This window comes from Psychrobacter sp. JCM 18900 (assembly GCF_904846625.1).
Lineage (GTDB): Bacteria > Pseudomonadota > Gammaproteobacteria > Pseudomonadales > Moraxellaceae > Psychrobacter.
Map to the genome: position 1 here is coordinate 1 of NZ_CAJHBL010000001.1, position 230,686 is coordinate 230,686.

Below are 230,686 nucleotides of genomic sequence, written 5' to 3' on the forward strand. Positions count from 1 at the left end.
CGGATTAAGTTAGGTAAATTATTATGAACAAGAATATGTTCAATCGCAGGCGTTTCTTAACAGGATCTTCTACTTTGTTAGGGGCATCCATGCTATCTACGCTGCCGTCTATTGCCAATAGTGCGCTAGGAAAAGGCCAGCAGAATGTAGCCGTCAACAGTGATAAAGCCGACCATATCGTACCTATCTTAACTGGGAATGAGTTTGATTTGTATGTCAGCAAGAAGCCCGTCACTGTCAATGGCAAGTCGAGTATGGCAACACTGATTAATGACTCGCTACCAGCACCAACGCTAAAGATGCGTGAAGGCGATACCGTAACTATTCGTGTTCATAACCAGATGAATGAGTCAACCTCTATCCATTGGCATGGCTTGCTCGTACCTTTTGAGATGGATGGCGTACCAGGTATCAGTTTTGATGGCATTCCCGCGAACAGCACCTTTACCTATAAATTCAAACTTAAACAATCAGGCACCTATTGGTATCACTCACACAGTGGCTTTCAAGAGCAAACCGGTATGCTCGGTGCTATCGTTATTGAGCCAAAAGGCCGTGAGCGTCATCCAGTCGCAGAAGACCATGTAATCGTGCTCAGTGATTGGACACACCGCGATCCGCACAATCTCTTGAAGCTGCTCAAACAGCGCGCTGACTTTGATAATTATCATCTGCCAGACTTCAAAAAACTATTGTCTGATATCGCAGCAACAGATCTAGAAGCCGCTTATGACAAGCGCAAAATGTGGAATCAGATGCGCATGATGCCGACGGATTTTACTGATTTATCTGGCGAAAAGACCTTTACCTATTTAATGAACGGTAAAACCACAGCGGCTAATTGGACACAACTAGTAAAAGCAGGACAGCCCGTTAAATTACGCTTTATCAATGCTTCAGCACAGACGATATTCGATGTGCGTATACTGGGTCTCAAAATGACTGTGGTAGCAACAGATGGTATTGATGTCGCACCCGTTGCGATTGATGATTTCCGCATTGGCGTGGCTGAGACCTATGATGTCATCGTCACGCCTACTCAAGACGCACATACGATATTTGCCCAAAATATCGATCGTTCGGGCTATGTCGCGACCACACTTGCAACTAAAAAAGGCGCACGAGCTGCCATACCTGCTATGGACAAGATCGAATGGCTAACCATGGCAGATATGATGGGTGCGATGGGTGATAAAGGCTACAAAGCAAAACACGCTAAGACCGAATATGACTTTAAATCTGATATGCGTGTCGACAATCCACGTATGAACCTCGATGATCCTGGTATTAACCTGCGCAATATTGATAGAAAGGTCTTGACTTATGACCAATTACGTTCCGTGGATGAGGCTATATTTGCAGAGCAGCGCAAGCCTACTAGAGAGATTGAAATACATCTGACTGGTAACATGGAGCGCTATATTTGGGCCTTAGATGGTGTCATGTTTAAGGATGCAACGCCTGTCAATATCAAGCCAAACGAACGCGTACGTATTACCTTAGTCAATGACACTATGATGAATCATCCTATGCATCTGCATGGTATGTGGAGTGACTTGCGCACGCCATCTGGAGACTTTCAGGTACGTAAACACACGATTGTGGTTCAGCCAGCGCAAAAGATTAGCTTCGATGTGACGGGAGAAGTTGGACGATGGGCATGGCACTGTCATCTGCTGTATCACATGGAAGCTGGCATGTTCCGAGAAGTTGCCGTCGTTTAACAAACCTTCGAATATGAGGCTTATTATGAAAATATCTAAGAAAAATCTGTCATTCATTGGTTTGTCATCGCTAGTCTTGCTCACATGCTCTTTTGCAACAGCTGCTGAGATGTCGAGTATGGATCATAGTGGCATGGATATGTCTGGTATGGATCACAGCGGCATGGATATGTCAGGCGATATGTCTGGTATGGATCACAGCGGCATGGACATGTCAGGCGATATGTCTGATATGGATCATAGTGGTATGGATATGTCGGGCGATATATCTGATATGGATCACAGTGGCATGGATATGTCAGGCGATATGTCTGGTATGGATCACAGTGGCATGGATATGTCAGGCGATATGTCTGGTATGGATCACAGTGGCATGGATATGTCTGGTATGCAAGGTGGGCAGCCACCAGCCGATGCTCGCAGTCCAGACTATTCAAATGGGGTTCCCTACGGACAGTATGGTAAGCCAATGATGATGGGCAGCATGCCATTATGGGGAGTGTCAGTAGACGACTTGGGCTATCAGTTTGATGAAGATCAAATCAACTTCGAGGCGACGGGTTGGTACGGTACTGATAGCAATCGTATAAGACTACGCACGGAAGGTAGTGCTCAGACTAAAGATAATAAAGAAATCGATAGCTTAAGCTCCCTTGCTTATTGGAAACCACTGAGCATTTTCTGGAATGGTGAAGCTGGTGTCGCTTACGATACTGAAAACGATAACGCTGCCCTTATGGCAGGCATTGTAGGCACCGCGCCGTATTTTATCGAAACGGATGCGAGAGCCTACTTATATACCGATGGTCAACTTCGTCTTGATTTGGGCGCAGAGTACGAATGGCGTTTAGATCAGCATTGGGTTGTCATACCGGAGGTTGGATTGACTGCCTTTAGTAAAGATGACCATGATAATGGTATTACCAAGGGCTTTAATGAGATGGAAACTGAGGTCAGACTGACTTACGAGACGTTCAGTCGCCAGCTAGCTCCTTATGTGGGTGTTAGTTATGAGACAGCGCTTGGCAAAGCTCGTGGTCAACGACGTCAAGAAAATGAATCGGTTGATAGCAGTAGTTTGACTGCGGGGGTTAAATTCTGGTTTTAACTGTCTACCCATTTTAATTTAACAAAACAATGGAGGTCATATCATGGAAGCTGCTAAGCAAAAAAATATGAACCCTTATGTAAAATTCACCTTAATGATTCTGACATCGACTGTCATCATGTATATCATGATGTACTTCAATACCTACCAATGGGATCACATTTACTTTAGTGAAACCCGAGCTTATATAGCACTCTACATGGGTGCCGGTATGGCAGTCGTCATGTTGGCATTTATGACCAATATGTATAAAAAGACCAAGGTCAATTTAATGATCTATGGTCTAAGTGTATTGATGTTTGCAGTTGGTATCTGGGGCGTTAGATCTCAAGCAACTGTCGATCAAGTCGATTGGATGCAGGCGATGATACCGCATCACTCGATTGCCATTCTCACCAGTAGTCGTGCTGATATTGAAGATCCGCGTGTGCAGCAGCTTGCTGATGATATTATAAAAGCCCAAAAGCGTGAAATTGATGAAATGAAGCAGTTGATTGATGAGCTTGAATAAGAGAATGGTGTACCAGTGAACGCTGCGAAAAGTGATCACTCTTTTCTGCTCAGACGCTCAATGACCCAGCCTGCTAGTGGGAAAGACACCAACTGTGTCAGTGGAACAAGTATTATCGTTTCAATTAATACCACCACTGGCAGGCTTAATCCTTGGGTCACAGGCTTCAATAACGTCAATACAATTAGGAGCGTTGGATAAAGTCCGACATATCCTATCAATATGCGTATAAGTCTGTCTTTGGAATTTTTATTCATTGTATGATACCGACTGATAATTAAGCCTCTGCTTATATAAAAGCGTTAAATTTATAAATAGAAATAAGGCCATTAATGGCCTTATCTTATTCATTGTTTAAGTGCTTCGCTATTCTTGATAGCGAGGATAATCACTATAGCCAACATCGGTACCACCATACATCGTGGTAGGATCTACTTCATTCAATGGCCAGGTATTGGCGATACGCTCAGGTAGATCTGGATTAGCGATAAAAGGACGACCAAACGCGAATAAATCACCGTAGCCTTTTTCTAAAATGTTCACAGCTTTTTGTACCGTGTACTTGCCAGCATAAATAATACGGCCTGAAAATTCTTCTCTGACTGCTTGATAGAAAGTGTCTGGTAAATCAGGCGCATTGTCCCAATCAGCTTCTGCAATGGACAAATAAGCAATGCCTGCTTGCTCAAGGACTTTAATCGCTTCAATATACGTATGATGAGGATCTGACTCTACCAATCCTAAATACACGCGTGTCTCATCCGTACTCGCAAACAAAGGCGCAAAACGCACGCCTAAACGATCAGCACCGACCACATCACTGACAGCGGCTATTATCTCTTTTAAGAAGCGCAAACGATTGGTCAACGACCCACCATATTGATCATTACGGGTGTTGCTATGCTCAGAGATAAACTGATTGACCAAATAACCATTGGCACAATGCAGCTCTACCCCATCAAAACCTGCCTCCAATGCATTGCGCGCAGCTGTCGCATACATCGTTACCAGCTCACCAACTTCATCGGTACTGAGGGCGCGTGGCTCACTTGGATCAGCCAATGCACCTGCACCTGGACCTGTTTCAATAAAGACTTTTACATTGTCAGCAGCGATCGCTGATGGGCCTACAGGCTGAGCACCTTGCGGCTGCAAACTAGTATGAGACACACGCCCAACATGCCAAAGCTGAGCAAAAATAATACCGCCTTTGTCATGTACTGCTTGCGTGACTTTTTTCCAGCCTTCCACTTGGTCTGGTGAATGAATACCTGGCGTCCAAGCATAACCTTGACCTCTTGGCTCAATCTGCGTACCTTCCGTCACCATAAAGCCTGCTGACGCACGCTGTGCATAATAGCTGGCCATTAAGTCATTAGGGATATTGTCAGGTTGCGTACTACGAGAGCGTGTCAACGGCGGCATTACGATGCGGTTTTTTAGCGTATAAGGCCCAAGTTCTACAGAGGAAAATAATGTATTTGTATTTAGAATGGCTTGTGTCATAGATGTCTCTTTTAAAGCAGCTGACGGCTTATTATTGAATGTATTGAGCCTGTTTTAATGCTTAATAGCTCATTTAGTGGCTACTTAAGCAATGTTGGTCAGCATAGCGTTTTGCAGGTACAATTAGAAACAACCGTTTCTTGTTTAAGATACAATTATTAATGGTATGAAATTATGAATGGTATGAATCGGCTCGATATCAAGCAACTTAGAGTATTGCAGGCGCTGCTTGATCTAAAAAACTTGTCGCAAGTCGCACGCAAAATGGGGCTGACCCAACAAGCCATTAGTGAGCAGTTGCGTAAGTTACGTGAGGTGTTTGATGATCGTTTGTTTATTCGTCAAGGCAATAGCATGGTGGCAACACCAAAAGCGCTATCGATGCAGCAACCTATTGACCATATATTAAAGCAGTTGGAAGATTTGTTAGAGCCAGAGATTTTTATGCCGCACACATACAAAGGCATATTTACGATTAGTGCGACTGACTATGCGACGCAGGCATTATTACCGCAATTGTTTAATATTACGCGACGCGACGCACCAGATTTGAAGTTAATCGTACGTGATTTTGCCTCAGACAATATCAATCAGCTGATTGCAGCAGGCGAGCTTGATTTGTTGATTACCTTCCCTGAATTTATCCCCGATAACTTATCGTATGTGACTTTATTTGAAGAGCAACATTTATGCGTGACGGGTTGTGAAAACACCTTTGCCACAGAGGTATTTACACTGGCACAAATTGCCGCACACCCGCAGCTAGTAGTGTCACCCTCGCGGGCTAATTTACGAGGCTCTCATGATCAATGGTTTTCAGAAAGAGGTCTAAAACGAAATATTGTGATGTCAGTTCCGAGCTTTTCGGCCGTACCAGATATTTTGCACACGACCGATATGATTGCGTTTTATCCTTCGCGGTTACTGCCGAGCAGTAAGGTCAAAGAACTTAAGGTGGAAGCATTGCCGCCTACTTTTAAGGTCATCGCAGCATGGCATCCACGTACTGCTGACAGTGGCATACATCGTTGGTTAATCGAGCAATTACGAAATCTATAATAATTAACTTAGCTATAGCCAACTTTGAAACGACATCGAACATTTTTAAACTTGAGCTTGACGGAAATAATGTAGTGGCAAAATATATCAAATAAGAGATAACATCTCTTATTTGATATACTGTTAATAACTGCTCTATTAACATAAAACAACCTTTGATTCTGAGATTCAAAGGTTGTTTTATTTTTGACAATTACGCTGAAACACTGTGATCTATGCTTTTTAGAATACTTACCCAAACTGAAAGGCAGACAATTGCGTTTTTAGCACTTGCTGGGAGTAAATCTTTTGCCCTTTGTCACGTCCTGCTGCACCCACCGCTATCATAAGCGGTAACAAATGCTCCTCTGCCTCTAACGGATGTGAGTCAAGCGCGTGAGGAGCATTTTTCCAATTGGCCAAGGCCGTGAGTCGTTTATCCGAATCTGCTGATTCTACAGTATTCGTTAGCCATTCATCAAAATGCTCTGATGGTTCAGTAAAACTGGTATCGCCATAACCGCGCATATTATGAAAGCTCATGCCGCTACCGACGATTAGTACACCCTCTGTACGCAGTAATGCCAACGCTTGACCAGCAGCCAAATGCGCTTGTGGGTCTAAATCATGACGCAAGGATAGTTGGACCACTGGAATATCCGCCTCAGGGAACATTAGCTTAAGCGGTATAAATACCCCATGATCAAAACCGCGCTCCGCATCTTGTTGATTACCTACCCCTGCCTCTGTCAATAGACTACTGACTTGCTCCGCAAATGCTGGCGCGCCTGAGGCTGGATAACTCAAACTATAAGTATGCTCAGGAAAGCCATAATAATCATAAATGAGATTAGGTTGTTTACTAGAAGTAATACTAAATTCAGCCGTCTGCCAATGCGCACTAATGATTAAGATAGCCTTTGGTCGCTCAGGCAAATGAGCAGAAATGCTCTTTAAAAACGTTGCCATCTCATACCATGTATCTGCTGGTTGCCAATCCATAAAAAAACAAGGCCCTGCACCATGCGGTATAAACAGTACAGGCTGGCTGACTGGCTCATTAGATAAAAGTGTTGTCATGGCTTTCCCCTTGTTGCTTGTCTTAAATGGCTATTTTCAAGTGGCTTTATTCACTAAAATTGAATGACCCCATTTACAACTATAAAACCTAGCCTAATTTTTCTGATAATACTTTATCCATACTGAGGGAGCCGCCACCTTGAATAGCTAGGGCAAGCGTAGCTACCATCAATGTTAATGCATATTCATAACCACCATTATCAGCGAACAGCCCATTACTGATATGGACAGAAAAAATAGCCACCAACATGGTAAAAGCTGCGGCTAAAGCAGCTGGTCTGGTTAGCAAACCTAACACTAGAGCCAGACCACCGAAGAACTCAGCACCGCCTGCTAGTATCGCCATCAAATAACCCGGCTCCATACCCATACTGCTTAACCACTGGGCAGTGCCTGCCAATCCATTGCCACCAAACCAACCAAACAACTTTTGGGCGCCATGGGCTGCTAAAATCAGGCCAACGGGTACCCGAAGCACTAAGGCCGCTGCTCCAGCTTTTGATGTCAAAATAGTATCTAATAGTGATGATTTCATTGATGCTTACTCCATAACGTATGATTAGAATAAATAGTGTCGAAAATGATATAGGCACACTTTACTATCAACGCTATAAAAGAGTAAGCTCAGTTATATTGAATAATTATCAACATAATGTTTATAATGAATTTGATATCGAGAGAATTATAGGGACAGATATGGATAGAATCGATGCCATGCGTGCTTTTGTCGCGGTAGTGACAGAAGGCAGCTTTAGTAAAGCGGCTATTACGATGCAGCTCTCGCCGCAGCTAGTAAGCAAGTATGTAGCAAAGCTAGAGGAGGAACTACATACTCGCCTGCTCAACCGCACTACACGCAAAGTCAGCCTGACAGAAGCTGGCAGTCAATACTTTACGCACGCGCAGCAGATTTTATTGAGTATTGATGAGATGGCATCGCAGTTAGGCGGCTTACAGCAGCATCCTAAAGGCGTCTTGCGAATCAGTGCGCCCGTGTCCTTTGCCTTAAAGCATATGGCAAAACTCATCACTGATTTTCAGGCGCGCTACCCCTCAGTTACCGTTGATCTGCAGTTGAGTGATCGAAAAGTAGATATCGTTGAAGAAGGGTTTGATATTGCCCTGCGTATCGGACAGCTCCAAAGCTCGTCGCTTATCGCCAAGCAGATTGCTCCGATTCGCGTGGTGTTATGCGCCTCGCCCGAGTACCTCAAAGCTCATGGTACACCTAAGCAACTTGAGGATTTAGAGTCGCATCGCTATTTGCATTATAGCTATATGAATGTCGAAACTAAGGGTCAAATCTACAAATATCTAAAGACCAAACAATTCAAAGAACGTAGCGTTTTTCATAGTAATAATGGCGACGTACTCGTTGAAGCAGCTATTGCAGGCGGAGGATTGATATTACAACCGACTTTTATTGCTAGCGAAGCGTTGAGTACGGGCAAGTTGGTCGTAGTATTGCCAGAATATGAACCTAGCCCTTTAGGCTTGTATGCCGTCTACGCCCATAGAAAACTACTACCTCACAAAGTCAGATGCTTTATCGACTTTATGACCAACTACTATGGTACGCCGCCGTACTGGGATGAGAATATATAGCTCTAAACATAGAGACATAAAAAAGCCACGATACATCATGTATCGTGGCTTTTGGTTCAAGCAAACTTAAGCGGTCTGATTTGACGATCAGATCCAACCTTCTTCTAATAGGTGCTCAGTATTGCTGATTTTAAAATTATTGCATAAGTCATAGAATGCCATTGGGTCTTCAACATTATCGAGCAATTCTCTTTTATGCAGTGCCACAAACAGCGCCAACGCATACGCCGCACTATGGATAGATTTTTTAGGATTAAAGGTAATATCAGTAAATCCCTGATATTGAATCACTTCCTCATGCAGCTGAGGGTTTTGCTTGAGCGCATTCACGTATAGCCAATCATAAAATGTTGTTAACGGCTCTACGCCCCACTCCATACCAAAATAATTATAGCCAATGAGCTCACCTGAGGTTGTGAGTCGCTCATCTTTTCTGGCTTGTCTTGGCGCTACTGTTAGCAAATCTGTATAAGGACCACCATCTTCAAAGACCATACTGGCTTGAAAAGCATTTTCGACACTATATGGATTGCCATCATGCTCATCCGTAATCTGTAAGCTGAAAGGGCTTAGCGGAAAACTTAGCTTATTGCCAGACTTGCTAGAGAGCTCGAGTACTTGCTTAAATCCATACTTTTTGCGAATGACTTGTTGTAGGTCATTGATGGATTTTTTCTTTTGTCTGGTTGCAAATCCCACATGTCGCTCAAACATAACCATATCCGTTTTTACCAAATTGTCACTGTTGACTTTGGGCATGAATACGGGTCTTTGTTCTATCGTATTTGGTACTTCTTCCATAGTGATGTGCCTTAATATCAATGGTCTTGTATAAATGTTTTGTGTTAACGGTGCTGATATCACCTGCTATTGACGGCGTACTCTGTCATTGCTAGCCGCGTTTATTATTGGTGTTTTATTCGCTAGCAGCCAAATACAGTGAATTGATCGAGAGCTATCGAGAGTTATCGAACCCTATCAGCGCTCGCTGGGCAGTTTATCTTATTATCAGTCATTTATCCTGCCCTATTTTAGAATTAATGCCGCCACACCTTCAACAATAAACCATAATCGAGCTATTTTAAGCTTAACAACGAATATAAGACGCTACTATAAACGGGTTTAAAAATATTCAAAGAAATACGCTTGACCTTACCATGATGTCAACCTATATGCTGTCACTATAGATTAAAACGACAGAGGTTGTTATGAAAACAAAAAATACTAAAGCCCCTATTTATCAAGAAGTGCTGAGCATTGAAGGCATGAGTTGCGCGTCTTGTGTTGGGCGTATCGAAAAACAATTAAAAAACATTGAGCACGTTGAAAAAGCCGAGGTAAATCTTGCCACTGAACAGGCGACTGTTTACTCATCTCAGCCTGTAGATATCGCCCAGTTAAACAAAGCGGTAGAGCGTGCAGGCTATAAAGTGACTGAAACCAAGCCTATCGAGCTATCTATAGAAGGCATGAGCTGTGCATCGTGTGTTGGACGAGTAGAAAAATCCTTGGCCAAAGTCGCTGGCGTGCAACAAGCTACTGTAAACCTTGCGACTGAACGCGCTTGGATTAAAGGCGATGCTCAAATACAAACGAGCGACTTAATTGAGGCCGTTAAAAAAGCGGGCTACGAGGCCAAACTGGTAGAACAAGACCAAAGTGACCGGCAGGATAAAAAAGCCTCGGAGCAAAATCAGCTTAAACGGGATTTGGGACTTTCTGCGCTGTTGTCACTTCCTGTATTCATTCTAGCAATGGGCTCGCATATGATTCCTGCCTTTCATATGTGGGTGGTGAATAACCTCGGCACTCAGCAAAGTTGGCTGATACAGTTTGTTTTGACCACATTGGTACTACTCTTTCCAGGCCGACGCTTTTATCAAAAAGGCGTGCCAGCCCTATTGCGTTTTGCGCCAGATATGAATTCGCTAGTGGCGATTGGTACCATCGCAGCATATGGGTTCTCTCTAATAGCGACCTTTATCCCGCAAGCGCTACCTGAAGGCACGGTGCACGTCTATTACGAAGCTGCTGCCATGATTGTAAGCTTGATATTATTAGGTCGTTATTTTGAAGCAAAGGCTAAAGGTCGTACTTCTCAAGCCATTCAGCATTTAGTAGGCATGCAGGCAAAGACCGCCCGTGTACACAAAGATGGCAAAGTCATTGAAGTCCCTGTAGAAGACGTCACCGCAAAAATGATAGTTGAGATTCGTCCAGGCGAGCGTGTGCCTATCGATGGCGAAGTCGTTGACGGTCACAGTTATATTGATGAATCTATGATCACTGGTGAACCTGTTCCTGTGAAAAAACAAGCAGGCGATCAAGTGGTCGGCGGTACTATCAATCAAAACGGCACCGTGAATATTCGGGCAACGGCCATTGGTGAAGATTCTGTATTAGCGCAAATCATTCGTATGGTAGAACAAGCCCAAGGCTCTAAATTACCGATTCAAGCATTGGTGGATAAAGTCACTATGTGGTTTGTACCAGCGGTGATGTTTTTATCAGCATTAACCTTCATAGTTTGGTTGATTTTTGGCCCTGACCCTGCCTTAACCTTTGGTTTAATCAATGCGGTTGCCGTGCTCATTGTGGCCTGCCCTTGTGCAATGGGATTAGCCACTCCCACCTCTATTATGGTCGGTACGGGTCGCGGTGCAGAATTGGGTGTGCTATTTCGTAAAGGTGAAGCGCTACAAATGCTTCAGGATGTGAGCGTGGTTGCCGTTGATAAAACAGGTACATTGACTGAAGGCAAATCTACATTGACAGATTTTCAAGTCCAACAAGGGTTTGAGAAAGAACAAGTCCTATGTGTGGTGGCATCGGTTGAAGCAAAATCTGAGCATCCAATTGCCTTAGCCATTGTTCAAGCTGCGGAGCAACAGAATATTCAACTGCTTCCTATCACTGACTTTGAGGCGATGACAGGTTTGGGTATTCAAGCAAACGTGGCAAGACAAGTGATTCATATTGGCGCGGATCGTTACATGCAACAATTGGGGCTTGATGTTGCGCCTTTTGAACAGGATGCGCTACGTTTGGGGCAAGAAGGTAAAACCCCACTCTATGTATCTATTGATCAGCAGTTGGCCGCTATCATCGCCGTTGCAGATCCTATTAAAGAGACGACTCATACCGCCATCGCCGCACTGCATCAGTTGGGCTTAAAAGTGGCCATGATTACAGGCGATAATCGCCATACCGCCCAAGCGATTGCTGCAACATTAAGTATTGATCAGGTAGTGGCAGAAGTGTTGCCCGAAGGCAAGGTAGATGCGATACGCCAGTTGCAAGAACAATATGGCCGAGTGGCATTTGTTGGTGACGGTATCAATGATGCCCCTGCATTGGCTCAATCCGATGTTGGCTTGGCCATTGGCACAGGCACAGACGTGGCGATTGAGGCAGCTGAAGTGGTGCTAATGTCAGGTAGTCTGCAAGGTGTGCCTACTGCGATTGCCTTGAGCAAAGCCACCATCAGCAATATCAGACAAAATCTGGCTTGGGCGTTTATTTATAATGTTGCTTTGATCCCGATTGCCGCAGGTGTCTTGTATCCCGCATTTGGTATCCTGCTCTCACCCATTTTTGCGGCAGGCGCTATGGCACTCTCTTCTGTTTTCGTATTGGGTAATGCGTTACGCCTCAAGTACTTTAAAGCACCTGTCATTACAGAGTGAATATAGAATCGTAAAGGATATCCATATAGGGTTTAAATACATAGATTATTTAAACCCTTTTGTTGTTTAAGTCCCTTTTTAGGTTAGGAGGAGAAATATGAATATTGGTCAAGCATCAAAGCAATCAGGTATCTCTACCAAAATGATTCGCTACTATGAGCAGATTGGCTTGCTAGAAACAGTCAATCGTTCGAACTCAGGTTATCGCTTGTATTCTAAAGACGATATAGACGACTTATGCTTTTTGAGACATTCTCGTGACTTGGGGTTCTCATCCAAGCAAATGAAAGAGTTACTGTATTTGCGTAAAAATGCCAATCGTCAGAGCGCGGATGTTAAGCAACTGACACAAGAGCATATTGAAACGTTAAACCAAAAAATCGCTCAATTGCAAGAGATGGTCGACTCGCTACAGAATTCTTTTGATCATTGCGCAGGCGATGATAATGCAGACTGCGCTATTCTGGATGATCTTGGGCAAGCTAAATAGAGCTTTTAACGAGCACCTTCTAATTTAGAAGGCATTAAAATGTCAGGCTACGCTGTTTTACATAACTAGAATAGAAGTAAATATTCATGATTTTCAAGTGTTGATAGTCAGCTCAGTGCCAAAGCAGATGATCGGAACTTTAACCTATTGTTATATCACGACTTCACTTAAGTAAGTTTTTATTCACCACTTAAATCTAAATGTTTCACGCTGATTATTTCACTATTATCTTCATTTAGTTCAAATACTGATTCAGTAAATTCTAGTTCTAAAATTTCAGCATTAGCTCTTATTCCATCCATGTAATCAATACTGACATAGGCTGAAAAAACTTCAGTATGTTTTTTCACAATATCGTTACGCAGTACAAACATATAAACTCTATCTTCAGGATCCCACGGTGAGCGACCGTAATCAGCAATTGAATAATAAGCCTTTAGAACAACCTCAAAATCTATTTCATACTCAACATTCTTATCTGACACCGAAATTATATTCTTGTGGCTTATACAAACTGACTCAATATCTATTTGGTATATTTCATCGTCAAATTCATTCATATCGTCTGAATAGAATTCTGATAAACCAATTTTCTCTTTGGCATTTTCAATTAACCCTTCTTCCAGTTGCTCAAGAATACTATCTGCAAATTTGACAGGTTCTTTCAACTCTTCTTCTTTACGAACAACTAAATCTAAAAGCTCATCAACTCTCTTTAAGTGAATCAAATTATCTAAAGTGTCCGCATATTTTTCCATATCACTATCATCGCTGATAATATATAAAGGGTGCCCCCTATCTCTACTTACTTTAGCTACAGCTTCGAGAACAAAGGCATCAGGAAATTCAGATTTTTTATTTGCTCCTCCAAAAGGGGGCTCTGATTTAAAATATTTATCGAAAACAATCGAAGCATCAACATTTTTTATGTCAACAATTTCAGCTGAACTCTTACCGAGAAACTCTTCAAAACTTGCTAAAGCAATTTGGTAAATCTCTTCGGCTTTGACTTTCTCAAAAATTCCGTAACAAGCAAGAGCAGGAGCATTTCTTAAGAACATTGCGTCTCTTTGTATTTTCTTTATAGCTCTTGCTGATTCTTCCGATTTTAATGACAAATGAGCTTTTATTTCATCAATAGTAATTTGAGTAATAAGGAGATGAAGCCTTTCAGATTCAAGAAAATTACAAAGCTTGCCTAACGCATGTTCATTAAATTGGTAATTTTTGCTTTCATACGCAGAAGTATCAATAAATACCAATCTACTCTCTAGTTCTGTGCTCATGAGTTACCTTCTTAATATAACGCCTCAAAAACCAGTGAAGCCTTACTGCGTCTGGTCTTTCAAGAGCGTAGTTAATTTGTTTGTTATGACTTAAAATTTAGGCAAAGATCAGTATATTTAATTTGGTAGTCGGAATCATACCAATGCAGAGTGCACCAGTGGCCTTTTAAGAGCATCACCGAATTGTATCATTCCAGAAGATCTAGGACAGAGCAAATAGCTTATATCAGATGCACGAAATACATGATGAGGCTAATACAAATACTCAGCACATAAAAAACCCCTTAAGCGACAGATGATGCTTAAAGGGTTTATATTTTGATTTAACCAAAACTACTTTAACGGTCTTTAACTACGAGCTAACTCAAAAATAGGCTGTCCGTATTCAACGTTCTGGCCACTTTCAACCAAGACAGCCGTGACAACACCTTCTTTATTACTAATCACTGGCTGCAAACGGGTCAACTCATCAATGAAGCAAACGGTTTGACCTTTTTGAATGTGGTCGCCTTCTTTGATCAAGTTGTCTGTTGCATCGTCTTCACTTAAGTATACCTGCCCTACATAGGTGGCACCTACTTGCAAGACATCGTTACCCTGCTGTTCAGGCTCATGAGTAGGCGTGGCCTCTATAGGACTAGCGCTCACATTATTCTGCGCACCTAGATTGTTAACCACCCTAATAGACTGCCCGTTGTCTGCAATCGTGACTTCTTGCAGCTGACTGCTTTCAATCAGTTTGACCACACGTGTTATTTGCTCTATATCCATAATACATTCCTTAACTTAATTTTTTAACTCATGCCCAGATATTTAGCAATGGTCATGACACTTAGGATACTCATCACGATGGCGATTAACCAACCAAATGCCGCAATCCAAATCGGATGCTTATAATTGCCAACGATATTTTTTCTGTAGGCGGCAATCAGAATGATGACCATGGCGATAGGTAGCACTAAGCCATTTAATGTACCAACCAATACCAATACTTGAGCCGGTTTACCGATAGTGGCAAACACCAACGTTGAGATAACGATGAAACCAATAATGAAGTAGCGTTTATAAGTCTCAATGAACGGATGAAAGTTGGTCATAAAAGACACAGAGGTATAAGCAGCACCAATCACCGAGGTCACAGACGCAGCCCAAATCACCATACCAAAAATAACTTTACCTGCGTTTCCTAAAATGTACTGAAACGGCGACATGGCTGGGTTGGCAGGATCCAATGCAAAGCCTTGAGATACCACGCCTAATACGGCAAGGAATAAAAATACGCGAATAACAGAGGCAATCAAAATACCAGAGACCGAGCTTCTGGTTACTGATTTTAAATTCTCTTCTCCGCTGACGCCTGCTTCTAATAAGCGATGCGCACCTGAAAAAGTAATATAACCGCCAACCGTACCGCCGACTAACGTTACGATAGCCACTGCATCAATTTTGTCAGGCATGATCGTTTTACTGACAGCTTCTGCTAATGGCGGATCAGATTTAAAGACCACATAAATGACCAATACAATCAGGATAAAGCCCATTAACTGAGCGAACTTATCCATCATAGGACCCGTTTCTCGGCCTAGAAATATGGCGACGGCAATCACACCACTGATTAGGGCGCCTGTGATGGGCGACATGTTGAACATGGACTGCATGCCAAGTCCGGCACCGCCAATATTACCAATATTGAAAGCCAGACCACCCGCAATGATTAAGAAAGCGAGCAAGTAACCGACACCAGGGAACACCAAGTTGGCGATTTCCTGTGCACGCTTTTTGGAGACAGCGACTACTCGCCAAACGTTAAGCTGGACACCGATGTCCATAATAATAGAGATTAAGATAACGAAACCGAAACTTGCCATTAGGCTTTCGGTGAATGTGGCCGTTTGGGTCAAAAACCCTGGCCCTACTGCTGATGTAGCCATCAGGAAGGCCGCGCCTAAAATGGCGGTATTGTGTTTTTTTATAGTGCTCATAAACATCCTTGTTCTATAGGGGATTATTTAATCAAATGATTAGGAAACGGATATTTAGTGGGCAGAGATAGTGATACCTTTGAGCTCTAGTTGTTTCTTTATTTCTTGCGCAAATAAAATAGCGTGTTCGCCATCCCCATGTAGGCAGATACTTTGCGCCTCTACGGGTACGGTTTGACCGCAGACACTGGTGACTGTCCCTTCAGTGACCATTTGTAATACATGTTTAACGGCCTCGTCTGTGTCGGTGATTAAGGCATTGTCTTTAGTGCGGGAGACCAATGAGCCGTCTTTTTCATAGTTCCTATCGGCAAACACTTCTGATATCGAGGCTAAACCCTGCTTTTTGGCTGCTTTAACCAGATAACCACCAGACAGACCCATGACTTTTAGATTTGGATCAAATCGTTTGATTTCACTGGCCAAAATGTCTGATAAATCTTCATCAATAGCGGCTTGGTTGTACAACGCACCATGCGGTTTTACATAGTCTAATGACACACCAACCAAGTCACAAAGCGCTTTGGTTGCGCCCAACTGATATGCCAATAAAGCACGATACTCAGATTCGCTTAATGGCTGATGGATACGGCCAAAGTTTTCTCTATCGTTTAGACCAGGATGTGCGCCTACGCTCACGTTGTTTGCTTTTGCCAATTGCAAAGTTGCTAGCATCTCGCTATAAGACCCAGCGTGCAAGCCGCAGCAGACATTCGCTGAGCTGACTATCGTCAATAACTTATCGTCTTGCCCGCAGCCTTCAGCCACATCAGCATTTAAATCAATTTTCATTGGCATACTCCTTTATTTGATCGATATAGTGTTGTCTGTTTTGCTGTTCCTTTAACGCTTGCTCTAATGACACAACGACGAACTGACAGGCTTTGCCAAATCTAATCTGTGCCATCAGACCTATGTCTGCTTGAATCACGGTTGCGATTTTAGGGTAGCCACCCGTCGTCTGCCCATCTGCCATTAAGACAATCGGTTGTCCTTGTGGTGGCACCTGAATCATACCAATATCAACACCATGTGAGCTCATTTCTACAGGCTTACTAAATTCAAGCGCTGTAGCTCCTTCTAAGCGGTAACCCATACGGTTGCTACTGGTTTGTAGTTTCCATGGCTGGGTCTCAAACGCTTGTTTAGACGACTCAGTGAAGCAGTCATATTCACTGCTTTTTATCACTCGAATAACCTCGGTTGGTGCAAGACGGGCTACCCCAATGACAGGCAGGCTGGATTCAGATTTTACCGTTAAGCTGTCATCGGCTTTTAAATATCTGCCTTCAAATCCGCCAAACCCTGCTTTGAGATTGGTGCTGACTGACTGCAATACTGGCTCGATATCAAAGCCGCCATGCACACATAAATAGGTATACATGCCTTGTAGCGGGCGCAAAAGTTTGAGCGTTTGCCCAGCTGTTGCATTGATACGCCAATAACAAGGAATGCGCTTATCGTCTAGATAGGCCTCGTATAAAGCGCCTGTTAAGCAAAAGCTGACGCTTTCTTCAAACTGTATGGTTAGCTCACCTAGTGCTATTTCAATAGCGGGTTCGTTGACTTCGTTTTTCATCAAAGCATTGCCAGCTTGTAGCGCCCAGTTGTCCATCACGCCATTTCTACCCACACCCATACTGCGGTAACCCAGTCGTCCCGAATCTTGAATACTGGCAAGGGCACTTGCGGTTAAAATTTTCATTGATACCACCTGTTTTTTTGTCTTTTTGATTCATGCATCTTTTATTTATCGCTTATTGATGAATATCAATCGCTTTAAATGTCAAAGTATCGCCTGCGTTAAGCAACGTCGGAGAAGACTTGGTTAAATCAAATAAAGCAGTATCCGTCTGGCCGAGTAACTGCCAACCGCCTGGAGACTCAAAAGGGTATACCCCTGTCTGCTCACCGCCGATACCCACTGAGCCTGCGGGTACTTGAGTTCTAGGGATGGCGTGTCTTGGGAAATACAGCGACTCAGACAAGCCGCCAAGATAAGGAAATCCTGGCTGAAAACCGATAAAGTAAACGGTATAAGTGGCTTTGGTATGTAGCTCGACAACGGCTTCAACTGAGAGATTTAGCTCATTCGCCATGGCCGCTAGATCGGGGCCATATTTTCCACCGTAATGCACGGGTATCTCGACGTGCTTGCCATGGATGGTTTTTGAAGGGATGTCATTGAGCAAATCTGACAGCTTATCTTTAAAGGTAGTAAGCTCAGCCCAAGTTAATGGCACGATGAATACACTGAGCGTATTCATACCAATCACCACTTCGATGACTTCTGGCATTTTCTGGATGCTGTCTGATAAAGCCCAGCACTTTTGTTGTTTTTCTAAGGTGATCGGTTTAGGGAAAAACAACGCGAGATTGGTTTCACTGCATAGTTGCCATTGTAGTTCCATTAGCACGTGCTCCATTATTTTTATCTACTACAGTCAAATCCTCTATAAATTGGATACGGTGTCAGGCTCGCTTAGTCTACGACTTGTAGTACTTTCACTCGCCTTCCTTGTATCCAAATTATATTGAACCGACTATATTCTGATTCTGACGCTTCTGACGCTAATGTCAGATTTGGTTTTCATTTTTGCAGACAAGAACTGATTTATATATTGTCTTGTATCCACTGTTCTAGATAATGGATGCTCATTTGACCTTCACAAAACACCTTATCCTCAAAGAGTCGCTGATGCAGACCAATATTGGTATCAATACCGGTGATTTGCGCTTCTGATAATGCCGCACGCATTTTTTCTATCGCTTTTTCTCTTGAACGATCTTGTACACATATCTTGGCAATCAAACTGTCATAAGATGGCGGCACGGTGTAGTTCGACTCAGCATGGCTATCCACTCTGATACCAAACCCTGCTGGCATGTGGCAGTAGTCTATGCGTCCAGCATTTGGCAAAAATGTCTGCGCGTTTTCAGCATTAATACGGCACTCAAAAGCGTGTCCGGTAATGGCGATATCACTTTGCTTGTATGCTAACGTGAGTCCGGCAGCCACTCTGATTTGTTCTTGCACAATATCCACGCCCGTCACCATCTCAGTGATGGTGTGCTCAACTTGCACACGGGTATTCATCTCGATAAAGAAGAATTCACCGTTTTCATATAAAAACTCAAACGTGCCTGCGCCTCTATACTGCATTTGCTCGCAAGCTGTGACACATGCTTGACCGATTTTCTGACGCTGCTCTTCAGTAATACCAGGTGCTGGCGCTTCTTCAATGACTTTTTGATGACGACGCTGCATAGAGCAATCACGCTCGCCTAAATAAATAGCATTACCATGAGTATCAGACATGACTTGCACTTCGATATGACGCGGTGCTTGTAGGTATTTTTCAAGATAAACAATGGCGCTACCAAAATTGGCTTTGGCCTCTGTTTGCGTCATAGAAATCGCAGAGAGTAAGTCGGCTTCTTTTTCGACCACACGCATCCCGCGCCCACCGCCGCCGCTTGCCGCCTTGATAATGACTGGATAACCGACCTCATTGGCAATCTTGATAACTTGCTCTGAATCAGCAGGCAATGCGCCATTCGATCCAGGTACACAAGGCACGCCAGCCATCTTCATTTGTTTTTTGGCTTCAACCTTGTCGCCCATGTTTCTGATATTGTCAGCCGTTGGACCAATAAATGTGAGACCTGAATCTTCAATCAAGGCTGCAAAGTCAGCGTTTTCAGACAAAAAGCCATAGCCTGGATGAATAGCTTGTGCGTTGGTAAGCTTTGCAGCAGACACAATCGCTCGTTGGTTAAGATAACTGTGCGTGGCATTGGCAGGCCCGATGCATACTGCTTCATCGGCTAGGCGCACGGGTAACGAATCTTTGTCTGATTCAGAATGGGCAATGACTGATTGGATGCCTAGCTGTTTGCAAGCTCGGATAATACGTAGAGCAATCTCGCCACGATTGGCAATTAAGATTTTTGTGAACATGTTTATTCCCTTAAAAATATAGTGTCAAATACAGTGTTTGTGCAGCGTCTATACAATATTGAGCGGCTATTGAGTGGCTTTAACTGTTTGGCTCTATAACAAATAAGGGCTGGGCATACTCTACGACATCACCTTCATCGACCAAAATCTCTTTAAGCGTACACGCAGTTTCTGCTTTGACCTCATACATCATTTTCATGGCTTCAATGATGCATAGTGTCTGCCCTACTTCTACCTTATCTCCTACCTGAAAAAACACTTCTGCTGTCGGCTCAGAGCGAAGATAAAACGTACCTAGCATAGGCGCTATCACTTGGGATTTCTCCACCTCTGTAGTCACAGTTTCATCACTACGATCACTGTCTACATTGGTATTATTATCCGTACTATTTTGAGTAGTTTCGATTTGAGGCTCTGAATGAGACGCCCTTGGGTTGCGAGTATTAGCGATATGATTGCCGCTACTTTGGTTGTCGTCAGACTGGCAAACGATAGAAATACGTGCATCACCATCAGTGACTTCTAAAGATTTTATATCGGCGCATTCTGCAAGTTTGATCAGTTTTTCAAGATCCGTGAAATTGATATTCATATGATTGGCTATTCCGTTAGAGTGAAAGTGAACAATTATTTTTTATAAAAAATTCGTACCTAGTGATGTATGTAAAGTGTGATTGTTGAACGATATGTGACAATTTATTGATTGGCTTATTAAAATAATAGTTTGAAATTAATTATCTCTATGCGTATTAAAAGTGCTGTTGTCATCAGAAATTATAGAACTGCCAAGTCTTCATCTCTTGGGTCGCAGATAAACATATGTCCTGGTGAATGCGTTATCATCAGCTCTGGCTTACTAGTCATAGCGATACTTTGCGGCGTCACACCGCAAGCCCAAAATACAGGGACTTCGCCTTCTTTTATGATGGATGCATCACCAAAATCAGGCGCATGAATGTCGGTTATACCGATGACACTAGGGTCTCCGATATGAATAGGCGCGCCGTGGACTTGCGGAAATCGAGAGGTGGCTTGGACGGCTCTGGTGATTAATGGATAAGGTATTGGCCGCATGCTAACCACCATTTTCCCATGAAACTGTCCTGCAGGCTCAGTCTCTATGTTTGTGATATACATTGGCACATTGTGATTGTCTTCGATATGTCTGATAGGAATAGACGCATTTAGCATGGCAGACTCAAAGGAAAAACTGCATCCTAAAAGAAAGCAGACCAAATCCTCTCTCCAGTAGTCTTTTAGATCTGACACTTCAGCCACTAATTCGCCAAATTTGTATATCCGATACTTTGGGACATCAGATCTCAAGTCTGCGCCTTTTGCCATGAGACGTGGCTCTGCGCTACCGACATCTGTTACATCTAAAATAGGACAAGCCTTTGGGTTTCTTTGTGCAAACAATAAAAAATCATAGGCCAAATTTTTGGGCACTATGACTAAGTTTGCTTGTATGTGACCTTTACACATGCCAGAAGTCGGCTTGTTAAGTTTATTTTTACTGATTAACGCTCTGACCTCTGTCGGCGTCATATTTGCTAAATCTAACATTATTACAACCTCTTACGCTTTATTATTTTTAGCAGATAAAAGTTTATGATTTGTTTTATATTGGTATGGCTATTTATAATTTTATTTCATATATCGAGAACTATGATTATCGTTATGTAACTTATCAGAACACCTTCGATATGACAAGATATGAATACAGAAATATGTGATGAACATGATGAGTGATCTTCTTGAACGCACAGTTAAGGATGCAAATTGAACTATGAATAATGTCAAAAAAAAGGGCTCAAGCGTCGAGCGAGTTTTGCAAATCGTAGAAGTATTGGCCAAATCTGCTAAGCCTATGGGCGTTATTGACTTAGCAGAAACATTGGACATCCCTGTACCTAGTATGTACCGATTGTTAAATCAGCTACAACCGCTTCAATTTGTCCAATTAGATTTGCATGGAAAAGTAACCTGCGGAAAAAGAACGCATGACCTAGCTTTAGACCTGTGGAAAAACAGTCCTTTTAAAGCGGAAAGGTTGGCGATATTACAACAGCTTTCAGCCAAAATTGGTGAGTCGGTAGGGATTGCAGTGTTGCAAGACTTAGAAGTGGTATATATCGATCGTGTGATATCTGACTGGCCTGTCCAAATACAGTTACCTACCGGAACCAATATACCTATCTGGGCCTGTGCCAGTGGCAAATTATTGTTGACGCAGTTGGCAGACAATAAGTGCGAGCGTATTGTAGAAAAACTATCGTTACAGGCGCTCACGACCCATACTCAGACTGATAAAAAACAACTCATGACGTCCATTGCTGAAGTACGTAAGACACAGATAGGGACAGATAATGAAGAGTTTATTCCTGGTATGGTCGCCTGTGCTGTCCCGATTCCGAATGGTGAACAGCCCGCATTTGCTACAGTATTTACTCATAGCCCTACCGTCAGAAAATCTTTGGATGAGCTACTGAGCTATGTGCCTGTCATGCAAGAAGCTGCCAACGAGCTATCTGTTATTCTCAATCAGGAATATAATGAGTAGCCTGTCATAACATGCTATAACGATTGTATCTCAAGCCTTTTCTTTTAGGCGTTGATACGAATATGAATGTATTGAGGTTATAGATGGGGTTGTAGATAGCACACCTCCCTTACATCAACGCTCACTTCCTACTTTTATCCTCTCAACCAAGAAATCGACGGCGGCTTTTACTTTTGGTACTAGATAGCGCTGCTTTTGATACAGCAGATATACGGCCATATCAGCGTGCTGCGTGATTGCTAATGGATGCTCAAATTTAATCTCTTGCAATGCGCCTGACTCAAGATATGAGGATAATGCCCATCGAGTGGACATCAAAATCCCTTCACCATCACAAGCCTTTTTGGCAAGCCATGGTCCATTGTTTGAGATCGCAACTGCTGGTCCTGAGACATCATGCCACTGATCGTCCACATAGCAAAGCCAAGGCGTTGGCCCGTTTGGGGCTTTGAAATACAGGCCTTTATGTTCCTTTAATTCCATCACATGACTAGGTTCGCCATGTATCTCCAAATAACTGGGCGACGCAACCGGTATAAACCCATTGTCCATTAGCCTAATGGCAAGCACGCGCTCATTTGGCGCATAACCACCGCGAATCGCAATATCGACATCGTCACGTCCCAATGCGGATAATTCATCACTGAGACTGACATCTAGCACAATCTCTGGATACAACTCACCAAACTCATCCAACAGTGGTAGCAGTATTTTTTCACCAAAACCCACCATAGAGCTGATGCGTAAACGCCCCATTGGCGTCGTTTGATAACTGCGTACTGTTTCTTTACTTTGCTCGAGCTGATCTAGTACTTGCTGCATATCGTCATAATAAACCTGCCCTACTTCGGTCAATTTAACGATTCGAGTCGAGCGCTTTAACAGTGTCGCGCCCAAGCTCTTTTCTAAATCAGATACTCGTCTCGATAGTGACGATGGCGGCACTTTAAATGCATTTGCTGCTTTAGTAAAACTGCCCGTTTCTACGACTTTGCTAAAATACTTGATGGCACGTAATTGATCCAACTGACCTCTCCATTTAGATGAATATTTAAGTATTTTCGCTTTATTATTGTCTTAAAAGCAATAGTGATTCACGTTATTCCTTATATATAACCACATTAAAACCAGTAATAATGTGTTTAACTTAGGGCGTGCTTGATATTCGACCATGGCACTGACAGAGACTATTTTTTAGACAGTTCGACGTTAAAAATAGTAAGTTTAGTCATTCTAAGCGTCTATGTTTTAACAATGAAGTGGCAAAAAATAGTCCTGTCTCCTTCTGTTTATATTGGAGCTGATGCTAAAACTGCCCCATACTGTGTTGTAAATCTAGTTAAGGCACGAGCATTACCGTCGTTTTACGCCTTGTCTGGAACCGTTTTAGCAATCAGCAGTGCCTATTTGTGAATATCAAACACGCCCTAAACGTTGCAATGAAAACACGATTAAAAATAACTTTTACGTCAACAATGGAAGAATGACTTATGATTACTTTGCACGGCTTTGCTGCAAGCAACTATTACAACATAGTAAAACACGCTCTTTTATATAAGGGCATTCCGTTCCAAGAGAACCTTTTGTACGCTGGTAGCGATGATCTACTAACCGTCAGTCCAGTGGGTAAAGTACCTGCCATCACCATGCCTGACGGTTTTAATCTGTCAGAATCCAACGTGATTTGTGACTTCCTTGAAGAAACATATCCTGAAAATCCGCTATATCCTGTCGATGCAGCAGAACGCGCGTCTGTACGTCAGATTATGAAAATAGCAGAGCTTTATTTTGAGCTACCAAGCCGTCGTCTAATTCCATATGTATTTTCTGGTACTCAAGCACCTAATGCAGTCAAAGAGGAAGTCCGTCAAGTATTGGGCCGCGGTATTATTGCCATGAATCGCTTATGTAAATTTTCACCTTGGATTGCAGGCGAGCAATTCACCATGGCTGACATCTATGTGCATTACGTCAACACTATTGTCAACGCTTTTGGAGCGACTCAGCTTGAGTGGGATGTACTGGCAGAAGTGGACGGTATGAAAGAATGGAACAAAGCCATGAGTGAAACCGACATTGCAAAAAGCGTTCAGGCAGACAGTCAAGCAAACATGCCTGAATTTATGCAACACGTTAAAGCTCAAATCCAAGCCGCAAACGCTAAATAACATATGACAGTGTGGCCACTAAAAATTAGCCACATTAAGAAAATTACTAAAATTCAATAACCTAAAGCACGGCCAATACCGTAGAGGGATTGGTCTAAAAATCCAACTATTTGCAGGAGCAAACCTTATGACTGACAAAAATATCCAACTGACCTCAACCATCAGCGAAGACAACAAACTAACCTTAGCTCTACAAGAAATTGATATGCCAACGCCAGGTGCCGACGAAGTCGTTGTTCGTATTGAAGCCGCCCCATTGAACCCATCTGATTTAGCCGTTCTATTCAGCGTCGCTGATATGTCAACTGCCGCGCAATCAGGCACAGATGAGAACCCAGTGATTACCGCTGACGTGCCAGCTAAATTCATGCCGTCTGTCAAAACTCGCGTTGGCAAAGACACGCCAGTCGGTAACGAAGGCGCTGGTACAGTCGTAGCAGCAGGGTCATCAGAAGCCGCACAAGCATTGATGGGTAAAACTGTTGCTGTGATCGGTGGTGGCACGTATCGCCAATATCATTGCGTCAATGTCCAAAGCTGCTTAGAGCTAAAAGAAGGGACCACAGCAAAGGAAGGCGCTTCTTCTTTTGTGAATCCGCTTACTGCTCTTGCCATGGTTGAAACCATGCGCGCGGAAGGCCACAAAGCCATCGTACATGCCGCTGCCGCTTCTAGCCTTGGTCAAATGCTAAACCGTATCTGTATGGCAGACGGTGTTGATTTGGTGAATATCGTCCGTAAAGACTCGCAAGAAAAGCTATTGCGCGATATGGGCGCAAAATATGTGGTCAACTCAAGCAGTGAGACATTCCTTGCTGATTTGACCGCTGCGATTGCTGAAACAGGCGCTACGATTTCGTTTGACCCTATCGGTGGCGGTCAGTTAAGTAGCGACATTCTTAACTGTATGGAAGCAGCTATCACTCGTGACGTAGAAGAATACAGCGTCTACGGCTCTAACACGTTCAAGCAAGCTTATATCTACGGCGCACTAAACCGTGGCCCTATCACCCTAAACCGTAATTTTGGTTTTTCTTGGGGCGTAAATGGTTTCCTACTGTTCAATGCACTAGGCAAACTGGGCACTAAAACCGTCGTGAAAATGCGCCAACGTGTTGCAGAAGAAATCACCACCACGTTTGCAAGCAGCTATACGCATGAAGTGTCATTGGCTGAAGTATTGCATTTACAGTCAATCGCTGCTTATGGCAAACAAGCGACTGGTGAGAAGTATTTGATTACGCCTCAGGTCTGATTATTGCCTGAAGAGTAATTTAGAAATAAAAAAAGCAGATATCTATGATGTCTGCTTTTTAGGTTAGATAAATTTAGTCTCAGCTCATCAATATCTACGTTTCTTACTTGGTCAGCGGAAAAGTTTATTAATTCTCTGAAACTCAACACTATCGTAAGGTGCAAATTTTGGAGCGTAAAGATAATAGGAGTTTCTATACACTTTTGACTTCTACTTTTTGTAGGCTAGATTAGCTATAATTCAAAATAGTATATACTAAAAGTCTTTTATGGCTGTCCATTTTGGACTAGCCGAATATTTTCGTTAATCGACATTTCTTTTATACTGTCTAAACAGTCGAATCTCCAATCATTTATCGATCTATAATGCTTAAATGTGTCCCAGAATTTTTCGTATTCTTCGTCCGCTATAAAATCAACAGTGTCCTTCTCACTAAAAGGGATTATATATACATAAACAAAGCTACCAATTCTAAACTCTGAAACAATATGCGGTATACCAAAGTCATCTATTTTTCGGATATAGTTGACAATTTGAGGTACTTTAGAGAATCCGTTATGAACAACATTTGCTGCTACTCTAGGTAGGCGTAATTGTGGCGTATCAACACATGTTAGCCATTTTACAGTCTGCTTTAAATCTACCATATGCTTTTCATCTATTGTGGAAAGTGTTATTTTACAAAGTGCCTTGTAAAGCTTTGCTGGAGTAAGGCTTTTTGTGGACTCTAAATTAATTGTAAACTCTTTGTCGCTTACTCTCTTAAAACCTTGAGATACGACAATAGACATATTATTTTCGTATTGCATGTGCCCATTTTTGTATTTTATTTTTGGAACTCCATTTTTCCCCTTTATTCCTAGAAATACTCGGTATATATCCAAATGCTCAATTAGTGCTGGTTCAATGTTATTCCCAAAAAATTCATTACAATTGTCACACTCATCACCCAGTATGATATTTTTGTTTCCCAATCCTTCAGGAATTGCATGAGCTACCTTTTTGAAGGTAACACCATCTCTCATAGTTTTATTACAAAATCTACAACAACGATTTTCTTTTTTTGCGTTTCCTACAGTTGTCTTTCTATCATTTCTGGGGATGATCAAATTATATTTTGAAAGTAAATCTCCTGAAAAATTATCAAGAGCATTCATCTTCTCTTCAAATTTTGACTGAAGATCAGTAATATTCTCAATATTATTGAGAGTAGAAATATATGTTTCTAGTTTTAATCTTTCAGATGTTTCAACCACAACAGATTCCAACACTAGAAAGTATTCACTAGAAGATAGGTTTACTATTTTTCTTTTTAATCTGTTTAGTATTGGGTGATTATCTGCGTATTTTTCAACAAACCCTGCCACTCTAGATTTTAATTCATCTGTCGCCTGCTGCTCTGAAGAAATCTTTATAACGTTGTCTTCGATATCACCAAAGCAGGTAAGCAGTTCTAAATAAACATTGAAAGTTTTTTCGTTGATTGGCTGCAAGTTAATTCCAATTCCATCATCCTCGGTCATAAAGTAAATGCTGTAACTTTCCATTTTAATTTTCCATTTGTAATTGGGTATCGCATCGTAGGCTTAATATTTTAACAATTGACAAAAATTTGTTCTGCTCTATCTCTTACATCAGCTTCAGCTCTAATATCAACATTTTTTAACTAGGTTTACAACTGACTAAATAATTTACGTCTTCTCATCTAATAGCTTACTCGACGCCATTTTGATAATTTACAATACCTCAAAGTAAACCTCAGAAACCTACTCTTATAAGACTACTTTTTTAATACTGTGATATTGCATGAATACTTTGTGATAAATTATCTTTTCATTACATGTGGAAAAGCAATCATGATTATTTTCGTATATTTTTTGCCTTTTTAAATTCACACAGAACCCTACCATTATCCTGATAAACCAACTCTATGCGCGTAAGCGAGCTTAATTTTTATAAGAATATCTCTCAATTGATATGGCTCATTATGCTATCACCCATCATCGCTTAACCTGTCGTATTTACTCACGATTTGTATATACGTCATCAAGAGAAGCCAGTCATATTGACGTCGAAATCGGGCAACCAAATACCAAGAACTATAAGTTAACGTTACTAACAAACCTGTGGTTGCATCTGACGTTTATTACGCCTAGTATTTCGCTCCTTTAAATAATTCTATTTTTAAAATAGAGCCTCAGATCCACCTACTCACAACAAAGAAGGATTCGTTATGCCAATAAATACAACCACAATTATTGATGGTGGCATGGGACGAGAATTGGCGAAGCGCGGTGCACCGTTTCGTCAACCTGAATGGTCAGCACTGGCAATGATAGAATCGCCAGAGATCGTTCGTGATGTACATCGTGCTTATATCAAGAGCGGCGCGGCAGTCATTACGACCAACAGTTACGCCCTAGTACCTTTTCATATCGGTGAGGAGCGTTTTGCGGCGCAAGCACAAGATTTGGCAGCAGCGTCAGGTGAAATGGCACGTGCAGCAGTGACGCTAGAGGGCGCAGCAACCAAAGTAGCAGGCTCTATCCCGCCACTATTTGGCTCCTACCGTGCAGACTTGTTTGATGCTGACCACGTAGAGGATATCGCTACCCCACTGATCAAAGGTTTAAACCCGTATGTAGACTTTTGGCTCGCTGAGACTCAGAGTCTAATCGCCGAGTCTATCGCTGTTCGTGAGCTACTTAATACGCTAGATACAGACAATAAACCGCTATGGGTAGCTTTTACTTTAGAAGACAGTATGGATATCGATGTGCCACGTCTGCGTTCAGGAGAAACCGTCGAGGAAGCCGTAGCAACGATGGCTGCTCTCGATGTCGAGGCGATACTCTTTAACTGCTGCCAACCTGATGTCATCGAGCAAGCATTAGATGTCGCACAAACTGTCCTACAAGCAAAACAAGCGCAGCATATCAAACTTGGCGCTTATGCCAATGCCTTCCCGCCGCAACCAAAAAATGCTGCGGCAAATGATACGCTTAATGAAGTGCGTGATGATTTGACCCCGCCTGCCTATCTGCTCTGGGCACAAAAGTGGCAAGCACAGGGCGCTTCATTAATCGGTGGCTGCTGCGGTATTGGCCCTGAGCATATTCAGGAATTAAGCCAACATTTTACTGCTACTGCCTAGACATAGGCTGATCCGAACATAGAAAATGTAAGGTAATTAGATCGTTGAGCTCATCATGCTGACGACCATCGAATGTTATTTGATGGTCGTCATATTGCTGGTCATGGAGCTAGTGCTGTAAGCGTATCGAAAAATTCAGTAGCAGTTGCAGGTTTGAATGAAATCATCGACTAGCTTGTTATAAGTACGCGTATTGTATTCTTAACAGTCTACCCTCTTTCCCGCTACCCTGAAGTCTGTCTACCCGTTTGTATCAGTAGGACACCACTTAGAATCAGTACCAACGCTATAATTTCTAAGCTGGTGATGTCCTCGCCAATTAACGCGCCAATGATTACAGCAACGACTGGAGCAATATAAGTAGCACCAGCAGCCCGCACTGAACCTAACGTCTCAATAATAAAATAATAAATCAAAAAAGCAGCGCCAGTACCAAAAGCACCCAGACCAAGTATCGTTCCCCACATTGCCCTAGTATCTGTCGTCAGCTGGGTTATACCATCAAAATCAATGAGTACGGAAAGCGTTATGACGGCTAACCCCACTTGCCAAGTGGCTAACGCTAGTGGTGGCAATCTCAGAGGAGACAGATAGCGCCGCGCATACACAAAAGACGTACCCACACTCAGAGATCCTGCCAACATCCACAAAACGCCAACGAGAGAGACACCAGTAGCGCCTTGCCATGGTCGCGCACTTAATGCGATACCAGCAAATCCTAGCGCAAGGCCAATCGCCATTTGCTTGGTCGGACGCTCATCAGGTAAGAACAGCGCCGCGCCCAAAAAGGTAAATATAGGGATTGAGCCACTTAATAGACCTGCAATGCTACTGGGCAATAGCGCCGTACCTGCGACAAATCCATAATAGTAAAAAGACGTTGCGAGCACTGACATCACTATAAAGTGTGGCAAATGCTGTAACTGCGGCCGAGTAATTACCTTGCTGTGCCAAGCAACGGCAACCAATGGCAAGAACCCAAATAGCAGGCGTAAAAATACGGTTTGTGATGGGCTGATTAGAGCCGTCGCCCATTTCATAAAAATAAAATTCGACCCCCAAATGACACCAAGTAGCACCAGTGCAGCATATGCTCGAAACATAACATTGGCCTTAACAAATAGATGAGCTGCTTTTTTCAAGCAGCTAGCGTCGATAGTGTTTTATTGCTTGTATTAACAGTCTGATATTAACTATCTTGTCCTAACAGTCTTGTACTGACTGACTCGTTAAACAGAGCGAATGACGCCACCATCAACCCGTATATTCTGACCAGTGATGTATCCAGCAGCTTCAGATAATAAAAAAGCAATCGTTGAGGCGACTTCTTCAGAGGTACCATAACGTCTCATCGGCACGCTCTCACGTCGCTCATCGACTTCAGGCAAGCTATCAATCCAACCAGGCAAGACATTATTGATACGCACACCTTTTGCTGCATAATCATCTGAAAAAATCTTGGTAAAAGCGCCAAGGCTGGCACGAAAAGCCGTTGACGTAGGAAAAAGCGCAGTCGGCTGCGTTACCCAAGAGGTAGATATATTGACGATAGCACCGCTACCCTGTGCCACCATGATTGGCGTGATCAAACGAATTGCACGTACCGCACTAAGAAAGTAAACCTCTAGCCCTTTATACCAATCCTCATCAGTGATGTCTAAAATAGGTGCACGCGGGCCGTGACCAGCAGAATTCACAAGCGCATCAATACGTCCCCATTGTTGCATCGCCGAATCGACCAAGCGCTGCACATCTTCATTAATAAGGTTGGAGCCAGTAACCCCAATGCCGCCCAACTCTTTTGCTAAAGCCTCACCTTTCCCAGAGGAAGACAAAATAGCGACATGATAACCATCAGCTGCAAGTTTACGAGCAGCGGCAGCACCCATGCCTGATCCGCCTGCGATGATAAGCGCTACTTTTTTGTCTTTGTAATATTATTCATCTGTCTTTCTCAATTAGTTATCGTTTCATTTATCATAACCAATAAAATCAGATTCCTAACATCATAATAAAAGATGCTAGACTGTAAAAAATCTACAGTCTAGGAAAATAAAGTGACAAACAGTCATCGTACATTGCCACCGCTCAATGCCTTACGTGCATTTGAAGCTGCTGGGCGTCATCTTAATTTTCGGGTGGCGGCTGATGAGCTGTTTGTGACTCAGGGCGCGGTCGCTCAGCAGGTAAGAATATTAGAGGAGCATATCGGCTTTCCTTTGTTTCAAAGACTACCAAGAGGCGTGGCGCTCACTAGCCAAGGTTCTGTTTACTTTGCAGAAGTTACGCGCGCTTTTAAAATTTTGGACAAAGCAACAGCTCAGCTACTCAGAGAACCTAAGACTGTCACTATCAGCGTGACGCCGACTTTTGCCACTAAGCTATTACTGCCGCGGTTATCTGCTTTGACTGCTGCGGTCCCTGATGTCGAGTTGCGTACTGTAGCGACCGAGTCCGTTGCAGACTTTGACCGTGATCAGGTAGATATCGCGGTACGCCTGACGCGCCCACCATTCCCTGCAGCATTTGATACTCATCTACTGTTCAAACAAACGCTTGTAGCTGTAGCCAGCCCCCACTTGATGGCTAATAGAGAACTGCCCATTTCACTTGAAGTGCTACAAGAGATGCCATTGCTCCATGACTCACATCATCATTGGCCGCGATTTTTTGGTACCACAAATAAGCTAGCCGGTGCTGTATTTAATCAAACGGCATTGGCTTTAGATGCAGCGCTAGCGGGTCAAGGCGTTGCGATTGCTTGTCAGGCTTTTGTACAAGCGGATTTGAATGCGGGAAGATTGGTACAGATAAGCGAGTCAACGCTAACAGTCGATCCAGATTATTATCTCGTTCGCAAAAAGAACTCATCATCACCAACTGTCGACGCTGTCTGGAACTGGTGTGTCACTCATTTAGCACTCATTCAGCACTGACTTGATTTAGTCAGGGCTAGCTAAGCATTAAGTTAAACGTCAATATAAATAATCTAATCTCAAACTTATTAACGTAGTTAGCTTCTGAAACTAACTACGATTTCAGTCGTGCTTTTCTGTCCTACTACAGTCGTGCTTCAACGTAATGATGCAGACCTTCCTGCTTTTTTATCCTCGTCTTTTCTCCTCGTTTTATCCTTTTACTAACTATCCTAACTCAAAAATAAAACACAGCTACCTACTCTCTTCTCAATCCAGAAGCAGCCGATTTTCACGTGGTTAAACCACTAATTTCTTATGTCACATTACGTACAACTTACACAGTTAATTTATCACAAACAATTATCGGCTAAATCATTACTTAATTTTGTATTAGTATGCATTGGTATTCACTAAAAGATTGAAGATACAAGTACTTACATTGCCTATAAGCCATTATTTTTATATAAATTTCACTTGTTGTACCTGCTTAAGGACCAGACATGACTGCTAACACACAAGAAGCTTTGACTAGCGCAGCACTCAGTTTTCAATTGATGACGCGAGCTGAGCCTCCAGAGTTGGTTATTGCCACGATAAAGTCGTTATTAGCAGTAAAAGAAGCGCGCGATGAGATATTGATTATCGATAATAATAATAAAGAGACGTGGTTGTATGAGCCATTAGCAGCATTTTGCCAAAGCTTAAACGCTGAGCTGAATGTTCACTTTTATCACATTGATCGTGTCGAAGGATTCAAAGCGGGTGCTTTAAACTTGGCACTTGGGTTAATGAGTCCAGACTGTAGTCACATTGTGGTGGTCGATAGTGATTACCAAGCATTACCACATGCGAGAGCCTCTATTATGCAGGCTATCGCTCAATATCCTGAGCATACCCTACTTCAGTTTCCGCAGTTTTATCGTAATGAAGGACAGCTAGATGCGCATAGCGAGTTGAATCACTATTTTAATCATCATTTGTATCGTCCTTTTAATCGCAATCGCGCCTTATCAACGGGTACTTACGCAGTCATTCGACGCTCGGATCTTTTGAGCATAGGAGGCTGGTCAGGTGCTTCTATCACTGAAGATGCTCAAATGGGCGTGCTTATGCATCGACAAGGTTTTCGCAGTCAGTTTGTGCCAGAAGTTATTGCCACAGGCTTACTACCTAACACACTAGATGACCTAATATGTCAACGCCGACGCTGGATCTACGGCAATATGCAAGTGCTCACGGATTACCTGTCAGTCCCGACCAACTCTCCAGTTCAACATGTCTCGCAATCTAAAAGTATGAGTGAACGTTTAGCATATATACGCGCTCATCTGTCTCAATTAAGTGCTTGGGTAAACTTTACAGGATTCTTTATCCTTTTGCATATCTGCTCATTACTGATAATGGTTGATATGCTTTTAATAAATAACGCTAAAGTATCGATGCTTACCCCTCTATATGCGGTTTATGCAGGCTATGCATTTTTTATCCTTAGACGGATGTGGGCTTACTGCCGTGATCAATCGCCTCTTAATAAACAAGTAGATGAAAACCATCAGTCACGTTTTGGCAGAAAGATACGAGCATGGTTGATGCACTTAAATTTTTGGGAGATTGGCGCATTGTCATGGCTGCCGGTGCTATGGGGACGAGAGAAACCTTTTGTCTGTACGCCAAAACAAAACTATATCCAAAGTCGACAGTCATTATTCCTTAAGAATATAGCAGCGTTACCAAAACTGCTGTTGGTGCTAAATATCATTACAGTCCTAGTTGTAGCACCGTTTTCATCGCTCTACTCACCAGTACTATTTATATGTGCAGCAGCAGTTTGCATTCTAAAACTAAGCGCAGCCAAGGTAGCAATGGATAACTTCTCTGATGCTCGAGCAGACATACCAAGTATGAGTAAGGTTCTTAAGCAGACTTTAAAAGTAGCCCATGAAAAGAAGACGACTATCACGACATCTTATGCGACGTCTTTATTTAAAGATAAAAAAACCATCGATTCATAAAAATCAGTACTTATAAAACTAGTATTTATAAAGATAGCGGTTTATATAAGCCAATTTTGAAACAAGGTCATTCTATTGTCTTTTATCGTTTCTATACTAGGTTCCCTATACACCACTCTACTAACCAAAACGCTTATAGCCATGATGCTTATAACTATAAAGGTCTTAAAAACATGATTAGGTCTTCGAATTCACCGCTACGTATTGCCATTATCGCGCATTCACTGTATCCCATCGCCCAGCCATATGCGGGTGGTCTAGAAATGATTACCCAATTGATTTGTGATGAGCTAGTGGCGCAAGGTCATGAGATATTGCTTTACGCTCATAAAGATAGCGAGACGAAAGCAACGTTGGTGCCATTATTGACTCGTCATGAGTTTAATAAGATGGTTTATGATAATGAGCATGAAACGGTCGCCATGGGCCGTGAAGAGATGTACCAATATCTCACCTATCAGATAGCCCTACGAGATATTATCGAACGTGATGAGCGCGGTGAAATTGATATCGTACATAACCACAGTCTGCATCATATTCCGATGATGACAGGCCAAGCGTTTGGCGAAAGGTTTTTTACCACTTTCCATACGCCTATTTTTCCGCAGTTACGTTTGGCACTTTTAACACTGCGCTCTGGTACAACCACTCAATTTACAGCAATTAGTAAGCACCAACAGCAGTTATTCGCTGAGTTTGTCCCTTCACAAGTGGTGTATAACGGCATCGATGTCGAATCCTTTATTTCCAATACAGAATCGCTTGGCAATACTAATGGTAGCGATGACGAGGTATATTTTTGGTATGGACGTATTTGCCCTGAGAAAGGCACTCATTTAGCCATGCGGTACTGCATGGAAGCTGGGAAGAAACTTATCATTGCAGGACCTAAAAGCAACGAAGACTACTTCAATCAAAAAGTAGCCCCTTTATTATTTAAAGACAGTAAGAGTGGCGATGACAAACTATTCAGTTACGTAGGTCATGTCACCAAGGACGAGATTAATAATTACTTGTGCCGAGCAACTGCCATGCTATTTACCAGCACTTGGGACGAGCCATATGGATTGACCTTGGCTGAAAGTTTGGCATGTGGCACACCAGTCATTGGTTTCGATGCTGGAGCCAGTGCCGAAATTATTACCCCAGAGACAGGAGTCATCGTACCTAAAAAAGATAAAGCAGCCTTTATCAATGGCTTTGCTACGATTAAAAATATATCACGTCAAGCTTGCCGTGACCGCGCCTTACAGTTTTGTTCAGTGTCAGCCATGGTAGACGGCTATATGGGATTGTACCGAGCAGCATTAAAAAATAGAACTGTGTTGATAGAAGACAATTCAGAGAGCTACATAAACAGCATCAACAGTATCAACAGCTATGAGCTGTCTGATTTAACAAAAGACTCCCTGCAGCTCTTCAATCAGGCCATTCAAGCGCCAGTTGAAACTGATAATGATCTTGTTAGCTTTTCTGAGGGGTCGTAATGATGCGTATCGGATATTATGCGCATCATCACGGCTCAGGACATTGCCGACAGGCAGACAAACTGGCTGCATTGCTACCTAATGATGCAAGAGCGCAATTAACGGTATTTACGAGCTTAGATATAAATAGCTATCGTTTTACCGCTATTGATGAACAGCAAATCGTACGTTTGAATGCGGAAGATGAACACCCCGATGATATATTAGCAGGTCGTGCGGGAGAATATTGGCAACCAGCCAGCTTACACTACTCGCCCGTAGGTAATGGCGACATTCAAAAACGCAGTCACCAAATACTAGACACTATCTTTCAACGTAAGATTGATCTGATGATTATTGATGTCAGTGTCGAGGTGGCCATGCTCTGCCGTGCGGCAAGCATTCCTTACCTTTACGTTAGGCTTCCGGGTATTCGCGATGATGCGCCACATTTGGGTGCTTTCACTGGTGCACTTGCCTTACTGGCGCCTTATCCTAAAGCGTTAGAGTTTACCCATACATCTGAATGGGTCTGTGATAAATCGCTCTATCTTGACTTTATCTCCTCTCAAAAAGCTGAGTCATACACTTATGAGAGTTTTATAGATATTTTGGCAAAATTAAGCGTAGGTGGCGAAATTTCTGCGCCTAAATCTACAAACCTACCATCTATCGAAACTCAATTAACAGACAAGTCCGGAGCTACAATACCTATTATTACCGTTATCAAAGGCTATGGTGGACACAAAGCGATTGACGAAAAACTACCAGAGTTGCGCTCACTGCTACCCGATGCATTAATTGTCTCTCTCGGGCCTATAGACGATGACAAACGATGTTATGTCGATATCTCAACTGAGGTAGATGACGTCACACCATTTATTTGTCATAGCAATTATCTGATGATGGCCTGTGGCCTAAATGCTGTCGCGCAAGCTTATCATTACGATACGCCGCTCATAGTAGTGCCTGATGACAGGCCACATAATGAACAAGCCGTCATGGCTGAAGCGTTAGTCACTCAAAATAAAGCGCTAAATTGGCAGCAGTTTAAAACCTTGATGAGCGTCAATAACGGTCAACCTGAATCTATTGATCAAGCGATTAATACTCGAAGTAAACAACACCCCACTACCTCGGTTGATAGCATTGAAGAAAATAACAGTGAGGAAAATAGCATTGAGGAAATCAACGCAGTTACGCCAACAGCTGCTCAAGCGTTCATGCATAGCACCACTGCTTACCCTACTACCAAGCGTTGGTTTGAAAACTGGTTGCTCCCTCGACTCAACTTAACACCCGAATCAAAAATTAAAGACTGACTTATTAAATATTGACTCATTAAAAATAACAGGCAACCTGATAGCGAGGTAAAGACAAGCGATGACCATTCAGCCAATGAGTAACGCTAGCACGACTTCTGATACTGTACCAATGACCGTCATTACGACTTGTTATGGTCGTAATCGTCATCTCTACAACCTACTGAGCAGTCTAGAAAATAGTAGTGTGAAGCCAGCCGAAGTCATTATCGTCAACGACGACGCTGATCCCAATCGGTTAGCTGAATTTTCATTGAATATCGTGAAACTACCGACTACGGTTAAATTAGCTCTGAATGACGGTGATGATAGTAACACTGCAGAGTTTGATATCGGACATAATCGCAATCTTGGAGCGTTGCAGGCAACTCACGATATGCTGATTTTTTTGGATGTTGATTGTATCGTAGCGCCTACGTTTATTGAGCAAATGTATAAGAAGCTTCTGCAATATCCTAATGCGCTTTTGATGGGTCAACCGCGCTATCTAACGCGACCATTATCAGTAGAAGAAAATGCACTATTAAAAACCAATCATTTACCTTTGTCTGTTTTAGACGAGCTGTCTGTCTATAACCCTTATCGTTATAATTTTGATGAAGCTGATTCAAACCAAGCTGGAATAAAGCAAACAGCTATCAAACAGACTGATGATTATGGTGCATTTTGGAGCCTATGCTTCGCTATCAAGCGACAGACTTTTGATAAAATTGGCGGTTTCGACACCCAATATACAGGTTATGGCGCAGAGGATACGGATTTTTCCTTTACAGCACGTCGATTAGATATCGATTTTTACCTTACTGCCGATATCGCTTATCATCAGCAGCATAGTGTCTACCGGCCACCCCTCAATCATTTGAACAGTATCATTATCAATGCCAATCGCTTTTATCAAAAATGGCACTGTTGGCCCATGGCAGGATGGTTGTCACAGTTTTCCGATATGGATCTGATTGATTGGACTGAAGAACAGTCATCACTGATAGCCGTACGACGAGAGCCTAAAGACAAAGAGGTAGAGCTTTCTCATTGTCCCGACGCTCCTTATGTTTAACTATTTTTAGCAATTTCTAGCTAAACATAGCTTAGTGAATCAATATTCTAGTACCGATGAATAGTCACTCCTGTAGGTGGTCGACTCGTTTCCTGACGTTCAAAACTCCAATTATGTCCATGCCAAAAGTGAGCAGTTTTATCATTGTCATTGAAGCCGATCATTACTATCTCCAATGGTGGTTTTGTCTTTTGAATATGGTGTAAGTATGCTCGAGCTGCCAGCATCAGCCGATACAATAGAAAACCTGATGAAGGTGCTGACGAATGAATATCGGTAAAGTATGGATAGTCAGTAACGACTTTGTGATGCTCTGTTTGTGATGCTCTGATAGCACACTGTGGTAGATAGGGCTTGACCATAGTTTTTGCATGTTCGAAGGAATATCTAAGATACGTTGAGCAGTGATAGGATCATCATTGGGGCTTGGGTCATCAGCTAATGTTGGAAACTGATAAGGCTGGTTGCTCGTCAGTACCCCTAATGGCGCGACCTCTCTCATTTGCTCCATTACTGATATATGATTGCTTCTAGGCGGTAGGCCAAAATGCAGCTTACTATCACCAATCTGCCGAAAAAACAGCAACTTAGGTAATGAACTAGCTAACTGATGGCTGGCAAAAAAATCATCATGAATAAAGTGATTAAATAACACCAAGACATCATCGGGCTGTATTAGCATTTCAAGCTGCGTCGTGGTCACAGCAGGATTATTTGCAATTAGCACGACTCGTTTAGCTTGCTCTAGTGCAGGCTGTATAACGACTGGTAGTGTTAAGAAAGCAGATTGCGCTGTGCTTATATCATCAAATATGTATTCGCTCTTCTCTGATAGCGAGATACTCTGTTTAAGTATTGGTTTTTTTGTATTGGACTCTGTATTGGACATGGCAACCTTAGTTAATGTAAACTTTTGATTGCTACTTTAGCATTATTAGCAATTTTTATAGACAAAGCTTTACCTCTATTGTGCACGGATAAAGCCTTATCTTAATAAAAGTCTGCGACCTCCGACCTCTTACTTATTCAACTCAAAAATCATATTTTGCCATTATTTCAATTTGCTGACCTACCAGAATGCGATAGTCGCAACATTTCATAGTAGGTAAGTACTATTCGTTGGCACTTCTTCTAAATCATATAGAAAACCTTTCTATATCACTAATACTCTAGTTGAGTCATTCCTAGATGACGATTCTTTTATTTAGTAGATGATATATCATCAGCTAGCTATCTCAGCTCATTGCCGTAACAATATCTTCTATTCATTTCGCAATTAATCAGTAAGGAAATATAGGTTAATCTTCAGTAAGTATCATCGCTGGAGTGTTGCTAGCCTGCCGACCTTTCGCAAAAAGCTCCTAAGATTGTATTAATGGTTCAGTATCTGCTAAAAAAAGTCACCTTTCTTTAACTTTTATAAAAGTACGTAACGCTATAACTCGCTATTATCTACTTATTCAATAGATCGACGTTCAATTCAGATACCTTTGACCATTAAACAAACATGCTTATTTATAATCAGCCTAAAAGGACCTTACTATGAAAAAATTCAACATGAAAAAAATCGCTATCAGCTCACTATTGGCCGTATCTACTTGCTTTGCTATGATCGGTCCAGCGAATGCGGCCCAACAAGTTGTCGTGGTCAAAGACAAACATCAAACAAAACAAGCGGTCGTCGTGAATGCAAAGCCCAAAGCGAAACAAGTCATCGTGGTTAAAGCTAAACCTAAGGCCAAGCAAGTTGTCGTAGCGAAAGCGAAACCTAAAGCCAAAAAAGTAATCGTCGTTAAAGATAAACATCCAGCACAAAAAGTGGTCGTTGTGAAATCAAGATAGACCAAGCAAGACTGATACCCTATACAGCTTATGTAGAACCCACTATATTAAGCAGGGAACACCACTACCTCATCGCCTTCCTGCCATGGCTGAAACTTAGTCATGGCTTGTACAAATAACGGATGTTCCAACCAATGTTGTAGCCACAGCTGTAGCTTGGGATAAGGCAATTTATAAAAGACATTACGATCTACATGGGCAAACTGGCGAACGAACGGCATGATACCAATATCAGCAACCGTCACGTTGTTACCTAGTAGATACGTATTCTTAGTCAATAACGCTTCTAAATCCTGCAGAAAAACCTCACCTTTTTGTCGATACTCTGTCTGAGTCATCTCAGGGTGACGATCGGCATATTTGTAGCGATCGAGCCACTGCTTAAACTCATTGTCGTTTTGTGCTATCAGTGCATTAGCTTCAGATGAAATCTTTTCATTGAGCAGTCCTTGAGGATCGTTTTTCTCAAGCGCCCACATCATGATCTCCGCACTCTCTTCAATGACAGATCCATCTGAAAGCTGTAACACAGGGACCGTACCTTTTGGACTAATCGCTAGCATCTGATCTGGCTTGTTCTTTAACGTGATTTCCCGTAGCTCTACTGGCAACTCGGCGAATATTAGACCGAGACGAGCGCGCATAGCATAAGGACAGCGACGAAAAGAGTACAAGCGAGGCAACGAGGTGTTCATAGATTCCTCCATAGTTGAATAGGAATTAAGCAATAGGTAAAAAGAAAATAAAGAAAAACCAGCAGACGCAAATCGACTGACATCAATAGTTGTTAAGGCGCTGTTTAACAGGTGACAGACTTATAATTGGCCATAGTTTCTACTAACGACTTTGGCAGATAAGCACCTTTCAGGTGCGCTTGCGGATAATGCTGCTCAACCCACGATTGATAGTTATAGACAGTTAGCGTACCACAATATAATAAATATAAAACCTGCACGCCGATGCTACGTGACAAGCCCATTACGCAATGGAAATTGATAAGCGTGATGAGGCTATCCTTTACCTGATTATCTTCTACCTGACTATCCTCTACCCAACTCTCATTATTAGCGGTTATTGCTTGTATCTCTACCGATTGTGACAAAGCTTCAATTTGTTGAAATAGATTAATATAGTCTTGGAGCAATACGTCATTTAATGGCTGCAAATCCAACAAAGGTAAATATAAATAATGGACAGGCGTGTTCATGATGCCGTTAGCAGCTATTCTAAGATTATGAGCGTGGCTAGATATCTCAGCAGCCAAATCAACAACGATAATCTGATAATGAACTAAGGACGGTATTTTTTCTGGCACAATCGACCGTTCTAGTAAATCGTAGCCAAATAACCAATACGTTAAATGACTACTTAGATCCGTCTGCATCAATCGAGCTGAAGCAACAACTTTGACCTTGTCATTAATAGCATATGGCGTGAGTGAATACTTTTGACTTTTGGAGAAAACTTTAAAATACCACTGCCCTAAAAGTGACATGCCATTATAAATAATAATGATTGGCGCAAACTTAATCCAAGTATGTAAGGTCAGTCGGCCGTTACTGGATTTTTGGAACCAGCGTATATCCCGTATTGGCTTGTCCTGTTGATAGGCACAAGCCAACATCATAAAACTAATCAACCAATATGCAGCAATGATAATGGCTAAATCTTCTGCAATTTCAGACGCTATCATACTCATATTAGCAAAATAAAACCCTGCTATCGCTATCAATAAGAATCCTATCACCCCCAGTGTCAGATGCTTGATTACCAGTGCATTTCGGATTCGATTTGAGATCATAAGCACCGAAACTGCCAACACTACCCCGCCGAACATATCTAACAAATGATGTTGATACGTCAACACTGTCGATAGGGCAATCAATGTACATATGCCAGTCAGCAACAATCGATAAGCCGCTAAAATCCATCTCTTTTTAGACGCTACAACATCCCATAATGATGCGCCAAGCAACATGGCATAACTGACATGCAATGATGGGAGCTGATTGAATGGCTTGTCCACCAACTGCAAAAACTGATAGCCAAACTGCGTCCAATCGTCAGGAATCGAACGACTAAATGAGAAACGAGCAGGATAAAAATAGAAAATTAAACAGGCAAAAATGGTCGCTAAGATTAAGCGGTAGGTCAATAGAGATAATTGCGTGGACGTCCGCACTAAGAAAAAACTAGCCACAAATAAAATCAACGACCAGCTATAAGGAACAATCATAGCGGGAATGAAAGGAATCATGCTATCAAACGGTGTGGCGAGATTATAAATTTGCGATGGATAAAGTTTATACAGGGAGACATTATAAAAAGTCGTTAAGTTGTAGAGCAGATAAAATAACGATAACGCAAGACCTAGGTGTCTGAATCGATTTAAATTTGATGGAGTTTGCAACACCTAGTACCTCATTTGACTATTGAATAAATATTTCAAAAACTTTGGCAATATAATCATAGTTAAAGTTGTCATAATAGCAACTTATTGTTGGCTAAAAACTGCCTATACCCATTGGAAATACAGTGGTTTTGAACTTATACTTGACTATTTTTCGGACTTAGAAGGATTTGAGAAATGCAGTTTTTGAGGATGATAAGTCAGCAGTTGAGTCGATTTACGGCATTGGTTATTATTTTAGCGGCCGCAGTCACATTTATAGAGCCTGCGACTTTTTCTTGGGTGACAGGTGATACCCAAGTCATTGTTCTGGGTGTCATTATGCTCGCAATGGGTATGACACTAGGTAAAGAAGACTATAAAGTGTTGGCCCAGCGCCCGCTTGATATTTTTATCGGTTCAATTATCCAATATACCATTATGCCGATTTTAGCGATTAGCGTGGCTAGATTGTTTGATTTATCGCCTGGGTTGACACTGGGTCTAGTATTGGTTGGTACTTGTCCTGGAGGTGTGTCTTCAAACATTATGAGCTACCTTGCCAAAGGTGATGTGGCGTTTTCGGTAGGTATGACCACCGTATCGACCATCATTGCACCGTTAGTGACGCCACTTTGGCTCAATTATTTGGTTGGTCAGTCTGTAGAAATGGATGGCTGGGGTATGTTCCGCTTTATGCTATTAGTGACGTTGTTGCCAGTCGCTATTGGCTCTATGTTAAACATTCTATTTCAAAACAAACACTGGTTTAATGATGTACGTGCGGTGATGCCAGGTGTGGCTGTATTGGCTTTCGCCGCTATCGTCGGTGGCGTTGCCGCTGTATTTGGTGATCAGTTCTTGCAGTCAGGGCTAGTTGTTATCTTGGCCATTGCGGTACACAATATCGTCGGTTATATATTGGGTTACTACTCAGGTGCCTTATTTGGTATGAGCAAACCCAAAAAACGCACCATATCTATCGAGGTTGGTGTACAAAATGCAGGGTTGGCCACGGGCTTAAGCACTAAGTTTTTCCCTGGCAATGCAGAGTCCGCCATCGCTGCCGCCGTTGCTTGTATTTGGCACTCTGTTTCTGGCTCTATATTGGCCAATATCTTCGCTTGGTGGGATAAGCGTCAGGAAGCGAAAAATCCTACCGTCATCGAGACTGAAGAGACCTTAGAGCTTGGTAAGCCAATCAGAAATCATTAGTACTAATAAAGATAATACTGAGCTAGGTGACATTGAACTAGGTGATATTGAACTAGCTAATAAAGTTAAAACGCTATGAGTTAAAACACTATGCTAGATTATTATTTCTAGCATAGTGTTTTCTAATAAAGTACCTTCTAATACAGAGTCTTTTAACATAGTGTTTTTTAATATAGCGCTCTCTAGCATAGTATTTTTAGCATAGCACTATCGACAATTTGAATAAACCGCTAGCCTCTCTTCTAGGTTCTCACCTAACGTAGTCTACCGTAACTCATTTCCAAAACGTTTACGCACCTGACGCAAGTACAAAGCTGGCGCAATACGCCACAATAAACTGCCAAAGCGCGAGAGAGGGTCCGGCAATATCCAACGTTTGCGCCGCTGCAAACCTTGATCGATCTGTTCGGCCATCCATTCAGCACTACGTATATTACCGATCATTGAGCGTGGATGCTTTGCGATACTGCCATCACGGCCGAGCGCGTGGTTCTCGATAGGTGTATCAAGAAAGCTAGGATAGACCATAAGGATATGTATACCTTCAGATTCTAGTTCCAAGCGCAATACTTCAAAGAACTGTGTCAGCGCCCCTTTTGCCGCACAATACGCTGCCCGTCCAGGAACTGGCATCCAGCCAGCCATTGAGCCGATACAGATAATTTGACCTTTAGATTCTCGTAGCATCGGTAGCGCAGCCATGGTCAGCTCCACTGCTCCTTGCCAATCTACCGCCATAACTTTGCGGAACACCGCAGGATCAGTCTGATGCGCTGGTGATCGATGGGTAATCCCAGCATTGTTCACCAATAGATCAAGACGGCCAAATCGCTCGCTAACTTGCTCAATAAGCGCAGCAATATCATTAACTTGAGTGATATCAGTGACGACTGTCATGACTCTAGCAGAGTCCTCTAACTCACGAGCGCGGGCGATCAGCACTTGCTCATCTATATCAGCGAGTACTAAGTGATGTCCAGCAGCATACCAGTGCTGTGCCATTGCCCAACCAAGTCCTGATGCAGCACCAGTGATTAAAGTAACATTTATTGATGACATTGATGGCATTAATGATTTTCTCCCTATCAAGGTTTACGCAATCCATTGCATTCGATGAAGTACTCGAAGGTTTCGGCAGACGTTTTTGCCAAAGAGTAACCAAACTCTTCTTTGAGTCGCCTGTTACTCAGTACTGGGCGATAACGCAAAAAATTAACCTGTTCTGGTCCCGTTGGTTTGCCACCCCATTTTGCCACTTGTAGGCCAGCTTTAACCAAACCCACTGGCAGGGTCAGGAGCGGTTTATTAAGTCGGTTTGCGATATCCCTCATCGTCAGTGCACCATCGCCTGCCATGTTATAGATGCCAGATTTGTCCTCACGAATACCTATTTCCATCGCGCCGATCACGTCTTGATCCCAAATAAACACAAAGGGCGACTCACTGCCTTTGAGCGCAAGCACACGTGGTGCCATAAACAGACTGGTAATTTGATTGCGCGTATCAGCGCCTAGTACGGTGCCAGGTCGAAAGATCAGCTGCTGTAATTGTGGATGCTGCTCGCGAAAATCTGCAAGCATTTCCTCGACCTGCCTTTTGTGATCCGAGTAAGCAAACTCAGGGTTACCACGTAGGGCATCTTGCTCATCAATCCATTCAGGATTGTCAGCATGATAGCCGTAGGCAGCACCCGAGCTGGTGAGCGTTATATGTGCGACACCTACTTTGATGCAGCAATCAAGTACGTTGCGCGTGCCATTGACATCGATATCATAGTCACGAGCACGATCTTTTGACGCTTGTAAGATAGAAGCGAGATGCACGACATGGGTGATGCCCTCTTCTTTTAGTAGCGTTGCCAAACCCTCATCGCGCACATCTAATACGTGAATTGGAAAGTCTAAGTCATCGCGCTTGCGAATATCTGTGCCGACGACATGGTAAAGATCAGCCAGACGATTGCCCAGTTGATGGCCGATGTAACCTGCGGCACCAGTGATTAATATCCGTTTATTCACTATGCGTTTATTCATTACGCTTTTATTCATAGGGTATCCGTGCCCAAATTTGTGAAAGTGTCAGTCCTGACACCAAATGCCATACGCCCCAGAATGCCGTGATCAGCATCATGCCGCCTGCCTCTGGAAAAAAAGTAAATAAAATAACCAGCCCTAGCCCTGAGTTTTGTATTCCTACTTCTAAAGTCACCGCGCGACGATCAGCGACTGGCAACTTGAGCATCAGCCCCATGCCATAACCTAAAGAAAGCGCCAATAAGTTATGACCAACGACCAACCAAAAAAAGCTATGAAAACGCTCTAAAAATAGCGCGAAATTGCTAGAAAAAGCGATTGCCACAAAAGCCATCAGCACGAGTAGGGAGAAAATACGTAATGGCTTTTGGATACGTACGACCAGATCAGTTAAGCGTCGCCCTGTTACCATCCCTAGCACTAAAGGTAACGCTAACACTAATAGAACCAGTATCAGAATACTACTAGGCTCAATCGTTATCTTTGTCAGATACTCACGCGTGTGTGGGTTAAGCCAACCGTAAAAGGCAAAATTGACTGGTGTTAATATAGCCGCAGCGAGACTTGATACCGCTGTCATACTGACTGACACCGCGACATTACCGCGTGCTAGCCAAGTCATAATGTTAGAAAAACTACCACCTGGGCAAGACGCGACCAAAATCATTCCTAGCGCCAGCTCGGGATCGATATTCAACGCCCACGTAAATAGACACGTGGCTAGGGGTAACAGAAAGAACTGAGCGAACAGACCTGCTATCGGCGCAATAGGAGACAAAACGATACGCTTAAAATCTTCAAGACGTAAACTCAATGACACGCCGAACATCATCAGCGCCAAGATGAGATTGAGTAGAATCAAACTCCGTGGCTCAAACGCCACTGCCGCTATCATACCTCTGATGCCAATACAGGCTGTTCTGTTTCGAGCTCAGCGATATGCTTGGACAGCGTCTCTAAGTATTCATCTTTATTCACATAATATGCCATACGTGCAAGCTTAATATAATCATAGCCCCCATCGAGCGTTTTGCCTGCTCGCTTACGTTTCACTTTATTAAACTGTTTAACGGCTGCTGTATTTTGCTGACGCTGCTGAATATATAGTGCGACAAGCCTCGCTTGTTGATTTCGACCCTCCCAGCCCAACCCTGCGGCCTCAACCATACCCATCATAAATAAATTATTATGCTCAGGATGAAAGACATTCATATAAAGCTGCGGCGCGTCATGATTGGCAGGCCAATTAAGCTGCGCGCGCTCAATAAATGGATAGTCTAGTAAATACCCAGTCGCCATAAGAATCAAATCATAATCATGACTTTCACCATCACTAAAGCTCACTGTATGACCATCGATGCGGCGAATATCACGGCGTGCTTTAATATCGCCATGACCCAAATGATGTAATACCAATGAATTGACCACAGGGTGTGATTCGTACATCCGATAGTTTGGGTTTGGTAGCCCATAATCAGAAGGTTTACCGATGACCATACGAATCATCACCGCATCCATGCGCTGTTTAACTGGACGCGGTAATTTTAGTTTTCCGCCTAGTGTGTCAATCGGCTGACCCTTGATAAATTTGGGCAGAAAGTAGTAGCCGCGGCGCAGACTGATATCGACCAATTTGGCATGATGCACCGCATCAACGGCGATATCAGCGCCCGAATTGCCACAGCCAACGATCAACACACGTTTATCTTTAAACACTGACGGGCTACGATATTCAGAGGAATGCATCAACGTGCCTGCAAACGTACCCGGCAAACTTGGGATATTGGGGGTGTGCAAAGTACCATTTGCCATGAGCACACCATCAAACAGTCGCGACTGCTTTTGACCATTACACTCACTGACTAAGCGCCAACCGTCGCCTTCAGGCACCATGCTGACCACGCGCGTGGAGAATTCATAATGTGATTTTAGATTAAACGTATCCGAAAAATTACGGAAGTACTGACGGAGCTGGGTATGATGAGGATACGCCGCAACTGAGTCGCTCATAGGAAACTCTTTGAACTCCGTCATACGCTTAGACGAAATCAAGTGGGCACTTTCATACATGGTGCTGTGCGGATTGTCGATATCCCATAGCCCTCCTACATCTGTATGTAGCTCAAAGCCGATAAAAGGAATATTGAGTTTTTGCAAGTTTCGGGCTGCAGCGAGCCCCATTGGACCTGCTCCAATTACTGCGTACATAAGCGCCACCTTAAAAATCCATTTTAATTATATAAATCAGTCAATTCCGTTTGACTGCACTTCTGGTGGGCGATACCAGCGTACTCCATGCCCCTGATAAAATAATAGCATACATTGATACATGAACTGGCTCAAATGAATAAATTGTCCATACAGACTACTTATAATAGGCAAACCAATCATCTGCTTTATACTTCTTTTTTGCTCGCTCTATACAGCCTAATCTTCTCCCAAATATAAAAGCACTTCCCTATTCATAGATGATGCTATTAGCACCTTATCGAGCGACAGCCGTACTTTACCAAACCTAGTATATTTAAAATTGACTCAGTAATTCATTGTAATAGAAATGATTATCATTATAATAACGATTTAAATTACATGCTGGAAATATTCATGCAACTGTCTCGCTTATCTGCTGCTTTGTTTCGTCTTAACTCTCTGAATGTGTCTGGCTCTTCTCTACGATTAGCATCCATACCTTCACGCCTAGTATCGACGAAATCGCTACCTTTAAAATCACTATGTTCAGTCATCATACTAACTACAAGTCACTCGGCATGGGCGCTAGTAGATGATGCAGATGCTCAAACCACCCCTAATGTGGTACTGGACACTATCGTCGTGACCAGTAGTGCTGATGCGTCAGCAGATGGGCTACCTAGCGCATATGAAGGTGGACAAATGGCGACAGGCAGCCGCGTTGGACTCTTGGGCAACCAAGACATCATGGACACGCCGTTCTCTACCACCTCATACACCAATGAATATATCGCCAATCAGCAAGCGCAAAGTGTGGGCGATCTACTCAAAAAAGATCCTACTATTCGTGTGGCAAGAGGTTTTGGTAACTTTCAAGAAGCGTATTTTATGCGTGGCTTTATCACCACATCAGATGACACCATGTACAATGGTCTATACAGCATCTTACCTAGACAATATATCGCAACTGAATTGTTTGAACGGGTGGAAGTCCAGCGCGGTGCCTCAGCGATGTTAAATGGCGCAGCACCCAGTGGTGGTAACGCAGGTGGTACAATCAATTTGCTACCGAAACGTGCTGGTAATGAGCCACTACGTGAAATGACGCTTGGTTATGGTCAAGGTGACCAAGGTAAGGTCGCGGTAGATGTCAGTGATCGCTTTGGTAGCGATGATGCTATTGGCGTTCGTTTTAATGCGGCTTATCAAGATGGTGACAGCGCTATCGATGATGAGTCATCGACCTTGGGTTTGGCTGCCCTTGGTTTGGACTATAGAGGGGATCAGTATCGCCTATCAGCAGATTTAGGCTGGCAAGACAATAAGCTGTCAGATACTCGTCCTAGTGTCAATCTTGGTGGGGTGTCTAGTGTACCAAATGCTCCAGACGGCTCAAAAAATTGGGCGCAGCCTTGGAGTTATTCAAACGAGGAGGATGTCTTTGGTACGATTCGAGGAGAATATGACTTTAATGACAATATTACCGCTTATGGTGCTTATGGTGTGCGAAATGGCGAGGAAGAAAACTCACTAGCCACGTTAACTGTCAACAACATTGATGGTGCGGGTACAGTTTATCGCTTTGACAATACTCGAGAAGATAAAGTACAAAGCGCCGAGCTCGGTCTGCGTGGTAAATGGCAAACAGGTAAGATTGATCACAATTGGGTACTAGCCGCTGATCTTTATGATCAAGAAGAAAAAGGCGCCTACGCTTTTGACTTTGGTAACCAACTCGCGACCAATTTGTACCACCCTACCGACTACGCTGAGGTCCCTTTTACAAGCACAGCAATCTTCGGTGGTAATTTAAATGACCCAAAATTAACCAACGAAAAGCAGTTTCAAAGCTTTGCGCTAGCAGACACCATATCACTGTTCGACGATAAGCTAAAAACCACTTTAGGCGTGCGTCATCAGAACTTAAAAACCACCAGCTATGATGCTAATACACAAGCAGAAACTGGTAGTTATGATGAAAGCGCATGGACACCAAGTGTCGGTATCGTTTATCAGCCAACGATGGACTGGTCTGTGTATGGTAATTATATCGAAAGTCTAGCATCAGGAAAAAGAGCGCCTCTAACTAACGATAATGGCACTGTCACTAATGGTGGTCAAAATCTAGATCCGTATGTGAGTGAGCAAACTGAACTGGGTGTGAAATACGACAATGGTATGATTGGCAGTAGTCTCGCTGTCTTCCGAACTGATGAACCGCGTGCTTATATCAACAATTCAAATACGTTTACTGCTGCTGGAGAAAATCGCCATCAAGGTGTGGAATTGACTGTCTTTGGTAGCCCAAGTGAAAACATGCGCCTCAATGCTGGTGTTACTTACTTAAGTGCTAAGCAAAAAGACACTGGTGATAGTGCATTAGATGGCAATCGAGTGATTGGTGTGCCTACCTTACAGAGCAATGTCAACCTAGAGTATGATTTAGCCGCCGTTGAAGGACTGACATTAACGGGTGATGTTATCCACACAGGCTCTCGTTATTCGGATAATGCCAATACCTTAAAAGTTGATGGTTATACTACCTTAGACCTTGGTGCACGCTATCGCACTATGCTGGCAGGACAAAACGTTACTCTAAAAGGTATGGTGACCAACGTCACAGGTGAAGATTATTGGCAGTCAGTGGGCGGTTATGCAGATTCAGGCTATCTAAATGCAGGTGAACCAACGGCCTTAAAAGTATCGGCAACGTTCGATTTTTAAGCTTTATTAGGTTTTATAAAAGGGATTAGGCGCGGCCTACTCCCTTTTCTGCTATCAAAAATTTATTTTATTACTGAGTTACTATGTCTTCTCGTACCACAGCGTCTTCTCGTACGACCGCTTCTTTATATCATATGATTTGGGTGAATTATCGTCTGCCTTTTCTTAAAGTCATTTTGCTAAATTTGGTCAATGCCGCTGTCAGCGTCGGTATCATTGCCTATATCAATCACACCTTTATTAGTCAGCCAGTATTTGACACTTTATCTTGGCTTAGCTTAGGGCAGTTTTCCCTGCTGGTACTATTACTGCTAGTGACAACATTTTTGTCGCAATATGCATTGACGCGATTGGGACATCGATTTGTCTATGAGCTTAGAACCAAACTGGTCAAACAAATCATCGATACTACCGTTCCTCAGATAGACCATTTGGGTAGTGCACGCTTACTTGCCAGCTTATCTTCAGATATTCAATCGATTACCGTTGCTTTTGTCCGTATGCCAGAGCTGGTACAAGGCATTATTTTATCTGTTGGCGTTGGGCTATATCTAGGTTGGTTGTCATTGCCATTGTTGTTCATTGTGATGTTTTGGATTGTGATGACGATTTGGATAAGTACTATATTGGTCAAGCATGTCTATACGCATTTGACCGAATTGAGAGAGATTAATGACGCGTTATATCAGGATTATCAATCGATAATTGAAGGTCGTAAAGAGTTGGCACTTAACCAACACCGAGCAGAAAAACTGTATACAGATGATTTTTTGGCTCATGCTAAATCGTACGAGAAGACCGTGACCAAGTCTGATACTTTTCATCTATCAGCGGTGAACTGGTCCAATATTATGATGTTCGCATCGATTGGTATCGTGTTTGCAGTGGCCAATTATCTAGATATACCAATGGGAGTTGCTACTACTTTTTCTTTGACGATTTTGTTTATGCAGTCGCCGCTCCTACATGCGGTGGGTGCGTACCCAACATTGCAGACTGCTCAAGTTGCACTAGAAAAGATACAGTCTTTAGAATTGGCCGAGCATCAGGCAAGCTTTGCGACAGATACTGTTGCACAGGACTGGCAGTCCATAACTCTGAATAATATCAATTATCGCTATGTAGGCAGTAGTAATAGTAGTCATGCACCAGACACAGCGGTTAATGATAATGCTCAAAATAGCGATAACAGTGATAACAATCAGAACCCTGCCAATAATATTTTAAAGTCCGTCAATTTAACCTTGCAACGAGGTGACGTGGTTTTCTTAATCGGTGCGAATGGTAGCGGTAAATCAACTCTTGCCAAAATCATTACTGGTATCTTTACTCCTACTACAGGAACGGTACAAGTCGATGGACAAAGCGTTAATTCAGAGAACAATGCCGATTTTAGACAGCTGTTTTCTGCGATTTTTAGTGACCAGCATCTATTTAAACAGCTGATTGGAACTCAAGGCAATGAGCCTGATGCGGCCCTAGTATCTGACTGGCTGCATAAGCTCAATCTACAAGAGAAAGTAAGTGTGTCTGATCATAAACTCTCTACAGATAAGTTGTCGCAAGGTCAGAGAAAACGCTTGGCCATGCTAATCGCTGTCGCTGAACAAAAGGACATATTGCTACTTGATGAGTGGGCAGCCGACCAAGACCCTGCTTTTCGTCGCGTGTTCTATCAGACGCTCATCCCTGAGCTAAAAGCCATGGGTAAGACATTGTTTATTATTAGTCATGATGACGGTTATTTTGAGCATGCTGATCGATTATTACTGATGAAAGAAGGCCGTCTCATTGAGCTAAATGCCGAAGAGCGACAGCGCGCCAGCAAAGATGCCATTGCTATGCTCAAGTAAATACCAGTAACATTTAATCTAAGCAATTTTTAAGCAAAAAAGGAGCGCCTTACTACAAGGCGCTCTTTTACTATATTAAGAACAACGATATCTTACCGTTCGCTTATTTTAACCATTTCTGTAAAAACCCAACTCGAGAAATCACAAAGAAGTCTAATAGTGCGATAGCTATAATCGCGATAATAGCAGTCGGAAATATGATAGCCACAACTAATAAAGGAATGGCAAGCGGCCACCAGACGGAAATATTTAAGCCGCGAGCTGGTGGGTTTAATCCCGCGCTATCACTCGCATGACGAGGGCGGCGCTGCCACCACATGATATAGCCACTGACACAAATAGCGATTACTGCTAGGCAAAATAGCACATTAGCCAGTACGCTCCACCATCCGAGCGTGCCCATATGCAGCGCGATACCAGCCGCCATAAACTTACCAAACGCATTATAGTCATCAAAATGAATATCAGCCAAAACGTTACCCGAATAACGGTCGATATGTACCGTACGATCTGCTGTCGGACTTTTCATATCATAACTCATTGAATCTTGACTAATGGTCCAGACGCCTGTACTACCTTGTGGTAGGTTCAATTGATAACGCCCTTCAAAACCGATTTCACGAGCGTAGCGATCCACCGTATCAATCATAATCGGTATATTGGCGGCGATACCATCTTTGCCCATTGTCGTGCCTGACACAGGCATCGGCGTCAGCTCAAGCACCCAAGGAACTTCTTTTGTGTCACCCGAGTTTAGAACACTACCATGCGTGGGTGTTTCAGTATGCGCTTCAGACGCTGCTGCACCATGTACATGCGGCGCTGGTGTAGACTCTTGCATAGCAGCATGTTGACTGTGGTCAATTGATACGGGAACAGGTGCAACGCCCCACTTACCCGCAGGAAACTGGCTCCATGCTTGCACCACTCGCTCACCCCATACACCTGCCCATGCCATACCTGATATACAGAAAAACAGTAGCAATACAGATATCCAACTACCCAGTGTCGCATGAATCGTACGGATAAAAGAGCGTTTCTTCTTATTGGTTACCCTCTCGTTAGGTATCAACATAGCTTTGACTGATTTACGTTTTTGCCACCACAGATACCAACCAGACAGAATCATTAAAATGGTTAATGATGCCGCCGTTTCTAACAAATAATCACCGACTTTACCAATCAGCAAATCACTGTGGATATCGTTAAACGTACTATAAAGACCGCTACTAGTAGGCACACTTTGGACGATATCAGCCGTATAAGGATTGACTGCCACCATATTGCTTTGGTCGTCTGATTTTATCTGAAATAAAGCCACCGTATCGGTATCACGAGGAGCGATATATTTAACCAGTATGCTATCAGGCAAGGTGCTCAGCGCGTTCTTTGCTTGAGTAGAAACAGGTGATTGAACTGTAGACTCTGGCACGATAACCGTTAAGCGGTCGTTATCACGTCCTGCTGTGTTAGACATAAACAGCATACCGAGCGCCGTTATCGCCAAAACAACTAAAAAGGGAGCAACAAAAATACCTGCATAGAAATGCCAACGCCACACCGTGAAATAGCGCTGGTTATTGGTGGATTGGTTGGAGGGTGTGTCCATAAATGTGACCTTAAACAATCTTCGGTTGCTCAATGAACAACGTAAACCTATCGGTAATAGTGATACATCTGCTTGCAAGACCACTCTTAAAAGGTCTCGCAAAGAACTAGGATGACGCCGTATGATGACTGCAATACAGCGATGTAAAAAATCTACTGTAAATAATTGTATTCAGAATGCTGCTGCATAATACGAGAAAAATCTGAGAAAAACCATCGTTTAAAATACATCGTTCAAAACAGTAAGTCTGCGTGACTCTATTCGCAATACTCTGGCTTTAGCCCCTTATTAACAGTGCAAATACTTCTCAAAACTGTCTCGTTGTAATTTTTTAATGATAATAATTATCATTAGTGTTATTATTAGCGTCGTTGTAAATTTGCTTTAACTGTTATACATAATATTTAATTATTTTAGTCCAAGAGGAAATCTGATGCGGTCTCATCTAACCACTAACGTCATTCGCAAAAAATATCTCACCACAGCAGTACAAATTGGCCTGATCATGGGTATGAGTCACGCCGCTTACGCTGTAGAGACGACAAACAATACTGAAAACGATGAGGCTGCTACACCATCAGCCACCTTAGATGCTATTACTGTCTACTCAGATGGCTATCGTAGTACTGGCACCAAAACTGCATTGGACCCAAACGACGCGCCAATGAGTTATACCAGAATCGATCAAGACCTGTTGCAAAAGCGTCAGGCAGATAGTATCAATGCTGCTCTACGATATGAGCCTGGTGTCAGCGCTGAGAGCCGCGGTACGGTATCTATCTTTGATGAGTACAATATTCGTGGGTTTAAGACCTATTCCAATTTTTATGATGGTCTAAGATTGCCTTATGATGGTGTATATAACCTGATGCCCCAAGTAGATATCTATGCAACTGAAGCGGTCGAGGTGGTGAAAGGTTCGGCATCTTCGTTGTATGGCTATGCATCACCCGGCGGTATGGTCAATCAAATAGCCAAAACACCTAAAAGCACTCAAGAAAACGAAGTCCAGCTACGACTCGGCAATCAAAACCTAAAAGAAGTGGCTATCGATAGCACTGGCCCAATCACCGACACCTTGGATTATCGGTTTGTGGCGCTAAAACGCCAAAAAGATGGCCAAATGCAAACTACGGAAGAAGAGCGTCTATTGATAAATCCATCGCTTAAATGGCAAGCGACTGATGATGTCTCGGTACTTGCTAATCTGTTTTATCAAGACGATCCCGACATGATACCCTCTACCCCATTACCTGCTGTCGGTACTGTCTATAATGCCAGCTATGGCAAATTGGGTAGCGATGCTTATGCAGGTGATGAATGGAATAAATTTAGCAAAGAAGTATTCATGCCAAGCATCACCGTAAACTGGGACATCAATGATAAGTTAACGTTTAAACATATCACGCGCTATACCGATGCCGAAGCGCAGCAGCGCAATATGTATAACAATGAAGGATTTGTAGAGGGTAGTGACACGATTCTAGACCGTATAGCTTACACAACAGATGAAAGCATGAAAAACTGGACCACAGACAACCAACTGGCCTATAAGTTTGATACCGCCAATACCTCACATAACCTACTGTTTGGTGTTGAGTATCAAGAGACAGACAGTACCGCAACTTATTATGACGCTGGCGCAGATGGCACACCAAATCTTGACTTATCGAATCCAAATTTTTCACAAATCAGCACCGATACTCTACCATTAGATACCTTTAGTCGATACGATGATATCGAACAAAGCCAGCTTGGACTCTATGTGCAAGATGAAATGACGTGGCAAGACTGGACAGTGGTGGCAGGCTTACGACATGACAAATTCAAAAGTATCCTTGATCGAACCGATACATCGAAAGGTGTAATCCCTAGCGAAAAAATGATCGACAATGACGCGTCAGAAACCAGTGGACGTCTTGCTGCTATTTATAACTTTGATAATGGTCTATCACCGTTTTTGAGCTACTCACAGTCGTTTCAACCAGTTGTTGGTAGCAACTTCATTACTGATGAACCATTTGAACCGACCACTGCCGATCAATTAGAAGCTGGTATCAAATATCTGTCTCCAGACCGTGCGACTAAAGGAACGTTTGCGGTATTTGATATTGCCCAAAAAAATGTCGTTGTGTCAGATTACGTCAAATATACAGATCAAACACAAACTGGTGAAATTGAGTCAAAAGGCTTTGAGATATCAGGTAGCCGTATGCTCAACGATTGGGTAGATCTCTCGGCAAGCTATAGCTACACCGATGCTGAGATCACAGAAGAAGAAATTAATCCTGAAGTGGTCGGCAACACCCCTGCCCAAACTGCTAAACACAAAGCCACGCTATGGGCAGACTACTATGCTACGGACAAACTCACTCTAAATGCTGGCATTCGCTATGAAGATGGTATGCAGATTGATAAACAAAACTCAGATGAACTGCCAAGTGTGACCTTGGTTGATATTGGTGGCAGCTATCAGATAAACCCTATGCTGGCTGTGGGTGCTAGTATCAACAATCTATTTGATAAGACCTATGTTGGTGCTTGTTACGACATCAATAACTGCTGGATGGGACCTGAACGTCAAATGTCAGTCAGCCTAAAAGCCAATTTTTAATCAAATTTACAAGCAGCGGGTTGGTTCTATTAGTAAGCCAACCCGTTGTTAGAAGGAAAGCACAATATGGCAAAACCTACTCCAAGAGTACTAGAAGTTATTGGCACTAGATACATTACGCCAAATATGTGCCGTGTCACGCTTGGCGGTGCTGGCATGGTTGATTTTCCTATCGATCAAGAAAGTGCTTATATCAAACTGATATTCCCTCAAGATGCAGATAGCCGCCCACTGATGCGTACTTATACGGTGAGCCTGCAACGTGAAGACGCAATAGAGGTTGATTTTGCTTTACATGAGACGGAAGGACCTGCATCGGCATGGGCACGAAATGCGCAAGTCGGGGATCAAATTTTAATAGGTGGTCCAGGGCCAAAAAAACTCATCAACAATGAAGCAGATTGGTTTTTATTGGTCGGTGATATGACCGCGCTACCAGCAATTACGGTCAACTTAGCCCAGTTGCCTACTGATGCTCATGGTTACGCAGTACTTGAGGTGACGACTGAGGCAGATCGTCAGACGCTCAAAAAACCAGAGAACGTCGAGATACATTGGGTGATTAATGCGCATCCAAATGCAGACGATAGCCCCTTACTGAACTGTGTTAAATCATTGAATTGGCTTGATGGTCAACCTGCTGTATGGGCAGCGTGTGAGTTCCATAGTATGCGTGCACTGCGCCAGTACTTCAAAGTTGAGCGCGCGATACCAAAGACGCATTTATATGTTTCTAGCTACTGGAAAGTCGATAGCACAGAGGATCAGCATAAAATCGTCAAAAGTCAGGATGCGCAAACGGAAGATCAGTAATTACGTATTTCGAAACAAAACAGGAGGGGTTAAGATTAGCCCCTCCTGTTTTTATCAATCATTATCAATCACGCTTCGACCACCTTCCCCTCTTTTACTCGACTAATCGTCAGCCCCGTAAACCCGAATAGCAGCGTCAGTAGCAATGACAAATAACAGAAGAACGCATAAGGCAAGTAGTCCAATACTGGTACCCCTAACGCCTGACTTATAAATACCCCGCACACACTCCAAGGAACCAATGGATTAATCACCGTCCCCGCATCCTCAATCGTCCGCGACAAATTCTTAGGATGTAGATGTAGACGCTCAAACGTCGACCGAAATGCCGTACCTGATAATAGAATACTCAAATACTGCTCACCGATTAATACATTGATGCTTAGTGCCGACATCGCTGCCGCAAATATCGCTCGTCCTGATGTCGTCAATGTGTCCTTAATACCAGATAGCAGTGCTGGCAGAATCCCTAGTGCCGTTAACAGACCACCTAAGCTTAATGCTAATATCACAATCGCCTGAGTAAAGAACATACTCTGTACACCGCCACGCGACAACATACCACCTACTTCACCCAGCTCTAATGACTCAGCAGGGGCATAGCCTGCAAACAGATAACCGCCCAATTGACCAAAGCTTGGTGAGCTATGGATATAAGTAATGATCAGTGCCGCGGCAATCGTACAGATAATTGTATAAATTGCATTGACCCGAAACAGTGCCAATCCGACTAATATCACAAATGGCAGTACCGAATACCCATGTACTAAACCACTGTCTATTAACTGTCCTTGCAATATGGTCACTTGACTCAGATCAGCGCTAGTCGTCTGTCCTGAGAACATCCAAAACAAGATAGCCGTCAGTATCCATGCAGGCACGGTTGTATACGTCATATTGCGAATATGCTCAAACAGATCGATACCCACTACAGAGGAAGCAATAGTACAGGTATCAGATAAGGGCGACATCTTATCGCCAAAGAACGCACCTGATACCACTGCCCCCGCTGCTATCGCCACATTGGCATCAAAGGCATTACTCATACCAATAAAGGCTACGCCCAAAGTCGCTGCAGTCGTTAGACTACTACCCAAAGCTATACCGATAATAGAGGTCAAGATAAAGGCAGAGATATAGTAATACTCAGGTGAGATCAGCTGAAAGCCTACATACATGAGTGTAGGAATCGCTCCTGACATCATCAAAGCCGCAACCATCAGTCCAATAAAGAAGAACAAATAGATGGCACCAATACCACGCATGACACCTGATGCCATTTGCGCTTGCATGTCATCAAAGCTGAGTCCTTTATACATACCGATAGCCAGTAGCACACAGATAGCCAAGATAAGAGACAGATGAGGCACCCAGCCAAAGCCGATCATGGTGATGCCCATGATACCGATAACGATGGCGGATATGATAAAGGCGAGCTTGGCACTGATTAATGTGAGGGGTTTTGGTGGCATGACACATCCTTAAAATGCCAGTAAATACTGGCACTAAATTGGGTTTGATTTTAATTTTAATGGTAGAAATATGGTTAAAGTGATTTGCTAGTGAAGCAACCTATTACTTATCGATTAAGTCATCGGTCTTAGCTGCCATGACAAAATCATTGCGATGCAAACCCTTGATACTATGCGACCACCAAGTGACCGTAGCCTTACCCCACTCTACCAATATCCCCGGATGATGCCCTTCTGCTTCAGCGATGTCTGCCAGTTGATTGGCAAATGCCATTGCTGAGACGAAGTTTTTAAATTTATACTGACGCTGCAACTGCTGAATACCATCCACTTCAATTAATGACCAATCAGGAATTTGCGGTAATAATTCTTTTGCTTCGGTTTCATCAACTTTCGGTGCGCCAATGCGACAAGCTTCGCAGCTGTTTTGTGATAGTGCTGTCATAATAAAATCCTTTTAAGTTGTTTGTTTTTAATAGCTGTTTTTTTAATACTCGTACATCCATGTTGAAATAGCTTTTCTGCTATCTCAATATTCCGTGCTAAAGTGATGGTTTTCACGTTTAATTTTGAATTAACGTTTCTAACGGGTTTTTTCTGGATAGGTCGGCTCAAATAGTCCAAGCGACATAGCTTTTTTGACCACACCCATAATGTCACTATTGACGATATCAAATAAGGTATCTAATTCATCAATGACATAGTAGATCGGCTGTATCTGATCAATACGATAAGGCGTACGCAACACATCAAGCAAATCAAACGCTCGATGTTCAGGTTGCGGTTTAGGCTGATGCTGTGTTGTATATTGAAGGTTTGATTGCTCTTGTGCTGTATGATCAAGTGCATAAACCGTTTCAGAAGGCGAACTCAATATACCGCCGCCATAGATTCTACGATTTTCTACGCGACTGCCAACCAAGCCAAACTCGATGGTAAACCAATACAGTCGTGCTAAAAACCAGCGCTCCTCTTTCGTCGCGCTAAGACCAAGCTTGCCATACGTCTCATTAAAGGCTGCAAACGCAGGATGGGTCAATAGCGGACAATGCCCAACGATTTCATGAAAAATATCAGGCTCTTCAATATAGTCCATATCATCGAATCGACGAATAAACGTCGCCACAGGAAAGGACTTATTGGCCAGTAATTTGAAGAATTTTCCAAAGCTGATTAATGCCGGCACAGCAGCAGTCTGCCAACCTGTCGTCGTTTGCAATACCTCATCGATATCATGCAACTGCGGGATATGTGTCGTCGGTAAATTTAACTTAGTCAAACCCTCTAGATATGCAGTACACGCACGATTGGGCGTTTGTTCCGCTTGACGTGCCAGCAGCGCTTGCCACATCGCATGCTCATCATCACTATAGTGAATATGACCATGACTATCTGGCTGATGCGAGATATACGGCTGTTTTTTATTTGTTGCGTTAGAATAACTGGACGCATCGTTGCCTTGCTTATTAGTAGCAACGCTATTGGTACCGATGGCAGTATTAAGAGAATCTATCTGTGATAGGCGTTCCATGCCTGTATTCCTTTTATCGCAATGAGAGCATTACCTTTTCTGTCGTGCTTGTAGGTAATACTCCTATTAAGGACAACACAAACTCCTTTTGTCTTGTCCGTTGATTAAACGTGGTCTAAGCGTTAGATAATATTATAGGGTTTCAGTCTCTGGTTGTCCGACTGTACCGCGACGTACTTGGTCGCGCTCTATCGATTCAAACAACGCTTTAAAGTTACCTTCACCAAAGCCATCGGCGTAATCGCCTTTACGCTGAATGAACTCAAAGAATACTGGGCTACCCAAAATGGTTTCAGAGAAAATCTGTAGCAACAGACGCGGTGCACCGCCTTCTGTTGTACCATCTAACAAGATACCGCGTGTTTGTAAGTCAGCGACATTTTCACCATGGTTCGGTAAGCGCTCGCTCAGCATTTCATAGTAAGCAGCATTTGGAGCGGTCATAAGCGGAATACCAGCCGCTTTTAGCTTATCGATACTGGCAAACAAATCATCACTGGCTAGCGCAATATGCTGAATACCCTCACCATTGAAATGCATTAGGTACTCTTCGATTTGACCACCACCCTGTTTGGCTTCTTCATTCAGTGGAATACGGATTTTGCCATCAGGTGCGGTCATGGCTTTACTGGTTAGTCCTGTGTACTCACCTTTGATATCAAAGTAACGAATCTCGCGGAAATTAAAGATACGCTCATAGAATTTTGCCCAGTACGCCATGCGTCCACGATAGACGTTGTGCGTTAGATGGTCGATAACTTTGAAGCCATAGCCGACAGGGTTTCTGTCGATATCTGCAAAGAATTCAAAGTCGACATCATAGATAGATTCGCCATCTTTATAACGGTCAATCAAATAGATTAATGAGCCGCCAATGCCTTTAATAGCAGGCAACCTAAGCTCCATCACCCCAGTTGGCACATCTACTGGCTGCGCGCCCATTTCTACCGCACGCTCGTATGCTTTTTTGGCATCTTTTACCCGAAAGCCCATACTACAAGCACCAGCGCCATGCTCTTCAACGAAGTAACTGGCTTGACTTTTTGGCTCGCGATTTAGGATAAGGTTGATATCGCCTTGGCGGTATAGCGCAACGTCTTTTGAACGGTGATTGGCGACATGGGCAAAACCAAGCTGCTTAAACAATGCGTCGACTGCATCAGGTTGCGGAGAAGCAAACTCGACAAAATCAAATCCATTTAGTCCCATTGGGTTGTCAAATAAATCTGCCATTGTAATTATCCTTAATTTCAATTGGTAATAGAAAATCGATGAGTAGTAAAAGTCGATTAATAGTAAAAGTCTATAAAACGATTAATAATCAATCTTTATTGTTGACGTTGTATTTATATTAGATTAGCTTTATTTATAAGACTAATTGTTTTTTATGATTTATTTATCAGGTTTACTTATGAATATCAGCATTCGCCAATTGACCGCATTTATCAAAGTCGCTGACAACGGCAGTTTCACTCGTGCCAGTGAACAGATGTATCTAACTCAATCTGCCGTCAGTGGATTGATTAAAGAGCTAGAGACTGGTCTCGGTATCGTGCTGTTTGATCGAACCACTCGCCAGTTGTCTCTGTCAGCAGTAGGACGGCATCTACTACCACAAGCGCGGCGTATCTTGAATGAGATGCAGCTATTTGAAAATGAAGCGAGTAGCTTGACCAGCTTGGCACAAGGTCAGGTGCGCTTGGCTGTATCACAGTTCGCGGCGTCTTCCCTACCTGCCGTCATCGCTCAATTTGCCAAAGAATATCCAAATATCGGCGTCTCACTATTGGACTGCTCAGCCGAAAATTTACTTAAGCATATTCAAGATATCGAAGTCGATTTAGGCGTTGGTACCGAGCTTGGTTTTATAGAAACTGAAGATGATATCGGGGCTGATCTGTTGTATCAGCTACCATTTTGCGTGGTTATGCCAGACAATCATGCGCTGGCACAAAGAGACGAAATTACTTGGCAAGATTTATTAGAAACGCCGCTGATTACCTTACAAGGCCCGTTCCTTGAGCAAGTAACCGCAGAGCTCGACGACTCTATCTCCGCTCATGTGCAACAAGCCCGCTACAAGGTAAACTTTATGTCTACCGCGCTTGAGATGACACGTCAAGGCTTTGGTATCACGCTGTGTCTGCCCTATATGCCTGAAGTTATTGATTGGGTCAGCGCCAATGGTCTGCTGATGCGACCACTCACTCAACCAGTCAAAATGCGGCAATTTTTTATCTATCAACGTGCTTCACGGGCGTTGTCTCCAGCGACAATTGCTTTTAAGCAGTTCTTGCAAACCTATTTTACGACCCATTATAACGACCTACATCACTCTGACTCATCGTCTAGCGAATGACGTATAGCATGTCAAATGCGCTTGATAGATGGATAAACAATCTATTTGGCTATTTATTTTATTAATTGCCTCATATAACCCACTCTCGTGTTGAGTTCAGCCGCGATTTGCTCTATGATTTTCGGCTGCTCGATTTATATTTTTATAAGGAAATGGCATGTTTGAACGTATCGATTATTACGCTGGTGATCCAATCTTAGGTCTTATGGAAAAATACTCAGCAGATAGCAATCCTAACAAGGTCAATTTAGGCATTGGTATTTATTATGATGAGAATGGCGTATTGCCTGTACTCGACTGTGTAAAAACAGCCGAAGAGCGTATTGCTGATCCTATCGCCCCGCGTCCATACCTACCAATGGCAGGTCTACCAGGCCACCGTAAAGGCTGTCAGGAATTACTATTTGGTAAAGACGCTCAGATTTTAAAAGACGGCTTGGTCGCTACTATCGCTACAATCGGTGGTTCTGGCGCTTTGAAAGTTGGTGCTGAATTTATTCATGACTGGTTCCCACAAGCTAAGTGCTATGTGAGCGATCCAACATGGGGCAACCATATTGCTATCTTTGAAGGCTCTGATGTAGAAGTCGGTAAATACCCGTACTACGACAAAGCCAACAGCAGCATCAAATTTGATGAAATGATTGCGTTTTTTGAAACATTAAACAAAAACGACGTCATCTTACTACACCCATGCTGTCATAACCCAACCGGTATGGATTTGACCCAAGCGCAATGGGATACTGTACTCAATGTCGTGAAGGCGCGTGAGCTAATTCCATTCATGGACATCGCTTATCAAGGGTTTGGCGAAGACATGGACAGCGACGCTTACGCTATCCGTAAAGCGGTTGAGATGGGCTTGCCATTGTTTGTTAGCAACTCATTCTCTAAAAACTTATCGCTATATGGCGAGCGCGTCGGCGGCCTATCAGTCGTCTGCCCAACCGTAGACGAAACCGATCGCGTATTCGGTCAGCTAAACGCAACCGTACGCCGTATCTACTCAAGCCCGCCATCACATGGTGGACGCGTGGTCGATATCGTCATGAACGATGAAGCCCTACATGAGCAGTGGGTTGGCGAAGTTTATGCCATGCGCGACCGTATCAAAGCCATGCGCCTAAAGCTAAAGTCAGTGTTAGAAGCCAAAATCCCTAACCGTAACTTTGATTACATCACCCGTCAAAACGGTATGTTTAGCTTTACTGGCTTGACGCCTGAGCAAGTCGAACGCCTACAGACCGAGTTTGGTATCTATATGGTTTCTAACTCACGTATGTGTGTGGCTGGTCTAAATACCAGCAACATCGACTATGTAGCCAATGCCATGGCAGACGTCTTAAAAGATTAATTAGTCCAAGTTACTTAACATATTACTCAATATGTAACTTTATAAAAAATAAACATAGATAAGAAAGGCTGAGCGATTGCTTGGCCTTTTTTTGTGCCTAGCATTTAATCAAAATTATTTCGTCAAAATTATTTTATTAAAATCATCTAGTCAGAACCGTTTAGCTAAAACACCAACAACAACTTTTAAGGCAGCCTTTTAACAAAAGACATTGCACAAAAAACTTGCAATCCATATATCAATAAATTACATTATACGTAAGTAATTAATTATAACGTAATTCGTAATTTATATTAGCAAGGAGCAAACTATGTCAACGACTGACAGCACCCTCACCTCTTTTATCGATATCGCTACTGACTCTGACTTTTCTATTCACAATCTTCCTTATGGCATCTTTAGCGAAACTAAAGACGCTGCTGATGATAACAAGCACCGTGCAGGCGTTGCCATCGGTGAGCATGTACTGGATCTATCTGTACTCGAAGCCGAAGGATTATTAAGTTTAGACGGTGGTCCGTATTTTGACCAATCCACTCTAAATGCTTTTATTGATTCTGGTCGAGACAATTGGACGCAGGCACGCACAACCATTCAGACACTGCTATCTAATGACAATGATACGTTACGTGACAATGCAGACTTACAGAACAAAGCCCTGTTCAAGCAAGCAGACGTCACCATGCATCTGCCAGTGCAAGTACCGGGCTTTACCGATTTTTACTCGTCTAAAGAGCACGCGACCAACGTCGGTACCATGTTCCGCGATCCAAACAACGCCCTATTGCCTAACTGGACTGAAATGCCAGTTGGTTATAACGGACGCGCCAGCACTGTCATCGTTAGCGGGACGGATATCGTACGCCCATCAGGCCAGCTAAAACCCAACCCTGATGACCGTCCTATTTTTTCTGCCTGTAAGCGTTTGGATTTTGAGCTAGAGACTGCATTTGTCGTCGGCAAAGGCAATCATATTGGTCAGCCAATCGCCGTAGATAATGCCGCTGATCATATCTTTGGCATGGTGTTGCTCAATGATTGGTCAGCACGAGATATCCAAAAATGGGAATACGTGCCATTAGGTCCATTTAATGCCAAAACTTTTGCCTCTGAGATTTCTCCTTGGATTGTCACTATGGATGCATTGGCTCCGTTTAAAACAGCTTGCCCAACTCAAGAACCCAAGCCGCTTGCATATTTAAATGAAAAATCGAGCGACAACAGCTTTGATATCAATCTATCGGTTGAGTTACTGCCTGAAAATGCGGAAACAGCGACCGTCATTTGCGAGACCAATTTTAAATACATGTACTGGTCAATGGCACAGCAGCTTACCCACCACACCATCACTGGTTGCAAAGTTGAAGTCGGTGACATGATGGGCTCAGGGACGATTTCAGGGCCAACGCCTGACTCTTATGGCTCAATGCTAGAGATTGCTTGGAACGCTACCAAACCAGTCACGCTTGAAGGCGGTGAGACGCGCAGCTTTATCGAAGATGGTGACACGGTCATCATGAAAGGCTATAGCGAAAAAGACGGCATCCGTGTTGGCTTTGGTGAAGTACGCGGCAAAGTATTACCAGCATTGAGCTTTGATTTTGATAAATAGTATTTAAGAAATAACATAGATAGAGAAATAGCAAAATAGGTGTGAAAATTCTCATGCAGGCTGATAGGAAGACAAACGCATTCACCTACTCATCGTTACGTGAATAAAGCCAAATGAGTGACGCGCCTTATCAAAAGGACATTGATATGAGCTTTCAAATTGAGAAAATTCATCATGTGGCTTACCGCTGCAAAGATGCAAAAGAAACTGTCGAATGGTATAAAAAAAATCTAAACATGGATTTTATCTTGGCATTCGCAGAAGACCATGTGCCTTCGACCAAAGCCTTTGACCCCTATATGCACATCTTTTTGGACGCTGGTAATGGAAATGTCTTAGCATTTTTCGAAGTACCCAACCAACCTGAGATGGGCTTTGATCCTAATACCCCAAGCTGGGTGCAGCATTTAGCGCTAAAGGTTAAGGACCGTGACGAGCTAATCGTTGCCAAAGAACATTTAGAAAATGCAGGCATCGATGTTATTGGCGTGACCAATCACGGCATCTTTCACTCGATTTACTTCTTTGATCCCAATGGTCATCGTCTAGAGCTGACCTATGACGATCCGACCTCAGAAGATAAAGTCTCGATGATTACAGATGCCATCAAGCAAGACATGTTAGATGAATGGTCTCGTACCAAGCGTGCTCCTGCACATACACAGTTTTTGCATAGTGATGAGTTGGCTGAAGCACGCGAAGTTGCTCCTGTCGGCGAGTAACTCTCCTGTAATCCTGTTTGCTACGTTTTTACATGATTAGTTAATCATCGCTTTAATTATAAAGTAGCTAATTGACGACCTACTCTAGGTAGCAATAAATAGCGAACCCTATCTAACCATCATGAAAGGATTCTATGATGAAAATAAGAACCCCGCTAGGAATACTTCTAGCTGCCACGATGGCAGTGACTGGCTGCTCCAATAACGACCAAGCAGCAGGTGCGTCTACAGATGCAGGTGAAGTGACGACATTGCGATTCTCGCATTTTATGACTGCTACTGACAATATAAATACCGAAGCGTTAGAGCCATGGGCAAAGAAAATTGAAACGGATTCAAACGGCCGCTTAAAGGTTGAGATCTACCCTTCTGCGACGCTTAGCAAACCAGGTGCTACCTATGACGCTACGGCGAAAGGTAGTGTGGATATTGGTATGCAAGCGCAAGGATATACAGCAGGACGATTTCCTTTGACTCAAATTGTAGAGCTGCCAGGTATCACAAATACCGCACAGCAGCAGAGCTGTATACTTCATAAGCTATATGATGACGGTGTTCTTAAAGATGAGTATAAAGACACTCACTTGCTCGCTTTGATAGGGACTGGACAAGGCGCGCTTCATACGGTTGATAAACCGATTCGCACGCCAGCTGATATGAAAGGTCTGCGTATTCGCCAACCTTCTGCGGTTGCTAGCCACATTATCGAGGCCACTGGTGCTGCACCTGTCGGCATGCCTGCCAGTGATACTTATACCTCTCTGCAGCGCGGTGTCATTGATGGGCTCAGCTTTACTTGGCAACCCATTCAAGCGTTTCGCCTTGATGAGCTGATCAATACGCACACTAATATTCCTTTTTATAATTCCACCTTTGTGATTAGCATGAACAAAGAGAAATACAACAGTTTGCCTGATGACCTTAAAAAAGTGATTGATGATAATTCTGGCGCAGAGCTGGCAGCGCATATCTCTAAAGTATTTGACGTCAGCAATGCCAAAGCAATGGCCGCTGCCAAAGAAAAAGGCGATATTATGATTGATATCCCTGATCCACTTAATGATCCAGATTGGAGAGGCCCATTAATGGAGGGCTCTCAGCATTACCTAGATGAAGTAAATGCAACTGGCCTAGACGCTGACAACGTATACGAAAAAGCAAAAGCGGCCAGTAGCGCCTGTGTGGTTTAGAGGATGAATTGAAGACACGCCCTAGCTTATAGCACTACATACTGGCTAGGCAATTTGATAACGCTGTGCTATCGCCAGTATTTGCTTAACCACGTTATGTTGCTCGCTCATCGGTAACTGCTCTGTTGTTCCAATGATAGTGATGGCATATTCTAGCGGTAAATCTTCACTATCAGTTTTTTCACTACTCGTGGATGGTTTAGTAGCACTATTGGCAAGCTGTGGCAATATAACAGGAATCGTAATGGCGTTAATCCCCATAAGCATATCGCCCGTCACTGTCGCATAGCCTTGAGTACGAATTTTGGCCTGTAGCTGGGTAAAGTGCTGCCACTTCTCGGCCATATCTGCGGCGGTATTACTCGTATGCCATTCAGCTGTGACCAATGGCTGAATGACGGCATCAGGTTGATAACTGGCAAATAACTGCCCTGTGGCCGATGTCGTCAGCGGCATACGTGAGCCGATGCGAGTGATGATGCTAATCGGACTGTCTGGCTCAACGGACTGAATAATAATAGGGCCTTCACTAAACCATTTGGCAATTTGTACACCGCAATTTAAAGTGTCTTTGATTTCAGTAGCCACTTGCGTGAGACGTGCCAAAAGATTGTTTTGGTTGAGTCCAGTATGTCCTAGTGATGCCAGTGCATTGACTCTATCGCCAAGACCATAGCGACCATCATCGAGCTTACGAGCGTAGTTTTTGCGGATGAGACTGACCAAGTAACGATGGGATTTTGCTGGATGCATTTGCATGGCTTCAGCGATATCCTTTAGCATCATAGGCTCATTGCGGTCGATCAGCACATCTAGAATCGACAACCCAATCTCAAGCGACTGGACGCCACTTTGGTTTTTACTGGTGATAGAGCTGTCTACAAGGGTTTTGTCTGCTGGCATGATTTGCTCGATTCTGGTGTGCTTGGTTATTTTTTAATTTTGCTTGTTAATGATTTGTTCAATAAGGGTTTGTTCAATAATAGCTTGCTTGATCAAATATCACTGAGATACAGCCCCTACTTCATAATATTTATCTTTATAAAAACACATCAATATAAGGACATGAATCATGATGACACTTTATGGCTACTTTCGTAGTAGCACGTCTTACCGTACTCGTATCGCTATGAACCTAAAAGGCTTAGATTACGATGATATCACGATCAATCTGGCTCAGGATGAACAGTTAGAGTCTGCCTTTAAAGCTATTAACCCGCAAGGATTAGTACCTGTCCTACAAGCTGACGATTTATTATTATATCAAAGTCCAGCTATCTTGGAGTGGTTAGAAGAGGTCTACCCTGAGCACGCACTATTACCTAAAGATGCTGCTGGGCGTATGCAGGTACGCGCGCTGAGTGCCATGATTGGTTGCGACATCCATCCAATTAATAATCGCCGCATTTTGCAGTACCTGCGTAATGAGCTGTCAGTAAACGAGGAAGATGTGATTGCATGGTGCAATCGCTGGATCAGTGAAGGTTTTGCCGCTTTAGAGACACGTTTGGCGGCGGATAACAATCGCGGACAGTTCTGCTATGGGGACAGTCCTACTCTCGCAGATTGTTATTTGATTCCGCAAGTCTCTTCTGCTCGCCGCTTCAAAGTAGATTTGAGCGCTTATCCCAATATCGTCGCCATTGATACTCATTGCCGTACACTAAAGGCATTTGCAGATGCGGATCCTATGATGCAACCTGATGCGCCGAAACGTGATGCCTAATTTAAGACAGTTTTTATAGGATACCTATCTTTATAGAATATTTATCTTCTCGGCCAAATATTAAGTGGCTTAGAATTAACACTTAATATTTGGTCGAGCTTTATTCTTCGCTATTCTTTACCCCTACCTATTTTTACAGCTTGATTTCTAGCTTAATTGCTGAATTTAGCCTCATTGACTATTATTTATTCATTTTTTACAATATAATTTTTAATATATTCATATTAACGGTTGTATGGTGGGCAGCTGTTGGTTATTCTTTATATAAGCATTTGTCATCGCTCAAATTTGTACTTTATCAACTATAGAAAAAAGTACTGTCTTATTCATCACAATAAGGTTGAACAATATGGATGATATATCCTCAGCAGAGATAACCACCCTACCATCCGATGCAGCAAACAAGATTTATGCATCAGCAATCATGTTCAGAGATGAAACAGAAAGCGCTAGAAAAATTGCGCCCGTAGTGGTCAATAAACTTTCAGAATTTGCATTATTTAGAATGGGGCTGCCTAAATCGTTAGGAGGATGGGCAGGAAACCCAATAGAAACGCTAAAAACTTATGAGACGTTGGCCAGTGCTGAGGCCTCCGTTGCTTGGATCGTTTGGAACAACCATTTGGCCTGTACATTCGGTCGATTTTTGGACGAGTCCAGTATGAAAGAAGTATATAGCGACCCCTCTCATATTTATGCCAATTCCGCACGGCCTGAAGGTGTGGCCCAAACAGTAGATAATGGCTACATGGTATCAGGACAGTGGACACTCGTCTCTGGATGCCAATTGGCTGACTGGTTTGTGCTCCGTTGTCTCGTTATCTCCGAAGGCTCTCCTACAACCCTTGGCCCAGGTGCAAATTTAAAGCTATTTTTTATTCCTAAAAAAGATGTAAAAATCATTGATACGTGGGATGTGGGCGGCCTAAATGGCACAGGTAGTCACGATATAGTTGTCAAAGACGCTTTTGTCAAAGAGGCTTATGCAGTTGACTTTGATAGTCCTGTAGCTATCGATACGGCCTACAGTCGTCTGCCTATTGGTTGTATCAATGCTGCTGGCTGTGCGGCGATGGCGCTAGGCGTATTAAAAGCCGCCATGGATGACTTGGTTGATATGTGTCTTGAAAGGGTAACATCTGGTAAGAGTCCAGATTTACGCGACCGTGCAACGGTACAGGCTACCATTGCTAAGAGCAAAACAATACTGGCATCAAAACGCGACCAACTGCATCATAGTGTCGAGGTACTATGGGAAGAGGCACAGCAGCAGAACACCTTTACTGATATACAGCTTGCCGATGTGTGGGCAGCGTCTTGTGAAGGCGCAAGAGAAGCTCGTGACATGGTATCTGAAATTTACGCAGTCGCAGGCACAGCCTCCCTATATAAAAAGCATAAGATAGAAAGGGCGCATAGAGATATTCATGCGATTTTGCAGCATGGCATCATTCAACCTCACTGGATGAATCAAGCAGGTATGGCCTATGTTGGACTGACACCGAATGGCGCAATGTTCAGAATATAACAGCACCTTAATTATAAATAATAAGCGCTTGTAAGATACAACCTACAAGCGCTTATTTTGATTTATCGGTAGCTTTATTACTTAATTATTCATCTTTAAGCCGTAAAAAAGCAAGACATCCAATGTCTTGCTTTTTTATAGTCTACCAATAACTATAGTTGAAAGGTTTTGTTAGTCAAAATGGAAACCTGCACCCACTGCGCCGCCTACGTTTCCTTGAGTATCTGCCGAACCATTTACCTTAATGACCCAGCGACCGTCGTTAGATAATTTAGAGAAACCAATTGCTACAGCACTTTCTCCGTTATAGGTACCGACACCGCCACCAATCAGTGACTTACCTGCGATATAAGCCTGAGGCATTGCCGACATTGCCATCGCGGCTGAAATACCTGCGTTTGCATCGTCTTCTACTTCGTCGATTTTGTAGCCAAGATCGCTCATATTATTATTGAGTCGACTATCAAGTGCACTAAGCTGACTATAGTTGACGGCGTCTGTCGCTTCGACACCATCGGCGACACCGACCATACGTTGGTTACCAGCGAATAGACCTTGGGAAGTCATACTCGGCCCATCTTGCATACTAATGCCGCTACTACTGATAACCGTAGTGCCAACCTTGACACTATTGACACTGATTTCATCATTCAGATCAAACTTGATACTACTACCCTCTGCAGTAGTGGTGATGTTATTACCACCTGTGAAGCTTAAGACACTATCATCGCCAATTGGTTTGTTGATATTGGCTCCACTATCTGCACCGAAGTTAAGTCCTGCATCGAGCCTATCCGTGTTGGTCTTGATGTTAGTGGTATTGGTCATAATATTGCTAGTGTTATTAGCAATATTAGTCACATTGGTTGCGATAGCTGTAGTATTAATTTGTACGTTTTCGTTAATTTCGATCGTGCCTTGTCTGATAGAAGCAATCGCACCATCAATATTACCTTGACCTGTTCCACCAATATCACTATTGGTGAAAGTACCACTCTCAGCATTGTAAACAGTGTCACCACCGATGATGCTACTGATACCAGTGCCTTGTACGTAAAGCTGACCACCGTTTATGGCGTCCTGACTTGTCGCCGAAACTTCCCCATCTTGAACGTTGGTAATTTTAGTATCAGCGGCATCAATACCACTTTTCGTGATGCTTGGGCCATCTACAATGGTTAGTCCATTCTCACTAACTGTGGTATCACCAATTTTAATACTTCCACTAACGCCAAGATCTAGGTTGTTATTAAGCTCAAATGAGATATCATTGCTAGTTGCTGCCTTAGAAACAGTGATGTTGCCGTTTTTACTATTGAAGTCAACCTTGTCACCAGGCTCGACAGTGCTTTCGGTTTCACTGTCACCTTGCGCACTGATATCCCAACCTCTATTAGCATTTTCAGCACTTTCTTTAACTGCTTTTAACTGGCCATAGTTTACAGCTTCATCATCCAATGTACCATCTGCAACACCTGTAATTGTCTTGCCACCATTGTTGAGACCACCGCTACTTAAGCCTACAGTGCTGTTACTAAAACTGACGCCACTAGTATTGATTACGGTAGCTCCCGCTCTTAGGCCAGTGGATGAAATAATAACGTCATTACCAAAGCTTGCACTATTAAGACCCGTTAAATTTTTAGCCAATTTAACAGTTAGAGCATTAGTATTATTATCAGCAATAACACCAATATTATCATCAGATAAATCAGTGAGGATAGTATGACCACCGGAGATTTTCAAGACTTCACCAGATTTACGAGTAATCACAGAGGTGGTATCAGTATTGTCACCGATGAAATCTAAACCTCGGCTCACTGCAGTATTGGTTTCTTCCAGCTGACCATAGTTGACCGCGTCAAATTCGGTTGACCCTGCTTTAACATTAGTAATTTTCTTACTACCAGCATCGATACCATGACTTCTCGTAATACTTGGACCACCGATAATTGTTAAACCATCCATGGTTAGAGCAGTACTAGGAATACCTAGTGGACCATTTACTATAATACCTGCACCAGTAACTGCTGTACTGCCTAGCCAATTACCTGTCAAGACACCTAGGCTATTAACAGTTGTTACAGGACCTAAACTATAAGGAATACTGCTACTACTTCCCATTTTGACACTTCCATTAGTGCCAAGGTCTACGTTCTCAGCTAACTTTACAGTTAGTGTGTTAGTACTAGCATCAGACTCTACTCCAATGTTGCCTGTAGTTAAAGCAGCAGTGGCTATTGCACCACCTTTAATATTAAGTGTCTCACCAAGCTTACGCTCTACAGGAGCTCCTCTATCACTTGCAAAGGTAATCTTGCTTTCTGATAAATTTTCAATAGATTGGTTAGTAGCGTGTAGCTGACTACCATTAATAGCATCAGTACTGTTTTTATTGACTGCTCCACCAGCAACATGCTTAATTTGGCGCTCAGCTCCTACAGTACCCACGGAGACCTGCGCACCTTCTCTTAACGTACCGCTATCGTCTTTGACATTACCCGCAATGTTATATAGCACTCCACCTATCATGATGGTTGTCTCAGAGGTAGCATTTGTTTCAGTCGTGGAGCCGGCACCTAGAGAGACAGAACCATCCTTACTTGCTGATGCCCCAATACCGAATGCGGAAGCAGCAATACCTGCCGTGCTGGACTGTATACCAATAGCGGTAGACAAATCTCCTGTAGATAGCGCCTTTGAACCAATAGCTATGGAGGCTGCACCTGCAGCTTCAGTATTTCTAGCGTACTGTGTTGGTTCAACAAGATCACGACCAGTGTAAGATCTAAACACCGTATTGACACTACCACTGTTTTGACCAACATTAGCTGTTCCATCTATGTTTGCCTCGGATGCAGCATTCAAATCGTCACCACCGATAGCAATAGAAGAGCTACCTTTTGAGACAACATTTGCACCAATAGCGATGGATTGTTCTCCTGATGCAGTCGTGTGCTGACCACTCTCGCCACTACCAATGGCTATCGTTTGGCTACCAGATGCACTGGCATTGCCACCCATAGCCATCGCATTGTAGCCTGTTGCACCATCATTGTTTTCGTTACTTAATACCCCTGTGACGCTGCTATTTACACTGTAGTATTTGGTTTTGTTAGCCGCAACCGTACTGGCTAAGCTATGAAGTTGCGAGCCATTAACTGCATCTTTGCTCCCTGCCATAACAGCACCATTGGCTACATTAGTGATTTTATTATTGCCAACATTAATGCCAGTTGATGAAATCACAACGCCATTATTAAAAGTAACACTATCAAGACCGGTTAGGTTTTTCGCCAGTTTGACGATTAAGGTGTTACTCATATCATCTGCAACAACACCGATGTTGTTGTTCGATAATGCTGTGGTTGCACCACCTTTGACGTTGAGTTTCTCACCATGATTACGTGTAATAACACCACCTGTATCGCCAGCGAATCTTAGACCAGGCAAATGATTGTTTCCGTTGTTTCCGTTGTTTCCGTTGTTTCCGTTGTTCCCGTTGTTCCCGTTGTTCCCGTTGTGACCATAACCATTGCCGTTTCCATGGGTATCGTGTCCAACTCCGTTGCCATTCCCATGGTTACTATGACCATTACTCATGGTCTGATGGTTGGTATAATAAGTGTTATTAGAGTAGTTAAGATCTGCATTTGCCTGCATGCCAAAGCCAGCAGCTAGTAGCCCAAGCGCTATAGTGCTCAGACGTAACGTACGGATAACGGATAGGTTAGACGTTGTGTTGATGGTAGCGTTAGAGTTAACACTCGATTTGGAAGATTTGCCACGTCCCTTCGCGTATTCACCAACGGCGGTAAAACAATTTAAGGCTTCATTCCAGATGACTTTATAGATGCGGTTCATGATGCGTACTCCCTTACAGACTTGTCAGATTTAAAAAATCAGAGATAAGATCCATGTCAGAGAGACGATGTGACAAAATAAAACGGGTTATAAGCTTATAATAACGAGACCTTGTTCAAATAATAGTTGTAATAGTCTTTAAGGAATAAGACGTTCTGTTTTGTATAATCTTTATCACTCTCTGTATATATTAGTATTACCGAATATATACAGAGTAACAATACCGTTCATCCGCATTTTAATACCGTTCGTCTATTATATTCATATAAACGAATATAATTACTTTTCGTTTCCACTTATTTATAATAAATTACGTCGGTTTTAAAAAGAGTCAGCTTCTATCTATTACTAAATATGCGCTCATACACATTACAAATACATGATAAGCGCATACTGGTTACATAAATTATTTCTGCATTATTTATCTTTTTATCTGCTAGGTAGCACTATTTGAACCACAAGCCCTTGAATACCCTCTTGTCGGTTATGAGCATTGATATATCCCTTATGCGCCATAACTACAGCATGAACAATGGCCAATCCAAGACCATAGCCGCCAGTATCACGGTGTCGAGCAGTATCGAGCCGCACAAAAGGATGGAAAATACGTTCTAAGTCTTTTTCTGCGACACCGCCACCTTCGTCTGTTATATTAATTTGAACAGCTGGTGCTTTATTGTCCATTGGTATTGCTTTGATTTCCGCAATCACTGTCGAACCCGCTGCTGTGTGCATAAAAGCATTACGAATGACATTTTCAAGCGCGCTATACAACTGCTCTGCATTACCTTGGACTGTCCAAAATCCTTCCAAACTATCTAGCGCTGAGGCTTCAGGCGGTTGCCATTGCCAATGTACGTCTTTATGTTGAAACTCAAAGCAGACATCCTCTCCGATATTACTAATGATGTCAGATATGTCGACTGCCTCACTTTCCAAATTATCGACGGTATATTGCTGCATTTGTAGGGATTGAATATGAATGATTTGCTCAATCAGCTCATTCATTCGTGTAGATTCTTTATCGATACGGTCCAGATAACGATTGGCATTGGGCGCAAAGTCTCGAGTCAGCTCAGTCGCTACATCTAGACGAGCAAGTGGCGAACGCAGCTCATGTGAGATATCGCTGAGCATTTGCTTGCGTGCCAACTCACTATCGACGAGTCTGGTCGAGAGGTGGGCAACGTCCTTGGCTAATAGCCCCAACTCATCATCGCCCATCTTGGATAGTTCTGGGTTGGCTTGATAATTACCATCAATCATACGGTGTACGGTATTTTGTACACGGCCAATTCGCTGGGTTAGCGTACGACTGAGCCATATGCAGACCAATACACTAAAGATAACGATCAATAGCAAACGGATTGGAAAATTACCGTGCTGTATCTCTACTACGTCTGAGAAACGCAAGTGCGGACGCAACTGTATGATGATTGACTGACCATCAGGTAATTCAACAGACATATCGGCCAGTTCAGGACGAGTATCGATATCAGCTACTGCGGCGCTACTTGCCGTTCTTGGCTTTAAGAATTTTTGCCAAAAAGACGGCTCATTTTTCGGTATCTCATTGTCGTGCTCACGCAGTCTATTGTCAGCATTACGACCTTCTACACCATACGCATTATTCTCTACTCTAGGCGGTCTAGGCGACACTGGTCGCACCGGTTGTATCGCACGATCCATTATTTGCCGACCACTTTGCAGTTGTCCTTGCGCGCGATCGTCCTTGTCACGATAACGCGGGAATATAATAGCGCCCTGCTCATCATAGACTCTGATTTGATTCATCAGCTGGCGATCTTTACGATACATCTGTCTGACAGACTCTACATCACCAGCCCGTAGTGATGCGACCATCTCTTCACGCTTTATCAATAGACTATCGATTTGCACGTCCATACGAGAGGTCAGCTCTTTTTCAGCTAGCCAGCGTTCTACCACGATGGATAGTACAGAAGTGATTAAAATCGTCAATAACAGGCTCAGAAACAGACGCCAAAACAAGGTAATGCGTATCTTAAACTTAGGTGCTTTTTTGAGATTCTGCTCAGCAGCTTTCATCGATATGTCCGTCATTACAGCACCAGTTGATAACCTTTTCCACGCACCGCTTTTATCGGTTCATCGTGGAAAGGTTGAAGTTTTTTGCGTAAGCGAGATACATGTACATCGAGGCTACGGTCAAATGGCTGTAACTCACGCTGCAAGACATTCTCTGACAGCCATGCTTTACTTACCACCTCCCCTTTTTGTTTGAGCAGAGCCACGAGCAGATCAAACTCTGTACCAGTGACTTGTAGCGTTACCCCATCTATCTGACAGGCACGTTGGTTTTGATCGAGATGCAAACGACTCTCTGGCAACGGAGTATGCTCTGATGCGGTCGTATTGGTACGTTTAATCACTGCATTGATACGCGCTAGCAGCTCTCGAGGGTTACAAGGTTTGGTGATATAGTCATCGGCACCAAGTTCTAGACCAATGATACGATCAATCTCTTCCCCTTTTGCTGTCAGCATAATGACTGGGATATCGATAATATTTGGTAATTGGCGCAGGACGCTCAGACCATCTAGTTTTGGCATCATAATATCGAGCACGAGTAAATCATAGACCGTCTCTTCGTGTGCCACTGCTTTGAGTCGTTGTATGACTGCCGCACCATCATGCACGCAGTCACAGCGAATGCCATGATTGTCCAAGTACTCTTGCAATAACTGAGTCAACTCTTCGTCGTCATCGCCTATCAGGATGTTTGGCATGCTTCTCTCCTTTAATTTTTAGTTATCTCTATTTACTCAATCTATAATAATCATGACGCAATAAGTCCACGTACAAATGTCACTGTAGTATGGCTAGCGAGATTGCCGCCGTGGCATTTTTATTGTCAGTAGACTGTAGTTAACCATATTATCAGGCAAGCACTTGCCAATTCACCAGAAACGTTACCTTTCTTAATACTTCATAAATGTTCGTAACCTTTAACTGTCGTAATATACTCCTATCAACAGCAAGTATTGCATTTCTAAGATGGCTGACCATAACGAGCGATAACGTTCAACAGATGCTACTTGTAAGATAAAAATTTAGTGCTTATGAAATCAAACTCAATGTAATCAAGGATATTATGATGAAAAAATTACTATTAGGCTCAGTATTGGCAGCGTCTAGCATATTTACCGTGACCGCTTGCACCAGTGTGAATGCCACCACTGATACAACGCCAACTGCGCAAATGCAAAAGAACCACAAAGATGGCATGAAAAAAGGTGAGATGAGAGGTCCAATGTCAAAACTGGACCTAACAGCGACACAGCAAGCGCAAATCAAAGCCATCATGCAAAACAAACGTGGCGATCGCACTGCTGACCGTGCAGAACATCAAGCAGAACGCGCGCAAATGGATCAGCAAATACAAGCACTGACCAATGCTAGCACTTTGAATACTGCTGCTTTGAACCGTCTGGCTGATCAACGAGCGGCAAAAGAAAAGCAACGCTTTATCGAACGTGTACAAACCCAACATGCCATCGCTCAAGTGTTGACTGCTGAGCAACGTGCAAAGATGGAACAGATGAAATCAGAGAGACAGGAAAAAGGTCGCAAGCATTCAAAAGACCGTAAAGGCCATGACAAACAGCATCAAGGTATGTAATAAGCTACTCCGGAAAAGTGTTATTGTACCCAGCTGTATACGTATAAAATGAAAAAGCGCGCCGTTGATAGGTGCGCTTTTTTTAATGTAAAATTATCCTGTTCAAAAACTAATAATGCTTTCTATCTACTAATTAATACTCCAATCAGTTACTCAACCGAACCAAAACGCTCTCTGACCATCGGCAACATGTTAAATACCATTTTACCTACTGCCGTGCCATTACCATCTTGGTAATATTGCAGCAGCTCTGGAGCATACTTTCGTAAATCAATGCTATTGCTAGTGTTCGGCATCTGCACATTGCTTGGTAGGTTAGGGAGCGCCAAGTCCTTATTGCTAATAGCAGAATACTGCTGCAACACATCTATCCTCATGCCTTTGTTGTTATTCGCTTCGCTAGTATTGTCCAACTGACGACGTAAGTGCTCCCACTTGAGTTGACCACGTTTATCAAACCCGTATAGTTCCTGTACTTCTGTATTGGCAACGGTCTCCCCTGTCGTTGCTTCCTCATTCATTTGGTCTTTTATCATAGCCAGTATTTTTTGTACTATAGACTTACTGGTAAATGCCTTTGGGTTTTGAATCGACTCAAACGCTGTCATCGGTTCGGGCTCTTGTACCAACTCTGGGTATTTTTCACTGATTCGATCGTAGAAAATCTGCATATATTTCTGTTGCGACGTTTGATAATCCCCAAAGCTTTGTACTCGGCGAATGATTTGATCGCTTGGTAGCATAGCCGATAACTGGTGCGCGGGCAGCTTTGGAGACAGTGAAGCAAGTGAGTTAGGGGCAACATAATTAAACTGGCTGACAGGCGCCGCATCATAAGTCGCATCTAATGCCGCAAAGTGGCTTTTTATCACTTCACCTCCAAATCCTTTAGGCAATGTACCATCATCAATGGCTATTTTTAACCACTTATTTTGCCATTTTGTACCGAGTTTATCGTCTAATAATTCTGAGTTTAGAATCGCAAAGTTATCTGCCCATAGGTAAATATCACCGTTTTTAAAATCCATATAAATAGGCTGGTTGATACTGCTGTGATGATTACGTGCTTGATATTGCGCGCTAGCGAGCATCGTAGCCTTGCCTGCCATCGGTTGATAGATCCCTTGAGAATCGATAGAGAGCGGCTTTAGTAAATACTCATCTAATAACTGTGCTTTCTTCCTATCTAACGGTCTTTGTTTATCCTCATAATTATCAAATAGCGCTTGATAATCTGGTGCTACTTTTACATCGCTATCGTATTGATGGTCATTCCATGCATGATAGGCATCTACGCACTCAAAATACGACTGCCTTATGCTGTCACGCTTAGTATCGTAATCCACCGCTAAGACATCTTTTTTTTGCTGTTCGGCTTGCAGGATTAGAGCGGCGTACGCTTGGTCATGCGCCTCTTCGCAGTGTTCATCTACATAGTCTGATGCCGCCATTTTCTCCGTACTAGTATTAACATCAGCATCTGTAAATTGTTGGTTATTGCCAATCTCAAGATTGCTATGATAGCTAAAGGACTGACGACGCTGTTTTTGCAGGGCTGTTTCTAGTGTTTTTTTGGCAACGCTAGGCGCTTGTTTTACAGCCGCCATGTTGGACTGTCCCAAACTGGTAGACTGGCAACCTGTTAACAATAGCGCTCCTGTCAAAAATGCGCTAGTGACTAGCAGATTGTTTTTAGTCTTACATGGCAGACGTTGTGCAATGGTGTGATGTACTGTTTTCATTTTTTATCCTTAATAGATATGAGCGTAAATGCAATGAGATGAGGTCATTTGACTTCTATTTTTCATTCATATCATCTTGAGCATCGTCAACTCGGCTCTCATCGACAGCGTCTGCGCCATTGTCATTATCGTTACCATATTCATTAGTGCCATATTCATTACTGCTATAAGCACCCTCGTTGCCGCTATCTTGATAGTCGTAGCGTGCATAGCGGGCCGTTTGTAATCTGTCTTTTTTCTCGCGCTGCGTAGCTATCCATGCATTGCCATCGATAGGAGGCATAGCGTCTGAACCAAAAGACTCTGTAAGCAATGGTGTCAAGGCATGACGGTTGAAGCTGGCTTTATCGTAACGTACTTGGTTTAGCATGGTTGTGGTCGACCCCATAAAATCACCACCGATATTGACACGTTGCTGCTTGGCCAGCAGTCGATCTGAGCTGTCTAAGTAATAGTAGTTGATTTGATTAAACGAGATAGGACCGATAGCTTCGATAAGCTGCAATAGCGAACCGACATCCGCGCTTTGATAGCCTTTATTGTATAACTGCACTTTAGCTAGTGCTGTCTTTAATGCAGCACCATCAGGATATTTATCTGGATTGGCATCTACGTATTCTTGCAGTGATTTGGTTACATATTTGAGCGTCTTGCCAATTATTTCACCGCTTTGCTGGCTACCAAAATAGACTTTTACGGCGCGAGTCGCACCGACTTCTTTGGCAAACGTATCTCCACTGATATCTACTGCGCTAAAATGCTCAGGCGCGAGCTCAGCCATGCTGTTCTGTATCGCGTTGAGCATTGCATCGTAGAGCACCGCTGGTGGCAACTGTGCCGTGACACTTTCAGGCAAACCAAAGCTCACCGTGTGCGAGGTCATCTGTGCTGGTAATGGCGTATTCTCAGGGTTAACAAGTGCAACGATCGGCACAATGGCCGATGGATCTACTACGACACTGCTATTATTAAAATCAAATGCTAACGGTATCTGTATCGATGAGCTAATCGTTGGTGTGGCGTAATCGTAACTATAGACACTTTGTAGTTGGCGCTGCTTGGGACGGTATTGACTGACGCTATTAAACGTTAAATGCTCATACTGATAAGCATTGGATGCAGCTATTTGCTCAGGAGTACGGTGGAACATATCAAGTATATTGCCAATCATGCCTGTAGATGACATTGGTAGGCTGCCACGATTTACCGTCTCTGTCTTAGCTTGCTGTTTTGCCATTTGCATGGCTTCATACTTTGCAGCCATTGTCTTTGGACTTAAACCCGACATCCCTGAGAGCATACCTTCAGTACTGCTGCTGTATTCATCATAATTATCATAGTCGTCACTACTGTAATTATCGCTACTATAGTCATCACTATCATAATCTGCTGTATCGTAAGCATACTCGTTATCGCTGTTGGTATCACTGCTCGTCGGCTCATTCTCCCCCGCTTCAGCCAATATAGCTGCAATAGCTCTTCTTTCTGCTTCAGCTTCTGCTCTAGACTTATCGTAATCACTAGGATAGTTGGACTCTATCGAATCTTTCGCATCATCATAATCGTTATAGTCATCATTGTATGGCTCATCATCACTTTCGCTATATGCACCTTCAGGCTGATACACATAGGTTTCTATGATCGTTCTGAGCAAGCTACTCGATCCTGCGTCGATACTATCTGGGTCAATGAATGGTGCTGATCGATAATTGGCTGTGGCGACTGCGACATGCTCGGTCGCCAAGTGTTGACGAATGGCTGCAAGCAAGTGTGATTTGGCTTGGTTTTCGGTATTTGGATACTTCTCTTGATCAAACAGCTGCTCATAACGCGCGGCCTGAGCATTTTGACTGGCAGTAAAGGCTTGACCCTGACGTTGGCTCTGCGCGGCGTTTGCGACACTAAAGTCCATCATGGTACTAGAGGCGCTGCTATTCGACGACAGATTGGAAGTTGAGCTGGCTGGAGTTGATTGGCAACCTGCGAGTACAAGTGAAGCACTACCAACTAGCAATGCGATAGAAGTCAATTTACCGGTTGGATATAGATGACCGCTATTTTTACCATTATATTTTTTATGATCAGTGTTCGATAAATAAGCAGGCGCAGTCTCAGAGTAGCGCTGTCGATTGCGGTTATTAATATGGTGTGATGACATAGTAATCTCTTTGTATGAATAGACAGTCGATAATGAGTGTACATTGGTACCGTTATTTATATCACAAGACGTTACAATTTAGTAATATTAGCGAATATTTTTAAAGAATTTCTTCATTTATAAATAATTTTCTCTGCATAACAGCTGTCTTATCATTAGCTTCATTTACTTGAAAATTAGCCCCGTTTATTTGAAATATAGCTGATACAGCTAAACGCTATAAAAGCGTACACCACAAAAGATAATAAACAACTTTCTACTATTTCATATTTTCGTTACTATTTAGGCTTATCTATTTCCTAGCTCTATTCTCTCCACTCGCGTAAAAAGGACTTTGCGATGTCACAGTTATTATCTCGCCACCATCGAACCGCTCAGCAGCGTAAACCGAAAATTAATACCTTACTCAAATCTAGCGTCGTGCTCATTACCAGTACGCTACTGCTATCTATATCCGCACAGGCTGTAGAGTCAACGACCTCAGTAAGTAATGCGACGGTCAACAACACATCAATCAATACCAGTGCCATAAACTTGGCCATCGTGGCTGATAGTCCAACGGTATTATCTGAAACCAAACGCATCACGCGAGCGAAGACCAATACACTTAACATCACATCGAACAATGCTAACAATACTAATAGTGACCAAGCCATCTATTCTGAAGACGCCATTCATCATCCAGTTTGGGCAAAAAACGGCATGGTCGCTACCCAAGAAGCGCTTGCCTCTGATATCGGTCTACAGATTCTAAAAGACGGCGGTAATGCGGTAGATGCTGGCGTTGCAGTGGGTTTTGCCCTAGCAGTGACCTTGCCGCGCGCAGGTAATATCGGTGGCGGTGGTTTTATGATGATTTATGATGCCAAACAAGGCAAAACGGTGGCGCTTGATTACCGTGAAAAAGCACCAAGTAGCGCCTCACGCGATATGTACCTTGATAAAGAAGGCAATGCTGTCAGCGACTTATCTCGCTATCATGGCTTGGCCGTTGGCGTGCCAGGGACAGTAGCAGGACTACTAAAAGCACTAGAAGAGCATGGTACGATGAGCCGCGAGCAAGTCATGGCACCAGCGATAGCACTGGCTGAAGACGGTATAGAAGTCACCGCTGGCTTGTCCGAGTCACTCACGGCGTTGAGCGATCGCTTGCAAAAATGGCCAAGTACCAAAAAAGTATTTTTTAAGCCTGATGGCAGCGCTTATCAACCGGGTGAACGTCTAAAACAGCCTGAGCTTGCGCGTTCGCTAAAGCGGATTTCGGTACAGGGCTTAGATGGATTTTATAAGGGTGAGACCGCTCAAAAACTGGTCAAAGCAGTCAATGAAGCAGGCGGCAGCATGAGCCTGCAGGATTTGGCCAATTATCAAGCCATTGCTCGCGAACCTGTCAAAGGCGACTACCGTGGCTATGAGATTGTTTCTATGCCGCCGCCCTCCTCTGGTGGTATTCACATCGTGCAGATTTTAAATATCTTAGAAGGCTATCCGCTCAAAGACTACGGACAAAACAGCGCACAGACTATTCACTTAATGGCGGAAGCAATGCAGTTAGCGTATGCAGATCGAGCTGAGTATCTGGGAGATGCTGACTTTATCGATGTACCTGCTAGCGGCTTAACCTCACAAGCCTATGCAGACAAACTGCGTACGTTGATTGATCCCAATAAAGCCACGCCAGCAGCGACTATCAAAGCGAACAATCCGCTACCTTATGAAAGCGATCAAACCACGCATTTCTCTATCGTTGATAAAGACGGTAATGCAATAGCCAATACTTATACGTTGAACTTCTCTTATGGTACTGGTCTCATTGCGGATGGTACAGGCATTCTGCTTAATAATGAAATGGATGATTTCTCTGCCAAACCGGGCGTACCAAATGGCTACGGTCTACTTGGTGGCGATGCCAATGCTGTGGAAGCCAATAAGCGTCCACTGTCCTCTATGAGTCCAACGCTCGTATTCAAAGACAGCAAACCTTATATCGTTACTGGAAGCCCAGGTGGTAGCCGTATCATCACGACTGTCACTCAAATTATCTCCAACGTCATCGACTATGATATGAATATCGCTGAGGCAACACATGCGCCGCGTATCCATGATCAATGGCTACCTGATGAGATTCGAGTGGAAAAAGCACTGAATATAGATACCGTGAAAAAGCTCGAATCAATGGGTCATACGGTCAGTCCAAAATCCGCGATGGGATCTACGCAATCGATCATGCTCACACCAAACGGTGTTTATGGATCGTCTGATCCACGTATTGTCGATGCAGCGGTGGTTGGCTATTAAACAAACTGACTTTAGTTATCAATTACATAGCCCTCTATACCTCGTTGTATTGGGGGCTTTTTGCTGTTGTCTATAACCGAGTTTTTACATCTTAATGACTTAACTTACGCAGATTAAACCCTTTGAACCTGTGGCTGTCTGCGGCAAATAATGCTATTATTGACGACCCCATTTAAAACGTATCAATATGGCTATCGAGGTCTTGTCGGCCTCTAGATATCAGCGTAATTGATTGATAGTAATCAATTATTTTATCGGTGGCTTATTTCTTTGATCGTACCAGTAAGAGTCTTCTATGGCATTTGTACACCTTGGCATTCACAGCGAATATTCCATCACCGATTCTATCGTGCGTATCAAACCGCTGGTAAAAGCTGCTGCGGCTGACAATCAGCGCGCGTTAGCATTGACCGATTTGTCCAATTTATATGCCACGGTGAAGTTTTATCGTGCCTGCTTAGGTGCGGGTATCAAGCCTATTATTGGCAGTGAAGTCATCATGGATAATGAAGACACACGCCTCACCCTACTCGCGATGAATAACGAAGGGTATCAAAACATTACCCGTATCGTATCGCTTGGGTTTACCGAAGGTCGTGCTGATCCTATCAATCATGGCACGCCAGTTATTAAGCGCAGTCATATCTTAGAGCATGCAGCAGGTGTGATTGTACTGCTCACAGAAAAGTCAGACGTGGGTCAAGCATTGGTCGGCTCGATGCCAGAAAAGGCTGATGAACTACTTACTGAGTGGCAGGCACAGTTTGACGATCGTTTGTACTTTGCGATCAAGCGTACCAATCGCTCAGGCGAAGATGCTTTTATTAGAGCAGCCATCCATTCAGGTGCCAAACACAACATCCCTATCATTGCGCATAATGACGTGCGTTTCTTAGAGCAGGATGATTTTGATGCTCATGAAGCCCGCGTGTGCATTGCAGGCTCTTATGTTCTTGCTGATCCAAACCGCCCGCAGACTTACTCGGATGAGCAGTATCTAAAAACACAAGCTCAGATGGAGCAATTATTTGCTGATATTCCGCAGGTCATTGACAATACCTTGCGCCTCGCTACACGCTGCAATGTCACCTTAACGCTTGGTATTAACGTCTTACCTGATTTTCCTGTGCCTGAAGGCGAGACGATTGAATCGTTTTTCCGTGCCGAGTCACAACGCGGTCTTGAGCAGCGCTTAGATAAGCTGTTTCCTGTCGAAGCACGTACGGATAATTGGAACGACTTCCGTCAGAGATACGATGAGCGCCTTGCATATGAGTTAGATATTATTCTATCCATGGGCTTCCCGGGTTACTTCCTAATCGTCATGGACTTTATCCGTTGGGCAAAAGCCAATGGCGTACCAGTAGGCCCTGGACGTGGTTCTGGTGCAGGTTCGTTGGTCGCCTATGCCCTAAACATTACCGACCTTGACCCGATTCATTACGATCTGCTATTCGAGCGCTTCTTGAACCCTGAGCGTGTATCGATGCCCGATTTCGATATCGACTTTTGTATTGAAGGTCGTGACCGCGTTATTGATTATGTCGCGCAAACCTATGGCCGTGATGCCGTATCGCAGATTATTACCTTTGGTACGATGGCCGCAAAAGCAGTTGTGCGAGATGTGGCACGCGTACAAAGCAAATCGTACTTTTTAGCTAATAAAATATCCAAGCTGATTCCAAAAACACCTGGTATTACCTTGAGCCAAGCGCTTGAGCAAGAGCCACAGCTCAAAGACTTGATCTCTAATCCTGATAATATGGATTATGAAGATGCCATTGAGATTTGGGAGATGGCGATTAAGCTTGAAGGCGTCTGCCGAAATGTCGGTAAACATGCCGGTGGTGTATTGATTGCTCCGCACAAGATCACTGACTTTAGTGCCATTTACTGTGATGATGAAGGTCACCGCGTCAGCCAGTTCGATAAAGACGATGTAGAAGCTGTCGGTTTGGTAAAGTTTGACTTTTTGGGTTTACGTAACCTAACCGTTATCAACGCTGCAGTTGAAAACATCAACTTGCGCCGTGCAAAAGAAAACGTACCTGCCTTAGTTTTAGAAGATTTGCCGCTAGATGACAGCAAAGCCTATAAGCTGCTGCAAGATGCCAAAACCACGGCGGTCTTTCAGCTAGAAAGTATGGGTATGAAAAAATATCTAGCTAAACTGCAACCGACCAATATCGAAGATGTCATTGCTATGTGTGCGCTGTATCGTCCCGGCCCACTCGATGCAGGTATGGTAGAGATGTATATCGACCGTAAGCATGGTCGCGAGGAAGTCATTTATGACCATCCCAATCTTGAGCCGATTTTAGAAAACACCAATGGCGTTATTGTATATCAAGAACAGGTGATGCAAATCTCACAGGTGATGGCAGGCTATAGTTTGGGCGGTGCTGATATGCTACGCCGTGCGATGGGTAAAAAGAAACCTGAAGAGATGGCCAAGCAGCGCGATATTTTTGTCACTGGTGCCACCTCACAAGGCATTGATGAAGTCACGTCAGGCGGTGTATTTGACTTGATGGAAAAGTTCGCAGGTTACGGTTTTAACCGCTCGCATTCTGCGGCTTATGGCGTATTGGCTTATCAAACGGCCTACCTAAAACAATACTACCCTGCTGAATTTATGGCAGCGGTCTTAACTTCAGATATGAACAACACCGACAACGTCGTGTTCTTTATCAATGACTGCCGTGAAAACTTTGGGTTAACCGTAGTCAATCCTTCGGTCAATCGTAGTGAATGGCATTTCGTTGCCGATACTCCGACCAATATCATCTATGGTCTTGGCGCAATCAAAGGCGTGGGTGAAGGCGCGGTAGAGTCTATCGTAGATGCACGCCGCACGGATGGTCCTTTTAAAGACTTGTATGACTTCTGTCGCCGTGTCGATATCAAAAAAGTCAATAAGCGCACGCTTGAAGCATTGGTCAGTGCTGGCTGTTTTGATGACTTTGCCGCCACGCTACGACCTGACTTGCCAGCCGACGAAGCTTACGAGATTCGCGGCGCCTTGATGAGTCAATTGCCAAGCGCCGTACAAGCCGCTGAGCAAGACCGTCAAAACCGCGAAATCGGTATGATGGATTTGTTTGGTGAAATGGACGGTGTGGTCGCAGCGCCGCCGTTAGTCATGACGCCAGAACTCATCTGGGGTGACAAGCACCGTCTAAAAGCGGAAAAAAACACCTTGGGACTGTACTTAACGGGACATCCAATCAATGAGTATTTGGATGAGTTAAAACGCTATACCTCTGGTGCGCGTCTCGATAAGTTAACCGATACAGGCTATAACGGCAGCTGCTATTTCTCGGGGCTTATTATAGATATTGCCAACTTTGGTAATCGTAACGTGATTACTTTAGATGATGGTACATCGAGACTCGAGGTCAGCTGCTACGCTGAGCGTTTTAATCGTGTCAAAGAACAGTTGAAAATCGATGAAGTCGTCATCATCAAAGGCAGCATCCGTGAGCGTGATGGACGTTTGTTTGCACGTCTTGATAGTGCCATGAGTATGGTAGATGCCCGACTACGTTGGCTCAAAAAAATCAGTATCAAAGTTCACGGTAGTGATATTAATTTGCTCACACGTCTACAGCCACTACTTAAATCAGCCCAAGCTGACATTATTCCCGAGCCGCGTCTGGCTTATAACCAAGAGCAAGACGAGCTAGGTAGTAGCAGTAATAGTACCTACGACCCTACAATGGGTGGCAGTTTGTATGATGAAAACGGTAATGATTTATTGGCATTAGAGAGCGACATGAACCATGATGCGGCCAATCAAAACGGTATGTCAGCCAGTTATGCCAATAATGCGCTAAGTAATACTGACGCTTCTATCAATGATAATTGTCTACCACTTGGACTAAGCATTTATGAGGTCTATGGCATCGCAAATGTTGGACTGTCTGAGCACTGGCGCGTTTACCCAAATGACGACAACCTGCAGACATTAAAGACTTTGGTCAGTGAAGAGAACTTACATTTCCATTACAGCTAAGACGTACATTACGTTTTAAAAATTCATTATAGTAATCTTATTGCTTTAACTTTTATAAATTGGACAACCACCATGGATGACACTACAAATAATAATATGCTCGGACAAACTGATGAAGAAATTATCAATCATGAACAGTTCGAGGACATGCGTGACCTGCTCGAAGAAGACTTTGTTGATTTGATACAAGTATATTTTGCTGATAGTAAGCAAAGAGTTGCAGCGCTGCGAATTGCCCACCAAAAAGACGATAACGCCAATGGCTTCGAAACTGCCCATGCTTTAAAAGGTGCTAGCGCCAACTTAGGTACGACTCAATTAGTGCGTCTTAGCAGCCAGCTACAAGAATACTGCCGTGAGCGCCGGATTAATGAGCAAGCCGTCCTGATCGAAGAGATTGCCATTGCATTACACCGTGCTGAACAAGAAATCAATCAGAGACTGGGACAATAATGAGTAACGACGCTTCATTAGCCGTATCATCACATACAGTGAACGACTACCTTAACTGCCTACAAGTAGTCATGGTCAATACAACTTTGCCTGCCAATATTGGTTCGGCTGCTCGTGCGATGCACACCATGGGCTTGTCTCGTTTAACGGTGGTCGATCCCAAGTTACCGATTGACGAAACCAGTGTATCTCATGCAGCGGGTGGCAGTGAACTATTATCGTCAGCTTTGATTGCACCTACTTTAGAGTCTGCTATCTCTGGCTGTCAGTTGGTATTTGCTGCTAGCAGTCGTAGCCGTCACTTACCTCGCCCTGTCGTGACACCTACGCAAGCCGCTAAGATTATGTTTGACTTTATCGATGCACAGGCAGCTTTAAGTGCAGACGATAGTAATGCTGATACCTCATCTGCTACTACTTCTAACGAACCAAATATTGCTATACTGTTTGGACGTGAAGACCGTGGATTGACCAATGAAGAATTGGCTTATGCCGATTATCACATTCAAATCGATGCCAATCCTGCTTACCCTGTATTAAATGTCGCATCAGCCGTGCAAGTCATCGCCAGCTTTATTTTTGCTTACGCTCAAACGCATACTCAGACAGCTGATAGTTTAGATTCGGATGCAAGCACAGACGACCAATCGACAATCAATGTGAATTTGCGTCAGCAATGGGATGAGCCTGCTATTAATCAGCAGCAGCTGCAACAGCTCACTCAGCGCACCACTGACCTTATGGTGCAGCGTGGACTAGCAAATAGCGAACATTTAAAGTCATTGCCATCACGCTTGTCTAGACTTGGGTCACGCCTACAGCTTGATCAAAAAGAGTATCAGCTATTAAGCGCTTTGATTGCAAAACTATCGAAAGACTAAAACAAGCCGTAGTTTATAAGCTTGCCTTTATTTGACAGCTTTTTACTATATTTTGCGGTATAAAGCTGTTATAACTTGCAGAAGCTTAGCGAAAATATATATTCCTGATTATCCGAATTTTACGACCACAGATTAGAGGCATCGCTGTTTTCGCAACGACACTCTACCGACGAATAGATAGGACGCTTTATGTCATTGCCATCCAAATTGTTCAAATCACTTGTTACCATCAAGAATGATTTGAAAGAAGATATTGATGCAGTATTCACCCGAGATCCTGCGGCGCGTAATAGTCTGGAAGTGATTCTAACTTACCCGGGCATACATGCGCTTGTTTTGCATCGCGGTGCACACTGTCTTTGGAACAATGAACAGAAACTAGCGGCTCGAGTGATCTCTTACGGCTCGCGCATCATGACAGGTATCGAGATTCACCCTGCTGCCAAGATTGGTAGACGCTTTTTTATCGATCATGGTGTCGGCGTCGTCATTGGTGAGACGGCTGAGATTGGCAATGACGTGACGCTATACCATGGTGTCACTCTAGGCGGTGTGTCTTGGAATAATGGCAAACGTCACCCAACGCTAGAAGACGGTGTAACCGTTGGTGCTGGTGCAAAAGTTTTGGGACCATTTACGGTCGGTAAAAATGCCAAAATTGGCTCAAATGCAGTGGTAGTCAAACCAGTACCAGCAGGCGCTACGATGGTCGGCAGTGCCGCGCGTATGATCTCAGATCATCACGATGAAAAAGGCAATCCAATCGCGACAAAAGTACAAGATGCCAAGCAACAAGAAAAAGTTGCTCAAGCTGGTGAGAGCAACGATCAAACTAACGACACTACCCCTACTGCCAAACGCACCAATACCTTCCGTGCTTATGGTATCGACCCTTATTCACAAGACCCTGTCGCAGAAGCATTTGCTAAAATGCTTGAGCACATTCAACAATCAGAAAATCGCCTCGATCAACTACAGTCAGCGATGTGCGATATTGATCCTAATTTTTGTAAAAAAGAATACGATAAGTTATGTCTAGAAGATTTAGATGTGATTGGTCGTGCTGATATCAATGACGTAGATAACGAGCAGAAGTAACTACTAGAACTTCAGTAAAAGAAATAAAACTAAGGGGCGTACAATATATTGTACGCCCCTTAGTTTTATCTACTGCAAAAATATCAGATGTTGTTAGTGTCAGTTAAAATAAGTCATCTTACTAACTGTCTATTTACTATCAATTTTTCCCCAAAATACTATTTGAAAGCTTAATTGATAGATGCGGCCAATTCCCTGACTCCCGCTTCCTCATGCGCTTTAAATGGATAACGATTTGCCATTACTATCCAATTAGGCATAAGTTTAGATGTCGATTTTTTGCTTAGGCTATTTTCTATATTAGCCAATTTAATCATCAAAATATCAATATCCATCGTCACCTGCCGTACTTGATTCGGCTCAGTCTGTCGACATCTATTACAGTCCCCTTCAAGCGCTCTAAAGGTTTGCTGTAGTTGTTGTAGGCTCACAGGTGTGGTCAGTGCTAGATGGACACATTGATTGGTATAGTCAGGCTTTGGCTGTTCCAAGGTTGCAGTAAAATCAGGATTTTGAAAAGCCGTAGATAATCGCACCTCACCTAGCGCTGCCAAGCGCTGCCGAGCAAGCGGGAGATACTTGTCGGCTTGATAGTTACTACCCAATGCTAACACTACCTCTACCACAGGCTGTGCTTGCACAGTCTCAGGTGCGCATCGTTTTAACGTTGCCAAATTCAAATCCACTGACGTTTTATGCATCATCAGCTTGGCTGATGTTAACTTCTTTGGCAGCTTCTTTAGTAGCTGGCTCGTTGGTTGATGCTGGCGCATAGCGCGTTATTTGCACCCCTACCGTATCCGCTTGAGCAATAGCGGTAGGCTTAGCAATGCTCAACGTTATTTTTTGACAGTTATATTTTGCAAATATCTTATCAGAGATCTGACCAGCCAAATGCTCAAGCAGCTTTGCTTGAATCTCTTTGCACCACTCACTCACATCATCGCAGACTTCTTTATAACTCAGGGCATTGCTGACATCATCTGACACAGCAGCACGGCTAATGTCAGTCTCAAGCGCGATATCAATGAGTAATGGCTGAGTGATAGCACGCTCCCAATCAAACACACCGATTACTGCATCGACTTTTAGACCTTTTATAAATACCACGTCAGACTGAGTATGGAACATGCTTTCATCCTTGTTTGCTAATTTTTTTCGTGTTTTTAATATTTACTTAACTGATTTTAGCGCTTCTTCACGTAGGCGCGCCGCTTTTAACACTTTACTTGGACGTTAGCGCTTCTTCACGTAGGCGCGCCGCTTTTAACACTTTACTTGGACGATGGCGCCACAGGTCAATGCTGAATAATAGCAGACCTAACCAAATCAAACCAAATACTGCCAAACGTTGTAAATCGAACGGTTCTTTATAATAGAACACTGCCAAAAAGAAAATAAAGGTCGGCGTCAGATAGTTCATAAAGCTCAGAATACTGTATGCAACGAGCTTTGTAGATTTATTGAATAATAAAAGCGGTATTAGCGTAATCGGACCTGCGATCATAAGCAGCCAAATATTTGAGCTAAACCAAAAGCTCAGTTGATGACTTGCCACATCAGACTGCCAAAACCACCAAAGACATAACGGTACTAGCATGGCGGTCTCGACAAACATGGCATCAACAGCAGTCAATGGCGTTTGTCGTTGAATAGTCCCGTAAGTACTAAAACTAAATGCCAAAATCAACGATATCCACGGCAGACTGCCAAGCATCACCACTTGAATGACGACAGACAATAATGCAAAGCCAATGGCTACCCATTGCAAAGGACGCAAACGCTCTTTGAATAAGATCATGGATAGCGCAACGCCGACCAATGGCCCGATAAAGTAACCCAAACTGGCCTCAAGAATACGGTCTTGATTGACCGCCCATACATAGGTCAGCCAGTTGGTCGCAATAATTAAACCAGACAAAAAGGTGAATACAATCCATCTTGGATTTCGCTTTAAGGTGTCAATCCACTGCCAGCGCTTGGTCACTACCAGCAGCACAAGCAAACATAAAAATGTCCAAATAATGCGATGGCCAATAATTTCAGTGGCATCGTATTCAGATAACTGCTTGAAATACAATGGAAACCCGCCCCATATAAAAAAGGCAATGAGCGCAGTAATAATGCCGCGTCTGGTTGTGGTTATCGGGGCAACGGGTTTTTTGATGACATTTTGGGTAGTCATAATATAGGACAACTTTTTAGAGCAAAGCGCACTCTCACCTAATTCTAATTATTATTGTCAATTGAATCGTGAAAGCGCAGGGTTACTACAGTGAGATTATAAGGTAAAAAGCAATGTACTCATGCCAATAGTGACATGAGTACATTGCTAACGATGTTAGATTAAATCTTTAAGAGTTAATAGTAGCTTAGCGACTTATTCAGCACCAGTATCCACTTGGATAGACATACCGATTTGGTTGGCAAGTTCAGCAAATCCTGGGAAGCTAGTATTAACCGTTTCAACCCCTTCAATGGTAATTTTCTTGGATGCACGCAGACTGGCTACAGAGAAGCTCATCGCAATACGGTGATCATGATGCGAGACAATATGACCGCCACCAAAGACAGGTTGGTCATTATTGACTTCACCGCTTTCAGTAGCGGCGCCTTTGCCTTCGATAATCAGACCATCATCAGTCACAGTACAATCAATACCAAGTGTATGTAACCCTTCTGCCATCACAGCGATACGATCTGACTCTTTGACACGCAGCTCTTTGGCACCAGTCAATACCGTACGACCTTGTGCACAGCTAGCCGCGATAAATAGCACAGGGAACTCATCAATCGCCAGTGGTACAAGATGCTCTGGTATTTCAATACCGACTAGGTTTGAGCTACGAATCGTAATATCAGCAACTGGCTCGCCGCCCACATGCGTCTCATTGCTTAGGCTAATATCTGCATTCATTAATTTTAGAATATCAATGACGCCAGTACGTGTAGGGTTGATACCTACTTGCGTCAAGGTCAGCTCGCTGTCTTGACTGATGGCCGCTGCCACCATAAAAAACGCTGCAGATGAGATATCAGCAGGAACAGCGATATCGCCGCCTGTTAGTGTGCCGCCGCCAGTGACACTGATGCGATTGCCTTCTACAGTTACCGGATAACCAAAGGCCGATAGCATACGCTCAGTATGGTCACGGCTGATCTCAGGCTGTGTGACTGTTGTCGTACCCTCTGCCCATAGACCTGCTAGTAGCAAGCAAGACTTTACCTGAGCTGAAGCAACTGGCATGTCATACTCAGTGCCTTGTAATGGCTTACCCACTGTGTCACGACCAGTGATACTCAGCGGCGCAGTCCCACTATGACCAGTGCTCTGAATCACGGCACCCATAGACCGTAGCGGTGCCGCTACGCGCTCCATCGGGCGTTTATTCAAGCTAGTATCACCTGTCAACACGCTATCAAATGATTGCGCTGCCAAGATACCAGACAGCAGACGCATACTGGTGCCAGAGTTACCCATATATAAAGGGGTTTTGCTAGGTTTTAAACCATGCATACCGACACCATGAATAGTTAAGTTACCATTATCAGGGCCTTCAATAGTCACACCCATATCACGGAATGCTTGCAGCGTCGCTAACGCATCTTCCCCTTCCAAAAACCCAGTCACATTTGTCACGCCTGTGGCAAGACTGCCCAGCATAATGCTGCGATGCGAGATAGATTTGTCACCAGGAATGGCGATAGTGCCAGAAACAGTATTGCTAGGGGTAATATTATAAGAAGCTGACATAGCAGAAGTATCCGTATAAGGGGTGCTGGCTAACATATGGCCGAAATGTCGCCGTGCGGCTTGCGCGCGGCCCAAAAGTCCCATCAGGGCGGTTGAATCTTGATCAATGATAAGCTGGCGCATCGTCTGTAAATAGACACCATACTCATCAAGTGCGCTGACAATCGCGCTTTGGTTGGCAAAAAATATATCATGCCACATTTTAGGGTCACTGGCGGCGATACGCGTAAAATCGCGGAATCCACCAGCGGCATAACGAAACATATCTAAATTGTCATCATGGCTTGCCAATTGCTCAACCAAATTAAAGGCAAGTAAATGTGGCAAATGGCTGGTGTGCGCTAATATGCGGTCATGGTGCTCAGCATCCATTGACATGACATTTGCGCCTACTGATTCCCACAATAGTCGCAACTTTGCAATAGCGGTTGGACTGGTTGTCGGTAGCTCGCAAATAATGACGCTATGATTGACAAATAAACTGGCGCGGCGCGCATGATACCCTGAATTTTCAGCCCCAGCAATTGGATGCGCTGGCACTAGACCTATTGGGAGCGAACCGAACACTGCTTTAGCGGCATCAATGATATTGACTTTGGTACTACAGACATCTGTCATGATGCAATCATTGGCAAGCTGTCCGTTATCCATTGCTTGTTTGATATCAACAAACACTGCTTGAACAGCCTGTACTGGCACTGCAATAATGATTAAATCACTGCCAGCAATGACGTCCTGTAAGTTTGCACTACCTGCATCTAGCAGACCATGCTCAATAGCTTCTGTAATACTTGGCGCATGTCTATCGACTGCTACTAAACGCTCGCTCAAGCCATTGTCTTTAATAGCTTGCGCAAAACTGGCACCAATCAGCCCAAGTCCAATCACACAAACTTGTTTAAATATAGGTGGCGTAGTATTTAGAGACGATTGAAGTTTATTATTTTTCTGACTACTCACGGCTTTTCTCGTTGGACACACTAAGACATAGATAGAGCCAGTCTTAGTGTTATAAATTTTAATGGCTAATTAAGCACAGTTTTTAAGTTAAAAAATATTAATAGATGCGCTTAGTCTTCAGTCAAAATAGAACGCAGAGTATCAATCAAACGCAGATTGTCTTCAGCCACACCTACTGTGATACGTAGCCAGTTAGGTAGTCCATAAGCATCCAGCGGACGGACGATAACGCCTTGTTCAAGTAGCGCCTGATGAATCGAAGCAGCGGTTATATCTTCCATCTCAACCTGCACTTCGACCATAATAAAATTGGCATGCGACTTCACAAAGCCCAACCCTAGCGCGTCAAATTGCTTTTCTAGCCAGCGCATTTGCTCATCATTTATCAGACGAGTTTTTTCGATGAAGTCTTGATCAGCAAGTGCAGCAGCAGCAGCAGCCAAACCAACACGACTCACGTTAAATGGCTGACGAATTCGGTTTAGTAAATCCGCCACTGCTACCGAGCTTAAGGCATAACCGACGCGTAAACCTGCTAGCCCATAAGCTTTAGAAAAAGTACGCACAATAATGACATTATCGAAATCATCTAATAGTGCGCGGTTGTTACTCTCAGGACTATACTCAATATAAGCTTCATCTAGTACCACCAAGACTGAGCTTGGCACACTGGCAACAAATTGGCGCAGCTCTTTTTGCTCTAGCTGCGTACCCGTTGGATTGTTCGGATTGGCAATAAAGACGATTTTGGTATTCGGATTATCTTGTACCGCTTGGCTCATGGCTTTTAGATTATGCCCAAAGCGCTGAGCAGGCACTTCAATGCCCGTGGCACCTTGCATCTTCGCTAGCATAGGATATACCACAAAAGCATACTGACTATAGACGATGGCATCATCAGCACCCACAAAGCTACGTGCCAAAATATCGAGCAAATCATCAGAGCCATTACCCAAGGTAATTTGATTGGCATTGACATCGTTAAAGTCAGCCAGCGCCTGCTTTAAATAGTAACCATTGCCATCAGGATAACGTGACAACTGCCCTAGCTGCTCAGTCACTGCTAGCGTCACTCGGGGTGAGCATCCCATTGGATTCTCATTACTAGCCAGCTTGACCACGTCTGAGACACCATACTCACGTGTCAGCTCCTCAATTGGCTTACCGGTTTGATAAGGTGCCAATGCCAAAATACTGTCGTAAGCTGGCGTTAACGGCGATAGATCTGACGCGGTCAATTGAGTAGTCTGCATGGTTTATCCTTAGATGGTATCTATAAATGCTTTTTTTGAATACTATCTGCAAAAGCTAAGACCCATCTATTATGTATGAATACCAGTGAGTAAGCCTGTAATTATCTATAGGTAGTTGTCTATAGGACAGCTTTTGGATATGAGCCTAATATGCGCAAATCTTTGACCAATGGACGAATATCATTGATGGCAGCGCTAACGTTTGGATCATTAACATGACCATTCATATCGATAAAGAATACGTATGCCCACTTGTTAGGACGCTCAGGACGCGTCTCAATACTGGTCATCGATACGCCATGATATGACAAAGGTTTCAAGATTTCGATCAGTGCGCCTGCTTTATCATGAGCGGAGACGACGATAGAGGTTTTGTCTTGGCCAGATGGCGCAATCGCCTCATGACCGATGATAAGGAAGCGTGTGGTGTTACTTGGATTGTCTTCGATGTTTGAGTAAAGCTTATGCAAACCGTACTCCGCAACAGCAACATCACCTGCAATCGCAGCTGAATGCCATTCGTTTTTGAGGCGGCGAGCGGCTTCACCGTTGCTTGATACAGCAACGCGTTCGACATTAGGGAAGTTTACATCTAGCCAATGACGGCACTGAGCAAGCGACTGCTGATGCGAATAAATACGGCTCAAGCCATCAATCTTAGTATGTTCAGCAACCAAGAAGTTTTGATGAATTGGCAATTCAACTTCGCCAATGATTTTTAAGGTAGAAGATAAGAAGCCATCTAGAGTATGGTTGACGACGCCTTCTGAAGAGTTTTCAACAGGGACCACGCCATACATCGCTGTCCCCGCTTCGACTTCGCGGAACACATCAGTAATGGTTGTCATCGGTACGGTATCCGCGGCTTTACCAAAATGCTTGAGCGCAGCGGCATGCGTAAAGGTACCGACAGGGCCCAAGAAAGCAATACGCTGCGGCGCTTCTAAATCCAAGCATACTGACATGATTTCACGGAACAAACGCGCCATTTTCTCATCAGCGATTGGACCTGCATTACGCTCCATGACAGCTTTTAGTACCTGTGCTTCACGCTCAGGGCGGTAAAAGATAGGATTGCTATTGTCATCAGCAGCAGTATGATTTTTCTTTACCATGGCTACTTGCTGAGCCAGCTTTGCACGGTTGTTGATTAACGTTTGGATCTCACAGTCTACTGCGTCAATATTTTGGCGAATATTGTCTAAAAACTCTTTTTCAGTTGCGGTATCGCTAGCGCCTGTAGTGGTTTGATTTAGATTATCCATTGTTTGCTCTGGTGACTGCTCGCTCATTACCGCCCATCCTTTTTAGATTTTATCGCTGTTAGATATTACTATTATTTAAATATGGCTATTACATTGCTATTACTTAGGTAGCTCTATTGCCAAATCTGACTATTTTCTGTTTTTAGTTAAAGACTAAGGCTGATGATAGAAACTATCTTCAAAATCAATCTTAAAACAGTCTATCAAAAACACCTTATATTGCTAGTACCATTTGGCGTTAATGCTATATTTACTGCCAAATACAGCAGCTTGATACATAGCCGGCTCTACTATAGCAAAAACTAAGGTCAGTGCCCATTCGTAAATGCGTATAAATATACCAACTGTTATTAATATTAGCACAGTTGAGCCAGATAACAGCGATGCATAGCATAACTATGAGGCAACACCTGCCCAAAACTGTGTTACAGTTCCAGTTCAGCTCCCTACCCTGTTATATATAAGAGGAGCATCATGTGATTAATAAAAAAAAGGATACCTGATGAGCGCATTACAACAGCTACGCACTATGACCACGATTGTTGCTGATACTGGTGACCTTGCCGCTATTGCCCGTTTAAAACCTATCGATGCAACCACCAACCCAAGCCTTATTACCAAGGCTCTGATTCATCCTGACAACCAAGGCATGTTGTCAGAGACCATGAGTCGTCATAATGGTGACGTGGATGCCGTGATCGATGCGCTGACCATTCAGGTTGGCTGCGATATTTTAGAGCTGATCGAAGGCCGAGTCTCTACTGAAGTGGATGCTCGCTTATCTTATGATACTCAAGCGACGATAGATAAGGCTCTGGCCTTTATGGATGCTTACCAAAAAGCGGGCGTCGATTCAGAGCGAGTATTGATAAAAATGGCGGCAACTTGGCAAGGCATCGAGGCGGCGCGCTATCTTGAGACTCAAAATATCCACTGCAACCTGACCTTACTGTTTGGACAACACCAAGCAATCGCTTGTGCAGATGCTGGCGTGACCCTGATATCACCTTTTGTTGGCCGTATTCTAGATTGGCAAAAACGCCAACAAAGCCGTCAAAACGTACCGGCTTCTGATGACATGGGCGTACAGTCAGTCAAGCTCATTTATCAGTATTACAAACAGCACGGTTACCAGACACAAGTAATGGGCGCCAGTTTCCGCTCTACCGAGCAAGTTTTGGCATTGGCAGGTTGTGACTTGTTGACGATAGCTCCCAATCTCATTGATGAGTTGGCAGCCATGGATACCGAGGTAACTCGCCAACTGTCTCCGAGTATGTCGATGGATATGAAGGCGATGACTCAGGTAAGCTTAACGCATGAAGAGTTTAGTGCTGCATATCAGCAAGACAAGGTTACGCAGGACTTATTACCTAAGGGTATTGATGGTTTTATCGGAGCGCGTGACGAGCTGGCCAAGACATTGGCAGCCATTCGCGGACAATAATAGCCACACGACAGAGCACGACGGATACTGAGCTGGCACAAAAGATATTTGCCTACTAATAGTAAGTTGGCTATCATTACCTACTTCAAATGACAAGAAGCAAGGCTTATATGAAACGGCTATCAATATTATTGGCAGGCAGTGCTTTAGCAATCAGCGCCCAGGCAGTTAACTGGGTAGAGGTGTCCGAGAGCAGCTCTGGATCAATTTTTAGTATAGATTTGGATTCTATTGAAAGCTCTGACATCAGTATCATAGATGAAAAAGATGTCGAAAATATCACGGTATCTATCCTTAGAACCTATCCTAAAGACAAAGATGCCGATAAAGATGACTCGAAGGAAGAAAAAAACAGTATTGACCATAGTGAGCAACAACTACTCATTTCATGCAAAGATGCCAGTTACTATAGACGAGCCTTTGTTAACTATGATGCTGAAGGTAAAGTAACCAAATCATGGCAGTCAGAAAAACCAATATTGACCACAAAAGATTTTAAAGTCACCACCCCAAAGACAGTCGGTCGTACGGTGATAGAGCAGTCTTGTAAAGACTACGAACAAGACGAAGAGCAATAAATACAGCCTACTTAACACAATACTAAAAAACATCAATACAGTATCGAAAAAGCGCCCTGACATAGTATCAGGGCGCTTTTTATTTGGAGAATCGTTTAACTATATTGACAATACGACATGTCTAATAGTCAAAAACATAGCAATTTATTTTAAGCTTTTAATACCGTATAAACAGGTACTGGGAACTCGCCATGCAAGTCGACCAAGTCCAATAATACTAACGCACCGACCACAGTATGGTCAGCTGATTGACACAGCTCGTAAGCAGTGGTCAACGTACCACCAGTCGCCAAGATGTCATCAACCAATAGTACGCGCTCAGGCGGTAGATTGTTTTGCATCTCAAGCGTGTCTTTACCATACTCCAGTGCATAGGCTTTGTTGGCAACAGGTGGCGGCAGCTTACCTGGTTTACGTAGCAAGATCATACCTTTGCCCAGACGACCTGCTAGCATACTGGCAAATACAAAGCCGCGCGCTTCCACTGCACCCAGACAATCTACCTCGTCCATAAGCCCTTCTGGCAAAGCGGCAAGCAGCGCATCGATAACAGCGTCAATATGACTGCGCAGTAACGGGGTAATGTCATAAAAATCAATGCCAGCTTTTGGAAAGTCTGGTACTGTGCGAATAATCTGCCAAAACGGATGGTCAGTATTGAGCACATGAGACGTCTCATTGTTGGTGGCGGATGTGGCGGCGGCATTGGTACTCATGATGACCCTTAGCTTATGTATTTAGATGGTTTAGTTAGTTTAGATAAGACAACAACTGGATGATATATCAGCGATAAATGCTAAGCATTACTGTGAATTTAGCGGCGATTATTATAGCATAATTGGTTTTCGTATGGCGGGCTGGCTTCCAGTCTTGTTATCAAGCGCTAATAAGGTAACGTATGTGATTGACTTGATAAAAGAAAAGTCATCTCAATATACAAGTGTAAACTTAACTATGAAAATTGCGGTTATATGCTAAACTACGTGCGTTTTTGCAGTCTAATATAATAGCTGTAATATTAAAAATGAGCGTTTATAGCACGCTGTAACTGTGATACTGGTAATGATCGATAGGACTATTTATGAAACGTTATGAATGTATTGTCTGCGGTTGGATATATGATGAGGCGCTTGGCTGCCCAGAAGAAGGTATCGCACCTGGTACTAAGTGGGAAGACATCCCTGATGACTGGACTTGCCCTGAGTGCGGTGTCGGCAAGCTTGATTTTGAGATGCTTGAGCTGTAGTAGATGACCCTCTAATTAGGACACTTCATGACAAAATCAAATGACATCAATAGTGCCAAATTGCCTGAAACGCTAGATAACAATCTAGAAGATCATCTGAATAACTACCCTACTCCTGAGTGGCGCAAATTTGGGGAGCATCAATGGCGCGACTCTGACTTGAGTAAGCACCTTCGTCAAGCAATGATTGACATCGGTGATGGTATTGAGTTGTGTGTCGAAGCTGGCGGTAACCCTAACAATCCGCCGCTGCTGATGATCATGGGGTTAGGCTCACAAATGATATTTTGGCCAGACAATTTTATTAAGCGCTTTATCGATGCTGGTTTTTTTGTGATTCGTTTTGATAATCGTGATATCGGCTTGTCTTCTAAAGTGCAGATAGAAGGCTTGCCGCGTATTAGCCAGCTCAAAATGATGGTTCGTCTACAGACAGGGCTGTCTAACAAAAGCACGCAGGTTGCTTATAACTTGACGGACATGGCTGAAGACACCGCGCGTTTGATTAAAGCACTAAAGCTTGGTAAAACACACCTGCTTGGGGCTTCGATGGGCGGTATGATTGCACAAATCGTGGCAGCACGTTATCCAAGCTTAGTACAGCGAATGGCTCTCATGTTTACCACGACCAATCGTGCGTTTTTGAAGCCACCCAAGCCCAAACAGCTATACACCCTTATCAATCGTCCAGAGAGTCACTCTGAGCGTGATATCGTGCGTCATAGTGTTTGGTTTATGAAGACCGTTGGTACACCAGGTCATGTGAATGTGCGTATGGTGCGCGAAATCGCTAAGATTCGCTATCAGCGCAACTTCCACCCGCTTGGTACGGTGCAGCAGCTCAATGCTATCTTGGCATCAGGTTCTATCAGCCGATTTAGTAAGCAAGTCAAAGCACCAACGATTGTATTACATGGTAGCGCTGACGGACTCCTGCCTGCCTCGCAGGGCCGAGTCGTTGCCAAGACTATCCCTAATGCTACGTTCCATCTCATCGAAGGCATGGCACACGATATTCCAGAGTATTATCAGCCTTATATGGTTGACTTAATCAGCAATCATTTATCGAGCAACTAGCTTTAAATACATCAATGTCAAAAAAAGAGTGTAAAACCTATCGCTAACTCACAGGTTTTACACTCTTTTTTATTGTCTATTTAATCCTAGGGCGTGTCCTCAATTCAATCGATAGTTATCTAAATGGGTTAAAAATGGCTAAATCTTGCCAAATGGCGTCAAATAGCTGACTAATATCTCGATATTATCTGCGCTATTTTCCTTGTTTGACTGCGATTTATCTCATTTTTATCACCATTTTTAAAATGAGTACACGCCCTAGTAATTGCATCAATCACAAGCAACACCAGCCCCTTCCTTATCAATACACATTTTATTCCCATTCTTTAGGTTGCCAATCCACGCCTTACCACCTGTAAATACAAAGGATGGTTTGCCCTGATAGCTATCGTTAGCGTTCACACCATTATTAGCAAAGCGAAAAGGGATCACCAGCTCACCGCCTAAATTGACAAAACCCCACTCTTCACCGATACGCACGCCAGCATACTCCTCAGAGAACGGACGCACTTCGTCAAATGAGTACGTAATCATCGTGACATTATTGTCATCGACAAAACCCCATTTACCATCTTGCTGACGCGATTGAAGCGTCGTAAAGCGCGCTGGTACAGACTGTGATGCTGTGCTAGATTTTTCGTTAGAAGAAGTAGGTTTATTCACTGCCTGAGTGTCATTCTGGGCATTTGGATCATGCGCTGCATTACCGTTTTTATCTACCCAACTGGTTGCACGGCCTTTGCGTACACGCGCCACCCCATTACGATAATTATCAATATCATCAATCGCTGCAGAAAATAAGACAACGGTACTATTGGCTGTGTTAATCACACCATAGTTACCCTCTTTTTTTACCACGATACGCCCATCCGATACAGGCCGCGCCCATCCTTGACTCTCTGTCAGTATATCGTACATGGCAGGCACGACTTCACGGCCCTGCATATTGAGATAGCCGACTCGACTGTTACGCAATACAGGCAACAGACCGTCTGATAGTTTATCGGCATCGACTTTTTGATAACGTGACAAATCAACGACTCGTTTGCCTTTTTTATCGATTAAAGCCACCGGCGCACCAAAATCTTTGATCGCCAAAAAATAACTACTACTGGCCGTGCAGGAGACGTTTTTGTAATAACTTTTTGGGATTTTACAACTGGCGGCATGTGCGCTAGGCATCAAAAACAATGCGCTAGATAGCATCGTCACGACGACACTGTATTGCGATATCTTTGGTAGCAAGCCAGACAATGTATGTGGCTGTTTTTTTGATAGCAATCGTTGAAGCATAAATAAACCTAGACAAATAATATAGATTGTTTGGTATAACAAATCAGACGTTAAGTACATTATATCGTCAATCTACTATACATGTGTTGCAGCAATAATGTCGCTTAAAGTGCTACACACATATTATCCCTACAAACCATCTCTACAAAAGTATCACTTGTATACATCATGCGCTTTCATACTCCTACGAATCGTCACCCTGATACAAATATTTTGATATAAATACCATTACCCAACTGTCATAAGACTCTTGTGAAAAACGTAGCTATATCAAATACTTTGATTATTTATTTGCGTCCAACATACCCAATAATTTTCCGCATAGCGATAGTACCTGTATTCAGCATAATAAATTATGGTTTTGCCATTTCATTTTGCACTGAAAACCACGACAATATGGCTCTATGTCAACATAAGTTCTGACATGATGCAATGATAATAAGAATGCTGTTATTCAAATACTGTTATAAGGACAAATTATGGCTATTGCTTCAACGCGATCTGCACCTATTGGCTTAGTCATTGGTTGTATCATTTTTGGATTGGGCAGCTTGATTGTCGCTCACGTCGATATTGGAGGTTGGGCCATGTCGTTTTGGCGATTGGCTGTTTCGGGTATTGCATTTGCGGTATTGGCTAAGATAATGGGCCAACGAATGCCCAAATCAAGACGGGCCGTTTTTTATGCGCTACTATCAGGGGCATTTTTAGGATTAGATTTGGCGCTGTGGCACGAGAGTATTTATGCGGTTGGGCCTGGTATTTCGACGCTGCTTAATAGTTTGCAAATATTTTTCTTGGCTGCGATTGGGTTTTTGTATTTCAATGAGCGTCAGTCTATCGTACAGCTTATTAGTTTGTTCTTAGCCATGATAGGCGTGGCGATGATAGGTAGCCCTGAATTCGCACACAACACCGCTGCGACTTGGGGTTTTGTCACTGGTATTGTATCGGGTGCCATGTTAGCTGCATCAATGACATTTATCCGCAAAACGCATGACACTGAACCGACGCCTATATTTATGCTAATGCAGCTGATCAGTATCGGCGGCGTCTTAGCCATGATTATACCGATGTTTGTATTTGATACAGGTAATATCCTACCCAATACATGGTCTGAGATTGGCTGGGTGCTTATCTATGGTACGGTGATGCAATGCTTGGCATGGGGATTGATTGCCTACTCTATTCCTAAGCTATCTCTGGCACTGACTGGACTGCTATTGTTGACTGAACCTATTGCAGCCCTTGTCATTGATTATAGTTGGCTGGACAAGCCGATTAACACTTTGCAGTGGAGTGGCGCACTATTAACGATGTTTGCTATTTACTTAGGCTCTTTAAAACCAAAGCCACGCGCCCTTCGCCGCTATCGATTTTTTTCGAGGTTTTATAAGCGAGATTATAAATAGTTCCGACACCGTTGTTCGCTACTACTGTTGCTTAATATTGCCATACAAAAAAGCACCCATGCTATCGGTAGCATGGGCGCTTTTTGTTAGATGAGATATGCTTTGACCGTCTTTATTTGATAGGCGCAAACTTCAATCTCATCAGTATTACTTATTTCGCTTCAGAACTTTGGTTAAACAAGGCATTCAACACGATAGCGGCTAAAGTAGCAGTACCGATACCGCCTAAATCAAAGCCGCCTAAGTGCAAGCTAAAGTTACCAGTACCCATAATGACAGTCACTGCTGCGATGATTAGGTTGCTGTTTTTACTAAAATCAATATGGCTATCGATCCATATTTTTATCCCAGCAACCGTGATAAGACCAAAAACAACTATAGAAGCACCGCCCAATAGAGCCGCTGGTATGGTCTGAATGATCGCACCAAACTTTGGTGAGAGTCCCAATATGATAGCAACCAATCCTGCTACGACAAATATCGTCGTGCTGTACACTTTGGTAACCGCCATGACACCGATGTTTTCAGCATAAGTAGTAACACCTGTACCACCAAATCCTGCCGAAAAGGTCGTGGCTAAACCGTCCGCCAAAAATGCTCGGCCCATATAAGGGGTCACACGAGCCTTGGTCATGCCCTCTACTGCCTTAAAATGCCCTAGGTTTTCAGCCACCAAAATAAAGGCCACAGGTGCAATTAGGATAATAGCGCTCATCTCAAAGCGCGGCGTATGAATACTTGGTAGTCCAAACCATGAAGCGGCAGCTACTGTACTAAAATCAATCGCAGTACCAAAGCCTAGAATATTGGTCATGACAAAATAAGCAACGTACGACAGCACTAGACCGACGAGTAGCAACAGACGACGCAACATACCGCGAGTAAATACTGCCACACCACTAATGAGCAGTACTGTCAAAGTGGCCATCCAAGCATCAAACTGATTGGCAGACACGCCTTGAATGGTCACTGGCGCCAAGTTAAGACCGATAATCATGACAATCGCACCCGTCACGATAGGCGGCATCAAGCGCTCAATCCAACCTGTACCCGTCTTCATCACTAGCAGACCAATCAATGCATAAATGATACCGCAGGCCATAATACCGCCTAGCGCAACATTTAGATTGTCATTGAATCCTGCGCCTGCATAAGCGGTCACTGCGATGACTGGACCAATAAAAGCAAAGCTTGATCCCAAGTAGCTCGGCATGCGCCCACCGGTAATCATAAAGAACATTACCGTACAGATACCAGACATCAAGATGGCTAAGTTAGGATCAAACCCCATCAATAAAGGCGCAAGCACGGTTGCACCAAACATCGCAAATGTATGCTGTATACCGAGCAATACGCTTTTTGACGGAGGTAAATAGTCGTTGATACCTACTGGATCACGATCTAAGTCGCCCTTATAAGGACGCCATGTCGGGAACCAACGGCCATTTTCAAAATCTGGATTGTGCGGATAATTGATAGCGGCTGAATCAATGCCTGCAGACTCCAAGGCATTTTGAGTCGATAGATCTTGAGCGCTATTGTCTGACGCTGATGAAGGGTCTTTTTGAGATGGCATGCGCGCTTGTCCTATGTGAGCTAAGCTAAAGTAATAGGCTGGGGCGTGTTGAATATTCGACCATGGCACTGACAGAGACTATTTTTTAGACAGTTCGACGTTAAAAATAGTAAGTTTAGTTATTCTAAGCGTCTATCTTTAACAATGAAATGGCAAAAAATAGCCCTGTCTCCTTCTGTTAATATTGGAGCTGAGGCTAAAACTGTCATATACCGCGTTGTAAATCTAGTTAAGGCACGAGCATTACCGTCGTTTTACGCCTTGCCTAGAACAGTTTTAGCAATCAGCAGTGCCAATTTGTGAATGTTCAATACGCCCTTGAATAACTGATAAAATAAGTATATTAATAAATGGACATATTTCTGAGGGCTTGTATAAATAGCAGAACGTTAAGTCTTTCTATCTATAATATGTCATCCCAATTCATTCATTTATGTTGTAATATGACAAACCCAAAGTATTATTTGGTATGATAGCCATATCTTGCTAGATGTATGAATACGGATATGTCTGACTGAAAAAACTAGTCTTTTTTAATCCGTCTTATTTTACGATGATAACCAACTTACAGGATGTTACATAGTTGTTGACTGCGAGCATGATAACGGAGTTTCAAAATAAATAAAAGTTATTATTCAACTGCCCTCAGTGCTCATTTACCTTATAACCTTCATAAATAGTGTCTCGCGCCCACCTATCAATGGTGACTAGGAGCGACGGCTGTCTATTATATTTTTCACAAAAGCGTCTAATGCCACAGGTACAATAGGCTAAAGCGCTTAAAATTTTTGGTGACTTATTATGATCAGTGTTTTTGATTTATTTAAAATCGGCATTGGCCCATCCAGTTCGCATACAGTCGGACCGATGGTCGCTGCAAACTTATTTTTGACCTCGCTAACTGAGCAGATGGAACTGACTGCGGTTAAGACCATTGAGATTGAACTGTATGGCTCTTTGGCAGCGACCGGAAAAGGCCATGCAACCGATACGGCTATCTTGTTGGGATTGCTTGGGCACACGCCTAGCACTATAGACACACGTATGACCAGTAGCTACCTATCTCCTATCTTCTCTGACAAGATTCTCAATGTATCAGGCACGCATACGATTACTTTTGATACAGAGCAAAACATTTACTGGTATGACGATACTGTGCTGCCTTATCACCCTAATGCATTGACGCTACGCGCTATCTCAACTGAAGGCATTCGCTATCAGCAGACTTATTACTCAGTCGGTGGCGGTTTTGTCATTAATGAAGAAGATGCGACTAACCCTGACGAAGATCATGCCAGCCCGACCATCGATAGAGTTCCCTACCCGTTCAATAACGCAGCAGAGCTACTAGAGCAATGTCGTGAGCATGACTTAAGCATCAGTGAATTGGTACTGGCAAACGAATGTCACTTCCATGCCAAAGAAGAAGTATTTTCTTATCTAGATAGCATTTGGGAAGTGATGCAAGACTGCGTCAAACAAGGCTGTGAAAATGGCGGTATCCTACCGGGCGGATTAGATGTTAAACGCCGTGCCCAAGATTTGCATACGCAGCTGTGTGCGGAAAAAGACCAACCTATCACCAAGACTGATAAGTTAGCCGCTATGGACTGGGTCGATTTGTACGCGCTCGCCGTCAATGAAGAAAACGCCAATGGCGGCAAAGTAGTTACAGCGCCAACCAATGGCGCAGCAGGTATCATTCCTGCCGTACTGCACTACTATCGTGACTTTTTGCCCAACTACAGCCAAGATGGCGTTCGTAAGTTTTTGCTAAACGCCACTGCTATCGGTAGCCTTATCAAGCAAAATGCTTCAATCTCTGGTGCTGAAGTTGGTTGCCAAGGTGAAGTTGGTTCTGCGTGTGCAATGGCAGGCTCTGCACTGGCAGAAATCATGAATGGCACGCCTGCCAAATGCTTAAATGCAGCTGAGATTGGCATTGAGCATAATCTCGGCCTTACTTGTGATCCTATTGGCGGCTTGGTACAAGTGCCTTGTATCGAGCGTAATGCGATGGGCGCAGTCAAGGCAATCAATGCGGCGCGCCTAGCCTGTAGAGGTAATGGTCAACACTTCGTCTCTTTGGATAAAGCGATAGAAACCATGAAGCAAACAGGTGCCGATATGTCTGATAAATATAAAGAGACGGCACGAGGCGGTCTGGCGGTTTATGCTGATAATAGAATTCCTACGGCAACGCACGGTGTTAGTGTCAACTACAGTCAATGCTAATCTGACTTCTCAGAACATAATTTACTAACAATAAACACGTAAAAAGGCCTCTAATTCGTTAGAGGCCTTTTTGTCATGTATAACTGCTCTTATAACTGGTTTATCGTTTATATATTGCTATCAATATTATTCAGCAGTTTTTGATACCACTTCGTTTAGAATCCAAACTGGCTGCACTACATTTGAGCCTTCTGCTGTTACTGCTTCTTGGCGTACATCTAGGACATAACGATAGTTCGGCTCATAGGTAAAGCCTTGAATATTACCATTTAGCGTAGTGTAATTTTTCTGATAGGTCTGACGATACTGCAAGCACTGTGATTCGACCATGCTGCCATCAGTAGCAGTCAGGTCACATACTGCTTTACGCGGTGCAATTTCCACTTCAAAACTTGGGATGTTTACTACTTTTACATTCATAGGTTGTCCTTCAACAACCATTGTGCGCTCATTGTCCATACCCATTGTAGAACAACCAGAAAGGGCAAAAGTTGTCATCAATGCTGCAAGTGCTAATTTCTTCATTATTCAATCCTCAGATAATTGTTATTAATTCTTTATTGATAGCTTAGTTACTGGCTTATTTATTGATTTAGCTAGTAATTCATTGTTACTTAAATAAACTTATTATTTTGAACACCTTATCTTGCTTTGTTACAAGCCAATAAGGTTGTTTGCTTCTTACTGAAACCAGTATAGGTCGCTAGCCGACTTACCCTCTATGACTGCTTTGTAAAGTAACGTCAGCTTTTGCAACTGGTGTTAATGAAGCGTATTGAATAGCAGAGTTATTTGCTACTGAGGAGATGATTGACATTAGAAAGCCAGAACAATATTTGTTCTGGCTCTTATACAACTATGCAAATTCTGTTTTGTTAAGAATGACTAGCTACGATAATCAGCGTTTATTTTGACATAATCGTATGACAAGTCGCAGGTATACACTGTATCACTAGCATCACCACGAGCAAGGTCGATATGAATGGTAATCTCAGCGCGGCTCATGACTGTTTTGCCCGCCTCTTCTTTATAGTCAGGTGCAACACCGCCATTTTGGCAAATCATTACCTCATCTAGATACACATCGACTTGCTCTGTGTCTAGGTCTTCAATACCAGCATAGCCCACTGCTGCTAATATGCGTCCCCAGTTAGCATCACTAGCAAAAAATGCCGTTTTTACTAAGGGTGAATGTGCGACTGCATAAGCCACATCGCAGCACTCTTGCGTGGTTTTACCCCCAGTCACCTTGACCGTCATGAATTTAGTAGCGCCTTCTCCATCACGTACAATCAATTGTGCCAGACGGACAAATACATCGGCCAATGCATCAAATACAGGCTGATAATGTGGATGCTCTGGACTATCAATCACCTCTGAGCTAGCAGCACCTGTTGCAATCAACACACAACAATCATTGGTTGAGGTATCGCCATCGACAGTAATGCGGTTGAAAGACTGCTCATTGATAGCGCTTAGCATCTCTTGTAATAAGTCAGCTGCGATGTTGGCATCTGTCGCCACATAGCCTAGCATAGTCGCCATATTTGGGCGTATCATTCCTGAGCCTTTAGACATACCAGTGACATGATAGCTAGTACCTGCTACGTCAATTTTTTGACTGGCTAATTTAGGAATAGTATCTGTCGTGCGAATGCCATTAGCAGCGGCTAGCCAGCTATCAGACGCTAGATTAGCCAATGCATTATCCAAACCTGCGATGACCGCATCACTATTTAACGGCTCACCAATCACGCCGGTAGAGAATGGCAATATCGTATTGGTATCTACACCGGCCTTTTCAGCCAACGCTGTACAGATATCAATAGCGCGGCGCTTACCATCAGCTCCCGTACCTGCATTTGCGTTACCCGTATTGGTGACTAAATAGCGCGGACTAACTTTAGTAAAGTGCTCACGCAATACTCGCACTGGCGCGGCACAAAAGGTATTTTTAGTGGTGACAACCGCAGTAGTGGCCTTATCCGATATTTCGATAACTACTAGATCGTCGCGGTCTTTGTAGCGAACGCCTGCCGCTGTGGCACTGAGTTTGATACCATCGATAGGATAGATAACATCAGGTACTGATACATTTCCAACAGCCATAATAAAATCCTTATTTCTCAATTTTTATCGTTATTTACGGAGTACGAAGTGATAAAGATATAGTCAGTTCAAGATTACTCAGATACAAGGAGAGCTAGCTACAGTGTTACAACCAGCAGACTGAACAAGCTAATCATCGTATCTAATTGACATGAGATTGACTATATATAGGTATCACGGTATATAAGTATTACGGTTGCTTTAAGTCAAATGCCGACCAAATCGGTGCATGGTCAGATGGTTTCTCCATAGCACGTAGCTCATAACTGATACCAGCATCGATACATTTATCGATTAGATCTGAGGTACATAGGATATGATCAATACGTAACCCGCGCTTAGGTTCATCATTGAAGCCGCGACTGCGATAATCAAACCAACTGTATAACTCGGTGCTCTCTGGATAATGCAGACGGTAAGTATCTGTCAGCTCACGTGACATCAATGCTGAATACCATTCGCGCTCTTCCGGCAGAAATGAGGTTTTTCTGTTTTTCAACCAACGCTTGGCATTAACTTCACCAATACCAATATCGATATCTTCTGGCGCGATATTCATATCACCCATGACGATGATCGAACGACCTTCAGATTTTAGCGTATCAATATAAGCCATCAAGTTGGCATAATAAGCGCGCTTCATTGGAAATTTGGTCGGGTGATCTTGGCTCTCTCCTTGCGGAAAGTAACCATTGAGCACATCCACTTCACGACCTTCAAACTCATAACGTGCATGGATAAAGCGTTTTTGGGCTTCTTCATCTTCGCCAGGAAAGCCTTTTTGTACAAATACAGGTGCAGCTTTGGATAGGAGTGCAACGCCGTAATGCCCTTTTTGTCCAAAGTACTCGACGTGGTAGCCCAGGCCTTCGATATCGCTAAGCGGAAATTGATCATCATGAACCTTGGTTTCTTGTAGGCCCATGACATCAGGATCGATTACCTCGCGCACCGCCTCGAGCTGATGCTGACGTGCACGGATACCATTGATGTTAAAACTGACAAAACAGGTCATAAACTGTCCTATACTGATTGGTTAGAATATAGCGCTCTATAAATGGGTGAAATATAAACGACTATGATAACAAATGTAAGCGGTTCTAGCGGTTGCATGGCCTGATATCTTGAGCTAGAGTAACTATATTGTAAGCACTATCTATTATTGGTCTATCTGAAACACTTTTATTCAACAATACTTATTAAAAATATCGAGCATCACTATGACAACAATTAAGCAAAAAAATACGACATCAGCCACGAATGATGACACCAAACCATTATTTGCTAAAGATTATAACGTCTATATTAACCATACTGATGCTGGCGGTATAGTCTATCACGCCAATCACTTGGTGTTTTTTGAAAACTGCCGACGCGACTGGTTTACTGAGTTGGGCTTAAATGGCTATTTTTTGCAGACTGATAGTGGTGAAGTGCAACATTTTGTCGTGAGTCAGGCCGACTTGCAATACAAAAGAGCCATTCTATTAGATGAGGTAATTAGCGTACGTATTGATAAAGTGGAGCTAAAACCTGCCAGCATCATATTTTATCAAAGTATATATCGCAACCTACCGAATCATGGTACTACCGAAACAGATAATAGCCAATTACTAAGCAGCACCAAAATCGTCATTGCCTGCGTACAAAATCTCGTCAAACCAGAGCCAATGAGTAATGATGAAATAGGCAGCGATAAACCAGATACTGCAGCGACAACCCCACCAATGCGTCCTATTCGTGTACCAAAAAAACTGCGCGTTACGATCGAACAGGCTATCGACGAGCAAGTAAATGGTCAGCAGTAGAACGCTATGAGCATAGATACGGATAGAGTGTTGCTTGAATTTGATAACCTATGGGTACATAGCCAACGGGCGATAAATGCTCATAGCATTAAAGATAGTAAAGAAGCACTGAAAAAACCTTCTATGCCGTCTAGCATTTATCAAAAATGGGCAAGCAAGCTAACCGCAGACGCTTCACTGGATGAAGAGCTATCAACTCCTGCTCGAGCACTAGTAAATGGTGTAAGCGGCACACTACTGTCAGGGCAAGTCACTGTTTTGACAGGAGCGTCTGGTAGCGGTAAATCAGTACTGCTGCGAGTATTAGCAGGATTATTGCCAATGAGCAGCGGCACTGTTCGTTTAGATGATGGCACGTCAAGTAATGTTTATCACGATATGCATGAGACTGCACCTATACAGTGGCGCCAGCAGGTCGCCCTACTTGCTCAGCATCCACAGCTGTTAGACGGTAGTGTCCTTGAAAACTTACAAATGCCTTATCAATTGCACGCTCACCAATCGCAGAATTTTGATAGAGACTGGCATGTTGCTCAGCTTGAACACTTAGATAGAAGTGCAGATTTTTTACAACAAGACGCCAAGCACTTATCTGGTGGCGAGCGCCAACTGGTCAATACATTGCGTCTATTACAATTCAATCCACAAGTTCTATTGTTAGATGAACCAACTGCTGCTTTGGACATGGACACTTCAGCACAGCTTGTCAACTTACTTATCAGCTGGTTGCACGCAGATGCGCAGCGCACACTCCTATGGGTAACTCACGACACAAAAGATATCATGCCTTTGGCAAATAGACACTGGCACATGCAAGCCGGTGTGCTCACTGCAGACTCTTGAAGAACTTTTATTCAAGAATATTTAATCAAATGAGTAAGTCGTCGCTTAGTTGCTCAGACAATTTATTACGTTAATGACCTCAACTCTCACCTTGTATTATTACCATAATCACTTCCTAAATAATCTCATACGAGTGGTACAAATGATATGCAAATTTTTCTCACTTATGGTGATATCGCTCTTGCTAGCAGCCTGATTATCATTGTATTACTCATCTCTTGGCGCTTACGTTTAAAGCTAAGCAAGACCCTTTTGATAGCGGCATTTCGTACGATCATACAGCTTAGCTTTATTGGGCTGATACTGGCGTGGATTTTTGCACGTGAACAATGGTATGAAGTGCTACTTATCTTAACGGTCATGACTTTAATTGCAGGAAGTGCCGCCAAAAATCGTGTCAAACGCAGCTATAAAGGGTTATTAACAGATACGTTATTAGCAGTCGGCATTTCAGCAATATTAGTAACGGCGATTGCGATTATAGCGATTTTGAATGTTGAGCCTTGGTATACACCGCAATTTATTATTCCTATATTGGGTCTAATATTAGGGAACTCTCTGACTGCCATTTCGTTAACGAGCAATCAACTGATTGAATCCTTTCATGAGCAATCTGGACGTATCGAGATGATGCTCAGTTTATCTGCTAAACCATTCGAAGCCGTCCATGAGCAGATAAAAGCAGCTATCACTAATGGCATGACCCCAACCCTGAACTCTATGCTAGTCGTCGGTATTGTTAGCTTGCCAGGCATGATGACGGGTCAAATCCTAGCGGGCGCCGATCCCACTCAAGCCGTACGCTATCAAATAGTCACTATGTTCCTGATATGTGTCGGCAGCACGCTTGGCTGCACCATCAGTGCATTACTTATTTATCGACGTTTCTTTAATAAAAAAGATCAATTCATTTTACCGCAATAATTTTGGCATCTACACTCTTTTGTGTTTTGTCAGCTCACCAATATTAGTTATATGTTCCTTCTTTAGTCAGCTCACAAAGTTAATATATTCTTATAAGTTAATATATGTACTGCTCAGTATCGCTTACTGTTATTGTTTTAGACTAAATTCATGCTAATGTATTGCTCAAATGTATCGTTTTTTTGATACTTTATTTGTAAGCAGCAGATAAATAGTTTTAGAACGAGCATTATTTTTATTACTAAACTTTCTATTTATTTGTTCTATTTAACGCTTTATTTAAATATTTATTGAATAAAATACTGCTACAGCAGCAAAAAGACTAGCCATTAATCAATAGACAGGGATGCTATTGAAGATGGTATATACCACCTAAATGAGTGGTGGTTTGTACTATTGATAGATTGACAACTACCCTCTTAAAATACTTTAGCCTATATCAAATCGCAAGGATGCTAACTATGATATCGAACAAACCTTGGCTTTCTCAATATCCAGCCGGTGTACCAAAAACCATTAATCCCGATAGATATAGCAGCATCATGGAGCTGTACGAAGAATGCTTCGATCGTTTCCGTGGGCACCCTATGAGCATCTGTATGGGAGTGACTCATACTTATGGTGATATTGATAACGCTTCAATGGCAGTCGCCGCTTGGCTACAGAACCAAGGCTTGCCAAAAGGCAGTGTCGTTGCTCTCATGATGCCAAACGTTCCACAGTATCTACCAACCATGGTTGGGATATTGCGTGCAGGCTATGTATGTACCCCTGTCAACCCACTATATACTGGCCGAGAATTACGCCATCAGCTTAACGATTCTGGTGCTCAAGCAATTTTTGTGGTTGATAACTTTGCCCAAGCGCTTGAGCAAGTCATTGAAGAAACGGCTATCAAACGTGTCATTCTATCGAAAATGGGCGATATGATGGGCTTGAAAGGTATTTTGGTCAATACGATTATTCGTCAGGTCAAACGCTTAGTACCCAAGTACAACCTTAATGATCCTAAGTACCATGTCACTAAGTTTCCTGAAGTATTGAAAAAAGGTAAAAACCTACCTTTTCAGCAACCAAAAATGTCTTTGGATCAAAAAGCATTTTTACAATATACAGGAGGTACCACAGGTCTTTCGAAAGGCGCTATTTTGTCACAGCGTAATATCGTAGCAGCAGCGATGCAATCAGAAGCATGGACTCGCCCTATCACATCAGAAATTAACGAAGTGTATATCAATATGGTAATGGCGCTACCGCTCTATCATATTTTTGCATTCATGCTGAGTTTACTTGGTATGCGCTCAGGCTATACCTTTATACTAGTCCCTAATCCACGTGATATTCCTGGATTTGTTAAAACCTTATCAAAACAACCGTTCCATATTTTCCCTGCAGTCAACACCCTCTTTAAGGGGCTGCTCGATAATCCTAATTTTAAAGATTTGGACTTTAGCTCTTTGCGTATCTCACAAGCTGGTGGTATGGCGGCTACTGAGCAAACTGCGAATCGCTGGTTAGAAGTGACTGGCTGCGCGATGATCGAAGGTTGGGGTATGACAGAAGGCGTTGCAGTTGGTACCGCCAACGTTATTACCAATCGTGAGTTTAACGGTACTATCGGTGTGCCAGCACCAGGCGTAGATGTCATCATTATTGATGAAGATGGCAAGCATGTAGGTTTAAACGAAGGGGGCGAACTATGTATTAAAGGCCCTAACGTAACCTCTGGATATCTGAATAGAGACAGTAGTGCTGATTTTACTAGTGATGGTTATTTCCGCACTGGTGATATCGTCAGCATGGATGACAAAGGTTATATTAAACTGCTCGATCGTAAGAAAGACATGATCTTGGTTTCAGGATTTAACGTATTTCCGAACGAAATTGAGTCCGTAATGCTTGACTGTGACGGTATTCTTGACTGCGCGGTAATTGGTATTCCTGATAGTCATCAAGGTGAAGCGGTCAAAATATACGTAGTACCTGAAGACAACAATGTTACCAAAGAAGTGATTACAGACTTTGCCTTAGATAATCTAACGGGTTATAAATGTCCACGCCACATTGAGTTTGTGAGTGACCTACCAAAGAGTAATGTCGGTAAAGTACTGCGTCAAAAATTGCGTGAAAAACACAATGCAGACCATCCACAAAGATAAACGAACATCAAAGTTTTAATTTTTTAAAACTTTGATTTTATTTTCGCTAAAGAGCATTTTACATTTAATGTAGAGTGCTCTTTTTATATATTCACTTTATGTCATTCAATTATAAAACTACCCTCTAATAATTACTATGAATTTACTTTTATGTTGAGTTATATGACATTTTTTGAATAAACTTTATGTTAATTACTTGATAAGAAAGTAAATTATTTGTCTAGGCCTTTTCTAACTATTCAACATATATTATTTCATTTATCAAATTTAACTGTAAACTATCTAGTTCTTGTATAAGCATAACAGGCACGGTTGTAGTTATGTTAATGTATTGCCAAAATGTGTCACTATACTTTCTGTTATTTTGATCTTATATAATTATGACTGATATCGATTGATTAGCAGTATTTACTAGTAGCTATTTTCATTACCAAAACATTAATTGGTTTTTTAACCTGACGAGATATTTATGCTCTGTGGTTGAATCAAACTTTATAAGGGCCTCGTATTTTAGCAGTATGTGAATATATAGGATAACACTCGACAATTTCTTGCTAACGGAACAGCAATATAAATTGTTGACATGGATGTGACTACTTTTTTATAGAGCCTTAATTTATTTTAATATTTAAGGACGCTAATCATGACTGTAGATAAACCTTGGCTTGCTCAATACCCGGAAAACGTACCCAAGACGATTAATCCGGATCAGTATGAAAGCCTCATAGAGTTATATGAAGAGTGTTTTAACCGCTTTCGTATGCATCCGATGACTATCTGTATGGGTGTTACGCATACTTATGGTGATGTTGATAACGCTTCACTAGCAGTCGCAGCATGGTTACAAGCACAAGGTTTACCTAAAGGCAGCGTGGTGGCTCTGATGATGCCAAACGTTCCACAATACCTACCGACTATGATTGGTATTTTGCGTGCAGGTTACGTTTGTACACCTATCAATCCACTATATACAGGCCGTGAGCTGCGTCATCAATTGAATGACTCAGGCGCTCAGGTTATCTTTGTCGTTGACAACTTTGCTCAAGCACTTGAGCAAGTCATTGAAGAGACCAATATCAAACGTATCGTGCTGTCAAAAATGGGCGATATGATGGGTCTGAAAGGTATTTTGGTCAATACGGTCATCCGTCAGGTCAAACGCTTGGTTCCAAAATACAACCTAAATGACCCTAAGTACAATGTCACTAAGTTCCCTGAAGTATTAAAAAAGGGAAAAAACCTACCGATTCAAGCACCAAAGACTACCCTACAACAAAAAGCGATTTTGCAGTATACAGGTGGTACGACTGGTTTATCAAAAGGTGCTGTCCTAACACAACGTAATGTCGTTGCTGCTGCTATGCAATCAGAGGCATGGTATCGCCCTGTGACCTCAGGTATCAACGAGGTATACATCAATATGGTTATGGCCTTACCGCTGTATCATATTTTTGCCTTTATGCTAAGTTTGCTCGGTATGCGTTCAGGTTATACCTTTATCCTAGTGCCTAATCCGCGCGATATGCCAGGGTTTGTCAAAACCTTATCAAAACAACCGTTCCACATATTCCCTGCAGTCAACACTCTATTTAAAGGGTTACTTGACCAACCAAACTTTAAAGATTTGGACTTTAGCTCGCTACGTATTACGCAAGCAGGTGGTATGGCGGCAACCGAGCAAACCGCAGCACGTTGGTTAGAAGTAACTGGCTGCCCCATGGTTGAAGGTTGGGGTATGACTGAAGGCGTGGCTGGTGGTACTGCCAACGTTATCACTGATCGCAAATTCAACGGTACTATTGGTATACCTGTACCGAGTGTCGATATTATCGTGGTTGACGAAAACGGTGAGCGTGTTGGCATGCATCAATCAGGCGAGATGTGTATCAAAGGTCCAAACGTAATGTCAGGATACTTTAATAAAGACAATAGCAATGACTTTACTCGCGATGGCTACTTCCGCACTGGTGATATCGTTAGCATGGATGAGAAAGGCTACTTTACTCTACTAGATCGTAAGAAAGACATGATCTTAGTTTCAGGCTTCAATGTATTTCCGAATGAAATAGAATCTGTCATGCTTGATTGTGATGGTATCGTCGATTGCGCCGTGATTGGCATTCCTGATGAAAATCAAGGTGAGGCGGTTAAAATCTATATCGTACCTGCCGATAACAACGTCACTAAAGAAGTTATCAAAGAATTCGCGCTGGACAATTTGACTGGTTATAAATGTCCACGCCATATTGAGTTTGTCAGTGAACTACCAAAGAGTAATGTTGGTAAAGTACTGCGTCAAAAGCTGCGTGAACAGCATATGTCAAATAATCCTCAAACGTTGTAATACTTGCCCTGCTATTTAGAGTAAATAAAAGAAGAAGCCCATTACTATTGTAGTGGGCTTCTTCTTTTCTACCTTAGGAAAACCGATTTGATTAGCTTAGTTTATTCATTACTTGTAATGGCAAGTGCTTCATCGCATGACTGACCATGGACCAAGGCAGGCTCGGCACACAGGCTTCATCTACACCCGCTTCGATAGCTGCGACAATGGCTTTAGTACCAGTATCTGTATCGACTTCAAATGGTAATGGCTTAGAGCCTTCGATGATTTCAGTACGAATATAGCCTGGGTAAATCGTAGAAACCTTAATAGGAAGATTGGTCAAAAGCATATCAGCACGAATACCTTCTGCTAAGTGAGCCAAACCAGCTTTACTTGCACCATAGGTTGTCAGATGCCTGGGCAATCCACGCATGGCTGACATGCTAGATATCACGACCAAATGCCCACTATTCTGAGCACGGAAGATATTCATTGCGGCTTCACACTGTGCCAATGCGGCGACAAAATTGACATCAGCAGTGCGACGATTGGTTTCAAAACGCCCTTTACCAATGCGGCGGCTATCACCAATACCTGCATTAACCACTACTCGCTCAATGCTACCGAAATCATCCGCAAAAGCATCAAACACTTCAAAGACCGTATCATAATCACTCACATCTAGTGCTTGGCATTCGACTCGAATATCAGGATACTTGTCCATCATCTCCGATTTTAAATGCTCCAAACGATCAGTACGACGCGCACATATAGCCAAGTTGTAGCCAAGGCTAGCAAACAGTCTTGCCATACCCTCGCCCAGACCTGAACTGGCACCTGTGATAAGCACCGTTCTACCTTTGCCTACTTGCTGCTTACTCAAGTCTTTTAGATAACTTGCAGGTCGAACCGCGCCTACTATCTGGTTTTTGCTATGGCGCGCACTTTTAGCAACCAATTTTATTAATTTGTTTTGCATGTACCGTCCTTTGTATATCGATATTGCACAGAATCAAATCAGTATTTCTTAGTATAAACGCTGATAGTGCTTATACTTTAAGCAAGTATGACACTATATTATTCGTAAAATCATGTGTAAATTTATCGCCATGTCACAAACGGTTTACCATCAGAGAATAAATGACTGTATTCATTCAAAGACAACAAGCGAGAACTTTGATTCTTTAAAGTAATAGAGGTCACACCCGTATTAACCAAGCTTTTATTCAGCTGATAAGCAGTCTGACTACCTTGTTGCAGTAACTGTGCAGTGATTGCAGCGATGACACCGCCTGAAGTAAATACGAGCACGGTACTGTCCTGACCTAAGCTCATGCTTGCTACTTTTGTACGTACTTGTTCAAGGGCTTGCTGTGCACGATTATTAAACTGTGGCCAACTTTCAAGATAGTCTTGATCATTGTCACCAGCATGCCAGCGCTGCATCGCTTGATCAAATAGCTCAGCCAGTCGTGTCGCTGGCGATTCTGCTTTGGCGATTTCAGCTGAGATGTCAGATCGATTACCAGATGCCTCTGCTGACTTAACAAACACGTCTTTATGATTAAACTCATCAAACTGCGGCAGAATATAACTATCAGGCTGATCAAAATTGATTACAGGCGCAACAGCAGTGCCATCGCCATTACTGGCATGTGTAGATGATTGGTAACGCTCCCAAAAATGACGTGCTGAGTCTTGCTGTCGAACCAACCTACCAGTAAATATGGCATCGATGCGGCGCTGTGTTGCTGCATAGTGCTGACCTAGCATTTGTGCCTGAACAGTGCCTAATTCTGAGAGTTGATCATAGTTTTCTTGTCCAAAAGACGCTTGGCCATGACGTGCTAAAAGTATGGTTGTCATAAATTCTTACCCTTTATCATATTTGCTAAAGTACGGTTTGCTGAATGCTTACGCTTCAGGGGAGTCAGGTGCTTTTGCAAAATAACCTTTTGGTAAAATACTTTTGACCACTTTTTGAACAGGGCTTGGTAACTGCTCGATAGCAGCAGCATCTACGCCTATGTCTTCTAAATGCGGCTGAACATGTGCATTGAATAAGGATTCGCCTTCATATTGTGCAATGAGTTTCAAACATTTAGCATGCATGACATGTATAACGAGCCAAGCATTTTTGAAAGCTGGATTGGTGGTTTGCTTATGATAATAACGATAGTAGATTTGCTGAATAATGCCTGAGAGGCGGAACAAACCAAACACTTCATAGAAGGTCCAATTATCTATCTCTAAACCTGACTGTTTTAGATAATATTCAACCACTTCATCACGCGTCATCATGCCTTCTAAATGTGTTGGCTGACGACGGAACTGCTGCATGATGATATTATCATCTTCTTCAATCCAGTAAGCCAACGCACTACCCAAGTCCATCAATGGATCGCCAAGGGTTGCCATCTCCCAGTCGAGCACGCCAATAACTTTGGTCGGCTCATCCGCATCAAGTATGACATTGTCAAAGCGCCAATCATTATGAATGATACAAGTTTTGCTATCAGCAGGCGTATGCTTAGCAAGCCATTGTCTGACCAATGCAAAGCTTGGTACGTTTGGTGTCTTTGCTTTCACATAACGTTTGTCCCAACCACTGATCTGGCGTTCACAGTAACCTTCACCGCGACCCAAATTAACCAAATCAGGATTCTCGGTATAGTCTATCTGATGTAACTCTACCAAAGCGTCTAATACATTGGTGCAAAGCAGACGTGTTTGCTCAGGATTTAGATCGATACCTTCTGGTAATTCTGCACGAGGGATAATACCTTCCATCCGCTCCATCACATAAAAGTCAGCGCCGATAACAGCTTCATCCGTACAGAGCGCAATCATCTCAGGCACATAAGGATATGCATCTTTTAACGCTTTTTGAACGGTGTACTCACGCACCATGTCATGGGCAGATTTTGCCTTGGTACCTTTTGGTGGACGACGTAATATGAGGTCTTGGTGTTTATCTTCGCCTTCATACTGTAGTCGATACGTCCAGTTTGATGCGCCGCCTGAGAACTGAGTGACCGTAGGCTCGCCTACCACGTCGACACCTTGATCGCGAAGCCATTCACTGACTGCTTTGGCATCAAGCTCTTCACCTTCGCGTACGGCACCGCCTTTGTCTAGTACTTTATTATCAGTTGCCATGAGACATTCCTTATCATGTGGTCATTTATTTTTATAACAGATATGCGAGCTAGTTCTCAATTCCATTTATCTAATGCTTATTACCATTTTTGAGATGAGGACTCGCTCTAGTGATGAAAAATTCACTACTAAATCGTTAATAGTGAATTCTTAATTAGCATGTTGATTGGCTTATTCTTGATAGTTGCGTGAGCAAATCGAAACTAACTCACACAACCGTTTGTTAAGATCAAACTTAAGACTAAGCTTTATCAGATTTAGCAGAACGACTAAAGCCTTGACGTTTTAGTTCTAGCTTAGCAATCATGGTTTTATGTACTTCATCTGGACCATCTGCCAAACGTAATACACGTGCTTGCGCGTAGAAATTCGGTAGCAAGGTATCTTGGCAGACGCCCATACCACCATGAATCTGAATCGCCATATCGACGACTTCTTGTAGCACAGTTGGCGCCACTACTTTGATAGCAGAGATTTCAGTCAATGCGGCTTTGGTGCCCTGAGCATCCATTTTTTGGGCGGCGTACAACGTGAGCAAGCGTGCTTGGTCGATTTTGATACGGGCCTCGCTGATACGCTCAAAGTTACCACCCAATTGTAGTAATGGCTTACCAAAGGCAGTACGTGACATGCCACGTTTGACCGCTAATTCAAGAGATTTTTCGGCAGCGCCGATACAACGCATGCAATGATGAATACGGCCTGGCCCTAGACGACCCTGTGCAATCTCAAATCCCTTACCAGGTCCACCAATAAAGTGGCTGACTGGCACACGTACATTTTCAAAACTAATCTCACCATGGCCGTGCGGTGCATCATAATCACCAAACACTTTAAGCATACGTTTAATGTTCACACCCGGAGTATTGACTGGCACAAGCACCATCGAATGCTGATGATGACGGTCGGCACTTTCATCCGCGGTATATGCCATCACAATCAAGACATCAACCGCTGGATCGCCAAGACCAGATGACCACCACTTGCTACCATTGATGACAATCTCTTCACCATCTACTACCGCTGTTGCTTGCATATTGGTTGCATCACTTGACGCCACATCAGGCTCAGTCATACAGAATACAGAGCGTGTCTTACCTTCTAGGATTGGGGTAAGCCACTTGTCTTGCTGCTCTTGAGTACCGTAGCGCCATAACAGCTCCATGTTACCGCTATCAGGGGCATTACAGTTGAATACATGAGGTGCTAGCAAACTACGACCCGTCAATTCTGCGATAGGCGCATAATCAGTGACTGACAGTCCTGCACCTAGTGTGTCATCTGGTAGGAATAAATTCCACAAACCCTCTTCACGTGCTTGTTTGCGCAGGTTTTCGTAGGCTTCTGGCCACTCCCAGTTTTCCCAATTACCATCAGGGTTTTTCTTATGACAATCTTCCCAGAATTGGGCTTCGATGGGCTCAATATTCGTTTCAATAAACGCTTTGACTTTGGCATGCATGGCTTGACCATGTTCTGTTGCAGTAAACATTAAATTGTCGTTAGACATAAATGACTTCCTTTTCTTTATTGATTGTCTAAATCAAATGTTGATAAAAAGCTCTACTAGAGCTTTAGTGCACGTACGTATACTGTTTTCCGTGTGCTACATTTATAACACAGCAATTGTCAATAAACAGCAAAAAGGCGCGACCAGCTAGGCCACGCCTTTTACAAAATATAAACAATGTATCTAAAAACTTCTGAGCACTAAAATACCATTATTTAACTATCATAATGATAACTAACATTATTTCAGAATATTTAGGCGACTATTCAAATCAAAACGTGCAAGTGCATCAGGTAATTTATCTACAGCCATGCTCAATGTTGCTTCTGCTGCTTGAGCCAATCCTAACTTTTCTGCTAACGTCGGCTTCTGACGTGAATATAGTGCGTACACTTCGTTGTCTTCCATACGTTCCAAAATATAGCTATCTGAAGTCTGTAGACTATCAATTAAGTTAAGCTTTAACGCATCTTCGCCATACCAATGCTCACCAGTAGCTACTTTAGCAACATCAAGTTCTGGACGATAGGTATTAACGAAGTGTTTGAATAGCTCATGCGTCTGCTCTAGCTCTTCTTGATATTTGGCACGGTCTTCGGCATCATTTTCACCAAATACAGTCACCGTACGCTTATAGTCACCAGCGGTAAACATCTCATAATCGACGTCATGGTTTTTTAGCCATTTATGGAAGTTTGGCAGCTGTGACACCACACCGATTGAACCAATGATAGCGAATGGTGCGGCTATTACCTTGTCTGCAACACAAGCCATCATATAGCCACCGCTTGCCGCCACCTTATCAACACAGACCGTCAATTTTAAGCCAGCATCCTTTAGGCGAACCAACTGTGCTGCAGCCAAACCATAACCATGTACCAGACCACCGCCTGATTCGAGACGGACGATAACTTCGTCACCTTTATTTGCGGTACTAATTAAAGTACTGATTTCTTCACGCAAATGTTTGACCGCAGTTGCTTTGATATCACCGTCAAAATCGAGCACGAAAACTTGTGCCTTATCATCGGTATGTTTTTTCTTATTTTTAGTTTTTGCTTTCAATGCTTGCTTGGCTTTTTTGGCCATGACTTTTTTGAACTGTTTGAGGGCAGCTTTGCCTTGGGTGGCTTCCATCAAATCTTCGCGGCGCTGCTTTTGAGCATTATTTAAGTGGCGTATTTTAAGCTCAACAGGGTTTTTAGGGGGATGAAATAGCATGGTTACAAATCCTCAAGTCAGTAAATATATTGATATGGCTGTTTTTATTAACGTGCGGTTGATATGTGCACACTAAGCGGAGTTTTCAAGCATGATGACAATATTTAACCCAATATAAATATCATCGAATAAATACCTCAAATACTTGCAGACTCCCGTTCTTTGATTGAACTCAGCCGGTTGTATAACAAGGGCAGATTAGGCATAATATGCGTTTATAACAAATTTTCTGCAGCCAACGTGATGACCATATGTCTTAATCGCGTTGTTTGTGTGTTTTTTTTGCAAATAGCTTGAAACGCACAACAATGGCTGCATTATTGTACTTCGAATTGGGCTGATAACTGGATAACCATATTATGACGCAAAGCACTATGACGCATAGCGAATACCGAGACGAGTATTGCGGAGCCGTAACCGAGAGCTTGCTTGAGCAAACCATTAGTATCGTAGGCTGGGTACATCGTCGTCGCGATCACGGTGGCGTGATTTTCTTAGACATGCGTGACCGCGCGGGTATCTTACAGGTCGTGGTTGACCCTGATACCCCAGAAGCTTTCGCAGCAGCTGATGCTGTACGTCCTGAATACGTGCTAAAGATAACTGGCCGCGTACGTCGCCGTTATGAAGGTACTGAAAATAATAATATGACCAGTGGCCAGATTGAGCTATTGGGCAAAGAAATTGAAGTACTGGCTAAGTCTGAAACGCCGCCATTCCCATTGAATGACGAAAAAACGACTGTATCTGAAGACTTGCGTCTAAAGTATCGTTATCTTGATATGCGTCGTCCGCAAATGCAAGAGCGTATGGTATTCCGTGCCAAGGCAACTTCAGCGATTCGTCGTTATTTAGACGACCATGGTTTCTTGGACGTTGAGACACCTATCTTGACTCGTGCAACGCCTGAAGGTGCGCGTGATTATCTTGTACCATCACGTACCCGTCCAGGTAACTTCTTTGCCCTGCCGCAGTCACCACAGCTATTTAAGCAATTATTGATGGTGTCAGGTTTTGACCGTTATTATCAAATTGCTAAATGCTTCCGTGATGAAGATTTACGTGCCGATCGTCAGCCTGAATTTACTCAGGTGGATATTGAGACGTCTTTCTTGAACGAAGAAGAAATCATGAACATTAACGAAGGTCTTATCAAGCATTTGTTTAAGACAATGATGAACGTTGAGTTTGAACAGTTCCCACGCATGACTTACGCAGAAGCTATGCGTGACTATGCATCAGACAAGCCTGACTTACGTATTCCACTAAAGTTGGTTGACGTTGCAGATTTGATGAAAGACGTTGACTTCAAAGTATTTGCTGGCCCTGCAAACGATCCTAAAGGTCGTGTGGCTGCCCTACGCATTCCTGGTGGCGCATCATTAAGCCGTAAGCAAATCGATGCTTATACCAAGTTTGTTGGTATTTATGGCGCACGCGGTTTGGCTTATATCAAAGTCAATGACGCTAGCAGCATCAATAACGGTGTGGATAAAGAGTCTGGCCTACAGTCTCCAATCATCAAAAATATGACTGATGACGTGCTTGTGAGCCTAATCGAGCGTACTGCTGCAGAAGATGGCGATATTATCTTCTTTGGTGCAGACAAAGCCAGTGTCGTGAATGATGCGATTGGTGCATTACGTCAAAAAATCGGTCTAGATCTTGAAATGACGACTTGTGAATGGGCACCTCTTTGGGTGACCGACTTCCCAATGTTTGAAGAGACTGACGATGGTCGTTGGACGTCGATGCATCATCCGTTCACTAAGCCTAAAGGCTCAGTTGAAGAATTGAAAAACAACCCAGAGTCTGCCCTTTCTATCGCTTATGACATGGTATTGAACGGTACTGAGATTGGTGGTGGTAGTTTACGTATCAATACTTACGATATGCAGCAAGCTGTACTTGAAGCGTTGGGTATTGGTGAGCAAGAAGCTGAAGACAAGTTTGGTTTCTTACTTGATGCTCTAAAATTCGGTGCACCACCGCATGGCGGCCTAGCATTTGGTTTGGATCGTTTGATTATGTTGATGGTAGGCGCAAGCTCTATCCGTGACGTTATCGCCTTCCCAAAAACCAAAACAGCTGATTGCCCATTGACCCAAGCACCTGCTGGCGTTGATAGCAAACAACTACGTGAGCTTGGTATCCGTGTGCGTGAAAAAGCACAGGCTGATACCAACAAGCCTGCTGAATAAATCGTTTGATGATGCGCGGTTGCTGTCTACAGTGCTTGTTACGTGATTCATTACCATGTGAGTGGTCATGAATCCGTATCATATTTTCAAAGTCGTGCCATTGTCTGTACTGCAGATGCTGGCACGTTTTGCCGCTTGGGTTATCATTAAGATACCCAGTCTAAGTATCATGCGTACCATTCAGATCAATATGGCGCTGATTACTCATACACTGTCTGAGCAGCAAAAGTGCGCATTGACCAAAGATATTATTTATCATCAATGTTTGACCAGTATTGAATCTATAAAAAGCTGGGCGATGCCACCTGAATGGAGTATCGCTCAGATTCGTGATGTCCATAATAAAGACATTTTTTTAGAGGGTCTTGCCAATCCAAATGGCATGCTTGCTATCGTACCGCATCTCGGCACTTGGGAGATGATGAATGCTTGGCTCAACCAGTTTGGTGCGCCAACCATTATGTATAAGCCAGTTGACGGCAAATTCGCTAACGAGTTTATCCTTCAGGGTCGAGCGCGACTCAATGCCACTTTGGTACCTACTGATGGGAGCGGCGTCAAAGCCGTGTTTAAAACACTCAAGCAAGGTGGTTTTAGTATTGTATTGCCCGACCACGTTCCAGAACCATCAGGCGGCGTTGTCGTTCCATTCTTTGGTATAAAAACATTGACCAGTACACTTGCCTCAAAATTGGCGAGCAAAACCAAATGTGCGCTAGTTGGCTTATCTTGTATTCGCCGTACCGATGGACGCGGCTTTGATATTTACTGCTACAAACTCGATGATCCAGCCTTGTATGACCGCAATGCTGAAGTGGCAACTTATGCTCTCAATCAGGCCATGGAGCGTATGATTACAGACAACTACAGTCATTATATGTGGGGCTATCGACGTTTTAAGCGTATTCCAAACTTAGGCAATCCTTATAAAAAAGATAAAGAGACTTTAGCAGCCTTTATCCAATCTCACCATTCTAGCGTTTCTAGTCGTTCTGATAGCGATATCAACGATAGCGTTAAAAGCGATAACACTAAGCTCGACAATCATTAGTCATCACCAACCTAGCGTTGCACTATTTAGACGTACCATCAGTTTAGACGTACCATCAGTCGCAGCTATGCTAATATTGACTGAACTCTACATCCTTTTACTTTTTATTAGTCCTTCATTTATCTGACTATTATCTCAATACGAGTGCATTATGACATCTGACGTAACTAAGATTTCATCTATAGACCCTAATCAGACCAATACAAATGCTGCTGAACAGCGTTATATCATCTGTATGAAATGGGGCGACAAATATGGTCCTGAATATGTCAATCGTCTCTACAACATGGTTAGTCGACATCTAACCTTAGATTTCCAAATGGTTTGCTTGACCGATGACAGCACAGGTATTGACCCTGCAATTGCATGTTATCCGATACCTGATATGGATCTACCAGCAGGTCCTGAACGTGGTTGGAAGAAACTGACTACCTTTAAGCCTGAGCTGTATGATTTAAAAGGTGTGGCCCTATTTTTAGATATCGATATCGTCATTGTTGATAATATCGATGCGTATTTTACTTACCAAGCTGAGCATGAAGACAGCGTCGTCATCATCCGCGACTGGAAAAAACCTTGGCGCATGATTGGCAACAGCTCTGTCTATCGCTTTAATATTGGTATGAATACCTATCCTGATTTACTGTCCAATTTTGAGCGAAACTTTGAAACCATTCGCACCCAAGTACGTCACGAGCAGGCTTACCTCTCTAACTATTTGCGTGAGCATCACCACCTAGAGTATTGGGATAAAACATGGTGTGTCAGCTTTAAGTACCAATGTATTGCGCCTATTCCTTTTAACTTTGTACGCACACCTACTCTGCCAAATGATGCAAAAATCGTTATCTTCCACGGTGAGATTAACCCGCCCGATGCAATTGCTGGTAGTGGCGGTAAATGGTATCGACATGTGAAGCCAAGCCCATGGTTAAAAGACCATTGGCAATAAATGCTTAGCAATTAACCATATTTAGACAATTTATAATTAGCGTAAAGGCAGTGTATTAAGATATAAGATAGGTGAAATAAACGACTGGAAAATAGTATGGCGCTATATTTGAGACTACCTGCTACCGCTGGGTTCAATATTGATAATGAGCTCATCATTATCAATGCTTTTAATGCCAATGAACCTGAACAAAGCCTGCATGGAAAAGATGTCAATATTATCGCTTCAGGTCCATCTATACAGCAGCTACCGTTAGCAGAGCTCCTAGATACGCCTACTATTTTTGTCAATGGCAGTATCAGCCTGATTGGGCAGCATCAGTTTACCGATATTGCTGGTTACGTCATCAGTGATGCGCGCTTTATCAATCATCAGCCTGAGATTTTACAGCAGTACTATACGGGTCAACCTCTATATGCAACATTAGCTGTCTTTGAAGCGATGGCCACCACGCACCCTGATATTATGCAAACGTACCATCATGCCATGCGGGTGTTGTACCCAGTGGATAGGCCATGGGGAGTCAAGTCAAACAAGCTATCTTTTAATAAGCTTATCTTTAAGAAAAAATTACTCAATAAAAAAATGCCGCTATCGTACTTTATCAATAATCCAAACTTTATTATTGATAGCGATCATAAAGCGGCTGACATTGGTGTCTCTCTTAACATTACTCATGGATTTGTGGAAGCAGGCACCGTTGCTTATGTCGCGGCGCAGTTGGCGTTTTCGCGTCAAGCAGCGAGTATTCATCTGTACGGTATTGACCTGCTCAACAGTAAGCAACCACGGTTTTATGAAAATAAAAACAATAGTGCGCCAAGTATGCTCAGCAAAGTCATGAACGAGCGCATTATACCTTCGTTTAACTTGCTCGGCAGAATCTATCAATCGCATGGTGTCCCTGTCGTCAATCACTCTCCTATCTCTAAAACGCTATTCGACACTTTCTAGTTGATGACTCGTAATTAACAACCTCTACTTGATTGCGTTTAATTAAGAACCACTACAAGTTATAAACCCTCATTTTTCTCTGAATCTAAGACAGAACTAAAGGCTAAGTACTGTCTTGCAATATGTTCAGGCAGCAACTGCTGGTTTAGCGGCACTATATAATCTGTAAGGTTATCTATGGCTTGATCGATGAGCAATGCCATTCCATCAATATCACCTACCGCAATCAAGTTCTGCTCGGGTAATAGCTCTCGTGGACCAAAAGGACAATCCGTACTGATTACTGGTACACCCAGTGCCTGCGCCTCTACGATGACATAACCAAAGCCTTCAAACTTAGAAGTAAGTACCATCAGTGCAGCTGATCTAATTAATGGATAAGGGTTTGTCTGAAAGCCTAAAAACTTAATACAATCGCTAATATTTAGTTGGACAGCCAACTGTTTAATCTCTGCTTCAAGCCTACCTTTACCTACTAGTACTAACGGCAGCTTCCGTTCTGTTTTGCCATACGCCTGTAGCAAGTCTCGATGACCTTTCATGCTATCAAAAGAGGCAACATGTATAATGTACTCTTTATCTACTAAGCCGAAATGTTCAAGATGGCTAGATGCTGCTGCTTTGGTATTTATAGCAATAGCATCACAAGGATTGTAGATTGTTGTGGTTTTGGTGATATTTCCGATAAGAGCAATCAAATCTTGGCGTGCACCCTTACTTACACAGCTACAAAGATGAGCGCCATAAACCATTTTCAAATGATTTATAGTCTGTACTGGCGCCTCTAATAATTGATTTTGGAACTGCTTTGATAGCGCTGTATGCAGTACATTTACGATGTTTGGCAACTGGCTATATGCCATAATCCAGTTTATTTTATAGATATTAGCCAGTATCAAATCTGGCTTTCCTATTTGGCTAAGCACGTAAGTATCAATACGTTTAGCAACTGATTCGTAAGCTTTTGCTTGCGTAGATTCTGGGTCGAGATTCTGCTCAGAAAACACCTCATCATATGGCACGATGTGATATTGCACGCGAGCGTCTAGTAGCATATCTTGCGTCGCCTCCAAACATAAGATATGAGTACGATAGCCCATATCTGCATAAGTGCTTGCCAAAGTCGTAACCATACGCTCAGCACCGCGACCTTCAAGCGCTTTTAAAATAAATAGAATAATAGGTGGCATTAGTGTCTCAGCTTGATTTTTTAACGGTATAGGCATGATAGGTTAGCCAAATAAATGCAACTATGGTCATAATTATTGCAGCGTTCTGACTTTATATGCTAGTCTCACCTACCGCTGGTGCTCGGCATTCACTCAGTAAAGTACGAGCAGGATTTAACGGTATGTCTATAAAAATTATAATTAGTCTAACTATCTAAATCGATTAAACCTTGTTAATAATCGCATCAGCAAATATCATAGCTGGTCTAATATCGCTACTAAAATAGATATGTATCCGCAAAAACAGGATCAGTTATGAAACAGCCTAATGAAAACACATTAGACATCGTCATTGCTTGGGTAGATGGCGCAGACCCTATACTCAAGCAAAAACGAGAACAGTATAAGCCAACTAAAAAAGTGGCATCTGACGCAATAACTGACACTCGTTTCGCCAGTGACGATGAGATATATTATAATATTGCTTCTATCATCAAATATGTGCCTTTTTGTCGTCATATATATATCGTCACAGATCAACAAAAGCCAGCGTTCATCGATGAGTTTGCCAAACAAGGTATTTGTTCAGCAGATAAAATACGCATCGTTGATCATAAAGATATATTTTCAGGTTACGAGCAGTTTTTACCTACGTTTAATAGCACTTCAATCGAGACGATGATATGGAATATTAATGGGCTATCTGATTACTTCATCTATATGAACGATGATTTCTTTTTTAACCAACCGGTAAAAATGGATGAATTTTTGGATGATGAAAAAATTATTATTCATGGCCATTGGCAAAAGAAAATAGTACTTAATACTAAAATGAAATATCGGCAACTCTTAAACAAATTTTTAGAGACTCCTATTCAGCCTAAATATACTACAGCTCAAATGTTAGGCTCTATACCTCTTAAGACTAACCAATTCTTCAAGATACATCATTATCCTCATATTGTTGACAAGAGCATATTAAGCAGCTATTTACTAAGCAACATTACTTTTCTGGAAAATCAGATAAAGCATCGTTTTAGAGATATATCTCAATTCGATCCAATTTCTTTGGCTAATCACTTAAGCATACAGAAAAATAAAGCCGTTCTGAAACCTGATTTAAACCTAAACTATCTTAAAAATGAATATAGCGTAGAGAAATTCATAAAAAATTTAGATGATGAATCTATAAAATACGGTTGTATTCAAAGTATGGACTTATTAAGTGAAGGGTTTTCACAAAAGGTTAATAAAGCAATGATTAAAAAGTTCTATCTATACTTACCCGAATCGTTGTTGAGAGAAGAAACCCAATGTGCTATCAAAAGGTAAATGATATGAAAGTTCTTACTTACTTGATCAACCTAGACGGTAGCGATGAGCGCCTAGAAAGATCGAAACAACAGCTTAATAATATTGGTTGGTCATTTGAACGCATCGCTGCCTATGATGGCCGCGGCAAAGCTTTATCGGAGTTTATAGACTATGATGACAAACGAGCCAGAAGTAATTTAGGTCGTAGTCTTTTAAATTCAGAAATCGGCTGCTATTTAAGCCATTATCAATGTGCACAAAAGTTCCTGGAAACTGATGCTGATATTTTAGTTGTATTAGAAGATGATATGAAGATGATCAGTAGTTTTAAACCTGTTATTGATAAAACACTGACGTATCTACATACTCATCCAGAGTTGGACTGGTATCTGGTTAATATCGCAGCTAAAAAAAAGAAGCTTGCTAAAGACATTGTTACTTTTGATGCGCATACTTTATGGCATGCTTATTACTTCCCTATCCGCGGCTTAGGGCTTATTTGGTCACGCAAAGGTGCAGAAGAGTTTATTAAACAAGGTAAGACCATTTATATGCCTGTCGACATTTTCTTCCAAAGATGGCTTAGCCAAAATGGTAAAGGTCTAGGCCTATGGCCTGCACTGATTAGCCCAATGGGATTCGACAGCGATATCTTAGGTACACAAGCGACCCAAAATATACAACGTAAAGAAAAAGAAGGTAGAGACTCATTTTATAGTTTGAAAAAACAGAAAAGAATGTTGCAAGATAAAGCCATAGCCATTAAAAACTTAATCATTACCAAATAATGTAGGACCACCCTATTATGAGAAAGTTTGTCATTAGCTTAGCCTCTGCAACCGACCGCAGAAAGCATATTGAATCAGAATTTGGTAAACATAACGTAAACTATGAATTCTTTGATGCTTTAACACCGGATGTTGCGAAACCTTATGCTGAACGTTTATCTTTAGACTTAGCATCTGCCAGTTTAACCTTAGGTGAAATAGCATGTATGATGAGTCACGTAGCAATTTGGGAAAAAATCATCAAAGAGAATTTAGCATACGCCACTATTTTTGAAGATGATATTTATTTAGGTGACGATGCTGAGCCGTTACTCAATTGCGACAAGTGGATTAAATTTGACTGGCAGATCGTTAAAATTGAAGCTTTTGCCAAAAAAACCTATTTATCAAAAGATACACATGCTGTCCTAGGTGGTAAGCGCTATGTAACTGAATTAAAAGGTAAAAATTTAGGCACGGCAGGCTATATACTATCTCTTCAAGGTGCCAAAGTATATCTAGACTATATCAAAAATAATAACTTACTACCTCTAGATAGTTTGATGTTTGATAATTTTATTATTAGTGGCTCTGAGGCAGTGCAACAGTTAGTACCTGCGTTATGTATCCAAGAAATGCTTTTACACAAGAATAACCCTTCTCTACCTAGTGCACTACTGACAGATCGTAAAGATCGAATGAAACTAGAAAAGCAAAAAGGATTCGCTAAAGTACACAAAGAAGCTAGAAGATTAGTGACACAAGCTAAAAAAGCCCTTTTCGCGAAAGAAGTGCCTTTTAAATAATTTTTTCGATATCGACTATAAATCATAGACAATAATTTCATTACGACGATCGAGTTTGCTATGCCACCAACTATTTCTACAATAGATAATCACCCTCAACCATCTGTTGCCATTCTATATATTGCAACTGGTCGGTACACTGTGTTTTGGGATTACTTCTATAAATCTGCTGAAAAATATTTACTACCGAATTGTGATAAACATTACGTTTTGTTCACAGATAATATAGAGTTATTGAATAAGCAGTCTGAGTATCTTAATGTTTCTATGATAAAACAGGAAGCCTTGCAATGGCCTTATATAGCATTAATGAGATATCAAATATTTTTAAATGCTCGTCAGTTTATTAGTTCTTTTGACTTTTCATTTTACTTTAATGGCAATACAGAATTTTTAGATACAATATTTCAAGAAGATTTACTACCATTAAAAGATCATGAAAAACTGACTCTTTATCTACAGCCACATGTATTTCATCGTCATAGAAGAAAGTATCCTTATGACCGTAACCCTCAATCCCAAGCATATATCCCCTATAATCAAGGAAGGCATTATTTTGCTGGTGGTATTCTAGGCGGTAAAACAAATGCGTTTTTAGAGCTATGTGAGTTATTGAATGCACAAACAGAAACAGATCTGAAAAATAATATTATCGCTTTATGGCATGATGAGAGCTATTTAAATAAGTTTGCTCTGGGACGCGCAGATATTAAAATACTACCCCCGTACTTCACACGTGGTGAGCGTGAATACTGGAAGAAAACCTCTAAGTTAATGTTCTCTGATAAGTCCCATTATCGTTTTGGCGGGCACTCATATCTCAGAGGTGAGACTAATAATAAGATTACTCAAGCTGAATGGAAAAAGAATAATGGCAGACGTAAAAGAAAACTCAAAACTCGATTCAGACAATATATCGCCTCGCTTTTTTTCAGACAGTAAAGCGTATACAAGGTTAAAAAGAAAAAAGAAAAAACCCTATCGCTATCTTTATAACGTAGTCACACCTAGAAGCAAGCGCAAAAATTTTGAAAAGAAAGCTGACTTCGAACAGCAAAACCAAGTTGCAAAGTGCTGGGCACAATTTATTGAGCTATATAACCATGGCAAGTTAATGACTTTTTCATTGCAGCCAAAAAAAGAATTTAAGAACGAAAAAATCATTTGGCAATACTGGGGGCAAGGTATTACTGAAAACCGTCTTCCTGAATCAGTTAAATTATACTTTAAGTCAGTAGACAAACATGCTGCTGACTATAAAATCATCCGTCTAGATGACAGCAATATCTACGACTATCTAGATTTACCTGATTTTATTTGGGATAAAAAAACGTCTCCAGGTTTCAGACCAGCCTTCTTTGCTGATTTAGTGCGTCTTGCCTTGCTCGATGTTTATGGCGGTATTTGGTTAGATGCAACGATTTACCTCTCTGCACCTCTACCTGCCGTGCTGAAAAATAGTGGTTTCTTTATGTATCAACGTGCCGAAGATGCACGAGATAAAGAACAATGGAAAAAATTTAACAAGAGCTATTTTTCTTGGGAAAGTGACCATAAAATTAATGTATTAAATAGCGTTATCTTTGCTCGAAAAAATGATCCGGTTATTCATACCTGTTTAGACTTAATTTTAAATTTTTGGAAAACACAAGAATATATCCCTCATTATTTTTTCTTCCAGATTTTATTTGATACGCTTATAAAAGGCGAGCTTGCAGGATATCAATGCCCTATCATTGATGATACTAAACCTCATTTATTGGTTGCGTCACTAGACAAACCTTACAATGAAACTGAATATCAAAATATTATCTCGCAAGCCAGTATACATAAAATGTCTTATGTGAAAGACATAAAGCCTAACTCGTATTATGAGTATCTATTGAAGAATACTTGATATTAATAAATTAGAGCTTAACCTCAATAATAATATTTGTTGGTTAATCATTTATTAGTACTATTTTTGAGCTAACAAATAACTTCTACCAACGTTATAACTGAAAGTCTAATATGTCATGATTAAACATCATATTTTATTGTTTCGTAAATATTCAAATCTCAGATACTGCAGTATAGGAAAAACATAACCATGCTCTTAACCAAAAACCTCAAATTACTAGGACAAGGTACTCAGAAAATTGTATTTGAGCATCCAGTATATTCAGACAAAATAATAAAAATTATGAATCCGAAACATGCTACTGCTGATGGTGCAAGGGCTAAGCAACATTATTTACGTGCACATCGCTCTCAAGGGATTTACAAACAGTTCCGTAGAGAGTTATTACAGTATTTACAATTATGTAAAAACAGCTACGCTAAGCTTAATTATACTTTTCCTATCGAAACAGTTTACGGTATGATTGGAACAGACCAAGGGCTAGCACTAGTTACTGAAAAGATAACCTCTCCTAATGGCTCAGTTGTGTCTGTGTATGATTTAGACGAAGATAATAGCTTTAATAAAAGTCATGCAGATGCTTTAGATAAATTTTTTAATGAATGCTGTAACTTACACGTTGTATTTGGTGAAGTAAATATTGCAGGTATCATGTATACAGAACAAAGACACGGTATTCCTGAGTTTGTACTAGTCGATGGTATTGGTGATAAGCTTCTGATTCCATTCAGATCCATGAGCAAAACAATCAATAGCCGTAATGTTAGAAAAGTCGAAGCAAAAATAAAGTCTAAAATTAAATATTATAATATCGGACAGTGATATAAAAACAACGATTTATGGGCATGCTGATTTCTCTTTCAGAAAAAGAAAGCCAACACTATTAAATAGTGTTGGCTTTCTTTTTTAGCACCTTTTTAGATATTGTATTAATCAATAAAGCTTAACCAGTCCATATATTTCTCGTTACGACCATGGACTACATCAAAGTATAAGGTCTGTAGTTTTTCAGTCAACTCACCGCGGCCACCATTACCGATGATACGATCGTCATATTCACGAATAGGCGTCACTTCAGCAGCAGTACCTGTCATAAATATCTCGTCAGCCAAGTAAAACTCATCACGAGTTATACGGCGTTCGATAACATTGATACCTAGGTCAGCCGCGAACTGTAAGATAGTACGACGGGTAATACCGTCTAATGCTCCACCTGATAGGTCTGGCGTATGTAGCTCACCATTTTTTACCAAAAATAAGTTCTCGCCTGCGCCCTGACATACAAACCCTTGTGGATCCATCAAGATAGCTTCGTCATAGCCATTACGCGTCACTTCTTGGTTGGCCATGATAGACACAGGATAGTTACTAGAGGCCTTAGCCTTACACATAGTCACATTTGGCATGTGATGCGTATAAGATGACGTTTTTACACGGATACCGTTTTTGATGCCTTCTTCACCAAGATAAGCACCCCAATGCCAAGCAGCAACCATTGCATTGATGCTGTTATCACGTGAAGACAGGCCAAGTTTTTCTGCACCTACCCAAATGAGCGGACGAATATAAGCTTCTGCCAAGTTGTTTTGCTTGACCACATCCTTATGTGCTTGCTCTAAAGTGGCAGCATCAAAAGGTACGTCCATTTGAAAGATTTTGGCTGAGCCAAGTAGACGTTCGGTATGTTCTTTTAAGCGGAAAATAGCAGTACGATTATCCGCTGTTTGGTAAGCTCGTACGCCTTCAAACACAGCCATGCCGTAATGCAAGCTATGTGTAAGCACATGAACTTTAGCATCTGGCTGTTCGATCATCGTGCCATTCATCCAAAGCTTACCATCTTGTGTTGCCATATTCATTTTATTGTCCTTATGCTAGCACTGACGTCTAACTTTTTTTAGGTAGGTTTTATTTAACAGTATTGATCAACATCGTATGATAACACCGCAGCGTCAATTTTTATTGCCTAAACAACAGCTTCATTATGACAAATGACTGACAGTATTATGATGATGTGTGACCGATTATATCACTGGCCGTCTTGGCAAATGAAATCTTTTGGTTTGGCACTATATGGTTTTTAATTATATCGTTCCTAGCTACCGTTTCTATCCATAGTTTTTGTTCATAGCTTTTATTGATAGCTTTTATTCACAGTAACGCATGACAGTTTAAGCGTCTCTTGGACTATCGGCAAGGCCTGAATCATACAAGTTACGATATTACTCGTCATCTGTCTCCACGCCCATGAGATGCTGCCACTGTGACTGTACTAACGCTCGCGTCTCCTGCCACAATGACTCATCAACGAGCAAAGACTGCTCTGATAGAGCTAACTGATGCGTGGCAGCACGAATCCTTAGATAGGCATCGGTCAAATCCTGACAGACTTGGTCATCCCAAATACCAAGCAAAGCAACTTCTGCAAAAATTCGCACATTATCGCTCCACTTGGTCAAACTTGGATATTCATGTGAGTAAGCCAATACGGCAAACTGTGCTAAGAACTCAATGTCTACAATCCCGCCTGCATCTTGTTTAAGATGAAACTTGCCCGCTTCCTGTTGCCATTGACTTGTGCCTAGATGCTTTTGCATTTTGATACGCATGCTGGTGACTTCACTACGTACTTGATCCAGTGTCCGTGGCAACGACAAGACATCGCGGCGAATATCACAAAAGCGTGCAGTGACTCGTCTGTCTCCGCAAATCGCACGAGCACGTACCAACGCTTGATGCTCCCATGACCATGCTTTATCCATCTGATAGGTTTCAAACGCATGACAAGACACCACCATCATGCCAGCATTTCCTGAAGGCCGCAGACGCATATCAATCTCATAGGCACGGCCATCACGGGTTTGAGTATTGAGATAATTCATCAGTTTTTGTACAAGACGCGCGGCAAATTTCATACCACTGACTGATTTTTCACCAGTGGTCATGCCTTGCTCTTTTATCTTGTGTAAAAATACCAAGTCCAAATCTGAAGAATACGACAACTCTAAGCCACCAAGCTTGCCATAACCGATAATTGCAAAGCCGCAGTCCGCTTCAGTGACTGGGTCGCCATCTTGGCCAATAGGATACCCATAACGGTTAACAATCTCTGCAAAAGCGCGCTCTAATGCTGCTTCTAGTACGACTTCAGCGATATAAGTCAATGAATCCGATACTTTCATAATCGGGCGTTCAGCCAATACATCACTAGCAGCAACCGCCAACACCTGATTCTTTTTGAACAGGCGTAGGACGCTTAAAAGCTCTTCTTCATCGTTTGGCTCGACGCGTAGTAATTGTTGGCGCACGATATCACGTAGCTCACGCTTATCTGGCAGATGGCGATAACGCTGCTGCAAAAATGTGTCTAATAATACAGGATACTGAGCCAACTCTTTTGCGATCCATGGGCTAGCAGATAGCATTGGAATCAGCTCAATCGTTGCATTAGGGTTTTCAGCAATCATGACCAAGTAGATAGAACGGCGACAAATCGCTTCAAGCAGTGAGATCAATCTTGGTAAAGCAGTATTGGCAAGTTGCTGCTGTTCTTGATGCGCTAACAACGCATGGACAATGACAGGATATGCGTCGTCTAAACGCTCTCTGGCTTCATCACTTAAATTAGCCACCATTTTTGATTGCCAAAAATTCTGTAGTACCTCGCGATTTTCTTTTGTTAGCACTTCATTTAAACGGGCAATTTGCTCATCTAAGTGCTCTGGCTCTAGGTCAGTATCTTCGTTATCAGGTATTTGACGCTCAGTGACCATACGCTCAAACGGCACATTGACACTCTCGCGATGACGATTAAGCTGATCTAATAAGGCATGCCAGTTTTCAAAATTCAGCGTCACTGCTAGATTATGTTGCCATTGCTCATCGTGTGGTAAGCGCTGGGTCTGCTGATCATTAATCGCTTGAATAGCATGCTCCAGCCGGCGTAAGAACCGATACGCGGCCTGTAGCTGCTCATAAGTTGAATGCTCCAGATAGCCAAGCTCACATAATACTTGCATCGCTTGCAAGCAAGGTTTGATTTGCAGCTGTGGATGCCGGCCACCATAGATAAGCTGAAAGGCCTGTACGATAAACTCAATATCTCTGATACCGCCCGCGCCAAGCTTGATATTGTCCAAGTCTTCACGCTGTGCAACTTGGTTTTGAATAAGAGACTTCATCTCTCTCAATGCCGAAAACGCACTGTAGTCCACGTAATAACGAAAGACAAATGGCTTAATCAGCGATTGTATCTCTTCATAAAACGGCTGGTCTATTTGTCCGACTACGCGCGCTTTTAACCAAGCAAAACGCTCCCATGCACGCCCATGCATCGTAAAGTATTTTTGCAATGCAGACAGATGAATGGCCAAATCACTTCCATCACCCCATGGACGTAAGCGCATATCTACTCGAAAGACAAAACCATCAGCGGTCTTGTTATCAAGCAGTTTAATAATGCCTTGACCCAATCGAGTCATAAAGCGTTTGTTATCTATGCTACGTGTGCCTTTTGCTTTACTGCCATTGGTCTCGCCGCGTGCTTGATGTACAAAGATTAAGTCAATATCACTTGATAAATTCAGCTCTTGCGCACCAAGTTTACCCATGGCCATGATTGCCATATCATCAATCTGTACATTGCCTTGTTCATTGATAAAGGTCGGCTCGCCATATTTAGCAACCAAGTGCTGATAAGTGTAATCTTTAGCAAAAGAGATACAGCCATCTGCAAACTCAGACAACTCATCGGTCAGCTGCTCTAGACTGATCGTCTGCAAGGCATCTTGCCAAATCCAGCGCATCATTAGTAGCGTGCGCAAGTGACGCAGACCACTCATGACCTTGATTTCATCAGCGAGTTGATAGTTCTCATCTAACGTATAATCTTGTATCAGATCATCGATTTGCTGGCGGGTCAGCGTACTATTCAATGGATAGCTACGCAAAAACGTCTGACATGAAACGGTCCGACTTTCCCAAATTTGGTAAGCGAACTCGCTCGCTGTCTTCAGGACTTGCAGTTGTTCTACGGTAGGCTGATAATCTGTACCATTGTTCACACGTGAGGGCATAGCAGGTAACATAGTGACAAAAACTCCTTACATAGAATGGTAAGACTACGTGAACCTAGCTCATAAGTTTATTGTTTTTTCTTACGAGGCAGTCACAGCATCAAATAATAATACTCAGTGTGCCTACACTTGAGATAAAACCACGTTAAATAACAGTGACTCTATTTGGTTTGCGGCGCTTTATGTTAGCATAAACATCTTTGATAGAGACGACTCACCTCTCTTTTATGACATAACGCTATTTGATGTGACAGTATGATCCGCTGTATGTCGCATTATCAGTATAAATTCTGTTTTCTGTCACGCAAATTTGCACACAAGCACTATAATAATAACGACCAAATTACTTTATACAAAGCATTTATAGCAACTCGGCCATAATTTTTAAACTCTTATTTATAATATGTGATACTGCGCCTTATGACGACCACTACCCCGTTACTACTGATTACTGCTGACCCTAGCCACCCATTAGCACACTTGGCGTTACGCTATGCACGCGCTTACCTGAAGGGCGCAGCGAATAGTCATGATATTGATAACAATGACACTAATAATACAGGCAGCAGCGATAATGCTGCCTCTGAACAACCTCTGCTCAATGTCTTCTTTTATGGCGACTCGGCTCACATAGCCAATCGATTGCGTTGGCAGTCAGCCGATCAACTAGACTTGACCAAAGAATGGCAGTCATTGGCTGAGCAGTATCAATTCCCCCTGCCTGTCTGTGTCAGTACAGCCCTTAGCCGCGGCGTGAGTGATGTAGACAACAGTTCACGCCATCAGCTTGACGGTGCCAATCTTGCGACAGGGTTTACGTTAGTGGGACTCAGTGAGCTTGCGATGATGATGCAGGATAACTGTCGTTTGATACAGTTTTGATAGCATGTCGTTTGATAGTTTGTCTATTAACATCACTGGTAGCGGTAACTATTTTTAGGAATACATAATGAGATTATTAATTCAACTGCACACGCCCACTGAAGCAGCAAGCTACGAAGGTTGTGCGCTTGCGCTAACTCTAGCGACATTTGGTCATGAGGTGCAATTGTTCTTAGATGCGCCGGTCTTTGGCCTATTGATGCAATCTGACTCGCGGCTGCATGGCATGATTCAGTCACTTGAGCTTTACGATATGCCCGCAGCTTGGCTACCTGATGATGTCTTTAGTGGCTGGGTCACTGGTATGTTGCCGACAGATCTGGCATCACAGCTCACACTCGTGCCAGAGGTCATCAACTCACAAAACTTTGAGCAGATACTTACCTTTTAAGACGCTGTATAACTTAGATTTATAAAATAATAAAGCACGTAATCGGACACCTTTATGGCAACTTTATATCAATTGCATAGCACGATGGATACCCTTAGACGCAGTACTGAAGAGATGTCTCGCACTTGGCGCACGGGCGACAGTATCATTCTGCTTGGCGCCACCCCTGCTTTTATCGACTGGCTCAATGCTTATCTAAATGATAGCGATATCGAGGATATTGCTGGTATTTACGCATTGGCAGATGACATCGCACAGCTCACAGCAAATACAACTGGCAAACTTAATTTAGAGACTAAGTTGACTGCTATTTTAACCGACGCAGAATGGGTGAATCTGACTCAGAACAGTCAGTTTGACAAAGTGGTGACGATTGCCTTATGAGTAATGACATGACCACTCACAACGCTGCATTATCAGCGGCTGATATCGAATTAGATCAAGACGGCCATCTATGTGACCATACGATTTGGACACCTGCTATCGCACAGCAATTGGCAGACACGTTAGAGGTTAATCTGAGCGATGAGCATTTAGAAATTTTGCAACAAGTGCGCGCGTTTTTTGATAAATTTAATCACGCGCCAGCAACCCGTCCATTAATCAAATGGCTACAAAAGACTTTGCCAGAACTTGATATTAGCAATCAAAAGCTACAGCAATTGTTTAATACAGGTTTGGTTGCGCGTCATGTCAATCGCTTAGCAGGCTTACCAAAACCACCGAACTGTTTATAAGTGCTTTATAGGCGATAAGATACGATCGATGTCGCACTAGAAACTCATCATATGTACATGAGCAGTATCTAATATTTTACTGCTCATTGAGTATGCAAATACTTTTAAGTCTATAGTTATTGCTTTGTAGAATCGCTATTTTGGGTCATAGACTGTCAATGTCTCATAACCAACGCTACGACCTTCATCGCCTGCAAATCCTTGCTGTCGCCATATCTCGTACAAACAAATAGCTACGCTATTTGATAAGTTCAAACTGCGCGAGTCAGCTAGCATGGGTAGTCTTAGCCAGTTATCAGCACCGATATCTTCACGTATATCATCTGCCAGACCTGCCGTCTCAGAACCGAAAACCAGCGCGATATTGGGCATAGCAGCCTTATCAGATGCTTCAGAGTCCGAGTTTTTGCCAAAGTCATAATCGTAGAACGGTTTGCTCAGTTTGGTTGTCAATGCGGTAACGACATGGCAATCGGCGGCTTTTAGAGCTTGTCTCGCAGCCGTCCAATCATCATGCACTTGCAAATGAGCATATTCGTGATAATCAAGACCTGCACGGCGTAGCTTTTTGTCATCAAGCTCAAACCCTAACGGTCTGACTAAATGTAGCTGTGCTCCGCTATTGGCACACAGTCGAATAATATTGCCAGTATTGCTCGGCATTTTTGGTGCTACTAGCACGATATGGATGGTCATTCTTACTCCACAAATATTCAGCGCTCTATTATTTAAATTTATGAGCGGTAGGTAATCGAAAGTTACAGTTTACTGCCAATAATTACATTTTGATACTGTGCAGCGTTTTTAACTTTCACTATGATGTCTGTAATGGATAACGCGATAGCATTTATGTATGACTGTCACATCCAATACCCCTTCAGTGAAGCTTGAGCACGATGCTTAGCGTCACTGTTGTTATTTATAACCATTCATTTATCTTTGAGGATACTATTATGAAAAAAGTAATCATCGCATCTTTAACTGCTATGTTCGTTCTAACTGGTTGCAACACGTTCAAAGGCTTTGGCCAAGACGTATCAAGCGCTGGTGATGCTGTAACTGGCGGCGCACAAGAAGTACAAAACAAAATCTAAGGTCTGCTTTTTTTAGATTTTCAAAAGGGCTTATCATTCATTTGATAAGCCTTTTTTGTGTTCTTACTTCGCCGTTATTAAACAATCACTCAAGCACGATTTTATAAAAACGCGCGTAATATCTGATTGAGATAACGCTGTCCTAATACGGTCGGTTGCAACTGCGTATCACTATCTACCAACAATCCTTGTTTGACTAAACTGTTTACTTGTTCAGCAATACTATCAAGGGTTAATCCAGTTCTCTTTTCGAACATAGACCAAGCGACACCGCCATGTAAGCGCAGTGCGTTTAGCATAAACTCGCTCACCAACTCTTCTTGATCAATCGCTTGCCAGCCAACCATTTTTGGTGTGATTTGGCGTGTATCAGACATCTCCGTGACATCTGGATTCATTACTACATAATCTTTTGGCAAACGTGATTTGCTAAAGCGATAGATACCTGACGCTAGTAACAAGTCATCTTCCATTTTATCTTTTACGTCTGATGAATGACCACCATTGCTATCGTTACAACCAATCGTTACTTTACCATGTGCTCCAGCGCCGATTGCTAGATAGTCGCCAAACTGCCAATAATTGATGTTATGACGGCATGGTTTGTCTAACGCACCTGCCCATGCCGACACCTCATAATTGCTATAACCTAATTGCTGCAATAACGACTGACCTGCTTGTTCAATATCTGCCAAATTGTCTTCATCGGGTAAAATAGGCTGACTGCGGTAAAACACGGTATTCGGCTCAATAGTCAGTTGATACCAAGAGATATGCGTTGCGCCAGCATCATGCGCCATTTGGATATCTTCTAGCGCTTCATTCATGGTTTGTTGCGGTAGACCGTGCATCAGGTCGACGTTGACCCGTACAAATCCAGCCGCTTTGGCAGTGCGAATCGCTGATAACGCTTGCACAGGATCATGGATACGCCCAAGTACCTTTAGCTTATCAGCGGCAAAGCTCTGTACGCCGATAGACAAACGATTGATACCAACCTCTAAATACTGCGCAAATGGTGCATGCTCAAGCGTGCCGGGATTGGCCTCCATCGTAACTTCGATGTCTTCTGCAAATTCAAAACATGTACGTAACCCAGAGAACAATCGTTGATACTGAGCAATGGGTAGCAAAGACGGCGTACCACCACCAATAAATATCGAACCAATTTTTCGGCCCTGAGTTAAAGGTTGCTGCATTGCGGCATCTAACAGTAATGCATCGACGTATTCCTCATACATGGATAATCCACTGTCAATCGGTAGCTCATGCGAATTAAAATCGCAATAAGGACACTTCTTCACACACCACGGAATGTGTATGTAAAGAGACAATGGAATGTCAGTCACATCGACCTCGATAGTATCCATTGTTGGTTCAGTAAGACTTAACGTATTTAGTTCGTTTGGCATGCTGTCTGTATTCACTTTGGGCATAAATAAACTTATTTTGTAGTGAGCAATGATGATCGATATCAAAAGTAACGCTAGGATAGCGACTAGATGAGATAAAGAAAAGCCTATCTATCATAAAACTATTAACAAAAACACGTATAAACGCCCTATTCACCATGGCAACTTATGGGCAGTATATAGAGACTCTATTAAAAACGGGGTTGAGAGCGAGCTAAGAGAAACTAACTCTGATAATTTTAAGCACAAATTGAAAAATAAATAAAAAATCGAAGGACAAATATATGGCGTATTGGTTAATGAAATCCAACCCTAAATTTTTTGGTATTGAAGACTTGCAGCGCCTAGGCACCGACGGTTGGGACGGCGTTCGCAACTACCGCGCACGTAACTTTATGCGTGATGATATGAAAGTTGGCGACAAGGTATTCTTTTATCACTCTAGCGCCAAGCCGTCTGGAGTCGCTGGTATTATGACAGTTACTACAGCAGGGTATCCTGATCCTACTCAATTTCACCCTGAGCATCGTCATTATGATCCTATTGCGACCGAAGATGCACCTCGTTGGTATATGGTTGATCTTGCTTTTGAGCAAGCTTTTACAGAGGTGTTGCCACTATCAGAGTTAAAATTCTTGCCAACTTTGGAAGACTCGTTATTATTGAGGAAAGGCTGTCAGCAGTTAACGGTGATTCCATTAGAGCCCAAACATTGGCGAGCGATTATGGATATGGCGGAGACACTTGAGTTGTTGCCGGAGTAAACTCATTGAATTGGCTATTGGCTGTTGTCCATCAACTATAAAACAGAGTACAAAAAACCTAAGATTAATACCTACATAGCGGCGCTAAAGCGTTGACATCATAGTGTTGCTTCTTTACCATCTTATTATGTATATGACCTGTCAATCCACTACTTGGATCGACGGGTTATTTTTATTTTAGTGTCTTTACTTTTATTTTCATACTCTGCCTATCTACTTATGCAACATTATAAGCTTGCTCATATTATTTATCGGAGTATTATCGTCGGCACTACACTCTCCTTGCTGTGTCAATCTTAGTCGATTGATAGCAGTGTTTGTTTATTAATAATAACCTTAATAACAATTACCGCAAAGAATAAAAAGTTGCTTACCATGGTTTTTCCATTGTCTTTCAAAGATTTTAAAAGCTACAGCTTACGTTTAGGCGTACTTGCCCTCCCTATCTTAATTACTCAGTTTTGCCAAGCCGCACTTGGCGTAGTCGATGCCATCATGGCAGGTCAAGTCTCGGCGCTTGATTTGGCTGCGGTAGCCGTTGGCTCTGGTATTTGGCTACCATTGTTTTTATTGGCCACAGGTGTGCTTATCGCAACCACACCTCTGATTGGTGAAGCGATTGGTCAAGACCAGCACGGCCAAGTACCACATATCACGCAGCAGTCTCTATGGACAGCAGGTGTCATTGGCATTATTGGTTTTATCATTGTTAATTTGGCTCCCAATGTCCTTGGCATTATGGGTGTCCCAGAAAACATTCAGCCGATAGCGACGCAGTATTTACATGGTGTCTCATTTGGTTTCCCAGCGCTCGCTGTATATGCCGTCCTACGCAGTTATTGTGAGGCATTGGGTCGTCCTGAGCCTGTGACTGTCATTAGTATCATTGGCCTACTCGCAGATATTCCTTTGAACTATATTTTTATTCACGGGTTATTTGGGATGCCAGAAATGGGCGGTGCAGGCTGCGGGGTGGCGACAGCGCTGGTATTATGGATAAATGTCCTATTATTGGCGGCCTATACTAGCTTCACGAAACGTCGCGAATTTGTGAGCACACGATTTTTTTATGGCTTCTCTAGCCCTAATCGTACACAGATAAAAAAGCTGTTAAAACTCGGCATCCCTATTGGCATCTCTATTTTCTTTGAAGCCAGTTTGTTCAGCTTAGGCGCACTCGTTATCAGTCCATTGGGTGAGCTAGCAACAGCATCGCATCAAGTGGCGCTGTCAGTGACCTCACAGCTATTTATGATACCGATATCGGTCGCCATGGCGCTCACTATCATGGTCTCCAATCGATTTGGTCAAAAAAACCTATTAGCACTGCGCCAAGTGCAAGCTACTGGACTGGTATGGACCGTATTGATCGCTTTGACTTGTATGCTTGGGATATGGCTATTCAGACCGGAACTCGCAGCAGCATTCACCGATAATCCAGAAGTTAGAGCTCAGTCTATGCATTTGCTTATCTTTGCACTTGCCTATCAGTTATTTGATGGCTGGCAAGTTAACGTTGCTGGTATATTGCGCGGTATGCAAGATACCACCGTACCGATGTGGGTAACGCTCTTCTGCTACTGGTTAGTTGCACTACCACTTGGCGTCTATCTGGTGCGTTTCACTGACGTTGGTGCACAAGGGTTTTGGATGGCGTTGATTACAGGTTTGTTCTTATCATCTATTTTACTTACTTTGCGTCTACGCTATCAGCAAAAACGTTTAACTATGCTATGGGGTTAAGCCAATTGCTCATGGATTGCATTTTATAATCATTATTAGCGTCATTTGATCATACAGACTATGAAAAATCGTAGATATTTTCTTGCTAAAAAGATGGCTTACGTCAAAATATGTAAAAATTCTCAGTTAACAACTGTACATTGATTGCTCATTGCCTTGAATCTAGGTATCATTAGCAATTAATTAGACAATATTTAGTTACACTATTTCTCGAATTTAGTATAAGGCCAGATAAAAACTATGGATATTGAAAAAATACGCACCCTCATCGCCCTTATGGAAGAAAGTGAACTGGTTAATTTAGAAATCAGTTCTGACGACGAGCATATTAGCTTAACTCGTCACTATGACGCGCCTGCGCCAACTATGATGGCCGCCCCAGCTGCGAGCGCTGCTCCTGCTGCCGCTGTCGAAGGCAAACCTGCAGAAAAAGCGGGTAGCGTTGAGTCTTCACCAATGGTTGGTGTTTTCTATTCAGCACCAAGTCCTAATGACCCACCATTTGTGAAAGTCGGTCAAAAGGTTCAGGCAGGTGATACCTTAGGTATCATCGAAGCCATGAAAATCATGAACCCGCTTGAAGCGACTCAAAGTGGTATTGTTGACGAAATCTTGGTAGATAACTCTGAAGTCGTACAGTTCGGTCAACCTGTCATACGCTACAAAGCGTAACGATATTTGCCATACTTTATTTCATTATGGCTGACTTTTGGTATATATACCGCGTCAATGCTAAACAACATGATGCTATGTATCGAAACTCAGTCAATGACTGACGCTTCGACAAGGATGAACCCATGATAAAAAAATTGCTCATTGCCAACAGAGGTGAAATTGCCCTGCGCATCGTCCGCGCCTGTAAAGCGCTAGGTATCGAAACGGTAGGTGTCTACTCTACTGCGGATGCCAACTTGATGCACTTGCGCTTTGTTGATGAGGCAATTTGTATTGGCAAGCCTAATGCTAACCAAAGCTACCTTGATATCAATACCATCTTAACTGCTGCTGAAATTACTGGTGCAGATGCTATCCATCCCGGTTATGGCTTTTTGTCTGAAAATGCTGAATTTGCTGAACAAGTAGAAGAAGCAGGATTGACCTTCGTTGGTCCTAATGCTGATCATATTCGCCTTATGGGCAACAAAGTTTCTGCCATCAACGCTATGAAAAAAGCAGGCGTACCAACCGTACCTGGTTCAGTTGGCGCTGTGACCCTGCACAATGCTGAAGAGCAAGCCCGCAATATTGGCTTCCCACTATTGATTAAAGCAGCTTCTGGCGGTGGTGGACGCGGTATGCGTGTGGTTGAACGCTTTGATGAACTAATTGGTCAAGTACAAGCGGCCAAACAAGAAGCTGAGCTCTGGTTCGGTGATGACACTGTCTATATGGAGCGCTATCTACAAAACCCGCGTCACGTAGAAGTACAGGTGTTGGGTGATGGTAATGGTAATGCTATCCATCTATATGACCGTGATTGCTCATTGCAGCGTCGCCATCAAAAAGTACTAGAAGAAGCACCTGCCCCAGACATCCCAGATGATGTACGTGAGCCAATCTTAAAAGCTTGCGTAAAAGCTTGCGAGCTTGTTAAGTATCGCGGTGCTGGTACGTTTGAATTCTTGTTTGAAAATAACGAGTTTTTCTTTATTGAAATGAACACTCGTGTACAGGTTGAGCATCCAGTGACTGAGATGATTACTGGTATTGATGTTGTGGTCGAACAGCTTAAAATTGCTGCCGGTTACGGCCTATCTTATCGTCAAAGTGAGATTGAGATTCAGGGTCATGCGATCGAATGTCGTATCAATGCCGAAGATGCAGCGACTTTCGTACCTTGCCCAGGTACTATCAGTCAATTGTTCACGCCAAGTGGTTCTGGTATCCGTTTTGACTCTCATCTATACCCTGGCTATGAAATACCGACCTATTATGATTCATTGATTGGTAAGCTTATTTGTCACGGTCAAACTCGTCAGCAAGCCATTGCTAAGACAGTACATGCCCTTGATGAGCTAATTATCGAAGGTATCAAAACCAATATTCCTTTGCATCGTGATGTGATTTTAGCGGATGATAACTTTACTCGTGAAGCGCAAAATATTCACTATCTCGAAAGAGAGCTGCTGACTGCGAATAAAGCCAAAAAAGACTCGTAAGCTGAAATACCTGTAGAGTCTACTAAGCTTAATAAGCTCTCTGCAATTGTCATTTAAAAAACATATAAAAAAGCCGCTATTAATATAGCGGTTTTTTTATGTCATCAATAAGCTGTCAATCATACGTAAAGTACAACGAGCATATCTAATTATGGCAACACTCTATTGAAGTTCATAAAGCACTCGTTACCATCAGGGTCAGCGCACCATTGCATCTGATTACCATCATGATTAATAAATGCAATCAACGCTTCATCAGTCTGGTCGATCTGATTGCCTGAGCAATCTACTTCATTATTATCATAAACAGTCTTGATCGCAATAACTGGCAGCCCTTCTTCACGGTGGGTGACTAGATAGCGTCCGTATGTCCACTCTTTGCCACTGACAGACCACATTTCATTATCCGCACTAAAGTTATATAGCTCACGGCACTGGTCAGACTGACCAACTGACGCAAGTAAGTTCTTACTAGTAGTTGGTTGAATATTTAGAACCCGCTCTTCACTTTGAGTCAGTACGCCGCCGTCCATGCCCGTAATCACCTTAGGCTCTACACTGCTAGGCTGTCGCGCACTATTTGATACTGACTGGTTAGCTTCCGCTTCCTTGGTCATCATAGCCTGAGTAAAATGAGCGCTGCTGTCCAAGTCTATTTCCCACTGTCCAGCAATGGCTGGACTAATATGAGTGGTAATGGTCGGCTTGGTAATAGCCTCACCGTTCGCAGGCAACGAAGCCAAAATAGATGCCAGTGTAAATGATGCAAATGAAATAGGTTCCATAATTAACCTTTTAATTATAATATTTTAATATATACATTAGCGTAAGTCTTAGACACCAAAAACACAAGTAACATTATGCTATTGCTCATAAACCTATAGTTGGAATTTCATAGGTATTTATAGCAAAAAATAACGCCATTGCTTTACTTGCTAGAGACAAGAAGCAATGGCGTTATTAGCATACAGAATTCTGCGTAATACAATGACTACTTAATATTAAGCAGCTTCTGTATTTAGCGCTTGAGCAAAAGCTGATAACGCCCCTTTTAGCATGGCTGATACTGTACTGCTGCAAGTACCGATACCTGAATACACTTCGCCATCAACATTTAACTGAATGTAAGCGGCAGCATTGGCATTGGTTTTGTTATCACTATTGGTATCATCATCGATACCATTACCGCTGTTATGATGCGGGTTAATCGCATGCTCTGCATAGTTAATAATATGTAGTGATTTGCCCGTATGCTGCGCAAGTCCGTCAATAAACGATGACAATGGGCCGTTACCCGTGCCATCAATATCGATGGTGTCGCTATTCATTTGTACTTGACCACTAAAGTAAACCGCACCGCCTTTATTGTTGACGCTATAGTCTAGCAGCTCAAATTTGCCCTGCTGCAAGTAAGTATCTTCAAAGGTCTGCAAGATTTCATCATTCTGCAATTCTCGTGCAGCCGCTTCAGCTTGCTTTTGTACCACACGGCTAAAGTCAATTTGCATCCAACGTGGTAGGTTAAAACCGTAGTTACGCTGCAAGATATATGCGACGCCGCCTTTGCCTGACTGGCTATTGATACGTACCACATCTTGGTAGCTACGCCCAATATGCGCAGGATCGATAGGTAGATAAGCCACGTCCCAGACGTTGTCTGTTTCGCTCTGATTGCTTTCATTGTAATCGAGAGATTTTTTGATAGCATCTTGATGTGAGCCACTAAATGCCGTAAAGACCAACTCGCCTACATAAGGATGACGTGGGTGCAATGGTAAGTTATTGCATTCGCTCACCACCTGTACGATTTCACTCATATTGCTAAAATCAAGCTCAGGATCGATACCTTGGCTAAACAAGTTCATGGCCATGACCATGATATCCATGTTACCTGTACGCTCACCGTTACCAAGCAATGTGCCTTCGATACGATCCGCACCTGCAAGCACACCCAATTCAGCTGCCGCTACCGCACAGCCACGGTCATTATGGGTATGCAAGCTCACAATCACGTGCTCACGCTGCGCTAAATTTCGGCAGAAGTACTCTACTTGATCAGCAAAGACATTGGGCATAGAAGCCTCAACCGTCGCTGGCAAGTTAAAAATAACTTCCTGACCCTGCTGTGGTTGCCACACGTCACATACTGCATCGCAAACCTCTACGGCATATTCAGTTTCTGTCTGGCTAAAGCTCTCTGGCGAGTACTGAAACACCCAATCTGTCTCAGGGTACTTTGCTGCATATTCTTGTAATAGCTTGGCACCTGCAATCGCAATCTCTTTGATTTCGGCTTCATCTTTGCCATAGACTTTTTCGCGTTGTACACGGCTGGTCGAGTTATAAACATGGACAACCGCACGTTTAGCACCTTTTAATGATTCAAAAGTACGGGCAATCAAATGCTCGCGGGCTTGTACCAATACTTGTAACGTTACATCTTCAGGTACGTGGTTTTCTTCGATAAGCTTACGCGCAAAGTCAAACTCTACCTGCGCCGCTGACGGGAAACCAATCTCAATCTCTTTAAAGCCAACGTCTACTAAGGTCTTAAAGAAGCGCATTTTTTGTTCAATGGTCATCGGATCAATCAGTGCTTGGTTACCATCACGCAGATCCACACTTGCCCATATCGGTGACTTCTCAATTGTTTTGCTTGGCCAAGTACGATCTGGCAGCGATGGCGCAAATGCAAATGGACGGTATTTACGGAAGTCAAAAGCGGCACTTTTTGGTGTGATCTTTGCAGTCCCTGTGGCTGCAGTGTGCGTGGCTTGGTCAGACATAATCAATCCTTAGATGATATGGTTATTTATATATTTAGCTAGGCGATTAGCTGTTGATTAGATCAGTATTTATCATACGAGATAACTAGTGTTCATACCATAATAATATCAAAGTTTAACAGAGAGAAACCTGCTTTCTTTTACTTTATTTTCTGTTATTTTAGTGGAAAAACACAATTTAGACATTATAATCGAATAAATTCACTATTAAGGCTTGAGAAATGCCAGACAATTATATTGATAGTACAGGGACAGCAGATATAGACGAGATAGATAGACAGTTGCTACGCTTATTGCAAACGCAGGCGCGTATAAGCATTACTGAACTCGCTGAACGCGTCAACCTGTCTGCCACCCCTTGTGCACGTCGTATAAAGCGCTTAGAAGATGCGAACATAATCACTGGCTACCACACCAAAACCGATGCACAAAAACTTGGCTATCCGCTAGCCGTGTTTATCGCTATTAGTATGGATCGACATACAGCAGAACGTTTCGAGCAGTTTGAACGCAAAGTTCAAAGCTTTGAGGAAGTCATTAGCTGTAGTATTGTCACAGGACGCACCGAAGACTATCTGATTAAGGTCAGAGTACGTGATATGACACATTACGAAGAGTTTTTATTGCATCGCCTCAATCGTATCGAAGGCGTAGCCCAAGTTCATACCAGTTTTGAACTACGAGAAGTATTTAGCCGTAGCGTAGTTTAGACGATCTAAGCGGTCGTTGGTGACTGTCGACGAAACCATACCAATAGTACAAATCCGATCATTAATCCAATAGCAGCGACAAGTAAGCCTGCATTGAAATTACCATCCTGCCCTGCCAGCGCTACCGTGACCAAAGGCCCCAAAAACTGCCCTAACGCATAAGCCAACGTTGCCAAAGCAATCAGTAAATTAGAATAGGCAGGATTGATGTTTTTAAATAAAGTCAGTGTCATCGATACCATACCGACAAAGGTCAATCCTAAAATTGCAGCATTGCCATACAATCCAAGCGCCCCATCAAACCATATCGGCAAGCACATCCCAAATGCTTGCAATACCGTCAGCCCCATTAAGGTTTTTATCTCACCGATACGTTTGGCAAGCGCGCCCCATAGGGGGTTTGACAACATCGCAAAAATACCAACAACCAACCAAATCATGAGTCCAGCATACATCTGTGTTGTTAGACGTTGTGCTGCCATGACGGGCAAAAAAGTTGCTGAGCTAATATAACCAAACCCTGCCAGTACGTAGCTGACAAAAAGTAAAGCAAGCGATTTATGGTGCCCAGAGATGGCTTCATATAAGGAGCGTTTAAAGTTTAAATAGGCCTGATGCATTGATACGTGTTGTTTGGCATCAATCTGCTGCGAATCAACAGTCTCTACCTGTCTCGGTTTTACTGCATAAAGTAGCCACACAAGCGGTAAACTGGTGACGCCTGCGACTAGCCAAATTACATCGAAGTGATAGCCTAATTTTAATAGCCACCACGTTACAATGGCAGAGGCGCTGATGCCGACACCAATACCTGCATAGTGGACTGCTGATAATACAGAACGGCGCTCAGGGCTAAGGGTTTGAATGACAAACGATGAGCTTAGAATCATCGCCACGCCACTTGCAATACCTGCAATTAAGCGGATGATATACCATAGTGTGAGCGACATATTTGGTATGACGAGTAACATCGTGGTAACAACACTTATAATCGCCCAAAGTGTCATCGCCTGCCATGTCGAGCGCTGAGGCACAAACATAGCAATAAGAGCGCCAATAAAGTAACCGATATAATTGATTGATGCCAGCCAGCCTGCAATCGTCGTTGATAGCGACAATTGCACCATAATATCAGGTAAGGTGGCGGTAAACAGAAAGCGTCCATAACCCATGACGACTGCCATGCAGTACATACCGATACAGGCAATGGCAGCTTCGTTGGTAATCGTCGGAACCATACGGCTTTTAAAAGCAGTCATCATGACAGAGCCATTTTTGCGGCAATTAGCACACAATCCTTTGTGTTAGACAGTCAAAAGCAGTAATAAATAAACGCAGAAATAGAGAAGCTATCAGATGTATTAGGCCAGCATAAAGTACTAGAAAAACTATGACACATCTAACGTTGTCGTCTCTACCGTATCCTGCCCTAGCATCTGTACCCGCTGGTCGCTAAACATATCCATATCTGGAGCTAGCGTACGCATAAACCGATCAAAATACAACATCTGTTTGGTCAATAGAGCAAAGTCGCGTGGGAAATGGATGCCATGACGTTTACCAACCTCAACAATCTCAAGCATCATTTTATTAAGCTCATCGGCTTGCTCTTTACTATTGAAAGGAACACCGCTGGTAAAGGTTTTATCTTCTGCCATGATGGTTGTCATCATACGCTGTAAGTCATTCCCCAGTGCAGCCACATCGACTTTATTGCCACCATGCGTCATCTCCATATCAATCATATGGCGAGCCATGGCTTGATAGTCACTGTCTTGCATGGCTTGCATCATGCCCATGCACGCACGCCAGCTCTCAGCTTTGAGCTTACCGACAATACCAAAATCCAAAAATCCAATACGACCATCAGTCAATAGCATCAAATTACCAGCGTGTAAATCCGCATGGAAACTATTGCATAACATGAGACTGGCAAACCATGTGTTTAAGGTGTCTGCCATGACTTGGGCAGGATCTGCACAGTACTGACGCATGAGTGACTCATCGACCATAGAGACGCCATATAGACGGCTCATCGTTAGTACACGCTTAGTAGTCAGCTCTTCATAGACAGTTGGTGCAACGACACGAGTATTTCCTGATACCGCCAAGAACTGTTGAAAATCGCGGATATTCTGTGCTTCAGCGATAAAGTCAGTCTCGGCAAGCATACGCAGACGAATCTCATCGATAATCGGCGCGATACTTGCAAATTTCATCGATGGCATCAGGATCTCAAGTAGCTTAGTTACACCATGCAATACACCCAAGTCGGTCTGCATGATGGTCTCGACGCCAGGCTTTTGTACCTTTAACACCACTTCATCGCCATTGTGCAACCGTGCTGCATGCACTTGAGCGATAGAAGCCGAGGCTAGCGGCTCTGAGTCAATATGTGCAAACGTATCATCAAGGGTCATGCCATCAGTCGCTAGTTCTTCTTTTAGCACTTGCTCAATATAAGCATAAGACAATGGCGTGGTTTGATCCAAACAGCTCTGGAAAGCCTTGACATAATCACGTGGAAACAATGACGGCGTACTGGCGATGAACTGACCGATTTTGATATAAGTCGTACCTAACTGCTCAAAGGTTTCTTTGAGTAGCATCGCGTCAGGTTTCTCACCTTTTGCCACTCTTAGCGCAGACAGACCTGCCACACTCGCTGTTTGGCGAACACGGTTCATGACATTAAAAGTATGCTTTAATAAATGCGGACGATGAATTTTCATAAAAAACAACTATGGTAATAAGAAGGAGGTTTGAAGATAGGCAATACAATATAAAGATGCGTTAAAATCAGATTACTCAGTTATAGTGGATTCAATATAATTTGGATACAAGGAAGGCGAGTGACAGTACTACAAGTCGTAGACTAAGCAAGCCTGACACCGTATCCAATTTATAGAGAGTTGACTATAGGACTGCTACAGACAGGACACTGCGGGTCTTTTCGATACCCCATCAGCCGCTGCTGCATCTGACTACCATCCCATATGAGCAGTTTGTTTGTCAGTGGATTTTTGGTTAATCCCAAGTATTGTAGTGCAGCATTGGCTTGCAGATTACCCATAACCGCAGTGGTACTGGCCAGCACTCCTGAATTGGCACACGTACGTTCGTCAGCGGCTTCGTCGAGCACTACGGAGCCGAACACGCAATGATAGCAACCAGTATCGAGCTGAGGTTCGAACAGTGCTAACTGCCCTTGCATCGCAATTGCCGATGCAGACAATAGAGGGATCTGGTAGCGTACACTAATACGATTGATGATGTCGCGCGTGGCAAAATTATCCGTACAGTCTAAGAGTAAGTCCGGCTTGCCTGCTGCCATATCGAGCAATTCATAGGCATTATCTTCATCTAACCGCGCCACTGTGCCACGAGTCTTTATCAAAGGATTGATGCGCTCTAACATGGCTGCTGCGGTCAATGCTTTGGGCTTACCGATATCGTCAGGCAAAAACAGCGTTTGCCGTTGTAAGTTGCTTGCCTCAATTTCATCATCATCGATCAGATGGACATGGCCTACTCCAGCACGTACCAATGTTTCAGAAGCAGGGCAGCCTAGGCCACCTGCGCCTATCATCACCACGCGTGCTGACTTGAGTCGTAGCTGAGCATCCATATCCCAACCGTCTAATAAAACTTGCCGAGCATAACGGAGCAGCTCGTCATCCGATAGCTGTACCAGCGCTTCTGCCATAATCATTCAAAGCCTATAATCAAATAAGTTTACTAAAAAGTCTGTCTACTGAGCTTGCCCTAGCGTGACGCGATCATTACCACCGTAGTCTTTTGCGGTATCTACTGACTCAAAATTACTATTCAAAAATAACTGTCGAACAGCATCACCTTGATCATATCCATGCTCGATAGCCAGTAGCCCACCTGTACGTAAATACTTTGTTGCTTGCTGGACGATATGCTCGATATCAGCTAAACCCTGATTGGGTGCACTCAAGGCGCTGATCGGTTCAGCTTTTAGATGGGCTAAATGCTCATCTGTCTCGTCAATATAAGGAGGGTTTGACACGATAATATCAAACTGCGGCTCATCGCAAATAGGTAGCGCTTGATACCAACTGCTTTGAACAAACTCAACATCAGCGACGTTATTGCTCACGGCATTATGCTGAGCCACTTTAAGCGCCTCTGACGACAAATCAACCGCCACGACTTGCCAATTAGCGTGCTTTAACTCATGAGCAAGACTGATAGCGATACAACCTGACCCTGTCCCCAAATCTAGTAATCGTTTATTACTGAGACATGTTGAATGGTCATTTATCCAGTTTAACACCTGCTCGACCAATACTTCGGTATCAGGCCTAGGAATCAAAGTATGCTCATTCACGTTAAAGCTCAGCGACCAAAACTCCTGCTGACCAGTCAGATAAGCAAGCGGTATGCCTTGCTGCATTTTCACCACACCATCGTTGAAAAGTGCAATCTCACTATCAGTTAGCTGATAATCTTCGTCAGTCATCAACGTTATCGCAGGCTTATCAATGACATGCAGCAACCAGTCCGTCAGCCAAAACGACGGTAGCTGATTATCAGTATCACCATTCGTTAGTTGTTGAATCTGCTGCTTGATTTGACGAATGGTCGATATGGTCATAGATAGCTCTTAAAAAACAGTGAATGTATAAAGGTAAAATACTCCTTAGCCTACTCTGATGCGCGTGGTGGCTCTTTGGTATCGGTCAGGTTAGGGTTGGTTTTGCTTAGTTTTTCACCTACCCCATTGCCACCGCTGCCATCATTATTGTCATCGCCATAAATATCATCGTTATCACCAATGACAATATGTCTATCGACAAAGTAAATCAGCGCCAGAATTGGAATACCGATAGCGAAGGTAAAGATAAAGAAAAACGGATAACCCATATTATCGACGATAGCACCAGAATAACCACCCATCACTTTTGGTATCAGCGTCATCAACGAGGAAAAAATCGCATACTGTACAGCAGTAAAGCGAATCGAGGTCAGTGCTGATAAGAAAGCGATAAATACAGCGCTCGCAAGGCCCGCAGCCAAGTTATCAAATATCACTGCCATATACATAATCGGCAGGCTGCCTGGGTTGTACGTCAATACCACAAACAACAGGTTGGTCGCACACGCCAAAATCGCGCCAATCATCATGGCATGCATGATACGGAAACGCTGAGCCAAAATCCCGCCCAAAAAACCGCCTGCAATTGCCATAATTACACCGACCAGTTTTACGGCATTGGCGATATCTGTTTTGCTAAAGCCCATGTCTTGATAAAAGACGTTGGAGATCACGCCTGCGACGATATCTGAGATACGGTATAGACCAATCAAGGCTAATAGCAGCAGGGCTTTTTTGCCATAACGTCGGAAAAAATCTAAAACAGGCTCGATCCATGTTGCCATGGCCACTTCTTTTTTCACCAGTCCTACTTGTACCAGGGCATAACCTGCTGCCATCGCCGCGCCTAGGCTTACTAATAAGTGCAAGGTTTCTACAAAGAAACTAGAAAAAGCGCCTTCAAACTCGGGTAAGACTTGCCCCATCAATATATAAGCAGCGATAAAGGCAATCACTGAAAATACAAACAACGCTACCAGTCTGACGTAGTCTTCACGAGTTTCAGCGACCAATGGGGCTTTGTTAATGATTTTTGGTTGATTGATAATAAAGTACAGCAATAATAATGGCGCGCACGCGACCAATGCTAAAAAGTAAAACTTAATCGCTGGCATTATTATTAGTGGTATCAAGGCCACTGTGCTATCAAATACTGTATTGATCAAAATATTAATCAGGTAAATAACACCAAACAGCAGACCTGGGATAAGCAGCAGCGCAGAATAAATCAGGAATACTTTTAAGTTACCCTTTTGCTTTTTACTTTGCAGGGTCTCAGCGGTTGGCTCATAACTGGCAAACGTCGTTAATACCCCTAATGTCATAACCCCTGCCATGATGTAATAGGTATTGCGCCACGCTTCATAACTATAAAATGTCTCATTTGAGCCGAAATAATCAGCCAAATATAACGCGCCTGCCCCTGCGACAATCATGCCGATACGGTAGCCTGACACATAGATAGAGGACAAGATAGACTGCATAGACGGCGGTGCAAGCTCAATACGGTACGCATCAATTACGATATCTTGCGTCGCAGAAGAGAACCCAAGCAACACGGCCGCGCCTGCCATATAAACCAAGACATCTTCGCTAACAGGATTTACCCTTGCCATCAAAAAGATCGCCAGCACGATAAGCAGCTGTGATACCACCATCCAACTACGACGACGCCCCAGCCACTTGGTCAAAAACGGCACAGGGAGCGCATCAATCAATGGCGCCCAAATAAATTTGAACGAATAACCCAATGCTGCCCAGCTGAACATAGTGACGACACTACGATCAATGCCTGCTTCTCTCAGCCATAGCGATAGACTTGAGAAAATCAGCAGAATAGGTATACCCGCTGAGAACCCCAAAAACAGCATAATAATGACACGAGGATCGAGATAAGCTTTTGTAGCCTCGCCCCATGACTTTTTGGCAATTGGTTGATTGGGTGGTACAGATTTGACAGCAGACATAATAACTCACCAACAATTCAGACAAAGAACACAACCGCGCACAATTTTTATCAATCTTTAGAATCAGTTATCGACAAAAGGATCGATAAAAATTGCTCTACGTTGCACCAATATTATCATTACAACAAAATCCAGTTATGGTACTTGAGAACCTTTATCTTGACTAGATGTTTTTGCATTAACTTAGCGATTGCAGGCCATGGGCAATCGCTTATATTTCTTAATAGTAACGCAAAAAACTGCAGTGTTTTACCAAGGTTATCTTAGCTCTCTTTTTTATTGCTAATTTCTGTTTTGAAAGATGTCTGACAATGACATTATTTATAGGTAATATAAAGGTAGTAGTAAAACTGACGCAGGCTTGATTGGTTAGGTGCACTCTATTGGTTTACTCTTAACTGGCGATGATAAGCACGGGCGTTAATGAAGATTGAGATAAACAAAACATCAAGCTTTTTATGATTAGTAATTTAAAACTTATAATTCTTATATATTAGTTTTATAAATCTACTCAGCTTAGTTATGCTTTGTACATAAACAACGACTACCGAGATTCACGGTTTGTTCTTTCTATTATCATAGCCTAGGAGTTATACCATGTCCGACTCAACCAATAACACCACCGACAAAAACACTGCCCCAGATGCTGCTCGTTGTCCTGTAGATCACGAAAGCAACAATAATACTGAATCAACCAATACCACTTATGACAAAGGCGATGGTCAAGGTCCAACGATCCATAGCGAAAACGTTGATAACACGCATGAGCCTGAGCGTCCGAGCATGGGTGGCTGCCCTGTTATGCATCAGGCACATACTACCACTGCATCTGCTGCGACGGATTGGTGGCCAAACGCACTGAACTTAGACATATTGCACCAGCAAGACAAAAAGACTGACCCAATGGGTGAAGACTTTGATTATGCTGAAGCTTTTAAACAGCTAGATCTAGAAGCGGTCAAAACTGACCTAAAAAATCTAATGACTGAGTCGCAAGAATGGTGGCCAGCGGATTGGGGTCACTATGGCGGCTTGATGATTCGCATGGCTTGGCATTCAGCTGGTACGTATCGCGGTGCTGATGGTCGCGGCGGCTCTAATACTGGTAACCAACGCTTTGCACCATTGAACAGCTGGCCTGACAACGTCAACCTTGACAAAGCCCGTCGTCTATTGTGGCCAATCAAGAAAAAATACGGCAATAAATTGTCTTGGGCAGATTTGATGATTTTGGCAGGTAACATGGCTTATGAATCTATGGGCTTTAAAACACTAGGATTTGCTGGCGGCCGAGCTGATATCTGGCATCCAGAAAAAGACATCTACTGGGGTTCTGAGCGCGAATGGTTAGCCGCTACCAAAAACCGTTATGACAGCGACGAAGACCGCGCCTCACTAGAAAACCCACTAGCAGCAGTACAAATGGGCTTGATTTATGTCAATCCTGAAGGTGTCGATGGTAACCCTGACCCACTAAAAACTGCTCAAGATATGCGTACTACTTTTGCTCGTATGTCAATGAACGATGAAGAGACGGTCGCTCTAACCGCTGGTGGACACACCGTTGGTAAATGTCACGGTAATGGTGATGCGACAATACTAGAAGATGAGCCAGAAGCCGCTGACGTTAAAGAGCAAGGTCTAGGCTGGCGCAATCCTAAAGGTCGTGGTAATGCAGGCGATACCGTTTCAAGTGGTATCGAAGGCGCATGGACCACCAACCCTACCCAGTGGGATCATGGTTACTTTGAGCTTCTATTGAACCATGAATGGGCATTGACCAAAAGTCCAGCGGGCGCATGGCAGTGGGAACCAACTGACATCAAAGAGGAAGATCGTCCGTTAGATGCTCATGATCCAAGTGTACGTCGTAACCCAATCATGACTGATGCAGATATGGCATTGAGCAAAGATCCTATCTATCGTGAGATTTCAGAGAAGTTCCATAACAACCCAGAGTACTTTGATAAAGTATTCGCTAGAGCGTGGTTCAAACTGACTCACCGCGATTTGGGACCGAAATCTCGTTACTTAGGTGCTGATGTACCGAGCGAAGACTTTGTATGGCAAGACCCTATTCCTACAGGTAATGCGGACTTGACTGCTGATGATATTGCAACGCTAAAATCGCAAATATTAAACAGTAACATTAGTCGTCGTGAGTTGATCATTACAGCATGGGACAGCGCTCGTACCTTCCGCGCTTCGGACTATCGCGGCGGTGCAAATGGTGCACGCATCCGTTTAGCCCCACAGAAAGATTGGACAGGCAATGAGCCAGAACAGCTACAACGTGTGCTTGAGACATTGACCAGTATTCAGTCTGGCTTTGATAAAGACGTTAGCTTAGCAGACCTCATTGTATTGGCTGGTAACGCCGCTATTGAACAAGCAGCAAACGATGCAGGCGTAGATATTACTGTACCGTTTAATCCAGGTCGCGGTGATGCTGACGCTGAAATGACTGACGCTGAATCTTTCGCTGATTTAGAGCCGCTACATGATGGCTATCGTAACTGGATTCAGGGTGACTATGCGGTATCACCAGAAGAGATGCTACTTGATCGCACGCAGCTAATGGGTCTAACTGCTCCTGAGATGGTTGTATTGCTTGGTGGTATGCGAGTGCTTGATACCAACCACGGTCAGAGCCAACATGGCGTCTTTACGGAACGTGCGGGCGTGCTTACCAATGACTTCTTTGTTAATTTAACGGACATGAACTACACATGGCATCCTGTAAGAGCAGCAGACAACACTGCCAATAGCTACGAAGTACGTGAGCGTGGTACAGGAAACGTCAAATGGCAAGCAAGCCGTGTAGATTTGGTATTTGGCTCTAACTCTATATTACGTGCTTATGCTGAGCTATATGCGCAAGATGATAACTTAGAGAAATTCGTTCGTGACTTCGTCCGCGCTTGGAACAAAGTTATGAATGCAGATCGCTTTGATATTGCAAAATAAACCAAGTTTGAAGTTAGTCAGTATCAACTAATTAACAGTAGTAAATAACTTTATAACTGACGAACAGCTATCTTTTAGAAGGTAGCTGTTTTTTTATGCTCAATCATGACCGTTCTTTATGAATTATTAGGTCAAGTTACCTCACTGAATAAAAAAGCATTCACTGGCTAAGCAGCGTTTACTGAACAAATAATTTTTAGCATTGCAAAATACAAGTTCTATATTCATAATTATCATAAATTGATAGCTATTTATTATATACAAGAATAATAGCTTTGTTTTACACTACTTTATTACTGTATGTTCAGACATTTTTACTTTCATATACAGACGAGGTTTGTATATTTATACAATAGGATTAAGTTATGGCAATCGACGTAGTGGTCAACCAACGGCATTTGCAGATTCAGCTCAAACAGCTAGAAACAGTATGGCATACGGTGATTAACGGTTATAACTTAAGCCAAGCGGCGACTGTGCTACATACCAGTCAATCAAGCTTATCAAAGCATATTGCTGCACTAGAAAATCAGTTAAAGACGGAAGTGTTTGTGCGTCAAGGCAAACGCCTGACAGGACTGACTACCATGGGCACAGCGCTCATGCCTCATATCGAGTCTATCTTTGCTGAAATTCGTACCATAGAAAACCTCAGTCTAGATTTTAATAATCCAAACATCGGTACGCTGACGATTGCCACCACTCACACACAAGCGCGTTATGTACTGCCGCAAGTGGTTAAAGAGTTTAAAGATCGTTTCCCTAAAGTGAATTTGATTTTGCAACAGGCAGATCCTGAGACCATCGCTCAGATGGTCATCCGTGGTCAAGCCGATATCGGTATCGCCACTGAGTCCCTGCTACATAACAACTATCTTAGATGCTATCGTTACTATGACTGGACGCATCGCGTGATCGTACCAAGTGATCACGAACTGGCTAGTCAAGAGTCTATTGACCTGCCCACGCTTGCCAGCTATCCGATTGTGACTTATCACGGTGGTTTCACAGGGCGCGGCGCGATTGACAAGACGTTTGATGAAGCAGGATTAGAGCCGGATATTGTATTAGCGGCACTTGATGCCGATGTGATCAGCACCTATGTCGGTCTGGGCCTAGGTATTGGTATCATCGCAGAAATGGCATTTGAGCCAAGTCATTATCAAAACCTGACGGCCATCCCCGTCGATCATTTTGGCCGCTTTACCAGCTGGATGGCGGTACGTGATGATGCAGAAATCCGTCAATATGGTCGCGCTTTCATGGAGCTATGTCAAAAGCAATTTGCAAATTAATGAGCATTTGTTAAATAAAGTATCTCAGACTTGCTCACCCTTACTAGACTGAGCTGTGGATGATAAAATAGATTCTAGAACGTTATTCAATGTTTCTTTTATATATTATTCACACTTGTATTGATATTTGGTCGAATAAAGTTGACTAAATATCAATACATATTAACTTGCTCTTTTGTAAACAGGTGATACCGCTCATGGAAAAATTCGTAGCGATCATTATGGCAATTTTTGCCGCCCCTCTACTCATTGGCGGCGCTTATTTATTGTCCTTAGGCGGTAGTCCTTACTACCTTATTGCTGGCGTTATTATACTAACGACAGCTTTTTTATTGTTCAAAAAACACTGGAGTGCTTACGGGCTATATGCGCTATTTATCGTAGCAACCATGGCTTGGGCGCTTTGGGAATCTGGGTTCTATTGGTGGGCGCTAGCACCTCGAGTTGGCTTCCCGCTCATCTTCGGTTTGCTCATGCTACTGCCATGGGTATCCAACAAGATGCGTGGGCCTAAAACTCAAGTAGCCGCAAATGCTGCAGCTAATACATCAACCACAAACACTGTTAAGAAAAGCCCTCTGTATTATTGGGGACTGCTCGTAAGCGTGGCCGTAGGGGCACTACTCTCTTTTGGTAGTCTAGCCAACAATGCCACTGACAAACTCGGTGAGCTTGATTTGACTGCTGCAAATGATGACGAGCAAAACGTCAGCTCAGATGAGACGTCAGCTAACCTTGGTGACCCATTATCAAACGGTCAGCAAACGCCAGATGGCGAGTGGAGCGCGTATGGTCGTACTGATTATGGTCAGCGCTACTCACCTCTCGATAAAATTAATACCGATAATGTCAAAGATTTAGAGCTAGCATGGCAAATCCAAACAGGTGATGTCAAAGGGCCTAACGATGTCGGTGAGACAACTTATCAGGCAACACCATTGAAAATCGGCAATGGCTTATACCTATGTACCCCTCATAACTGGGTACTAGCGCTAGATGCCGACTCTGGTGAGACGCTGTGGAAGTTTGATCCTCAAGTAGAGGAAAACTTACAACGCCAGCATCAAACCTGTCGCGGTGTGTCTTATTATGCTGGTCAAGCAACCAGTCCTGACCCTATCTCTACCGCTGCTAATAATTCAGCAGAGAATAGCAACAGTACAGCTAGCCCCGTGCAAGTACAGAAAATTGCTGGCAATACCTTTGAAAACGCATCTAAGCAATGCGATGCCAAGATATTTATCCCAACTTCTGATGCGAAACTATATGCACTCGATCCAAATACTGGGCAACGCTGCCAAGATTTTGGTGATGATGGTGCACTAGACTTGATGCATAACATGCCGTTCAATCAAGCAGGTTACTATTATTCTACGTCACCACCAGTTATCGCGGGTGATACCATTATCGTCGCTGGTGCTGTCAATGATAACTATGATGTTAACTCGCCATCTGGTGTGATCCGTGCGTATGATGTCAATACTGGTGAGCTTCTTTGGAACTGGGACTCAGGCGATCCTGATAATACAGCGCCTTTCGATGTCAATGATCCAACCCAAACTTATAAGACCAGTTCGCCAAATTCATGGTCAGTCGCTACTGCCGACGAAGAGCTTGGATTGGCATATTTCCCTATGGGTAACCGTACGCCGGATCAGCTAGGCAGTTATCGAAATGCCGCTGAAGAAAAATATGCAACGTCTGTTGTCGCTCTAGATATCGAGACTGGTGAAGCACGCTGGGTTCAGCAGTTTGTCCATCATGACCTTTGGGACATGGACACGCCTGCTCAGCCAACCTTACTTGATCTAGATACGGCCGACGGTGTACAGCCTGCGCTGGTTGTACCAACCAAACAAGGCGATGTATACGTCTTGAACCGCGCAACGGGTGAGCCTATTGTACCGATTAAAGAGCGTCCTGCACCGCAAGGCTATCTCATAGCGGGAGAGCACGCAGCGCCAACTCAGCCTTACTCTGGCTTGAGCTTTGAGCCTGAACCACTGACTGAAAAAGACATGTGGGGTGCCAGTCTCGTTGATCAAATGATGTGCCGTATTGAGTTCAATCAGCTCAATTATGATGGTCGCTATACCCCGCCATCAACCAATGGTAGCTTGGTCTATCCTGGTAACTTTGGTACCTTCAACTGGGGCGGTATTGCAGTCGATCCTGAGAATGGCGTGATGTTCGGTATGCCGACTTACTTGGCATTTACCTCAAAACTCATTCCTAGAGACACGTTGGGCGATGCAGAGACCAATAAAGGCGAGCAAGGCGTCAATGCCAATGAAGGTGCGGATTATGCAGTAGAATTAGGTCCCTTCTTGTCACCATTAGGCGTGCCATGTCAGCAGCCACCATGGGGCACGATTGCTGGTGCTGATCTAGCCACAGGTGATATCGCTTATCAACGCAAAAATGGTACGGTACAAGACTTGTCTCCTATTCCTATCAAACTGGAATTGGGCGTACCTGGTATCGGTGGACCTATCATCACCAAAGGTGGCGTAGCGTTCTTGTCAGCGGCGACAGAAAACAACTTCCGAGCTTATGACTTGAAAAATGGCGACGTGCTATGGAATGTCCGTATTCCAGCAGGTGGTCAAGCCACGCCAATGACTTACTTGAACTCTAAAGGTGAGCAAATGGTCGTATTGGTCGCAGGTGGTCATGGTTCAGTTGGAACAACCATTGGTGATTATGTCTTAGCTTACAAGCTTGGTGACCAAGATAAATAGTATTGCATTTAGTTCTTAAGATAATGATTATTCAATTTATTATTATCTTATAATCGACTAATTAGAGAAGCAGGTAACCTAGGTTGCCTGCTTTTTTTAATGCCATCTTTTTTTAATGCCCTAATATAATGCTGTTAAATCCTTTTATGACCTTACTTACGGTTTATTTATCGCTTATTTTGACCAACGACAACCTTTATAAATACGGCGTAATAATTGTTAAGTGAGCTTAAAAACAGAGTTAGCTGGCTTTGTTATGATTCATTAACAGTGACTAGCGGCACTTGAAACTACCACTGTCTATAAGCATATCAGTAGAAAATAATTTACACACTACTGGAACATTTATGAGTAATAAAATCCCTTTATCTTTTTTAGATCTTGCGCCTGTCCCTCAAGGCAAAACCATCGCTGAAGGCATCGCCCAAACGGTGGAAACCGCGCAGCAAGCGGAAAAATCAGGCTTAAACCGCTACTGGATGGCAGAGCATCACAATATGCCCGGTATTGCCAGTGCAGCTACTTCAGTACTACTATCGCATATCGGTAGTCAAACCGACCGTATCCGTATCGGTGCTGGCGGCGTTATGCTACCGAACCATGCCCCTCTCGTGATTGCCGAGCAGTTTGGTACTTTGCAGGCATTATATGGCGACCGTGTAGACTTAGGTTTAGGCCGTGCGCCTGGTACTGATGGAGCGACGTTTCAGGCACTTCGTCGACAAATGAAAGATGCAGAACGCTTCCCACAAGATGTGCAAGAGCTGATGTATTTCCTAGGTAATGATACAGATGGCAGTCCTGTACAGGCATTTCCTGGCGCAAAATCAGGCATACCGATTTGGATATTAGGCTCTTCTCTATTTGGTGCGACCTTGGCTGCACATTTAGGACTACCTTATGTGTTTGCCTCTCACTTCGCTCCGCAAATGCTTGGACAAGCAATTGAGGCTTACCGTGAACAGTTCAAACCATCTGTCTATCTAGATAAGCCTTATGTGATGCTGGCTGCAAACCTATTGTTGGCTGATGATGATGCGACCGCGCAGTATCACTTTACCTCAGCACAGCAAAGCTTTGTACGTCTGCGCCGTGGCGAAACAGGTCAAATGCCTAAGCCTACTCACGATATGGACGGTATCTGGAGCCAAGCAGAGAAAATGATGGTAGACAATGCATTGTCAGTATCATTCATTGGCTCTGTTGACACGGTCAAACCAAGACTCGCTGCATTTTTAGCAACCTATCAGCCAGATGAGCTGATTGTGACGGCCAATATTTATGACCAAGCCGCCCGTATCCGTTCACTTGAACTTACACCGGAGCTAAACTTATTTACTTTACAATGAAATGAGACGCTTGCATAATTATTGATGAACCTTAACTGGATTTTTGACATGGAAGCAACTCCCATTATCGGTGCATCGCTCATGATTGGCTCGTCGATATTTATGTATATCATCGCCTTTCTTGCAGTTATGGCTATCGGTGGTTATCTGACCTATCGTACTAGTCCAAAGCGCAAGCAGCGCCGTGAAGACAAGCGTAATAGTGAACGCTAGATTAATACCAAAAGCCCTCTTTTCTTATTTGAAAAGAGGGCTTTTTTAAGGCTATCAAAGTTAGATAAAGCGGAAGTACTCACTTATTTAAAAATAGTACAAAATCTGCATTACATCAGTCCAAGCGCACGTAACGTCGCTGCCCCAATCGCCATACCAAACATGCCGACAACAGTGGTAAATGCCAAAATATTAGCCGCCAATACATCATTGCCACCCATTGCTTTTGCCATGACATAGCTGGCTGCAGCTGTTGGTGATGCGACCATCAAGAACAACACCCCCATATGCACGCCTGATAATCCAAAGCCAAGTCCAACAGCGATAGCAATCAATGGTGCAATGACAATTCGCCCAATACTCGCCTGCATGGATAAGCCTGAAGGATGCAACATAGACTTTAGGTTAATACTAGCACCCGCACATATCAGTGCTAGCGGCAGAGCCACTGCTGCTAATAAGTCGCCAGTGGTATGAATCACCCCAGTAAGCGGTGGTAGCGGCAATGCTTTATAGACGAATGCGCCGACCAATGCCAAAATTAGAGGATTGGTCAGTAATTTTTTCACAATCATCGTACCGCGACTAATCCATGTGTCATCCATGCTTTTGGATACGCGGCTCAAGGTAATGACCGCCAAAATATTAAACAGTATCGTCACCACGCCCATATAGACAGCACCGATACTTAATCCTTGCGCGCCATAAGCATTAGCCACGGTTGCAAGGCCAATGATGGCCATGTTGCTACGGAATACGCCTTGTACAAACACACCTTGGTCTTTAGGACGCTTGACGAAGCGTTTGGCATAAAACTCTGCGCCAATAAATAATATAAACGTCACCAAGATACCAACAAGGATAAGCGTAATTTGCTTACCATAATCGACGTCGCTATCGACCACGCTAAAAAACAATAAACACGGCAAGCAATAATTAAAGACAAAACTTGATGCCTGATCGATAAAAGTTTGGCTTGCTTCACCACGTCGTTGCATAAAAAAACCCAACCACATTAAGGCAAGGTTGGGTAAGACAATGGTAATAGCAAAAACAATAGCATCAATCATAAGTAGACTCAGTTCGGTGACAAGCCCATGAATATATGGACATCAGCGAGACAAATTAACAAGTAGTAAGAAAATTTACTGACCTAGTATAGAGACAAAGTAGCAAGTAGGACAAGGCTACATATGATTTTCTTTCAAAATCGATCGTTTTTTTTGATAAACAAAAGCCCGTAACGAAATATCGTTACGGGCTATTTATACTATAAGTGCTTTATTATAAAAGGCTTTATTGCATAGCTATTATGAGTCCAATGCCGCTTTTGCTTTTTTATGCTTTTTAACCGTCATTGCCAACAACTGAATAGCAGCAGGGGTTACACCGCTTACGCGTCCCGCTTGAGCTAGCGTCGCAGGACGAATTTGCGTAAGTTTCTGTACTATCTCATTCGATAGACCTGACACGATACTATAATCAAAATCTAGCGGCAGCGCCGTGTTTTCTAAACGCTTCATTTGATCAATATCTTCTTGTTGACGGTCGATATAGCCAGCATATTTGACAGAAATCTCTATCTGCTCACCCACTTGTGCATCAACAGTTGAGTCAGTGATAGCTGCGATATCGGCAAAATGTATTTGCGGACGCTTTAGCAAATCAAAGGCAGTCGACTCTTTAGACAACACTTCACCCGTTTGCTCAGTCACTTGCTTACCTAAAGCATTAGCAGGCGTGGCCCACATATCTTTTAGGCGTGAAGTTTCTGTCGCAATGGCTTCCATTTTCTCTTGATAGGCTTGCCAGCGTACATCGTCTACCAGACCTAGCTTACGACCAGTCTCAGTCAAACGCTGATCTGCATTGTCTTCACGTAGCAATAAACGATATTCTGCACGGCTCGTAAACATACGATACGGCTCGGTAGTACCGTGGGTAATCAAGTCATCGACAAGCACACCGAGATACGCTTCATCGCGGCGCGGGGTCCATGTGTCAAACTCGCTATTATTAGTAGTGACCAATGCTGCGTTGGTACCTGCGAGCAAACCTTGTACGCCCGCTTCTTCGTAACCAGTTGTACCATTAATTTGACCCGCAAAGTACAGACGATCAATCGACTTGGTCTCAAGCGTTGGCTTGAGATTTTGCGGATCAAAATAATCATACTCGATGGCATAGCCTGGGCGAGTAATATGCGCGTTCTCTAAGCCTTTCATACTGTGAATGAAGTCTAACTGTACATCAAACGGCAAACTGGTTGAGATACCATTTGGATACAACTCATGTGTGGTCAAACCTTCTGGCTCGATGAAAATCTGATGGCTGTCCTTATCTGCAAAACGATGGATTTTGTCTTCAATCGATGGGCAATAACGCGGACCTACGCCTTCGATTTTGCCAGAGAACATTGGTGAACGGTCAAGGTTTTCACGAATAATGTCATGAGTACGCGCATTGGTATGGGTTATATAACAATTGACCTGCTCAGGATGCATAGAGACGTCACCCATATAGCTCATCACTGGCAACGGCGTATCACCCGGCTGTACAGTCATCACGCTGAAATCAACACTACGCGCATCGATACGTGCCGGCGTACCTGTCTTCAGACGACCGACTGGCAGCTTAAGCTCACGTAGACGATCTGCCAACTTGATAGAAGGCTGATCCCCTGCACGGCCACCCTTTGAGTTCTCTAAACCAATATGAATGACACCGCCCAAGAAAGTCCCTGAGGTCAATACCACTGTTTCGGTCTTAAAGACAATACCTGTAGAAGTCACAACAGCCGTTGCGCGGCCATTTTCGACTAAGATATCATCAGCAGCTTGCTGGAATATATCTAGGTTTGGCTGGTTTTCTAGCGTATGGCGGATAGCTGCTTTATACAAGATGCGATCTGCTTGCGCACGCGTGGCACGAACGGCAGCCCCTTTACGGCTGTTCAATACGCGGAACTGAATACCTGCTTTATCCGTTGCCAATGCCATTGCACCGCCCAACGCATCAATCTCACGTACTAGATGCGATTTACCGATACCGCCAATCGCAGGGTTACAACTCATCTGCCCGAGCGTCTCAATATTATGCGTCAACAATAAGGTCTGTGCGCCCATACGTGCAGCCGCCAGAGCAGCTTCTGTACCAGCATGACCACCGCCGATCACTATCACGTCGTAATGTTTTGGGTATTGCATGTGTGCCTCACTTGACTCATAACGCTGCTGATTGCCATATCCTATGTTCAAATAAGAAAACAATCAGCAAATAAACGTCAGTCGAATTTATAAGAAGATAACGACTCAGATAAGTCGTTCATAATTGGTTAGGGCGTGTTCTTATTTTGAAAATGGTAATAAAAATGAGGTAAATTGCAGTCAAGCAAGGAAAATAGCGCAGATAATATCAGGATATTAACCAGCTATTTGACATAGTTTGGCAATATTTAACCATTTTTAGCCCATTCAGATGCTTTTGTTCAGATTAAGGACACGCCCTGAATAACCCATAATTATAACAATTTTTTGATACTTAAAAAACGTTAGAACAAAAACTATTAAAATTAAGCGAAAAGCTTTCTACTCTGGTGACTATCTTACTAGTTGTTGCCTTACTAATGCCTATTTTAACTATCATTTTGGTTATTATTGCCAGGGCTAAGCGGTACGATCTGATCTGATTGCCCACTAGACAGCATATGATGACTACCATACCCTTCTGGATTAATCTGTAGATAGGCGTTCATTTGACCAATCGCCTCACCATCATCACTGGCCAAAATCTGCTCTTTGATAAGCTCAACTGGCGGTAATGGTAAGTTTTTAAGCAATGCTAAGCGCTGATGATTATCACCCTTGTTGACTACCAATTCGATAAGCTGACGGGCATCGATTGGCAAATCTGGTGTGTTTTGTGCTAAAAGTGCCAAATGATAAGCACCTGCAGGATCTTGGTCTACAACGATGCGCTGCTCGATAGCGACATATGTCGCTTCAGTTGCACCGCCTGCCACACTAAGCTGATGAATACATTTAAGTGCTGAGTATGACTCATTATTAGCAATCTCAATAATGCGTGTCGATTCATTTTTCAAACGTTCACGGCGTTTTTCAATCGCCGCCTGCTCAGCCGCTTCTCTTTGCTCGTTTAACTGTTCGCTGGTTTGGTTATTCATAAAGCTCTCTTACTCATCTGATAATTATTATTTATATGGCTTGTATCTTGGACACTATATGGGGGTAAATCCTATAAAAACAACGAAGCCTAATGACATACGCGAGTGGAAATAATAATAGGGACAATAATAAATACGGTACTAACAACACTAATAGCGACAATAAAAAACCCAAATAGCCATCACATGACTATCTGGGTTTGCTGTGCTTGTGTCTTGCAAAGGCTAATTGGACATTAAAGACATCCAATTCACATTTTCAAGTATTAAGCAGCAGGGCTGTTTGCTTCAACCAATGGCTTTAGCTCGCCTGATTGATACATTTGTAAGATGATGTCTGATCCACCCATTAGCTCACCATCAATCCATAACTGCGGAAACGTTGGCCAGTTAGCGATTTTTGGCAACGTTGCACGGATTTCTGGGTTTTCTAAAATGTTTACAAAAGCAAATGGACGACCAATCTGAGTCAACACTTCAATAGAGCGCGCAGAGAAACCACACTGTGGAAATTGCGGTGTGCCTTTCATGTAGATAATAACTTTATTGTCACGGATTTGATCACGGATCAATTGTTCAACGTCGTTTGCAGCAGTGTTTGGGGTTTGCTCACTCATAAAAGCTCCTATTGATAAAGCGGTTCATTAAAATGATTATTTATATAAAATAAATGTGTAAAGACGTGGCTGATACATGGGGCGACTGCCGCTGTATTACAAGCACGAATTGCGATCTATGTAAGTTCGATAGCATTAGGGACTAATAATACCACGGCATTGGCCATGATGCCCTCTTGACGACCCGTAAATCCCAATTTTTCAGTCGTGGTGGCTTTCACACTGATATTGCTAATATCTGTTTGCAGGTCACTAGCGATATTGGCGCGCATTGCTAGATTATGCGGCGCTAACTTTGGACGCTCGCACATCACGGTAATATCAGCATTGCCTAGGCTGTAACCAGCCTCTTGCACTTTACTATAAACATAACGCAGCAGTACTCGTGAATCCAATCCAGCATGTGCCGCATCAGTATCGGGAAAATGCTGCCCGATATCACCAAGCGCCAATGCACCAAGTAGCGCATCAGCAAGTGCGTGCAACACCACATCCCCATCAGAGTGTGCGAGCAAACTGTGAGTATGCTCAATAGGCACGCCTGCTAGTATGACATATTGTTGCTGCTGACCATTATTATGAAAAGCATGAACGTCGATACCTTGACCAATTTTTATCATTATTATTCCAAGATGAGTTAAAGGTGATTAAAATAATTCAAAACCACTATCTGAATTTTCAAAGCGGTTTTACTAGTAGCCAGACACCATCGGTCGCCACCAGTTTCAATTAACTGGTATAATATGATGTTTATTTTATCATAATACCAGATCCAAAAGACAAGCTGACGTTGTTATGCTGAGACTACGTATTGTAGTGATTGCATAACACTTGGCGTCGGCATGTACTTTGGATAACGTATAAATAGTTGAGCCGTTTTATGTCAGCCATACAAAATACCTCAAGCACAACCGTTTCTGAGTCTTTTAATGCTCATCGCCCTTTAACACTTGCTGATGTCGAAAATCCTAGTACCAAGCATGTGATTGTCGGTATGTCAGGTGGGGTCGATTCTTCTGTATCGGCCGTATTACTTCAGCAGGCAGGCTTCAAGGTCGAAGGCTTGTTTATGAAAAACTGGGAAGAAGATGACGGCACCGAATACTGTACGGCGATGGACGATCTAGCAGACGCGCAAGCCGTATGTGACAAAATCGGTATGAAGCTGCACACGGCCAACTTTGCTATGGAATACTGGGATCGCGTATTCGAGCACTTTTTGGCAGAATATAAAGCAGGACGTACCCCAAACCCTGATATCTTGTGCAATAAAGAAATTAAGTTTAAGGCGTTTTTGGACTATGCGTTGACGCTTGGTGCTGACTACATCGCGACCGGTCACTATACGCGCCGCAGTGTGAACTATACCAATGCCGAAGGTGACGAGGTTGCACAGTTATTGCGCGGACTTGATAACAATAAAGACCAAAGCTATTTCTTGCATGCGGTTGGCGGTGACAAAATCGCCAAAACACTATTCCCAGTTGGTGAGCTTGAAAAGCCAGTGGTACGTCAGATTGCTGAAGAGCATGACCTAGCGACGGCTAAAAAGAAAGACTCTACGGGTATTTGCTTTATTGGTGAGCGCCGTTTTAAAGACTTCTTACAGCAATATCTGCCTGCTCAAAAAGGCGAGATACTCACTGATGATAATAAAGTCATCGGTACTCATGATGGCCTCATGTATTACACATTGGGTCAACGTGGCGGCATCGGTATTGGCGGTGTTAAAGACCGTCCTGAAGAACCATGGTTTGTATTGGCAAAAGACTTAGAGAAAAACCGTTTAATCGTTGGTCAAGGGCATGAACATCCCATGCTAATGAGCAACGAGCTAAAAGCCTATAAGCTCGATTGGATCGACGGTCTACCGCCTGCGGATGTATTTAGCGACGAAGGCCTAGCCTGTATGGAAAAGTCTCGCTATCGCCAGCCAGATCAAGCGTGTCGCGTATTTGCGACCAATGCTGATGGCAGCGAAGTGCGCGTCGTATTTGATGAGCCACAGCGCGCTGTCACCCCTGGTCAGTCAGCGGTATTTTATATCGATGAAGTATGTCTGGGCGGCGGCGTGATTGAATCTATCGATGCACCTTGCGGATTCTAATTACTTCCTAAGACCCAACTTAAAGTACAGATATTGACGCAGTGAATAGATTGATTTTAGCGGGCGTCAACATCGCTTTATTTGCATAGACCGCTTTTTTAATATCATATTTCTGCTATATTACGCGCAACGATTTCGACGTCGTTTATTATATGGTAATTTTTTATCCAGACTCTTGCAGTTTTTTATTTCATAACTACTGAGGCATAACCATGACCCCACTTACCGCTCTCTCTCCAATTGATGGCCGTTACGCATCAAAGGCTGACAGCTTACGTCCTTATTTATCTGAATTTGGTCTAATCAAAGCCCGCGTTACGGTAGAGATTCGCTGGTTGCAGTCTTTAGCTGACAACAGCGCAATTGGTGAATTAGCAGCATTTGATGACCAGACCAACGCTTTTTTGAATGCAATCGTTGATGACTTTAGCGAAGCAGATGCTCAAGCTATTAAAGACATCGAAGCGACGACCAATCATGATGTAAAAGCGGTTGAGTACTTTATCAAAGACAAGTTCCGTGGTCAGGATGCCTTGATTGACTCACTTGAGTTCATTCACTTTGCTTGTACCAGTGAAGATATCAATAACCTATCGTATGCATTGATGCTTAAAGACAGCCGCGAGCTAGTCGTTGCAAAAATGCAGCAAGTGACTGACAGTATCGTTGATTTATCTATTGCTCATGCTGATCAGCCAATGCTATCACGCACACATGGTCAGACAGCCAGTCCAACGACATTGGGTAAAGAGATGGCAAACGTGGCCTACCGCCTAGCCCGTCAAATCAAGCAAATCAATCAAGTAGAGCTGTTAGGTAAAATCAACGGCGCAGTCGGTAACTATAATGCGCATTTTTCAGCGTATCCTGATGTCGACTGGCAGAGCCATGCTGAAGCGTTTATCAATCAGCGTCTTGAGCTAACATTTAACCCTTACACCACTCAAATTGAGCCACACGACTATATCGCTGAATTGTTTGATGCTGTTAAGCGCTTCAATACAATCTTGATCGATTTCAACCGTGATATTTGGCAATATATTAGCTTAGGCTATTTTAAACAGCGTCTAAAAGACGGTGAAGTTGGCTCTTCTACCATGCCGCATAAAGTTAATCCAATTGACTTTGAAAACTCTGAAGGTAACTTGGGCGTTGCCAATGCGATGCTGGCCCATTTGGGTGAGAAGCTACCAATTTCACGTATGCAGCGTGACCTATCGGACTCAACAGTGTTGCGTAATATCGGTGTTGGCCTAGCCCAAAGCATGATTGCGTTTGACGCTTGCTTAAAAGGTGTTGGTAAACTTGAGCTAAATGCACAGCGTTTAAATGATGATTTGAATCAAGCGCAAGAAGTGTTGGCAGAGCCGATTCAAACGGTCATGCGTCGCTACCGTGTTGAAAACCCATACGAGAAACTAAAAGCTTTGACTCGTGGTAATGCCATGACTCGTGAAGCCATGCTAACGTTCGTCGAAAGCGATGAGCTATCGGCAGTTAGTGATGCGGATAAAGAACGTCTACGTGCATTGACGCCTGCTACTTATATCGGTAATGCCGCTGAGCAAGCACGCGCTATTAAAGAATGGATTGCCAAGCTTTAATAACTGATAAGGGCATACTGATAATAAGATCGGACTAGAAAGGTAGGAGCGCCTAGTATTATTTACTCGCTCCTACTTGATAGTATTTTTATCTTATTCAGTTGTTATATTAATAGCTATTGTCTGAATAACTATTAATATAACAACTGAATAACTAGTAACCTTACTTTGAACGCTATGACTGGTTTTGATTCGATTGCTTTTGATTCAAAACCCATAGTCGATAAGTAAGGTTTTATTTTTTATCATCATCGTCATCACTGTCGCCTGGTATGATGGCTTTACCCACAGCAACGGTTCCTTTGACCACGCCTTTGGTAGTTTTATAAGCGATTTTTGCGGGTACTGTGACGATTTTATGGACACAGGCTTGTAGCAAAAACACGCTAGCGATAATGACAACAAAATGTAGCTTTTTCATAACGTTCCTACGATTGAGTGGATGCTCTGATGACAGCTATTATTTTGATAATCGTTATTGCTTATATGTACTATATAAACATCACCAAAATAATAGACATCAAATAGATGACAATCTTAAACTATTAAAACCTTCCTATAAAGCATCCCTTATTATTAATCTTGTACATCGTCAAAATATGGATTTATCAATGACTTCTATTCCTCTTTGTTTACCCGACTCTATCACGCCTGAGCAATTCTTATCTGAATACTGGCAAAAGAAGCCACTGCTTATCAAGCAAGGGTTGCCACAGCTGATTGATATGTTTGAGCCAGATGACATGATTGGTCTTGCACTTGAAGAAGATGCTAGCGCAAGACTGCTGACTCAAGCAGCCAGTAAAAAAGAAGGTCAGGCACAGTGGCAACTTAAAAAAAGCCCGTTGAATGAGACTGATTTTGAAAACCTACCAGAGCAATGGACCGTATTGGTGCAGAATCTTGAGCAATGGTCGCCAGAGCTTGGTCAGTTGTGGCAAGCATTTGACTTTATTCCGCAATGGCAGCGCGATGACATCATGGTCTCTTACGCGCCAGCAGGTGGTTCGGTCGGTAAGCATTATGACGACTACGATGTGTTTCTGGCACAAGGCTATGGCTCTAGACGTTGGCAGTTAGGCAAATTCTGTGATGACCAGACAGAGTTTGTTGCTGATGAGCCGCTGCGTTTATTTGACGACATGGGTGAGCTTATTTTTGATGAGATACTAGAAGCGGGTGATGTCCTTTATGTACCGCCTAAATTATCACATTTCGGTGTAGCACAAGATGACTGTCTGACTTTTTCATTTGGTTGCCGCCGTCCAAACCTGATGCAAATCATCGATAGCGTGGCCGATATCGCGACTAACGACAGCAAGCTATTTATCCCGATGCTACTACCGCAAGCGCTACAAGCGTCAGGTGAATTGCAAGCAGATAGTATAGCCGCTATCAAGGTGCAATTGCTAGAGATGCTACAATCTGATCGCGGTGATGATATGATTCGCCAAGCAGTCTCTGAAGTGGTTAGTAAGCGCCAATATGATGCGCTGATGCCAGAAGAAACGTTAGATACCGATGAGCTTATGCAAGCGCTATCAGAAGGGGCCACATTGCAGGCAGACTATAGCAACCGCCTACTCTACAGCCAGACCATTGATGGCACCGTGCTATATGCCAATGGTCAACGTATCGATGGGCTTGATGAAGCGGCGATAGCAGTACTAGTACGCTTAACCAATGGTGAAGCATTACAACATAGCGACGTCACCGATGTTGATGCATATGATTTGAGCGAATGGCTAGAGAACGGCTGGGTATGGGTTGATATTGCTGAATAACATCCTGTCATGAGGCTTCAGTTAAACAGCATAAACAAAAAAAAACCGCTATCTGAGTCATTATCAGATAGCGGTTTTTTCTTATATATTTTTCTTATATATTTTTCTTATACATTTTTTGCAATTACTAGTTTGGCATTTATAGCGCTACCAAACACCGCTTAGCCTTTATGAGAATTGATATAAAAGCTAAGCGGATTCGTAATTACTGCAGTGATTCTACTCTGTACCAAGCTCAAGCAGGCTCGCGTTACCACCGATTGCTGTGGTATTGATAGTCTTGACTCGCTCAGTGACAAAACGATGCAGATAATCAGGCGTTAGCATTTCTGACAAGCCTTCCATATCAGTGACACTGATAACCTGTGTCAAAATACCGTCAGTATTGGCAAGCTCTTGACTGATGGCTTGCACTTCGCTGCGGCTACCAGAGACAGCCACTTGTGCTAGACGATCGATGTATAAAAGCGTCACAGTTTGCGAATCGTTAGCCACACTTAATACATCTTCGCTGATACCTGTATCGTGCAATATCTTAGCAGCTTCATTACACATCTCATCTTGGCTTGGGCAATGCAATATAACTTCATTACCTGTCAACAATGCCGCGATAAGCTGACCTAATACTGCCATGGCTCTAGCAGTTTCGCCGCCGATGACCATCGTCTTACCACGACCAGTCACATACAAGTCATTAGACTCGCCTGTTGCCCCTGTCATACGATGCATTTCATCCAAGCTAGGCGCAGCGCTCAACAAATGGTTGAATAAACGCTTTGCTTTATTGGCATCACCAGTGAGCAATGCCAGTTTTGGAATGGCTGCTTGTAGATACGTTGCGCGATTCACTGCGCCGAGTAATCGCCAAGATTCACAAACCTGGGCATGATTTTTTTTGAATTCAGTCGCCATGTTGCTACTCCTTATGCGAGTTCTGTTTGAGTGGTAGTTTGGGTTTCGGTCGCTGTCATATGAGCAGCTGACTGTTCAGCGTTGACTGTTTCTGAGCTAAGTTGCATGAGACGCGCGACATAGTGCGGGCCACCAGCTTTAGGGCCAGTACCAGATAGACCACAACCACCGAATGGCTGTACGTTTACGACCGCGCCGATTTGGTTACGGTTGATGTAAGTGTTACCGACAAAGGCACGGCGCTCAATGTGCTCAACAGTATTTTCGATACGGCTATGAATACCTAACGTCAAACCAAAGCCTGTGTTGTTGATAGCATCAATCAGCTTATTCAAATCACGCGCTTGATAACGAAGTACGTGTAGAATTGGGCCAAAGTGCTCACCACCGATCACATCGATGCTTTTCACTTCGATTGCGGTTGGCAATACAAAGGTAGACTTCTCTTGACTGACGACTGAGCTTGAGCTCATCGGCGTCTGTGCCAAAATGGTAGCAGTCGGCTCAGCACTCATACGTTCGATGTGCGCCTCTAAACCATGCTTAGCATCCGCATCAATCACTGGACCTACATCTGTGGCAGCATATAGAGGATTACCTACAGACAGCTCAGCCATATTACCTTGCAATAGCTCGATTAAATCATCCGCCATCTCTTCTTGCACACATAATATGCGACAAGCTGAACAACGTTGACCTGCTGAACCAAATGCTGATAGTACCGCATCTCTAACGACTTGCTCTGGCAATGCCGTTGAGTCAACGATCATTGCGTTTTGACCGCCAGTCTCAGCGATAAAGACAGGCAATTCGCCACTGGTTTGTGCATGGTCATTTAAGCTTTGGTTGATACGTTGGGCTGTTTGAGTCGAACCTGTAAATATCACACCTGCGATATTGTCAGCAGCCGTCAAAGCACCACCTACGTCGCCTGCACCAATGACCAATTGCAATGCTTCTGCTGGTATACCCGCTTGATACATCAACTGGGCACCAAAGTGAGCTACCAAACTGGTTTGTTCAGCAGGTTTCGCTACTACCGTGTTACCTGCAGCAAGTGCAGCTACAATCTGTCCCGTATAGATAGCCAATGGGAAGTTCCATGGACTGATACAAACGAAAGTACCGCGTGCTTTATACACTTGACGAGACTGCTTACCAGCCAAGTCTGTGAACTCATGTACGACGTCATCTAGACGCTCTGCTTCGTCAGCATAGAAACGACAGAAATCAACGGCTTCTTTGATTTCATCAATACCGTCCTGCATGGTTTTACCCGCTTCAACTTGGCATAGAGCCATTAGTTCAGCGTAGTTTTCTTCGTATAGCTCAGCAATCTTACGTAATATCTCAGCACGCTTAGCAGCTGGTACATTTTTCCATACCTCTTGACCGGCAACAGCAACGTCAATCGCTTGGCGAGCCACTTCAGCGTTGGCATAAGTTACTTTACCAGCACTCACTTCGTGGTTCCAAGGCGCAAGTACAGTCTGCGTATCAAGTTGATTCGTTTGACCGTCTACTTCGTAGGTATCAACAGCTTTACCATTAATGATAGAGGTTGCTGACCATGTTTTGTGTAGATGGCTATCAATAGCTGATTTGAACGGCAACCATTGTGACTCTACAAAGATATTAGGGCCAAAACTTGCACGACGTTCACCGTAAATCTCTAACGGTAACGGGATGTCTGGATTGTGCAATGTTGCATTACCAAGCAGTTTGTCATATGGATGCACAGTTAGCTTTTCGATTGGGTAAGACTTGTCTAGCAACTGATGAACAAACGAGCTGTTGGCACCGTTCTCAAGCAAGCGGCGTACTAAGTACGGTAGCAAGTCTTTGTGTGCACCTACTGGCGCATAGATACGTACAGGAATCTCATAAGCTTGCAAAATATGATCGTAAAGTGCATCGCCCATGCCGTGCAGACGTTGGAATTCAAAGTCTCTATGTGCACTCATGGTCATGATTGAAGACAATGTATGCGCATTATGCGTCGCAAACTGTGGCCAGATTAGTCCGCGCAGATGGTCTGACAATAAGAAGCGCGCACAAGCAAGATATGCAGTATCCGTACCTTCCTTACGTGTCCAAACTGGATAGCCTGACAGACCTTTTTGCTGAGCAAGTTTGATCTCAGTATCCCAGTAAGCGCCTTTTACTAGACGTACTGGAATACGATCACCGACTTCAGTAGACAAACGAGCAAGCCATGCTAATACAGCGATAGCACGTTTAGAGTACCCTTGTACAACGATACCTAAACCATCCCAGTCCGCTGTCAAATTATCACGGTACAAAGACTCAAACAATTTTAGAGAAATCTCAAGGCGATCTGCTTCTTCAGCATCAATACTGATATCGACATTGACTTCACGTGCCGCTTCAATCAATAGCAGGCAGCGCTGACGCAATAAGCCCATTACTTGTGCTTCTTGCGTAGCTTCATAGCGAGGATGCAGTGCTGATAATTTGATAGACACTGACGGCTTTGGCATGCCTTCTTTAACTTTTACGTTCGCCGTAGCTCTGATCGCATGTAGATAGTCGTTGAAGTATTTTTCCGCATCTTTATGCGTGATCGCCGCTTCGCCTAACATATCAAATGAATAGGTATAGCCTCTATTACGATATGGTTGGCTGTTTTTATTGGCGTCTTCGATGGTTTCGCCCAATACAAACTGATGCCCCATGATACGCATGGCTTTTTGCATCGCACTACGAATGACAGGCTCACCCATCTTCTTAGTCATGCGATCCAAGAAACCTGATGCAGTGGTGCTGCTGTCAATACTGACAACGCGACCAGTCATCATCATGCCCCAAGTAGAGGCATTGACCATAAAGCCATTGTCATTTTTAATGTGCTTTTTCCAGTCGGCCACACTCATTTTGTCATGAATCAATGCATCAGCCGTATAGTTGTCTGGCACACGAATCAAGGCTTCTGCCAAGCTCATTAGCAAGATACCTTCTTGGGTATCAAGGCTATACTCAAGCAATAATGAGTCAACCATCTTGACGGCTTTACCATCATTACGTACGTGCTCGACCAGTTTGCGCGTTTGCTCAGCAGCAGCATCGCGTTCTTCTATACTGGGTTTGGCAAGTGGCAATAACTCAGACAACCAACGTTCTTCATCGGCGCTATATAGCGGCGAAATACGCTTATTTAGCGCTTCTGCTGACTGGGCGAGATACTCAGGCGACAGCATATCAACAGGATTAAACAAGATCGGCTCTTGCGGGGTAAACTGGTCTACTGGGTTCATAATAACTCCATAACTATCGTTTAAAAACCATAATAAATGGTGCTTTAGGAAGTCTGATCGTCCTGTATAACTGCTCATAACCGCTATCAAAAAATAGGGGTTATTGACGGATATTCACAGCAATAATCAAAAGACCAAACGGCGCCATCACAAAACTAAAAATCCAGCATAGGCTGGAGACGGTTAAGTAGGTCGTTCGACTGTTAAACGGGCTACGTTAACAATACAAAGGCAACAACGAAAAGCTAAGCGGCATTAGTGCCTTCTTCTTGTTAGTAGTGAAAGGAGTGTGATGACCAAATATCGCCTTATTGAACCGAAAAATCGCTCTAATAATCACAAATCTGTCATCTTTGGTGATGCTAATTCACTGTAAGAAAAACCTCTACGGCGTTGATTGAGGTGATGCGCTTAACTCGGCTATAATATCACGAAAGTTTTTTTCAAACTAACGAAATTTATTATTTTCATAAATTAATATATATCTAAATAACAATAACTTACAAGCACTTTATTGGCCATGACGCTTTGGTTACGTTTTTTTGTTTACTATTGCCCATAGTTTGGCATCACCCTACTTAATACTGGTATCAGAAATACTAAACATTACCCCCAAGAATACTGAGCTCAAATTAAGACGATAGGCTTATAATGCTGACAAAAAAAACCCTCCTTATCATCAGCTGGTAAGGAGGTTTTTTTGTTTAAGATGCTATTAATGTCTTACTACACTTTGCATTATAAGAAAATAATCTTGAACAACAATATAGCAGTCAAAATCCAGACAGCGATACTGATATCTGCAAACTTGCCTGCAATTGCTTTTACAGCTGTAAAGGTAATAAAACCAAGTGCGATACCGTCAGCGATAGAGTATGTAAGTGGTGTGAATAGCAATACCACGACCACTGGTGCCGCTTCTGTTAAGTCGCTCCAGTTAATGTCCTTTAGGGTACCCATCATAAGTACGGCTACATAAAAGATAGCGCCAGCCGTTGCATAAGCTGGAATCATACCTGCTAGTGGTGAGAAGAAAATACTGAATAGGAATAGCACACCTACCGTAACAGCCATTAAGCCTGTACGGCCACCTGAGGCGATACCAGAGATACTCTCAATATAGCTGGTCGTCGATGAAGTACCCAGTAAAGAACCCGCTACTGTCGCGGTTGAATCAGCGAGTAGTGCTTTGCCCATGTTCGGGATATTGCCATCTTTGTCCGTTAGCTTTGCTTGGCTAGTGGTAGCAATCAAAGTACCAGCAGTATCAAACAAATCGACAAATAAGAAAGCAAAGATAACACTGATCATGCCCACATCAAATGCACCAGCAATGTCTAACTGCATCAGCGTCGGTGCAATAGAAGGCGGTGAAGAGATGATACCTGTGAACTGCGTATAGCCCATTAATAAGCTAATCAGTGCAACCAATAAAATACCAATGGTTACCGCACCTGGGACTCTCTTATAAGACAGGCCAATGATAACAACAAAACCTAATGAAGCCATGACAGGACCAAATGACGTCATGTCACCAAGGCCAACTAGGGTTGCATCATGATTGACGATGATACCTGCGCTTTGCAATGCAATAAATGCCAAGAACGCACCAATACCAGCAACTACGCCGTTTTTGAGAGACGTTGGAATGGCATTAATGATTGCTTCACGAATCTTGAATAGACTCAATAGTACGAAGATACAACCAGACAAGAACACCGCACCTAACGCTGTCTGCCATGCGTAGCCCATACCAAGCACCACACCATAGGTAAAGAAGGCATTAAGCCCCATACCTGGTGCGAGCGCAACTGGTAGTCGGGCGTAGATACCCATGATGAAACAACCTACCGCTGCTGCTATACAGGTCGCTACAAATACAGCCCCTTTATCCATACCCGCATCGGCTAAGACGTTAGGGTTGACAAAGATAATATAAGCCATCGTCAAGAACGTGGTTATACCAGCGATGATTTCTGTTTTGATCGTGGTATTTTCACCATTAATCCCAAAATAGCGTTCAATTGCATTCATAAGTGTCGCCCCCGACTGGCTAATAAAAAGTCATCATTACCTAAAATTAAACATGACCTCAGCGAAAAAATAACGATGCCACAATAAGAATAATGTAGTAACAAAGCGTAACATATTAGACCAGTTATCTTACAAACTCAATCGTTGATAATGTCTATCTCGTACAAAATGCGATTTTGAAAGACTTCAAGACTATTGGTCAGAAAAGCCATATGAAAAGCCACATACAGCCATGTTGCCCTACGCTATTCGAAAAACTACTTTCTATTTTTCATTAAAGTGATATTCGGTTTGAGTCATGAATTTTAGGTATTAAGTGTTTGCTCGGTCATTATTCATGTTATCCAACTAACTATTGAATGAATCAGTAGCAGCCCAACTAAATAGTCGTTTAACACATTAATAATGACCTTTCTCTCATTTAGAAGTAAACTAGGGGGTTATTATACCGATACCTAAATCGCGATACTTACTGTTGCAGCATTTTTCTAAGCACAGTTACAAATTTTTAGTGAAGAAACGTGCTGCGTATTAAATAATAAAAAGTAAATAGTGTTTGTTTAGGGGTTGTCTGGTTCGGATATCACTATTCCAGCCAGCTGTTATCAATTATTCGTGAGTCCATTACATGCCTGAATCATTAAATATTGTCGATCTTATTACCCAAGCCAGTCTATTGGTGCAGATTGTGATGGCACTATTGTTATTAGCCTCTTTACTCAGCTGGGTTATTATCTTTCGCATGAGTGCGCGACTTGGTACAGCCAAAAACTTTGATCAACAGTTTGAGACTTGGTTTTGGTCAGGCGAAGACTTGGCCAAGCTATATCAAGGCATTCAGGGCTCTCCTGACCGTCAAGGGCTTGAGCAGATTTTTTATGTGGGCTTTTCAGAATACCTAAGAATGCATAAAAAGCGTCAACCTAAAGATGACATTATCGATGGTGTTGAACGAAAGCTACGCGTGGGCCTAGGTCGCCAGCAGCAATTGCTAGAGTCAGGACTGACGACACTAGCCAGCATTGGCTCCGTTGCTCCGTACATCGGATTGTTCGGTACAGTGTGGGGTATCATGAATGCCTTTTTGGGACTGTCTCAAACTGAGCAAGCTACCCTCGCCTCGGTAGCTCCCGGTATTGCCGAAGCGCTGATTGCCACAGCCATGGGTTTATTTGCCGCTATCCCTGCGGTATTGGCATACAATCATTTCACAGCAAAATCGAGCCGATTATATGACTCGCGTGCTTTATTTTGTGATGAGATGACAGGTATGCTACAGCGTGAGACCAGCGTACAAGCGCCTATTAGCAAAGAAACCCAAGTTAATGCAGGTCAGGTGACAGGGCTATGAAACCAAATCCCTACGGTCGTGAAAAAAAAGCTCTTAATGCAGAAATGAACGTTGTTCCTTACATTGACGTCATGCTGGTGCTACTGGTGATATTTATGGTGACAGCGCCAATGCTGATTACAGGTGTGGATGTTGATCTGCCAAAAGAGCAAACCAATACCATGAGTCAAAGCCAGTTACCTGTGATTGTCTCGTTGACTGACAAGGGTGATATTTTTATCAGCTATGAAAGCAATGTTGACGTGCCGGTAAGTGAGCCTGAGCTGATTAATACATTATCTAACCTGCAGTCTCAGAGCGATAATAGTAATGCTGATCCAGTACAGGTGATGATCAATGCCGATCAAAACAATCAGTATGGTGCCATCATGACGCTCATGGCAACCTTGCAACAAGCAGGTATCGAAAAAGTTGGGTTACTGACCGGTGCACCACTACCCACGCCTTCTTTATAGTGATAAGCGCCCTTTAGTAAATGTCTTATATCATAATAGCCAATTCTAGTAATCAATCTGACAAATCACGTTCATGAGTATCCTTATCATGCATAATGCTCCTGCCGTCTATGTACCTACCGAACCAGAAAGCAATGGGCTAACACTGCCTACGTTGCTAAGCGTACTGGCGCATGGCCTTGTCATTGGCATACTGGTTTATAACTATCAAACCACTGAGGTCGAGACTGCTGGTAGTATCGAGACGGTCATGGTATCTCCTGAGCAACTTGCTGAAATGCAAGGACAAATACTGGCTAACCGTGCAGCAGCTAGCGCAATGCAGATGGATAGTAGCACTAGCGACTCGTCCAGTAGTGCCCAGGCAGAAGTGTCTGGCAGTAGCGTCAGTGCGCAAAATCCAAGTCAGTCAAGCTCTCAGCGCGTGCCTGTATTTACACGATCTGAGGAGCCAGCTGGTCAACCCATACTTATGAGCGAAGACCATCAACAACGTTTGCTTGAGCAAAATCAAGAGTATGAGCGCAAAATGGCTGAGTGGGCAGCACAATTAGATGAATCCGCCATGGAAGAGCTTGACCAAGTCGATCAAAGTAAACGTGATCAGCTCATAGAAGAACAAAAAAGGCTGGGAGAGTTTCGTCAAAAGCAAAATAATCCACCAAAGATAAAACGTCCTACTGCTACTGATCGCAATATTGAGATTGATACTGCCAGCTCTGGCAATGCAGGGAAAACCTTTAGCCTGTCCGATGGGCAGTCTACTACGTCTGGTGATACGTCAACCTCTAGTACGTCCAAGGGCAGTAGTCGTTCTGCATCTAGTGGTAGTCGTGGTGCCAGCAACAATGAAATTATCAATTTAATTAAGCGCAACTATACGCCGCCTACCGCCGCGCGAGGCTCTACCCAACGTGCCACCCTGACCATCACTGTCAATGCAAATGGCGATGTGATCAACGTGACCGCCTCTGGACCTGATAGCACGGTCAACGAAGCGGCCAGACAAGCGGTACTCAATACCGGCAGTCTCCCAATTGATGCTGATGATCCTAAATACCCGACTTTTACCATACAGTTTAAAGGCAGCAATTAATCAGTTGCTAGGTTCTTATAATATTGGTAACGTGACGTTAAGCGGCTTGTCTCGCATAGGTTGCTGCCTCATCTAGATGCTTGTCTCATTAAATAAAAAATGAATATCATACTAATTTTAGGAGCTCCACTTACTCATGCGTACCCACAAAAAACTACTAGTCTCATTACTCGCCAGCACTTCAGCATTGCTGGTATCGCAAAGCGTGCTCGCTGCACCTGTTGTACTAGAATTGGACTATGAAATTCCTGTTCAGCAAAACCAAGTTGCGTTTGTATCTTTTGCGGGTGACTCTGTCTTATCACCGATTATATTAAATGACTTGAGTAAAACCGAGTTAAAAGTAACCAATCAAGATCTGCCGCAGCAGCCGCACAGTAGTAAAGAGCTGACAGGCACATTACCCGTTTGGCAAAGCATGGGCATACCGTATCTGGTCGTCGGCAGTACGCGTACCAATCGTGGCAAAATAATCACCGATTATGAAGTCATCGATGTCAAATCTGGTCGCGTGATAGAAGGCAAGCAAAGCCTAACCGCTGACAACAATAGAGAAAGCATGCGTTATGCCGGTCATGTCATCGCAGATAAAGTGTACGAGCTGATTACTGGTATTCCAGGAGACTTCTCAGGACGCATTGCTTATATTGAAGAAACAGGAACTGGCAAGCAAAAGATCTCTCGTCTCAAAGTGATGGATGCTGATGGCGAAAATGCTAGAACCATTACTGAAGTGACAGGCTCTATCTTCTCACCAGCATGGTCACCTGATGGCAACCGTATCGCCTACTCAGTACAACGTGAAAAATCATATCCCGTCATCTACGTGCAAAACGTCAGTGGCGGCGGCGCAACTGCCCTGACGCCTTTTTCAGGTAGCAACCTAAGCCCCTCGTTCTCCCCTGATGGCAGCAAGATATTATTCTCTAGTAGTTTTGAAGGTAGCGCTGATATCTATGAGATGAGCGCCAGCGGTGGTACACCTAGAAGGCTCACTAATTTACCAAGCAGTGAAGTGCAGCCCAGCTATGCACCAGACGGCAAATCTTTCGTTTTTGTCAGTGATAAAACTGGCTTTAACAAGCCGCAAGTCTATCGCTACGAGTTTGCCACGGGCCAAACGACTAAAGTGTCAAACGGTGGTTATGCAACCAGTCCACAGTTTAGCAGTGACGGTACACAAATTGCCTTTTTGAGTGGACGCTCAGCGGCTATTATGAATAGTAATGGTGCTATCACTACCAATCTTGGCAATACAGGTATTGATGAAGCACCAAGCTTCTCACCAAACGGTAAACGCGTGGTCTACGCATCGACCCAAGGCGGCAAAGGCGTACTGACTATAAAATCACTCAACGGTGGCGAAGCATTTGGTAAATCAGGACAAGGTGTTATCCGCTCACCTGTATGGTCATCAAGCCTAAAATAACTGGTCGTCCACTAAAGTAGCAATTTTGGTTATAGTAGAATAAATATCAAGTAAGCAAAATTGAAATGCCCCAATCATAGTCGTTATGGTTGGGGCTTTTTTTGATTAAAAAACAGCAATAGAGCTGGCGATAGATCTTAGTACTTATTTACTTTCAATGGTCAGCACCCCTTGTCTTTGATCTACCTTACAATGTTACCTAACCCTCCCTCCTTCGTAACAAACCTGTAAACGCACTAGTACCAAAAAAAACATTGCAATGACTTGTATTTTACCTATACCCTAAATAGACCTGACTAATTGGTCAGGTTGTTTAAATATTAGCCAACATATATTAGCTATTTTCATTGTTTATCTTACAGACGGATGCGTACCCCCTATTGTTTACATCGATAAAAAACAAGTCAAAGATTGGGTTAAGACTTTGATCTCGTGATCTACCACATTGTCTGATATCTACAGTTAAGCGGGTGCTAAGCAGTTATTTTAGGAGGAAACCACCATGAGTGAAAACGTTCCAGCGAATACCGATTTACTGTATAGACTGCATGACCGTCCTACCCCCATCAAAGCATTTTTAGGTGCTATACAGCACGTACTTGCAGCGTTTGTAGGTATCATCACACCCTCTCTTATCATAGGTGGCACATTAGGTTTAGGAGAGCATATCCCCTACCTTCTCAGTATGTCATTGATAGTATCTGGCGTCGCAACCTTTATTCAAACCCGTAAAGTAGGTCCTGTTGGCTCTGGTCTCATGGCGTTACAAGGCACCAGCTTTGGATTTTTGGCAGCGGTACTGACAGCAGGATTTGTGGTAAAAAACCGCGGCGGTGGTCCAGAAGAGATATTATCCGTTATTTTTGGCGTTTCATTTCTCGGTGCATTTGTTGAGATATTTTTGAGTCAATTTATCACCAAACTCAAATCTTTTATGAGCCCTATTGTTACAGGCTGCGTGATTGTCACGATTGGTTTGTCATTAACCAAAGTAGGTCTGACTGACTTAGCAGGTGGGTTTGGTGCTGAAGATTTTGGTAGTATTCCAAACTTACTCTTGGGCGGTGGTGTGCTAGCAAGTGTCGTACTGATTAGCATCATAAATAATAAAGTCATTCGCTCAAGTGCCATCTTTATCGGTTTGATGCTCGGCCTTATCGCGGCCGTATTTATGGGACGTATCGATTTCTCACTGGTTTCTGAAGCCGCCTTTTTTACGGTACCGATCCCCTTTAAATATGGCTTTGGTTTTGATTGGCAGGCTTTTATTCCTATTGCTTTTATGTACATCATTACCAGTATTGAGACTTCAGGCGATTTGACGGCTACCTCAATGATATCAGGTGAACCGATCAAAGGTCCTCTTTATGAGAAACGCATCAAAGGCGGCGTACTAGGAGATGGTGTTAACTCTCTGATTGCGGCAGTATTCAATACCTTCCCCGTGACGACCTTTAGCCAAAACAACGGTGTGATCCAGATGACGGGTATTGCCAGTCGCTATGTGGGTTTCTATGTGGGCGGCATTCTATGCCTGATGGGACTATTCCCTGTCCTTGGTGCTATTTTTACGCAATTACCGAAGCCTGTCGTTGGCGGTGTCACGCTACTGATGTTTGCGACGGTGGCGACTGCTGGCATTCGCATCTTATCTACCGTGCAATTTACGCATCGTAATGTCTTAATCATTGCCACCTCACTGGGTCTGGCAACGGGTATCGCCTTTGTCCCTGACGTACTGTCACAAACGCCGCAGTTCTTTCAGAATATCTTTGGCTCAGCGGTAACGATGGCAGGGATTGTGGCAATCACGCTTGATATGATTTTACCCAAAAACTATGGCATCGAGTTTGATACCAAAGCACAGCATGCAAAAGACAAATTAGAACCAACGCAAGAAGTCGCTTAATGCTAAACACAAGCTAGGGCTGAACATATCGAAGTGTTTCGCCGTAAACGAAGTGCACAGAAAAATAGAAACAATCTGTGCACTTCGCTGATTAAGCACCTGACTTATTGAATAGACACCTTGTTAAATAGCTATCTTGTTATCATTCAAGGCCACAGCCCTTTAAAATAAAAGGCACCAGAAAGTCTGCCGCACGCGCTTCATCTGCTGCGTCATAAGCCGTCTTATCCATTAATCCAACGATTTCAATCTCGAATTCAGCATAACGTTGGGTAGTCGCCCAAATCAAAATCAGTAGTTGTAGAGGGTCAGTAATCCCAATTTTGCCTTGCTTGTGCCACTCTTTCATTACCTGTGCTTTATCATGTACCCACTCCTTCATCGTAGTGGACATAAATTCATGCAAATGCGGTGCGCCGCCGATGACTTCAATTGCAAACAGTTTATGGCGACTTGGATTAACAAAGGCTTGATGTAGCTTGGTACGGACGAATTTTTCGATGACCGTTTTTGGGTCGCTATCTACCGTCATGGTTACCAAACCTTCATTCCATTCTTGAATGATCGAGCGTAGCACTGCCATGTAGAGGTTTTTTTTATTTTTAAAGTAGTAGTGAACATTGGCTTTAGGTAAGCCTGCTCTATCGGCAATGCCCTGCATCGTAGCGCCGCGATAGCTTTGGAGCACAAACTCTTCTTCAGCTGCCGCTAAGATAAGCGCTTGATTCTGTGCGCGAATGGCTTGTTGGCTACGGTGCAAAGGCGTATCAGTCACTGAGGCTTCTTCCTTTTGATTGTTTTGAGTCATAGCAGTGGTATCTCACTCTAAGAGACAGGTTCGACAAAATAGTCGCTATATTTTGCTATGTATTCTTATATAAATACATAGATTTGAGCAGCATAACCTGTTAAATAAAAATATTTCGCATAAAACAGTTGACCAATTAGTCAGGTTTTAGCAAAATGGGAACTGTAAGTCAATTACGCCGTCATTAATCACTTCTTGCCAGACGTTTTCGACGGCTAAAATATCAGTGTTTTCTTAGCAAATCTGTTTCATATTGTCAGTTCACTATAACTTGAAATTACGCAAGGCGTATATAAGCGCTAAAGCTTTGACTACGAACACATAGATTACTGGCTTTTGATTTTAAGCCAATTAGTAGCGATTAGCTTAATCAAATCATCCATAAAGCTGAAGCAACCGCTGCTTATCAAGTTTACTGCTTATACCTATAAGTTTATGCAAATAATCATAAGGTATAAACCTCTATCAAACATTTATCGCCCGATACAGATAGCGGGCTACCCTATTAGAAAAGGATGTCATCGTGAGCTTAACCTTAGCGCAATTCAACGACCTATCAAAAGAAGTCGCCATCGCTCAGCTATTGACTTGCTGCACTAGTAAAAGCTGGGCCTATAAGCTTGCAGACGCTCGCCCTTTTGCAGACGTTGATGCACTGCTAGCAAGTAGCGACGCTATCTGGAACAAAGTACGAAATGATGAGGCTAACTTATTAGAAGCGTTTGATGGACATCCGCAAATCGGTAACGTGGCATCTCTAAAAGAAAAATACCGCAACACACAAAGTAGCGCTGCACATGAACAATCAGGCGCTAACGATGCAGCCGATGAGGTGCTCGAAGCACTTGCCAAAGGCAATCGAGACTATCTTGATAAATTTGGTTTTATTTTTATTGTCTTTGCAACGGGTAAAAGCGCGCAGCAAATGCTCGACCTGTTATTAGCGCGCCTGCCTAACGATCGTGCCAAAGAGCTTGCCAATGCAGCCGCTGAGCAAAATAAAATTACGCGTTTACGTTTAAACAAATTGCTAGGTAATGCTGAGACAAGCAAATAGTAGTCGCAGAGTTAGACTAGCATTTTCACCCGATTTATATTTTTCACGAATACAAAGGAAGCATCATGTCTGCCACCCTATCATCACATATCTTAGACACTCATCTTGGCAAACCTGCGGCTGATGTCGCCGTTACCTTACACCGCATACGAGACAACGGTGCCGCCACATTACTAGCGCATGGTACAACCAATAGTGATGGCCGTGTCACACCAGACGCTTGGCAATTTGATACAGCCATCGATAGCACAGAGCATCAGCTAAATATTGGCCGCTATACCGTAACGTTCGATACTCAGTCTTATTTTGATGCTCAGCAGCTAACAGCATTTTACCCGCAAGTGGTTATCGACTTTGTGGTAAACGATGCCAGTCATTATCACGTGCCACTTCTGCTTAGTGCGCACGGTTATAGTACCTATCGCGGATCGTAGCTTTGGCGTTGTTATTAGTGTTCAAGAAATACTATCAAAAGAAATTACCAAGACATTTTATTAAGACACTGTCATATTAAAGGACATTTATTACATGGGCGCCTATCTTCTCGAATGGTTGAGTTTATTTTTCCGCTGGTTTCATGTTATCGCTGGGGTAGCATGGATTGGTGCATCGTTTTATTTTGTGTGGCTAGATCTAAGCCTACGCAAACCGCCACAGTGGAAAACAGACAAAGGCATTTCGGGTGATCTTTGGGCTGTTCATGGCGGCGGGTTTTATGAGATTGCCAAATACAAACTCGAACCCGAAGAGATGCCAAAGACGCTACATTGGTTTAAATGGGAAGCTTATACCACTTGGCTAACAGGTGCGGCGATGATGTCTATCGTCTATTATGCCAATGCAACTGCCTACCTAATTGACCCAAGCAAAGTGCCTTTTACCAGTATCGGTGCCATTGCCACTAGCTTGCTTTTCTTGTTTGGCAGTTACTTCATTTATGAAGTTATCGTGCGCAGTCATTTGGGTAAAAACGCGTTTATCTTTAGTACGCTGATTTTTATCTTGCTGGTCATCGCGAGCTGGGGCTCTTATCAGCTGTTTAGTGATCGCGCCTCATTTATACATATCGGTGCCATCTTGGGCACGGTGATGGTAGGTAACGTATTCTTCGGTATTATGCCGGCTCAGCGCGCACTCGTTGACTGTGTGCGGCGCGGCGAAAAACCAGGTAAAGAAGTGGCTGAATTGGCATTACAAGCGAAAAATCGTTCATTGATGAATAACTATTTTACCCTACCGCTGATTTTTACCATGATCAGCAACCATTACCCAATGATGTATGCTCATGAGAAAGGTTGGTTGGTATTAGTCTTCGTCGGTATCATTACCGCGACTGCCCGTCATTACTTTAACCAAAAGCACTTAGGTCATAAAAAACCACGTTACTTGGTTATTCCAGCCGTATTAACTGTATTATTAATTATCTGGATGCGACCTGAGCCGATTGAGCCAGCGCCTGCAATGCCTGCTACTGCCTCAGTAGCACCTACGACAACTGATAACACCCCCACAGCTACAAGCACGACTACTGACTCAAGCACTGATACCGTTGCTAATGCTAATACCAGTTCTAATAGTAATGCTACTAACAGTGCTAATAACAGTATTAGTAATGATGCAGCCACTGCTGAAGCTGTACCCGTGAGCGCATCAGCAGATGACGCCATGATGGATGTCGTACATACGCGCTGTAGTACCTGTCATGCGGTGCAACCAACACAACAAGGCTTCGCCGCCCCGCCAGCAGGTATCATTTTGCAGACACCAGAAGACTTAAAAATCCATAAAGCGAAAATTGTCACTGCGGTACAAACTGGTTATATGCCGCTTGGTAATATTACTCAGTTGACGGATGCTGAGCGCCAACAGCTTGTGGCATATGCGTCATCACTTTAATTTATGATAAAAAATAACTGTCCTTTATGAGCAATATTCAAACAAATATCTAAGGCTCTAAGCGATATAGGAATATAGATAATGAGCAAAAAAATTACCAGTGACTTTGATATCAGTACGTATCCCCGCGACCTAAAAGGCTATGCTGGCAATCCACCAAAAGCGAACTGGCCAGGCGGCGCAAAAATCGCCGTACAGTTTGTATTAAACATCGAAGAAGGTGCAGAAAATAGCGTTATCCATGGCGATGGCCAATCGGAGCGTTTCTTGTCTGATATCTTAGGCACACCAGAATTTAACAACCGTCACCAGTCTATTGAGTCTGCATTCGAATACGGTAGCCGTGTCGGCTTGTGGCGTGTGCTAGATGTCTTTAAAGATTATGGTATTCCTATTACCACGTTTACCTGTGCCGCCGCTGCTGAAAAGACTCCGCATATTATCGAGCGTGTATTAGAAGACGGTCATGAGATTGCCAGTCATGGTCTACGCTGGATTACCTATCAGGATATGTACCGTGAGACTGAGCGCGAACATATTCGCTGTGCCACCCAGATATTTAAGCGTATGCTCGGCGGCCAACCTCTCGGCTGGTATACAGGACGCGATAGTCCAAATACTCGTGAACTGGTTGCCGAGCAAGGCGGCTATATCTATGACTCTGACTCATACGGTGATGAGTTACCATATTGGCTCAATGTAAAGGTCCAAGATGGCAATCTGATCACGCGCAAGCCGCATTTGGTCATACCTTATAGCCTAGAGACCAACGATATGCGTTTTTCTTCTAGCCCGGGGTTCACCCATGCTGAACCATTTTATCAGTATCTCAAAGACAGCTTTGACACCTTATACGAAGAAGGCGCACACACTCCTAAAATGCTGACCATTGGCTTGCATTGTCGCATTATTGGGCGTGCAGGACGCATCAAAGCGCTAAAGCAGTTTTTGCAATATATCACCGCTAAGCCTGATGTATGGATATGCCGCCGTGATGATATCGCCAAGCACTGGTACGAAAACCATCCTGCTACGTCAGACAACACGGCTAACTGGATGTAAGCTTAGGCTATCGTCATAGCACTCGTTCTACTTAGCTAAGCGCGTACGAATTGGCATAGATTAATAAATAAGATAGCACCCACACTATCAACACACACCGTTATTAAAAAGGAATCATTGTGAGTCAAAATACTTCAGAAGTTGGACAAATTATCTCCGCAAATAATCTACCTGATATCCTGCCAGCATTTACCAAAAAATCAAACGTCGCCGACAGTCGTTTGGGCGCAAAATCGCTATTCGCCACCGATGATTTTTTTGCGGATAAAAGCCGTATTCTAAATCCTGATGCGCCTATCTTTGTGGTTGGTAAGTTCGATGACAACGGTAAGTGGATGGACGGCTGGGAAACTCGTCGCAAGCGCCACTTGGGTTACGATTATTTAGTTATCCAGCTTGCTCGCCCAACCAAAATTGCTGGTCTTGATATTGATACCAGTCACTTTACGGGCAACTTCCCATCTTCAGCCAGTGTCGATGCCTTGTACGCGCCAGAGCTGCTGCAGCAAGATGAAGCTGAACTTACTAGTCTGAGCAAAGAAGACTGGGACAATAAAAACTGGCAGGCGCTAGTAGGTATGACCCCGCTTCAAGGTCACAACCATGAGCTTATCGAGATTAATAATGAGCAAACGGTAACCCATATTCGTTTAAACATTTATCCAGATGGCGGCGTTGCCCGACTACGTGTCTATGGTGATATCCAACTTGATGCCAGCCTAAATACACAAGGCGAGACACTTGACTTGGCAGGCGCGTTAAACGGTGGTCGTGCCATTGCTAGTAACGATGCGCATTTTGGTGTGGCTAGTAACTTACTGCTACCAACTAAAGCGCCTAACATGGGTGATGGTTGGGAGACTCGTCGTCGCCGTGAGCCAGGCAATGACTGGTGTATCATCGCGCTAGGTCAAGCAGGTATCGTTGACGCTATCGAAATAGATACTGCTCATTTTAAAGGCAATTACCCTGATAAAGTCTCGATCCAAGCCGTCTACTCACCGAATACACCAAAGCAAACTTTAGTAACTCAGAGTATGTTTTGGGAAACCTTACTTGAACCACAAAAAACCAATGCTGACGACGTTCATACTTTTAGTAAAGACAAGCTTCAGATAGACCAGCCTATCACTCATATTCGGGTTAATATTTTTCCAGATGGTGGTATCAGCCGTGTACGCGTGTATGGAAAAATTGCTGAGGCTAATACTGACACTGGTACTGATATTGATAGCAAAGAGGCAAAATAATGAGTGTCACTCTAACGGCCAAGCCTTTGACTAAGGCAAACTTTGCCCCCTATGGTTCGGTCATCGAGCGCTATGAAGCCTGTGAGCAAAATGCTGACAATACTTATGAAATCAATAATGGCTATGCGGTTCGCCATCATGCACTTGCCGAAAGTAAGCTAGACGGTGGCTCAGTTGGTATGAGTATCTTTCGGGCCAAGAAACGTGAGAATCCGATTGCGCTCTCGGTCATGGAATACCATCCGCTTGGAACACAGGCATTTGTATCTATGGAAGGCCAAGATTATATAGTCGTCGTCGCTAAAGCTGGTGTGCCGCCGCAATCGCCTGATGACCTAGCCGTGTTTTATGCGAAATCTCACCAAGGTGTACAGTACGACGCTAATGTCTGGCATCACCCTCTACTCGCGCTTGGCCGTGACAGTGATTTCTTAGTTATAGATCGTATCAATGGCGAGGGTAATAACTGCCATGAGATTGATATCACAGATTGGCATGTGTCTATTGAGTTAAAAGGCGAATGCAGTTAACTGAATAAAAAATAGTCGCATCCAACAAGTACAAACTTAACGCCAGCTAATGTCTATTAGCTGGCTTTTTTATGTTCATTGAGTTATTAAATCATATGCCTATCAATTGATTAAAGCCTGTCAGACGACCCAATTTGGGGCACATAGATATCCATTTTGGTGCTTTTATGGCGGATCTGATACTTCGAAAAACATTGTTTGCCACATATATATAAATGCACGGAAATTGGCTCTCTCATTTGAGAACAGTTAAAGACTATTTTGCTTATTTCTACCCTAATTAGTGGTTAATAAGACTAAAAGTTATACGACTCTGTAGATGACAGTTCTCTAGGTCATTTGTGGCACAGTTATTGAATGCTCTTTAGTAGTAAGCATTTAAGCGCTATCAACCAACCGTTGTCTAACGAGCATTGGATTAATAGTTTGTTTACTAGCAGATAATAACGATGCAGTTTTGGGGCAATCAACAATCAATTGTACATAAAGGGGTCATATTTTGCGTTTTGATTTATTAACGAGCTTATCCTGTCATACCAATTCATCTAGCCAAAAGCTAGCTTTACTCAAACCATTATCAATAGCAGCTGTTGCTATCGCTGCTTTAGGTAGTATGTCTAGCATCCATGCTAAGACCTTCTTTACTGATACGAGTGTCTCCGTACTTTACGGTGATGACTATGAACTTGTAGAAGACGGAGAGCTGACGACCGTCACATTAGAGCATGCTTCCGCGCATGACTGGGGCGGCGTGTTCTTCTTTGTCGATCGAAACCAAGGTGCCGATGACATTGAAAACAATAGATTTAGAGAAACTTATGGTGAGCTGTCTCCTACATTCAAAATAGCAACTTTTAATGACAGTTTTATCAAGCAGGTTAATTTAGCCGCTACTTATGAATTTGGTTCGAACAGTACTGGCTTTGACCAAGATAATTATTTGGTTGGTATTGGTGCAGATCTCAATATACCTATTCCAGGAATGAAGTTTGCGTCGGCTACTTTATATCATGCTTTCAATGATAATACTGACGATGATCAGCAAATCACCTTAACCTATGGTTGGGAACGCAATAATTTTGTCGTAGATGGTTTTATCGATTATTCATTTAATAATGATGACATTGAAGATAATATTCATATCAATCCGCAAATTAAATACAACTTACAAGAAGTGCTCGGCATTGATAACCGTTTAGAAGTCGGTATGGAGTATAGTTACTGGAAGAATAAATACGGTGTTGATGGCGTAAATCAAAACTCTCCTAGTGCGTTGGTAAAATTCCATTTTTAATACTCAATAGAAACTCTCTTGGCAGTAATAAACCCTTGTTCCTACAATATAGAAACAAGGGTTTGTTTTTTATATCTGAAAAAAGTCTCACTTGTTCCTGATTTAGGTACAGCGTTTATTTACACCTATAAAGTTGATTTACGATAGCGACTCACGCCGGCGATGACTGTCTGATCAATTACTCTATCATCGCCTAGCATCATTAGTACAAACAACTGCTCTTCCAGTGTTTTGGTCTGCGCCATACGTCGCTCAAGCAATTCCGTTGCACCCATATCGATGACCACAAAATCCGCTTCTTTATTTGGCATAAAGTTACCGATTTTATTGTCCAATAATAGCGACTGGGCATTACCCAAAGTAATTTGGTACAGCCCTTGGTGAGCGGATAACTGATTGCTTTGTAGTTGTTGGATTTTATACGCTTCTGATAAGGTAGTTAACATCGACAGACTTGTCCCTGCTCCAACGTCAGTGGCGATACCGACACCGGTATAACTTAACGTTTTGGGTAAATCAAATAGTCCACTACCCAAAAACAGATTGGACGTCGGACAGTGTGATATCTGCGTACCAGTCGCGCGCAGACGCTCATACTCAGATATTTCAAGGTGAATACCATGTGCCAAAGTGGTGCGGCGACCCAGTAACCCCATCGTATCATAGACGTCTAGATAGCCTTTATGGTTGGGATACAGTTGTTTCACAAACGCAATCTCATCATGGTTTTCTGCTAGATGCGTCTGTAGATAGACACTCTCGTAACTGGCATACAGCTCACCTGCCATTTGTAGTTGCTTGGGTGACGAGGTAATGGCAAATCTTGGCGTAATAGCCACATGCTGACGTCCGCGCTCATGCCAGTTATAAATGATGTTTTGGGTATCTCGAATGCCTTGCTCAGCAGGCACACACAAGTTATCAGGCGCATTTTGATCCATCAGTACATTACCTGTGATCATACGAGTATTGAGCTTGTGACTTTCCGTAAAAAATGCGTTCACTGATTCAGGGTGGCTGGTAGAAAATACCATGGCGCTCGTTGTACCATTAGCAAGCAATTGGTTTAAGAAGAACTGCGCCGTGTCATGTGCTACTTTTGGATCGCCAAAATTGGCCTCAGTGACGAAAGTATAATTGTTAAGCCAGTCAAGTAATTGCTCACCGTAAGCAGCAATCATATCTATTTGCGGATAATGTACATGAGTGTCAATAAAGCCTGGCATGATAAGTTTGTCGCGATAATCATGTACTTTGACTACTAAATGATCTACTTGCTCAGAGGTATTAGTATATTTCGCTGATATTGTCTCGTTATGCCCATACTCTACAATGCACCCTGTCACATCATCTACGACAAGCGCACCATCAACGATATATTCAGAATAAACCTGTATACCTTCAATCACTGGTAGCAACGTAATGTCTCGTTCCACAGCTAATGTCTGTGAATGATTAGAAGTTGTACGCTCAGTACGATCGCTTTCGGTCAAATAGTGTAGCAGTCGAGCTTGATAGATATGTAGGGTCATTCGTAGATCTCACAATGGCTGGGTAGTCCTGAGCGTTTTGATAAATAGTACTGAGCGCTTTAATAATTTGATAAAAAGTATAAAAGTTATATGGAGTGAACCGTTCAAGAAATAGCTTGATGATACTGCTGCAGGAGCTGTGCCACGATAGAAACCGCCACCGCCATCGGCTCTTTTCCACCAATTTGTAATCCAATTGGCATGACCAACTGATTGACCAGTTGCTCACTGTAGCCACGCTGCATCAAACGATCTCTAAAGCGCTTGGCTTTGGTTGCCGAGCTAATGCAACCTATGTAAGGTGTCGAGATATCTGAGCGTTTATCATGAGGTGAGCTAGTGTCAGAAATAGTATCTAATGCCGCCCGTACTAACTCAAAATCAACACTATGGTCATGAGTCATAACCAGAATAAAACGCTGACCACCCTGCTCGATAAATGGTCGCACAAAATCTACAGGCTCATCATCGATATGCGGACGGATATGCGCTGGTAAGTTATAAAGTGTGGATTGATTAGTAGTAGATTCATCAACTAAGTAACGCTTAAACATCTCTGGGCGACTGTCCACCCAATCTACCTGACAAGGCAGCTCAGCGAGGATGGTCATTAGCGCTGATGCCACATGCCCTGCTCCAAACACTAGTACTGACATCGGCGGCGTTACATTAAAGCATTCGAACATAACGGTGACGCTACCGCCGCAACACTGTGCCAACTTTGCACCTAGCGGGTAGTGCTTAGTATAGACAGTATCACGGCGTACCCCTTTAGAAGGGGTTAGCGCGCTTGTATCATTAGCTTCATAAACTTTTGGTTTGACTTCTTTTGATACCGTTGCCGCTATTTCACCATTCAATAGCTGCCGTGCCGTATTGACAACGTCGTGCTCTAGGCCGCCGCCGCCTAACGTATCTACGATACTATCTTGCGTGACGATCATCTTTGCCTGTAGTGCTCGAGGAGCAGATCCATTTACGGCTACGACCGTCGCCAACACGTGAGCGATGCCTTGCTGCTGATATCGCGCTAGACCTTCATACCAAACGACTGGCGGTGCTAACGACTCATTCACTGTGCGCAGGACCTCTTGCCCCTGCTACATTTGGATGCTCTATCGCGTTAGGCTGGTCATCGGTTTGTTTGCCTTCGACTTCTTTTGGATCGATGTCTTTAGCATGACGTACGTCTTGCGGCATTGCTTTTTCGTTGTAAAGGTCACTGTTCTCTTCTGCGCCTTTTACTAAACTATCAACCGTATCTGTATCTGCTTTAGTTGTTAAATCCCACGACGTGCCTTGCATGTGCATGACTGCTTTTAAAACCGCTTCTGGCGTCGCAGGCATGGTCAGCTCTGGATTCTTCTTATAATCACCAAGGCTCGCGACCGCATTATTGAGTGCGCACCAAACACTGGCTGCCAACATAAACGGCGGCTCGCCAACGGCTTTAGAGTTATAGATAGTTTGTTCTTCGTTTTTGCGATCGTACAGTTTGACATTCCACTGCTTAGGCAAGTCATGCGCGGTTGGAATTTTATAATTGGCAGGACTGTCGGATGCCAGCTTACCTTTGTCATTCCAGATCAGCTCTTCTGCCGTAAGCCAACCCATACCTTGCACAAAACCACCTTCAATCTGCCCAATATCAATGGCAGGGTTGATCGATTGTCCTGCATCATGTAACACGTCACAGCGTAGTACTTTATACTCACCTGTCAACGTATCAATCTCAACCTCAGCACAAGCTGCACCCAAGGCAAAGTAGAAGAACGGACGTCCCCATGCTTTAGAGCGATCGTAAAATATCTTCGGCGTTTTATAGTAGCCAGTGGACGATAGACTGATACGGTTTTGGTACGACAGTTGAATCATCTCAGCAAAAGTGAGCGTTTCTTTATCACCGATATAGACATGGTTCTTTTCAAAACGTATGTCTTCTTGCGCTACGTCGAAATGCTCAGCAGCGAACTCAAGTATACGATCTTTGATATTCAAGCAAGCGTTTTGAGCCGCTTTACCATTAATGTCTGTGCCTGATGACGCGGCGGTTGGTGAAGTGTTAGGCACTTTATCCGTACGGGTCGCTGATACTTTGACCGTGTCCAAATCAACATCAAATTCATTGGCAACAATCTGGGCAATTTTAATATATAAACCCTGCCCCATCTCCGTACCACCATGATTGAGGTGGATACTGCCATCGGTATAAATATGTACCAATGCGCCTGCCTGATTGAGCGTTTGCACCGTAAATGAAATACCGAATTTTACTGGCGTTAAAGCAAGCCCTAAGCGTTTATCACTGCCTTCAGCGGCAGCTTTTTGATTGGCTTCTAGAATTTGTTGACGGCGATTGTCATAATCACAATCGTCTGCTAACTTAGTCATGATGGTCGCTAAATCGAAATGCTCAATGGTCTGACCGTAATGGGTACTTTGACCATCTTGATATAAGTTTGCTAAGCGTACTTGCAGCGGATCCTGCCCTAATGTATAGGCAATATGGTCCATCATATATTCAGCGGTCATCAGACCTTGCGGACCACCAAACCCTCGATAGGCAGTATTGGATACCGTATGTGTCTTACAGCGATGCCCTGCCACATGAGCAGCTGGATAATAATAAGCATTATCACAATGGAACATCGCTCTATCGACAATAGCATCAGACAAATCTGGTGCATAGCCACACAAGCCAGCCAGTTGCATATCGACGCCTAATATACGCCCAGACTCGTCTAAACCAACTTCGTAACGATTAGCAAACTCATGACGCTTACCGGTCACCACCATGTCATCTTGACGATCTAGACGCATACTGACAGGAACGTTATGACGTTTGGCGATAATACCGCACAGACATGCCCATGCAGCGGCTTGCGTTTCTTTACCACCAAACCCACCACCCATACGGCGCACGACTGTGTTTACCGCATGGAAAGGCAGATCTGTTACTTCGGCGACCAGCTGCTGCACTTCGCTTGGATGCTGTGACGACGTATACACTTCTAGACCACCATCGTCACAAGGCACGACATAAGACACTTGGCCTTCGAGATAAAAGTGCTCTTGCCCGCGCATATGAATATGACCTTCAATGCGAATCGGTGAGTTCTCAAGCGCAGTCGCTGCGTCACCACGCTTCATAAAATGACTCGGACGTACAAAGAACTCTTGCTCTAACGCTTTATCAATACTAAGTACCGCTGGCAATGGCTCATACTCCACCACTGCCTTGGTCGCAGCTTTTTTAGCAACGCGATGACTACTCGCTACTACTACAAATAACGTCTGACCCACATACTCTGTGATGTCATCCACCATCAGTGGCTCACCGTCGAACACCGCACCGATATCGGTCTGCGCCGGCAAATCTTTAAAACTTAAGACATCTACCACCCCATCCGCATCTCTAACAGCGCTCAAATCCATACTCAATACACGTGCGTGAGCATGGCTGCTTTTACCTACTGCTAGATGTAGCGTGCCTTGCGGTTTTGCAATATCATCCACATAAGTCGCCGTCCCCATGACATGGCTGATCGCACTGTCATGCTTAGCCGAAGTACCAATTTTGTTTTTTGGCGGACGCACGCGGCGGATACTATAACTGTCAAATAAAGACGAATGATGGCTCATGGCGGATCTCTTCTATTAGGACGCTTTGATTAATGCTCTGTTATTCTTGGCAAATATAACGATAAGGCGGTATTAGCAAACAACAATTCTGCTAGTTAAGCAGTCTCAGTCTGTCTACCTGCTACCAACTGCTTACCGCACTTCACCAGCAGACGCTGTACCACATGTGAGCGATATTCACGGCTGGCTCTAACATCGGTCATAGGCGTAACGTCTGCAGACAAGACTTGTGCTGCTTGCTCAAAACTCGCAACTTCAGCAGCTTGTCCAATGAGCGCTTGCTGACAGGTTGTGGCTAACAATGGTATGGCAGCCATTCCGCCAAGCCCAAGCTTTGCATTCTCTATCGTCATGCCATCTGCTGATACATCGATTCGCGCAGCCAATAGACACGCTGAAATATCATCTTCGTAGCGTTTGCTAATTTTATGAATAAATAAGTGCTGATTGTCATGCATCAGAGGAATATGAATAGCGACTACGTAACTGCCTGCTTGCAGTTTGGTCTTTTTATAATCTAAGAAAAATTCTGATAAAGGTATGATCTCATCCGTATAAACCGAATCACTATTATCTAAATCGTTACCTGATTCTTCATGATTAGGCGCGCAATGACGCAGATGAATTGACGCATCTAACGCTAATAAAATCGGTGGTAAATCACCAATTGGAGAAGCGTTGGCTATATTGCCGCCGATGGTACCCATATTACGAATTTGCGGAGAGGCAATGCGCTCAAATACTTGCGCAAAACTTGGAAAATACTGCTCAAGTACAGGCAACATCTGCTGATAGCTCATGCCAGCACCTAATACTAGTGATTGGCTAGGAGCTTGCTTGTCATCCGACTCTTCATTGCTTGAGTCATACTTTGCGTCAAATAATGACCATGATTTTAATGCCTCAATACCCGAAAGTTGGATAATGACCTCGTGATCAACCAAATGCTGGGTTACACTCAATCCCAAATCCGTACCGCCTGCCCAAATCGTTGCCTGCGGATAGGCCGCTAATACTTGGTTAAGCTCATATAGTGACTTTGGCATATATAATTGTCGCCCAGCATCACTGATTACAGGGGCAATCGCTTTCGACTCTTCATTCTTTAATTCGACGTTATCTAGCACGTTTTCAGATACTGCTGATTCTTTTGTACTACGAATCGCGTCTGTGGCTAGACTGATAGTCAAGTCTTTCACCGCTGAATGCTCTGCTTCTCTCTGCTGACCGATATCACTCATCAGTAGGCCCGCCTCGATAATCGGTCGATAACCTGTACAGCGACATAGGTTGCCAGAGATTGAAGCAACCACTTCATCATAGCTTAGTTGCTTGGCATCGTTCTGACTTGCTGTCTCTTGACTTGTCTGCATACGATTGTTTTCGTAAACACAAGCCAGCGACATCACAAACCCAGGTGTACAAAAACCGCACTGCGATCCGTGACATTCAACCATCGCTTGCTGTGCTGGATGCAGCAAAGCACGTTCTGGGTGATGTTCTGGATTATCTGCTAAATAAGAAGCCGTCATCAGATGATGACCATCCATAAGCGACACTAGCGTAATGCAGGAGTTAATCGTATAGAACGGTGGCGTAGCATTTTTTCCGTCGCCATTTTCATCATTAAGCGCTGGCTGGCTAGCATTAGGCAGGCGCTGAACCATCACAGTACAGGCACCGCAATCACCACTACCACAGCCTTCCTTGGTATCCGTTTGGCCTTCATGCAATCGTAGATACTCAAGCACCGTCGTATTAGGGTTAAGCTGGGTTAGCTCGTGGCGTTTCCCATTTAAGTAAAAACTAATCATAGCAAGACTCGGCTAAAATAAAATAATGAAGATAAGCATAAGGCTTAAGGAATTTGACGGCTTAAATGCTGAACGTAAGCACTTGGTTTACATCATGCTGCAACCGTTCAAGTACGGTTATTCTGTTTTATAACTTTTAAAGTATTCGCTGTTTTGTTTGCTAACACATTCTTAAGAGACCAAAGAACTTAAGAGACCAAAAAATCAGCACATCGCGCTTTTTTATATTAGGTAAGTTGGTTGTAAATATCAGCAATCATCGAACAATTTTGTTAGAAAAATCGTACTATAGGATACTTGACTATTTGGTCAGCTTTCAACATATTATCACTATTCTTATTTATAACACAACCCGTCAAAATGCCTATAGATACTATCGAAAAGTTGGTAAATATTTGGCGAATAACTTCAACTAAGGAAATAGCTACACGTTTTGTAAACTTTATTCATATCAAAGCGAATTAATACTAGACGTTATTTTTATAAATAGCTTTAATTTTATACATGACAAATCAAACGAAATGTTAGATAAGCTATACTATAAACAGCTAGATAGCCTGCGTAAAAACAGTACCGAATACATATATCGCCTTTAAACTGCTATGAACAGCTGATTTTTATATATAATGTCTGCAAATAAGCCCGACTCTTCACTACTATTATTTCTAATGATGGATAATCGTGACATATCGTTGGGCTAAAATCGTTTTTGAGATATTACTATGAAGTCATTCGCCTTTACCTATTTCCTAGTAGCAACGATGCTATTAGGAGGTTGTCAATCATTTCAATTCGTTGACAGTCCTATCCCTGTGAAGCCCGCCCCTACTAAGCTTGTTGCTCAATAAAAATTGGCACAAAAAAAGCAGACATCGATAATGTCTGCTTTTTTATTTGATTGCTCTGTCGTTTCTAGCTTTTTTTAGAGCTTAGCATCAGCTGGTTGATGCTTAATAATCGTTTTGGCCAGATGATCACCAAACCAAATAGCAGTATCAATATCACCTGAACCTGGTGTCTCTTCAGGTGGACCATCAAGCGATTGAGTCATCAAACCCAAAAAGCTAGACAGACGGTTTAAGTCGTGAGCCTCATGACCTGTCGGCATCAATGGCAGACCAATCCAGTTCATACCATGTTGCATTGCATATAGAGAAATCTGCTGCAATACAGCAAGTTTATCACCGCTCAGGCCACCCGAATTGGCAAACGCTGCTGCCCATTTACCCTCCCATTTACGATGATACCAACGCTTAGAAGTCTCATCCATAAAGGTCTTAAACTCAGCCGTCACACTGCCCATATACACTGCGCTGCCGAAAACCAGCAAATCTGCCTGATCTAAATAGTCCCAATCAACATCATAAACATCGACAGCTTTTGCTTGCGCTTCTGGCAGTTGCTGATGCGCACCTTGTACTATCGCCTCAGCGACACGCTTGGTATGACCATAATTACTATGGAAAATAACGGCGATTGAGACATTAGGCGCGTTATCAGTAGATGTAGAGGTGTTAGACGATTTAGCAGGTGTATTCATACGTACTCTAATAATAAATAATTGGTTGAATAATGAAGCTTATAAAATATTGGATACTTAGCCACAGTCGATAGCTAGTGGCCTTATTTTCACTGATAAGTACTTATCGATAGCTCAAACTTTCGAACTATCAGGCGATATAACAGAATCAAGCAATGCTTCTTTGAGTCAATTTAACTGGCAGAAATATCAATGGTGATGGAGCAATCGCATAGTCTTTATACGGCAGCGTATACATACCAGTATATATGCGACGACCTTCATTGAATTCAAGCCTATTGTATCAGACGTATTTTCGTTTTTAAGTTATTTATTAAAGACTGACTAATCAGATCATATATACTTTTAATATATTTTGTATAAATGGGTAAGTCGCATTAACTGATAATGTGACACAAACAACTTCCTAATAACTGATAAACCTATGATTATTAGCACTATAGGAAACTATTAATATCAAATAATATATACAGCAGTTTATTTATTCCATATCCTCATATACTAATTCTATTTTTTCTAATCTCTCCGTATTTACATTAATGACAATAGGATTATGATGTAACGCTTCTTACTGCTAAACCAAATTAACAGAAATACAGTTTCCAATTCTGCAAACCTGCGTAACTATACTCATATAAATTCTTATAAAAATGATATCTGATAACATCATCGGATAAGGAAGCTATTACCTTGACTACTCTCGTTCAACCTGTAAACGACGCAAAAGATCCTATCGTCAGAGATGATCTGGCCTTAAATGCACCACAAAAACCCTTAATTATGGGTGGTGGCATCGTAGGATTGATAGTGCTCGCGTATCTATTAGCCACTCAACATATCTCTCAATCATTGCTACTTGGGATAGGTCTCTTGTTAGGCTATACCCTTTTTCATGCCCGCTTTGGCTTTACCTCTGCTTTTAGACGTATGATGGCAGTGGGCAACGGTCAGGCGATGCGCTCACACATGCTGATGTTGGCAGTTGCTGTTACGCTATTTGCGCCAATCCTTGCTTATGGCACGACGCTATTTGGCGGTCCTGTCGCAGGTTATGTCGCGCCATTAGGGGTCAGTCTAGTCGTAGGTGCATTTGTATTTGGTATCGGCATGCAACTTGGTGGCGGCTGTGCCTCTGGTACGCTCTATGCGGTAGGCGGTGGACGCTCTGTTATGTTCATCACCTTTATTTTTTTCATAGTGGGCGCCACGATTGGTGCTTATCACTTGCCATTCTGGACAGAAGAAATGCCCGCTTATGCGCCTTTCTCTTTGGCAACCTCTACAGGTCTTGGCTATACAGGAGCGTGGCTGGTATCGCTAGCCATATTCGGCATTATCGCATGGGTGACGTTAGTCGTTGAGAAAAAAAGAAACGCACCGAAGATGGCGCCCGTACCTTCTGAGTCTGGTTGGAAACGAATCTTTCGTGGTTCTTGGCCGCTATTTGCTGCCGCAATCGTCTTAGCTTTACTCAACGGTCTGACATTACTCACACGTGGTCAACCGTGGGGCATTACGTCAGCATTTACATTATGGGGCTCTAAAATTGCAAGCGGCTTTGGCATGGATGTGGCAAGCTGGGGCTATTGGCAAGGTGCTAATGCCGCAGCGCTTGAGGCCTCTATCTTTGCTGACTCAACCACTGTATTAAATATCGGCATCATCATTGGCGCATTTATCGCCTCTGCTGCGGGTGGTTTGTTTAAGTTTACTAAGATTACTGCAGGTAACTTTGCAGCATCGGTCATTGGCGGATTGATGATGGGATATGGCGCACGTCTCGCGTTCGGTTGTAATATCGGCGCTTACTTTGGTGGTATCGCCTCTTTTAGCTTGCATGGTTATATCTGGGGCATACTGGCAATGGCAGGTACGTTCTTGGCACTATATTTACGTCCTCTATTTGGCCTGTCAGTACCAAAATCTAGCGACTCCGTTTGCTAATACATATGTTGTAATAATGCAGGTTGGTACTTAATCGGTCCTTAAATAAAAAAACAGCAGAATAATCTGCTGTTTTTTTATTGTTTATCACTTTGTTTCCACTACCCATTACTATATAGTCAAAGAAATCTAAAACAGCTACAAGGCAGCCGACCGTAGATTGTACATATAGTACATCTAGGGAGGGTAACACCGTAGCGGTTTAGTAGTTCGCTGACTATAAAGCTGCTAACGACGGACGATGACTAGTGCCATCCGACCCGTTGCAGGCTGGTGCATATGAGTCTGACGGCGATAAGAGTAATAGTGAGTATCTGCGTAACTACAGTCAACAGGTAAATCATTTACAACTGTAGCACCAGCAGCTTCTAACTGCATGGCAGCAAGCTCCGGTAAATCCAACTTTATTTTTTCATCATGAGACGATATAGAAAATAGCGACACAAAGTTATCGATATACTTCTTTGATAACGTCTGATTGGCTATACACCCAGCCAATAGCTTATCGCGAACGTCTGTATTTACTTCATAGTTTTCCTGACTGATACACACTCCTATCCAAGCTTGTATAGGGCCTGAATCGGTAAAGCGGTTGACAGTCTCTTGTATCACACCACAGGCCAATCCTTGCCAGCCTGCATGAATCGCTGCGATTTTGCCACTGGTTGGCTGATATAACACGATAGGCACACAATCTGCCGTCATGATTGCCAGACCGCGACCGCTTTGTTGACTGACCATCGCATCAGCAGACATTGGCGCCATATTCAGCGTAGTAGCATCGACATCATGAATACGTTTACCATGAACCTGACTGACCCAATGCAAGCGATTAATAGCCGCATGCTGCTCGTTTTGGGCAGACGTATCTGTCAGTTGCTCATTGATAGCAGCTAATAGATTCATGCGGTTATCTAATACTTGCAGTGCATTATCATTGACATGCAGACCTAAATTCAGCTCGCCATAATTTGACTGACCCTCAAACCCTGTACGCTGGTTTTTAGCAGCAGAGTCATCCATATTATCATGCACAAAAGCAGCCGTCTGAAAAACAGTCACATCATCAATTTGCGCAATCATTGTCATCGGGAACGTGTTCGTCATGGCTGCTCGCTCTCACCTCTCATCTAGTAAACGTTAGCGTTTACTCTTCATAATAACCGTCGCTCAGTACTGCCATCAGTTTTTGCATATCTTCAGGTAGTGGCGTCGTTACTTCAATATCCTCACCTGTCGTCGGATGCACGAATCCTAACGTATAGGCATGCAGTGCTTGGCGTGGGAAATTATTGATAGCTTGGCGCTGAGCTTCTGTCAATCCAGAACGCAACTGACGACGGCCACCATAGACACGGTCACCGACTAGAGGATAAGTAATGTGACTTAGATGCACACGAATTTGATGCGTACGTCCAGTCTCAAGCCCGACATCTAGCAGACAGTAGTTTTCGTTCAATGGTGTGACATTTAGTAGATGCGTTACCGCTTCGCGGCCAGCGGTCATTACCGTCATTTTAGTACGCTGATTGCGATGTCGACCAATCGGCGCATCGATACGACGATGACGAGATAAACTTGCTTGGTCCCCTGCCACCACACACTTATAGTGACGATAAACAGACTTGTCTTTTAGCTGTTCCATCAGTGCCATCTGAGCAGGTTTGGTTTTGCCAATCAATAGCAATCCAGAGGTGTCTTTATCAATACGGTGCACGAGACCTGCACGCGGTAAATGATGCTGCTGAGGATAATGATATAGCAGTGCATTGACCAAAGTGCCGTTTTGATTACCCGCGCCTGGGTGAACCACCATACCGACAGGTTTGTTAATTACCAATACGTCATCATCTTCATAAACAACATCGATATCTATGTTTTCTGGCTGGTCTTCGCCATGCTGCTGTAACGTCGTTGATAGATGCAATACGTCATCTGCTTTGACACGGACTTTCGGTTTTTGAACACTGCCGTTATAGAGCAGACTACCATCAGTAATCCAGTTCTGGAGTTGTACACGCGAAAAGTCCGAAAACGCTTGTGAGGCGACCTTATCAATACGCAGACCAGCCTGATCTTCTGTGACCACATGCGTCATATCTACAATCACTGGCACAGCTTGACCCGCTACTGGGGCTTCATCGTCGTCGCCGTCCATATCGCTGTCATCAATATCATTATCATCAATGTCACTATCGTTCAGACCATTACCATCATCGATGAGCAACTCTTCATTATCAAACGCATCATCATGCACTTGCTCATTTATTACTGGTTGATTATCAGGTAGCTCATTATTGTTCAAAACATCATTTGGCATTGGTGACTCTTGTGCTGATGAATCAGTATCTAGCGATTGATTCGGTGATAAATTGGTAGTCATGGCATCATTATTCATAGCGGATTGATACATTGATACGTGGCAAAGCCCCTGACAGTGTTTTGTGAGGTGACTTCGAAGATAGTATTATAAATAGCAGTATAAAAAATTGTCGTTTTTTGATTATCGTTTTTTGCCTATAAGTAGCAGATAACCACCTTTAAGGTACAAAAAAGCGAAGACAACACCGCTCTAGTGTATCATGTTGCACGCATAAGCCCTATAGAAGCTGCATGCTATCTGTTAATTTTTGAGCATACCTTTGGGCTGTAAGATGCCTCGCTTAACTCTCTAGAACATGACATTGCTGTAATTTACTGTATATTTACTCATGCTAGCGACATTCGATATCGCTCGTGACAGCCGCTCATGTTAAACTGCCTATACAATATAGATGGCGAAAAAATAGACGTAGCAAATGTTATTCTATAAAGTATAGTCATGTTTTGCTGTATGCTATGGCACTGTATGCGAATGCCGTACTTAGATACAGTATAAAAATAGCATTGGGCTTTGTTGACCGTGTTTGCCATTTAAGCCGTTTAATTATGGCTAAATGCATGTGGTCTATGACTGGCTTATTATACAAGCACTATGTATCAAACCCAATCTATCAGTACAATACGTCATAACAAAAACTGCATTCGATAAAAAATTTTTGCTGGTGGATCGCTGACTATTTAGCGTCGTTTTTTATCACTAACCTTTTATATAGCATGATAGCGCCGCTGCTATTATGCGTCTTGTGTCGGAGAAGAAGTATGCAAGCTGTTGGCAATACGTTTATCAAACTGTCCTCAATAACCCTACTGGCGCTTAGCGTCAATCTAGTGGGTTGCCAGACTTTCAAAAATCTAACTGGTGCCAAAGATGGTGAGGCAGTAGAAACAGCTGAAAAATCAGAGCAAGGGTATTATGACGAGGCCGTCAATCAGATTGACAAAGGTCACTATATCCAAGGTATCGAAGAGCTGACCAATCTGCGTACATTCTACCCAACCGGACAGTATGCTGAACAAGCCTTGCTTGACATGATGTATGCACAATACGAAGGCGATAAGTATGAGATGGCAGCAGCAAGTGCTGAGCAGTTTATCCGTCTCTACCCATCTAACCCACAAGTCAGCTACGCCTACTATGTGCGCGGTGTGGCCAATATGGAAGGTTCATCTGAGAGCCTAAAGCTCTTTAAACTGAACCAAGCTGAGCGTGATACTGCGTATTTGCGTATTGCCTTTGCCAACTTCCAAGAGCTTATCAATAAATATCCAAACAGCCCGTATGCACCAGATGCCGCTCAGCGTATGACGTTCATCTACAATCAGTTTGCTGAGAGCGAAATGAGCGCAGCCAACTGGTATATCGAGCGTGAAGCTTATGTAGCAGCAGTTAACCGTGCCAAATGGGTATTCCAGTACTACCCGCTGAGTGAGTCAACCCCAGATGCTCTTGCGGTACTAGCTTATAGCCATGAAAAACTCGGTCTAACCGATTTGGCCAATGAATACAAAACGCTGTTGCAGATCAACTACCCAGAAATGCTAACCAGCAACGGTAGTGTGAAATTGAGCACCAAACGTGACCGTACTTGGCTCAATAAGATCACCTTTGGCAAGCTTGGACGTTCGAACACGACTGACAAATCAGTCGCGTCTGGCGAGTATAATGGCGCAACCAAGACACAAATGATTCGTAATGCAGCCCAGTTGAAACTAGCAGGGACTAACACGACGCCTGCTAATACTCCAGTCGCTAATAATAATGCTGCTGCGCGTAATAGTATTAGTGTGGGCCTAGGTCTACCTGAAGCGTCAGCTGAGCGCGTGACCAGCCAATCAAGCACTGGCTCGACTGCAAGAGAAGCCAACGTCGATCCTCTAAATACCAATCCAACACGTCGCACTACACTAAATGACGACAGTGTGAGTGATATGGATAATAATTGATTACGTTAAGTCTCTTCTTAGCTTAGCCCAACTAACACAGTCTGTATTCATTGATAATAAGGTCAACATTATGTTGGCCTTATTTTTCTAGCAGTACCTTATTACCTCTGCCCCAACATAATCGACCTATGGTAAACTGTTTTTTGTATGAGCATTCCTAACCATATTCTTGAACAACTAAATAGCCAAGCTGACCTGATCAGTATCATTGGTAAACACACTACGCTTAAACGGGCTGGTAGTGAATATAAAGGCTGCTGCCCTTTTCACGGTGAAAAATCGCCTTCTTTTTATGTCAATCCACAAAAAAACATCTATCACTGCTTTGGCTGTAGCGTCGGTGGCAATGCCATCAGTTTTTTGCGTAATTATGAGAATCTGACATTCATTGAAGCGGTCAATGAACTATCAAAACAGACAGGCATTGAAGTACCCAAAGAAGAACAGCAAAACGTTAGTTATCAACGTCGCGCACCCAAACCTATTTCACCGCCGCCAGTTCACAATGTGCCTAGCTTAACTGTAGAACATAGCAAAGCAAAGCAAGATGGTACAAATCAAGACAACCATCGAAATAATCGTCAAGACACTTATCAAGACAATTTCTCCCGAAGCGATCAGAATTACATAGATCAGCCCAGTTATGATAATAATCAAGGCTATGATGACAATCAGGGCTACGAGAACTTTCCACCCTTAGAAGCGTATGATTCAGCGTCCTATTCGATGGACTCGTATTCCTCAGAGCCGTATATGCCAAACCACGCAGACGATAGTGGCTATCCGCCAGCATGGCTGACAGATACGGATACTAGCGCTAGTATGCAGGACGCTCATAACATTGAGCAAAGCGATGATAAAGATGGCAACCTATATGAGCTGCTAGAGCAAATCCAGCAATTCTATCAGCACAATCTGACCACGCATCCCCATGCCAAGCACTACTTTTTATCGCGCGGTATCACTGAAGACATCTTTGAGACCTTTGGTCTTGGCTATGCGCCATTTGGTTGGCAGCATCTTGAGCATCAATTCCCGCAGGATATTGAGGGTCTAAAAGCTTTAGGATTGGTACGTCAATCAGAGTCAGGCCGCGACTACGATCTATTGCGCGACCGAGTCATCTTCCCAATTCGTGATAACCAAGGTCGTACTATTGGTTTTGGCGGTCGGGCGCTTGATGACGAAGTAAAGCCTAAATATATCAACTCCTCAGACTCGCCCGTCTTTCATAAGCAGCATGTACTATACGGCTATTATGAATCACGTCAGCAGCGCGCAGACAGCTGGCTGGTGGTCGAAGGCTATATGGATGTGATCGCCCTTTATCAAGCAGGTATCTATGGGGCAATCGCCTCGATGGGTACAGCGATTAATGAAAGCCAAATATCGCGTCTACTGACACTCAATCCAACGCTTACTTTGAGCTTTGATGGAGATAGCGCAGGACAAAAAGCCGCTTGGCGTACACTTGAAGTTGCGCTGCCTGTGTTGGCCGATGATAAAGAGCTACGGTTTTTAACCCTGCCTAACAATCATGATCCTGATACTTTTATTAAGAGTCAGGGCAGCGATGCCATGCGTGAGCAAATCGCTAATGCCATGCCACTATCACAGTATATTTTTGCGTATTTGAGTGAGCGTTATGACATGAGTCTGGCTGAAGGCAAAGCCAAACTTATGTCCCAAGTACGCTCGTTGACGACCGCCTTACCTAAAGGCAGTAGCTTTCGCTATTTGCTCAACAATGACGTTTATCAAAAGCTTGGCGGTAAACGCAGTCAGAATGTCGAGGCCAAAGATGCGCTGCTAGATTTTGATGGTGATATGACCATCAGTCAGCAATTGCAGCTGTGCTTTTTGTTTCAGCCGCGCGCGTTAATTGACGACCCTATTGAGTCGATTTGGCAACAGTCAGGGATTAATGGCTTACACCTACCTGCTCATATCAAACAAAAAGCATCACCTGATACGCTACGTCCGCTTGCGTGGGAAGACTTGCAAGATGCTGCTCTGCTAGACATCGTAAGTACTATCAAGCGCTGTCTTAATTACCTACCAAAAGATGTCAATGCAGCGGCGCATTTTATCTTATCAAACGTAAAGCCTGCGACCCAAGACATGCTCAGCCGTAATTGGGGCGGCTTCTATAAAGCGCTAACTACACGTAATATTTTGGGGCTTGATGGCCTAATCGAAGAGCTAGTCAGTCAGCTGCTTGAGCGCAACATGAAGAAAAAAATACAAGAGCTGATACAGAACCCAGATCATATTAAGCTTGCGATCGTCCGCAAACAAACCCAATTATTAAATGATTGGCTACGCGCACAGCAGGCAGAACAATCGGCACAGATGGTCACGGTGCAGTCTTAATTTTTAATTTCAAATGTTGACCCTTTAAAAGTCTAGCAGCTGCCCCCACTACTAATGATTATGCCCAGTAGCATGAGTCGCTTCTAAATCATTTAGCTGATGGCAAATAATCGGTAAAAAATGGTCGGTAGCTATCACTAGCTCGTGCTTGACGACTGTGGTCTGTGTTAAACTGTGTCGCTGTATATTGACAGCACTGCTTGGTGAATGATTGTGAGCATGCATCGTTAAGCACAAATTTTAGGTATTATTTTTACGTATCCGCTTTTAGATACTGTTTTTTAAGTACTGTATTTTTTTAAGTACCATATTGAAGTCTTTTTAGCTTTTCTAATTTTTAGCTGTTTATCAGCATTGTTATTGTAGTGTTTTGAGCCTTTATTCATATCAACTCATTTTTGATATTATTGACAACCTCTACGCCATATTTTGATCAATCGATTGATACGATCAACGCAAAGAGCGAGCGATAGCGAGTCACAATATAAAAATGTCCGATGCAAGTAAGCGAGTATTTATGAACGATAAGTCAGTTTCTAAGTCCACATCTCAACTGGCCACCTTAATCCAAATGGGCAAAGAGCAAGGGTATCTTACCTACGCTGAGGTGAATGACCAGCTGCCCGACTCTATTACCGAAAGCGATCAGATCGAAGACATTGTGCAAATGCTGACCGATGTCGGTATCAAAATCTTTGAATCAGCTCCTGATGCCGATGACATCTTGATGAACGATGATTCAAGTGATGATGATATGGCAGCAGATGAGGCAGCGGCAGTACTCGCCTCTGTTGAAACTGAGCCTGGTCGTACCACTGACCCTGTACGTATGTATATGCGTGAAATGGGTACGGTTGATCTACTGACTCGCGAAGGCGAGATTGCCATTGCGAAGCGTATCGAAGAAGGTATTCGTGATGTGCAGCATGCCATGTCTTACTGGCCTGGTACCGTACAGTTTGTCCTTGATGAGTATCAAAAAGTACAAGACGGTGAAAAGAAACTATCTGACGTTATCACTGGTTTCTTAGACCCTGAAACCGAAGAAGACAAAATCGCAGCCCAAGAAGCAAAAGAAGCGGCAAAAGAAGAACGTGAGCGCATCAAAGAAGAAAAAGAAAACCCACCAGTTATCAAAGCCAAGGTCAATGCGAAAGCAGCTGCGCTTGATGATGATGACGAAGACGAAGACGAAGATGACGTTGAAGACGAAGCTGAAGAAGAAACCAGCGGTCTTGATCCAGAAGAAGTTCGTTTACGTCTAGAAGAGATTGAGCATCTATTTATCAAAGCCAAGCAAGCATTGCTTGATTATGGCCGTGGTAGCGTACAGGCTGATACAGCATATGCTCTACTTGCTGAGCGCTTTATGATGCTAAAGCTAAATAATCGCTTGTCAGACCAAGTCATGGCCATCATGCATGACGTCTACGACGACGTGCGTAAGCAAGAGCGTCAAATCATGCGTTTGGTGATTCGCCGTGGTCGTATGCCGCGTGAAGAGTTCCGTAAGACCTTCCCTAGCAATGAAACCAATGTTGATTGGTTGATTGAACGTATCAAAGGTAAGCCTGCATTTGCTGGTACGCTAGAAAAAGTCACTGATGACGTCATTTTACTTCAACGTCGTATTCGTGATTACGAGCAACAGCTCGACATGAAAATCCACGATATGAAAGATGTAGCACGTCGTATGGCAGTTGGTGAAGCAAAAGCTCGCCGCGCGAAAAAAGAGATGGTTGAAGCTAACCTACGTCTGGTTATCTCTATCGCCAAAAAATATACCAACCGTGGTCTACAGTTCTTGGATCTTATCCAAGAAGGTAACATTGGTCTGATGAAAGCTGTTGATAAGTTCGAATATCGCCGTGGTTATAAGTTCTCGACCTATGCTACTTGGTGGATTCGTCAGGCGATTACCCGCTCTATCGCTGACCAAGCGCGCACCATTCGTATCCCTGTGCATATGATTGAGACGATCAACAAAATCAACCGCGTCTCACGTCAGTTGCTACAGGAAATGGGTCGCGAGCCAACACCTGAGGAATTAGGCGAACGCTTAGAGATGGACGAAGTTAAAGTTCGTAAAGTACTGAAAATTGCCAAAGAACCTATCTCTATGGAAACCCCTATCGGTGATGACGAAGATTCGCACTTAGGTGATTTTATCGAAGATGGTACAATCTCAAGCCCTGTTGATGATGCAACAGCTGCTGGTCTGCAAGAAGCGACGCGTGATGTCTTGGGTAACCTGACTGAGCGTGAAGCACGTGTCCTAAAAATGCGTTTCGGTATTGATATGCCAACGGATCATACTTTGGAAGAAGTCGGTAAGCAGTTCGATGTAACGCGTGAGCGTATTCGTCAGATCGAGGCAAAAGCATTGCGTAAATTGCGTCATCCATCACGTTCTGAGCACTTGCGCTCTTTCCTTGAAAATGACTAAATTTTCAGAAAAATATTGAGCCTAGCTAATAGGCTTTTGATAATCGCTAAAAATAAAAAAGCTGAGTATATCTCAGCTTTTTTTGTGCCTGCTTTTTAATTCTAGAGTTTATTAATCATAGTGTTTGTTAATTACTAAGCTTTTTAATTGCAAAGCCTCCTAGTCATAAATCTCTTTAGCCCAAGCGCTCTTTGTTCAATATATACCCTATTTTCTTTACTCTCTACTGTCTTCTCTTATTCAAACTTATCCAAGTTTAGATAGACACACTCCTTCAAAAACCATTTTATAGTTGACACTATCAACCTTATTCTATATAGTTGCTTCTATCAACTATACCAAAGAGTTTTTATGTCTAATAATTCATTGAGCGAAACACTACATCAATTGATGCATACCTATACCAACCTGCTGCTAGAAGGTATTCGCCAGCAAGGTGTCGAGTTGTCCGTGACTAATATCAGAACCTTAAAAGGTGTCTGCTATAACCCAAATAGTACTGCGCTATCTATCTCTAAACACATGCAGCGAGACAAAGCCCAAATCACCCGCGCCTTAAATGACCTATTGGCAGCTGAGCTAATATTAAAGACAGACAACCCGCTTGATGGTCGCAGCCAATTACTACAGCTGACCCATAAAGGTGAAGAGGTTATGACAAAGCTTGATGCAGCAGAAGAATGGACAAGACAGCAATTAACGAAAGATTTAAGCCTCGTAGAGCTTGCGTTATTTTTCCGTGTCAGTCGCACCATGATAGACAACGTTGGCACTAGCAAGACTACCGATAAATAAGTAAGGACAGATCCGTATGAACAACACAATAAATCAAAAACCAGTACGCGAAATCATGACCGTTGCTCACAAGCAAATGATTACTCCGCACTACATCCGTATATACCTCACAGGCCAAGCAGATACTATTGCCAATATCGCGACCATGACAGTTGGCGCAAATAACAAAGTACTTATTCCTGTCGATAAAGCTCAGCCAATTGACCTAAATGACAATACTACATTCGTTGTCCGCACTTATACTCATCGCGGCGCCGATGTGACAAAACAACAGATTTGGATTGATTTTGTTGCTCATGGTGATGAGGCACCCGCTTCAGGCTGGGCCACTCATGCTGAGGTTGGCGACGAGATTGGTATCTTAATGAAGCCTAAAACCAAAGCCCTTTGTCCCGATGCAGATAATTTACTACTGATTGGCGATGCCACGGCTATACCAGTGCTAGGTTCAATATTAGAAAGCTTGCCTGCCAGTGCGACTGGTCAATGCATCATCGAAGTGCACGGTACAGAAGATGAGCAAGAATTGCCGACAGCAGCCAATATCACCATGACATGGTTACATAACCCAGATCCAACGCAAGGCAGTCAATTAATCGATACAGTAAAATCTCTCGATTTGCCAACTGCAGAGCAGAGCCGTTTTGCTTATATCGCTAGCGAATTCTCATCTGTCAAAGCCCTTCGTCATTATCTAAAAGTCGAGCAACAGTGGTCTAAGGATGAGCTATATGCCTTTTCTTACTGGAAAGCAGGTGTTGCAGAAGACCAGTCTGTAAGCGATCGACAAGCAGAAAAAAACACCGACTAATTAAACGCTCTTTATGATAGGAAAATGACTATGGCTCCAAATACTATGCCGTCAAATACCGAGACCCTGCTCATTGATGGCAATAAAAATAGTGGCGCTAAGAATGATGGCACTAAAAAAACACCGTTGCTCTACAAAGTGTTGTTAATCCTTGTCTTAATGACTGTCATAGGTGGTCTCTTAACAGGTGTGATGACCTATATGAATGTCGGATATTCCGATACATTTTTTATAGACTGGTCTAGAGCGCTACTTGCAGCGTATGCGATCATGCCGATTGGCTTCTTACTGATGGGACTGGTCACAAAATTTGTTAATCATAAGCTACCTAATACCAAAGCGTACAAGCGCAATCTCATTACAGGTGTATTGATGGCTTGTATAATGGAGTCTATGTTGGCCTTTAGTACTGCCTCAAAAACGATTGGTTTTGCTAATCAAACAGCCTTTTTAAATGGTTGGTTAGAAGGGTTTCTAGTTGCATTACCAGTAGGATTGACATTAATGGTCATCGTTTCTATGACTATTAAACCAAAAATTGAGGAATTTCTAAAAAGCTAAGATATCACAACTATGCTTATTAGGTTTTTCGGTACTCTACCGCGATGCTAACCAGATTAAGCAAAAAGTTAATAAAATTGAAAAACATAAAACATCAAGGGCGTGTTGAATATTCAACACGCCCTTGTCATATCAGAAGCTTTCTAATACTATTTTACTGCTGGTTTGGCAAAGAACTAACGTGTATTTAATAAGTCAGTCGTAACAACGTTTAGTGTTAAGTTCGATTTGAAACAGTCTTTGTTTGTCCATCATATATTATTACTATTCGACAATATTCCGATGACTAGACAGTACAACTACCATAATTAATCTAGTTTTGGCTGTATACTCTACTGTTATAGAAACGTATAGTCAGAAGATAAACGCTAGTTATAAGCAGTATTCTACTAGTAGCCGTTTATTTGTATATGATTGGCACATTGGCGGTAAATAGATTCTACTCCGCTTTAGTGTTTATACTCATAATGAGTAAGCTAAAAATTTAATGTTCCACTCTGACAGTTGTTGATTATTAACTAGGTATCGATATCACACATTTTATGAATACAGAAAACATAATATCTGCACTTAACAACCCCATGCGTCGCCAAATCATAAAGTGGTTGAAGGACAGGTCGAACTTTCCAGCGTCATTACCAGAGCACGCTAATCTGGATGGGGTATGCGTCAGCTACATCCAAGAAAAAGCTGGATTGTCGCAATCAACCATTTCAAACTATATGGGTGTGTTAAAAAAAGCAGGATTGGTTACGTCCGAACGCCATGGACAATGGACGTTTTATCAGCGTCATGAAGCTAACATCGAAGCATTTCTCAATGAAGTTGAAAAAGAGCTGTTGAAGCTTTAAAAATTTCTCATAACCTTTAGAGCTACTTTGTTTCACTACACAACATCTAGATATTTCAATATAACGATTAATTATCTCAATATCACACCATCGTCTAAACTAGCACCCTCTTCCCTTTTAACTATCTTATCCCTTCTGATTATCTATTGCCTCCTAAAATACTTATCCATAATAGAATATAGTCTCCTAATCAGGTTTTAATCTGCATAAAAAAAGCCGAGATACACTCAGCTTTATAATATTTATCAATATGACACTATTAATACGTAGCTAATTTAATGCGCGCCTAAGCTTTGCTCAGCATCTGGCTTATCATGCACACTGAAATTGTCTATCATCGCTTGGCTCGCCTCGTGCAAACCGATGAGCTCTACCTCAGTGCCTTCGCGGCGAAATTTAATAATCACTTTATCTATGGCAGCGACTGCTGTCACGTCCCAAAAATGCGCGCGCGACACGTCAATGACTACTTTAGAGACAGACTCTTTAATATCAAAGGAATCAATCATACGCTCTGCTGATGAAAAAAATACTTGGCCATCAACTTGATAATAACGCGTTTGCGCTGCTTCATCCATGTGGCTATGCACACTCATATAGCGCTCAATTTTATTGGCAAAGAACAGTGCTGACAGCAATACACCAATCAATACGCCATAGGCCAAGTTATGCGTTGCGACCACCACAGCAACGGTCGTAATCATAACCACATTACTTTGCAGCGGCTTGGTTTTTAGCTCTTTAAAAGAACCCCAGTTAAAAGTACCGATAGATACCATAATCATTACAGCGACTAATGCGGCCATTGGAATAATCTTTAACCAATCGCTTAAGAACACTACCATCAACAATAAAAACACGCCTGCCACTAAAGTAGAAAGACGTGTATAACCGCCTGATTTTACGTTGATGATCGACTGACCAATCATCGCACAGCCTGCCATCCCGCCAAAAAAGCTACTAACAACATTGGCAATACCTTGGCCTTTGCACTCTTGCGTACGGTCGCCTTTGGTATCAGTCAAATCATCTACGATCGTCATGGTCATCATAGACTCAAGTAAGCCAACTATCGCCAAACTGATAGAGTACGGAAAAATAATAATCAACGTATCTAAGTTCAACGGGATATCAGGTATCAAAAATATCGGCAGGGTATCAGGCAGCTGCCCCATATCATTGATGGTTCGCGCCTCTGCACCCAATAGGATGGCTATAGCCGTAACCAACACAATACTGACCAATGGCGATGGAATCACTTTACCTATCTTTGAAATATATGGATAGCCATAGATAACGACGAGACCTAGCGCTACAAGACCGTATACGTGTACTAGGTTTGAACCTGCCTGCGGCATCAGCTCAGGAACCTGCGACATAAAAATCAAAATAGCCAAGGCATTGATAAAGCCCAGTACCACAGATTGCGACACATATTTCATCAGATTCCCCAGCTTTAAGAAGCCAAATATAATCTGTATAACACCTGTCAGCACACTGGCTGCTAACAAGTACTGCAATCCATAATCCTTGACCAGCGTCACCATTAGTAACGCCATCGCACCCGTCGCCGCCGAAATCATCGCTGGACGACCGCCGACAAACGCAATCACTACTGCGATACAAAATGAGGCATAAAGCCCTACTTGGGGATCGACACCGGCAATGATAGAAAACGCAATTGCTTCAGGGATAAGCGCCAAAGCGACGACCATGCCAGCCAAGACATCGCCGCGCACATTGGATAGCCAATGTTCTTTAATTGTATTTAACATATTTAACTCAGTTTTGGGGAACTGCTTTAGTCTGTCAATAAACGAGGTATCTAATCATTATTTGGAAAGCATATAAAAAGTAGTTAAAAATCAGCTCACATGAAAAGTCTGACACATCTCTATCTAGGTACTTTGCCCATTGCCTATCAAACAATAAATATAAAAATGTGAACGATCATAGTCAGCGAGTTATCGTCATAACGTACTTTTAGTGGGATAATCTTTATGATCCACTAGATATATCGAATAGTGATACAAACGTTAAAGCAGTGCGTGCGCACAAGAAAAAGCGTCAGACGCTTTATGAGAGTAATTGCTATAGGAAGCAGTTATTACTGAGGAGGGGTACAGCTAGGGTGGCGTATTCATCTTTGTGGTAACAGCTTTTATAGAGTTAAGAAGGAATATTTCGCGTCATTTTAACATACATAGAGTAAATTAATAAAAACATCGCCCTTTTGGCGAGTATTTAACTTTTTTGGCTATCTCAATTACCGAGCTTAAGTGATCACCCTACTTCTTAATTTGAATAAATTTATAGCCTTTTGGGCTTTACAGAACTCGTTTCTATATTAGAATCACACGAGACATTGAATAGTGTCTCCATATACCTCATCGCTAGGAAACTGACATGATTGTCCGGCAAACACCCAATGCCCTTAAGATATTTTTTACCCTGCGTGGATCAATCATTCCAAAAATCTATCCGCAAATTTTGCTGATTACTATTCTTAGTACGCTCATCACGATTATCCAGCACTGGCTTCCTGACTCGTTTCCCTATTATGGTATGGCAACGTTTACCTTGCTTGGAATCGCACTATCGTTGTTTCTTGGGTTTCGAAACAACGCCAGTTATCAACGTTGGTGGGAAGCGCGCGGACTGTGGGGTCAGCTAGTATATGACTCTCGTAGCTTAACGCGCCAAGTGCTGTCTTTTATAGATGAGGACGATGGAACTGGTATAGAGGATGGCGAGGATGACAATGCAACTGGTCGCGATGCTCAGCGAACGATGGTATATCTGACCATTGCGTTTGCCCATGCGGTGCGTCATCGATTGCGTGGTACGCCACCTTGTGCGGATATCGAGCCTTTTGTCGCAGCGATACATCATGACCGTATGCGCCAAGCGAAAAACGTGCCTGACTATATAATGCGCCTGATGGGTAAGCAGCTAGGCAACATTCGGCGTCAGAGACTGGTATCGGAGCAAGTCATACAAAACATGGACGAGCGACTGACCTCTATGACAATTGTACTGGCAGCGTGCGAGCGCATTCATAATACCCCACTACCATTTGCTTACATGCTGCTGGTACATCGCACGACCTATCTGTATTGTATTATGTTGCCCTTTGGCTTGGTGGCATCACTTGGTTGGGCGACCCCGTTGATTTGTGCGGTGATTGCTTATACCTTTTTTGGTTTGGACGCGCTTAGTGAAGAGTTAGAAGAGCCTTTTGGCTTGGCCGCTAACCAATTACCTTTGACTGCCTTGTCACGCACTATCGAGATTAATCTACGAGAGGCATTGGGAGAGACGGATATTCCACCTGATATCACTCCTATCAATGGTTATTTGCAATAGCTTCCATTAATAGTTTTAATAAAAGCCACTTAGCTTACTACTTCAAGATGAAACGGACTAAATACAGACTTCACTTGAATAATCGCTCATAGACCACTATAAACAGTGCATATATTCTCTGCCTAATATAGCCATTCCTCTATAAAAGTATGACAGCGTTAACCTCGCTTGAAGTATCACACATACATCTACACTCGGTTGCCTTGTACTACTTTTAAATTGAATAAGCTATAGCTTGACTGATTTAAATGCCACTGATGTCTACACTGAGCCTGTCTCAGATTTTGGCGTGATGTTTTTGGCATGATTTGAGCAGATGTTTAACTAACTGAATGTCTATAGCAGCGATTTTCGAATGACTTAATGTTAGTTACTTACTACTAATGACTGATTAACTTTTTCCTATTTACCTATACCAGCGAGGCTCATATCATGAGTGATGATTCAAAAGACAACAACGACAACGTCGACAACAGCGCAAATAACCCAACCAGCAATCAGCCATCAGTTAAAGTCACGGATTTGACGCCAAATAAAGGTGCGTTGGTAGGCAAAAAGACCGATATTCAAAACCCAGAGCTTTGGGAGTTCCCGATGAACTACCCACTAAGCATCATCGGTCATGAAGGCGAGCGTGAGAGTTTACTTAATGAAGTAAAGCTAATTTTGGGTAGCCAATTCCCTGATTTTGATTTGGCGTCTATTGAAGTTAAGCCGTCTAAAACAGGTCGTTTTCACTCGGCACGGGTCAATTTGTACCTAACAGCTGCTGAGCAAGTGAATGCGCTTTATGCCTCACTTGATAATGCAAAAACGGTTCGTATTGTTTTATAAGTCGCATAAAAAACTTTAACGCCTTTTTAGTCCAAATCGTCACTCGCTAGTAATAAGTTATGGGTGGCGATTTTTTGTGGTTTGATGTACAATCTGCGCCCGCATTATTGCCGCCATGACTCGCATTATCAGTCGACAATAACCGAGAGAATGAAAAGTAAAACTCACGATATTTTTACAAAAATTTTATTATTGACCGCATTTGCGTCTAACCCTTATCCCATCGTCCTTTGCCAAAATTTGGACTGCCTACAACCTTGCAGCAACATAGTTTTATTCTAAAATCAATATAGTATTTTCAAAATTTTCCCGCTATATTGTGCCTACCAATTAACAAACACGCTATATGTAGTACTCAGTGATTTTAACCGTCGCTATGAGTAGTGGTAGCTTTTTGCCCAAAAAAACCAGCTAGCACAACCCCGCATAATAGCGTTATAAAGAATGTCTGCCGCCCACTCGGCGCGCAGCATCACAATAAGCAATCAAAATAGAGGCCAGCATGACACATATTGACAAAATCCAAGTAACCAAACGTGATGGACGTTTAGAGCCTATTGATTTAGACAAAATTCACAAGGTAATAGCGTGGGCAGCTCACGGCTTGGACAACGTGTCTGTGTCTCAAGTTGAGCTAAAGTCGCACATCCAGTTTTATGAAGGTATCAAGACTCGTGACATTCACGAAACCATCATCAAATCTGCCGCCGACTTAATCTCTGAGACCACGCCTGACTATCAGTATCTGGCTGCACGTTTGGCTATCTTCCACCTACGTAAGATTGCTTATAACAAATTTACCCCGCCGCACCTATATGACCATGTCAAAACTTTGACTGATGCTGGCAAATACGATCAACACATCCTAGCTGACTATAGCCGTGCTGAATTTGACGAGTTAGAAGAGTACCTTGATCACTGGCGCGATATGAACTTGGCTTATGCTGCTGTTGAGCAAATGGCTGGCAAATATCTAGTACAAGATCGCGTGAGCAAAACTGTCTATGAGAGCCCGCAGTTCTTGTACATGCTGGTCGGTATGTGTCTGTTTAGCCAATACGACAAGTCAGATCGTCTTGATTTCGTCAAACGCTTCTATGATGCGACCTCAGAATTCAAAATCTCACTACCAACGCCGATCATGTCAGGTGTACGTACGCCATCGCGCCAGTTTAGCTCGTGCGTATTGATCGAATGTGGTGATAGCCTAGACTCTATCAACGCAACTACTAGCGCCATCGTACGCTATGTGTCACAGCGTGCTGGTATCGGCATCAACGCAGGTCGTATCCGCGCCCTTGGTAGCCCTATCCGTGGCGGTGAAGCACAGCATACTGGCTGTATCCCGTTCTACAAATTGTTTCAAACTGCTGTTAAATGCTGCTCACAAGGCGGCGTCCGTGGCGGTGCTGCGACTCTATTTTACCCACTATGGCATTTAGAAGTTGAGTCATTACTGGTACTAAAAAACAACCGCGGCGTCGAAGACAACCGTGTCCGTCATATGGACTACGGCGTACAGTTAAACAAGACAATGTACACGCGCTTAATCAAAGGCCAAGACATCTCGCTATTCTCACCAGGTGACACGCCGGGCTTATACGATGCGTTCTTTGAAGATCAAGACAAATTCGAAGAGCTATATACCAAGTACGAAAATGATCCTAACGTACGTAGCCGTCAGATCCCAGCCGCTGATTTGTTCAGCTTGATGATGCAAGAGCGCGCCAGTACGGGTCGTATCTATATCCAAAACGTCGATCATTGCAACACGCATAGCCCATTTGACGCGACGGTTGCCCCGATTCGCCAGTCAAACCTATGTATGGAAATCGCACTACCAACCAAGCCACTGGATAACATCAATGACGAAGAAGGCGAAATCGCCCTTTGTACGCTATCAGCGGTCAACTTGGGTAAAGTCGAAAACGTCAGCGACATCGAAGAGCCAGCTGAGCTAATCGTCCGTGCGCTTGATGCCCTGCTCGACTATCAAGACTACCCAGTCAAAGCGGCTCAAAACGGCAGTATGCGTCGCCGTACGCTAGGCGTGGGCGTAATCAACTATGCTTATTACTTAGCCAAGAATGGCGCACGCTATTCAGACGACAGCGCGCTTGGTCTAACTCATCAGACGTTTGAAGCATTGCAATTCTATCTCTTGAAAGCGTCAAACAAATTAGCCAAAGAGCAAGGCGCGTGCCCTGCGTTCAATGAGACTACATATTCACAAGGTATCTTGCCGATTGATACGTACAAAGCTGATTTGGATAAAATCTGCCAAGAGCCGCTACATCTCGATTGGGAAACGCTACGCGGCGAGATCACTGAGCACGGTCTACGCAACTCTACCCTAACCGCCTTGATGCCGTCTGAGACCTCAAGTCAGATCGCCAACGCGACCAACGGTATCGAGCCACCACGCGGTCTGGTCTCTATCAAAGCGTCAAAAGACGGTATCCTAAAGCAAGTTGTGCCTGAGATTGATAAGCTAAAAGATCAGTACGAGCTACTATGGCAAATGCCAAACAATGACGGTTACCTAAAGCTGGTCGCTATCATGCAAAAATTCGTCGATCAAAGTATCTCTGCCAACACCAACTACGATCCCGTTCGTTATGCTGGTGGCCGTGTACCGATGAAGATATTGCTAAAAGATTTGCTAAACGCTTATAAAATGGGTGTGAAGACGTTGTACTACCATAACACTCGTGATGGTGCGAACGATGCGCAAGCGGATATGGAAGATGATTGTGCTGGTGGTGCATGTAAGATCTAGGTTCTGATGGATGATTATGACGTGAGTAGAACTATCTACTCATGTCATAAAACTAATAGTTTAACTCTATGAGTAAACCCTATGAACTTAAAGCGCAAACATCACTTTGTGAGTCAGTTTTATCTAAAAAGTTGGTATAACAATGTTAAAAAAATTATTGTTTGGGATGGCGATAAAACTTTTCCGTCGCTAACAAAGTCTATAGCTTATGAAAAAGACTTGTATAAGTTAACCCCTCTTACATCGTATCAAATATCTTTTTTTGAAGAACATTTGAGACAAATGAGCCTAGATAATACATCTACCTATAATTATGTAATTAGAAATATACTCGTAATTCACAATGGTTTTAACTTTCTAGACACAATTGAAAATAACTGTTCTGAAGAAATAGTTGACTTAAAGAAGAAGTTTTCTTTTAACTTTCTAGAAGATAAATTCGCTGTTGAAGAAGCGGAATTTAGTAAAGTCATTAAAAAAATAATTCTAAAGCCTAAATCAAAAATATTTTTATATGACTATTACGCTTTAATCCACTTTTTTGTGTTTCAACTTTTTAAAACACCTAGAAAAATCAATAGATTTCTAGATGTTAATCAGCAGTCTCCAATTTTTAAAGGCTTAGATTTTACACAACCGGAACTTAGAAGTTACACATTGCTTTTCATACAATGTTTAAGCGAAAGAGCTCATACTTCTTTGATTTCCAGACTTTACAGCATTAAAATTTATAATAATATTTCTGATATCAATTTCATTACCTCAGATGACCCATGTTTTAATCAAAAATTCGATGAAAACGAGTTTTTTGTACAGCTTCCAATTTCACCAAAAGTTATGATTGAGTTAGTAGCAAATCCTTATGAAGAAGAATACATAAAGTCTATGACGGCATATTTCAATTTTCATAAAAAAGAAGCTGACAACATTATATTGACCGAACCTCTTGTGACTTTCCATGAACTAGAACAAACAGAAGTAATTGAGTTAAATAAGAAAATATTTGAAAATAAAGATAGATTTGTATACGCCCAAACTATAAGTGATATTGAATCTATTAACTAGCATAGATTGGGTAGAGCTTACGATATCTAACCTACAGAACAGCACGTAGGTTGGGTTGACGAAGGAAACCCAACGGTTTGAGTCTTTGTTGGGTCTCGTGCCTCGACACTAACCTACTCTAAAGCATAGAAAGTTGTAGCGTGCGCCTAGCGCACCGATTTTACGGAATAAATTAAAAGGTGCTTAAAAAGCACCCTACAGAATAAGCATAAATAGCGATATTTATAAGAAAGACAAGCGCCGCTCAAACAAGGTCGTTTAGCCCCGACTATAGCGGTATCCTGCTGACGACGATGGCGATGCAGTCCGTGGCTGAGCGTAGTATCGAGACAACAGGA

182 protein-coding genes (1 of these 182 cut by a window edge) are annotated in these 230,686 nt (G+C 43.0%); 99 read left to right on the forward strand and 83 right to left on the reverse strand.

The genetic code is table 11. From position 1 onward, the window contains the following. Positions 1 to 23: 23 nt before the first annotated feature. From JMX96_RS00005 to JMX96_RS00015, 3 genes are read left to right on the forward strand one after another with little or no spacing between them, the layout of a single operon-like run. Complete coding sequence (locus JMX96_RS00005; RefSeq protein WP_201566452.1) at positions 24 to 1,724, forward strand: copper resistance system multicopper oxidase; 1,701 nt, start codon at positions 24 to 26, stop codon at positions 1,722 to 1,724. Between the two features lie 25 nt (positions 1,725 to 1,749). Further along, positions 1,750 to 2,832 carry a copper resistance protein B gene (locus JMX96_RS00010; RefSeq protein ID WP_201566453.1) on the forward strand — a complete coding sequence of 361 codons (1,083 nt, stop codon included), beginning with the start codon at positions 1,750 to 1,752 and terminating at the stop codon, positions 2,830 to 2,832. Positions 2,833 to 2,875: 43 nt separating this feature from the next. After that, positions 2,876 to 3,343 (forward strand): DUF305 domain-containing protein, encoded by a 468-nt coding sequence (locus tag JMX96_RS00015; RefSeq protein ID WP_227676832.1) that lies wholly within the window; start codon positions 2,876 to 2,878, stop codon positions 3,341 to 3,343. Between the two features lie 35 nt (positions 3,344 to 3,378). Here JMX96_RS00015 and JMX96_RS00020 read toward each other — a convergent pair whose 3' ends face one another. Both JMX96_RS00020 and JMX96_RS00025 read right to left on the reverse strand, forming a co-directional pair. After that, entirely contained in the window at positions 3,379 to 3,600 is a 222-nt protein-coding gene (locus JMX96_RS00020; protein WP_201566455.1) for a hypothetical protein, read from the reverse strand. A 109-nt stretch (positions 3,601 to 3,709) separates the two neighbouring features. Beyond that, positions 3,710 to 4,849: an alkene reductase gene (locus JMX96_RS00025; protein ID WP_201566457.1), complete on the reverse strand. Its 1,140-nt coding sequence runs from the start codon at positions 4,847 to 4,849 to the stop codon at positions 3,710 to 3,712. A 174-nt stretch (positions 4,850 to 5,023) separates the two neighbouring features. Here JMX96_RS00025 and JMX96_RS00030 point away from each other — a divergent pair, with 174 nt between their 5' ends. After that, a complete protein-coding gene (locus JMX96_RS00030; RefSeq protein WP_201566459.1) occupies positions 5,024 to 5,908 on the forward strand; it encodes a LysR family transcriptional regulator in 885 nt (294 codons plus the stop codon). Positions 5,909 to 6,139: 231 nt separating this feature from the next. Here the strand turns inward: JMX96_RS00030 and JMX96_RS00035 are convergent, their stop codons facing one another. After that, positions 6,140 to 6,967 carry a DODA-type extradiol aromatic ring-opening family dioxygenase gene (locus JMX96_RS00035; RefSeq protein WP_201566461.1) on the reverse strand — a complete coding sequence of 276 codons (828 nt, stop codon included), beginning with the start codon at positions 6,965 to 6,967 and terminating at the stop codon, positions 6,140 to 6,142. Positions 6,968 to 7,055: 88 nt separating this feature from the next. After that, the gene (locus JMX96_RS00040; RefSeq protein WP_201566462.1) at positions 7,056 to 7,502 is read right to left on the reverse strand and encodes a DoxX family protein; all 447 of its coding nucleotides are present in this window, start codon (positions 7,500 to 7,502) and stop codon (positions 7,056 to 7,058) included. A gap of 161 nt (positions 7,503 to 7,663) precedes the next feature. Between JMX96_RS00040 and JMX96_RS00045 the strand changes: the two genes are divergently transcribed. Further along, complete coding sequence (locus JMX96_RS00045; protein WP_201566464.1) at positions 7,664 to 8,572, forward strand: LysR family transcriptional regulator; 909 nt, start codon at positions 7,664 to 7,666, stop codon at positions 8,570 to 8,572. A gap of 87 nt (positions 8,573 to 8,659) precedes the next feature. On the opposite strand, the gene JMX96_RS00050 is transcribed toward JMX96_RS00045, so the two are convergent. Then, positions 8,660 to 9,373, reverse strand: coding sequence for a DUF6977 family protein (locus tag JMX96_RS00050; RefSeq protein ID WP_201566466.1), 714 nt, complete (start codon positions 9,371 to 9,373; stop codon positions 8,660 to 8,662). Between the two features lie 407 nt (positions 9,374 to 9,780). Here JMX96_RS00050 and JMX96_RS00055 point away from each other — a divergent pair, with 407 nt between their 5' ends. Continuing rightward, positions 9,781 to 12,258, forward strand: a complete 2,478-nt coding sequence (locus JMX96_RS00055; RefSeq protein WP_201566468.1) for a heavy metal translocating P-type ATPase — start codon at positions 9,781 to 9,783, stop codon at positions 12,256 to 12,258. 97 nt (positions 12,259 to 12,355) lie between these two features. Beyond that, complete coding sequence (gene cueR, locus JMX96_RS00060; protein WP_201566470.1) at positions 12,356 to 12,748, forward strand: Cu(I)-responsive transcriptional regulator; 393 nt, start codon at positions 12,356 to 12,358, stop codon at positions 12,746 to 12,748. Between the two features lie 179 nt (positions 12,749 to 12,927). Here cueR and JMX96_RS00065 read toward each other — a convergent pair whose 3' ends face one another. The 9 genes from JMX96_RS00065 to JMX96_RS00105 all read right to left on the reverse strand — a co-directional run bounded on the left by JMX96_RS00065 (position 12,928) and on the right by JMX96_RS00105 (position 21,543). Next, positions 12,928 to 14,034, reverse strand: a complete 1,107-nt coding sequence (locus JMX96_RS00065; RefSeq protein ID WP_201566472.1) for a PIN domain-containing protein — start codon at positions 14,032 to 14,034, stop codon at positions 12,928 to 12,930. A gap of 348 nt (positions 14,035 to 14,382) precedes the next feature. Then, positions 14,383 to 14,805, reverse strand: coding sequence for an acetyl-CoA carboxylase biotin carboxyl carrier protein (locus JMX96_RS00070; protein ID WP_201566474.1), 423 nt, complete (start codon positions 14,803 to 14,805; stop codon positions 14,383 to 14,385). 23 nt (positions 14,806 to 14,828) lie between these two features. Further along, the gene (locus JMX96_RS00075) at positions 14,829 to 16,016 is read right to left on the reverse strand and encodes an NRAMP family divalent metal transporter (protein ID WP_201566476.1); all 1,188 of its coding nucleotides are present in this window, start codon (positions 16,014 to 16,016) and stop codon (positions 14,829 to 14,831) included. A gap of 54 nt (positions 16,017 to 16,070) precedes the next feature. Then, entirely contained in the window at positions 16,071 to 16,808 is a 738-nt protein-coding gene (gene pxpA / locus JMX96_RS00080) for a 5-oxoprolinase subunit PxpA (protein WP_201566478.1), read from the reverse strand. Continuing rightward, entirely contained in the window at positions 16,798 to 17,721 is a 924-nt protein-coding gene (locus JMX96_RS00085; RefSeq protein ID WP_201566480.1) for a biotin-dependent carboxyltransferase family protein, read from the reverse strand. Before JMX96_RS00085 ends, pxpA begins: the two co-directional genes overlap by 11 nt. 52 nt (positions 17,722 to 17,773) lie before the next feature. Then, the gene (pxpB, locus tag JMX96_RS00090; protein ID WP_201566483.1) at positions 17,774 to 18,427 is read right to left on the reverse strand and encodes a 5-oxoprolinase subunit PxpB; all 654 of its coding nucleotides are present in this window, start codon (positions 18,425 to 18,427) and stop codon (positions 17,774 to 17,776) included. A 203-nt stretch (positions 18,428 to 18,630) separates the two neighbouring features. Then, on the reverse strand, positions 18,631 to 19,977 hold the full coding sequence (gene accC, locus JMX96_RS00095; RefSeq protein ID WP_201566485.1) for an acetyl-CoA carboxylase biotin carboxylase subunit: 1,347 nt from the start codon (positions 19,975 to 19,977) through the stop codon (positions 18,631 to 18,633). Positions 19,978 to 20,056: 79 nt separating this feature from the next. Continuing rightward, a complete protein-coding gene (accB, locus tag JMX96_RS00100; protein ID WP_201566487.1) occupies positions 20,057 to 20,569 on the reverse strand; it encodes an acetyl-CoA carboxylase biotin carboxyl carrier protein in 513 nt (170 codons plus the stop codon). Between the two features lie 182 nt (positions 20,570 to 20,751). Beyond that, positions 20,752 to 21,543 carry a putative hydro-lyase gene (locus JMX96_RS00105; protein ID WP_201566489.1) on the reverse strand — a complete coding sequence of 264 codons (792 nt, stop codon included), beginning with the start codon at positions 21,541 to 21,543 and terminating at the stop codon, positions 20,752 to 20,754. A 223-nt stretch (positions 21,544 to 21,766) separates the two neighbouring features. Between JMX96_RS00105 and JMX96_RS00110 the strand changes: the two genes are divergently transcribed. Then, positions 21,767 to 22,540, forward strand: a complete 774-nt coding sequence (locus JMX96_RS00110) for an IclR family transcriptional regulator (protein WP_201566490.1) — start codon at positions 21,767 to 21,769, stop codon at positions 22,538 to 22,540. Positions 22,541 to 22,654: 114 nt separating this feature from the next. Here the strand turns inward: JMX96_RS00110 and JMX96_RS00115 are convergent, their stop codons facing one another. Next, positions 22,655 to 23,566 (reverse strand): LysR family transcriptional regulator, encoded by a 912-nt coding sequence (locus JMX96_RS00115; protein WP_201566491.1) that lies wholly within the window; start codon positions 23,564 to 23,566, stop codon positions 22,655 to 22,657. Positions 23,567 to 24,030: 464 nt separating this feature from the next. Here JMX96_RS00115 and JMX96_RS00120 point away from each other — a divergent pair, with 464 nt between their 5' ends. Together JMX96_RS00120 and JMX96_RS00125 are read left to right on the forward strand one after the other, a co-directional pair. Next, complete coding sequence (locus JMX96_RS00120) at positions 24,031 to 24,708, forward strand: glutathione S-transferase family protein (RefSeq protein WP_201566492.1); 678 nt, start codon at positions 24,031 to 24,033, stop codon at positions 24,706 to 24,708. 127 nt (positions 24,709 to 24,835) lie between these two features. After that, positions 24,836 to 25,963: a zinc-binding dehydrogenase gene (locus tag JMX96_RS00125; RefSeq protein ID WP_201566493.1), complete on the forward strand. Its 1,128-nt coding sequence runs from the start codon at positions 24,836 to 24,838 to the stop codon at positions 25,961 to 25,963. 266 nt (positions 25,964 to 26,229) lie between these two features. On the opposite strand, the gene JMX96_RS00130 is transcribed toward JMX96_RS00125, so the two are convergent. Next, positions 26,230 to 27,510 (reverse strand): HNH endonuclease, encoded by a 1,281-nt coding sequence (locus JMX96_RS00130; RefSeq protein ID WP_201566494.1) that lies wholly within the window; start codon positions 27,508 to 27,510, stop codon positions 26,230 to 26,232. Positions 27,511 to 28,196: 686 nt separating this feature from the next. Between JMX96_RS00130 and JMX96_RS00135 the strand changes: the two genes are divergently transcribed. Continuing rightward, a complete protein-coding gene (locus JMX96_RS00135) occupies positions 28,197 to 29,117 on the forward strand; it encodes a homocysteine S-methyltransferase family protein (RefSeq protein WP_201566496.1) in 921 nt (306 codons plus the stop codon). Between the two features lie 224 nt (positions 29,118 to 29,341). Here the strand turns inward: JMX96_RS00135 and JMX96_RS00140 are convergent, their stop codons facing one another. Together JMX96_RS00140 and JMX96_RS00145 are read right to left on the reverse strand one after the other, a co-directional pair. Continuing rightward, positions 29,342 to 30,220, reverse strand: a complete 879-nt coding sequence (locus JMX96_RS00140; protein ID WP_201566497.1) for a DMT family transporter — start codon at positions 30,218 to 30,220, stop codon at positions 29,342 to 29,344. 126 nt (positions 30,221 to 30,346) lie between these two features. Next, positions 30,347 to 31,027: an SDR family oxidoreductase gene (locus tag JMX96_RS00145; RefSeq protein WP_227676871.1), complete on the reverse strand. Its 681-nt coding sequence runs from the start codon at positions 31,025 to 31,027 to the stop codon at positions 30,347 to 30,349. Positions 31,028 to 31,174: 147 nt separating this feature from the next. On the opposite strand from JMX96_RS00145, the gene JMX96_RS00150 reads away from it, so the two are divergent. From JMX96_RS00150 to JMX96_RS00170, 5 genes are all read left to right on the forward strand, one after another. Beyond that, positions 31,175 to 32,053, forward strand: a complete 879-nt coding sequence (locus tag JMX96_RS00150; RefSeq protein ID WP_201566499.1) for a LysR substrate-binding domain-containing protein — start codon at positions 31,175 to 31,177, stop codon at positions 32,051 to 32,053. 482 nt (positions 32,054 to 32,535) lie between these two features. Further along, positions 32,536 to 34,047, forward strand: coding sequence for a glycosyltransferase family 2 protein (locus JMX96_RS00155; protein ID WP_201566500.1), 1,512 nt, complete (start codon positions 32,536 to 32,538; stop codon positions 34,045 to 34,047). A 173-nt stretch (positions 34,048 to 34,220) separates the two neighbouring features. Further along, positions 34,221 to 35,534, forward strand: a complete 1,314-nt coding sequence (locus tag JMX96_RS00160) for a glycosyltransferase (RefSeq protein WP_201566501.1) — start codon at positions 34,221 to 34,223, stop codon at positions 35,532 to 35,534. Beyond that, complete coding sequence (locus JMX96_RS00165) at positions 35,534 to 36,835, forward strand: hypothetical protein (protein ID WP_201566502.1); 1,302 nt, start codon at positions 35,534 to 35,536, stop codon at positions 36,833 to 36,835. Before JMX96_RS00160 ends, JMX96_RS00165 begins: the two co-directional genes overlap by 1 nt. Before the next feature lie 61 nt (positions 36,836 to 36,896). Next, positions 36,897 to 37,892 (forward strand): glycosyltransferase family 2 protein, encoded by a 996-nt coding sequence (locus JMX96_RS00170; RefSeq protein ID WP_201566503.1) that lies wholly within the window; start codon positions 36,897 to 36,899, stop codon positions 37,890 to 37,892. A gap of 226 nt (positions 37,893 to 38,118) precedes the next feature. Here JMX96_RS00170 and JMX96_RS00175 read toward each other — a convergent pair whose 3' ends face one another. Beyond that, positions 38,119 to 38,781, reverse strand: coding sequence for a hypothetical protein (locus JMX96_RS00175; protein ID WP_201566505.1), 663 nt, complete (start codon positions 38,779 to 38,781; stop codon positions 38,119 to 38,121). A gap of 653 nt (positions 38,782 to 39,434) precedes the next feature. On the opposite strand from JMX96_RS00175, the gene JMX96_RS00180 reads away from it, so the two are divergent. After that, positions 39,435 to 39,734 (forward strand): hypothetical protein, encoded by a 300-nt coding sequence (locus JMX96_RS00180; RefSeq protein ID WP_201566506.1) that lies wholly within the window; start codon positions 39,435 to 39,437, stop codon positions 39,732 to 39,734. A 47-nt stretch (positions 39,735 to 39,781) separates the two neighbouring features. On the opposite strand, the gene JMX96_RS00185 is transcribed toward JMX96_RS00180, so the two are convergent. Beyond that, positions 39,782 to 40,429: a glutathione S-transferase gene (locus JMX96_RS00185; protein WP_201566507.1), complete on the reverse strand. Its 648-nt coding sequence runs from the start codon at positions 40,427 to 40,429 to the stop codon at positions 39,782 to 39,784. A gap of 104 nt (positions 40,430 to 40,533) precedes the next feature. Then, entirely contained in the window at positions 40,534 to 41,991 is a 1,458-nt protein-coding gene (locus JMX96_RS00190; protein WP_201566508.1) for a phosphatase PAP2 family protein, read from the reverse strand. A gap of 330 nt (positions 41,992 to 42,321) precedes the next feature. On the opposite strand from JMX96_RS00190, the gene JMX96_RS00195 reads away from it, so the two are divergent. Next, the gene (locus tag JMX96_RS00195; RefSeq protein ID WP_201566509.1) at positions 42,322 to 43,338 is read left to right on the forward strand and encodes a bile acid:sodium symporter family protein; all 1,017 of its coding nucleotides are present in this window, start codon (positions 42,322 to 42,324) and stop codon (positions 43,336 to 43,338) included. Positions 43,339 to 43,602: 264 nt separating this feature from the next. Here JMX96_RS00195 and JMX96_RS00200 read toward each other — a convergent pair whose 3' ends face one another. The 4 genes from JMX96_RS00200 to JMX96_RS00215 are packed head-to-tail and all read right to left on the reverse strand — an operon-like array spanning position 43,603 to position 47,579. Beyond that, positions 43,603 to 44,397, reverse strand: a complete 795-nt coding sequence (locus JMX96_RS00200; protein ID WP_261862851.1) for an SDR family oxidoreductase — start codon at positions 44,395 to 44,397, stop codon at positions 43,603 to 43,605. Positions 44,398 to 44,423: 26 nt separating this feature from the next. Continuing rightward, positions 44,424 to 45,386, reverse strand: a complete 963-nt coding sequence (locus JMX96_RS00205) for an SDR family oxidoreductase (protein ID WP_227676833.1) — start codon at positions 45,384 to 45,386, stop codon at positions 44,424 to 44,426. Continuing rightward, positions 45,379 to 46,266 (reverse strand): bile acid:sodium symporter family protein, encoded by an 888-nt coding sequence (locus JMX96_RS00210; RefSeq protein WP_201566510.1) that lies wholly within the window; start codon positions 46,264 to 46,266, stop codon positions 45,379 to 45,381. The genes JMX96_RS00205 and JMX96_RS00210 overlap by 8 nt, the downstream gene beginning before the upstream one ends. Beyond that, positions 46,263 to 47,579, reverse strand: coding sequence for a flavin-containing monooxygenase (locus JMX96_RS00215; protein ID WP_201566511.1), 1,317 nt, complete (start codon positions 47,577 to 47,579; stop codon positions 46,263 to 46,265). The genes JMX96_RS00210 and JMX96_RS00215 overlap by 4 nt, the downstream gene beginning before the upstream one ends. Before the next feature lie 396 nt (positions 47,580 to 47,975). Between JMX96_RS00215 and JMX96_RS00220 the strand changes: the two genes are divergently transcribed. Continuing rightward, positions 47,976 to 50,285: a TonB-dependent receptor gene (locus tag JMX96_RS00220; protein WP_201566513.1), complete on the forward strand. Its 2,310-nt coding sequence runs from the start codon at positions 47,976 to 47,978 to the stop codon at positions 50,283 to 50,285. An 83-nt stretch (positions 50,286 to 50,368) separates the two neighbouring features. After that, entirely contained in the window at positions 50,369 to 52,138 is a 1,770-nt protein-coding gene (locus tag JMX96_RS00225; RefSeq protein ID WP_227676834.1) for a multidrug ABC transporter permease/ATP-binding protein, read from the forward strand. 103 nt (positions 52,139 to 52,241) lie between these two features. Here the strand turns inward: JMX96_RS00225 and JMX96_RS00230 are convergent, their stop codons facing one another. Continuing rightward, positions 52,242 to 53,747 carry a PepSY-associated TM helix domain-containing protein gene (locus JMX96_RS00230; protein WP_201566515.1) on the reverse strand — a complete coding sequence of 502 codons (1,506 nt, stop codon included), beginning with the start codon at positions 53,745 to 53,747 and terminating at the stop codon, positions 52,242 to 52,244. A 433-nt stretch (positions 53,748 to 54,180) separates the two neighbouring features. Between JMX96_RS00230 and JMX96_RS00235 the strand changes: the two genes are divergently transcribed. Further along, complete coding sequence (locus JMX96_RS00235; protein ID WP_201566517.1) at positions 54,181 to 56,361, forward strand: TonB-dependent siderophore receptor; 2,181 nt, start codon at positions 54,181 to 54,183, stop codon at positions 56,359 to 56,361. A 66-nt stretch (positions 56,362 to 56,427) separates the two neighbouring features. Then, positions 56,428 to 57,174: a siderophore-interacting protein gene (locus JMX96_RS00240; RefSeq protein WP_201566519.1), complete on the forward strand. Its 747-nt coding sequence runs from the start codon at positions 56,428 to 56,430 to the stop codon at positions 57,172 to 57,174. A 68-nt stretch (positions 57,175 to 57,242) separates the two neighbouring features. Here the strand turns inward: JMX96_RS00240 and JMX96_RS00245 are convergent, their stop codons facing one another. From JMX96_RS00245 to hppD, 4 genes are all read right to left on the reverse strand, one after another. Continuing rightward, positions 57,243 to 58,646, reverse strand: a complete 1,404-nt coding sequence (locus tag JMX96_RS00245; RefSeq protein ID WP_201566520.1) for a Na+/H+ antiporter NhaC family protein — start codon at positions 58,644 to 58,646, stop codon at positions 57,243 to 57,245. A gap of 103 nt (positions 58,647 to 58,749) precedes the next feature. After that, on the reverse strand, positions 58,750 to 59,091 hold the full coding sequence (locus JMX96_RS00250; RefSeq protein WP_201566521.1) for a 4a-hydroxytetrahydrobiopterin dehydratase: 342 nt from the start codon (positions 59,089 to 59,091) through the stop codon (positions 58,750 to 58,752). Between the two features lie 138 nt (positions 59,092 to 59,229). Then, positions 59,230 to 60,177, reverse strand: coding sequence for a phenylalanine 4-monooxygenase (gene phhA / locus JMX96_RS00255; protein WP_201566522.1), 948 nt, complete (start codon positions 60,175 to 60,177; stop codon positions 59,230 to 59,232). A gap of 132 nt (positions 60,178 to 60,309) precedes the next feature. Continuing rightward, the gene (hppD, locus tag JMX96_RS00260) at positions 60,310 to 61,410 is read right to left on the reverse strand and encodes a 4-hydroxyphenylpyruvate dioxygenase (protein ID WP_057759888.1); all 1,101 of its coding nucleotides are present in this window, start codon (positions 61,408 to 61,410) and stop codon (positions 60,310 to 60,312) included. Between the two features lie 178 nt (positions 61,411 to 61,588). Here hppD and JMX96_RS00265 point away from each other — a divergent pair, with 178 nt between their 5' ends. The 5 genes from JMX96_RS00265 to JMX96_RS00285 all read left to right on the forward strand — a co-directional run bounded on the left by JMX96_RS00265 (position 61,589) and on the right by JMX96_RS00285 (position 67,414). Then, a complete protein-coding gene (locus JMX96_RS00265) occupies positions 61,589 to 62,536 on the forward strand; it encodes a LysR family transcriptional regulator (protein ID WP_201566523.1) in 948 nt (315 codons plus the stop codon). 157 nt (positions 62,537 to 62,693) lie between these two features. Beyond that, positions 62,694 to 63,890 carry an aromatic amino acid transaminase gene (locus JMX96_RS00270; RefSeq protein ID WP_114701101.1) on the forward strand — a complete coding sequence of 399 codons (1,197 nt, stop codon included), beginning with the start codon at positions 62,694 to 62,696 and terminating at the stop codon, positions 63,888 to 63,890. Between the two features lie 310 nt (positions 63,891 to 64,200). Next, positions 64,201 to 65,502 (forward strand): fumarylacetoacetase, encoded by a 1,302-nt coding sequence (fahA, locus tag JMX96_RS00275; protein WP_201566524.1) that lies wholly within the window; start codon positions 64,201 to 64,203, stop codon positions 65,500 to 65,502. A gap of 146 nt (positions 65,503 to 65,648) precedes the next feature. Further along, the gene (locus JMX96_RS00280; protein WP_201566525.1) at positions 65,649 to 66,224 is read left to right on the forward strand and encodes a VOC family protein; all 576 of its coding nucleotides are present in this window, start codon (positions 65,649 to 65,651) and stop codon (positions 66,222 to 66,224) included. Positions 66,225 to 66,361: 137 nt separating this feature from the next. After that, positions 66,362 to 67,414 (forward strand): TRAP transporter substrate-binding protein, encoded by a 1,053-nt coding sequence (locus tag JMX96_RS00285; RefSeq protein WP_201567208.1) that lies wholly within the window; start codon positions 66,362 to 66,364, stop codon positions 67,412 to 67,414. Positions 67,415 to 67,459: 45 nt separating this feature from the next. Here JMX96_RS00285 and JMX96_RS00290 read toward each other — a convergent pair whose 3' ends face one another. Continuing rightward, complete coding sequence (locus tag JMX96_RS00290) at positions 67,460 to 68,317, reverse strand: IclR family transcriptional regulator (protein ID WP_201566526.1); 858 nt, start codon at positions 68,315 to 68,317, stop codon at positions 67,460 to 67,462. Between the two features lie 172 nt (positions 68,318 to 68,489). Here JMX96_RS00290 and maiA point away from each other — a divergent pair, with 172 nt between their 5' ends. Then, the gene (maiA, locus tag JMX96_RS00295) at positions 68,490 to 69,140 is read left to right on the forward strand and encodes a maleylacetoacetate isomerase (RefSeq protein WP_201567210.1); all 651 of its coding nucleotides are present in this window, start codon (positions 68,490 to 68,492) and stop codon (positions 69,138 to 69,140) included. 349 nt (positions 69,141 to 69,489) lie between these two features. Next, entirely contained in the window at positions 69,490 to 70,668 is a 1,179-nt protein-coding gene (locus JMX96_RS00300) for a hypothetical protein (protein ID WP_201566528.1), read from the forward strand. A 171-nt stretch (positions 70,669 to 70,839) separates the two neighbouring features. Here the strand turns inward: JMX96_RS00300 and JMX96_RS00305 are convergent, their stop codons facing one another. From JMX96_RS00305 to JMX96_RS00315, 3 genes are all read right to left on the reverse strand, one after another. Next, the gene (locus tag JMX96_RS00305; RefSeq protein ID WP_201566530.1) at positions 70,840 to 74,532 is read right to left on the reverse strand and encodes a YadA-like family protein; all 3,693 of its coding nucleotides are present in this window, start codon (positions 74,530 to 74,532) and stop codon (positions 70,840 to 70,842) included. A gap of 429 nt (positions 74,533 to 74,961) precedes the next feature. After that, positions 74,962 to 76,599, reverse strand: a complete 1,638-nt coding sequence (locus tag JMX96_RS00310; protein ID WP_201566532.1) for a sensor histidine kinase — start codon at positions 76,597 to 76,599, stop codon at positions 74,962 to 74,964. Positions 76,600 to 76,613: 14 nt separating this feature from the next. Continuing rightward, complete coding sequence (locus JMX96_RS00315; RefSeq protein ID WP_201566534.1) at positions 76,614 to 77,300, reverse strand: response regulator transcription factor; 687 nt, start codon at positions 77,298 to 77,300, stop codon at positions 76,614 to 76,616. 365 nt (positions 77,301 to 77,665) lie between these two features. On the opposite strand from JMX96_RS00315, the gene JMX96_RS00320 reads away from it, so the two are divergent. Continuing rightward, positions 77,666 to 78,193, forward strand: a complete 528-nt coding sequence (locus JMX96_RS00320; protein ID WP_227676836.1) for a Spy/CpxP family protein refolding chaperone — start codon at positions 77,666 to 77,668, stop codon at positions 78,191 to 78,193. A 149-nt stretch (positions 78,194 to 78,342) separates the two neighbouring features. Here JMX96_RS00320 and JMX96_RS00325 read toward each other — a convergent pair whose 3' ends face one another. Beyond that, complete coding sequence (locus JMX96_RS00325; RefSeq protein ID WP_201566536.1) at positions 78,343 to 79,935, reverse strand: hypothetical protein; 1,593 nt, start codon at positions 79,933 to 79,935, stop codon at positions 78,343 to 78,345. A gap of 55 nt (positions 79,936 to 79,990) precedes the next feature. Then, positions 79,991 to 82,093: a hypothetical protein gene (locus JMX96_RS00330; protein WP_201566538.1), complete on the reverse strand. Its 2,103-nt coding sequence runs from the start codon at positions 82,091 to 82,093 to the stop codon at positions 79,991 to 79,993. A 339-nt stretch (positions 82,094 to 82,432) separates the two neighbouring features. On the opposite strand from JMX96_RS00330, the gene ggt reads away from it, so the two are divergent. The 5 genes from ggt to cysE all read left to right on the forward strand — a co-directional run bounded on the left by ggt (position 82,433) and on the right by cysE (position 90,838). Next, positions 82,433 to 84,391 carry a gamma-glutamyltransferase gene (gene ggt, locus JMX96_RS00335; RefSeq protein WP_201566540.1) on the forward strand — a complete coding sequence of 653 codons (1,959 nt, stop codon included), beginning with the start codon at positions 82,433 to 82,435 and terminating at the stop codon, positions 84,389 to 84,391. Positions 84,392 to 84,686: 295 nt separating this feature from the next. Beyond that, positions 84,687 to 88,406, forward strand: coding sequence for a DNA polymerase III subunit alpha (gene dnaE, locus JMX96_RS00340; RefSeq protein WP_201566542.1), 3,720 nt, complete (start codon positions 84,687 to 84,689; stop codon positions 88,404 to 88,406). 72 nt (positions 88,407 to 88,478) lie between these two features. Continuing rightward, positions 88,479 to 88,859, forward strand: a complete 381-nt coding sequence (locus tag JMX96_RS00345) for an Hpt domain-containing protein (protein ID WP_057759831.1) — start codon at positions 88,479 to 88,481, stop codon at positions 88,857 to 88,859. Continuing rightward, complete coding sequence (locus JMX96_RS00350; RefSeq protein ID WP_201566544.1) at positions 88,859 to 89,740, forward strand: RNA methyltransferase; 882 nt, start codon at positions 88,859 to 88,861, stop codon at positions 89,738 to 89,740. Before JMX96_RS00345 ends, JMX96_RS00350 begins: the two co-directional genes overlap by 1 nt. 189 nt (positions 89,741 to 89,929) lie before the next feature. Continuing rightward, the gene (gene cysE / locus JMX96_RS00355; RefSeq protein WP_201566546.1) at positions 89,930 to 90,838 is read left to right on the forward strand and encodes a serine O-acetyltransferase; all 909 of its coding nucleotides are present in this window, start codon (positions 89,930 to 89,932) and stop codon (positions 90,836 to 90,838) included. 170 nt (positions 90,839 to 91,008) lie between these two features. On the opposite strand, the gene JMX96_RS00360 is transcribed toward cysE, so the two are convergent. The 6 genes from JMX96_RS00360 to pheA all read right to left on the reverse strand — a co-directional run bounded on the left by JMX96_RS00360 (position 91,009) and on the right by pheA (position 98,097). Then, a complete protein-coding gene (locus tag JMX96_RS00360) occupies positions 91,009 to 91,512 on the reverse strand; it encodes a 2-amino-4-hydroxy-6-hydroxymethyldihydropteridine diphosphokinase (RefSeq protein ID WP_227676837.1) in 504 nt (167 codons plus the stop codon). Between the two features lie 19 nt (positions 91,513 to 91,531). After that, positions 91,532 to 91,969: a dihydroneopterin aldolase gene (gene folB, locus JMX96_RS00365; protein WP_201566547.1), complete on the reverse strand. Its 438-nt coding sequence runs from the start codon at positions 91,967 to 91,969 to the stop codon at positions 91,532 to 91,534. 94 nt (positions 91,970 to 92,063) lie between these two features. Next, positions 92,064 to 93,023, reverse strand: a complete 960-nt coding sequence (gene rarD, locus JMX96_RS00370; protein WP_201566549.1) for an EamA family transporter RarD — start codon at positions 93,021 to 93,023, stop codon at positions 92,064 to 92,066. A gap of 195 nt (positions 93,024 to 93,218) precedes the next feature. Next, entirely contained in the window at positions 93,219 to 95,552 is a 2,334-nt protein-coding gene (locus JMX96_RS00375; RefSeq protein WP_201566551.1) for a bifunctional prephenate dehydrogenase/3-phosphoshikimate 1-carboxyvinyltransferase, read from the reverse strand. A 110-nt stretch (positions 95,553 to 95,662) separates the two neighbouring features. Continuing rightward, on the reverse strand, positions 95,663 to 96,805 hold the full coding sequence (gene hisC / locus JMX96_RS00380) for a histidinol-phosphate transaminase (RefSeq protein WP_201566553.1): 1,143 nt from the start codon (positions 96,803 to 96,805) through the stop codon (positions 95,663 to 95,665). Positions 96,806 to 96,924: 119 nt separating this feature from the next. Beyond that, entirely contained in the window at positions 96,925 to 98,097 is a 1,173-nt protein-coding gene (gene pheA / locus JMX96_RS00385) for a prephenate dehydratase (protein ID WP_102092477.1), read from the reverse strand. A gap of 475 nt (positions 98,098 to 98,572) precedes the next feature. Here pheA and JMX96_RS00390 point away from each other — a divergent pair, with 475 nt between their 5' ends. Both JMX96_RS00390 and JMX96_RS00395 read left to right on the forward strand, forming a co-directional pair. Continuing rightward, complete coding sequence (locus tag JMX96_RS00390) at positions 98,573 to 99,517, forward strand: transaldolase (protein WP_201566555.1); 945 nt, start codon at positions 98,573 to 98,575, stop codon at positions 99,515 to 99,517. 110 nt (positions 99,518 to 99,627) lie between these two features. Continuing rightward, positions 99,628 to 100,095 (forward strand): hypothetical protein, encoded by a 468-nt coding sequence (locus JMX96_RS00395; protein ID WP_201566557.1) that lies wholly within the window; start codon positions 99,628 to 99,630, stop codon positions 100,093 to 100,095. Positions 100,096 to 100,244: 149 nt separating this feature from the next. On the opposite strand, the gene JMX96_RS00400 is transcribed toward JMX96_RS00395, so the two are convergent. Then, on the reverse strand, positions 100,245 to 100,811 hold the full coding sequence (locus tag JMX96_RS00400; protein ID WP_057759806.1) for an adenine phosphoribosyltransferase: 567 nt from the start codon (positions 100,809 to 100,811) through the stop codon (positions 100,245 to 100,247). 365 nt (positions 100,812 to 101,176) lie between these two features. Here JMX96_RS00400 and JMX96_RS00405 point away from each other — a divergent pair, with 365 nt between their 5' ends. Both JMX96_RS00405 and JMX96_RS00410 read left to right on the forward strand, forming a co-directional pair. After that, positions 101,177 to 101,341 carry a rubredoxin gene (locus tag JMX96_RS00405; protein ID WP_057759803.1) on the forward strand — a complete coding sequence of 55 codons (165 nt, stop codon included), beginning with the start codon at positions 101,177 to 101,179 and terminating at the stop codon, positions 101,339 to 101,341. A 27-nt stretch (positions 101,342 to 101,368) separates the two neighbouring features. Beyond that, positions 101,369 to 102,418 (forward strand): alpha/beta fold hydrolase, encoded by a 1,050-nt coding sequence (locus tag JMX96_RS00410; RefSeq protein WP_057759800.1) that lies wholly within the window; start codon positions 101,369 to 101,371, stop codon positions 102,416 to 102,418. A 270-nt stretch (positions 102,419 to 102,688) separates the two neighbouring features. Here JMX96_RS00410 and JMX96_RS00415 read toward each other — a convergent pair whose 3' ends face one another. Next, positions 102,689 to 103,711 (reverse strand): WG repeat-containing protein, encoded by a 1,023-nt coding sequence (locus tag JMX96_RS00415; protein WP_201566559.1) that lies wholly within the window; start codon positions 103,709 to 103,711, stop codon positions 102,689 to 102,691. A 479-nt stretch (positions 103,712 to 104,190) separates the two neighbouring features. On the opposite strand from JMX96_RS00415, the gene JMX96_RS00420 reads away from it, so the two are divergent. Next, entirely contained in the window at positions 104,191 to 105,123 is a 933-nt protein-coding gene (locus tag JMX96_RS00420) for a DMT family transporter (protein WP_201566561.1), read from the forward strand. A gap of 151 nt (positions 105,124 to 105,274) precedes the next feature. Here the strand turns inward: JMX96_RS00420 and JMX96_RS00425 are convergent, their stop codons facing one another. After that, a complete protein-coding gene (locus JMX96_RS00425; protein WP_102092484.1) occupies positions 105,275 to 106,699 on the reverse strand; it encodes a solute carrier family 23 protein in 1,425 nt (474 codons plus the stop codon). 798 nt (positions 106,700 to 107,497) lie between these two features. Between JMX96_RS00425 and JMX96_RS00430 the strand changes: the two genes are divergently transcribed. Beyond that, the gene (locus JMX96_RS00430) at positions 107,498 to 108,934 is read left to right on the forward strand and encodes an L-serine ammonia-lyase (RefSeq protein ID WP_227676872.1); all 1,437 of its coding nucleotides are present in this window, start codon (positions 107,498 to 107,500) and stop codon (positions 108,932 to 108,934) included. Between the two features lie 126 nt (positions 108,935 to 109,060). On the opposite strand, the gene JMX96_RS00435 is transcribed toward JMX96_RS00430, so the two are convergent. From JMX96_RS00435 to xthA, 3 genes are all read right to left on the reverse strand, one after another. Beyond that, a complete protein-coding gene (locus JMX96_RS00435; RefSeq protein ID WP_057759787.1) occupies positions 109,061 to 109,459 on the reverse strand; it encodes a DUF4377 domain-containing protein in 399 nt (132 codons plus the stop codon). A gap of 360 nt (positions 109,460 to 109,819) precedes the next feature. Next, complete coding sequence (argJ, locus tag JMX96_RS00440) at positions 109,820 to 111,043, reverse strand: bifunctional glutamate N-acetyltransferase/amino-acid acetyltransferase ArgJ (protein ID WP_201566565.1); 1,224 nt, start codon at positions 111,041 to 111,043, stop codon at positions 109,820 to 109,822. Positions 111,044 to 111,233: 190 nt separating this feature from the next. Continuing rightward, entirely contained in the window at positions 111,234 to 112,058 is an 825-nt protein-coding gene (xthA, locus tag JMX96_RS00445) for an exodeoxyribonuclease III (protein WP_201566567.1), read from the reverse strand. Between the two features lie 205 nt (positions 112,059 to 112,263). On the opposite strand from xthA, the gene JMX96_RS00450 reads away from it, so the two are divergent. The 5 genes from JMX96_RS00450 (at position 112,264) to JMX96_RS00470 (ending at position 119,121) form a co-directional block, all read left to right on the forward strand. Then, positions 112,264 to 112,851 carry a thioesterase family protein gene (locus JMX96_RS00450; protein WP_201566569.1) on the forward strand — a complete coding sequence of 196 codons (588 nt, stop codon included), beginning with the start codon at positions 112,264 to 112,266 and terminating at the stop codon, positions 112,849 to 112,851. 6 nt (positions 112,852 to 112,857) lie between these two features. Then, complete coding sequence (locus JMX96_RS00455) at positions 112,858 to 113,694, forward strand: ATP-binding cassette domain-containing protein (RefSeq protein WP_201566571.1); 837 nt, start codon at positions 112,858 to 112,860, stop codon at positions 113,692 to 113,694. A gap of 147 nt (positions 113,695 to 113,841) precedes the next feature. Next, on the forward strand, positions 113,842 to 114,618 hold the full coding sequence (locus JMX96_RS00460) for an ABC transporter permease (protein ID WP_201566572.1): 777 nt from the start codon (positions 113,842 to 113,844) through the stop codon (positions 114,616 to 114,618). 461 nt (positions 114,619 to 115,079) lie between these two features. Continuing rightward, entirely contained in the window at positions 115,080 to 116,777 is a 1,698-nt protein-coding gene (locus JMX96_RS00465) for an AMP-binding protein (protein WP_201566573.1), read from the forward strand. Between the two features lie 643 nt (positions 116,778 to 117,420). Continuing rightward, positions 117,421 to 119,121, forward strand: a complete 1,701-nt coding sequence (locus tag JMX96_RS00470) for an AMP-binding protein (protein ID WP_201566574.1) — start codon at positions 117,421 to 117,423, stop codon at positions 119,119 to 119,121. Between the two features lie 91 nt (positions 119,122 to 119,212). On the opposite strand, the gene JMX96_RS00475 is transcribed toward JMX96_RS00470, so the two are convergent. The 5 genes from JMX96_RS00475 to sohB form a co-directional block, all read right to left on the reverse strand. Continuing rightward, complete coding sequence (locus tag JMX96_RS00475) at positions 119,213 to 120,082, reverse strand: SDR family oxidoreductase (protein ID WP_201566575.1); 870 nt, start codon at positions 120,080 to 120,082, stop codon at positions 119,213 to 119,215. Between the two features lie 122 nt (positions 120,083 to 120,204). Next, positions 120,205 to 120,969 (reverse strand): histidine phosphatase family protein, encoded by a 765-nt coding sequence (locus JMX96_RS00480; protein ID WP_201566576.1) that lies wholly within the window; start codon positions 120,967 to 120,969, stop codon positions 120,205 to 120,207. A 48-nt stretch (positions 120,970 to 121,017) separates the two neighbouring features. Then, positions 121,018 to 122,262 carry a phosphotransferase family protein gene (locus JMX96_RS00485; protein WP_201566577.1) on the reverse strand — a complete coding sequence of 415 codons (1,245 nt, stop codon included), beginning with the start codon at positions 122,260 to 122,262 and terminating at the stop codon, positions 121,018 to 121,020. Between the two features lie 241 nt (positions 122,263 to 122,503). Next, the gene (locus JMX96_RS00490; RefSeq protein WP_227676873.1) at positions 122,504 to 123,754 is read right to left on the reverse strand and encodes an acyl-CoA dehydrogenase family protein; all 1,251 of its coding nucleotides are present in this window, start codon (positions 123,752 to 123,754) and stop codon (positions 122,504 to 122,506) included. 258 nt (positions 123,755 to 124,012) lie between these two features. After that, complete coding sequence (sohB, locus tag JMX96_RS00495; RefSeq protein WP_201566580.1) at positions 124,013 to 124,993, reverse strand: protease SohB; 981 nt, start codon at positions 124,991 to 124,993, stop codon at positions 124,013 to 124,015. 374 nt (positions 124,994 to 125,367) lie between these two features. Between sohB and aspS the strand changes: the two genes are divergently transcribed. The 4 genes from aspS to JMX96_RS00515 all read left to right on the forward strand — a co-directional run bounded on the left by aspS (position 125,368) and on the right by JMX96_RS00515 (position 130,151). Further along, entirely contained in the window at positions 125,368 to 127,194 is a 1,827-nt protein-coding gene (gene aspS, locus JMX96_RS00500) for an aspartate--tRNA ligase (protein WP_201567215.1), read from the forward strand. 67 nt (positions 127,195 to 127,261) lie between these two features. Then, positions 127,262 to 128,245, forward strand: coding sequence for a lysophospholipid acyltransferase family protein (locus JMX96_RS00505; protein WP_201566582.1), 984 nt, complete (start codon positions 127,262 to 127,264; stop codon positions 128,243 to 128,245). 151 nt (positions 128,246 to 128,396) lie between these two features. Further along, positions 128,397 to 129,197 (forward strand): glycosyltransferase, encoded by an 801-nt coding sequence (locus tag JMX96_RS00510; protein ID WP_201566584.1) that lies wholly within the window; start codon positions 128,397 to 128,399, stop codon positions 129,195 to 129,197. A gap of 96 nt (positions 129,198 to 129,293) precedes the next feature. Continuing rightward, the gene (locus JMX96_RS00515) at positions 129,294 to 130,151 is read left to right on the forward strand and encodes a hypothetical protein (protein WP_201566586.1); all 858 of its coding nucleotides are present in this window, start codon (positions 129,294 to 129,296) and stop codon (positions 130,149 to 130,151) included. 59 nt (positions 130,152 to 130,210) lie between these two features. Here the strand turns inward: JMX96_RS00515 and JMX96_RS00520 are convergent, their stop codons facing one another. After that, positions 130,211 to 131,377, reverse strand: coding sequence for a glycosyltransferase (locus JMX96_RS00520; protein WP_227676838.1), 1,167 nt, complete (start codon positions 131,375 to 131,377; stop codon positions 130,211 to 130,213). 258 nt (positions 131,378 to 131,635) lie between these two features. Here JMX96_RS00520 and JMX96_RS00525 point away from each other — a divergent pair, with 258 nt between their 5' ends. From JMX96_RS00525 to JMX96_RS00550, 6 genes are all read left to right on the forward strand, one after another. Continuing rightward, on the forward strand, positions 131,636 to 132,652 hold the full coding sequence (locus tag JMX96_RS00525) for a Stealth CR1 domain-containing protein (protein WP_201566588.1): 1,017 nt from the start codon (positions 131,636 to 131,638) through the stop codon (positions 132,650 to 132,652). A 5-nt stretch (positions 132,653 to 132,657) separates the two neighbouring features. Continuing rightward, entirely contained in the window at positions 132,658 to 133,422 is a 765-nt protein-coding gene (locus tag JMX96_RS00530; protein ID WP_201566589.1) for a glycosyltransferase family 25 protein, read from the forward strand. A 17-nt stretch (positions 133,423 to 133,439) separates the two neighbouring features. Continuing rightward, positions 133,440 to 134,207 carry a glycosyltransferase family 25 protein gene (locus JMX96_RS00535; RefSeq protein ID WP_201566592.1) on the forward strand — a complete coding sequence of 256 codons (768 nt, stop codon included), beginning with the start codon at positions 133,440 to 133,442 and terminating at the stop codon, positions 134,205 to 134,207. A 60-nt stretch (positions 134,208 to 134,267) separates the two neighbouring features. Beyond that, on the forward strand, positions 134,268 to 135,149 hold the full coding sequence (locus JMX96_RS00540) for a glycosyltransferase (protein WP_201547293.1): 882 nt from the start codon (positions 134,268 to 134,270) through the stop codon (positions 135,147 to 135,149). Then, on the forward strand, positions 135,079 to 136,104 hold the full coding sequence (locus JMX96_RS00545; protein WP_201566594.1) for a capsular polysaccharide synthesis protein: 1,026 nt from the start codon (positions 135,079 to 135,081) through the stop codon (positions 136,102 to 136,104). Before JMX96_RS00540 ends, JMX96_RS00545 begins: the two co-directional genes overlap by 71 nt. A 192-nt stretch (positions 136,105 to 136,296) precedes the next feature. Next, the gene (locus tag JMX96_RS00550) at positions 136,297 to 136,929 is read left to right on the forward strand and encodes a YrbL family protein (RefSeq protein WP_201566596.1); all 633 of its coding nucleotides are present in this window, start codon (positions 136,297 to 136,299) and stop codon (positions 136,927 to 136,929) included. A gap of 107 nt (positions 136,930 to 137,036) precedes the next feature. Here the strand turns inward: JMX96_RS00550 and JMX96_RS00555 are convergent, their stop codons facing one another. Further along, positions 137,037 to 137,966 (reverse strand): branched-chain amino acid transaminase, encoded by a 930-nt coding sequence (locus tag JMX96_RS00555; protein ID WP_101204426.1) that lies wholly within the window; start codon positions 137,964 to 137,966, stop codon positions 137,037 to 137,039. Positions 137,967 to 138,329: 363 nt separating this feature from the next. Continuing rightward, positions 138,330 to 141,194: a bifunctional [glutamate--ammonia ligase]-adenylyl-L-tyrosine phosphorylase/[glutamate--ammonia-ligase] adenylyltransferase gene (gene glnE / locus JMX96_RS00560; RefSeq protein WP_201566598.1), complete on the reverse strand. Its 2,865-nt coding sequence runs from the start codon at positions 141,192 to 141,194 to the stop codon at positions 138,330 to 138,332. A gap of 408 nt (positions 141,195 to 141,602) precedes the next feature. Here glnE and tusD point away from each other — a divergent pair, with 408 nt between their 5' ends. The 4 genes from tusD (at position 141,603) to JMX96_RS00580 (ending at position 143,192) form a co-directional block, all read left to right on the forward strand. After that, on the forward strand, positions 141,603 to 142,064 hold the full coding sequence (gene tusD, locus JMX96_RS00565; RefSeq protein WP_201566600.1) for a sulfurtransferase complex subunit TusD: 462 nt from the start codon (positions 141,603 to 141,605) through the stop codon (positions 142,062 to 142,064). 67 nt (positions 142,065 to 142,131) lie between these two features. Then, the gene (locus JMX96_RS00570) at positions 142,132 to 142,455 is read left to right on the forward strand and encodes a hypothetical protein (RefSeq protein ID WP_201566602.1); all 324 of its coding nucleotides are present in this window, start codon (positions 142,132 to 142,134) and stop codon (positions 142,453 to 142,455) included. A gap of 54 nt (positions 142,456 to 142,509) precedes the next feature. Continuing rightward, a complete protein-coding gene (locus tag JMX96_RS00575) occupies positions 142,510 to 142,839 on the forward strand; it encodes a hypothetical protein (protein WP_201566604.1) in 330 nt (109 codons plus the stop codon). 8 nt (positions 142,840 to 142,847) lie between these two features. Further along, the gene (locus JMX96_RS00580) at positions 142,848 to 143,192 is read left to right on the forward strand and encodes a TusE/DsrC/DsvC family sulfur relay protein (RefSeq protein ID WP_180958151.1); all 345 of its coding nucleotides are present in this window, start codon (positions 142,848 to 142,850) and stop codon (positions 143,190 to 143,192) included. A gap of 135 nt (positions 143,193 to 143,327) precedes the next feature. Here JMX96_RS00580 and JMX96_RS00585 read toward each other — a convergent pair whose 3' ends face one another. Next, positions 143,328 to 143,888: a tRNA (cytidine(34)-2'-O)-methyltransferase gene (locus tag JMX96_RS00585; protein WP_201566608.1), complete on the reverse strand. Its 561-nt coding sequence runs from the start codon at positions 143,886 to 143,888 to the stop codon at positions 143,328 to 143,330. A 257-nt stretch (positions 143,889 to 144,145) separates the two neighbouring features. Here JMX96_RS00585 and JMX96_RS00590 point away from each other — a divergent pair, with 257 nt between their 5' ends. Then, positions 144,146 to 144,286, forward strand: coding sequence for an entericidin A/B family lipoprotein (locus JMX96_RS00590; RefSeq protein ID WP_057759705.1), 141 nt, complete (start codon positions 144,146 to 144,148; stop codon positions 144,284 to 144,286). Between the two features lie 101 nt (positions 144,287 to 144,387). Here JMX96_RS00590 and hemW read toward each other — a convergent pair whose 3' ends face one another. Next, a complete protein-coding gene (gene hemW / locus JMX96_RS00595) occupies positions 144,388 to 145,656 on the reverse strand; it encodes a radical SAM family heme chaperone HemW (protein WP_201567217.1) in 1,269 nt (422 codons plus the stop codon). 326 nt (positions 145,657 to 145,982) lie between these two features. On the opposite strand from hemW, the gene JMX96_RS00600 reads away from it, so the two are divergent. The 4 genes from JMX96_RS00600 (at position 145,983) to accC (JMX96_RS00615) (ending at position 150,364) form a co-directional block, all read left to right on the forward strand. Then, a complete protein-coding gene (locus JMX96_RS00600; protein ID WP_201566610.1) occupies positions 145,983 to 146,462 on the forward strand; it encodes an EVE domain-containing protein in 480 nt (159 codons plus the stop codon). Positions 146,463 to 146,837: 375 nt separating this feature from the next. Further along, entirely contained in the window at positions 146,838 to 148,205 is a 1,368-nt protein-coding gene (locus JMX96_RS00605; RefSeq protein ID WP_201567218.1) for an MATE family efflux transporter, read from the forward strand. A gap of 240 nt (positions 148,206 to 148,445) precedes the next feature. Continuing rightward, positions 148,446 to 148,877, forward strand: a complete 432-nt coding sequence (accB, locus tag JMX96_RS00610; protein ID WP_102092842.1) for an acetyl-CoA carboxylase biotin carboxyl carrier protein — start codon at positions 148,446 to 148,448, stop codon at positions 148,875 to 148,877. Between the two features lie 125 nt (positions 148,878 to 149,002). Then, complete coding sequence (gene accC, locus JMX96_RS00615) at positions 149,003 to 150,364, forward strand: acetyl-CoA carboxylase biotin carboxylase subunit (RefSeq protein ID WP_057759692.1); 1,362 nt, start codon at positions 149,003 to 149,005, stop codon at positions 150,362 to 150,364. A gap of 149 nt (positions 150,365 to 150,513) precedes the next feature. Here accC (JMX96_RS00615) and JMX96_RS00620 read toward each other — a convergent pair whose 3' ends face one another. Further along, positions 150,514 to 151,149 carry a hypothetical protein gene (locus tag JMX96_RS00620; RefSeq protein WP_201566612.1) on the reverse strand — a complete coding sequence of 212 codons (636 nt, stop codon included), beginning with the start codon at positions 151,147 to 151,149 and terminating at the stop codon, positions 150,514 to 150,516. Between the two features lie 216 nt (positions 151,150 to 151,365). Next, complete coding sequence (gene leuA, locus JMX96_RS00625) at positions 151,366 to 153,150, reverse strand: 2-isopropylmalate synthase (RefSeq protein WP_201566614.1); 1,785 nt, start codon at positions 153,148 to 153,150, stop codon at positions 151,366 to 151,368. A gap of 221 nt (positions 153,151 to 153,371) precedes the next feature. On the opposite strand from leuA, the gene JMX96_RS00630 reads away from it, so the two are divergent. Then, positions 153,372 to 153,860: an Lrp/AsnC family transcriptional regulator gene (locus JMX96_RS00630; protein ID WP_201566616.1), complete on the forward strand. Its 489-nt coding sequence runs from the start codon at positions 153,372 to 153,374 to the stop codon at positions 153,858 to 153,860. A gap of 5 nt (positions 153,861 to 153,865) precedes the next feature. On the opposite strand, the gene JMX96_RS00635 is transcribed toward JMX96_RS00630, so the two are convergent. The 5 genes from JMX96_RS00635 to JMX96_RS00655 form a co-directional block, all read right to left on the reverse strand. Beyond that, positions 153,866 to 155,122, reverse strand: a complete 1,257-nt coding sequence (locus JMX96_RS00635) for a YbfB/YjiJ family MFS transporter (protein WP_201566618.1) — start codon at positions 155,120 to 155,122, stop codon at positions 153,866 to 153,868. A gap of 126 nt (positions 155,123 to 155,248) precedes the next feature. Next, positions 155,249 to 156,592 carry an ABC1 kinase family protein gene (locus tag JMX96_RS00640; RefSeq protein ID WP_201566620.1) on the reverse strand — a complete coding sequence of 448 codons (1,344 nt, stop codon included), beginning with the start codon at positions 156,590 to 156,592 and terminating at the stop codon, positions 155,249 to 155,251. A gap of 170 nt (positions 156,593 to 156,762) precedes the next feature. Then, complete coding sequence (locus tag JMX96_RS00645) at positions 156,763 to 157,566, reverse strand: HesA/MoeB/ThiF family protein (RefSeq protein WP_201567219.1); 804 nt, start codon at positions 157,564 to 157,566, stop codon at positions 156,763 to 156,765. Positions 157,567 to 157,611: 45 nt separating this feature from the next. Beyond that, entirely contained in the window at positions 157,612 to 158,484 is an 873-nt protein-coding gene (gene prmC / locus JMX96_RS00650) for a peptide chain release factor N(5)-glutamine methyltransferase (RefSeq protein ID WP_201566622.1), read from the reverse strand. 50 nt (positions 158,485 to 158,534) lie between these two features. Continuing rightward, a complete protein-coding gene (locus JMX96_RS00655) occupies positions 158,535 to 160,451 on the reverse strand; it encodes an AmpG family muropeptide MFS transporter (protein WP_201566624.1) in 1,917 nt (638 codons plus the stop codon). A gap of 783 nt (positions 160,452 to 161,234) precedes the next feature. Between JMX96_RS00655 and katG the strand changes: the two genes are divergently transcribed. From katG to JMX96_RS00680, 5 genes are all read left to right on the forward strand, one after another. Then, positions 161,235 to 163,418 carry a catalase/peroxidase HPI gene (gene katG, locus JMX96_RS00660; protein WP_201567221.1) on the forward strand — a complete coding sequence of 728 codons (2,184 nt, stop codon included), beginning with the start codon at positions 161,235 to 161,237 and terminating at the stop codon, positions 163,416 to 163,418. A 365-nt stretch (positions 163,419 to 163,783) separates the two neighbouring features. Continuing rightward, a complete protein-coding gene (locus JMX96_RS00665) occupies positions 163,784 to 164,713 on the forward strand; it encodes a LysR substrate-binding domain-containing protein (RefSeq protein WP_057759664.1) in 930 nt (309 codons plus the stop codon). A gap of 197 nt (positions 164,714 to 164,910) precedes the next feature. After that, the gene (locus tag JMX96_RS00670; protein WP_201566626.1) at positions 164,911 to 167,454 is read left to right on the forward strand and encodes a membrane-bound PQQ-dependent dehydrogenase, glucose/quinate/shikimate family; all 2,544 of its coding nucleotides are present in this window, start codon (positions 164,911 to 164,913) and stop codon (positions 167,452 to 167,454) included. Positions 167,455 to 167,801: 347 nt separating this feature from the next. After that, positions 167,802 to 168,803, forward strand: a complete 1,002-nt coding sequence (locus JMX96_RS00675; protein ID WP_201566627.1) for an LLM class flavin-dependent oxidoreductase — start codon at positions 167,802 to 167,804, stop codon at positions 168,801 to 168,803. Between the two features lie 48 nt (positions 168,804 to 168,851). Next, positions 168,852 to 169,016 carry a hypothetical protein gene (locus JMX96_RS00680; RefSeq protein WP_160021934.1) on the forward strand — a complete coding sequence of 55 codons (165 nt, stop codon included), beginning with the start codon at positions 168,852 to 168,854 and terminating at the stop codon, positions 169,014 to 169,016. 110 nt (positions 169,017 to 169,126) lie between these two features. Here JMX96_RS00680 and JMX96_RS00685 read toward each other — a convergent pair whose 3' ends face one another. The 5 genes from JMX96_RS00685 to ispF form a co-directional block, all read right to left on the reverse strand. Beyond that, positions 169,127 to 170,086 (reverse strand): AEC family transporter, encoded by a 960-nt coding sequence (locus tag JMX96_RS00685; protein WP_201566628.1) that lies wholly within the window; start codon positions 170,084 to 170,086, stop codon positions 169,127 to 169,129. Positions 170,087 to 170,326: 240 nt separating this feature from the next. After that, on the reverse strand, positions 170,327 to 172,222 hold the full coding sequence (gene mnmG / locus JMX96_RS00690) for a tRNA uridine-5-carboxymethylaminomethyl(34) synthesis enzyme MnmG (protein ID WP_201566629.1): 1,896 nt from the start codon (positions 172,220 to 172,222) through the stop codon (positions 170,327 to 170,329). Positions 172,223 to 172,650: 428 nt separating this feature from the next. Next, positions 172,651 to 173,199 (reverse strand): hypothetical protein, encoded by a 549-nt coding sequence (locus JMX96_RS00695; protein ID WP_201566630.1) that lies wholly within the window; start codon positions 173,197 to 173,199, stop codon positions 172,651 to 172,653. Positions 173,200 to 173,465: 266 nt separating this feature from the next. Then, entirely contained in the window at positions 173,466 to 173,816 is a 351-nt protein-coding gene (gene grxD / locus JMX96_RS00700) for a Grx4 family monothiol glutaredoxin (RefSeq protein WP_057759647.1), read from the reverse strand. Between the two features lie 116 nt (positions 173,817 to 173,932). After that, a complete protein-coding gene (ispF, locus tag JMX96_RS00705; protein WP_201566631.1) occupies positions 173,933 to 174,436 on the reverse strand; it encodes a 2-C-methyl-D-erythritol 2,4-cyclodiphosphate synthase in 504 nt (167 codons plus the stop codon). A 260-nt stretch (positions 174,437 to 174,696) separates the two neighbouring features. On the opposite strand from ispF, the gene mnmA reads away from it, so the two are divergent. Both mnmA and purB read left to right on the forward strand, forming a co-directional pair. Beyond that, entirely contained in the window at positions 174,697 to 175,923 is a 1,227-nt protein-coding gene (gene mnmA, locus JMX96_RS00710) for a tRNA 2-thiouridine(34) synthase MnmA (protein WP_201566632.1), read from the forward strand. Between the two features lie 212 nt (positions 175,924 to 176,135). Next, the gene (purB, locus tag JMX96_RS00715; protein ID WP_057759636.1) at positions 176,136 to 177,527 is read left to right on the forward strand and encodes an adenylosuccinate lyase; all 1,392 of its coding nucleotides are present in this window, start codon (positions 176,136 to 176,138) and stop codon (positions 177,525 to 177,527) included. 235 nt (positions 177,528 to 177,762) lie between these two features. Here purB and JMX96_RS00720 read toward each other — a convergent pair whose 3' ends face one another. Further along, positions 177,763 to 177,948, reverse strand: coding sequence for an NF038104 family lipoprotein (locus tag JMX96_RS00720; protein WP_057759633.1), 186 nt, complete (start codon positions 177,946 to 177,948; stop codon positions 177,763 to 177,765). A gap of 190 nt (positions 177,949 to 178,138) precedes the next feature. Between JMX96_RS00720 and JMX96_RS00725 the strand changes: the two genes are divergently transcribed. After that, complete coding sequence (locus tag JMX96_RS00725; protein WP_201566634.1) at positions 178,139 to 179,311, forward strand: cupin domain-containing protein; 1,173 nt, start codon at positions 178,139 to 178,141, stop codon at positions 179,309 to 179,311. A gap of 219 nt (positions 179,312 to 179,530) precedes the next feature. On the opposite strand, the gene JMX96_RS00730 is transcribed toward JMX96_RS00725, so the two are convergent. The 3 genes from JMX96_RS00730 to JMX96_RS00740 all read right to left on the reverse strand — a co-directional run bounded on the left by JMX96_RS00730 (position 179,531) and on the right by JMX96_RS00740 (position 185,532). Further along, entirely contained in the window at positions 179,531 to 180,223 is a 693-nt protein-coding gene (locus JMX96_RS00730; protein ID WP_101204808.1) for a 1-pyrroline-5-carboxylate dehydrogenase, read from the reverse strand. An 11-nt stretch (positions 180,224 to 180,234) separates the two neighbouring features. After that, positions 180,235 to 183,498 (reverse strand): bifunctional proline dehydrogenase/L-glutamate gamma-semialdehyde dehydrogenase PutA, encoded by a 3,264-nt coding sequence (putA, locus tag JMX96_RS00735; protein ID WP_201566636.1) that lies wholly within the window; start codon positions 183,496 to 183,498, stop codon positions 180,235 to 180,237. A gap of 738 nt (positions 183,499 to 184,236) precedes the next feature. Next, on the reverse strand, positions 184,237 to 185,532 hold the full coding sequence (locus JMX96_RS00740) for an NCS2 family permease (RefSeq protein ID WP_101204806.1): 1,296 nt from the start codon (positions 185,530 to 185,532) through the stop codon (positions 184,237 to 184,239). A 628-nt stretch (positions 185,533 to 186,160) separates the two neighbouring features. Between JMX96_RS00740 and tolQ the strand changes: the two genes are divergently transcribed. The 5 genes from tolQ (at position 186,161) to JMX96_RS00765 (ending at position 191,772) form a co-directional block, all read left to right on the forward strand. Continuing rightward, the gene (gene tolQ / locus JMX96_RS00745; protein ID WP_057759620.1) at positions 186,161 to 186,883 is read left to right on the forward strand and encodes a protein TolQ; all 723 of its coding nucleotides are present in this window, start codon (positions 186,161 to 186,163) and stop codon (positions 186,881 to 186,883) included. After that, positions 186,880 to 187,338: a protein TolR gene (tolR, locus tag JMX96_RS00750; RefSeq protein ID WP_179797319.1), complete on the forward strand. Its 459-nt coding sequence runs from the start codon at positions 186,880 to 186,882 to the stop codon at positions 187,336 to 187,338. The genes tolQ and tolR overlap by 4 nt, the downstream gene beginning before the upstream one ends. 88 nt (positions 187,339 to 187,426) lie before the next feature. After that, the gene (locus tag JMX96_RS00755) at positions 187,427 to 188,434 is read left to right on the forward strand and encodes a cell envelope integrity protein TolA (RefSeq protein WP_201566638.1); all 1,008 of its coding nucleotides are present in this window, start codon (positions 187,427 to 187,429) and stop codon (positions 188,432 to 188,434) included. A 136-nt stretch (positions 188,435 to 188,570) separates the two neighbouring features. Continuing rightward, positions 188,571 to 189,863 (forward strand): PD40 domain-containing protein, encoded by a 1,293-nt coding sequence (locus JMX96_RS00760; protein WP_201566639.1) that lies wholly within the window; start codon positions 188,571 to 188,573, stop codon positions 189,861 to 189,863. A gap of 502 nt (positions 189,864 to 190,365) precedes the next feature. Further along, a complete protein-coding gene (locus JMX96_RS00765) occupies positions 190,366 to 191,772 on the forward strand; it encodes a nucleobase:cation symporter-2 family protein (protein ID WP_201566640.1) in 1,407 nt (468 codons plus the stop codon). Positions 191,773 to 191,914: 142 nt separating this feature from the next. Here JMX96_RS00765 and JMX96_RS00770 read toward each other — a convergent pair whose 3' ends face one another. Beyond that, positions 191,915 to 192,580, reverse strand: a complete 666-nt coding sequence (locus JMX96_RS00770; protein ID WP_201566641.1) for a TetR family transcriptional regulator C-terminal domain-containing protein — start codon at positions 192,578 to 192,580, stop codon at positions 191,915 to 191,917. A 523-nt stretch (positions 192,581 to 193,103) separates the two neighbouring features. Between JMX96_RS00770 and uraD the strand changes: the two genes are divergently transcribed. The 7 genes from uraD (at position 193,104) to JMX96_RS00805 (ending at position 199,669) form a co-directional block, all read left to right on the forward strand. Further along, positions 193,104 to 193,637, forward strand: a complete 534-nt coding sequence (gene uraD, locus JMX96_RS00775) for a 2-oxo-4-hydroxy-4-carboxy-5-ureidoimidazoline decarboxylase (RefSeq protein ID WP_201566642.1) — start codon at positions 193,104 to 193,106, stop codon at positions 193,635 to 193,637. A gap of 65 nt (positions 193,638 to 193,702) precedes the next feature. Then, complete coding sequence (gene uraH / locus JMX96_RS00780) at positions 193,703 to 194,071, forward strand: hydroxyisourate hydrolase (protein WP_201566643.1); 369 nt, start codon at positions 193,703 to 193,705, stop codon at positions 194,069 to 194,071. 94 nt (positions 194,072 to 194,165) lie between these two features. Then, positions 194,166 to 195,533 carry a urate hydroxylase PuuD gene (locus JMX96_RS00785; RefSeq protein ID WP_201566645.1) on the forward strand — a complete coding sequence of 456 codons (1,368 nt, stop codon included), beginning with the start codon at positions 194,166 to 194,168 and terminating at the stop codon, positions 195,531 to 195,533. Positions 195,534 to 195,614: 81 nt separating this feature from the next. After that, positions 195,615 to 196,595, forward strand: a complete 981-nt coding sequence (gene puuE / locus JMX96_RS00790) for an allantoinase PuuE (protein ID WP_201566647.1) — start codon at positions 195,615 to 195,617, stop codon at positions 196,593 to 196,595. A 119-nt stretch (positions 196,596 to 196,714) separates the two neighbouring features. After that, on the forward strand, positions 196,715 to 197,845 hold the full coding sequence (gene alc / locus JMX96_RS00795; protein WP_201566649.1) for an allantoicase: 1,131 nt from the start codon (positions 196,715 to 196,717) through the stop codon (positions 197,843 to 197,845). Beyond that, complete coding sequence (locus JMX96_RS00800) at positions 197,845 to 198,375, forward strand: ureidoglycolate lyase (RefSeq protein ID WP_201566651.1); 531 nt, start codon at positions 197,845 to 197,847, stop codon at positions 198,373 to 198,375. The genes alc and JMX96_RS00800 overlap by 1 nt, the downstream gene beginning before the upstream one ends. Positions 198,376 to 198,874: 499 nt before the next feature. Further along, positions 198,875 to 199,669, forward strand: coding sequence for a DUF5020 family protein (locus JMX96_RS00805; protein WP_227676839.1), 795 nt, complete (start codon positions 198,875 to 198,877; stop codon positions 199,667 to 199,669). Positions 199,670 to 199,794: 125 nt separating this feature from the next. On the opposite strand, the gene guaD is transcribed toward JMX96_RS00805, so the two are convergent. From guaD to JMX96_RS00830, 5 genes are all read right to left on the reverse strand, one after another. After that, on the reverse strand, positions 199,795 to 201,201 hold the full coding sequence (gene guaD / locus JMX96_RS00810) for a guanine deaminase (RefSeq protein WP_201566653.1): 1,407 nt from the start codon (positions 201,199 to 201,201) through the stop codon (positions 199,795 to 199,797). A gap of 104 nt (positions 201,202 to 201,305) precedes the next feature. Further along, positions 201,306 to 202,277 carry an XdhC family protein gene (locus tag JMX96_RS00815; protein WP_201566655.1) on the reverse strand — a complete coding sequence of 324 codons (972 nt, stop codon included), beginning with the start codon at positions 202,275 to 202,277 and terminating at the stop codon, positions 201,306 to 201,308. Continuing rightward, positions 202,270 to 204,843, reverse strand: coding sequence for a xanthine dehydrogenase molybdopterin binding subunit (xdhB, locus tag JMX96_RS00820; RefSeq protein ID WP_201566657.1), 2,574 nt, complete (start codon positions 204,841 to 204,843; stop codon positions 202,270 to 202,272). The genes JMX96_RS00815 and xdhB overlap by 8 nt, the downstream gene beginning before the upstream one ends. Before the next feature lie 95 nt (positions 204,844 to 204,938). Next, positions 204,939 to 206,657, reverse strand: a complete 1,719-nt coding sequence (locus tag JMX96_RS00825; protein WP_201566659.1) for a xanthine dehydrogenase small subunit — start codon at positions 206,655 to 206,657, stop codon at positions 204,939 to 204,941. Between the two features lie 922 nt (positions 206,658 to 207,579). Beyond that, positions 207,580 to 208,197 carry a flavodoxin family protein gene (locus JMX96_RS00830; RefSeq protein ID WP_102092149.1) on the reverse strand — a complete coding sequence of 206 codons (618 nt, stop codon included), beginning with the start codon at positions 208,195 to 208,197 and terminating at the stop codon, positions 207,580 to 207,582. Positions 208,198 to 208,887: 690 nt separating this feature from the next. Here JMX96_RS00830 and JMX96_RS00835 point away from each other — a divergent pair. After that, positions 208,888 to 210,141, forward strand: coding sequence for a YeeE/YedE family protein (locus tag JMX96_RS00835; protein ID WP_201566661.1), 1,254 nt, complete (start codon positions 208,888 to 208,890; stop codon positions 210,139 to 210,141). Positions 210,142 to 210,369: 228 nt separating this feature from the next. Here JMX96_RS00835 and JMX96_RS00840 read toward each other — a convergent pair whose 3' ends face one another. Further along, entirely contained in the window at positions 210,370 to 211,248 is an 879-nt protein-coding gene (locus tag JMX96_RS00840; RefSeq protein WP_201566663.1) for a polyphenol oxidase family protein, read from the reverse strand. A 40-nt stretch (positions 211,249 to 211,288) separates the two neighbouring features. Continuing rightward, complete coding sequence (locus JMX96_RS00845; protein WP_413786726.1) at positions 211,289 to 212,344, reverse strand: RluA family pseudouridine synthase; 1,056 nt, start codon at positions 212,342 to 212,344, stop codon at positions 211,289 to 211,291. A gap of 938 nt (positions 212,345 to 213,282) precedes the next feature. Between JMX96_RS00845 and JMX96_RS00850 the strand changes: the two genes are divergently transcribed. The 7 genes from JMX96_RS00850 (at position 213,283) to JMX96_RS00880 (ending at position 222,304) form a co-directional block, all read left to right on the forward strand. Further along, the gene (locus JMX96_RS00850; RefSeq protein WP_201566667.1) at positions 213,283 to 214,467 is read left to right on the forward strand and encodes an outer membrane protein assembly factor BamD; all 1,185 of its coding nucleotides are present in this window, start codon (positions 213,283 to 213,285) and stop codon (positions 214,465 to 214,467) included. A gap of 147 nt (positions 214,468 to 214,614) precedes the next feature. After that, a complete protein-coding gene (locus tag JMX96_RS00855; RefSeq protein WP_201566669.1) occupies positions 214,615 to 216,840 on the forward strand; it encodes a DNA primase in 2,226 nt (741 codons plus the stop codon). A 517-nt stretch (positions 216,841 to 217,357) separates the two neighbouring features. Next, positions 217,358 to 219,286, forward strand: coding sequence for an RNA polymerase sigma factor RpoD (rpoD, locus tag JMX96_RS00860; RefSeq protein ID WP_201566671.1), 1,929 nt, complete (start codon positions 217,358 to 217,360; stop codon positions 219,284 to 219,286). Positions 219,287 to 219,637: 351 nt separating this feature from the next. Next, complete coding sequence (locus JMX96_RS00865) at positions 219,638 to 220,081, forward strand: MarR family winged helix-turn-helix transcriptional regulator (RefSeq protein WP_201566673.1); 444 nt, start codon at positions 219,638 to 219,640, stop codon at positions 220,079 to 220,081. Positions 220,082 to 220,097: 16 nt separating this feature from the next. Next, a complete protein-coding gene (locus JMX96_RS00870; RefSeq protein ID WP_201566675.1) occupies positions 220,098 to 220,892 on the forward strand; it encodes a siderophore-interacting protein in 795 nt (264 codons plus the stop codon). A gap of 30 nt (positions 220,893 to 220,922) precedes the next feature. After that, on the forward strand, positions 220,923 to 221,453 hold the full coding sequence (locus JMX96_RS00875) for a DUF2798 domain-containing protein (RefSeq protein WP_201566677.1): 531 nt from the start codon (positions 220,923 to 220,925) through the stop codon (positions 221,451 to 221,453). A 542-nt stretch (positions 221,454 to 221,995) separates the two neighbouring features. Further along, positions 221,996 to 222,304 (forward strand): ArsR/SmtB family transcription factor, encoded by a 309-nt coding sequence (locus JMX96_RS00880; protein ID WP_101204781.1) that lies wholly within the window; start codon positions 221,996 to 221,998, stop codon positions 222,302 to 222,304. 275 nt (positions 222,305 to 222,579) lie between these two features. On the opposite strand, the gene JMX96_RS00885 is transcribed toward JMX96_RS00880, so the two are convergent. Further along, entirely contained in the window at positions 222,580 to 224,079 is a 1,500-nt protein-coding gene (locus tag JMX96_RS00885) for a SulP family inorganic anion transporter (protein WP_201566679.1), read from the reverse strand. A gap of 631 nt (positions 224,080 to 224,710) precedes the next feature. Here JMX96_RS00885 and JMX96_RS00890 point away from each other — a divergent pair. The 5 genes from JMX96_RS00890 to JMX96_RS13660 form a co-directional block, all read left to right on the forward strand. Continuing rightward, positions 224,711 to 225,670 carry a bestrophin family protein gene (locus JMX96_RS00890; RefSeq protein WP_201566681.1) on the forward strand — a complete coding sequence of 320 codons (960 nt, stop codon included), beginning with the start codon at positions 224,711 to 224,713 and terminating at the stop codon, positions 225,668 to 225,670. A gap of 543 nt (positions 225,671 to 226,213) precedes the next feature. After that, a complete protein-coding gene (locus JMX96_RS00895; RefSeq protein WP_057762424.1) occupies positions 226,214 to 226,504 on the forward strand; it encodes a YbeD family protein in 291 nt (96 codons plus the stop codon). Positions 226,505 to 227,006: 502 nt separating this feature from the next. Next, positions 227,007 to 229,283 (forward strand): class 1a ribonucleoside-diphosphate reductase subunit alpha, encoded by a 2,277-nt coding sequence (nrdA, locus tag JMX96_RS00900; RefSeq protein ID WP_102090443.1) that lies wholly within the window; start codon positions 227,007 to 227,009, stop codon positions 229,281 to 229,283. An 81-nt stretch (positions 229,284 to 229,364) separates the two neighbouring features. Beyond that, positions 229,365 to 230,348: a DUF4238 domain-containing protein gene (locus JMX96_RS00905; RefSeq protein WP_201566683.1), complete on the forward strand. Its 984-nt coding sequence runs from the start codon at positions 229,365 to 229,367 to the stop codon at positions 230,346 to 230,348. Between the two features lie 293 nt (positions 230,349 to 230,641). After that, positions 230,642 to 230,686, forward strand: partial view of a hypothetical protein gene (locus JMX96_RS13660; RefSeq protein ID WP_261862785.1) — the start only. The gene runs 81 nt beyond the window's last position; the window shows 45 of its 126 coding nt (coding positions 1-45); its start codon is at positions 230,642 to 230,644; the stop codon falls past the right edge of the window.

Bases quoted from the DNA above. Each gene is read 5' to 3' on its own strand.
- pheA (WP_102092477.1), bottom strand. From the start codon at position 98,097: ATGAGCGAGCAGTCACCAGAGCAAACAATGGATAATCTAAATCAAACC.
- JMX96_RS00580 (WP_180958151.1), top strand. From the start codon at position 142,848: ATGACCACTCACAACGCTGCATTATCAGCGGCTGATATCGAATTAGAT.
- JMX96_RS00890 (WP_201566681.1), top strand. From the start codon at position 224,711: ATGATTGTCCGGCAAACACCCAATGCCCTTAAGATATTTTTTACCCTG.
- nrdA (WP_102090443.1), top strand. From the start codon at position 227,007: ATGACACATATTGACAAAATCCAAGTAACCAAACGTGATGGACGTTTA.
- JMX96_RS00330 (WP_201566538.1), bottom strand. From the start codon at position 82,093: ATGTCATCACACCATATTAATAACCGCAATCGACAGCGCTACTCTGAG.
- tusD (WP_201566600.1), top strand. From the start codon at position 141,603: ATGACGACCACTACCCCGTTACTACTGATTACTGCTGACCCTAGCCAC.
- JMX96_RS00515 (WP_201566586.1), top strand. From the start codon at position 129,294: ATGGCGCTATATTTGAGACTACCTGCTACCGCTGGGTTCAATATTGAT.
- JMX96_RS00760 (WP_201566639.1), top strand. From the start codon at position 188,571: ATGCGTACCCACAAAAAACTACTAGTCTCATTACTCGCCAGCACTTCA.
- maiA (WP_201567210.1), top strand. From the start codon at position 68,490: ATGACACTTTATGGCTACTTTCGTAGTAGCACGTCTTACCGTACTCGT.
- JMX96_RS00300 (WP_201566528.1), top strand. From the start codon at position 69,490: ATGGATGATATATCCTCAGCAGAGATAACCACCCTACCATCCGATGCA.
- JMX96_RS00305 (WP_201566530.1), bottom strand. From the start codon at position 74,532: ATGAACCGCATCTATAAAGTCATCTGGAATGAAGCCTTAAATTGTTTT.
- JMX96_RS00075 (WP_201566476.1), bottom strand. From the start codon at position 16,016: ATGAGCACTATAAAAAAACACAATACCGCCATTTTAGGCGCGGCCTTC.
- JMX96_RS00465 (WP_201566573.1), top strand. From the start codon at position 115,080: ATGATATCGAACAAACCTTGGCTTTCTCAATATCCAGCCGGTGTACCA.
- JMX96_RS00740 (WP_101204806.1), bottom strand. From the start codon at position 185,532: ATGAATGCAATTGAACGCTATTTTGGGATTAATGGTGAAAATACCACG.
- JMX96_RS00550 (WP_201566596.1), top strand. From the start codon at position 136,297: ATGCTCTTAACCAAAAACCTCAAATTACTAGGACAAGGTACTCAGAAA.
- mnmA (WP_201566632.1), top strand. From the start codon at position 174,697: ATGTCAGCCATACAAAATACCTCAAGCACAACCGTTTCTGAGTCTTTT.
- JMX96_RS00545 (WP_201566594.1), top strand. From the start codon at position 135,079: ATGGCAGACGTAAAAGAAAACTCAAAACTCGATTCAGACAATATATCG.
- guaD (WP_201566653.1), bottom strand. From the start codon at position 201,201: ATGACCCTACATATCTATCAAGCTCGACTGCTACACTATTTGACCGAA.
- JMX96_RS00195 (WP_201566509.1), top strand. From the start codon at position 42,322: ATGCAGTTTTTGAGGATGATAAGTCAGCAGTTGAGTCGATTTACGGCA.
- JMX96_RS00555 (WP_101204426.1), bottom strand. From the start codon at position 137,966: ATGAATATGGCAACACAAGATGGTAAGCTTTGGATGAATGGCACGATG.
- xdhB (WP_201566657.1), bottom strand. From the start codon at position 204,843: ATGAGCCATCATTCGTCTTTATTTGACAGTTATAGTATCCGCCGCGTG.
- JMX96_RS00290 (WP_201566526.1), bottom strand. From the start codon at position 68,317: ATGCCAGCAGACAAAACCCTTGTAGACAGCTCTATCACCAGTAAAAAC.
- JMX96_RS00880 (WP_101204781.1), top strand. From the start codon at position 221,996: ATGAATACAGAAAACATAATATCTGCACTTAACAACCCCATGCGTCGC.
- JMX96_RS00130 (WP_201566494.1), bottom strand. From the start codon at position 27,510: ATGGAAAGTTACAGCATTTACTTTATGACCGAGGATGATGGAATTGGA.
- JMX96_RS00165 (WP_201566502.1), top strand. From the start codon at position 35,534: ATGATGCGTATCGGATATTATGCGCATCATCACGGCTCAGGACATTGC.
- accC (WP_057759692.1), top strand. From the start codon at position 149,003: ATGATAAAAAAATTGCTCATTGCCAACAGAGGTGAAATTGCCCTGCGC.
- cueR (WP_201566470.1), top strand. From the start codon at position 12,356: ATGAATATTGGTCAAGCATCAAAGCAATCAGGTATCTCTACCAAAATG.
- puuE (WP_201566647.1), top strand. From the start codon at position 195,615: ATGAGCAAAAAAATTACCAGTGACTTTGATATCAGTACGTATCCCCGC.
- pxpA (WP_201566478.1), bottom strand. From the start codon at position 16,808: ATGAAAATTGATTTAAATGCTGATGTGGCTGAAGGCTGCGGGCAAGAC.
- JMX96_RS00725 (WP_201566634.1), top strand. From the start codon at position 178,139: ATGACTTCTATTCCTCTTTGTTTACCCGACTCTATCACGCCTGAGCAA.
- JMX96_RS00035 (WP_201566461.1), bottom strand. From the start codon at position 6,967: ATGACAACACTTTTATCTAATGAGCCAGTCAGCCAGCCTGTACTGTTT.
- ispF (WP_201566631.1), bottom strand. From the start codon at position 174,436: ATGATAAAAATTGGTCAAGGTATCGACGTTCATGCTTTTCATAATAAT.
- pxpB (WP_201566483.1), bottom strand. From the start codon at position 18,427: ATGGAACTACAATGGCAACTATGCAGTGAAACCAATCTCGCGTTGTTT.
- JMX96_RS00840 (WP_201566663.1), bottom strand. From the start codon at position 211,248: ATGACGAACACGTTCCCGATGACAATGATTGCGCAAATTGATGATGTG.
- accC (WP_201566485.1), bottom strand. From the start codon at position 19,977: ATGTTCACAAAAATCTTAATTGCCAATCGTGGCGAGATTGCTCTACGT.
- JMX96_RS00730 (WP_101204808.1), bottom strand. From the start codon at position 180,223: ATGGCGACTGAATTCAAAAAAAATCATGCCCAGGTTTGTGAATCTTGG.
- JMX96_RS00185 (WP_201566507.1), bottom strand. From the start codon at position 40,429: ATGAACACCTCGTTGCCTCGCTTGTACTCTTTTCGTCGCTGTCCTTAT.
- JMX96_RS00315 (WP_201566534.1), bottom strand. From the start codon at position 77,300: ATGCCAAACATCCTGATAGGCGATGACGACGAAGAGTTGACTCAGTTA.
- ggt (WP_201566540.1), top strand. From the start codon at position 82,433: ATGTCACAGTTATTATCTCGCCACCATCGAACCGCTCAGCAGCGTAAA.
- hppD (WP_057759888.1), bottom strand. From the start codon at position 61,410: ATGGCAGATTTATTTGACAACCCAATGGGACTAAATGGATTTGATTTT.
- JMX96_RS00390 (WP_201566555.1), top strand. From the start codon at position 98,573: ATGAGCGCATTACAACAGCTACGCACTATGACCACGATTGTTGCTGAT.
- JMX96_RS00200 (WP_261862851.1), bottom strand. From the start codon at position 44,397: ATGTCATCAATAAATGTTACTTTAATCACTGGTGCTGCATCAGGACTT.
- JMX96_RS00050 (WP_201566466.1), bottom strand. From the start codon at position 9,373: ATGGAAGAAGTACCAAATACGATAGAACAAAGACCCGTATTCATGCCC.
- JMX96_RS00085 (WP_201566480.1), bottom strand. From the start codon at position 17,721: ATGAAAATTTTAACCGCAAGTGCCCTTGCCAGTATTCAAGATTCGGGA.
- JMX96_RS00585 (WP_201566608.1), bottom strand. From the start codon at position 143,888: ATGACCATCCATATCGTGCTAGTAGCACCAAAAATGCCGAGCAATACT.
- accB (WP_201566487.1), bottom strand. From the start codon at position 20,569: ATGAATATCAATTTCACGGATCTTGAAAAACTGATCAAACTTGCAGAA.
- JMX96_RS00025 (WP_201566457.1), bottom strand. From the start codon at position 4,849: ATGACACAAGCCATTCTAAATACAAATACATTATTTTCCTCTGTAGAA.
- JMX96_RS00770 (WP_201566641.1), bottom strand. From the start codon at position 192,580: ATGACTCAAAACAATCAAAAGGAAGAAGCCTCAGTGACTGATACGCCT.
- JMX96_RS00230 (WP_201566515.1), bottom strand. From the start codon at position 53,747: ATGGACACACCCTCCAACCAATCCACCAATAACCAGCGCTATTTCACG.
- JMX96_RS00110 (WP_201566490.1), top strand. From the start codon at position 21,767: ATGAATAATGTCAAAAAAAAGGGCTCAAGCGTCGAGCGAGTTTTGCAA.
- xthA (WP_201566567.1), bottom strand. From the start codon at position 112,058: ATGACCTGTTTTGTCAGTTTTAACATCAATGGTATCCGTGCACGTCAG.
- JMX96_RS00310 (WP_201566532.1), bottom strand. From the start codon at position 76,599: ATGAAAGCTGCTGAGCAGAATCTCAAAAAAGCACCTAAGTTTAAGATA.
- JMX96_RS00645 (WP_201567219.1), bottom strand. From the start codon at position 157,566: ATGGCAGAAGCGCTGGTACAGCTATCGGATGACGAGCTGCTCCGTTAT.
- JMX96_RS00535 (WP_201566592.1), top strand. From the start codon at position 133,440: ATGAGAAAGTTTGTCATTAGCTTAGCCTCTGCAACCGACCGCAGAAAG.
- JMX96_RS00245 (WP_201566520.1), bottom strand. From the start codon at position 58,646: ATGCCACCAAAACCCCTCACATTAATCAGTGCCAAGCTCGCCTTTATC.
- JMX96_RS00215 (WP_201566511.1), bottom strand. From the start codon at position 47,579: ATGTACGCAGTAATTGGAGCAGGTCCAATGGGGCTCGCTGCAGCCCGA.
- JMX96_RS00410 (WP_057759800.1), top strand. From the start codon at position 101,369: ATGACAAAATCAAATGACATCAATAGTGCCAAATTGCCTGAAACGCTA.
- JMX96_RS00280 (WP_201566525.1), top strand. From the start codon at position 65,649: ATGAGCTTTCAAATTGAGAAAATTCATCATGTGGCTTACCGCTGCAAA.
- accB (WP_102092842.1), top strand. From the start codon at position 148,446: ATGGATATTGAAAAAATACGCACCCTCATCGCCCTTATGGAAGAAAGT.
- JMX96_RS00575 (WP_201566604.1), top strand. From the start codon at position 142,510: ATGGCAACTTTATATCAATTGCATAGCACGATGGATACCCTTAGACGC.
- JMX96_RS00040 (WP_201566462.1), bottom strand. From the start codon at position 7,502: ATGAAATCATCACTATTAGATACTATTTTGACATCAAAAGCTGGAGCA.
- hisC (WP_201566553.1), bottom strand. From the start codon at position 96,805: ATGCAGACTACTCAATTGACCGCGTCAGATCTATCGCCGTTAACGCCA.
- JMX96_RS00235 (WP_201566517.1), top strand. From the start codon at position 54,181: ATGCGGTCTCATCTAACCACTAACGTCATTCGCAAAAAATATCTCACC.
- JMX96_RS00210 (WP_201566510.1), bottom strand. From the start codon at position 46,266: ATGATAGCGGCAGTGGCGTTTGAGCCACGGAGTTTGATTCTACTCAAT.
- JMX96_RS00665 (WP_057759664.1), top strand. From the start codon at position 163,784: ATGGCAATCGACGTAGTGGTCAACCAACGGCATTTGCAGATTCAGCTC.
- JMX96_RS00680 (WP_160021934.1), top strand. From the start codon at position 168,852: ATGGAAGCAACTCCCATTATCGGTGCATCGCTCATGATTGGCTCGTCG.
- JMX96_RS00270 (WP_114701101.1), top strand. From the start codon at position 62,694: ATGTTTGAACGTATCGATTATTACGCTGGTGATCCAATCTTAGGTCTT.
- JMX96_RS00470 (WP_201566574.1), top strand. From the start codon at position 117,421: ATGACTGTAGATAAACCTTGGCTTGCTCAATACCCGGAAAACGTACCC.
- JMX96_RS00420 (WP_201566561.1), top strand. From the start codon at position 104,191: ATGGCTATTGCTTCAACGCGATCTGCACCTATTGGCTTAGTCATTGGT.
- JMX96_RS00220 (WP_201566513.1), top strand. From the start codon at position 47,976: ATGCAACTGTCTCGCTTATCTGCTGCTTTGTTTCGTCTTAACTCTCTG.
- JMX96_RS00180 (WP_201566506.1), top strand. From the start codon at position 39,435: ATGAAAAAATTCAACATGAAAAAAATCGCTATCAGCTCACTATTGGCC.
- JMX96_RS00695 (WP_201566630.1), bottom strand. From the start codon at position 173,199: ATGAATAACCAAACCAGCGAACAGTTAAACGAGCAAAGAGAAGCGGCT.
- JMX96_RS00240 (WP_201566519.1), top strand. From the start codon at position 56,428: ATGGCAAAACCTACTCCAAGAGTACTAGAAGTTATTGGCACTAGATAC.
- JMX96_RS00015 (WP_227676832.1), top strand. From the start codon at position 2,876: ATGGAAGCTGCTAAGCAAAAAAATATGAACCCTTATGTAAAATTCACC.
- JMX96_RS00045 (WP_201566464.1), top strand. From the start codon at position 7,664: ATGGATAGAATCGATGCCATGCGTGCTTTTGTCGCGGTAGTGACAGAA.
- JMX96_RS00640 (WP_201566620.1), bottom strand. From the start codon at position 156,592: ATGAAAATTCATCGTCCGCATTTATTAAAGCATACTTTTAATGTCATG.
- JMX96_RS00140 (WP_201566497.1), bottom strand. From the start codon at position 30,220: ATGTTTCGAGCATATGCTGCACTGGTGCTACTTGGTGTCATTTGGGGG.
- aspS (WP_201567215.1), top strand. From the start codon at position 125,368: ATGACGCATAGCGAATACCGAGACGAGTATTGCGGAGCCGTAACCGAG.
- prmC (WP_201566622.1), bottom strand. From the start codon at position 158,484: ATGACCATATCGACCATTCGTCAAATCAAGCAGCAGATTCAACAACTA.
- leuA (WP_201566614.1), bottom strand. From the start codon at position 153,150: ATGTCTGACCAAGCCACGCACACTGCAGCCACAGGGACTGCAAAGATC.
- JMX96_RS00655 (WP_201566624.1), bottom strand. From the start codon at position 160,451: ATGTCTGCTGTCAAATCTGTACCACCCAATCAACCAATTGCCAAAAAG.
- JMX96_RS00125 (WP_201566493.1), top strand. From the start codon at position 24,836: ATGACTGACAAAAATATCCAACTGACCTCAACCATCAGCGAAGACAAC.
- JMX96_RS00620 (WP_201566612.1), bottom strand. From the start codon at position 151,149: ATGGAACCTATTTCATTTGCATCATTTACACTGGCATCTATTTTGGCT.
- JMX96_RS00865 (WP_201566673.1), top strand. From the start codon at position 219,638: ATGTCTAATAATTCATTGAGCGAAACACTACATCAATTGATGCATACC.
- JMX96_RS00120 (WP_201566492.1), top strand. From the start codon at position 24,031: ATGATTACTTTGCACGGCTTTGCTGCAAGCAACTATTACAACATAGTA.
- JMX96_RS00250 (WP_201566521.1), bottom strand. From the start codon at position 59,091: ATGACAGCACTATCACAAAACAGCTGCGAAGCTTGTCGCATTGGCGCA.
- tolR (WP_179797319.1), top strand. From the start codon at position 186,880: ATGAAACCAAATCCCTACGGTCGTGAAAAAAAAGCTCTTAATGCAGAA.
- JMX96_RS00605 (WP_201567218.1), top strand. From the start codon at position 146,838: ATGGTTTTTCCATTGTCTTTCAAAGATTTTAAAAGCTACAGCTTACGT.
- JMX96_RS00135 (WP_201566496.1), top strand. From the start codon at position 28,197: ATGCCAATAAATACAACCACAATTATTGATGGTGGCATGGGACGAGAA.
- JMX96_RS00285 (WP_201567208.1), top strand. From the start codon at position 66,362: ATGAAAATAAGAACCCCGCTAGGAATACTTCTAGCTGCCACGATGGCA.
- mnmG (WP_201566629.1), bottom strand. From the start codon at position 172,222: ATGCAATACCCAAAACATTACGACGTGATAGTGATCGGCGGTGGTCAT.
- tolQ (WP_057759620.1), top strand. From the start codon at position 186,161: ATGCCTGAATCATTAAATATTGTCGATCTTATTACCCAAGCCAGTCTA.
- JMX96_RS00800 (WP_201566651.1), top strand. From the start codon at position 197,845: ATGAGTGTCACTCTAACGGCCAAGCCTTTGACTAAGGCAAACTTTGCC.
- fahA (WP_201566524.1), top strand. From the start codon at position 64,201: ATGTCAACGACTGACAGCACCCTCACCTCTTTTATCGATATCGCTACT.
- dnaE (WP_201566542.1), top strand. From the start codon at position 84,687: ATGGCATTTGTACACCTTGGCATTCACAGCGAATATTCCATCACCGAT.
- JMX96_RS00590 (WP_057759705.1), top strand. From the start codon at position 144,146: ATGAAAAAAGTAATCATCGCATCTTTAACTGCTATGTTCGTTCTAACT.
- JMX96_RS00670 (WP_201566626.1), top strand. From the start codon at position 164,911: ATGGAAAAATTCGTAGCGATCATTATGGCAATTTTTGCCGCCCCTCTA.
- JMX96_RS00875 (WP_201566677.1), top strand. From the start codon at position 220,923: ATGGCTCCAAATACTATGCCGTCAAATACCGAGACCCTGCTCATTGAT.
- JMX96_RS00055 (WP_201566468.1), top strand. From the start codon at position 9,781: ATGAAAACAAAAAATACTAAAGCCCCTATTTATCAAGAAGTGCTGAGC.
- JMX96_RS00405 (WP_057759803.1), top strand. From the start codon at position 101,177: ATGAAACGTTATGAATGTATTGTCTGCGGTTGGATATATGATGAGGCG.
- JMX96_RS00825 (WP_201566659.1), bottom strand. From the start codon at position 206,657: ATGATTAGTTTTTACTTAAATGGGAAACGCCACGAGCTAACCCAGCTT.
- JMX96_RS00030 (WP_201566459.1), top strand. From the start codon at position 5,024: ATGAATGGTATGAATCGGCTCGATATCAAGCAACTTAGAGTATTGCAG.
- JMX96_RS00600 (WP_201566610.1), top strand. From the start codon at position 145,983: ATGGCGTATTGGTTAATGAAATCCAACCCTAAATTTTTTGGTATTGAA.
- JMX96_RS00160 (WP_201566501.1), top strand. From the start codon at position 34,221: ATGATTAGGTCTTCGAATTCACCGCTACGTATTGCCATTATCGCGCAT.
- grxD (WP_057759647.1), bottom strand. From the start codon at position 173,816: ATGAGTGAGCAAACCCCAAACACTGCTGCAAACGACGTTGAACAATTG.
- JMX96_RS00325 (WP_201566536.1), bottom strand. From the start codon at position 79,935: ATGAAAACAGTACATCACACCATTGCACAACGTCTGCCATGTAAGACT.
- JMX96_RS00540 (WP_201547293.1), top strand. From the start codon at position 134,268: ATGCCACCAACTATTTCTACAATAGATAATCACCCTCAACCATCTGTT.
- glnE (WP_201566598.1), bottom strand. From the start codon at position 141,194: ATGTTACCTGCTATGCCCTCACGTGTGAACAATGGTACAGATTATCAG.
- JMX96_RS00635 (WP_201566618.1), bottom strand. From the start codon at position 155,122: ATGATGACTGCTTTTAAAAGCCGTATGGTTCCGACGATTACCAACGAA.
- hemW (WP_201567217.1), bottom strand. From the start codon at position 145,656: ATGGATACTATCGAGGTCGATGTGACTGACATTCCATTGTCTCTTTAC.
- JMX96_RS00425 (WP_102092484.1), bottom strand. From the start codon at position 106,699: ATGCCATCTCAAAAAGACCCTTCATCAGCGTCAGACAATAGCGCTCAA.
- rpoD (WP_201566671.1), top strand. From the start codon at position 217,358: ATGAACGATAAGTCAGTTTCTAAGTCCACATCTCAACTGGCCACCTTA.
- JMX96_RS00170 (WP_201566503.1), top strand. From the start codon at position 36,897: ATGACCATTCAGCCAATGAGTAACGCTAGCACGACTTCTGATACTGTA.
- JMX96_RS00885 (WP_201566679.1), bottom strand. From the start codon at position 224,079: ATGTTAAATACAATTAAAGAACATTGGCTATCCAATGTGCGCGGCGAT.
- JMX96_RS00520 (WP_227676838.1), bottom strand. From the start codon at position 131,377: ATGCCTATACCGTTAAAAAATCAAGCTGAGACACTAATGCCACCTATT.
- JMX96_RS00395 (WP_201566557.1), top strand. From the start codon at position 99,628: ATGAAACGGCTATCAATATTATTGGCAGGCAGTGCTTTAGCAATCAGC.
- JMX96_RS00570 (WP_201566602.1), top strand. From the start codon at position 142,132: ATGAGATTATTAATTCAACTGCACACGCCCACTGAAGCAGCAAGCTAC.
- JMX96_RS00485 (WP_201566577.1), bottom strand. From the start codon at position 122,262: ATGGCAACTGATAATAAAGTACTAGACAAAGGCGGTGCCGTACGCGAA.
- JMX96_RS00450 (WP_201566569.1), top strand. From the start codon at position 112,264: ATGACAACAATTAAGCAAAAAAATACGACATCAGCCACGAATGATGAC.
- JMX96_RS00400 (WP_057759806.1), bottom strand. From the start codon at position 100,811: ATGAGTACCAATGCCGCCGCCACATCCGCCACCAACAATGAGACGTCT.
- JMX96_RS00830 (WP_102092149.1), bottom strand. From the start codon at position 208,197: ATGAATACACCTGCTAAATCGTCTAACACCTCTACATCTACTGATAAC.
- JMX96_RS00480 (WP_201566576.1), bottom strand. From the start codon at position 120,969: ATGACAACCATACTTTTAGCACGTCATGGCCAAGCGTCTTTTGGACAA.
- rarD (WP_201566549.1), bottom strand. From the start codon at position 93,023: ATGACTACCCAAAATGTCATCAAAAAACCCGTTGCCCCGATAACCACA.
- argJ (WP_201566565.1), bottom strand. From the start codon at position 111,043: ATGGCTGTTGGAAATGTATCAGTACCTGATGTTATCTATCCTATCGAT.
- JMX96_RS00905 (WP_201566683.1), top strand. From the start codon at position 229,365: ATGAACTTAAAGCGCAAACATCACTTTGTGAGTCAGTTTTATCTAAAA.
- katG (WP_201567221.1), top strand. From the start codon at position 161,235: ATGGGTGGCTGCCCTGTTATGCATCAGGCACATACTACCACTGCATCT.
- JMX96_RS00190 (WP_201566508.1), bottom strand. From the start codon at position 41,991: ATGATTCCTTTCATTCCCGCTATGATTGTTCCTTATAGCTGGTCGTTG.
- sohB (WP_201566580.1), bottom strand. From the start codon at position 124,993: ATGCTATTTCATCCCCCTAAAAACCCTGTTGAGCTTAAAATACGCCAC.
- folB (WP_201566547.1), bottom strand. From the start codon at position 91,969: ATGTTCCATACTCAGTCTGACGTGGTATTTATAAAAGGTCTAAAAGTC.
- uraH (WP_201566643.1), top strand. From the start codon at position 193,703: ATGTCTGCCACCCTATCATCACATATCTTAGACACTCATCTTGGCAAA.
- JMX96_RS00435 (WP_057759787.1), bottom strand. From the start codon at position 109,459: ATGAAGAAATTAGCACTTGCAGCATTGATGACAACTTTTGCCCTTTCT.
- JMX96_RS00070 (WP_201566474.1), bottom strand. From the start codon at position 14,805: ATGGATATAGAGCAAATAACACGTGTGGTCAAACTGATTGAAAGCAGT.
- JMX96_RS00175 (WP_201566505.1), bottom strand. From the start codon at position 38,781: ATGTCCAATACAGAGTCCAATACAAAAAAACCAATACTTAAACAGAGT.
- JMX96_RS00345 (WP_057759831.1), top strand. From the start codon at position 88,479: ATGGATGACACTACAAATAATAATATGCTCGGACAAACTGATGAAGAA.
- JMX96_RS00065 (WP_201566472.1), bottom strand. From the start codon at position 14,034: ATGAGCACAGAACTAGAGAGTAGATTGGTATTTATTGATACTTCTGCG.
- JMX96_RS00490 (WP_227676873.1), bottom strand. From the start codon at position 123,754: ATGTTTACTGCAACAGAACATGGTCAAGCCATGCATGCCAAAGTCAAA.
- JMX96_RS00510 (WP_201566584.1), top strand. From the start codon at position 128,397: ATGACATCTGACGTAACTAAGATTTCATCTATAGACCCTAATCAGACC.
- JMX96_RS00785 (WP_201566645.1), top strand. From the start codon at position 194,166: ATGGGCGCCTATCTTCTCGAATGGTTGAGTTTATTTTTCCGCTGGTTT.
- JMX96_RS00265 (WP_201566523.1), top strand. From the start codon at position 61,589: ATGAATATCAGCATTCGCCAATTGACCGCATTTATCAAAGTCGCTGAC.
- cysE (WP_201566546.1), top strand. From the start codon at position 89,930: ATGTCATTGCCATCCAAATTGTTCAAATCACTTGTTACCATCAAGAAT.
- JMX96_RS00225 (WP_227676834.1), top strand. From the start codon at position 50,369: ATGTCTTCTCGTACCACAGCGTCTTCTCGTACGACCGCTTCTTTATAT.
- JMX96_RS00475 (WP_201566575.1), bottom strand. From the start codon at position 120,082: ATGCAAAACAAATTAATAAAATTGGTTGCTAAAAGTGCGCGCCATAGC.
- JMX96_RS00855 (WP_201566669.1), top strand. From the start codon at position 214,615: ATGAGCATTCCTAACCATATTCTTGAACAACTAAATAGCCAAGCTGAC.
- JMX96_RS00010 (WP_201566453.1), top strand. From the start codon at position 1,750: ATGAAAATATCTAAGAAAAATCTGTCATTCATTGGTTTGTCATCGCTA.
- JMX96_RS00675 (WP_201566627.1), top strand. From the start codon at position 167,802: ATGAGTAATAAAATCCCTTTATCTTTTTTAGATCTTGCGCCTGTCCCT.
- JMX96_RS00155 (WP_201566500.1), top strand. From the start codon at position 32,536: ATGACTGCTAACACACAAGAAGCTTTGACTAGCGCAGCACTCAGTTTT.
- phhA (WP_201566522.1), bottom strand. From the start codon at position 60,177: ATGGAACGCCTATCACAGATAGATTCTCTTAATACTGCCATCGGTACC.
- JMX96_RS00630 (WP_201566616.1), top strand. From the start codon at position 153,372: ATGCCAGACAATTATATTGATAGTACAGGGACAGCAGATATAGACGAG.
- JMX96_RS00530 (WP_201566589.1), top strand. From the start codon at position 132,658: ATGAAAGTTCTTACTTACTTGATCAACCTAGACGGTAGCGATGAGCGC.
- JMX96_RS00105 (WP_201566489.1), bottom strand. From the start codon at position 21,543: ATGTTAGATTTAGCAAATATGACGCCGACAGAGGTCAGAGCGTTAATC.
- JMX96_RS00415 (WP_201566559.1), bottom strand. From the start codon at position 103,711: ATGCTTCAACGATTGCTATCAAAAAAACAGCCACATACATTGTCTGGC.
- JMX96_RS00720 (WP_057759633.1), bottom strand. From the start codon at position 177,948: ATGAAAAAGCTACATTTTGTTGTCATTATCGCTAGCGTGTTTTTGCTA.
- JMX96_RS00460 (WP_201566572.1), top strand. From the start codon at position 113,842: ATGCAAATTTTTCTCACTTATGGTGATATCGCTCTTGCTAGCAGCCTG.
- JMX96_RS00765 (WP_201566640.1), top strand. From the start codon at position 190,366: ATGAGTGAAAACGTTCCAGCGAATACCGATTTACTGTATAGACTGCAT.
- JMX96_RS00320 (WP_227676836.1), top strand. From the start codon at position 77,666: ATGATGAAAAAATTACTATTAGGCTCAGTATTGGCAGCGTCTAGCATA.
- JMX96_RS00020 (WP_201566455.1), bottom strand. From the start codon at position 3,600: ATGAATAAAAATTCCAAAGACAGACTTATACGCATATTGATAGGATAT.
- JMX96_RS00525 (WP_201566588.1), top strand. From the start codon at position 131,636: ATGAAACAGCCTAATGAAAACACATTAGACATCGTCATTGCTTGGGTA.
- JMX96_RS00350 (WP_201566544.1), top strand. From the start codon at position 88,859: ATGAGTAACGACGCTTCATTAGCCGTATCATCACATACAGTGAACGAC.
- JMX96_RS00850 (WP_201566667.1), top strand. From the start codon at position 213,283: ATGCAAGCTGTTGGCAATACGTTTATCAAACTGTCCTCAATAACCCTA.
- JMX96_RS00870 (WP_201566675.1), top strand. From the start codon at position 220,098: ATGAACAACACAATAAATCAAAAACCAGTACGCGAAATCATGACCGTT.
- JMX96_RS00505 (WP_201566582.1), top strand. From the start codon at position 127,262: ATGAATCCGTATCATATTTTCAAAGTCGTGCCATTGTCTGTACTGCAG.
- JMX96_RS00455 (WP_201566571.1), top strand. From the start codon at position 112,858: ATGAGCATAGATACGGATAGAGTGTTGCTTGAATTTGATAACCTATGG.
- purB (WP_057759636.1), top strand. From the start codon at position 176,136: ATGACCCCACTTACCGCTCTCTCTCCAATTGATGGCCGTTACGCATCA.
- JMX96_RS00005 (WP_201566452.1), top strand. From the start codon at position 24: ATGAACAAGAATATGTTCAATCGCAGGCGTTTCTTAACAGGATCTTCT.
- JMX96_RS00755 (WP_201566638.1), top strand. From the start codon at position 187,427: ATGCATAATGCTCCTGCCGTCTATGTACCTACCGAACCAGAAAGCAAT.
- putA (WP_201566636.1), bottom strand. From the start codon at position 183,498: ATGAACCCAGTAGACCAGTTTACCCCGCAAGAGCCGATCTTGTTTAAT.
- JMX96_RS00685 (WP_201566628.1), bottom strand. From the start codon at position 170,086: ATGATTGATGCTATTGTTTTTGCTATTACCATTGTCTTACCCAACCTT.
- JMX96_RS00205 (WP_227676833.1), bottom strand. From the start codon at position 45,386: ATGAATAAAAGCGTAATGAATAAACGCATAGTGAATAAACGGATATTA.